Source organism: Aureimonas altamirensis (assembly GCF_023702225.1).
GTDB lineage: Bacteria > Pseudomonadota > Alphaproteobacteria > Rhizobiales > Rhizobiaceae > Aureimonas > Aureimonas altamirensis_B.
The window spans coordinates 280,896-504,717 of record NZ_JAMQCO010000001.1; the positions used below are offsets into that span (position 1 = coordinate 280,896).

The 223,822-nt window shown below is 66.2% G+C and carries 224 protein-coding genes, 2 tRNA genes, 1 pseudogene and 1 riboswitch (2 of these 228 only partly in view); of the genes and pseudogenes, 100 read left to right on the top strand and 127 right to left on the bottom strand.

The features are described 5' to 3' along the window. Positions 1-97, top strand: partial view of a ribosome hibernation-promoting factor, HPF/YfiA family gene (gene hpf / locus NDN16_RS01355; protein WP_251111822.1) — the 3' portion only. It extends 482 nt beyond the left edge of the window; 97 of the gene's 579 nt are visible here — the last part of the coding sequence; the start codon falls outside the window, past its left edge; the stop codon is at positions 95-97. 279 nt (positions 98-376) lie between these two features. Further along, positions 377-832, top strand: coding sequence for a PTS IIA-like nitrogen regulatory protein PtsN (gene ptsN / locus NDN16_RS01360; protein ID WP_251111823.1), 456 nt, complete (start codon positions 377-379; stop codon positions 830-832). Between the two features lie 19 nt (positions 833-851). On the opposite strand, the gene NDN16_RS01365 is transcribed toward ptsN, so the two are convergent. The 5 genes from NDN16_RS01365 to NDN16_RS01385 form a co-directional block, all read right to left on the bottom strand. Next, positions 852-1,106, bottom strand: coding sequence for a DUF1150 family protein (locus tag NDN16_RS01365; RefSeq protein WP_039188332.1), 255 nt, complete (start codon positions 1,104-1,106; stop codon positions 852-854). Between the two features lie 32 nt (positions 1,107-1,138). Next, positions 1,139-1,594, bottom strand: a complete 456-nt coding sequence (locus tag NDN16_RS01370) for an Hsp20 family protein (RefSeq protein ID WP_251111824.1) — start codon at positions 1,592-1,594, stop codon at positions 1,139-1,141. Between the two features lie 153 nt (positions 1,595-1,747). Continuing rightward, positions 1,748-2,242, bottom strand: coding sequence for a peptide-methionine (R)-S-oxide reductase MsrB (msrB, locus tag NDN16_RS01375; protein WP_251111825.1), 495 nt, complete (start codon positions 2,240-2,242; stop codon positions 1,748-1,750). A gap of 90 nt (positions 2,243-2,332) precedes the next feature. Then, positions 2,333-2,788: an alternative ribosome rescue aminoacyl-tRNA hydrolase ArfB gene (gene arfB / locus NDN16_RS01380; RefSeq protein ID WP_251112076.1), complete on the bottom strand. Its 456-nt coding sequence runs from the start codon at positions 2,786-2,788 to the stop codon at positions 2,333-2,335. A gap of 108 nt (positions 2,789-2,896) precedes the next feature. Further along, positions 2,897-4,507: a phosphoenolpyruvate carboxykinase gene (locus tag NDN16_RS01385; protein WP_251111826.1), complete on the bottom strand. Its 1,611-nt coding sequence runs from the start codon at positions 4,505-4,507 to the stop codon at positions 2,897-2,899. 389 nt (positions 4,508-4,896) lie between these two features. On the opposite strand from NDN16_RS01385, the gene NDN16_RS01390 reads away from it, so the two are divergent. The 5 genes from NDN16_RS01390 to NDN16_RS01410 all read left to right on the top strand — a co-directional run bounded on the left by NDN16_RS01390 (position 4,897) and on the right by NDN16_RS01410 (position 8,900). Further along, complete coding sequence (locus NDN16_RS01390) at positions 4,897-5,598, top strand: response regulator transcription factor (protein ID WP_251111827.1); 702 nt, start codon at positions 4,897-4,899, stop codon at positions 5,596-5,598. 186 nt (positions 5,599-5,784) lie between these two features. Then, positions 5,785-7,560: a stimulus-sensing domain-containing protein gene (locus NDN16_RS01395; protein ID WP_251112077.1), complete on the top strand. Its 1,776-nt coding sequence runs from the start codon at positions 5,785-5,787 to the stop codon at positions 7,558-7,560. Beyond that, positions 7,557-7,988, top strand: coding sequence for an HPr kinase/phosphorylase (locus tag NDN16_RS01400; protein WP_251111828.1), 432 nt, complete (start codon positions 7,557-7,559; stop codon positions 7,986-7,988). The genes NDN16_RS01395 and NDN16_RS01400 overlap by 4 nt, the downstream gene beginning before the upstream one ends. 198 nt (positions 7,989-8,186) lie before the next feature. Continuing rightward, on the top strand, positions 8,187-8,588 hold the full coding sequence (locus tag NDN16_RS01405) for a PTS sugar transporter subunit IIA (RefSeq protein WP_039188321.1): 402 nt from the start codon (positions 8,187-8,189) through the stop codon (positions 8,586-8,588). Positions 8,589-8,591: 3 nt separating this feature from the next. Then, positions 8,592-8,900, top strand: coding sequence for an HPr family phosphocarrier protein (locus tag NDN16_RS01410; protein WP_251111829.1), 309 nt, complete (start codon positions 8,592-8,594; stop codon positions 8,898-8,900). A 10-nt stretch (positions 8,901-8,910) separates the two neighbouring features. Here NDN16_RS01410 and NDN16_RS01415 read toward each other — a convergent pair whose 3' ends face one another. Genes NDN16_RS01415 through NDN16_RS01425 form a run of 3 tightly spaced genes read right to left on the bottom strand, consistent with a single transcriptional unit; the run spans position 8,911 to position 11,908 of the window. Then, positions 8,911-10,410, bottom strand: a complete 1,500-nt coding sequence (locus NDN16_RS01415) for a tripartite tricarboxylate transporter permease (RefSeq protein WP_251111830.1) — start codon at positions 10,408-10,410, stop codon at positions 8,911-8,913. 4 nt (positions 10,411-10,414) lie between these two features. Beyond that, complete coding sequence (locus tag NDN16_RS01420) at positions 10,415-10,891, bottom strand: tripartite tricarboxylate transporter TctB family protein (RefSeq protein WP_251111831.1); 477 nt, start codon at positions 10,889-10,891, stop codon at positions 10,415-10,417. A gap of 39 nt (positions 10,892-10,930) precedes the next feature. After that, a complete protein-coding gene (locus NDN16_RS01425) occupies positions 10,931-11,908 on the bottom strand; it encodes a tripartite tricarboxylate transporter substrate binding protein (protein ID WP_251111832.1) in 978 nt (325 codons plus the stop codon). Positions 11,909-12,058: 150 nt separating this feature from the next. Between NDN16_RS01425 and NDN16_RS01430 the strand changes: the two genes are divergently transcribed. Beyond that, complete coding sequence (locus tag NDN16_RS01430) at positions 12,059-12,742, top strand: GntR family transcriptional regulator (protein WP_251111833.1); 684 nt, start codon at positions 12,059-12,061, stop codon at positions 12,740-12,742. 4 nt (positions 12,743-12,746) lie between these two features. On the opposite strand, the gene NDN16_RS01435 is transcribed toward NDN16_RS01430, so the two are convergent. The 4 genes from NDN16_RS01435 to NDN16_RS01450 all read right to left on the bottom strand — a co-directional run bounded on the left by NDN16_RS01435 (position 12,747) and on the right by NDN16_RS01450 (position 15,402). Beyond that, entirely contained in the window at positions 12,747-13,169 is a 423-nt protein-coding gene (locus NDN16_RS01435) for a type II toxin-antitoxin system VapC family toxin (RefSeq protein WP_353050180.1), read from the bottom strand. Next, on the bottom strand, positions 13,123-13,392 hold the full coding sequence (locus tag NDN16_RS01440) for an AbrB/MazE/SpoVT family DNA-binding domain-containing protein (RefSeq protein WP_251111834.1): 270 nt from the start codon (positions 13,390-13,392) through the stop codon (positions 13,123-13,125). Before NDN16_RS01440 ends, NDN16_RS01435 begins: the two co-directional genes overlap by 47 nt. 61 nt (positions 13,393-13,453) lie before the next feature. Next, positions 13,454-14,176 carry a response regulator transcription factor gene (locus NDN16_RS01445; protein WP_251111835.1) on the bottom strand — a complete coding sequence of 241 codons (723 nt, stop codon included), beginning with the start codon at positions 14,174-14,176 and terminating at the stop codon, positions 13,454-13,456. Beyond that, complete coding sequence (locus NDN16_RS01450; protein WP_435301039.1) at positions 14,164-15,402, bottom strand: GAF domain-containing sensor histidine kinase; 1,239 nt, start codon at positions 15,400-15,402, stop codon at positions 14,164-14,166. The genes NDN16_RS01445 and NDN16_RS01450 overlap by 13 nt, the downstream gene beginning before the upstream one ends. Before the next feature lie 286 nt (positions 15,403-15,688). Here NDN16_RS01450 and NDN16_RS01455 point away from each other — a divergent pair, with 286 nt between their 5' ends. The 4 genes from NDN16_RS01455 (at position 15,689) to NDN16_RS01470 (ending at position 20,154) form a co-directional block, all read left to right on the top strand. After that, positions 15,689-16,702 (top strand): substrate-binding domain-containing protein, encoded by a 1,014-nt coding sequence (locus tag NDN16_RS01455; RefSeq protein ID WP_251111837.1) that lies wholly within the window; start codon positions 15,689-15,691, stop codon positions 16,700-16,702. Positions 16,703-16,781: 79 nt separating this feature from the next. Next, entirely contained in the window at positions 16,782-18,254 is a 1,473-nt protein-coding gene (locus NDN16_RS01460) for a sugar ABC transporter ATP-binding protein (protein WP_251112079.1), read from the top strand. After that, the gene (locus tag NDN16_RS01465) at positions 18,251-19,195 is read left to right on the top strand and encodes an ABC transporter permease (RefSeq protein ID WP_435301029.1); all 945 of its coding nucleotides are present in this window, start codon (positions 18,251-18,253) and stop codon (positions 19,193-19,195) included. Before NDN16_RS01460 ends, NDN16_RS01465 begins: the two co-directional genes overlap by 4 nt. Continuing rightward, positions 19,192-20,154 (top strand): ABC transporter permease, encoded by a 963-nt coding sequence (locus NDN16_RS01470; RefSeq protein WP_251111838.1) that lies wholly within the window; start codon positions 19,192-19,194, stop codon positions 20,152-20,154. Before NDN16_RS01465 ends, NDN16_RS01470 begins: the two co-directional genes overlap by 4 nt. Positions 20,155-20,208: 54 nt before the next feature. Here NDN16_RS01470 and NDN16_RS21020 read toward each other — a convergent pair whose 3' ends face one another. The 6 genes from NDN16_RS21020 to NDN16_RS01495 all read right to left on the bottom strand — a co-directional run bounded on the left by NDN16_RS21020 (position 20,209) and on the right by NDN16_RS01495 (position 26,413). Continuing rightward, positions 20,209-20,655 (bottom strand): BA14K family protein, encoded by a 447-nt coding sequence (locus NDN16_RS21020; protein WP_353050182.1) that lies wholly within the window; start codon positions 20,653-20,655, stop codon positions 20,209-20,211. Further along, positions 20,631-20,915 (bottom strand): hypothetical protein, encoded by a 285-nt coding sequence (locus NDN16_RS01475; RefSeq protein WP_435301030.1) that lies wholly within the window; start codon positions 20,913-20,915, stop codon positions 20,631-20,633. The genes NDN16_RS21020 and NDN16_RS01475 overlap by 25 nt, the downstream gene beginning before the upstream one ends. 245 nt (positions 20,916-21,160) lie before the next feature. Next, positions 21,161-21,529 (bottom strand): hypothetical protein, encoded by a 369-nt coding sequence (locus tag NDN16_RS01480; RefSeq protein ID WP_251111839.1) that lies wholly within the window; start codon positions 21,527-21,529, stop codon positions 21,161-21,163. Between the two features lie 176 nt (positions 21,530-21,705). After that, on the bottom strand, positions 21,706-23,673 hold the full coding sequence (rpoD, locus tag NDN16_RS01485) for an RNA polymerase sigma factor RpoD (protein WP_251111840.1): 1,968 nt from the start codon (positions 23,671-23,673) through the stop codon (positions 21,706-21,708). A gap of 253 nt (positions 23,674-23,926) precedes the next feature. Then, complete coding sequence (dnaG, locus tag NDN16_RS01490) at positions 23,927-25,855, bottom strand: DNA primase (RefSeq protein ID WP_251111841.1); 1,929 nt, start codon at positions 25,853-25,855, stop codon at positions 23,927-23,929. Between the two features lie 108 nt (positions 25,856-25,963). Beyond that, entirely contained in the window at positions 25,964-26,413 is a 450-nt protein-coding gene (locus tag NDN16_RS01495; RefSeq protein WP_251111842.1) for a GatB/YqeY domain-containing protein, read from the bottom strand. A 235-nt stretch (positions 26,414-26,648) separates the two neighbouring features. Between NDN16_RS01495 and carA the strand changes: the two genes are divergently transcribed. The 5 genes from carA (at position 26,649) to NDN16_RS01520 (ending at position 34,252) form a co-directional block, all read left to right on the top strand. Further along, complete coding sequence (gene carA / locus NDN16_RS01500; protein ID WP_251111843.1) at positions 26,649-27,830, top strand: glutamine-hydrolyzing carbamoyl-phosphate synthase small subunit; 1,182 nt, start codon at positions 26,649-26,651, stop codon at positions 27,828-27,830. Positions 27,831-27,968: 138 nt separating this feature from the next. Then, positions 27,969-31,400, top strand: a complete 3,432-nt coding sequence (gene carB / locus NDN16_RS01505; RefSeq protein WP_251111844.1) for a carbamoyl-phosphate synthase large subunit — start codon at positions 27,969-27,971, stop codon at positions 31,398-31,400. 145 nt (positions 31,401-31,545) lie between these two features. After that, positions 31,546-32,019, top strand: coding sequence for a transcription elongation factor GreA (greA, locus tag NDN16_RS01510; protein WP_251111845.1), 474 nt, complete (start codon positions 31,546-31,548; stop codon positions 32,017-32,019). 3 nt (positions 32,020-32,022) lie between these two features. Then, on the top strand, positions 32,023-33,072 hold the full coding sequence (locus NDN16_RS01515) for a glycosyltransferase family 4 protein (protein ID WP_251111846.1): 1,050 nt from the start codon (positions 32,023-32,025) through the stop codon (positions 33,070-33,072). Positions 33,073-33,136: 64 nt separating this feature from the next. Continuing rightward, positions 33,137-34,252 (top strand): Fic family protein, encoded by a 1,116-nt coding sequence (locus tag NDN16_RS01520; protein ID WP_251111847.1) that lies wholly within the window; start codon positions 33,137-33,139, stop codon positions 34,250-34,252. Here NDN16_RS01520 and NDN16_RS01525 read toward each other — a convergent pair. Beyond that, entirely contained in the window at positions 34,244-36,220 is a 1,977-nt protein-coding gene (locus NDN16_RS01525) for a MacB family efflux pump subunit (protein ID WP_251111848.1), read from the bottom strand. The genes NDN16_RS01520 and NDN16_RS01525 overlap by 9 nt on opposite strands. Positions 36,221-36,234: 14 nt before the next feature. Further along, the gene (locus tag NDN16_RS01530; protein ID WP_251111849.1) at positions 36,235-37,452 is read right to left on the bottom strand and encodes an efflux RND transporter periplasmic adaptor subunit; all 1,218 of its coding nucleotides are present in this window, start codon (positions 37,450-37,452) and stop codon (positions 36,235-36,237) included. A gap of 229 nt (positions 37,453-37,681) precedes the next feature. Between NDN16_RS01530 and NDN16_RS01535 the strand changes: the two genes are divergently transcribed. After that, positions 37,682-40,465: an autotransporter outer membrane beta-barrel domain-containing protein gene (locus tag NDN16_RS01535; protein ID WP_251111850.1), complete on the top strand. Its 2,784-nt coding sequence runs from the start codon at positions 37,682-37,684 to the stop codon at positions 40,463-40,465. Positions 40,466-40,520: 55 nt separating this feature from the next. On the opposite strand, the gene NDN16_RS01540 is transcribed toward NDN16_RS01535, so the two are convergent. The 7 genes and pseudogenes from NDN16_RS01540 to NDN16_RS01570 all read right to left on the bottom strand — a co-directional run bounded on the left by NDN16_RS01540 (position 40,521) and on the right by NDN16_RS01570 (position 47,014). Next, positions 40,521-41,300, bottom strand: a complete 780-nt coding sequence (locus NDN16_RS01540) for an acetoin reductase (RefSeq protein WP_251111851.1) — start codon at positions 41,298-41,300, stop codon at positions 40,521-40,523. An 89-nt stretch (positions 41,301-41,389) separates the two neighbouring features. Then, positions 41,390-42,702 (bottom strand): annotated as a pseudogene (locus NDN16_RS01545) (chloride channel protein). Positions 42,703-42,758: 56 nt separating this feature from the next. Continuing rightward, positions 42,759-44,042 (bottom strand): NAD(P)/FAD-dependent oxidoreductase, encoded by a 1,284-nt coding sequence (locus NDN16_RS01550; RefSeq protein ID WP_251111852.1) that lies wholly within the window; start codon positions 44,040-44,042, stop codon positions 42,759-42,761. A gap of 11 nt (positions 44,043-44,053) precedes the next feature. Continuing rightward, the gene (locus tag NDN16_RS01555; RefSeq protein ID WP_251111853.1) at positions 44,054-44,782 is read right to left on the bottom strand and encodes an amino acid ABC transporter ATP-binding protein; all 729 of its coding nucleotides are present in this window, start codon (positions 44,780-44,782) and stop codon (positions 44,054-44,056) included. Further along, positions 44,779-45,432, bottom strand: coding sequence for an amino acid ABC transporter permease (locus NDN16_RS01560; RefSeq protein WP_251111854.1), 654 nt, complete (start codon positions 45,430-45,432; stop codon positions 44,779-44,781). The genes NDN16_RS01555 and NDN16_RS01560 overlap by 4 nt, the downstream gene beginning before the upstream one ends. A gap of 29 nt (positions 45,433-45,461) precedes the next feature. After that, entirely contained in the window at positions 45,462-46,211 is a 750-nt protein-coding gene (locus NDN16_RS01565) for an ABC transporter substrate-binding protein (protein ID WP_251111855.1), read from the bottom strand. Continuing rightward, entirely contained in the window at positions 46,208-47,014 is an 807-nt protein-coding gene (locus NDN16_RS01570; RefSeq protein ID WP_251111856.1) for an IclR family transcriptional regulator, read from the bottom strand. Before NDN16_RS01570 ends, NDN16_RS01565 begins: the two co-directional genes overlap by 4 nt. Positions 47,015-47,206: 192 nt before the next feature. On the opposite strand from NDN16_RS01570, the gene NDN16_RS01575 reads away from it, so the two are divergent. Then, positions 47,207-48,013 (top strand): MBL fold metallo-hydrolase, encoded by an 807-nt coding sequence (locus NDN16_RS01575; protein WP_251112082.1) that lies wholly within the window; start codon positions 47,207-47,209, stop codon positions 48,011-48,013. A gap of 52 nt (positions 48,014-48,065) precedes the next feature. Here NDN16_RS01575 and NDN16_RS01580 read toward each other — a convergent pair whose 3' ends face one another. Beyond that, entirely contained in the window at positions 48,066-49,073 is a 1,008-nt protein-coding gene (locus NDN16_RS01580; RefSeq protein WP_251111857.1) for an alpha/beta fold hydrolase, read from the bottom strand. 127 nt (positions 49,074-49,200) lie between these two features. Between NDN16_RS01580 and NDN16_RS01585 the strand changes: the two genes are divergently transcribed. After that, positions 49,201-49,833 (top strand): IMPACT family protein, encoded by a 633-nt coding sequence (locus tag NDN16_RS01585; RefSeq protein WP_251111858.1) that lies wholly within the window; start codon positions 49,201-49,203, stop codon positions 49,831-49,833. Here NDN16_RS01585 and NDN16_RS01590 read toward each other — a convergent pair. Beyond that, a complete protein-coding gene (locus NDN16_RS01590) occupies positions 49,802-50,797 on the bottom strand; it encodes a Bug family tripartite tricarboxylate transporter substrate binding protein (RefSeq protein ID WP_251111859.1) in 996 nt (331 codons plus the stop codon). The two genes, NDN16_RS01585 and NDN16_RS01590, sit on opposite strands and share 32 nt — an antisense overlap. 187 nt (positions 50,798-50,984) lie before the next feature. Here NDN16_RS01590 and NDN16_RS01595 point away from each other — a divergent pair, with 187 nt between their 5' ends. Together NDN16_RS01595 and NDN16_RS01600 are read left to right on the top strand one after the other, a co-directional pair. Continuing rightward, positions 50,985-52,076 carry a calcium:proton antiporter gene (locus NDN16_RS01595; RefSeq protein WP_251111860.1) on the top strand — a complete coding sequence of 364 codons (1,092 nt, stop codon included), beginning with the start codon at positions 50,985-50,987 and terminating at the stop codon, positions 52,074-52,076. A gap of 3 nt (positions 52,077-52,079) precedes the next feature. Next, a complete protein-coding gene (locus NDN16_RS01600; protein ID WP_251111861.1) occupies positions 52,080-53,861 on the top strand; it encodes an SLC13 family permease in 1,782 nt (593 codons plus the stop codon). Positions 53,862-53,864: 3 nt separating this feature from the next. Here the strand turns inward: NDN16_RS01600 and NDN16_RS01605 are convergent, their stop codons facing one another. From NDN16_RS01605 to NDN16_RS01625, 5 genes are all read right to left on the bottom strand, one after another. Beyond that, on the bottom strand, positions 53,865-54,665 hold the full coding sequence (locus NDN16_RS01605) for a phosphodiesterase (RefSeq protein ID WP_251111862.1): 801 nt from the start codon (positions 54,663-54,665) through the stop codon (positions 53,865-53,867). 65 nt (positions 54,666-54,730) lie between these two features. Further along, the gene (locus tag NDN16_RS01610; protein ID WP_251111863.1) at positions 54,731-56,014 is read right to left on the bottom strand and encodes an ABC transporter substrate-binding protein; all 1,284 of its coding nucleotides are present in this window, start codon (positions 56,012-56,014) and stop codon (positions 54,731-54,733) included. A gap of 45 nt (positions 56,015-56,059) precedes the next feature. Continuing rightward, the gene (locus NDN16_RS01615) at positions 56,060-56,881 is read right to left on the bottom strand and encodes a carbohydrate ABC transporter permease (RefSeq protein ID WP_251111864.1); all 822 of its coding nucleotides are present in this window, start codon (positions 56,879-56,881) and stop codon (positions 56,060-56,062) included. Then, positions 56,881-57,774: a carbohydrate ABC transporter permease gene (locus NDN16_RS01620; RefSeq protein ID WP_251112083.1), complete on the bottom strand. Its 894-nt coding sequence runs from the start codon at positions 57,772-57,774 to the stop codon at positions 56,881-56,883. Before NDN16_RS01620 ends, NDN16_RS01615 begins: the two co-directional genes overlap by 1 nt. A 26-nt stretch (positions 57,775-57,800) precedes the next feature. Beyond that, a complete protein-coding gene (locus tag NDN16_RS01625; RefSeq protein WP_251111865.1) occupies positions 57,801-58,946 on the bottom strand; it encodes an ABC transporter ATP-binding protein in 1,146 nt (381 codons plus the stop codon). Between the two features lie 149 nt (positions 58,947-59,095). On the opposite strand from NDN16_RS01625, the gene NDN16_RS01630 reads away from it, so the two are divergent. Further along, positions 59,096-60,601 (top strand): DASS family sodium-coupled anion symporter, encoded by a 1,506-nt coding sequence (locus tag NDN16_RS01630; protein ID WP_251111866.1) that lies wholly within the window; start codon positions 59,096-59,098, stop codon positions 60,599-60,601. On the opposite strand, the gene NDN16_RS01635 is transcribed toward NDN16_RS01630, so the two are convergent. Together NDN16_RS01635 and NDN16_RS01640 are read right to left on the bottom strand one after the other, a co-directional pair. Next, positions 60,592-62,862, bottom strand: a complete 2,271-nt coding sequence (locus NDN16_RS01635; protein WP_251111867.1) for a heavy metal translocating P-type ATPase — start codon at positions 62,860-62,862, stop codon at positions 60,592-60,594. The genes NDN16_RS01630 and NDN16_RS01635 overlap by 10 nt on opposite strands. A 93-nt stretch (positions 62,863-62,955) precedes the next feature. Next, a complete protein-coding gene (locus NDN16_RS01640; protein ID WP_251111868.1) occupies positions 62,956-63,852 on the bottom strand; it encodes a LysR family transcriptional regulator in 897 nt (298 codons plus the stop codon). A gap of 102 nt (positions 63,853-63,954) precedes the next feature. On the opposite strand from NDN16_RS01640, the gene NDN16_RS01645 reads away from it, so the two are divergent. From NDN16_RS01645 to NDN16_RS01655, 3 genes are read left to right on the top strand one after another with little or no spacing between them, the layout of a single operon-like run. Continuing rightward, positions 63,955-64,923, top strand: a complete 969-nt coding sequence (locus tag NDN16_RS01645; RefSeq protein ID WP_251111869.1) for a Bug family tripartite tricarboxylate transporter substrate binding protein — start codon at positions 63,955-63,957, stop codon at positions 64,921-64,923. Beyond that, the gene (locus tag NDN16_RS01650) at positions 64,920-66,404 is read left to right on the top strand and encodes a sulfatase-like hydrolase/transferase (protein WP_251111870.1); all 1,485 of its coding nucleotides are present in this window, start codon (positions 64,920-64,922) and stop codon (positions 66,402-66,404) included. Before NDN16_RS01645 ends, NDN16_RS01650 begins: the two co-directional genes overlap by 4 nt. Next, positions 66,401-67,345 (top strand): formylglycine-generating enzyme family protein, encoded by a 945-nt coding sequence (locus tag NDN16_RS01655; protein ID WP_251111871.1) that lies wholly within the window; start codon positions 66,401-66,403, stop codon positions 67,343-67,345. The genes NDN16_RS01650 and NDN16_RS01655 overlap by 4 nt, the downstream gene beginning before the upstream one ends. A gap of 26 nt (positions 67,346-67,371) precedes the next feature. Here the strand turns inward: NDN16_RS01655 and NDN16_RS01660 are convergent, their stop codons facing one another. Continuing rightward, positions 67,372-67,962 carry a TetR/AcrR family transcriptional regulator gene (locus NDN16_RS01660; RefSeq protein WP_251111872.1) on the bottom strand — a complete coding sequence of 197 codons (591 nt, stop codon included), beginning with the start codon at positions 67,960-67,962 and terminating at the stop codon, positions 67,372-67,374. A 221-nt stretch (positions 67,963-68,183) separates the two neighbouring features. On the opposite strand from NDN16_RS01660, the gene NDN16_RS01665 reads away from it, so the two are divergent. Further along, positions 68,184-69,392, top strand: a complete 1,209-nt coding sequence (locus tag NDN16_RS01665; RefSeq protein WP_251111873.1) for an efflux RND transporter periplasmic adaptor subunit — start codon at positions 68,184-68,186, stop codon at positions 69,390-69,392. Continuing rightward, on the top strand, positions 69,389-72,574 hold the full coding sequence (locus NDN16_RS01670) for an efflux RND transporter permease subunit (protein WP_251111874.1): 3,186 nt from the start codon (positions 69,389-69,391) through the stop codon (positions 72,572-72,574). The genes NDN16_RS01665 and NDN16_RS01670 overlap by 4 nt, the downstream gene beginning before the upstream one ends. Here the strand turns inward: NDN16_RS01670 and uxuA are convergent. Beyond that, positions 72,528-73,748 carry a mannonate dehydratase gene (uxuA, locus tag NDN16_RS01675; protein WP_251111875.1) on the bottom strand — a complete coding sequence of 407 codons (1,221 nt, stop codon included), beginning with the start codon at positions 73,746-73,748 and terminating at the stop codon, positions 72,528-72,530. The two genes, NDN16_RS01670 and uxuA, sit on opposite strands and share 47 nt — an antisense overlap. A 119-nt stretch (positions 73,749-73,867) precedes the next feature. Here uxuA and NDN16_RS01680 point away from each other — a divergent pair, with 119 nt between their 5' ends. The 4 genes from NDN16_RS01680 to NDN16_RS01695 all read left to right on the top strand — a co-directional run bounded on the left by NDN16_RS01680 (position 73,868) and on the right by NDN16_RS01695 (position 77,421). Beyond that, positions 73,868-74,596: a GntR family transcriptional regulator gene (locus NDN16_RS01680; protein ID WP_251111876.1), complete on the top strand. Its 729-nt coding sequence runs from the start codon at positions 73,868-73,870 to the stop codon at positions 74,594-74,596. Next, complete coding sequence (locus NDN16_RS01685; protein WP_251111877.1) at positions 74,596-75,567, top strand: TRAP transporter substrate-binding protein; 972 nt, start codon at positions 74,596-74,598, stop codon at positions 75,565-75,567. Before NDN16_RS01680 ends, NDN16_RS01685 begins: the two co-directional genes overlap by 1 nt. A 63-nt stretch (positions 75,568-75,630) precedes the next feature. After that, on the top strand, positions 75,631-76,137 hold the full coding sequence (locus NDN16_RS01690) for a TRAP transporter small permease (protein WP_251111878.1): 507 nt from the start codon (positions 75,631-75,633) through the stop codon (positions 76,135-76,137). Between the two features lie 3 nt (positions 76,138-76,140). Beyond that, positions 76,141-77,421, top strand: a complete 1,281-nt coding sequence (locus tag NDN16_RS01695) for a TRAP transporter large permease (protein ID WP_251111879.1) — start codon at positions 76,141-76,143, stop codon at positions 77,419-77,421. Positions 77,422-77,472: 51 nt separating this feature from the next. On the opposite strand, the gene uxaC is transcribed toward NDN16_RS01695, so the two are convergent. Together uxaC and NDN16_RS01705 are read right to left on the bottom strand one after the other, a co-directional pair. Further along, the gene (gene uxaC, locus NDN16_RS01700; protein ID WP_251111880.1) at positions 77,473-78,873 is read right to left on the bottom strand and encodes a glucuronate isomerase; all 1,401 of its coding nucleotides are present in this window, start codon (positions 78,871-78,873) and stop codon (positions 77,473-77,475) included. 14 nt (positions 78,874-78,887) lie between these two features. Continuing rightward, positions 78,888-79,916 carry a Gfo/Idh/MocA family protein gene (locus NDN16_RS01705; protein WP_251111881.1) on the bottom strand — a complete coding sequence of 343 codons (1,029 nt, stop codon included), beginning with the start codon at positions 79,914-79,916 and terminating at the stop codon, positions 78,888-78,890. 188 nt (positions 79,917-80,104) lie between these two features. Here NDN16_RS01705 and NDN16_RS01710 point away from each other — a divergent pair, with 188 nt between their 5' ends. The 7 genes from NDN16_RS01710 to NDN16_RS01740 all read left to right on the top strand — a co-directional run bounded on the left by NDN16_RS01710 (position 80,105) and on the right by NDN16_RS01740 (position 85,794). Beyond that, positions 80,105-81,079 carry a TRAP transporter substrate-binding protein gene (locus NDN16_RS01710; protein WP_251111882.1) on the top strand — a complete coding sequence of 325 codons (975 nt, stop codon included), beginning with the start codon at positions 80,105-80,107 and terminating at the stop codon, positions 81,077-81,079. Between the two features lie 73 nt (positions 81,080-81,152). Beyond that, on the top strand, positions 81,153-81,743 hold the full coding sequence (locus NDN16_RS01715; RefSeq protein WP_251111883.1) for a TRAP transporter small permease: 591 nt from the start codon (positions 81,153-81,155) through the stop codon (positions 81,741-81,743). A 2-nt stretch (positions 81,744-81,745) separates the two neighbouring features. After that, a complete protein-coding gene (locus NDN16_RS01720) occupies positions 81,746-83,026 on the top strand; it encodes a TRAP transporter large permease (protein WP_251111884.1) in 1,281 nt (426 codons plus the stop codon). 12 nt (positions 83,027-83,038) lie between these two features. Beyond that, entirely contained in the window at positions 83,039-83,842 is an 804-nt protein-coding gene (locus NDN16_RS01725) for a FadR/GntR family transcriptional regulator (RefSeq protein WP_251111885.1), read from the top strand. Positions 83,843-83,862: 20 nt separating this feature from the next. Next, entirely contained in the window at positions 83,863-84,696 is an 834-nt protein-coding gene (gene kduI, locus NDN16_RS01730; protein WP_251111886.1) for a 5-dehydro-4-deoxy-D-glucuronate isomerase, read from the top strand. Further along, the gene (gene kduD / locus NDN16_RS01735) at positions 84,693-85,454 is read left to right on the top strand and encodes a 2-dehydro-3-deoxy-D-gluconate 5-dehydrogenase KduD (RefSeq protein WP_251111887.1); all 762 of its coding nucleotides are present in this window, start codon (positions 84,693-84,695) and stop codon (positions 85,452-85,454) included. Before kduI ends, kduD begins: the two co-directional genes overlap by 4 nt. A gap of 4 nt (positions 85,455-85,458) precedes the next feature. Further along, complete coding sequence (locus NDN16_RS01740) at positions 85,459-85,794, top strand: cupin domain-containing protein (protein WP_251111888.1); 336 nt, start codon at positions 85,459-85,461, stop codon at positions 85,792-85,794. Positions 85,795-85,813: 19 nt separating this feature from the next. Here the strand turns inward: NDN16_RS01740 and NDN16_RS01745 are convergent, their stop codons facing one another. The 4 genes from NDN16_RS01745 to NDN16_RS01760 are packed head-to-tail and all read right to left on the bottom strand — an operon-like array spanning position 85,814 to position 92,127. Then, complete coding sequence (locus NDN16_RS01745; RefSeq protein ID WP_251111889.1) at positions 85,814-86,635, bottom strand: ChaN family lipoprotein; 822 nt, start codon at positions 86,633-86,635, stop codon at positions 85,814-85,816. Beyond that, positions 86,632-87,390, bottom strand: a complete 759-nt coding sequence (locus tag NDN16_RS01750; protein ID WP_251111890.1) for a ChuX/HutX family heme-like substrate-binding protein — start codon at positions 87,388-87,390, stop codon at positions 86,632-86,634. Before NDN16_RS01750 ends, NDN16_RS01745 begins: the two co-directional genes overlap by 4 nt. After that, a complete protein-coding gene (locus NDN16_RS01755; RefSeq protein WP_251111891.1) occupies positions 87,387-89,084 on the bottom strand; it encodes an ABC transporter ATP-binding protein/permease in 1,698 nt (565 codons plus the stop codon). The genes NDN16_RS01750 and NDN16_RS01755 overlap by 4 nt, the downstream gene beginning before the upstream one ends. A 4-nt stretch (positions 89,085-89,088) precedes the next feature. Beyond that, positions 89,089-92,127 (bottom strand): TonB-dependent hemoglobin/transferrin/lactoferrin family receptor, encoded by a 3,039-nt coding sequence (locus NDN16_RS01760; protein WP_251111892.1) that lies wholly within the window; start codon positions 92,125-92,127, stop codon positions 89,089-89,091. A gap of 308 nt (positions 92,128-92,435) precedes the next feature. Here NDN16_RS01760 and NDN16_RS01765 point away from each other — a divergent pair, with 308 nt between their 5' ends. Together NDN16_RS01765 and NDN16_RS01770 are read left to right on the top strand one after the other, a co-directional pair. After that, the gene (locus NDN16_RS01765; protein ID WP_251111893.1) at positions 92,436-93,668 is read left to right on the top strand and encodes a PAN domain-containing protein; all 1,233 of its coding nucleotides are present in this window, start codon (positions 92,436-92,438) and stop codon (positions 93,666-93,668) included. 418 nt (positions 93,669-94,086) lie between these two features. Beyond that, complete coding sequence (locus tag NDN16_RS01770; protein ID WP_285292296.1) at positions 94,087-95,115, top strand: hypothetical protein; 1,029 nt, start codon at positions 94,087-94,089, stop codon at positions 95,113-95,115. 125 nt (positions 95,116-95,240) lie between these two features. Here the strand turns inward: NDN16_RS01770 and NDN16_RS01775 are convergent. Next, a tRNA-Ser gene (locus NDN16_RS01775) sits at positions 95,241-95,330 on the bottom strand. A 288-nt stretch (positions 95,331-95,618) separates the two neighbouring features. Here NDN16_RS01775 and rplU point away from each other — a divergent pair. From rplU to NDN16_RS01835, 12 genes are all read left to right on the top strand, one after another. Next, the gene (gene rplU / locus NDN16_RS01780; RefSeq protein WP_251111895.1) at positions 95,619-96,107 is read left to right on the top strand and encodes a 50S ribosomal protein L21; all 489 of its coding nucleotides are present in this window, start codon (positions 95,619-95,621) and stop codon (positions 96,105-96,107) included. 116 nt (positions 96,108-96,223) lie between these two features. Beyond that, positions 96,224-96,493, top strand: a complete 270-nt coding sequence (gene rpmA / locus NDN16_RS01785; RefSeq protein WP_251111896.1) for a 50S ribosomal protein L27 — start codon at positions 96,224-96,226, stop codon at positions 96,491-96,493. Between the two features lie 124 nt (positions 96,494-96,617). Next, complete coding sequence (locus NDN16_RS01790; protein WP_251111897.1) at positions 96,618-97,226, top strand: GNAT family N-acetyltransferase; 609 nt, start codon at positions 96,618-96,620, stop codon at positions 97,224-97,226. A 118-nt stretch (positions 97,227-97,344) separates the two neighbouring features. Beyond that, positions 97,345-98,415, top strand: a complete 1,071-nt coding sequence (obgE, locus tag NDN16_RS01795) for a GTPase ObgE (RefSeq protein ID WP_251111898.1) — start codon at positions 97,345-97,347, stop codon at positions 98,413-98,415. Then, complete coding sequence (gene proB, locus NDN16_RS01800; RefSeq protein WP_251111899.1) at positions 98,412-99,578, top strand: glutamate 5-kinase; 1,167 nt, start codon at positions 98,412-98,414, stop codon at positions 99,576-99,578. Before obgE ends, proB begins: the two co-directional genes overlap by 4 nt. Further along, positions 99,571-100,851: a glutamate-5-semialdehyde dehydrogenase gene (locus NDN16_RS01805; protein ID WP_251111900.1), complete on the top strand. Its 1,281-nt coding sequence runs from the start codon at positions 99,571-99,573 to the stop codon at positions 100,849-100,851. Before proB ends, NDN16_RS01805 begins: the two co-directional genes overlap by 8 nt. 29 nt (positions 100,852-100,880) lie before the next feature. Continuing rightward, on the top strand, positions 100,881-101,483 hold the full coding sequence (locus NDN16_RS01810; protein ID WP_435301040.1) for a nicotinate-nucleotide adenylyltransferase: 603 nt from the start codon (positions 100,881-100,883) through the stop codon (positions 101,481-101,483). Between the two features lie 160 nt (positions 101,484-101,643). Beyond that, the gene (gene rsfS, locus NDN16_RS01815) at positions 101,644-101,970 is read left to right on the top strand and encodes a ribosome silencing factor (RefSeq protein WP_251112085.1); all 327 of its coding nucleotides are present in this window, start codon (positions 101,644-101,646) and stop codon (positions 101,968-101,970) included. Between the two features lie 12 nt (positions 101,971-101,982). Continuing rightward, complete coding sequence (gene rlmH / locus NDN16_RS01820) at positions 101,983-102,465, top strand: 23S rRNA (pseudouridine(1915)-N(3))-methyltransferase RlmH (protein ID WP_251111901.1); 483 nt, start codon at positions 101,983-101,985, stop codon at positions 102,463-102,465. A gap of 114 nt (positions 102,466-102,579) precedes the next feature. Continuing rightward, positions 102,580-103,896: a murein hydrolase activator EnvC family protein gene (locus NDN16_RS21025; RefSeq protein ID WP_251111902.1), complete on the top strand. Its 1,317-nt coding sequence runs from the start codon at positions 102,580-102,582 to the stop codon at positions 103,894-103,896. Beyond that, on the top strand, positions 103,886-105,232 hold the full coding sequence (locus NDN16_RS01830) for a S41 family peptidase (protein ID WP_251111903.1): 1,347 nt from the start codon (positions 103,886-103,888) through the stop codon (positions 105,230-105,232). Before NDN16_RS21025 ends, NDN16_RS01830 begins: the two co-directional genes overlap by 11 nt. 77 nt (positions 105,233-105,309) lie before the next feature. Further along, complete coding sequence (locus NDN16_RS01835; RefSeq protein ID WP_251111904.1) at positions 105,310-105,819, top strand: RNA pyrophosphohydrolase; 510 nt, start codon at positions 105,310-105,312, stop codon at positions 105,817-105,819. An 81-nt stretch (positions 105,820-105,900) separates the two neighbouring features. Here NDN16_RS01835 and NDN16_RS01840 read toward each other — a convergent pair whose 3' ends face one another. The 25 genes from NDN16_RS01840 to ffh form a co-directional block, all read right to left on the bottom strand. Next, entirely contained in the window at positions 105,901-106,305 is a 405-nt protein-coding gene (locus tag NDN16_RS01840; protein WP_251111905.1) for a F0F1 ATP synthase subunit epsilon, read from the bottom strand. A 139-nt stretch (positions 106,306-106,444) separates the two neighbouring features. Further along, on the bottom strand, positions 106,445-107,899 hold the full coding sequence (atpD, locus tag NDN16_RS01845; protein ID WP_251111906.1) for a F0F1 ATP synthase subunit beta: 1,455 nt from the start codon (positions 107,897-107,899) through the stop codon (positions 106,445-106,447). Positions 107,900-108,014: 115 nt separating this feature from the next. Continuing rightward, the gene (locus NDN16_RS01850) at positions 108,015-108,902 is read right to left on the bottom strand and encodes a F0F1 ATP synthase subunit gamma (RefSeq protein ID WP_251111907.1); all 888 of its coding nucleotides are present in this window, start codon (positions 108,900-108,902) and stop codon (positions 108,015-108,017) included. 38 nt (positions 108,903-108,940) lie between these two features. Further along, positions 108,941-110,470 (bottom strand): F0F1 ATP synthase subunit alpha, encoded by a 1,530-nt coding sequence (gene atpA / locus NDN16_RS01855; protein ID WP_251111908.1) that lies wholly within the window; start codon positions 110,468-110,470, stop codon positions 108,941-108,943. Beyond that, complete coding sequence (locus tag NDN16_RS01860; protein ID WP_251111909.1) at positions 110,470-111,030, bottom strand: F0F1 ATP synthase subunit delta; 561 nt, start codon at positions 111,028-111,030, stop codon at positions 110,470-110,472. Before NDN16_RS01860 ends, atpA begins: the two co-directional genes overlap by 1 nt. Positions 111,031-111,251: 221 nt before the next feature. Then, positions 111,252-111,647, bottom strand: coding sequence for a DUF4345 domain-containing protein (locus tag NDN16_RS01865; RefSeq protein WP_251111910.1), 396 nt, complete (start codon positions 111,645-111,647; stop codon positions 111,252-111,254). 122 nt (positions 111,648-111,769) lie between these two features. Next, positions 111,770-114,028, bottom strand: a complete 2,259-nt coding sequence (locus NDN16_RS01870) for a primosomal protein N' (RefSeq protein ID WP_251111911.1) — start codon at positions 114,026-114,028, stop codon at positions 111,770-111,772. 61 nt (positions 114,029-114,089) lie between these two features. Beyond that, positions 114,090-114,593: a DNA starvation/stationary phase protection protein Dps gene (gene dps, locus NDN16_RS01875; RefSeq protein ID WP_251111912.1), complete on the bottom strand. Its 504-nt coding sequence runs from the start codon at positions 114,591-114,593 to the stop codon at positions 114,090-114,092. 80 nt (positions 114,594-114,673) lie between these two features. After that, positions 114,674-115,189, bottom strand: coding sequence for a DUF302 domain-containing protein (locus NDN16_RS01880; protein WP_251111913.1), 516 nt, complete (start codon positions 115,187-115,189; stop codon positions 114,674-114,676). Positions 115,190-115,218: 29 nt separating this feature from the next. Continuing rightward, on the bottom strand, positions 115,219-115,830 hold the full coding sequence (msrA, locus tag NDN16_RS01885; RefSeq protein WP_251111914.1) for a peptide-methionine (S)-S-oxide reductase MsrA: 612 nt from the start codon (positions 115,828-115,830) through the stop codon (positions 115,219-115,221). 70 nt (positions 115,831-115,900) lie between these two features. After that, positions 115,901-116,680 carry a succinate dehydrogenase iron-sulfur subunit gene (locus tag NDN16_RS01890; protein WP_251111915.1) on the bottom strand — a complete coding sequence of 260 codons (780 nt, stop codon included), beginning with the start codon at positions 116,678-116,680 and terminating at the stop codon, positions 115,901-115,903. Positions 116,681-116,782: 102 nt separating this feature from the next. Further along, on the bottom strand, positions 116,783-117,946 hold the full coding sequence (locus tag NDN16_RS01895; RefSeq protein WP_251111916.1) for an App1 family protein: 1,164 nt from the start codon (positions 117,944-117,946) through the stop codon (positions 116,783-116,785). 42 nt (positions 117,947-117,988) lie between these two features. After that, complete coding sequence (locus NDN16_RS01900) at positions 117,989-118,399, bottom strand: hypothetical protein (RefSeq protein ID WP_251111917.1); 411 nt, start codon at positions 118,397-118,399, stop codon at positions 117,989-117,991. A gap of 69 nt (positions 118,400-118,468) precedes the next feature. Next, entirely contained in the window at positions 118,469-119,269 is an 801-nt protein-coding gene (locus NDN16_RS01905; RefSeq protein ID WP_251111918.1) for a glycosyltransferase family 25 protein, read from the bottom strand. A gap of 52 nt (positions 119,270-119,321) precedes the next feature. Continuing rightward, positions 119,322-121,172 carry a succinate dehydrogenase flavoprotein subunit gene (gene sdhA / locus NDN16_RS01910; protein ID WP_251111919.1) on the bottom strand — a complete coding sequence of 617 codons (1,851 nt, stop codon included), beginning with the start codon at positions 121,170-121,172 and terminating at the stop codon, positions 119,322-119,324. 5 nt (positions 121,173-121,177) lie between these two features. Beyond that, positions 121,178-121,555: a succinate dehydrogenase, hydrophobic membrane anchor protein gene (gene sdhD / locus NDN16_RS01915; protein ID WP_251111920.1), complete on the bottom strand. Its 378-nt coding sequence runs from the start codon at positions 121,553-121,555 to the stop codon at positions 121,178-121,180. 14 nt (positions 121,556-121,569) lie between these two features. Next, positions 121,570-121,962: a succinate dehydrogenase, cytochrome b556 subunit gene (sdhC, locus tag NDN16_RS01920; protein ID WP_251111921.1), complete on the bottom strand. Its 393-nt coding sequence runs from the start codon at positions 121,960-121,962 to the stop codon at positions 121,570-121,572. Positions 121,963-122,202: 240 nt separating this feature from the next. After that, positions 122,203-122,670, bottom strand: a complete 468-nt coding sequence (locus NDN16_RS01925; RefSeq protein ID WP_251111922.1) for a GNAT family N-acetyltransferase — start codon at positions 122,668-122,670, stop codon at positions 122,203-122,205. A gap of 81 nt (positions 122,671-122,751) precedes the next feature. Continuing rightward, entirely contained in the window at positions 122,752-124,161 is a 1,410-nt protein-coding gene (leuC, locus tag NDN16_RS01930; protein ID WP_251111923.1) for a 3-isopropylmalate dehydratase large subunit, read from the bottom strand. Between the two features lie 102 nt (positions 124,162-124,263). Next, positions 124,264-124,392 carry a hypothetical protein gene (locus tag NDN16_RS20865; RefSeq protein ID WP_285292299.1) on the bottom strand — a complete coding sequence of 43 codons (129 nt, stop codon included), beginning with the start codon at positions 124,390-124,392 and terminating at the stop codon, positions 124,264-124,266. Between the two features lie 115 nt (positions 124,393-124,507). Beyond that, a complete protein-coding gene (rplS, locus tag NDN16_RS01935) occupies positions 124,508-124,972 on the bottom strand; it encodes a 50S ribosomal protein L19 (RefSeq protein WP_251111924.1) in 465 nt (154 codons plus the stop codon). Between the two features lie 131 nt (positions 124,973-125,103). Next, positions 125,104-125,796, bottom strand: coding sequence for a tRNA (guanosine(37)-N1)-methyltransferase TrmD (trmD, locus tag NDN16_RS01940; protein WP_285292301.1), 693 nt, complete (start codon positions 125,794-125,796; stop codon positions 125,104-125,106). Positions 125,797-125,808: 12 nt separating this feature from the next. Further along, the gene (gene rimM, locus NDN16_RS01945) at positions 125,809-126,354 is read right to left on the bottom strand and encodes a ribosome maturation factor RimM (RefSeq protein ID WP_251111925.1); all 546 of its coding nucleotides are present in this window, start codon (positions 126,352-126,354) and stop codon (positions 125,809-125,811) included. A gap of 103 nt (positions 126,355-126,457) precedes the next feature. Further along, positions 126,458-126,859, bottom strand: coding sequence for a 30S ribosomal protein S16 (gene rpsP / locus NDN16_RS01950; protein ID WP_060605206.1), 402 nt, complete (start codon positions 126,857-126,859; stop codon positions 126,458-126,460). An 81-nt stretch (positions 126,860-126,940) separates the two neighbouring features. After that, positions 126,941-128,479 (bottom strand): signal recognition particle protein, encoded by a 1,539-nt coding sequence (ffh, locus tag NDN16_RS01955; RefSeq protein WP_251111926.1) that lies wholly within the window; start codon positions 128,477-128,479, stop codon positions 126,941-126,943. 272 nt (positions 128,480-128,751) lie between these two features. Between ffh and NDN16_RS01960 the strand changes: the two genes are divergently transcribed. The 12 genes from NDN16_RS01960 (at position 128,752) to NDN16_RS02010 (ending at position 141,951) form a co-directional block, all read left to right on the top strand. Continuing rightward, positions 128,752-129,840, top strand: a complete 1,089-nt coding sequence (locus tag NDN16_RS01960; protein WP_251111927.1) for an endonuclease/exonuclease/phosphatase family protein — start codon at positions 128,752-128,754, stop codon at positions 129,838-129,840. A 46-nt stretch (positions 129,841-129,886) separates the two neighbouring features. Next, positions 129,887-130,771, top strand: coding sequence for a diaminopimelate epimerase (gene dapF, locus NDN16_RS01965; protein ID WP_251111928.1), 885 nt, complete (start codon positions 129,887-129,889; stop codon positions 130,769-130,771). Then, a complete protein-coding gene (mtaB, locus tag NDN16_RS01970; protein ID WP_251111929.1) occupies positions 130,771-132,069 on the top strand; it encodes a tRNA (N(6)-L-threonylcarbamoyladenosine(37)-C(2))-methylthiotransferase MtaB in 1,299 nt (432 codons plus the stop codon). The genes dapF and mtaB overlap by 1 nt, the downstream gene beginning before the upstream one ends. 21 nt (positions 132,070-132,090) lie before the next feature. After that, positions 132,091-133,545 (top strand): signal recognition particle-docking protein FtsY, encoded by a 1,455-nt coding sequence (gene ftsY / locus NDN16_RS01975; RefSeq protein ID WP_251111930.1) that lies wholly within the window; start codon positions 132,091-132,093, stop codon positions 133,543-133,545. Positions 133,546-133,564: 19 nt separating this feature from the next. Continuing rightward, a complete protein-coding gene (locus NDN16_RS01980; RefSeq protein WP_251111931.1) occupies positions 133,565-134,218 on the top strand; it encodes a septation protein A in 654 nt (217 codons plus the stop codon). Between the two features lie 63 nt (positions 134,219-134,281). Beyond that, complete coding sequence (locus tag NDN16_RS01985) at positions 134,282-135,082, top strand: tellurite resistance TerB family protein (RefSeq protein WP_285292302.1); 801 nt, start codon at positions 134,282-134,284, stop codon at positions 135,080-135,082. Positions 135,083-135,158: 76 nt separating this feature from the next. Next, positions 135,159-136,376: an MFS transporter gene (locus NDN16_RS01990; protein ID WP_251111932.1), complete on the top strand. Its 1,218-nt coding sequence runs from the start codon at positions 135,159-135,161 to the stop codon at positions 136,374-136,376. After that, the gene (locus NDN16_RS20870) at positions 136,373-136,504 is read left to right on the top strand and encodes a hypothetical protein (protein WP_285292303.1); all 132 of its coding nucleotides are present in this window, start codon (positions 136,373-136,375) and stop codon (positions 136,502-136,504) included. The genes NDN16_RS01990 and NDN16_RS20870 overlap by 4 nt, the downstream gene beginning before the upstream one ends. 56 nt (positions 136,505-136,560) lie before the next feature. Continuing rightward, positions 136,561-137,334: an amino acid ABC transporter substrate-binding protein gene (locus NDN16_RS01995; RefSeq protein WP_251111933.1), complete on the top strand. Its 774-nt coding sequence runs from the start codon at positions 136,561-136,563 to the stop codon at positions 137,332-137,334. Between the two features lie 34 nt (positions 137,335-137,368). Next, on the top strand, positions 137,369-138,049 hold the full coding sequence (locus NDN16_RS02000; protein ID WP_251111934.1) for an amino acid ABC transporter permease: 681 nt from the start codon (positions 137,369-137,371) through the stop codon (positions 138,047-138,049). Beyond that, positions 138,046-138,804 (top strand): amino acid ABC transporter ATP-binding protein, encoded by a 759-nt coding sequence (locus tag NDN16_RS02005; protein ID WP_251111935.1) that lies wholly within the window; start codon positions 138,046-138,048, stop codon positions 138,802-138,804. Before NDN16_RS02000 ends, NDN16_RS02005 begins: the two co-directional genes overlap by 4 nt. A 105-nt stretch (positions 138,805-138,909) precedes the next feature. Continuing rightward, entirely contained in the window at positions 138,910-141,951 is a 3,042-nt protein-coding gene (locus NDN16_RS02010) for an autotransporter outer membrane beta-barrel domain-containing protein (protein WP_251111936.1), read from the top strand. A gap of 9 nt (positions 141,952-141,960) precedes the next feature. Here NDN16_RS02010 and NDN16_RS02015 read toward each other — a convergent pair whose 3' ends face one another. The 6 genes from NDN16_RS02015 to ccmA form a co-directional block, all read right to left on the bottom strand. Continuing rightward, positions 141,961-142,545: a DsbE family thiol:disulfide interchange protein gene (locus tag NDN16_RS02015; protein WP_251111937.1), complete on the bottom strand. Its 585-nt coding sequence runs from the start codon at positions 142,543-142,545 to the stop codon at positions 141,961-141,963. Next, entirely contained in the window at positions 142,542-142,682 is a 141-nt protein-coding gene (ccmD, locus tag NDN16_RS02020) for a heme exporter protein CcmD (protein WP_251111938.1), read from the bottom strand. Before ccmD ends, NDN16_RS02015 begins: the two co-directional genes overlap by 4 nt. A gap of 4 nt (positions 142,683-142,686) precedes the next feature. Continuing rightward, entirely contained in the window at positions 142,687-143,442 is a 756-nt protein-coding gene (locus NDN16_RS02025) for a heme ABC transporter permease (RefSeq protein ID WP_251111939.1), read from the bottom strand. A gap of 69 nt (positions 143,443-143,511) precedes the next feature. Continuing rightward, positions 143,512-143,952 carry a GNAT family N-acetyltransferase gene (locus NDN16_RS02030; RefSeq protein ID WP_251112088.1) on the bottom strand — a complete coding sequence of 147 codons (441 nt, stop codon included), beginning with the start codon at positions 143,950-143,952 and terminating at the stop codon, positions 143,512-143,514. Positions 143,953-143,957: 5 nt separating this feature from the next. Then, a complete protein-coding gene (ccmB, locus tag NDN16_RS02035; RefSeq protein WP_251111940.1) occupies positions 143,958-144,614 on the bottom strand; it encodes a heme exporter protein CcmB in 657 nt (218 codons plus the stop codon). Beyond that, the gene (gene ccmA / locus NDN16_RS02040) at positions 144,608-145,261 is read right to left on the bottom strand and encodes a heme ABC exporter ATP-binding protein CcmA (RefSeq protein ID WP_251111941.1); all 654 of its coding nucleotides are present in this window, start codon (positions 145,259-145,261) and stop codon (positions 144,608-144,610) included. The genes ccmB and ccmA overlap by 7 nt, the downstream gene beginning before the upstream one ends. A gap of 316 nt (positions 145,262-145,577) precedes the next feature. On the opposite strand from ccmA, the gene acnA reads away from it, so the two are divergent. The 3 genes from acnA to NDN16_RS02055 all read left to right on the top strand — a co-directional run bounded on the left by acnA (position 145,578) and on the right by NDN16_RS02055 (position 149,714). Next, the gene (gene acnA, locus NDN16_RS02045; RefSeq protein WP_251111942.1) at positions 145,578-148,334 is read left to right on the top strand and encodes an aconitate hydratase AcnA; all 2,757 of its coding nucleotides are present in this window, start codon (positions 145,578-145,580) and stop codon (positions 148,332-148,334) included. 128 nt (positions 148,335-148,462) lie between these two features. Beyond that, positions 148,463-149,257, top strand: a complete 795-nt coding sequence (locus tag NDN16_RS02050) for a DUF1223 domain-containing protein (RefSeq protein ID WP_251111943.1) — start codon at positions 148,463-148,465, stop codon at positions 149,255-149,257. Between the two features lie 88 nt (positions 149,258-149,345). Next, the gene (locus NDN16_RS02055; protein ID WP_435301031.1) at positions 149,346-149,714 is read left to right on the top strand and encodes a DUF2794 domain-containing protein; all 369 of its coding nucleotides are present in this window, start codon (positions 149,346-149,348) and stop codon (positions 149,712-149,714) included. 37 nt (positions 149,715-149,751) lie between these two features. Here NDN16_RS02055 and NDN16_RS02060 read toward each other — a convergent pair whose 3' ends face one another. From NDN16_RS02060 to NDN16_RS02075, 4 genes are all read right to left on the bottom strand, one after another. Continuing rightward, positions 149,752-150,306, bottom strand: coding sequence for a GNAT family N-acetyltransferase (locus NDN16_RS02060; RefSeq protein WP_251111944.1), 555 nt, complete (start codon positions 150,304-150,306; stop codon positions 149,752-149,754). 134 nt (positions 150,307-150,440) lie between these two features. Further along, a complete protein-coding gene (locus tag NDN16_RS02065) occupies positions 150,441-151,220 on the bottom strand; it encodes a Bax inhibitor-1/YccA family protein (protein ID WP_251111945.1) in 780 nt (259 codons plus the stop codon). 209 nt (positions 151,221-151,429) lie between these two features. Next, entirely contained in the window at positions 151,430-154,018 is a 2,589-nt protein-coding gene (locus NDN16_RS02070; protein WP_435301032.1) for an ABC transporter permease, read from the bottom strand. After that, complete coding sequence (locus NDN16_RS02075; protein ID WP_251111946.1) at positions 154,015-154,710, bottom strand: ABC transporter ATP-binding protein; 696 nt, start codon at positions 154,708-154,710, stop codon at positions 154,015-154,017. Before NDN16_RS02075 ends, NDN16_RS02070 begins: the two co-directional genes overlap by 4 nt. Positions 154,711-154,789: 79 nt before the next feature. Here NDN16_RS02075 and NDN16_RS02080 point away from each other — a divergent pair, with 79 nt between their 5' ends. From NDN16_RS02080 to NDN16_RS02110, 7 genes are all read left to right on the top strand, one after another. Continuing rightward, a complete protein-coding gene (locus NDN16_RS02080; RefSeq protein ID WP_435301033.1) occupies positions 154,790-155,452 on the top strand; it encodes an arylesterase in 663 nt (220 codons plus the stop codon). Between the two features lie 87 nt (positions 155,453-155,539). After that, positions 155,540-156,118, top strand: a complete 579-nt coding sequence (gene thpR / locus NDN16_RS02085) for an RNA 2',3'-cyclic phosphodiesterase (protein WP_251111947.1) — start codon at positions 155,540-155,542, stop codon at positions 156,116-156,118. A gap of 50 nt (positions 156,119-156,168) precedes the next feature. Beyond that, positions 156,169-156,588, top strand: a complete 420-nt coding sequence (locus tag NDN16_RS02090; protein WP_251111948.1) for a YkvA family protein — start codon at positions 156,169-156,171, stop codon at positions 156,586-156,588. Positions 156,589-156,787: 199 nt separating this feature from the next. Beyond that, positions 156,788-157,291 carry an invasion associated locus B family protein gene (locus NDN16_RS02095; protein WP_251111949.1) on the top strand — a complete coding sequence of 168 codons (504 nt, stop codon included), beginning with the start codon at positions 156,788-156,790 and terminating at the stop codon, positions 157,289-157,291. A gap of 153 nt (positions 157,292-157,444) precedes the next feature. Further along, on the top strand, positions 157,445-158,650 hold the full coding sequence (gene rlmN, locus NDN16_RS02100; RefSeq protein ID WP_251111950.1) for a 23S rRNA (adenine(2503)-C(2))-methyltransferase RlmN: 1,206 nt from the start codon (positions 157,445-157,447) through the stop codon (positions 158,648-158,650). Between the two features lie 6 nt (positions 158,651-158,656). Then, positions 158,657-159,091 carry a hypothetical protein gene (locus tag NDN16_RS02105; RefSeq protein ID WP_251111951.1) on the top strand — a complete coding sequence of 145 codons (435 nt, stop codon included), beginning with the start codon at positions 158,657-158,659 and terminating at the stop codon, positions 159,089-159,091. Positions 159,092-159,134: 43 nt separating this feature from the next. Beyond that, positions 159,135-159,797: a glutathione S-transferase gene (locus NDN16_RS02110; RefSeq protein WP_251111952.1), complete on the top strand. Its 663-nt coding sequence runs from the start codon at positions 159,135-159,137 to the stop codon at positions 159,795-159,797. A 4-nt stretch (positions 159,798-159,801) separates the two neighbouring features. On the opposite strand, the gene NDN16_RS02115 is transcribed toward NDN16_RS02110, so the two are convergent. Beyond that, the gene (locus NDN16_RS02115) at positions 159,802-160,464 is read right to left on the bottom strand and encodes a LysE family translocator (RefSeq protein ID WP_353050183.1); all 663 of its coding nucleotides are present in this window, start codon (positions 160,462-160,464) and stop codon (positions 159,802-159,804) included. 110 nt (positions 160,465-160,574) lie between these two features. Here NDN16_RS02115 and NDN16_RS02120 point away from each other — a divergent pair, with 110 nt between their 5' ends. Beyond that, the gene (locus NDN16_RS02120) at positions 160,575-161,792 is read left to right on the top strand and encodes an argininosuccinate synthase (protein WP_251111953.1); all 1,218 of its coding nucleotides are present in this window, start codon (positions 160,575-160,577) and stop codon (positions 161,790-161,792) included. A gap of 93 nt (positions 161,793-161,885) precedes the next feature. Next, entirely contained in the window at positions 161,886-162,893 is a 1,008-nt protein-coding gene (locus NDN16_RS02125) for an LLM class flavin-dependent oxidoreductase (protein ID WP_251111954.1), read from the top strand. Here NDN16_RS02125 and NDN16_RS02130 read toward each other — a convergent pair. Together NDN16_RS02130 and NDN16_RS02135 are read right to left on the bottom strand one after the other, a co-directional pair. Beyond that, positions 162,868-164,058 carry a multidrug effflux MFS transporter gene (locus NDN16_RS02130; protein WP_251111955.1) on the bottom strand — a complete coding sequence of 397 codons (1,191 nt, stop codon included), beginning with the start codon at positions 164,056-164,058 and terminating at the stop codon, positions 162,868-162,870. The genes NDN16_RS02125 and NDN16_RS02130 overlap by 26 nt on opposite strands. A gap of 16 nt (positions 164,059-164,074) precedes the next feature. Further along, a complete protein-coding gene (locus NDN16_RS02135) occupies positions 164,075-164,578 on the bottom strand; it encodes a MarR family winged helix-turn-helix transcriptional regulator (RefSeq protein ID WP_251111956.1) in 504 nt (167 codons plus the stop codon). Between the two features lie 113 nt (positions 164,579-164,691). Between NDN16_RS02135 and NDN16_RS02140 the strand changes: the two genes are divergently transcribed. Further along, on the top strand, positions 164,692-166,764 hold the full coding sequence (locus NDN16_RS02140) for a M3 family metallopeptidase (protein ID WP_435301041.1): 2,073 nt from the start codon (positions 164,692-164,694) through the stop codon (positions 166,762-166,764). A 27-nt stretch (positions 166,765-166,791) separates the two neighbouring features. Here NDN16_RS02140 and NDN16_RS02145 read toward each other — a convergent pair whose 3' ends face one another. From NDN16_RS02145 to NDN16_RS02175, 7 genes are all read right to left on the bottom strand, one after another. Continuing rightward, positions 166,792-167,682 carry a LysR family transcriptional regulator gene (locus tag NDN16_RS02145; RefSeq protein ID WP_251111958.1) on the bottom strand — a complete coding sequence of 297 codons (891 nt, stop codon included), beginning with the start codon at positions 167,680-167,682 and terminating at the stop codon, positions 166,792-166,794. Between the two features lie 79 nt (positions 167,683-167,761). After that, on the bottom strand, positions 167,762-168,517 hold the full coding sequence (locus NDN16_RS02150) for an amino acid ABC transporter ATP-binding protein (RefSeq protein WP_285292308.1): 756 nt from the start codon (positions 168,515-168,517) through the stop codon (positions 167,762-167,764). A gap of 2 nt (positions 168,518-168,519) precedes the next feature. Further along, the gene (locus tag NDN16_RS02155) at positions 168,520-169,209 is read right to left on the bottom strand and encodes an amino acid ABC transporter permease (protein ID WP_251111959.1); all 690 of its coding nucleotides are present in this window, start codon (positions 169,207-169,209) and stop codon (positions 168,520-168,522) included. Further along, on the bottom strand, positions 169,202-169,894 hold the full coding sequence (locus NDN16_RS02160) for an amino acid ABC transporter permease (protein ID WP_251111960.1): 693 nt from the start codon (positions 169,892-169,894) through the stop codon (positions 169,202-169,204). The genes NDN16_RS02155 and NDN16_RS02160 overlap by 8 nt, the downstream gene beginning before the upstream one ends. 54 nt (positions 169,895-169,948) lie before the next feature. Then, positions 169,949-170,779 carry an ABC transporter substrate-binding protein gene (locus NDN16_RS02165; RefSeq protein ID WP_251111961.1) on the bottom strand — a complete coding sequence of 277 codons (831 nt, stop codon included), beginning with the start codon at positions 170,777-170,779 and terminating at the stop codon, positions 169,949-169,951. Next, on the bottom strand, positions 170,779-172,014 hold the full coding sequence (locus tag NDN16_RS02170; protein WP_251111962.1) for a pyridoxal phosphate-dependent aminotransferase: 1,236 nt from the start codon (positions 172,012-172,014) through the stop codon (positions 170,779-170,781). Before NDN16_RS02170 ends, NDN16_RS02165 begins: the two co-directional genes overlap by 1 nt. Beyond that, positions 172,011-172,799 carry an RraA family protein gene (locus NDN16_RS02175; protein WP_251111963.1) on the bottom strand — a complete coding sequence of 263 codons (789 nt, stop codon included), beginning with the start codon at positions 172,797-172,799 and terminating at the stop codon, positions 172,011-172,013. The genes NDN16_RS02170 and NDN16_RS02175 overlap by 4 nt, the downstream gene beginning before the upstream one ends. Before the next feature lie 163 nt (positions 172,800-172,962). Between NDN16_RS02175 and typA the strand changes: the two genes are divergently transcribed. From typA to ppa, 5 genes are all read left to right on the top strand, one after another. Further along, on the top strand, positions 172,963-174,795 hold the full coding sequence (gene typA / locus NDN16_RS02180; RefSeq protein WP_251111964.1) for a translational GTPase TypA: 1,833 nt from the start codon (positions 172,963-172,965) through the stop codon (positions 174,793-174,795). Positions 174,796-174,975: 180 nt separating this feature from the next. Then, positions 174,976-175,791, top strand: a complete 816-nt coding sequence (locus tag NDN16_RS02185) for a MetQ/NlpA family ABC transporter substrate-binding protein (protein ID WP_251111965.1) — start codon at positions 174,976-174,978, stop codon at positions 175,789-175,791. Further along, the gene (locus tag NDN16_RS02190) at positions 175,785-176,840 is read left to right on the top strand and encodes a methionine ABC transporter ATP-binding protein (RefSeq protein ID WP_251111966.1); all 1,056 of its coding nucleotides are present in this window, start codon (positions 175,785-175,787) and stop codon (positions 176,838-176,840) included. The genes NDN16_RS02185 and NDN16_RS02190 overlap by 7 nt, the downstream gene beginning before the upstream one ends. Continuing rightward, positions 176,837-177,496, top strand: coding sequence for a methionine ABC transporter permease (locus tag NDN16_RS02195; protein ID WP_251111967.1), 660 nt, complete (start codon positions 176,837-176,839; stop codon positions 177,494-177,496). The genes NDN16_RS02190 and NDN16_RS02195 overlap by 4 nt, the downstream gene beginning before the upstream one ends. A gap of 84 nt (positions 177,497-177,580) precedes the next feature. Beyond that, positions 177,581-178,117: an inorganic diphosphatase gene (gene ppa / locus NDN16_RS02200; RefSeq protein WP_251111968.1), complete on the top strand. Its 537-nt coding sequence runs from the start codon at positions 177,581-177,583 to the stop codon at positions 178,115-178,117. Between the two features lie 6 nt (positions 178,118-178,123). Here the strand turns inward: ppa and NDN16_RS02205 are convergent, their stop codons facing one another. Further along, positions 178,124-178,687: a hypothetical protein gene (locus NDN16_RS02205; protein WP_251111969.1), complete on the bottom strand. Its 564-nt coding sequence runs from the start codon at positions 178,685-178,687 to the stop codon at positions 178,124-178,126. Between the two features lie 38 nt (positions 178,688-178,725). Then, on the bottom strand, positions 178,726-179,022 hold the full coding sequence (locus NDN16_RS02210) for a YggT family protein (RefSeq protein WP_039188140.1): 297 nt from the start codon (positions 179,020-179,022) through the stop codon (positions 178,726-178,728). Between the two features lie 133 nt (positions 179,023-179,155). Between NDN16_RS02210 and NDN16_RS02215 the strand changes: the two genes are divergently transcribed. The 5 genes from NDN16_RS02215 (at position 179,156) to NDN16_RS02235 (ending at position 183,162) form a co-directional block, all read left to right on the top strand. Then, a tRNA-Ala gene (locus tag NDN16_RS02215) sits at positions 179,156-179,231 on the top strand. A gap of 164 nt (positions 179,232-179,395) precedes the next feature. Beyond that, complete coding sequence (locus NDN16_RS02220; protein ID WP_251111970.1) at positions 179,396-179,914, top strand: ferritin-like domain-containing protein; 519 nt, start codon at positions 179,396-179,398, stop codon at positions 179,912-179,914. 132 nt (positions 179,915-180,046) lie between these two features. Beyond that, positions 180,047-180,835: a Crp/Fnr family transcriptional regulator gene (locus NDN16_RS02225; RefSeq protein ID WP_251111971.1), complete on the top strand. Its 789-nt coding sequence runs from the start codon at positions 180,047-180,049 to the stop codon at positions 180,833-180,835. A 145-nt stretch (positions 180,836-180,980) separates the two neighbouring features. After that, complete coding sequence (locus NDN16_RS02230) at positions 180,981-181,862, top strand: manganese catalase family protein (RefSeq protein ID WP_251111972.1); 882 nt, start codon at positions 180,981-180,983, stop codon at positions 181,860-181,862. A gap of 127 nt (positions 181,863-181,989) precedes the next feature. Continuing rightward, positions 181,990-183,162 (top strand): zinc-dependent alcohol dehydrogenase, encoded by a 1,173-nt coding sequence (locus NDN16_RS02235; protein ID WP_251111973.1) that lies wholly within the window; start codon positions 181,990-181,992, stop codon positions 183,160-183,162. Positions 183,163-183,229: 67 nt separating this feature from the next. Here the strand turns inward: NDN16_RS02235 and NDN16_RS02240 are convergent, their stop codons facing one another. The 8 genes from NDN16_RS02240 to hemC all read right to left on the bottom strand — a co-directional run bounded on the left by NDN16_RS02240 (position 183,230) and on the right by hemC (position 191,217). Beyond that, positions 183,230-184,243 (bottom strand): purine-nucleoside phosphorylase, encoded by a 1,014-nt coding sequence (locus tag NDN16_RS02240; RefSeq protein WP_251111974.1) that lies wholly within the window; start codon positions 184,241-184,243, stop codon positions 183,230-183,232. A 19-nt stretch (positions 184,244-184,262) separates the two neighbouring features. After that, a complete protein-coding gene (locus NDN16_RS02245; RefSeq protein ID WP_251111975.1) occupies positions 184,263-185,090 on the bottom strand; it encodes an alpha/beta fold hydrolase in 828 nt (275 codons plus the stop codon). Beyond that, the gene (locus tag NDN16_RS02250) at positions 185,087-185,869 is read right to left on the bottom strand and encodes a glutamine amidotransferase (RefSeq protein ID WP_251111976.1); all 783 of its coding nucleotides are present in this window, start codon (positions 185,867-185,869) and stop codon (positions 185,087-185,089) included. The genes NDN16_RS02245 and NDN16_RS02250 overlap by 4 nt, the downstream gene beginning before the upstream one ends. Continuing rightward, positions 185,862-186,326 (bottom strand): TerB family tellurite resistance protein, encoded by a 465-nt coding sequence (locus tag NDN16_RS02255; RefSeq protein ID WP_251111977.1) that lies wholly within the window; start codon positions 186,324-186,326, stop codon positions 185,862-185,864. Before NDN16_RS02255 ends, NDN16_RS02250 begins: the two co-directional genes overlap by 8 nt. A 76-nt stretch (positions 186,327-186,402) precedes the next feature. Then, positions 186,403-187,884, bottom strand: coding sequence for a heme biosynthesis protein HemY (locus NDN16_RS02260; RefSeq protein ID WP_251111978.1), 1,482 nt, complete (start codon positions 187,882-187,884; stop codon positions 186,403-186,405). A 9-nt stretch (positions 187,885-187,893) separates the two neighbouring features. Then, positions 187,894-189,432 (bottom strand): hypothetical protein, encoded by a 1,539-nt coding sequence (locus NDN16_RS02265; protein ID WP_251111979.1) that lies wholly within the window; start codon positions 189,430-189,432, stop codon positions 187,894-187,896. Between the two features lie 142 nt (positions 189,433-189,574). After that, complete coding sequence (locus tag NDN16_RS02270; RefSeq protein WP_251111980.1) at positions 189,575-190,282, bottom strand: uroporphyrinogen-III synthase; 708 nt, start codon at positions 190,280-190,282, stop codon at positions 189,575-189,577. Continuing rightward, on the bottom strand, positions 190,282-191,217 hold the full coding sequence (hemC, locus tag NDN16_RS02275; RefSeq protein ID WP_251111981.1) for a hydroxymethylbilane synthase: 936 nt from the start codon (positions 191,215-191,217) through the stop codon (positions 190,282-190,284). Before hemC ends, NDN16_RS02270 begins: the two co-directional genes overlap by 1 nt. Before the next feature lie 160 nt (positions 191,218-191,377). On the opposite strand from hemC, the gene tsaD reads away from it, so the two are divergent. Genes tsaD through NDN16_RS02295 form a run of 4 tightly spaced genes read left to right on the top strand, consistent with a single transcriptional unit; the run spans position 191,378 to position 194,227 of the window. Further along, positions 191,378-192,487 (top strand): tRNA (adenosine(37)-N6)-threonylcarbamoyltransferase complex transferase subunit TsaD, encoded by a 1,110-nt coding sequence (gene tsaD, locus NDN16_RS02280; RefSeq protein ID WP_251112094.1) that lies wholly within the window; start codon positions 191,378-191,380, stop codon positions 192,485-192,487. Beyond that, positions 192,484-193,473, top strand: a complete 990-nt coding sequence (locus tag NDN16_RS02285; protein WP_251111982.1) for an NAD(P)H-dependent glycerol-3-phosphate dehydrogenase — start codon at positions 192,484-192,486, stop codon at positions 193,471-193,473. The genes tsaD and NDN16_RS02285 overlap by 4 nt, the downstream gene beginning before the upstream one ends. 29 nt (positions 193,474-193,502) lie before the next feature. Continuing rightward, positions 193,503-193,790 (top strand): YciI family protein, encoded by a 288-nt coding sequence (locus tag NDN16_RS02290; RefSeq protein ID WP_251111983.1) that lies wholly within the window; start codon positions 193,503-193,505, stop codon positions 193,788-193,790. After that, on the top strand, positions 193,790-194,227 hold the full coding sequence (locus NDN16_RS02295; RefSeq protein ID WP_251111984.1) for an EVE domain-containing protein: 438 nt from the start codon (positions 193,790-193,792) through the stop codon (positions 194,225-194,227). The genes NDN16_RS02290 and NDN16_RS02295 overlap by 1 nt, the downstream gene beginning before the upstream one ends. 44 nt (positions 194,228-194,271) lie before the next feature. Here NDN16_RS02295 and NDN16_RS02300 read toward each other — a convergent pair whose 3' ends face one another. Continuing rightward, a complete protein-coding gene (locus tag NDN16_RS02300) occupies positions 194,272-194,529 on the bottom strand; it encodes a hypothetical protein (protein WP_251112099.1) in 258 nt (85 codons plus the stop codon). Here NDN16_RS02300 and NDN16_RS02305 point away from each other — a divergent pair. Next, positions 194,416-195,078, top strand: a complete 663-nt coding sequence (locus NDN16_RS02305; protein WP_251111985.1) for a class I SAM-dependent methyltransferase — start codon at positions 194,416-194,418, stop codon at positions 195,076-195,078. The genes NDN16_RS02300 and NDN16_RS02305 overlap by 114 nt on opposite strands. Here NDN16_RS02305 and NDN16_RS02310 read toward each other — a convergent pair. After that, positions 195,066-197,387: an FdhF/YdeP family oxidoreductase gene (locus NDN16_RS02310; RefSeq protein WP_251111986.1), complete on the bottom strand. Its 2,322-nt coding sequence runs from the start codon at positions 197,385-197,387 to the stop codon at positions 195,066-195,068. The two genes, NDN16_RS02305 and NDN16_RS02310, sit on opposite strands and share 13 nt — an antisense overlap. Positions 197,388-197,454: 67 nt before the next feature. Then, the gene (locus tag NDN16_RS02315) at positions 197,455-197,979 is read right to left on the bottom strand and encodes a L,D-transpeptidase family protein (protein WP_251111987.1); all 525 of its coding nucleotides are present in this window, start codon (positions 197,977-197,979) and stop codon (positions 197,455-197,457) included. 128 nt (positions 197,980-198,107) lie between these two features. Between NDN16_RS02315 and NDN16_RS02320 the strand changes: the two genes are divergently transcribed. Both NDN16_RS02320 and NDN16_RS02325 read left to right on the top strand, forming a co-directional pair. Continuing rightward, on the top strand, positions 198,108-198,791 hold the full coding sequence (locus tag NDN16_RS02320) for a response regulator transcription factor (protein WP_039188110.1): 684 nt from the start codon (positions 198,108-198,110) through the stop codon (positions 198,789-198,791). Positions 198,792-198,914: 123 nt separating this feature from the next. After that, positions 198,915-199,370: a Crp/Fnr family transcriptional regulator gene (locus NDN16_RS02325; RefSeq protein ID WP_251111988.1), complete on the top strand. Its 456-nt coding sequence runs from the start codon at positions 198,915-198,917 to the stop codon at positions 199,368-199,370. 6 nt (positions 199,371-199,376) lie between these two features. Here the strand turns inward: NDN16_RS02325 and NDN16_RS02330 are convergent, their stop codons facing one another. Genes NDN16_RS02330 through tauA form a run of 5 tightly spaced genes read right to left on the bottom strand, consistent with a single transcriptional unit; the run spans position 199,377 to position 203,954 of the window. Beyond that, the gene (locus NDN16_RS02330; RefSeq protein ID WP_251111989.1) at positions 199,377-200,777 is read right to left on the bottom strand and encodes an NAD(P)/FAD-dependent oxidoreductase; all 1,401 of its coding nucleotides are present in this window, start codon (positions 200,775-200,777) and stop codon (positions 199,377-199,379) included. A gap of 4 nt (positions 200,778-200,781) precedes the next feature. Beyond that, positions 200,782-201,204: a nuclear transport factor 2 family protein gene (locus NDN16_RS02335; RefSeq protein WP_251111990.1), complete on the bottom strand. Its 423-nt coding sequence runs from the start codon at positions 201,202-201,204 to the stop codon at positions 200,782-200,784. Positions 201,205-201,232: 28 nt separating this feature from the next. Next, the gene (locus tag NDN16_RS02340; RefSeq protein ID WP_251111991.1) at positions 201,233-202,090 is read right to left on the bottom strand and encodes an ABC transporter permease subunit; all 858 of its coding nucleotides are present in this window, start codon (positions 202,088-202,090) and stop codon (positions 201,233-201,235) included. Further along, positions 202,083-202,910 carry a taurine ABC transporter ATP-binding protein gene (locus NDN16_RS02345; RefSeq protein WP_251111992.1) on the bottom strand — a complete coding sequence of 276 codons (828 nt, stop codon included), beginning with the start codon at positions 202,908-202,910 and terminating at the stop codon, positions 202,083-202,085. Before NDN16_RS02345 ends, NDN16_RS02340 begins: the two co-directional genes overlap by 8 nt. 30 nt (positions 202,911-202,940) lie before the next feature. Continuing rightward, entirely contained in the window at positions 202,941-203,954 is a 1,014-nt protein-coding gene (gene tauA / locus NDN16_RS02350) for a taurine ABC transporter substrate-binding protein (RefSeq protein WP_435301034.1), read from the bottom strand. A 143-nt stretch (positions 203,955-204,097) separates the two neighbouring features. Between tauA and NDN16_RS02355 the strand changes: the two genes are divergently transcribed. After that, the gene (locus NDN16_RS02355; protein WP_251111993.1) at positions 204,098-205,609 is read left to right on the top strand and encodes a PLP-dependent aminotransferase family protein; all 1,512 of its coding nucleotides are present in this window, start codon (positions 204,098-204,100) and stop codon (positions 205,607-205,609) included. Here NDN16_RS02355 and NDN16_RS02360 read toward each other — a convergent pair. The 7 genes from NDN16_RS02360 to NDN16_RS02390 form a co-directional block, all read right to left on the bottom strand. After that, entirely contained in the window at positions 205,558-207,180 is a 1,623-nt protein-coding gene (locus NDN16_RS02360; RefSeq protein WP_251111994.1) for an FGGY-family carbohydrate kinase, read from the bottom strand. The genes NDN16_RS02355 and NDN16_RS02360 overlap by 52 nt on opposite strands. 4 nt (positions 207,181-207,184) lie before the next feature. Then, positions 207,185-207,961 (bottom strand): SDR family NAD(P)-dependent oxidoreductase, encoded by a 777-nt coding sequence (locus NDN16_RS02365; protein ID WP_251111995.1) that lies wholly within the window; start codon positions 207,959-207,961, stop codon positions 207,185-207,187. A gap of 29 nt (positions 207,962-207,990) precedes the next feature. Continuing rightward, positions 207,991-208,992, bottom strand: coding sequence for an ABC transporter ATP-binding protein (locus NDN16_RS02370; RefSeq protein WP_251111996.1), 1,002 nt, complete (start codon positions 208,990-208,992; stop codon positions 207,991-207,993). Between the two features lie 10 nt (positions 208,993-209,002). After that, complete coding sequence (locus NDN16_RS02375) at positions 209,003-209,833, bottom strand: carbohydrate ABC transporter permease (protein WP_251111997.1); 831 nt, start codon at positions 209,831-209,833, stop codon at positions 209,003-209,005. 5 nt (positions 209,834-209,838) lie between these two features. Then, positions 209,839-210,711, bottom strand: coding sequence for a carbohydrate ABC transporter permease (locus tag NDN16_RS02380; RefSeq protein WP_251111998.1), 873 nt, complete (start codon positions 210,709-210,711; stop codon positions 209,839-209,841). 156 nt (positions 210,712-210,867) lie between these two features. Beyond that, positions 210,868-212,184, bottom strand: coding sequence for an ABC transporter substrate-binding protein (locus NDN16_RS02385; protein ID WP_251111999.1), 1,317 nt, complete (start codon positions 212,182-212,184; stop codon positions 210,868-210,870). Positions 212,185-212,292: 108 nt separating this feature from the next. After that, positions 212,293-213,258 carry a sugar-binding transcriptional regulator gene (locus NDN16_RS02390; RefSeq protein WP_251112000.1) on the bottom strand — a complete coding sequence of 322 codons (966 nt, stop codon included), beginning with the start codon at positions 213,256-213,258 and terminating at the stop codon, positions 212,293-212,295. 134 nt (positions 213,259-213,392) lie between these two features. Next, positions 213,393-213,499, top strand: a riboswitch (SAM-I-IV-variant riboswitch). A 37-nt stretch (positions 213,500-213,536) separates the two neighbouring features. Here NDN16_RS02390 and NDN16_RS02395 point away from each other — a divergent pair. Beyond that, positions 213,537-213,848, top strand: coding sequence for a hypothetical protein (locus tag NDN16_RS02395; RefSeq protein WP_251112001.1), 312 nt, complete (start codon positions 213,537-213,539; stop codon positions 213,846-213,848). A 4-nt stretch (positions 213,849-213,852) separates the two neighbouring features. On the opposite strand, the gene NDN16_RS02400 is transcribed toward NDN16_RS02395, so the two are convergent. Then, positions 213,853-214,110, bottom strand: coding sequence for a hypothetical protein (locus NDN16_RS02400; protein WP_435301042.1), 258 nt, complete (start codon positions 214,108-214,110; stop codon positions 213,853-213,855). A 195-nt stretch (positions 214,111-214,305) separates the two neighbouring features. On the opposite strand from NDN16_RS02400, the gene hemF reads away from it, so the two are divergent. Further along, entirely contained in the window at positions 214,306-215,214 is a 909-nt protein-coding gene (hemF, locus tag NDN16_RS02405; RefSeq protein ID WP_251112003.1) for an oxygen-dependent coproporphyrinogen oxidase, read from the top strand. On the opposite strand, the gene NDN16_RS02410 is transcribed toward hemF, so the two are convergent. Genes NDN16_RS02410 through NDN16_RS02435 form a run of 6 tightly spaced genes read right to left on the bottom strand, consistent with a single transcriptional unit; the run spans position 215,215 to position 218,104 of the window. Next, complete coding sequence (locus tag NDN16_RS02410) at positions 215,215-215,490, bottom strand: DUF1289 domain-containing protein (protein WP_251112004.1); 276 nt, start codon at positions 215,488-215,490, stop codon at positions 215,215-215,217. 38 nt (positions 215,491-215,528) lie between these two features. Next, positions 215,529-215,801 (bottom strand): DUF1289 domain-containing protein, encoded by a 273-nt coding sequence (locus tag NDN16_RS02415; RefSeq protein WP_251112005.1) that lies wholly within the window; start codon positions 215,799-215,801, stop codon positions 215,529-215,531. 5 nt (positions 215,802-215,806) lie between these two features. After that, positions 215,807-216,244 (bottom strand): DUF1178 family protein, encoded by a 438-nt coding sequence (locus tag NDN16_RS02420; RefSeq protein ID WP_251112006.1) that lies wholly within the window; start codon positions 216,242-216,244, stop codon positions 215,807-215,809. Continuing rightward, complete coding sequence (locus NDN16_RS02425) at positions 216,241-217,095, bottom strand: carbon-nitrogen hydrolase family protein (RefSeq protein WP_251112007.1); 855 nt, start codon at positions 217,093-217,095, stop codon at positions 216,241-216,243. The genes NDN16_RS02420 and NDN16_RS02425 overlap by 4 nt, the downstream gene beginning before the upstream one ends. 3 nt (positions 217,096-217,098) lie before the next feature. After that, positions 217,099-217,365 (bottom strand): glutaredoxin 3, encoded by a 267-nt coding sequence (grxC, locus tag NDN16_RS02430; RefSeq protein WP_251112096.1) that lies wholly within the window; start codon positions 217,363-217,365, stop codon positions 217,099-217,101. Further along, on the bottom strand, positions 217,277-218,104 hold the full coding sequence (locus tag NDN16_RS02435; RefSeq protein WP_251112008.1) for a ComF family protein: 828 nt from the start codon (positions 218,102-218,104) through the stop codon (positions 217,277-217,279). Before NDN16_RS02435 ends, grxC begins: the two co-directional genes overlap by 89 nt. 129 nt (positions 218,105-218,233) lie before the next feature. On the opposite strand from NDN16_RS02435, the gene NDN16_RS02440 reads away from it, so the two are divergent. Continuing rightward, positions 218,234-219,124, top strand: a complete 891-nt coding sequence (locus NDN16_RS02440) for a methyltransferase domain-containing protein (protein WP_251112009.1) — start codon at positions 218,234-218,236, stop codon at positions 219,122-219,124. A gap of 28 nt (positions 219,125-219,152) precedes the next feature. Here NDN16_RS02440 and NDN16_RS02445 read toward each other — a convergent pair whose 3' ends face one another. The 5 genes from NDN16_RS02445 to NDN16_RS02465 all read right to left on the bottom strand — a co-directional run bounded on the left by NDN16_RS02445 (position 219,153) and on the right by NDN16_RS02465 (position 223,100). Further along, positions 219,153-219,440 carry a hypothetical protein gene (locus NDN16_RS02445; protein WP_251112010.1) on the bottom strand — a complete coding sequence of 96 codons (288 nt, stop codon included), beginning with the start codon at positions 219,438-219,440 and terminating at the stop codon, positions 219,153-219,155. 131 nt (positions 219,441-219,571) lie between these two features. Further along, positions 219,572-219,979 (bottom strand): (deoxy)nucleoside triphosphate pyrophosphohydrolase, encoded by a 408-nt coding sequence (locus NDN16_RS02450; RefSeq protein ID WP_251112011.1) that lies wholly within the window; start codon positions 219,977-219,979, stop codon positions 219,572-219,574. Continuing rightward, positions 219,976-220,758 (bottom strand): GNAT family N-acetyltransferase, encoded by a 783-nt coding sequence (locus NDN16_RS02455; RefSeq protein ID WP_251112012.1) that lies wholly within the window; start codon positions 220,756-220,758, stop codon positions 219,976-219,978. The genes NDN16_RS02450 and NDN16_RS02455 overlap by 4 nt, the downstream gene beginning before the upstream one ends. Continuing rightward, positions 220,739-221,971: a bifunctional glutamate N-acetyltransferase/amino-acid acetyltransferase ArgJ gene (argJ, locus tag NDN16_RS02460; protein ID WP_251112013.1), complete on the bottom strand. Its 1,233-nt coding sequence runs from the start codon at positions 221,969-221,971 to the stop codon at positions 220,739-220,741. Before argJ ends, NDN16_RS02455 begins: the two co-directional genes overlap by 20 nt. A 157-nt stretch (positions 221,972-222,128) precedes the next feature. Then, on the bottom strand, positions 222,129-223,100 hold the full coding sequence (locus NDN16_RS02465; protein ID WP_251112014.1) for a peptidylprolyl isomerase: 972 nt from the start codon (positions 223,098-223,100) through the stop codon (positions 222,129-222,131). Positions 223,101-223,342: 242 nt separating this feature from the next. On the opposite strand from NDN16_RS02465, the gene secA reads away from it, so the two are divergent. After that, positions 223,343-223,822, top strand: the 5' end (the start) of a protein-coding gene (gene secA / locus NDN16_RS02470; protein WP_251112015.1) for a preprotein translocase subunit SecA. 2,202 nt of this gene lie beyond the right edge of the window; 480 of the gene's 2,682 nt are visible here — the first part of the coding sequence; it begins with the start codon at positions 223,343-223,345; the stop codon falls past the right edge of the window.

Sequence of the window (223,822 nt, forward strand, 5' to 3'; positions counted from 1 at the left end):
CAAGAATGCCGGCAGCGGCGAAATCAACATCGTCTACCGCCGGCCGGACGGCAATGTCGGATGGGTGGACCCGTCCACCCTGCGCGATCGCGCCTGACAGCGACCTGGCCCCCGCCAAAGTGTTTCCGTATGAGCCGGAAACGCTCGAAATATCGCGCGGGGGCCTTTTTCTCACATTCCGGCGATCCGGCGTCGCCGTGACTTGAAGGGCGGTTCGCCTGCCCCACCCTCGTTTCCAGGACGGCCGCGGTCGCGGAAGCGGGAGGTAATCTCCGGTTCCAATTGTCCGCGCTTTGTTCTACAGCATGCCCGCTCTGCGACGGGGACGCATGATGCGCTCCGCCCATGCCCGGAACAGAAAGCGTGAACCCTGACCATGCCGCTCGACTTCATCACTCAGGATGCCATCATCCCGGCGCTGAGGGGACACTCCAAGAAGCAGATCCTGCAGGAATTGTCGGAACGGGCCGCCGAGCTCAGCGGGCTGGACGAGCGCGAGATCTTCGAGGCGATCGTCAAGCGGGAGAAACTCGGATCCACGGGCGTGGGTAACGGCATCGCCATACCGCATGGCAAGATGCGCGGCCTTCAGCGGATGGTCGGCGTCTTCGGCCGCGCGCCGAGGCCCGTCGACTTCGAGGCGCTGGACGACGAGCCGGTGGACCTGTTCTTCCTGCTGCTTGCGCCGGAAGAGGCCGGGGCAGATCATCTGAAAGCGCTGTCGCGCGTGGCGCGTATGCTGCGCAATCCAGGCACGGTCGCGGCATTGCGCGGCGCCGACGACCGCCAGGGTCTTTATGGGCTGATGCTGTCAGGCGGCGTATCCGCCTGACAGGCGTCGAAGCGGCCTCTTAATGAAGGCTGACCGTCAGAAGCTCGTTTTCGCTGGCGCTGGCCAGGATGCTGCCGCGATCGTCGGACACGGCCAGCGGCGTTCCATCGGCCGAAAAGAGCGCCCACAGGTTCAACCCGGGACGGATCGACTGGGCGGACGGAAACTTCGCGCGGATGTCATCGGAGGACATGCGACGAAGATATGCGATGTGTCCCTCGCCCAAGGCAGCCAATTCGCTGTCGGTATAAGGGCCGGAATGGACATTGGTCATGTTGGCTCCTCCTTCGAGCAGGTTCGAGATCGTCAGTCGGCGACGACGATGTCGATTTTCTTGACGACACGCTCGGGTTTCGGCCTTGCCAGGTCGATCAGGAGAAGACCGTTGCGAAGCTCCGCCCCCAAAATTCGCATACCGTCGGCAAAGAGGAAGCTCCTCTGGAACTGACGGGAGGCGATACCCCGGTAAAGGAAATCGCGGTCCTTCTGGTCGGCCTGCGAGCCGCGGATCGTAAGCTGGTTTTCCTCGGTCGTGATATCGAGGTCGCCGGGTCCGAAACCGGCGACGGCCAGCGTGATCCGGATGACCGTATCGCCGCCCCCTGCATCCGGATGGATGCGTTCATCTCCGGCATCCGGATGGATGCGTTCGATGTTGTAGGGCGGATATCCGTCTCCGCTCTTCTGCAGGCGCTCGAGCGTCCGCTCGACGCTATCGAAGCCGAGCAAAAGAGGGTTAGAGAACGGAGTCATCCTGCTCATCTGCGACAAGTCCTTGTATCAAGCGACTTTTCGGACGAGAGCCCAAGATCGGCACTCCCATCCCTTCTGCAGATATATGGCAACGTTACCCGGGCTCTTCAACATCCCCGTTGGATCAGGATGGCCCCGCAGAATGAATGAATGGTTAAGGCCTTACCCGAGGCGCGTGCCGGCCGAGAAGGCCAACGCCACCCCATTGATGCAATGGCGCTTGCCGGTGGGCGGCGGCCCGTCATCGAACACATGCCCCAGATGCCCGCCACAGGTCGCGCAGTGGACTTCGGTCCGCGGCACCATGAGCCTGTAGTCCGTCTTCGTGCCGACCGCACCGTCGATCGCCTCGTAGAAGCTCGGCCATCCGGTGCCGGAATCATATTTGGTGGACGAATTGTAGACGTCGCTGTCGCACCCGGCGCACCGATAGATGCCGCGCCGCTTCTGGCTGTTCAGCGGGCTGGAATAGGGTCGCTCCGTCGCCTCCTGGCGCAGGACGGCATACTGGTCCGCGCTCAGCTTCTGCCGCCACTCGGCATCCGTCATGACGACGGGAAAGCTCGCTTCCTGCGCGCCCGTCCTGAATGCGATGCCGGTGACGGCGGCGCCCAGGGCGACGGCTCCTCCGGCCAGGAACGTTCGACGGCCGATCATAGGCCTTGCTCCTCAAGTGTTGGATACTGTCATCCTGATATGGATCGGGGCATTTGGATGGCAAAGGGGAACACGCTTTCGCGATCCTGGCTAATCGTCGACGCGGCCACGCATGCGCTTGATGCCCGACCGCCCCTTCTTCTCCTTCAGGCGACGCTCGACCGCGCCCCTGGAGGGTTTCGTCTTGCGGCGCGGCGGCGGCGGCGGCACGAGCGCCTGCCGGACGAGATCCGCAAGCCGCTCCCGCGCATCCTGCCTGTTCCGTTCCTGCAGGCGGTAGCGGGACGCCTCTATCAGGATGTCTCCGTCCTTCGTGCCCCGCTGCCCGGCAAGCTTCAGAAGCCGCGCCTTGACCTCTTCCGACAGGACGGAGGATGACCCCGCGAGAAAGCGCAACTGCACGGCAGTGGCCACCTTGTTGACGTTCTGGCCGCCCGGGCCACCGGCCCGGATGAAGCTTTCTTCCAGTTCGGCGGCAGGTATGACGACACGGCGTGAAACGGCAAGGTCGCCTCCCGGCCGGTCGTCGTCGCGATCGTCAGAAATCGAACCATCCTCCGCTGGCTGTGGCACTTCTCTATCCACGAAAATGCCCGCCGCACGCAAGGCGTGCGACGGGCGATCCTGTTTCCGAAAGTGCCCGGACGGGCGGTCTTACTCGGCCGCCAGGGCGATGCTGGGAGCGGCCTTCAGCACATCGGCGTCCACATGCGCTTCGAACTTCTGGAAGTTCTTGCGGAACATTTCCGAAAGGCGGCGTGCCTGGGCGTCGTAGGCGCCCTTGTCGGCCCAGGTCTCGCGGGGGTCGAGGATCGCATCCTCGACGCCCGGAACGGCAACCGGCACTTCGAAGCCGAAATTCGGATCGGTGCGGAAATCGACATTGCGGAGCGATCCGTCGAGGGCGCTGGCAAGCAGCGTCCGCGTCACGCGGATCGGCATACGCTTGCCGGTGCCGTAGGCGCCGCCCGTCCAGCCGGTGGACACCAGCCAGCAGTCGACCTGATGCTCGGCTATCAGGTCGCGCAGCAGGTTGCCGTATTCCGAAGGATGGCGCGGCATGAAAGGCGCCCCGAAGCAGGTGGAGAAGGTCGCCTCCGGCTCGGTCACGCCGCGCTCCGTGCCGGCCACCTTCGCGGTGTAGCCCGACAGGAAGTGATACATCGCTTCGGCCGGGGTCAGGCGGGCAATCGGCGGCAATACGCCGAAGGCGTCGGCCGTCAGCATGACGATGTTGCGCGGATGGCCGGCACGCCCCGTCTCGCTGGCGTTTGCGATGTAGTGCAGCGGATAGGCCGCGCGGGTGTTCTCGGTCAGGCTGCCATCGTCGAAGTCGGGCACGCGACGCTCGTCCAGCACGACATTCTCCAGCACCGTGCCGAAGCGGCGCGTCGTGGAGAAGATTTCGGGCTCGGCCTCGGCCGACAGGCGGATCGTCTTGGCATAGCAGCCGCCTTCGAAGTTGAAGACGCCATGCTCGCCCCATCCATGCTCGTCGTCGCCGATCAGCGTACGGCGCGGATCGGCAGAAAGGGTCGTCTTGCCGGTTCCGGACAGGCCGAAAAAGACGGCCACGTCACCGTCGGCGCCGACATTGGCAGAGCAGTGCATGGGCATCACGTGCTTTTCGGGCAGAAGATAGTTCAGCACCGTGAAGACGGATTTCTTCATTTCGCCGGCATACGCCGTGCCGCCGATCAGGATGATCTTGCGGGTAAGGTCGCAGGCGATCACCGTCTCGGAGCGGACGCCATACTTGGCCGGATCCGCGCGGAAGGACGGCAGGTCGATGATGGTCAGGTCCGGCACGAAGCGCGCAAGCTCCCGCACGTCCGGGCGGATCAGCAGGTTGCGGATGAACAGCGAATGCCAGGCGAACTCGGTGACGACCCGCGTGTTGATCGCGTAGTCCTTGTCGGCCCCGCCGACGAGGTCCTGAACGAAAAGATCGCGCCCCTCGGCATGGGCCTTGAAGTCGGCGTAGAGCTGCTCGAACGCCGCCGGCTCCATCGCGTTATTGTTGTCCCACCAGATGCGGGCCTCGGACTCGCCATCGCGCACGACATACTTGTCCTTGGGAGACCGCCCGGTGTGCTGCCCCGTCGTTGCCAGGAAAGCGCCATGGGCCGTCAGGCGGCCTTCGCCGCGGCGGATGGCGGCCTCGACAAGATCGGCTTCGGTCAGGTTCCAGCGCACGGAGGCCAGGCCGGAAAGCCCCGTCGTCTCGATGCCGCTGGCCGGATTTCTCTGCCCGATTTCTTCCATCGTGATGTCGCTCCGCAAAGTTGCGAGGCCGCACAGGCGGCCCCGGCCAGGGCAACGCCCCAACCTCTGCAACGGCAAATACGTGGCCGCAACAGAAACAGCAAGGCTTTTTTGATGGATTACTGTTTCAACACAGTAATTCAATCGTTTCAAAAAATTATCACATGATTTAAATCGTTTTATTCTTCCATTTGCGAGTTTGGCCATGGGCTAATATTTAATCATGGCGCTGTCGCAAACTGCTTGTCTGCAAGGCATCGCCGACGGGATGGCCGGTCCGGATGGGGGGTCCGCCCGGATCGCTGGCCTCCCGATGGGCGATTGTGGTAGAAATGCCACAATTGCCCGCCAGATATGCAGGTGATCGCTGATTTGGAGATTGTTCGCACATGCCCACCATCGCACTGGTCGACGACGACCGGAACATCCTGACGTCTGTTTCGATCGCGCTCGAAAGTGAAGGCTACCGCGTCGAAACCTACACGGACGGGGCGTCGGCGCTGGAGGGGCTTCAGGCAAGACCCCCGCATCTGGCGATCTTCGACATCAAGATGCCTCGCATGGACGGAATGGAACTTCTGCGACGTCTTCGCCAGAAGTCCGATCTGCCCGTCATCTTCCTGACGTCCAAGGACGAGGAGATCGATGAACTGTTCGGCCTCAAGATGGGCGCCGACGATTACATCCGCAAACCTTTCTCGCAACGGCTGCTGGTCGAACGCGTCAAGGCCATCCTGCGGCGGGGCGCCCCGCGCGACGCGACGGCGAAGCCGGGCGCCAGCCCCGAGGCGTCGCTGGAGCGCGGGCAACTGGTCATGGACCAGGAGCGCCACACCTGTACCTGGATGGGCAAGCCCGTCACCCTGACCGTCACCGAATTCCTGATCCTGCATTCGCTGGCGCAGCGGCCGGGCGTCGTGAAGAGCCGCGATGCCCTCATGGATGCGGCCTATGACGAGCAGGTCTATGTCGACGATCGCACCATCGACAGCCACATCAAGCGGCTACGCAAGAAGTTCAAGGCCATCGACGACGACTTCGACATGATCGAAACGCTCTACGGCGTCGGCTACCGCTTCCGCGAAATTTAACGAAGATTGCTGTCGCGCATTCGCCGCGCGAGTGCTAGAGCATCGGACCGGAAAGTGGGATCCGGTTTTCGGAAAATCCGATGCTCCGACAAATACTTAGAGCGACCTTTGTGCGTCCGAACGGACGCACGGCGCTCTAAGGCACGGACAAGAAACGGGAAACGTGCCTTGGTATCAACGACGGACATGCGCGAGGACACTCGCAGGTCCGCCCGCCGCGCGCGCTGGCGGCGGGTTCCCTTTGTGCGTCGTGCCCTCCTGCGTTTCCGCTGGGTGCTCGGCCACACGATCTTCTCGTCGCTCACGCGCCGCATCATCTTCCTGAACCTGGTCGCTCTGCTGGTCCTGGTTTCCGGCATCCTGTACCTGAACCAGTTCCGCGCCGGGCTGATCGACGCGCGGGTGGAAAGCCTGCTGACGCAAGGCGAGATCATCGCCAGCGCCATCGCGTCGTCTGCGACGGTCGAGACCAACTCGATATCGCTCGACCCGGAGCGCCTCCTGGAGCTTCAGGCCGGCGCCACGCTGACCCCCGGCATGGACCTGTCCGACAGCCTCGACTTTCCGATAAACCCGGAACGGGTGGCGCCGCTTCTGCGTCGCCTGATCTCGCCCACCCGCACTCGCGCCCGCATCTACGACCGCGACACCAACCTGATCCTCGACTCGCGCCATCTCTACTCGCGCGGCCAGATCCTGCGGTACAACCTGCCGCCGGTGGAACCGGCCGAACGCGGCGCCTTCGAATGGCTGGGCGACGAGGTCGGCAAACTGTTCCGCAACTCCAGCCTGCCCGTCTATCACGAGACGCCCGGCGGTTCCGGCAGCACCTACCCGGAAGTGCTCAGCGCGCTGACCGGCGGACCGTCGACCGTGGTCCGCTCCACCGAGAACGGCGAGTTGATCGTGTCCGTTGCCGTTCCCATCCAGCGTTTCCGCGCCGTACTGGGGGTGCTGCTGCTGTCGACGCAGGGCGGCGACATCGACAAGATCGTGCAGGCCGAGCGCATGGCCATCGTGCGTACCTTTGCCGTCGCTGCCGTGGTGACGGTGTTCCTGTCGATCTTCCTCGCCTCCACCATAGCCACGCCGTTGCGCCGCCTGTCGGCCGCGGCCGTGCGCGTGCGGCGCTCCGTCAACGCCCGCGAGGAAATCCCCGACTTCGGAGACCGCGCCGACGAGGTCGGGCATCTGGCGACATCGCTCCGCGACATGACGAACGCGCTTTACGCGCGCATGGACGCCATCGAATCCTTCGCCGCCGATGTCAGCCACGAATTGAAGAACCCCCTCACCTCCCTGCGCAGCGCCGTCGAGACATTGCCCCTGGCGCGCAACGAAGAATCGCGACAGCGCCTCCTGGCCGTCATCCAGCACGACGTGAAGCGGCTCGACAGGCTGATCACCGACATCTCCGACGCATCCCGGCTCGATGCCGAGCTTGCGCGCGAATTGTCGGATACGGTGCAGATGGACAAGCTCGCCGCCTCGGTGGTGGATGGCGCACGGTCGCACAGCCGCGACGGGCGTGCGGTCGCCATCGACCTCGCCGTGGAACCGCCCCCGCAGGGCATCAAGGGTTTCGCCGTGGCCGGCCACGATCTGCGCCTCAGCCAGGTCCTGACCAACCTGATCGACAATGCGCGCTCGTTCGCGGCCGAACCGGGCGGCCGCGTCCGGGTACGGCTGAAGCGATCGAAGACGCGGGTGATCCTGACCGTGGAGGATAACGGTCCCGGCATACAGGCCGAGAAGACGGAACGCATCTTCGAGCGCTTCTACACCGACCGGCCGGCGGGCGAGGCCTTCGGCCAGAATTCCGGGCTTGGCCTGTCCATAAGCCGGCAGATCGTGGAGGCGCATGCCGGCACGCTGACCGCCGAGAACATCCGGTCCGCCGATGCGCCCGGCGGAATCTCCGGGGCGCGCTTCATCATCTCGCTCCCTGCCGAGCACGCATGAGCGGCGACAACAGGCATGCGGGCCTCGTCTCCATCGACGGCCGGGGCGTGCTGATCCTCGGTGCGGCCCGATCCGGCAAATCCGCGCTGGCCCTCTGTCTCATCCGGCTGGCGCGCCGCGAGGGACGGCAGGCCGCGCTTGTGGCCGACGATCAGGTTCTGCTGCGGCGGGAAGGCGACCGGCTGGTCGGCGCCGCACCGGCCTCCATCGCCGGCCTTCTCGAGATTTCCGGCGTCGGCATCGTCGCGCAGGCGCACCTGCCGCAAGCGGAGATATCTCTTGTCGCGGCCCTGTCGACGGAGCCGCCCCGCCTGCCGGACCTGCCGAGTGCCGAGCTTTGCGGTTTATCGATTCGCCATGTGCACCTGCACAGCCGGGAGGCGGCGCTTGGCGCGGAAATCATCCTCGAAGTGCTGGCGCAGGGCTGATACTCGAGGTTGCACCGCACACAGGCAGCACCACGCTTGCGGCGCTGCGAACGGCCGGAAATGCCGGTTTTCATCAATTTTCGTTGTAATCTCGAATAATTCCATCTGTTGTCGTCCGGCATCTTGCGGCCCGCAGGAAGCAGGCGCACAATCGAAGGCTGCCTCACAATTGCGCAAGCGTGGAGACTATCGACAGGCATGATCGGACTGGTTCTCGTAACCCACGGCCAACTCGCCAAGGAGTTCAAGGCCGCTGTGGAGCATGTCGTGGGTCCACAGGAAGCGTTCGAGACGGTGTCGATCGGACCGGACGACGACATGGAACAGCGCCGGGAGGATATCGTCGCCGCCGTGCGCGCTGCCGAAAAGGGCGACGGCGTCATCATCCTGACCGACATGTTCGGCGGCACGCCATCCAACCTCGCGATCTCCGTGATGGACGAGGGTAACGTGGATGTCCTGGCCGGCGTCAACCTGCCGATGCTGATCAAGCTGGCCCGTGTCCGGGAAAACCGGCCCATGGAGGCCGCGCTTGTCGAAGCGCAGGAGGCCGGCCGAAAATACATAGCGGTCGCAAGCCGCATTCTCGCAGGGAAGTAGACGATGGTCGATGCCGTGACGCAACCGGATCCGGCCGCAATCGCAACATCGAGGACATTGTCCATCGTCAACAAGCGCGGCCTGCATGCGCGTGCTTCCGCCAAGTTCGTCCAGACCGCCGAGGGCTTCGACGCCGAACTGACGATCAGCCGCGACGGCTTTTCGGTTGGCGGGCGATCCATCATGGGCCTGATGATGCTGGCAGCCAGCCAGGGAAGCACGATCGAGGTGACGGCCACCGGCCCGGAGGCCGAGGGCGCCATAGAGGCGATCGCCGAACTCGTCGCCAATCGCTTCGGCGAGGATTGCTGAACCGGTCCGCTCAGGCTGCCCGCGCGGTGCGGCGCGAATGACGCCAGGCCATGAGGACAAGCGGCAGAAGCCAGACGAGAATTGTGAAGATGCCGAGCCCGGCCGCGATCGGCCGCTCGAAGAAGCCCATCGGGTTGCCGTCCGCCTTGATCATGGACGAGATGAAGTTCTGCTCCAGCATGGGGCCGAGCACCAGGCCGAGGATGGCCGGAGCGATGGGGATATCGTTCTCCTCCATGAAGAAGCCGAGCAGCCCGAAGAACAGCATCATGACGACGCCGGCCATGGAGTTGTTGATGGCGAACGCACCCACGATGCAGAACATCAGGATCATCGGCATAAGCATGGCGGGCGGGATCGACAGGATCGGCCGCGCCCCACGGATGGCCAGCCAGCCGAGGGGCAGCATGATGATGTTGGCCAACAGGAAAACGATGAAGATCGCATAGATCGACGACGGATCGTTGATGAAGATTGCAGGGCCGGGGTTGATGCCCTTCACATACAGGACGCCGATGATGATGGCAGTGATGGAATCACCCGGAATGCCGAACACCAGAGCGGGGATCCAGGCCCCGCTGACCGACGAGTTGTTTGCTGCGCCGGCTTCCACCAGCCCCTCGACATGGCCCTTGCCGAATTTTTCCTTGTGCTTCGAAAAGCGCTTGGACATCGCATAGGATATCCAGGCGGCGATGTCCGCCCCCGCCCCGGGCAGGATGCCGAGCGCCGTGCCCGTGACGCTGCCTCGCGCCGCCTGCACAGGGTAGGTCTTCAGGTTCTTCCATTGCGACTTGAAGATTCCCTCGCCTTCCATCTTCGGCACGACGCCGCGCGGCGTCGTGGCGGTGACGGTGCGCAACACCTCGGAAACGGCGAACAGGCCGATCATCGCCGGAATGAACTGGATGCCGGCCATCAGTTCGACGTTGCCGAAGGCGAAGCGCGGCTCCCCTGACGGATTGTCGATGCCGATGGTGGCGAAGAACAGGCCGATGAGCAGCGAGATGAGACCCCGCGTCGGCGAGCCCGGCGACACGAAGACGGCACAGGAGAGGCCCAGCAGAACCAGGAAGAAATATTCCTCGGAGCTGAACTTCAGTGCGATCTCGGCCAGCACCGGCGACAGGGTCATCAGCACGATCGACCCGAACAGGCCGCCGATGGCCGAGAACACCAGGGCCGCGCCGAGCGCTTCGTCGCCCCGCCCGCTGATCGTCATGCGGTAGGCGTCCTCGACATAGGCGGCATTGGCCGGCGTACCCGGCATGCGCAGCAGCGCGGCGGGTATGTCTCCCGCAAAGATCGCCATGGCCGTCGCCGTCACGATGGCGGCGATGGCCGGCACCGGCTCCATGAAGAAGGTCATCGGCACCAGGAGGGCCGTCGCCATGGTTGCCGTCAGCCCGGGGATCGCCCCGACGGACATGCCGAAGATGGCCGACAGCAGGATCACGCCCAGGACGTAGGGCTGGAAGACGAGGGCCGCCGCCTGTTCGATAATCATCATGGGATCACCCGAGGAACGAGAGCCATTCGGTGCGCGGCAGCGGCACCAGGAGCATGCGCGAGAATGCGTAGTAGATGGCGAGCGTCGTCGCGGCGCTGGCGAGCGCCGCGACGTGCGGCCGGCTGCCGAGCGCGAGCATCAGGGCGAAAAGGCCAATGAAGCTGGTGGGGATGAAGCCGAGTATCTCGGAGAAGAAGATATAGAACAGGATGACGGCAAGCACCGCCAGCGCCGACAGCATCGAGCGCCGGGACCGCGTCCATTGCGCCAGATGCGGCTTCAGCGCGGCGGGCAGCGTCCTGAAGCTGGACGCCATCATGTAGATGCCCAGTGCGATCCCGCACCAGGCGATCAGCCGCGGCATGGTCCCGGCGCCGTAGTCCTGCCCCGGAATGGGAGCAAAGGCGCTCGACCCGTAGAGCAGCCCCGCGGCCAGCACGGCGGTAAGGACGCCGAGCTGGAATTCGCTCAATCTGATCATCTTGTCCTGAACCCCGGAATGGCCGTGGCGAAGGGCTCGCTATTTCGCGAGCCCGGCCTTCTTCATCACCTCTCCGAGCGTCGCGTCGTCCTGCGCGACGATCTCGGTGGCCTCCGCACCACCGGCCCAGCGGACGCCGAATCCGCGATCGCGCATGAAGCTCTGGTACTCGTCCGTGTTGTAGACCTTCTCCAGCGCGGCCTCGAGCTTGCCCTTCACGTCGTCGGGAAGCCCCTTGGGCGCGGCCACGGTGCGCCAGACGGACAGGGTCCAGTCGGAATCCAGCGATTCCCTGATGGTCGGCACGTCGGGGAAGGCCTCCTGGCGCTCCTCCGACATGGTGCCGAGCGCCTTGACCCGGCCCGCATCGATCATGGCGCGGCCTTCGGCAAGCGACGAGGGAATCAAATCGACGCCGCCGGCCACCATGTCGGTGATTCCGGAAGCGGCTCCCTGGCTGGGAACGAAGGTGACATGATCCGGCGCAAGGTCGTGCGACAGCAGCCAGCCGGCCAGGCCGAGATGCCAGATCCCGCCCTGCCCGGTGCCCGATGCCTTGAACGTACCGGCGGGCTGCTCCCTGATGGCGGCCAGAAGAGCCGGCGCATCCTGATAGGGTGAATCGGCAGAGACCATCAGGCCCGCCGGATCGGCGTTCATCATGGCGAGGATATCGAAATCCTCGTAGGTCATTTCGGTCAGGCCCATCCAGTGCATCATGTCGATTTCGATCGTCATGATGCCGATCGTGTAGCCGTCCGGCCGCGCATTGGCGATGGCGCTATGCCCTACCACGCCGGAGCCGCCGGTGCGGTTGACGACGTTGACCGGCACGCCGAGCTCCTGCTGGAGAAGCGTCGCGACGATGCGACCGACTGCGTCGGTTCCGCCGCCGGCGCCCCAGGGCACGATCATCTGGATCGGACGCTGCGGATAATCCGACTGGGCCGCTGCCGGAAGAACGCCGGCTGCCGCCAAAGCCAGGATCGACGATGCGAGAAATGTGCGTCTGAACATGATACCTCCCATGCATCCATTCAATGGATACATTGTTGGCGGCTCGTGGCCGCTGACCGTTTCCTGCGGGCCTGTTCCGGCCTCTTGCCAAGAACTATCCTTAGTACGTAGCATCTTGTCAACGTATACATCGTGGATTGAAGTTCACCGATGACGAGGGTCGAGCACGAGCAGCGGGGGACGGCGTCGGCACGCGAGCGGGCCTACGAAAGCCTGCGGCAACGGATCCTGCTCGGGCATCTGGCGCCTGGAACGACCCTTCTCGAATCGGAGGTCGCCTCGCTCCTGTCGATGAGCCGGACGCCCGTGCGCGAAGCTCTCATCATGCTCGAGGGCGAACATCTGATCGACATCCGCCCACGCCGCGGCATGACCGTGCGCCGGCAGTCGCTGCAGGATCTGACGCAGATCTACGAAGTGTTTTCGGCGCTCGAGGCGATGGCCTGCCGGATCGTCGCGCGTGAAGGGCTTGCGCCCGGCGTGCATGCGCGGCTGAGCCAGTTGATGACGGCGATGGAGCGCGCGACCGAGAGGGAGGATATCGCCGGCTGGTCGGAACTCGACGACGCGTTTCATTCGGCGATCGCGGAAGCCAGCGGCAACGACCGCCTGCGGGCGACGTTGCGGACCTACTGGGCCGAGCAGTTTCGGGCGCGAATGGCTATCGTTCCGTATCGCCCCCTGCCCGTCCGCTCCAATGTGGAGCATCGCCGCCTGGTGGACGGCCTCTTGTCGGGAGACGAGTTCCTGGCTGCACGGCTGCTGCAGTCACACCGCGAGCATGCGGACGCGATGGCGATCGAGCTCTTCCGCACGCACGCCTTGTCCGGGTAGCCGCCTATGGCTCGCGGACCCGATCGTAGCCGGCAGCCAGGGCACGCCGGATGAGCTTGCGATCGAATGTACAGAACTCTTCACAATGCGTTGCTTGCGAGAGATGGAGCGCATCGGCGAAATCCATTCCGGCGTCTGCATCGGCAAGCGCGCGAAAAACCAGCTCCGCACTTTCGATCTTGATGTTCTCCAGTCCGCAGAAGTTACGCAACGCATGGGCCACGTCCCGGAAAGGAAACCCGTAAGCGTTGCGGAGGACCCATTCCGTTTCCAGAATGACCGTTACGGGAACGAAGATCCTGTTTGCTTCGATCAATCGCCGGGCACGCAAGGCCTGGTCCGGATCGTCGCGGGTCAGATATCGTACGAGGATATTCGTATCAATCGCGCGCATGACGCCGGCGCACTTCCTGCGCAATCGCCGCATCCATATCGCGCAGCGTTTTCGGCTGTCCGCGATACGGCAGCATGCCGAAAACATCCTCCGGCGTGGTAGGCACAAATGGATCCATTGCCCGAAGAGAAACGCCATCGGCGGTTTCTTCGACCACGAGGCGAGTTCCAGCAGGCCAGTCGCGCCGCTCACGAATGGCCTTGGGCAGGATGACCTGCCCCTTCGTCGAAACGACGGTGTAAGATCGGTCCGGCATATTTCGCCCTCGAAGTAAGACGACCGTAAGATAACGACCCGGCCTTAACAGCGCAAGACGGTTACGGCCGGCGGGACCGGCCCTTCAACCAGCGTGCAAGGTCGCTCTCGGCTTCCTCGAGGCCCGAGCGGTTGATGAGCCGCCGCAGCAGCGCAAGGCTGACGGCCCGCGTCCGGAAGTTGATCGCCTCGGCGGGCATGTCCTCGCCGTAGATGCCGAGCTTGTCGTAGACCTGCTGCAGCCGGTTCTGGACGCTGCGCAGGGACAGGCCCCGCCGCTCCGCGATCAGCCGGTCCGTCAGGCCCAGCGCAACATCCACCAGAATTTCGTATTCGACGTCCGAAAGGCCCTCGAAATGGCTGGCGGCCTTCTGCTGCACGGTGCGGATCTCGCGGTCGATGACGCATTGCCCTTCCACGAAGATGCCGCGCACCGCCAAAGTGAGGCGCTCCTCGGAGGCGGATTTCAGGACATAGCCGTAGGCGGCGCCGGGAGGCACGATGCGCGACACGCCGCGCACATAGGCCTCGTCGGCATAGTTGGACCAGAACATGATTGCCGTGTCCGGCCGCTCGCGCCAAAGCGTACGGGCCATGTCGACGCCGGTACGCCTGGGCATCTGCAGGTCCACCACCACGTTGCGTGCCCCAAGGCGCCGGGCCGCCGCCTCGCCCTCTTCCCCGTCCGACGCTTCGTGCAGGGTGGAGTCGGGCAGGGCTGCAGCGATGACATCCCGCAGGAACGCCCGGTGGACGGCATCGTCCTCCACGATCAAGACCTCCATCGGGCATTCTCCTCCAAAGCCAGCGACAGGGTGACCTGCGTTCCCCTCCCGTCGCTCCGCCGCTCGATCTCGAGCTCGGCGGAGACCAGCCGCGCCCGCGTCTGCATGTTGCGGATGCCGCCGGCACGTCGGCGGCGCAGGGGCGAATCGAAGCCCACCCCATCGTCGCGGACGCAGATATACAAGGCATGCCCCCCGCCGGGCACCATGCGCACCTCCGCCTCCACTTCGATATGCGACGGCTCGGCATGTCGTACCGCGTTGTTGACGGCCTCCTGGACGATGCGGAACAAAGCGATGCGCAGGGCCGGCGCCAGGCTGTCGACGGCCCGGGCGCTTCGGTCGATGAAGCGCCCCTCGATACCGCTTCCGGAATCGCCGAGGGCGCGCTGCAGGAAATCCTCCACCCCGTCGGCGAAACCGAACAGTTCCAGGATGTTGGGCCGGGCATCGTCGATGATCTCGCGCAAGCCCGCCATGCAGCGCTGCAGGGCGCCGGACAGCGCCGCGATCTCGCCCTTGCGGGCATCGTCGACGGCTTCCAGCCGTGCCAGACGCCGTTCGATCCGCGTCAGGTCCGCCAGGGTCTGGTCGTGCAGGTCCATGCCGATCCGCTGTCGCTCGTGTTCCAGTTCCTCGGTCAGCCGCAGGGCCCCTTCCCGCAATCCCTCCTCACGGGCGCGTACGGCTGCCTCCTCGATGGCGGAACGGCGAAGCTCCTCGGCGGCGCGCAAGGCGTAAAGATACGGAGCCAGCGTATCGGCCAGATGTTGCGCCAGGGGAATGTCGGTGCGGCGATAATAGCCGGTATCGTGCTTCGAGCAGGACAGCGCCCCGATGATCTCGCCATGCACGATCAGCGGGACGTGCAGCCGGCTTCGCAGGTTCTGGTCGTGGATCGGGTGGCTGAAAGCCCCGTCGAAGCGGAAGCGCGGGTCGTTCACGGCGTCGTCGCTGATGAGGAAGGGCTCCGCGCCCATCAGGAGGTCGCGGATCGGACTGCCGATCACCGGGTGCATGGCCGGCGTCAGCCCCCAATCCGTATGCAGCCCCGCCTCGTAGGCGACATGCATGTCGCGATGCACGATGCAGACGTCCAGATGGTCGTGCGGCAGCACCTCCTGCATCTCGTGCGAGACGGCCTGGATGGCCGACTGGAAATCCAGCCTGCCGGCCATGGCGCGGGATATGCGCAGGAGGTGGCGGAACACGGCCTCGTGCCGCATGGCGGGGCGGCTCGCCGTCCGCCGCACCTCTTCCGCCGCATCGCTGTATCGCATCGTCGCCATGGAACCAGCGCAACACCTTTCGCTTGCCCTGCCAACGCGCATCCTAGCGCTAATCGGCCGGCCCTTGGCACGCCACTTGCGCGAACCCGCAAAGCATCTGCGATGAAAGGGTTGGACAGGAACCGCAGGAGCGGAAAGACTTCGCATCGGGTCGCGGCCGGACACTCGGTGTCCAGGGCCAGGTACGGGAGGCCGCGCGACGCATTCGAACCGGGAGGAACCCATGATCAGACGCAACATCCTTTTGTTGTCGGCCGCCACGCTTCTGGCCACGCCGCTGGCCGCCAGCGCCGAAACCGCCGACAAGGCGATCGCGCTTTCCAATAATTATGCCGGCAACTCCTGGCGGCAGGCCATGCTGGAAAGCTGGAAGACCGTCACCGGAAAGGCAGTCGCCGACGGCGTCGTCGCCTCCGCCGACGCCTTCACGACGGCCGAGAACCAGGCGACCGAGCAGGCTGCGCAGATCCAGAACATGATCCTGCAGGGTTACGATGCGATCGTCATCAACGCGGCATCCCCGACCGCGCTGAACGGTGCCGTCAAGGAAGCCTGCGACGCCGGCATCACCGTCGTTTCGTTCGACGGCATCGTGACGGAGCCCTGCGCATGGCGCGTCGCGGTGGACTTCCGAAAGATGGGTTCCGACCAGCTCGACTATCTCGCCGGCCGCTATCCGGACGGCGGCAACCTGCTCGAAATCCGTGGCCTGCCTGGAACGTCGGTCGATTCGGAGATCCACGAGGGCATCGCGGCGGGCGTGGAGAAGCATCCGAATTTCAAGATCGTCTCCGAGGTGCAGGGCGACTGGACCCAGACCGTCGCGCAGCGCTCCGTGGCCGGTGTGCTACCCTCGATACCCGAGGTCGTCGGCGTTGTGACGCAGGGCGGCGACGGCTTCGGTGCGGCGGAGGCTTTTGCGGCCGCCGGCCGCGACACGCCCACCATCATCATGGGCAACAGGCAGGACGAGCTTCTCTGGTGGAAGCAGCAGAAAGATGAGAACGGCTACGAGACGATGTCCGTCTCCATCGCCCCGGGCGTCTCCACCCTAGCCTTCTGGGTTGCCCAGCAGATCCTGGACGGGCAGGACGTGCCCAAGGATCTCGTGGTGCCCTTCCTGGCGATCGACCAGGCGGGCCTCGAAAAGGCACTGGAAACGACCCAGGAAGGCGGCGTCGCCAACGTGGAATATACGCTGGAAGACGCCCGGAAGGTCATTGCCGACGCGAAGTGAGCGCTTTGCAGCGTCGCGTGCGGCATCTGCCGCACGCGGAAGGCCCGATGAGACGGACGGACATGTCATCATGACTGCAATGGACGACAGGGGCCCGGTGCCGCTGGTTTCGCTGCGCGCAATCGCCAAGAGCTTCGGCGCCGTCAAGGCGCTGGGCGGCGTCGGCCTCGACCTCAAGCGAGGGGAGTGCATCGGGCTCGCCGGGCATAACGGCGCCGGCAAGTCGACGCTGATGCAGGTGCTGGCCGGCAACGTAACGCCCGACGAAGGCCAGCTTGCCATCGACGGAATGCCGGTTTCGGACGGCTTCGGCGTCGCCGCCGCCAATCGCGCCGGCATACGATGCGTCTTCCAGGAACTGTCGCTCTGCCCCAACCTGACGGTCGCAGAGAACATGCGCATCCGGCATCCATCCCTGAAGGGCTACGGCTGGCGTCGCCGCGCCGCGGCCCTGTCGCGCAGCAGCCTGGATACGATCTTTCCCGGTCATGGTATCGGCGCGGACGACCTCCTGTCCGATCTGGCGCTCGGCCAGCGCCAGATGGTGGAAATCTCCATCGTCTTTGCCGTGTCCGACGCGGCGCCGCGGCTGATCATCCTGGACGAGCCCACCTCTTCGCTCGACCAGACCGTGGCGGCGCAGTTGCTGGCGCATGTCCGCCGTTTCGTGGATGGCGGCGGCAGCGTCGTCCTGATCTCTCATATACTGGGCGAAATCCTGGCCACATGCGACCGGATCGCCGTGATGAGCGATGGCCGGATCACGCAATTGCGGCCCGCCGCGCAATTCGACAGGATATCGCTGGTCGAAGCGATGGGCCATGTCGTGTCGGAGGCCGCGCATGCCGAGCCGCAGACGAAGGCCCGGACCGGACCGGTGGTCGCCACGGCAGCGCCGCCGCGTCAGGGCAACGACAGGCGCCTCGAAGCGCACAAGGGCGAGATCGTCGGCCTGGCCGGCCTGGCCGGACATGGCCAGACGGCGCTTCTGGTGCTGATGCAGAATGCCGGGGCACGCGGCTCCCGCTTCGCGCGGCTGTCGGGCAAAGTCGCCTTCGTCGCAGGAGACCGGCAGAGCGACGGCGTCTTTCCCCTGTGGTCCATCGGGCAGAACATTACCGTCCGCTCGCTCCCGGCCCTTCGAAGGATGGGGTTGATCGACAAGGCCGCGGAAGCCGGCATGGCATCGGATTGGCGCACGCGAATCGGCATCCGCTCGCCCGACATGGACAACAACATCCTGACACTGTCGGGCGGCAACCAGCAGAAGGCGCTGTTTGCCCGCGCGCTCGCATCCGACGCGGACATCATCCTGATGGACGACCCGATGCGCGGCGTCGATATCGGCACCAAGCAGGATGTCTACGCCCTGATCCGCGCCGAGGCTGCGCGCGGTCGCACCTTTGTCTGGTACACGACGGAGTTCGACGAGTTGCTGAGTTGCGACCATGCCTATGTCTTCCGGTCCGGACGGATCGTCGCGGACATGCCGCGCGGCGAACTGACGGAGGCCCGCGTGCTGCAGAGCTCCTTCACGGAGGATGCGGCGTGAGCCTGGACCCGACATCGCCGCGCGTCATGCGGGCGCTTCTTCCGCCCGTCTCCCTTGCCCTGCTTCTGGCTGCGATCTTCATCATCCAGCCGAGGGCCATGAGTTTCATGGGCCTCAACCTGATGCTCAACCTGGCGCTGCCCATCGCGCTCGCCACCATCGCCCAGATGTTCATCATCGCCATCAACGACATCGACCTGTCGATCGGCAGTTTCGTCTCGTTCGTGGCCTGCATCGGGGCAACGCTTCTGAACGATACTCCGCTCGTGGGCGTCGCGGCCCTGGCCGGCTGCATCGCGGTCTACGCGTTGGTGGGCGCGCTGGTGCAATGGCGCAACCTGCCATCCATCGTGGTGACGCTGGGCATGTCGTTCGTCTGGCTCGGCGCGGCGGTCCTGATCCTCCCATCGCCCGGCGGCACCGCCCCGGCCTGGCTGCAGGCCATCGTGAAATTCCGCACGCCCGTCGTTCCGTTCGCGCTGGTGGCCAGCGCGGCGCTCGCCGTGGCGGTGCACCTGTTCCTGATGCGCTCTTCCGTCGGCACCGTCTTGCGCGGCGCAGGCGGAAACCCGCAGGCGATGGCGCGGGCCGGCTGGTCGCTGCTCAAGGTACGGATGTCGATGTATGCGCTGGCGGGCTTCTTCGGCGTCCTGGCGGGGCTGGCGCTGGTGGGTCTCACCACTTCGGCCGACGCCAATATCGCGCTGCGTTACACGCTTTTGTCCATCGCGGGCGTGATCCTCGGCGGCGGCGAGTTCACCGGGGGGCGGATCTCTCCAGTGGGGGCCGTCATCGGCGCCCTCACCCTGACGCTGGCGGGTTCGCTTCTGGCCTTCCTGCGCATCTCTCCGGACTGGCAGATCGGCGCCCAGGGCGCCATCCTGATCCTCGTGCTGGCGCTGCGCGCTCTCGTCAACCGCGCCGAAAGGAAATCCGCATGAGCGCCCTTTCCGCAATCCGGGATGTCGGCCAGCGCGTCCCATCGGCCTTCTCCTTCGCAGGGGCGGCGGTGATCTTCCTGGCCACCGTCGCCGCCTCCGGCGGCGCGGGGTCCGGGCAGGTGCTGACGACGGCGCTCACCTTCGCCACGATGTATGTCATCGTGGGCCTCGGCCAGATGTTCGTCATCACCACCGGCCCCGGTAATATCGATCTTTCCATACCGGCGACGATCGCGCTGGCGGGGGCCGTCGCCATGCGGGTGATGGATGGAGAGAACGCCATGATACTGCCCGGCATCGCCGCTGCCCTCGCAGTCGGCGCGGCGGTCGGCTGTTTCAATTTCGGGTTGATCCGCCTTCTTTCGATCCCGCCGATCATCGCAACCCTTTCGGCCAGCTTCCTCGTCATGTCGAGCGCCATCGCCTTCGGGCGCGGCCTGCGCGTACGTCCGCCATCGGCCTTCGCCGATTTCGCGACCGGGCGGATCGCCGGCATCCCGATCCTCGCCATCGCCACCCTCCTCCTGACACTGTCGATGGCAGTGCTTCTTCACCGGACGGTGTACGGCCGGTCGGTCACCGCCATCGGCCAGAACAGCCGCGCCGCGGGCCTTGCCGGCATCCGCGTGGATCGCGTCCGATGGGCCACCTATGTGCTCTCGGCCGCCCTGGCAGGGCTATGCGGCGCCGTCCTGGCGGGCTTTTCCGGCGGCGCCTCTCTCAACATGGGAGAAGAGTATCTGCTGGCGTCGATCGCCGTGGTCGTCGTCGGCGGCACGTCCGTCGCAGGGGGACAGGCCAACGTTTCAGGCCTGTGGGGCGCATCGCTGTTCATGTACCTGCTCGTCACGATGCTCAACACCTATGGCGTCAGCGCCGGGCTCAGGCTGCTCGTCACCGGGCTCATCATCATCGCGATCATCACCATCGCCGGCGGCAAGAAAGGCAGCCGGGCATGAGAAAGGCCGCCTGAAGGATTTCAGGCGGCCTCGCATGAATTGTCTTTCATGGCCCTATCGACAGACGGCGCGCACACCCGGCCGGATAAAGTAGGTGTTGGTGCGCGGATCGTAAGTCCGATACCGGCGGGAGCATGCAGCCTGATGGGCACTCAGGCCCCGGAAGGCCGCAGGCGGACCACGGCGTTCCCATCTGTCGCGTTCGTAGCGGCGGCGGTCGCGCTCCAAGCGTCTGTCACGGTCATAACGCCGGTCGTAATGGCGCGGGCCACCGCGATTGCGCCATTCCTCCCGCCGTTGCACGCCACGCATGATCTGCCGAAAATCGGTCTGGGCAAGGATCACGGGCCGCGATGACGTTTCGACCGGAGCGGGCCGCACCGATGGTGTGGCGCCTGCCGGCAGCGGAGCCATGGCCCAGCTGCCGGCCAAAAGGCCAAACGCCATCAGCGCCCGCCATCGCGAAGGACATCGCGTCATCCGCGATAGCCGCGCGGGCATGCCGCCACGTAGCGACGTCCGTTACCGTCGCGGTAGACGCATTCGTTGGGGCGGCTCGCCGAGCCGATCAACGCACCTGCAGCGGTGCCGAGTGCGCCACCGATCAATGCACCGCCAAGATCTCCCGATGCCGCAGCGCCGATGGCGGCGCCGCCAAGTCCGCCGATTGCGGCCGGAGCCGCTATGTCCCGATCGACGGACTGGCAACCCGCCACCGCCATCAAGAGTGCCGCACAGCCGGCAATCGCAACTTTCCTCATCTGGGTACGCCTTTCCTCAACAGGACCGCCACACACGACCGGCGGTTAACGAACATTAACGCTGAAACTGGTGATTGAGGAATAGGTTCCCGGCAAAAAGAAAAGCCCGCACCGGGGGAGGACCGGGCGGGCTCTTAATGTTGCGGGCTGGGAGGAGGTTGCCCGCTGGCAATGTTGATCGCATATCGGCGGGCGCCGAGCCAGTCCGTCACGCGCATGGCAGCCATGCGCGTGACGGGAGGCCGTCAACGCTGGCCGATCACGGGGCAACCGCGCGCATTGGCGAAGCGCACGAAGGTGCGGCCCCCACGGTCGCGGCCGGCGACGGTTACGGTGCGGCGGCCGGCGTCCACGACGCGCGCGCGGTGCACACCCATGCGGTCGGCCTTGCGCAAGGCCTGGCGGGCATCGCAGCCGCCGCGCTCGCGCTCGCGCCAGCGGTCGTGACGATGGTCGTAGCCTCGGTCCTGAACCTGGATGACCGGGCCGACGCCGACGCCGATACGCACCTCCTGCGCGGCGGCGGACATGCCCGCCATGCCGCCGAACGCCGCGGTCGCGCCGCCGGCCAGGGCCAGGGTCAGCATTGCGGAACGGATGATTTTGCCGAACATGGTGAGGCCTCCTTCAAGGTCTGTTCTGCCCGGCTGTCCGGGCTTTCGAACGCAACCTTGCACCGCGCCCACTGAACCGATGCGGAAGGGCATGTTCAGCCGGCGTTCACCTGCGAAACACGAAGGCCGGGCGCTGGGCCCGGCCTACGTCATGTCCATTGCCGCGAAAGGGCCGCTCAGCTGTCGAGGAAGCTGCGCAGCTTGCGGGAGCGCGAGGGATGCTTGAGCTTGCGCAGGGCCTTCGCCTCGATCTGGCGGATACGCTCACGGGTGACCGAGAACTGCTGCCCGACCTCCTCCAGCGTATGGTCCGTGTTCATGCCGATGCCGAAGCGCATGCGCAACACGCGCTCCTCGCGCGGGGTCAGGGAAGCCAGCACCCGCGTGGTCGTTTCGCGCAGGTTCGCCTGGATCGCGGCATCGATGGGCAGGATCGCGTTCTTGTCCTCGATGAAGTCGCCCAGATGCGAATCCTCCTCGTCGCCCACCGGCGTCTCGAGGCTGATCGGCTCCTTGGCGATCTTCAACACCTTGCGGACCTTTTCCAGAGGCATGGCCAGCTTTTCGGCCAGCTCTTCCGGGGTGGGCTCGCGGCCGATCTCGTGCAGCATCTGGCGGCTGGTGCGCACGATCTTGTTGATCGTCTCGATCATGTGCACCGGAATGCGGATGGTGCGGGCCTGGTCGGCGATGGAGCGGGTGATGGCCTGCCGGATCCACCATGTCGCATAGGTCGAGAACTTGTAGCCGCGCCGGTACTCGAACTTGTCCACGGCCTTCATCAGGCCGATATTGCCCTCCTGGATCAGGTCCAGGAACTGCAGGCCGCGATTGGTGTACTTCTTGGCGATGGAGATGACGAGCCGCAGATTGGCTTCCACCATCTCCTTCTTGGCTTGCCGCGCCTCCCGCTCGCCCTTCTGCACCATGTGCACGATGCGCCGGAATTCGGTGATCTCCAGCCCCGTCTCGGTTGCCAGGTTCTGGATCTCCTGGCGCAGGCCCCGGATGTTTTCCTTTTCGCCCTGGGCGAACTTCGTCCAGCCCTTGCCCGACAGGTTGGCGATATGGCGGGTCCAGTTGGGATCCAGCTCGGCGCCGTGGTAGCTCTTCAGGAATTCCTCGCGCTTGACGCCGTGGCCCTCGGCCAGCCGCAACAGCTTTCCTTCGCTGCTGACGAGACGCTTGTTGATATCGTAGAGCTGCGCCACCAGCGCATCGATACGATTCTGGTTCAGCGACAGCGACTTGACCTGCGCTATGAGGTCTTCCTTGAACTTGCGGTAACTGCGCTCCTGGGCGGGCGACAGCGTGCCCTGCGCCGCCAGGCGGTTCTCGACCTGCTGGTCCTGCAGCTTGCGCAGGCGCTTGTAATTGTCCGCGACGAGGTCGAACGTCGCCATCACCTGGGGGCGGATCTCCGCCTCCATGGCCGCGAGCGACATGTTGCTCTCGAGGTCGTCGTCCTCGTCTTCCTCTTCGCCGCCGCCGGCGGGCTCCGGCTCGGGCTGGGCCTCCTCGCCTGTCGGGGCGGGTGCGGCCGGCATCTTGGCCTCGGGGCCGGCATAGGTGGCCTCGAGATCCACGACCTCGCGCAACATGATGTTGCCTTCGTTCAGCTCGTCGCGCCAGATGATGATGGCCTGGAAGGTCAACGGGCTCTCGCACAGGCCGGCGATCATCGTCTCGCGGCCGGCCTCGATGCGCTTGGCGATGGCGATCTCGCCCTCGCGCGACAGAAGCTCGACCGAGCCCATCTCGCGCAGGTACATCCGCACCGGATCGTCGGTCCGGTCGCCGGCCTCGCGCTTCTGGGTGGTGGCGACGGCGCTTCCGGTACCGACCTCGGCGACCTCGGTGCTCGTCTCCTCGGTGTCGCGCTCCTCGGATTCCTCCGATTCGTCCTCTTCGACGACGTTGATGCCCATGTCGTTCAACATGGCCATCGTGTCCTCGATCTGCTCGGAGGTCACGTCATCCGCCGTCAGGACGGAATTGAGCTTTTCCATCGTGACGAAGCCGCGCTTCTTGGCGGCCTTGATCATCTTCTTGACGGCGTCATCCGACAGGTCCAGCAGAGGACTGTCAGGCGTCTCCGGACGCTCTTCGACGGCCGCTTCGCTTTCCTTGACCCTAGTCGCCATTCGCGTATCTCTCCAATTCGCGTCAGTCGCGCCCGGCGAACCGCCACCTGACTAGCGCCAAGGCGGTAAATTCTCGATGAACCGGACATGCGGCCGAAACCGCCCGACTTGCAGCTCCGGCGATTCGCTCACGAAACGCCCGGCTACGCCAATTATACCAATCCACAATTTCGAAGATGCCGCTATGAGCATCGTCTCTTTCGATTTCATCCTTTGGAGTCAAGGCCATGCGCCGAAAAAACAGGAATGGCGCCTAGATGCTGCGGGCCGGACGGCCGGACAGCAGCCCGAATCCGTCGATCAACGCCTCGGTACCGGCAAGATTGTCCATTTCCTGCTTGATCGCGACGATCTGCGCATAAGCCTGCTCCGTCTGCTCGGCGGCAAAGGCCGCTTCCGCGTTCCGGAGTTCCCTATGTAGGAAACGCTGGCGATGCTGCAAGTGAAGCGCCTGACGAAGCGCCTCGCGCGCATCCTCCACGGCCGCTTCCGCCAGGAACATCCAGTCCCTGTTGGCGCGCACCCGCGCCTCCAGCCCGTCGAAGACGCCGCGAAGCCCGCGCGCTTCCAGCGCCGACAGGATCGCCTGCCGGTCCAGCGCCGAAGCCGTCATCGCCACGTCCAGCACCACGGAACGAAGACGCGACAGCTCCCCCTCGGGCAGCTCCAGCTCTGCGAGATAGTCGAAGGCCTCCGCGATCAGCAATGGATGGTTGATGAAGCCGACGACGATGCCGACCTCGCGCATCGAGCCCAGGTTCGCCCGGCCGGCCGAGGAGGCGAGGCCGGAGCGGATCAGGCGATCCGACACGGCCGAGCGGCGCGGCGCACCCGGCCGCGGCCCGCTCCGCCCGCCCGGCTCGCTGCGGCGCATGCCGCCCCGCCCCTGGCCGGGCGGCGGCCCGAAAAACGCCGAAAGGCGCTCCTGGAGATCCTGCTGGTAATGGCGCCGCACGCTTTCGTCGGCGATCTGGCGGCTGAGCGTCCGCAGGCGGCTTTCCAGCTCGGCGCGCCGCTCGGGCGTATCGAAGACGCCGCCGGCCGTTTCGCGTGTCCACAGCATGTCCGCCAGCGGCCGCGCGCCCCCCAGCACCGCATGGAATGCGTCCGCCCCCCCTTCCCGGACGAGGTCGTCCGGATCCTGCCCCGCCGGAAGCAGGGCGAAGCGCAGCGAGCGGCCGGGCCTCAGAAGCGGCAGCGCCACGTCGGCGGCGCGCTGCGCCGCCTTGACGCCCGCCGCGTCGCCGTCGAAGCACAGGACCGGTTCCGGCGTGGTACGCCACAGAAGATCGAGCTGGCGGTCTGTCAACGCAGTGCCCAGCGGCGCGACCGCATGGCCGATCCCCGCCTGGTGCAGGGCGATGACGTCGACGTACCCCTCCACCACGATCATCGTGCCGCCGTCCCGCGCGGCGCGGCGCGCCCGGGCGAGGTTGTAGAGCGTCGCGCCCTTGTGGAAGACGTCGGTCTCCGGAGAGTTGAGGTATTTGGCGGGCGCGCCGGGCGACAGGGCGCGGCCGCCGAAGGCGATCACCTTTTCGCGCGCGTCGTCGATCGGAAACATGATCCGGTCACGGAACCGGTCGTAGGAAACGGCGATGCCCTCGCCATGCACGACCAGGCCGGCCGCCTCGATCTCGGCGCGGCCGACGCCGCGGCCGGCCAGATATTCCTTGAGGCGCGACCGGCTGTCCGGCGCATATCCGATGGAGAAGGCTGCCTGCGCCGCACTGCCGATGCCCCGGTCGCGCAGATAGGCGCGCGCCTTGGCGCCATCGGACTCCTGCAGGGACTGGCGGAAATAGTCGCGCGCCATGGCCAGCGCGTCGATCAGGCTGGCGCGCACCTCCTGACGGCGTTCGGCCTCCGGGTCGCGCTCGGGCATGGGCAGCCCCGCCTCGCCCGCGAGGCGCTCCACGGCCTCGGGAAAGCTCATTCCCTCGAGATCCGTCAGGAAACGGAAATGGTCGCCCGACACGCCGCAGCCGAAGCAATGGTAGCGCCCCTTGGCGTCTTCGCAGTGGAAGGACGGGGTCTTCTCGCCGTGGAAAGGGCAGCATGCCCAGTAATCGCCCTTGCCGGCTTGCGTCTTGCGGCGGTCCCAGGCGACGCGCCGGCCGACGACCTCCGAGATCGGGATGCGGCTCTTGATCTCTTCAAGGAAGTGCGGGGGAAACCTCATAGCAGACATATCGGCCGGAGCGCCGGACAAATCCAGACATTCCGCCGCCCCGCGGGAAATCCCCCCGCTGTCCACAGCTTTCCACAGTATGGAAGGCGCGGCCGGGCCTCAGCTCAGCATGCCGCGCACCAGCGCCCCGGCGGCAGGCAGGTCCAATGCCGCGCCATGCTTGCGCTTGAGGGCATTCATGCAGCGGCCGATATCGCGCAGGCCGCGCGCGCCGGTTTCGGCAACCGCCATCTCGCAGGCCGCGAGAATCGAGCCGGCATCCATGGACGGCGGCATGAGCTCGGCGACGATGCCGGCAAGCCGGCGCTGATCGGCGGCACGGCCGACATCGCCGGCAGCCTCCAGCGCCGTGGCCTTCTCTTCGTGCTGGCAGGCCATGCGATGCAGGAGCCGCGCGATCTCCTCGTCGCAGAGGCGCTCGCGCCCTTCGGCCCGCAGGGCGATATCCCTGTCCTTTATGGCCGTGGCGATCAGCCGGAGGGTACACAGGCGTTGCGGATCGTTGCCGGATTGTGCGTCATCCAGCGCAGCCGCCAGGCATTCGCGCATTTCGGGATCTTTCGTGACTGTCGCTGCCGGACGTCTGCGGGGCCGCGCGGAGCGCCTTGTTTCGGGCATATTGATTAATATCGCCTCAGGCCGTCCGCAAGGGGTTGCGCGGGAGGCTGGTTGCGGCGATATGCATAGCTCGACCGAAACGATCAGGCATGACAATCGCGAACGGGCTGGCGCAGCGAAAGCGCCCGGCACGTGCGCCATGCCGCGCAGACGAAGGAAGATCGCGATGAGCGAAGGCTGGACACGCAGGAAACCGACTGCGCTCCTTGTCCTTGCCGATGGAACGGTGATCGAGGGGGAAGGCATCGGCGCCACCGGCGAGGCTTTGGGGGAAGTCTGCTTCAACACGGCCCTGACCGGCTACCAGGAAATCCTGACCGATCCGTCCTATGCCCGACAGATCGTGACATTCACCTTCCCGCATATCGGCAATGTCGGCGCCAACCACGAGGACCTCGAGGATCTCGTGCCCGAAAACGCCGTCGGCGCGGTGGGCGCCATTTTCCGGGCCACGGTGTCCGACCCGTCCAACTACCGCTCGGCCGAAGGCCTCGACGCCTGGCTCAAGGCGCGCGGCGTCGTCGCCATGTCGGGCGTCGACACGCGTGCCCTCACCGCGCTGATTCGCGATAAGGGCATGCCCAACGGCATCGTCGCCCACCATCCGGACGGCGTCTTCGATATCCCCGCGCTGCAGCGGCAGGCCGCCGAATGGTCGGGCCTCGTCGGGCTGGATCTTGCCCGCGACGCCGCATCCGACCGCGCCGAAGTCTGGACCGAGGGCCCATGGGCCTGGGATTCGGGCTATGCAGCCAACCCCGACGCCGCATACACCGTCGTCGCCATCGACTACGGCGCCAAGCGCAACATCCTGCGCCTCATGTCGGGGCACGGCGCGCAGGTCGTCATCCTGCCGCCATCCGCAACGGCCGAGGAGGTGCTGGCCCACAAGCCGGACGGCATCTTCCTGTCCAACGGCCCGGGCGATCCGGCAGCCACGGCCGAATATGCCGCATCCACCATCCGGACGCTGGCCGATACGGGCATCCCGATGTTCGGGATCTGCCTCGGCCACCAGCTTCTCGCGCTGGCGCTCGGCGCCCGCACCGAAAAGATGCATCAGGGCCATCACGGCGCCAACCACCCGGTCAAGGACTTCACCACCGGAAAGGTGGAGATCGTGTCCATGAACCACGGCTTCGCGGTTGATCGCGGCTCGCTGCCCGGCAATGTCGAGGAGACGCATGTCTCGCTGTTCGACGGCAGCAATTGCGGCATCCGCCTCAAGGACCAGCCGGTCTTCTCCGTACAGCATCACCCGGAAGCCTCGCCCGGCCCGCAGGATTCGCACTACCTGTTCCAGCGCTTCTTCCACCTGATCGACGAGCATCGCCGCAAGGCTGCCTGAGGAAAGGGGCGATTGCCCCTTCCTTCCACCGGCTGCCTCACCTATAAGGCGGGCTTAGCCAGACCTCAGAGATTTCCAGCACCCCGGCCGCATGCGGCGCGGGTGTCTTCGCGCACGAACGAACGAGACGGATCGCAAATGCCCAAACGCAACGATATCAAAACCATCCTCATCGTCGGCGCGGGTCCCATCATCATCGGGCAGGCATGCGAATTCGACTATTCCGGCACGCAGGCCTGCAAGGCCCTGCGCGAGGAAGGCTACCGGATCGTGCTGGTCAACTCGAACCCGGCGACGATCATGACCGATCCCGACCTCGCCGACGCCACCTATATCGAGCCGATCACGCCCGAAGTCGTCGCGCGCATCATCGCCAGGGAGCGGCCGGACGCCATCCTTCCGACGATGGGGGGCCAGACGGCGCTCAACACCGCCTTGTCGCTGAAGCGGATGGGCGTCCTCGAAAAATACGACGTCGAGATGATCGGGGCCGACGCCGCCGCCATCGACATGGCCGAGGACCGCGCCCTCTTCCGCGAGGCGATGGCCCGCATCGGCCTCGCCACGCCGCGCTCCTTCCTGGCCAACGCGACCGAGGCGAAGCACGCCGACCGCCTCGCCCACGAGGAGAAGCGCGGCGACATCATCCGCGACATCCCGGCCGGACCGGCGCGCGACAAGGCGCTGGCCGACCTGGAACTGCAATGGAACCTGTCGGAGACCGACCGCAAGCAGCGCTACATGGCGCGCGCCATGGGCGCCGCGGCCGAGGGGCTCGAGCATGTCGGCCTGCCGGCCATCATCCGCCCGTCCTTCACCATGGGCGGCACCGGCGGCGGCATCGCCTATAACCGGTCGGAGTTCTTCGAGATCGTCGAGGGCGGCCTCGACGCCTCGCCGACGACCGAGGTGCTCATCGAGGAATCGGTCCTCGGCTGGAAGGAATACGAGATGGAAGTCGTGCGCGACCGCGCCGACAACTGCATCATCGTCTGCTCCATCGAGAACATCGACCCGATGGGCGTGCATACGGGCGATTCGATCACCGTCGCGCCGGCGCTGACGCTGACCGACAAGGAATATCAGGTCATGCGCAACGCCTCCATCGCGGTGCTGCGCGAGATCGGCGTCGAGACCGGCGGCTCCAACGTGCAGTTCGCCGTCAACCCGGCCGATGGCCGGCTCGTCGTCATCGAGATGAACCCGCGCGTGTCGCGCTCCTCGGCGCTGGCATCCAAGGCCACCGGCTTCCCCATCGCCAAGGTCGCGGCGAAGCTGGCCGTCGGCTATACGCTCGACGAACTGAAGAACGACATCACCGGCGGCGCGACGCCCGCCAGCTTCGAACCGACCATCGATTACGTCGTCACCAAGGTCCCGCGTTTCGCCTTCGAGAAATTCCCGGGCGCCGAACCTACCCTGACGACCGCGATGAAGTCGGTGGGTGAGGTGATGGCCATCGGCCGGACCTTCTCCGAATCGCTGCAGAAGGCATTGCGCGGCCTCGAAACGGGCCTGGACGGGCTGGACGAGATCGAGATCCCCGGGCTCGGCGAGGGGGACGACACCAACGCCGTACTCGAGGCGCTCGGCCGGCCGACGCCGGATCGGCTGCGCATGGTGGCGCAGGCGTTGCGCATCGGCATGCCGAAGGCTCAGATCCATCAGGCCTGCAAGATCGACCCGTGGTTCCTGGACCGGCTGCAGGAGATCGTGGACATGGAAGCCCGCGTGCGCGAGCACGGATTGCCGCAGGACGCCGATAATCTGCGGATGCTGAAATCCATGGGCTTCTCCGATGCGCGCCTGGCCAGGCTGGCCGGCGCCGAGGAGGCCGGCGTGGCGGCGCTGCGCGCCGAGCTCGACGTGCGCCCCGTATTCAAGCGCATCGACACCTGCGCCGCGGAATTCGCGTCGCCAACGCCCTACATGTACTCGAGCTACGAGACGCCCTTCGCCGGCCAGCCCCGCTCGGAAGCCGAGGTTTCGGACAAGCGCAAGGTCGTCATCCTCGGCGGCGGCCCCAACCGCATCGGCCAGGGGATCGAGTTCGACTATTGCTGCTGCCACGCCGCCTTCGCCCTGAAGGACGCCGGCTTCGAATCGATCATGATCAACTGCAACCCCGAAACCGTATCGACCGACTACGATACGTCGGACCGCCTGTATTTCGAGCCGCTGACGGCCGAGGACGTGCTGGAGATCCTGCATGTCGAGCAGGCGCGCGGCGAACTTGTGGGCGTCATCGTGCAGTTCGGCGGCCAGACGCCGCTCAAGCTCGCCAATGCGCTGGAAGCCGCCGGCATCCCGATCCTGGGAACATCGCCCGACGCGATCGACCTTGCCGAGGATCGGGACCGCTTCCAGAAACTTCTGCACAAGCTGAACCTGCGCCAGCCCAACAACGGCATCGCCCGCTCGGTCGAGGAGGCGCGCACCATCGTGGACCGGATCGGCTATCCGGTCGTCATCCGCCCCTCCTACGTGCTGGGCGGCCGCGCAATGGAGATCGTGCGCGGAGACGCGCAGTTCGAGCGCTACATGAAGGAAGCGGTCGTCGTTTCTGGCAAGTCCCCCGTGCTGATCGACTCCTACCTGTCCGACGCCATCGAGGTGGACGTCGACTGCCTTTGCGACGGACGGGCCACCTTCGTTGCGGGCATCATGGAACATATCGAGGAAGCCGGCATCCATTCGGGCGACTCGGCCTGCTCGCTGCCCGTCCACTCCCTGTCGAAGCCGGTAACGGACGAACTGGAGCGGCAGACGCAGGAGATGGCCCTCGCACTCGACGTCGGCGGCCTTATGAACGTGCAGTTCGCCATCAAGGGTGACGACATATACGTGCTGGAGGTCAATCCCCGCGCGTCGCGCACGGTGCCTTTCGTCGCCAAGACGATCGGAGCGCCGGTCGCCAAGATCGCCGCCCGCGTGATGGCCGGAGAGACGCTGGACGAGGCCTTCGCGGCCTATGGCGGCAAGCCGGACGTCAAGAACCTCAGGCACATCGCCGTCAAGGAAGCGGTCTTTCCCTTTGCCCGCTTCCCCGGAGTGGATACGCTTCTGGGACCGGAGATGCGCTCGACCGGCGAAGTCATGGGCCTCGACGTGGATTACGCGCTGGCCTTCGCCAAGGCGCAGCTGGGCGCCGGCGTGGACCTGCCGCGGGACGGAACGGTATTCGTTTCGGTGCGCGACGGCGACAAGGATGCCGTCCTGGCGCCGGTGCGCCGGCTGGTGGAGCTCGGCTTCACCATATCGGCCACCAAGGGCACGCAGCTCTTCCTGGAAGAAAACGGCGTCCGGGCCGAGCGCGTCAACAAGGTGCTGGAAGGCCGCCCGCATATCGAGGACGCCATCCGCAACCGGCAGGTCCAGCTGGTCATGAACACCACCGAGGGCGCCAAGGCACTGTCGGACTCGCGCTCACTGCGCCGCGCGGCGCTGATGCACAAGGTGCCCTATTATACGACGCTTGCCGGGATGGTGGCCGCCGCCGAGGCGATCGCCGCGCTCAAGGCCGGCAACCTTGAAGTCCGTGCACTTCAGTCATACTTTCACTCCGCTTGAACTTCGCCCCTCCGGGGTGTTTGATCGGTAGGTCAGAAGTGATTCTGTTGAGGCTGGCGCCCTCGGGCGCCGGTCTTTCTTTTAAATTCAGGTCGCGGATATGCGGGGGCGGAAGCGTCTCCCGCCGCGGGCAAGGAATGACGGCATGGAAAAGGTTCCGATGACCACGGGCGGCTTCGAGGCTCTCAGGGAAGAGCTTCGCCGCCGGCAGCAGGAAGAGCGTCCCCGCATCATCACGGCGATCGCGGAAGCGCGCGCGCATGGCGATCTTTCCGAAAACGCGGAGTATCATTCCGCCAAGGAAGCCCAGAGCCTCAACGAAGGGCGGATCGCCGAGCTGGAAGATCTGACGGCGCGCGCCGAAGTGATCGACGTGACGAAGCTTTCGGGCGACCGGGTCAAGTTCGGAGCGACGGTCAAGCTGGTGGACGAGGATACCGACGAGGAGAAGGTGTACCAGATCGTCGGCGAGCAGGAAGCCGACGTGAAGAACGGGCGCATCTCGATCTCCTCGCCCATCGCGCGCGCGCTCATCGGCAAGTCCGAGGGCGACACGGTGGAAGTGGCAGCCCCTGGCGGTGCGCGTTCCTATGAGGTGCTGGAGATTCGCTGGGCCTGATCCATGCGGACGTCCGACATCCTCGTCATCGCTCCTAACTTCAAGCGGCGGCTGTCGGGCGTCACCTCCACCATCATCCAGTTGGTGCCGCTGCAGGCGAAGTCCCTGCCCATCGTGGCCTTCGGCCCGGGCCTACCGAAGGCCCTGCCGAAGTTGCGGGGCCGGCAGCTTGCAGGCCTCTGGAAGCGGCCGCGCACCCGGCCCTTCCGCCTCTGGCACGCGCGCCGCAATGTGGAGATGCTGCCCGGCATCCTGATGCGCGATGTGCTGCGCATGCCGCTGAGGCTCGTGTTTACCTCGGCCTCGCAGCGACGGCATACGGCCTATACGCGCTGGCTGATCGGGCGCATGGACGCGGTGATCGCAACCAGCAGCCGCAGCGGCGCCTACCTTTCCGTTCCCCACAGCGTCGTGACGCATGGTATCGACCTCGACCGGTTCCGCCCTGCCGGCGACGGCGAGGACATTCGCCACGCGCTTGGCCTTCCGGACCTGAAGACGGTGGGATGCTTCGGTCGTATCCGTCGCCAGAAGGGCAGCGATCTTTTCGTCGACGCCATGATCGCGCTCCTGCCGGACCGCCCCGGCTGGCAGGCCATCCTGTGCGGACGGGCAACGGCCGAGCATGCCGGATTCGAAGCGGAATTGAAACGCAGGGTGGCCGCTGCCGGCCTGTCCGACCGTATCCTGTTTCTCGGCGAGTTCTCCGACGTCGCGCCCTATTATCGTGCGCTGGACTTGTTCGTGGCCCCGCAGCGCTGGGAGGGCTTCGGTCTTACGCCGCTGGAGGCGATGGCCAGCGGGGTGCCCGTGGTTGCCGCCGATGTGGGGGTATTTTCCGATGTCGTCGCGCCCGGCGCGGGCGAGATCGTCGCGCCGGACGAGCTTCGGGCATTGGTGGCGGCGACGGCGCGCTGGATGGATGATGGCGACATGCGGGGGGCCGGCGCGAAGCGATCGCTGGAAACGGCCCGGCGCAACTTCCCGCTGGAACGCGAAGCGGCCGAGATCCGTGCCGTCTATGACCGGCTTTGGGATGTCGATGGGCCATAGAGGGCCTTTCTATAGCCCATCAACACATCTATATTCGAGCTATAGAGAACGGTTTCTATAGCCCATGGCATGGAATTGGACATTCGACGACTGGCCGGACTTCACCTTCGACGGTGAGGCCGTGCTTGCGCTCGAACGCACGTTCCTTATCGCGACCGGCGAGGTGGTCGGCACCATCCGCCATATGGATGCCGAGGCCCGAGAGGAACTCCGGATCCAGATCCTGAGCGACGAGGCCATAACGACGTCCAGGATAGAAGGCGAGGTTCTCGACCGGGCCAGTGTGCAATCCTCGCTCTGCCGGCAGTTCGGTCTTGCGACGCATGGACTATCGAGCGGCCGGAAGGAGCGTGGCATTGCGGAGATGATGGTGGATGTCTACCGCTGCTTCGCCGCCCCCCTGGACGACGCCACCCTGTTTCGCTGGCATGGCATGATGCTGGCCGGCGCCCGCCACCTCGAGATCATCGGCGGCTACCGTACGCATGCCCAGCCGATACAGATCGTCTCGGGCTCGCTGGAGCGACCGAAGGTCCATTTCCAGGCCCCGCCTTCCGACCGCGTTCCCCGGGAGATGGCCCGGTTCGTAAGATGGTTCAACGATACGGGCCCCCGCGGCCCGGCTGAAATGCCGGCACTGACGCGCGCGGCCCTATCGCATCTTTATTTCGAAAGCATCCATCCACTCGAAGACGGCAATGGCCGCATCGGGCGCGCGCTTGCCGAAAAGTCGCTTGCGCAGAGTATAGGCCATCCGAGCCTGATTGCCCTGTCCCAGACGATAGAGAGCAATCGGAAATCCTATTACGACAATCTCGAGCGGTATCAGCGCAGGCTCGATGTAACGGGGTGGCTCGTCTATTTTGGCCAGACGATCCTTGACGCACAGAACGCGACGCTGCGGCGCATCGGCTTCATTTTAGAGAAAGCGCGCTTCCGGCAGGCGTTTGGCGACATGCTCAACGAACGCCAGCACAAGGTGGTCGCCCGGATGTTCCGCGAGGGGCCGGATGGCTTCAAGGGCGGCATGAGCGCGGAGAAATACATCGCCATCACCCATGCATCCCGGTCGACGGCCACGCGCGATCTGCAGGATCTGGTGAACAAGGGCGCAATGCGCCGGACCGGCGAACGCCGGTATGCGCGTTACACGCTCGCGGTCGATGCGCCGTCAGCTTGATAGCGCCGCGGCCGGGTCCATGGCGGCGGCCTTGCGGGCCGGCAGGTAGCCGAAGACGAGGCCCGACAGGAACGCCGAGGCGAAGGCCAGCGCGATCGGTCCCGGCGAAATCACCGCCGATATGCCGAAGCGCTGGAGCGCCAGAGCGACGCCGACGCCGATCACGCAGCCAATTCCGCCGCCGATGGCCGAAACCACCACGGCCTCGGTATTGAACTGCCGCAGGATATCGCCGCGCGATGCCCCCGTCGCCATGCGGATGCCGATTTCGCGCGTGCGCTCCGTCACGTTGACCAGCATGATGTTCATGATGCCGATCCCGCCGACCAGCAGCGAGATGGCCGCGACGGAGCCGAGAAGGATCGTCATGGTCGAGGCGGTTTCGCTGACGGCCGTCAGCAGCGAGGCCATGTTGCGAATGGTCGTATCGCGGACGCGATGGCGCGTATCCAGCAGATCCTGGATGGCGGCCTGCGTTTCGTCGATACGGGCCGTATCCTCCACCACGACGGAGATGGAGCGCAGGTGCCGCTGGCCGAACAGGCGCAGCCCACCGGTGGACAACGGCACGAAGACGATATCGTCCTGGTCGCTGCCCATAGGGGACGCGCCCTTCTCGCTCATCGTCCCGACCACCAGGAAGGGGTTGGAGTTGACCAGGATATACTGGCCGACCGGATCCTGGCCCTGCGGGAAAAGGACCTCCGCGACGGTCCGGCCGAGCACGGCTACGGGCGCATAGCTGTCCTCGTCCTGCGGCATCACGAAGGTGCCGGTATCCACCGGCCAGTTCCGCGCCTCCGGAAAATCGGGCCATGTACCCGATGCCGTGGACTGATAGTCCACGCCGTTGGCGCGCAGCGTGACGCCGCCCTGTATCTCCGGCACCACGCGGGCGACGTTCGGCAGTTCGGCGATCGCGCGCGCGTCGTCCGGCACGAGCGTTGCCGTGACGCCGTCCGGCGTTCTCTGTCCAGGCGCCCCGGGGCGCACCAGCAACTGGTTGGAGCCCATGGCGCTGATGCGGTCCACGACATCCTGCCGCGATCCGTTGCCGATCGCCAGCATGACGATGACGGCGGCGACGCCGATCATCATGCCGAGAAGTGTCAACAGCGTGCGCAGCGGTTTGGCGAACAGCGAGCGCATGGCCATGCGCGCAGCCTCGCCGAACCCCGAAAGGCCCCTTCCGCCATGTGCCTGTGCATCCGGGAACGCTTCTGCCGCCTCGGCGGGTACGCGCCCGCTGTCGCTGACGATGCGCCCGTCGCTGATCTCGATCTGGCGCTCGGCCTCGTCGGCGACGCTCCTGTCATGGGTGATGACGACGATCGTGTGGCCGGCCGCATGCAGGCGGTGCAGGAGGGCCATCACGTCGCGCCCGGATGCGCTGTCGAGCGCGCCGGTCGGCTCGTCGGCCAGGATGATCGACCCGCCGTTCATCAGCGCCCTTGCAATGGATACGCGCTGCTGCTGGCCGCCGGATAGCTGGTTGGGACGGTGATCCAGCCGGTCGGCAAGCCCGAGCGCGGTCAGCAGCCCCTCGGCGCGGGCGGCGCGGGCCTCTGCCGCCATGCCCGAATAGATTCCCGGAAGCTCGACGTTCTCGACCGCGCTGGCCCCTGCGATCAGATGATAGCTCTGGAAGATGAAGCCGAATGTGTCGCGCCGCAAATCCGCCAGCGCATCCGCCGTCAGCGTCGCGACATCCCGCCCGCCGATCCGGTACTGCCCCAAGGTCGGCCTGTCGAGGCAGCCCAGTATGTTCATCAGGGTGGACTTGCCGCTGCCCGATTGGCCCATGATGGCGACGAACTCGCCGGGCGCGATGTCCAGCGACACGTCCTTCAGCACCTCGACGGGCTCGCCGCCGCCGTCGAAGCGACGAACGATATGCGAGAGCTCCAGACGCGCCGGCGACACCCGCGCCGTATGCGCGGCTTCCATTCTGGCGGTATGCAGGTTCATGACGCCGCTCCCGCTCAGAAGATCGGCGGGCCGCCGGGCCCGCGCCGCTGGGACTGGGATCGGGGCGCGCCCGGGGGGGCGCCGTCGCTCGACACCACCACCTCGTCGCCCTCGTCCAGGCCGGAGCGGATCTCGACCACGGCGCGCGTCGCCAGTCCGGTCTCCACCGCCCGCCGCTCCACGGTGCCGTCGCCCTGCCGCACCTGCACAACGCTGCCCTCGCGGCCGTTCCGGATGGCGGCGGCGGGCACGGTCAGCACGTCTTGCGCTTCGGCGACGACGAAGAAGGCCTGCGCCGTCATCGTTATCATCAGCCGCCCATCCGGATTGGGGACATCGAAGAGCGCCTTGTAGAGGACGACGTTGTTTTCGACCTCCGGCGTCGGCTCGATCAACCGCAACGTGCCTTCCCAGCGCTTGTCGTCGCCACCCAGCGTGGTGAACCAGCCCTTCATGCCCGGCGTCAGCCGCGCGATGTCGGCCTCCGAAACCTTGGCCTCGACCGTCATGGTCGACAGGTCGGCTACCGTAACGATCACCGGCGCGGTCTGCGTGGCGGCCAGCGTCTGTCCCTGCTCGGAGGTCTGGGAAACGACGGTTCCGGTCAGCGGCGAATAGATCTTCGTGTAACCGAGGTTCGTCTCGGCCCGCCGCAGGTCGGAGCGGCGCTCGCGCAACTGGGCGTCGAGGCTGTCGAGCGCCCCCTTCGCGGCGGCAACGGCGGCAACGGCCGCGTCATAGTCGCTGGCGGCCGATGTGTTGGCGCGGCGCAGCGTCTCCTGCCGCGTCAAGGTCTGCCCCGCCAGAACGAGCTGCGCCTGCGCATTGACCACCTGGGCTTCGAGGTTGGCGATCTGCGCCTGCGTCGCCTCCACCGTGTACTCGTAGATGGCGGGATCCATCTCGGCCAGAAGCTGGCCCTCCTCGACACGGTCGCCGACGGCCACGTGGACGGCCTTCAGCTGACCTGAAATCTGCGCGCCGACATCGACGGATCGGATCGGCGCGAGGACGCCCACCGCGGCAACGGTATCTTCCACCGCACCGCGCGTGACGGGAGCGAAACGATAGACGGGCGCTGCATTACGCTCCTGCCCGAAGAACCAGATCGCCGCGGCGGCGGCCAGGCAGACGAAGGCGACGAGCGCCAGCCCGCGTCGGCGCCGGCCCGGCCGGGCGCGGCGCGGCCGCGTCGACTGTGGGAGATCGAGTGGATCGAGACGCTGCAACATGACTTTTTCCCGGTGGAGGCTGTCCAGCCATCCCTTCCATTCCGTCATAGCAGGCGACGCGCCGCGAATCAGGTTTCAAAATGTGTCGACAGGTCGAGCGGCACCGTGGCGATTTTACATCGTTTCATCGGAAACGATATGGATCACGCATCATTTGATTGCTTCTACAATCATCCGATTTGTAACCGTCGGTTGTAATTTGTGGTATTGGCGAGGGGACGCGCAATCAATGATAGGTAATGTTTTATTCGGCGGCAGACGGGGTCTGGCGCAATCGGCATCGTTGCTGGTGATCGGCCTTTGCGCCACCGGCGTCGCGCAGGCGCAGCAGGCTACCGATCCCTTGAGGATAACCGGCGCCGGACAGACCTACTCCGGCACGATCGATGTCACGACGTCAGGCGCTTCGGCCTATGGCGCCTTCGCGGATCGCGGAGGGGCGATCACCCTGGCCGGCGGCACGATCGCCACGACAGGGCAGAGAGGTTACGGCATCCTGGCGGGACGTGGATCCACGGTAACCAGCGGCGCCGACATCGTGACCACCGGCACGTCCGCGCACGGCGTCCAGTCCGGCCTCGGCACCACCAACGGCACCGGAGGACAGGACGGGTCGAGCGTCGTGCTGACCGGCGCGAACATCCGCACGGGCGGTGCACAGGCTTATGGGTTGCACGCCATAGACGGCGGCGCGATCTCCGGGCAGGCCACCATCGTCACGGAAGGCATGCTGGGCTTCGGCGCCTTTGCGGAATCCGATTCGTCCATTGCGCTGTCCGGCGGCAGCATCGAGACGCGCGGCGCATTCGCCTTCGGCCTGATCGCCAATAATGACGAGGCCACCACGGGCGGCACTATCTCCGCCTCCAACGTGGCCGTCGTCACCGCAGGCGACGACGCGGCAGGCGCCGTCGCCGGCGAGGGCGGCTCGATCCTCATCGATGGCGGCAGCATCCGCACCACGGGGGCCGGCGCGACGGCGCTCGCGGTCCTGGGCAGCGGCTCGATCGTCGCCAACGGAGCGGCGCTCTCGGCCGGCAATGCGGCGACGATCGGCGTCCTGGCCGGTCAGGGCGAAGCCACCGTCACGCTTGGCGCCGGCACCGTCGCAACCGAGAACAACGGCACGCTCATGCAGGTCGAGCGCGACATTGCCGGTGCAGCAGGCATCGTGACGCTGAACCTTCAGTCCGGCTCGACATCGGCCGGCGACATCGTCGACGACGGTACGAAGACGAGCGGCCGGACGATCGTAAACCTGCGCGAAAACGCCCGCTGGACGGGTATTTTGCGCGGTGTCGATACCTTCAATACCGCAGCCGGCGGCCAGGTGGACTTTACCGAGCGGGCGGTGGTCAACGGAGACCTCAACGGCAACGGTTCCACGATCGCATTCAGCAGTGCCGGAGGCGTCATCGCCGGCAATGTCGGCCTGCAGGCCGGTGCACGCACCACCGGCGGCAGCATCCAGACCCCCATCGAGGTCCAGGGCGACGTCGTGGTCGGGCAGCAATCCGTCATGGGCGGCAACTGGAGCATCGCCGGCAACCTTGCCAGCGCCGGGACGATCACGCCGGGCAATTCCATCGGGATCGTCACCATCGGAGGCGACCTTACGCTGGCGCCCGGCCACGTCTATGAAGTGGAGATCGATGCCACGGGCGCGTCCGATCTTGTCGCCGTGGGCGGGACGGCCTCGCTTGCCGGGTCCGTGTCCGTCAGCCCGCTCGGAGGTTATCTGGTCGGCACGCCCTATACGATCCTGACGGCCGCAAGCCTGGGCGGAACGCAGTTCGAGGGCGTTTCCTTCTCCGAGAGCTACGCGTTCGTGTCGCCGTTGCTGTCCTACGACGCAACCTCCGTCGACCTGACGATCCAGCGTAACGGCGTGGCCTATGCCTCGGTGGCCGAAGGCGGCAACCAGCGCGCCGTCGCCAACGCGCTGGAAAGCCTGCCGATCGGAGGAACGCTCGGCCGCACCGTGGCATTCGGCACGGTGGACGATGCACGCGCCGCGTTCGCCGGCCTGTCGGGCGAGGTCCATGCCTCCGTCCGTTCCGGCCTGATCGAGGACAGCCGCCTGATCCGCGATGCCGCAACCGATCGCATCCGCGCGGCCTTCGCCGGTCCGTCCTCGGTTTCCAGCACGTCCGGCCCCTGGGAATCCGCGCAGCCGACGGGCTTCGCGCCGGAGCCCGCCGCCTGGGGCCGCGTGTTCGGCTCCTGGGGTACGACAGACGCCAACGGCACGTCCGGCAAGCTCGACCGCGATACCGGCGGCTTCGTCGCCGGCCTCGACGGCTTCGTCACCGATGCCGTTCGGCTCGGCATCCTGGCCGGCTACAGCCGGTCGAGCTTCGATGTCGACGACCTGTCCTCATCCGCGGATGCGGACAGCTATCACCTCGGACTCTACGGCGGCACGCGGGTGCATGGCTTCGGCCTTCGTGGCGGCATCGCCTATACCTGGCACGAAGTGGAAGCCAGCCGCTCGGTAGCCTTCGGCGGTTTCATCGATGCGCTCTCGGCCGATTACGACGCCGGTACGGTGCAGGTGTTCGGCGAAGCCGGCTATGCGATGCGGGCCGGCAACGTGGCCTTCGAGCCGTTCGCGGGGATCGCCTACGTCAACCTCGACGTCGACGGGTTCGGCGAAAGCGGCGGCGCCGCGGCCTTGTCTGGTGGCGGCGGCAGCACCGACACGACCTTCTCCACCCTGGGTCTTCGGGCGTCGACGGACGTCGTCGTCGGCAGCCGGACGGTAACGCTGGACGGCATGCTGGGATGGCGCCACGCCTTCGACGACAGGACGCCGGTTTCCACCTTCGCCTTTGCGGAGGGCCTCCCCTTCACAGTGGCAGGAGCGCAGATCGCGAGGGATTCGGCCGTCGTCGAGGTCGGGCTCGGCATGGACCTGTCGCCGGACGCCAGCCTGAACGTCTCCTATGGCGGACAGTTCGGCGACGGTGCGGACGACCATAGCGCCCGCGCCACATTCTCCTACCGCTTCTGAGCGGCGACATCGCCATGCGTGGCGGTGCCCCGGCCGGGGCGCCGCCACGTTTCGTTCAACGATAGACGATGCCGCCATCGGTCAGGATCGCCTGGCCGGTTATGTAATCGCTGTCCGGCCCCGACAGGAAGGAAACGAGGGCCGCGACATCTTCCGGCGTCTGGGCGCGGCCGAGGGCGATCCCCTCGACATATTTCTTGTAGGTCTCGCCCTTGGGGGCGCCCGTCAGCTGCGAAAAGCGCTCGTCGATCTCCACCCACATGTCCGTTCCGACGATGCCGGGGCAATACGCGTTCACGGTGATGCCGGCGCTGGCATATTCCTTGGCGGCGGCCTGAGTAAGCGCCCGCACGGCGAACTTGGTTGCCGAGTAGACGCCCAACATCGCGAAGCCGTCATGGCCTGCAATCGACGAGGCATTGACGATCTTTCCCTTGTGACCACGCTGCTGGAACTTGGCGGCGGCAGCCTGGATGCCCCAGAGGACCCCGTCCACATTGATGCGGAATATCTTCTGGACTTCTTCCGGCGTCACTTCGGCCAGCGGCTGCACCTGCGCGATGCCGGCATTGTTGATCATCACGTCGAACCCGCCGAGCTCGCGTTCGGCATGGTCGACGGCGCCATAGACGGCATCCCTGTCGCTAACGTCGGCGGCGAACACGGTGGCCTTGCGCCCCACCGCCTCCACTTCCCTTGCCGTATCGCCGAGCGTCTCCGCCTTCAGGTCGACCAGGCACAGATCTGCGCCGTCACGCGCCAGCCGCAGTGCGATGCCCCGGCCGATGCCGCGGGCCGCGCCCGTTACCAGAACCTTCTTACCTTCGATCGTCATATCGTCTCGTCCTTCATGCTGTTGGCGCCGGCCGACCGGCGTGACGAGAACTATCTAGGGTAGATATGGCGGACGGGCTTTGCGTTGGATCAATTCCCCGGTTTCTCCTGATGCCGACGCTCGCGCAGCGCGTCGGCCAGCCACAGGCGGGCCAGGCCGTGATAAAGCGGTTCCGGCGCGATCAGCCGCGAAACTCCGTAGCCGATCATCGAAGCCGTCATGATGGCGATCACGTTCGTCTGGTTGCCGGTCATCTCCAGCACGATGATGAAGGCCGTCATCGGCGCCTGGACAACGCCGGCGAAATAGCCCGCCATGCCCAGGATGGCGGCCAGCCCGGGCGGCGAGCCGAGAATCCAGCCGATGGTGCTGCCGAGGCCGCTTCCGACGGCGAGCGACGGGGCGAAGAGCCCCCCGGGTATGCCCGAGACGGTCGAGGCGAGCGTCGCCACGAATTTCGCCGCGAAGAACAAGGCGGGGAGGCTCTCGCCCTCGACGCCGCCGCGCGCGATCTCGTAGCTCGTGCCGAAGGTGGCGCCGCCGGCGGCAACCCCGACGATGGCCACCACGAGGCCGGCGGCGCCGGCAACGGCAGCGGCCTTCCAGCGGCTGGGTACCGAGCGCCAGCGCCTGATGCGCCGGGTCAGAGACAGGGTCGCGATGCTGAAGGCCGCGCCTAGCATGCCGCCGCAGATGCCGGACAGGATCACCAGGGGCCAGTCGGACGGGAACATCGCCACCGCATCCGAGACACCGAAGTAGGTGTAGTTGCCGACCAGCGCGAGGGAGGCGATGCCGGCGATGATCACGGCCGACAGAACCAGCCCGTTGGTGCGGGCGCTATAGGCGCGGCCGAGCTCCTCGATGGCGAAGACGATGCCGGCCAGCGGGGTGTTGAAGGCGGCGGCGATGCCGGCGGCCGATCCGGCGAGGATCAGCCCCCGCGCATAGGACATCCCGCCCAGCCGCGCCGACAGCATCATCAGCGCCGCGCCGATCTGGACGGTGGGGCCCTCCCGCCCGATGGAGGCGCCGCACAGAAGCCCCATGACGGTCAGGACGAACTTGCCCACCGCGATGCGGATCGTGAGGTAGGTGAAGCGCGCGCGCCCCCCAGCCGACGGGCCGCCATGGCCTGCGGAATGCCGCTGCCCTGCGAGCCGGGAAAGAACCGTTCTGCAATGACCGCGCAGGCGACGAAGCCCGCCGGCGTCAGCAGAAGCGGGAGCCACCAAAGGCCGGTTCGCGGATCCGTCGCCCGGAAGAAAAGATGCTGTGCTGCGTCGGATGCGAAGGCGAACCCGGTCGCCACGAGACCGATGGCAAGTGCGCCCGACCAGAACACAAGCCGCATGCGCCATATGCGCCGCGAGGCCAGCAGCGCCCGCGAGCGCCGCACCATCCCCTTGCGCCAACCCAGCCAGAACACGGCCTCGACTTACCCCTCGTCGCCTCGGATCAATGAACGAGATCCATCGCCTTGTAGTAAGCCAAGGTTGCGGAAACATAGAGCCGGCGCAACCCATGCAGCGGTATCGGCGCGATCCGGGTGACGGGTAGCGGCAAAGCCGCCGGATCGCCCGTGCGGACGTAATCGGCGATCCATTCCCCCATCTTGCTCTGCAGCCCCACGCCGCGGCCTTGGCAACCGAGCTGGAACAGCAACCCCTTCTCCGGCTCGTGCAGGTGCGGCAGGAAGTCCTGCGTGATGGCGACCCGCCCGCCCCAGCGGTACTGGATGGGCTGCTCGGCCAGCATGGGATAGGCAAGGCGGATCATCCGCTCCACATGGGCGTAGTCGCCCGGCCCGGACGGCTCGGCGAAGGTGCCGCGCCCGCCCATGACGAAGCGCCCCTCGCGGTCGCGCCGGAAATAGGACAGCAGCTTTCGCGTATCGGATGCGACGACCCCGCCCTTCAGGACGGCCTTGTCGAGATTGCCGGACAGGGGCGCCGTGGCCACTTGGAAGCTGTTGGCCGCGATGATGGTGCGCGACAGGCCCGGCCAGAGCCCGTCCGTATAGGCGTTGGTGCACACGACGACGCGGTCGGCGGTGACGGTCGGCCCGCGCTCGGTCGCCACCACCCACCGGCCGGACCGGCCTTCGAGCCCCTGCGCCTTCGTGCGGGTGGCGATGGCCGCCCCCAGGCCGAGCGCCGCGCGCGCCAGCCCGCGCGTGTAGGAAAGCGGCTGCACGCTGCCGCCGCGACGGTCGATCCAGCCGGCGTGATAGCGCGTGGTGCCGAGAAGCGCCGCGACGTCCTCGCGGCTCAGCGCATCCACATCGGCGCCGAGCGCACGCCATTGCCGGCATCTGTCCAGCGCTCCCGCCTCGGCGGCCCTGGAATGGGCCGGCTGCACCCAGCCTGCGCGCGTGTCGTCGCAGTCGATGCCGAATTCGTCGATGAGTTCGAACACCTTGGCCGCGGTGGACCCGAATGCCAGCGCGGCCCTTCGTCCGGCCTGCGGGCCGAACATCGTCGCCAGTTGGTCGGGATCGTACTTTATGCCCGGGATGACCTGGCCACCGCTTCGGCCGGACGCGCCGAAGCCGAGGTCGCCCGCCTCCAGAACCTGCACGCTGCGCTCGGCCTTCGCTAGGTGGATCGCGGTGGACAGGCCGGCGAATCCGCCGCCGATGACGGCGACGTCCACGCGAATGTCGGCATCGAGGGGCGCCGTCTGTGGGGCGGCGGCGGCCGTCGCCGCCCAGAGCGACGCGGTAAGTCGAAGTTCGGTCACTGTTCCACCTGCTACTTGTCCAGCACCCGGCGAAGGAAATCGCGCGTGCGCTCATGCTGCGGATCGGTCAGCACCCGGCTGGCCGGTCCTTCCTCCACGATCAGTCCGCCGTCCATGAAGAGGACGCGATCCCCGACCTCCCGGGCGAAGGCCATTTCATGCGTCACGACCAGCATGGTCATGCCCTCGTCGGCCAGGTCGCGCATGGCGGCCAGCACCTCGCCCACCAGTTCCGGGTCGAGCGCCGAGGTCGGTTCGTCGAACAGGATCGCCTTCGGGCGCATGGCAAGAGACCGCGCGATGGCCACGCGCTGCTGCTGCCCGCCCGACAGGGCGGCGGGGTAGCTGCCGGCCTTCGCCGCCAGCCCCATCCGCTCCAGGAGGGCGCGCCCATGCTCTTCCGCCGCCTTGCGGTTCTCGCCCTTCACGTAGATCGGGCCTTCGGTGACGTTCTCCAGCGCCGTGCGATGCGGAAACAGGTTGAAGCGCTGGAAGACCATGGTCACGGATGTGCGGATCTCGCGGATGGATGGCGACTTGCGATCCACGGTCATGCCGTCGACCGTGATGAGACCGCTTTCGTAGCTTTCCAGCCCGTTGATGCAGCGAAGCAGCGTGGACTTTCCGGAGCCCGAGGCGCCGATCAGGCAGACCACCTCGCCTTGCCGGATTTCCCCGTCGATCCCTTTCAGGACCTCGAGATTGCCGAACCGCTTGTGGATGTTCTGAAGCCGGATCATCGCGTGCCGAACCTCCGCTCGAGATAGGACGCCAGCACGATCAGCGGCACGGACAGGGCCAGGTACAGAAGCGCCACGAGCGTGTAGACCGTCATGTTGTCGAAGGTGGCCGAGGCAACGAGCTTTCCCTTCATCGTCAGTTCCGCGACGGTGATCACGGACGCCTGGGACGTATCCTTGAGCAGCATGATCATCGTGTTGCCGTAGGGCGGCAACACGGTGCGCAGCGCCTGGGGCAGCACGACGCGCCGCATCATCAGCGACCATTTCATGCCGATGGAATGCGCCGCCTCGATCTGCCCCTTGTCTATGGCTTCCAGCCCGGCCCGGAAGTTTTCGGCCATGTAGCAGGAATAGGCGATGCCGAGGCCGATGGCGCCGGCCTGGAAGGCCGACAGGTCGATGCCGAACTCCGGCAGCACGAAGTAGATGTAGAATAGCTGTACCAGGATGGGGATGCCGCGAACGGTGTTGACCACCGTCTTGGAGATCAGCACCAGCGGCCAGATGCCGGAGTAGCGCATCAGGGCCCAGACAAGCCCGAGCAAGGTCGATATGACCAGCGCCGCAAGGGTGAGCGTGACGGTGATCGCCACGCCCTCCATCAGGATGGGCAGATACTGCCCGGAATTCTGCCAGAACGCGCCCATCGCTCAGCGCCTCGCGGCCTGGCCGGCGCTCACTTCAGGCCCCATTTGGCGGCAAGCTCGTCCACCGTGCCGTTTTCCTTGAGCGTGGCGAGTGCGGCGTCGATGCGCTCCAGGAGCGCCTTGTCGTCCTTGCGCACGCCCAGCCCGACCGATCCGGTCTGCTGGCTCTCGTAGTCGGCCATCTTCACCTCGGGAAACCGGCCCTGCGACAGTTGATAGGCCAGGATCGGCTTGTCGCCCATGCCCGCGGCGATCCGACCACGGTTCACCTCGTTCAGGATATCGGCGAGCGAGTCGTAGACACGGACTTCGCCGAACACGTCCATGGACTGCAGCCGATCCAGGTAGGTCGTGCCCTGCTGGACGCCGATCACCTCGCCGCGCAACTCCTCGAAGGCGGGGGAGATGGCGCCCTCGAAGCCGGCGGGCACCACGACGCCCTCGCCGTAGGGCATCACTTCCTGGGAAAAGTCGATCACCTCGCGACGGGCGTCGGTGGCGATCATGGCGGCGGCGATGATGTCGATGCGGCCGGAGGTGAGCGAGGGGATCAGCGAGCCGAAATCCACCGGCTGCACGGCCACGTCGAAGCCCGCTTCTTCTCCCACCGCCCGGACGAGATCCACCATCATGCCCTCGATCTCGTTGGTCTGGATGTCGAGGAAGGTGAATGGAACGCCGGTCGGCGTGGACCCGACGGTCAGCGTCTCAGCCATGGCCGGTTGCAACGAACCGATGGCGAGCATGGCCGCGCCTGCGAAGAATGCCTGCAGTTTCATGACTGGTTCCTTTCGCTGTGGTGAATTCCGCTGTCGGCCCGCGCCGCCGGAACGGACGAAATGAAGCCGACCGTCTCGATAAGACGGGGCGCCAGCTCGCGCTCCATGTCCGCCATGCTCCAGCGGCTCGTCGGGCAGGAAATGTTCACGGCGCCGAGGCCGGCGCCGTCCGCGCCGACTATGGCGCAGGCGATGTTGAGATCGCCCACGTAGAACTGCTCGGCGGCCGTGGCGAAGCCCCGTTCCCGCGCGATGTCGACGGCCTCCATGATGCGGGCCGGATCGGTCTGCGTGCCCGGCGTGAAGACGCGCCGCGACGAGCGCTCCACCATGTCCAGCGCCGCCTCGCGCGGTAGGGTCGCCAGGTAGGCCCTGCCCGTGGCGCCGCAATACATCGGGATGCGCATGCCCTGCGGCATGTGGATGAAGGAGCGGCGATTGGCCGTGAACCGGCCCAGGAAAACCATGTCGAGCGCATCCGGACGCGACAGGTTGACCGTCTCTCCGCAGTCATTGTTGAGATCCACCAGATGTGGCGTCGCCTGGGCGATCAGGGGGTCTGCCGCAAGGTAGTAGGTTCCGAATTCGAGCGTGCGCGGCGTCAGCCGCCAGCGTCGCGCCGCGTCGCGCCGCACGAAGCCCAGGATCTCCAGCGTATGGGTGAACCGCTGGGCCGCGCTCCGCGTGATACCCGCCTTTTCGGCAATCTCGGCAAGGCCCAGGCTTTCATGTCCGTCGAAGGCACGCAGCACCTCGAAGCCACGTTCCAGAGATTCCACGAAGAGGCGGTCCTTGCGCTCCATCGGCTCCCAACTTAATCGCTGTGCGATTATTTAGATTGCATTGCGATCATCGTGTTGCTAGTTGGGGAATCTGTCAAGGTAGCTGCGCAAATATGCGTCACGCTGAACTGGCGGGCAGGATGTCGCGGGGGCTGGTTTTCCCGGATGGGCGATGGCTATCTTCCAGGACCCGAACAGTGGAAGGCCATGCCGATGATGCGCCCGGTTCTTCTTTGCCTGACGATGCTGGCGGCAACGGTGGCGCAGGCCGTCGCCCAGTCGAGCGACCCGCCACCGGTCGCTTCGTCCTGCCTTGCGATGGCGTCCGCCATGCCGAAGGCCCTCAACGTGGCCTACGTGCCGGTGCGGGCGGTCGAGGGCACGGTGCGCATCGCCTATGCCGGCCATTCGACATACCGGATCGAGACGCCCGGCGGCGTGACCATCGCCACGGACTATTCGGGCTTCTTCGGCAGCACGCCCCTGCCCCGCATCGTCACCATGAACAAGGCGCACAGGACGCACTACACCGAGACGCCCGATCCCGGCATAGAACATGTCCTGAAGGGTTGGGGGGAGTCCGGACCGGCACGCCATGGCCTTGCCGTGGACGATGTCACGATACGCAACGTCACGACGGACATCCGCCGATGGGGCGCCTCCGAGCCGGACGCCAACTCCATCTTCATCTTCGAGGTCGCCGGCCTGTGCATCGGCCATCTCGGCCATCTCCACCACGAACTCACCAACGACCACTACGCCAGGATCGGCCGGCTGGACGTGGTCATGGTGCCGGTGGACGGCGGGCTGACATCTTCGCTCGCCAACATGGAAACGATCACGCGGCGTCTGTCGTCCTCCGTGGTCTTGCCGATGCACCGCAATGCCACGTCCATGGATTCGTTTACCGGGCGCATGCGAGATGCCTTCGAGGTTCGAAGGCTCGAGGGCGACGTGCTGGACCTTTCCCTCCGGACGTTGCCGGAACGCCCCACGATATTCATTCCCGCCAGTCTCTGACCCGCCGTTCGAGCGGTGGTCGCCCCGCCGAGCGGCGGGGCGACGCCGGCCATCAGTCGATGGCGCGCAGGAGGCTCTCGTGGAAACGCTCCGGCGCCTCCATCTGCGGCGAATGGCCGAGATCGTCGAATTCGATCAGATCCGCCTGCGGAATGGCCGCGGCGGCACTCCTGCCGAGTTCGGCATAGTTGCCGAGCCGCTCCGCCACTTCGGGCGCCGCGCGTGCGGCACCCGGCGCGGTACGGTCGAGCATACCGATCATCAGTACGGTCGGCACATCGAGGTTCGCAAACTCATGCACGACCGGCTGGGTGAAGACCATGTCCGAGGTCTGCGCCTGGTTCAGCGCGACAAGGTCTCCGTCGGGGCCTGCATACATGCCGGCCAGCATCTCCACGGGCGCGTCGTATTCGGCCCGCCAGTCGCCATTGTAGTAGATGTCCTGCTGGTAGGCCTTGATGGATTCGAAGTTTGTCTTGCGCTCGGTTTCATGGAGCGCGTCGATCGTCGCATAGGGTACTCCCTCGGCCTGCCAGTCCTCGAGACCGATCGGATTGACGAGGACGAGGCGCGACAGATCGTCGGGATAGGACAAGGCGTAGCGCGCGGCCAGCATTCCGCCCATCGAGTGGCCCACCAGGATGGCGTCCTGTATTTCGAGCTCGTCGAGCAGCGAGTTCGTGTTGGCGGCCAGCTGGTGAAAGCTGAACTGGTAGCCTTCCGGCTTGGACGATTTGCAGAAACCGATCTGGTCGGGTGCAACCACGCGGTAGCCCGCGTCCAACAGGACATCGATCGTCGGCTGCCACGTCGCGCCACAGAAATTCTTGCCATGCAGGAGAACGACGGTTTCTCCGTTTCCCTCGCCGTCCGGCCTGACATCCATATAGGCCATGGACAGGGTCTGGCCCTGCGTTTCCAGCGTGTGCTCACGCAGCTCGAACGGATACTCGAACCCCTCCAGCATCGCGCCGTACTCCGGACGTTGCTCCGCAAACGCAGCGGTTGCGAGAAGAACCGTGGCGATACCCGTTCCGATACGAACATGTCGTTTCTGCAAGGCGCTTTCCCTTTGTCTTTCCATCGCGGCCCGCCCGTCGGGCCTCCAAATTCGATGGAGGCGGCCATATAAGGTGGCCCGACCGGGCGAAAACCCGGCGCCGAATTCACTTTCGCTTGCGATGCAAATGTCAGACAGTTTCACCCTCGCCGCCATCGCCATGGCGCGGACGGAGGTCCGCAAGAGCCGCTTCCTGGCGGTCGCCGGGCCAGTGCGCGACGAAAACGAGGCAAAGGCCTTCATTGCCGCCCATTCGGATAGGGCGGCGACCCATAATTGCTCGGCATGGCGCATCGGGCAGGCCTACCGCTTCGACGATGACGGAGAACCGGGCGGCACGGCGGGCAAGCCGATCCTGCAGGCGATCGACGGGCAGAACCTCGACAGGGTGGCCGTGGTCGTGATCCGTTGGTTCGGCGGCATCTTGCTGGGCGGCGGCGGCCTCGTACGAGCCTATGGCGGAGCCGCGGCACAATGCCTTCGCGAAGCGGAAAAGCTGCAGTGCCTCGACCTCGCACCCGCCCGGATCGCCTGCGAATTCGGCGACCTGGCCATCCTGACGGCGCGGCTGACCGCCATTCCGGGGCTGGAGACGAGCGGCCAGGAGTTCACCGCGCACGGCGCCGTGATCCAGGTCGCGATACCCGTGGCCGCGCGGGCCGGGGCGGAACGGCTCGTGGCCGACGTCACGAGCGGCCGCAGCATCCTGACCTGGTGTGACGACGGCGCTACTGGAGAGACAGGTTCGCGCCGTCTATGATGGCCTTGTAGCGCGCAATCTCCGCCGCGATGAAATCGGCAAAATCCTGCGGGCTGCCTGCGGCCGCCTCGGTGCGCTGCGTTGCCAGCGCCTCGACGATCTTCGGCTGCGCCATCGCCTCGCTGATCGCCGCATTCAGCCGCGCGATGGCCGCTTCCGGCGTGCCGGCCGGCGCCAGCACGCCGAACCAGGTGGTCAGGTCGAATTCCTCGAACCCCTTTTCCGCCATCGAAGGCACACCCGGCAGGAAGGAAGAGCGCTCCTTCGTCGTCACCGCGAGCGGGCGCAGCACGCCCGAATCGATATGGCTCGACGCGGACGACAGATTGTCGAACATGAAGCCGACTTCCCCCGACAGAACCGCCTGAAGTGCCGCAGCCGAGCCCTGGTAGGGAACATGGGTCAGCTCGAGACCGACCTTCTGCGCGAAGAGTTCCCCCGCCAGATGCCCCGCGCTTCCGTTGGAGCCGGACGAGTAGATACCAAGCCCCGGCTCCTGCCGAAGACGCTCCACGAAGCCCTCCAGCGTATCGATGCCGGCCTCTTCCCGCACCACCAGCACATTCGGCGTCCTGCCGACGAGAGCGACGGGAGCGAAGTCCGACACCGGGTCGAACGGCATGTCGGGAAACAGGCTGACATTGATCCCATGCGTGGACGTGGCACCCATCAGCAGGGTGGCGCCGTCGGGCGTGCTTTCGGCCACGAAGTCGGCGCCGATATTGCCACCGGCCCCGGGCCTGTTGTCGACGAGCACGGTCTGGCCGAAGGCCGTTTCCAGCTGCCGGGCCAGAAGACGGGCGGCGATATCCAGCGTGCCGCCGGGCGGAAAGGGAACCACCAGCGTCAACGCGCCGGCTGGAAGCCCCGCCGCCATCGCGCGAGGGCCCATCAGCCCCGTCAGCGCCAGTTGCGCCGCCGTCATGGCCAGTAGGCCGCGACGGCTGATCCGTGCCTGAACCATTTCGTCCCTCCCGTTCTTCGTTTTCCTTATCGGTCGCCCGAATATCACAGGTTGCAAGTTTCGGAAGCGTCTTGTGGCCGGCCATGGCGGCTTGACACGGGGCGTGCCCAACGGACACTGCTTGCGGGACCCGGCCCGGCATGTGCGCCGGACGGGTCTCGTCGCAACGGCCCGTTCCGGATCATCGATGCACGCACCGACTGTCTCGCGCCTCGTCCCGGGCCGCTCGTTTTTCTTCGTCGCGGGCGCGGTCCTGCTGCTGCTGGCGCATGCGGCCCATCTGGTCTCGGAAAGCTCGAGCCTCTTCGTCGGCCTTGCGGGGCTGTTTCTCGTCGGCTCGGTCTTTGCGGCGGTCGAGCATGCCGAGGTGCTTTCGCTGAAGATCGGCGAGCCGTTCGGCTCGGTGCTCCTGGCCGGTTCGGTCACGCTGATCGAGGTTTCGCTGATCGTTTCGATCATGCTTTCGGCCAGTGTCGGCGGCAGCGAGATCGCGCGCGACACTGTCTTCGCCACCATGATGATCGTGCTGAACGGCGTCGTCGGCCTGTGCCTTCTGACCGGAGGCATCCTGCACAAGGAGCAGGAGTTCCATACCGCGGGGGCGGCGGCGGCGCTGGGCGTTCTCGGTACGCTCGCGACGCTGACCCTGATCCTGCCCAACTTCACCGTGGCGACGCCGGGCCCGTCCTATTCGACCATGCAGCTCGGCTTCGTGGCGGTGGTGTCGCTGACCTTGTACGGCCTGTTCCTGTTCGTGCAGACGGTGCGCCATCGCAACTACTTCACCGACGTGGTCGAGGCCGAGCCGCACGAGACGCCCACCGGCGGCCGGGCCCTGGCGAGCCTGGGCCTTCTGTTCCTGTCCCTTCTCATGGTCGTGCTTCTGGCAGAGGATCTGACGCCCGTCGTCAGTGCGGCGGTCCTGTCGGCCGGCCTCAATCCGGAACTGATCGGCGTGCTGATCGCCGCGGTCGTCCTGCTTCCGGAGGGCACGACCGCCTTTCGCGCGGCGCGCGCCAACCGTATCCAGACGAGCCTCAACCTGGCCCTGGGCTCGGCGCTCGCCAGTATCGGACTGAGCATTCCCGCCGTCGCCATCGTCTCCATCGTCACCGACAGGCCGATCACTCTGGGTCTCGAAGGCGATCACATCGTCCAGATCGTGCTCACCCTCATCATCGGTACGATCACGCTGGCCACCGGCCGCACCACGATTCTCCAGGGCGGCGTCCACCTGGTGATCTTCTTCGTCTTCCTGTTCATGTCGGCAGCGCCGTAACCCATGCTCGCATCTCTCGTCTCGGCCTACGCGGCCTTCATCGCGCTCGGCATCATGCTTCTGACCTTCATCGGCTTCGCCTTCGAGCGTTATCCGCCCGAGGTGACGGCAGCGGCCGGCGCGTCGGCATTCCTGCTGCTTGGTTTCGTCACACCCGCCGAGACGTTCGGCGTCTTCGCCAACCCGGCGCCGCTGACCATAGCCGCCATGTTCGTCATGACGGGCGCGCTGGTGCGTACGGGCGTGCTGGAGCGGGCCGTGGGCGCCATCCTGGATTTTGCCGGCAGCCGTCCGGCGTTCGCCATCGGCGGCCTGGCCGCCTGCATCCTTCTCGTCGGCGGCTTCATCAACAACACGCCGCTGGTGCTGATCCTCATTCCCATGGCGGTGCGTATCGCACGCCGGTTCGAGATCGCCTCGACGCTGCTTCTGATCCCGGTATCCTATTTGACGATCCTGGCCGGCACGCTGACCCTCATCGGCACATCCACCAACCTTCTGGTCGACGGCGTCGCCCGAGAGAGCGGGCTGGAGCCCTTCTCCATCTTCGAGATCACGCCGGTCGGCATCGTGACCGCGCTCAGCGGCCTCGCCTTGCTGCTCGTGTCGGGCCGCGCCCTGCTGCCGAACCGGCCCGACGAGGGCACGGCGATGGACGGCGGGGAAGTGACCTTCCTGTCCGAACTCTCCGTCACGGACGCATCCGATCTCGGCAAGGATGCATTGGGCAGCCTCAAGCTGTTCAAGCTGCCCAATCTCAGGATCCTGGGGCTGAAGCGCGGCGGCGACGTGCTGCGCAAGGAAACCGATGCCCAGACCCTGCGCAAGGGCGACCGGCTGATCGTCACCGCGACCGCCTCCGAGCTCCTCACGCTGGCCGAGTCCAGGCACCTCGCCGTCGGCCTGCCCGCCGCAGCGGCAGCGGGCGAGGACAGGGCCGTGGTGGAAGCGGTGCTTGCCCCGCAGCAGACCATCGTCGGCCGGCGGATCGACGAACTGGCCATCGGCAGCCGTTTCGGCGTGCGGATCGTCGGCATCCACCGGCACAATCATACGGCGGGCAAGGATTTGCGCTCGTCGCGCCTGCGCGCGGCCGATCGCCTTCTGCTGGAAGGTCCACCCTCGGGGCTGGACGCGCTGAGCCAGCAGGGCATCCTCGTATCGGTGGACCGCACGAGCGGCCGCGCCTACCGCCGCTCGAAGGCGCCCATCGCCGTCGCCGCCCTTCTGGGCGTCGTCGCACTGGCGGCCATGGGGGTTTTCGATATCGGCCTTCTGGCCATGCTGGGGGTGGTCGCCATCCTGCTTCTGCGCTGCATCGACAGCAAGGAGGCGTGGGGGGCCATCGACGGCGGCATCCTCGTATTGATCTTCTCGATGCTCATCATCGGGCTCGGCCTGCAGCGCGCCGGCGCGCTCGAACTGATCGTCACGACGCTGGCGCCATACCTTGCGGGCCTTTCGCCCTTCATGCTGCTCGTCGCGGTCTATCTGCTGGCGTCCACGCTGACGGAAATCATCACCAACAACGCCGTAGCCGTGGTGATGACGCCCATCGTCATCGGCCTCGGGGTCGAGCTGGGAGTGGATCCGCGCCCGCTGGTCGTGGCGGTCATGTTCGCCGCCAGTGCCAGCTTCGCCACGCCCATCGGATACCAGACCAATACGCTCGTCTACGGCGCGGGCAATTACCGCTTCACGGATTTCGCATGGATCGGCATTCCGATGAACATCGTGGTCGGCATCGCGACCTGCGCGGCGATCTACATCTATTACGGTCTCTGAACGTCAGGGGCCGTCGCAGATTTCCGCCCGGGCAAGGCGCGCCTCTCCGACTTCGGCGGCATAGGCCCGGAATCCGTACTTGTCCAGCATGAGGATCCGGTAGCAAGGGTTGCCGCCTGTCCACCACGGGTCGGGCGCGTCGATATCGGTGATGAAGCGATGCGCGCAGGATTGTCCGGAGCTGAAGGCGATGCCGCAGGCCGTCGTGCCGGCCATAGGCACGTGGATATGGCCGAACACGACGTGGCGGACGCCGCCGTCATGCGCGGCAAGGCGCGCCAGCAGGGCTCCGTCGTCATGCAGGCCGATATGCCGGAAATGGGCCAGCCCGTCATGCATGGGCGGATGGTGGACGAAGACGGTAACGGGAAGCGCTCCCGCCCCGGCGAGCGCATCATCCAGCCAGGCGCGCCGGTCCGCCCCGTAGATGCCGCCGATCGTGCCTGCTTCATGGCTATCCAGGAACAGCAGCCGGCCATGATCGGTGTCGATGCTCGACTGGACATAGCCTTTGGCGTCCACGGGATGGTCGGGGAAGGCGTCGACGAAAGCCGGCCGGCGATCGTGATTGCCGAGCAACAGGCGCACGGGGAACGGCGCCGGCGACAGGATCTCGCGCAGGAGCGCATAGGCTTCCGGCTCGCCGTCGTTGCACAGGTCGCCCGTGACGACGAGAAGGTCGGCATCGGCATGACGCGCGAGGACGTCCTCCAGCGCACGGCGCAGCTGCCGCTCCGGATCCACTCCGTTGACGACGCGGCCGGGCCGAACGAGATGCGTGTCGGTGATCTGGATAATCTTCAAGGCATTGTCTTTCCGAAATGGGGCGCGGGTGGCATGGCCGCCCGCGCCCGGCCCCGTCCCGGGGGTTACTTCATCAGGGCGTTCGTCTGCTCGACGATCTCTTTCAGGCCGTCTTCGGGCGTCACCTCGCCGCGCATCACCGTGCCGATGATGTCGCGTTGCGTGCGCCAGATGCGAACGGAGTCACCGCCCGGATAGCCGGCCCAGGGCAGCGAGCGGTCCGCCTGCAGCGATGCCGTCTCGATGTTCGGATTCTCGGCGTAGAAGGGGGCGAGGTAGTCCGGCCCGGTCGCGCGCTTGTTGGTCGGCAGATAGCCCGTGATGCGCACGATCTGGTTCTGCGCCTCGGGACCGGTGATCCACTTCAGATATTTCCATGCGGCCTGCTGGCGCTCCGGGTCCTGCGTCAGGATGACGGCCGAGTTCCCCCCGGTCGGCACGCCGCCCGTGTCCTTGTTCTCCAGGGGGAAGGTGGCGGTGGTCAGCTCGAACCGCTCGCCGACGAGTCCCTCGATGGTCTGGACATGGGCGGGGGTGGAAAAGATGAAGCCCGTCAGCCCGGCCCCGAACTGCTGGCGGGACTGATCCCAGTCCAGCATCTCCTGGCCGCCTTCCGTCACGAAGCGGCGCACCAGCTTCATCGCGTTCAATCCGGTTTCGCCGTCGAAGGCGACGGTGCCGGTCTGCGGATCGACGAGGTCTCCGCCCTGCTGGACGATCAGCGCCTGCCACAACCAGTCGTCCGGCCAGCCGCCGATATCGTAGCCCATGCCGGCATAGCGCGGGTCCAGCGCATCGATCTTCGCGGCCAGTTCGACAAGGCCGTCGAACGTGTCCGGCATGTTTTCCGGATCGCCGCCCGCCTGCCGCACCAGATCGGCGTTGACGTAGATGATCGGCGACGATGCGTTGACCGGGAGGCCGTACTGCTTGCCGTCGATCTGGCCCAGCGCCGCCATCTTCGGCGTGTAGTTCGCGTCCAGGAACGCCTGTCCGCCCTCGGCCTCGATGAAAGGTGCGAGATCGGTGATCTGTGAACGGGGCGCCAGGGCGCCGACCAGCTCGGCCGTCAGGTTGTAGCCGGAAAAATAGACGTCCGGCAGGTTGCCGGTGACGGCGGCGCGCAGCACCTGCTGCTGTCCCTCGTTGTAACCGGCAGCGGGCGCGAGGAAGTTGATCCTGATGTCCGGGTTGGCCTCCATGAACTGGTCGGCCAGCGGCTGGTGGAACTTGGTGAAGCCGGGCAGGTTGTAAAGAACCTGCAACTCCACCGTCTCGGCGCGGGCGATGCCCGGAAGCGCGAGGCCAAGCGCGAGCGCGCCGGCCACGATGCGGGTGGGAAGCGACATCTGAAAATCTCCTGTCGATGAGCCGGACGGTTTTCCGGCTTCCGGTTACTTGACGCCGGTCATGGTGATCCCGGCGATGAAGTGCCGCCGCGCCATGAGGAAGCAGACGACCATGGGGGCGGTGATGAGGGTGGCGCCGGCCATCAGGGCGCCGTAATTGGCCCCGGATTCGACATCCGAGAAAAACAGCATGCCCAGCGGCGGCGGCGCGAGATTGGTGTCCGATACGACGATCATCGGCCAGTAGAGGTCGTTCCAGTGCGCGACGACCGAAAAGACGGAGAAGGCCGCGAGCGACGGCAGCGCGCCGCGCAGCACCAGCCGCCAGCAGATCTCCATTTCGGAGAACCCGTCCATGCGGGCCGCCTCGATGATCTCGTCCGGATAGCTGCGGAACGCCTGTCGGAACAGGAAGATGGCGAAGACCGACAGGAAGAAGGGCAGCATCATCGCGAAATAGCTGTTCAGCATCTGCGCCATCGCCAGACCGACGAAGAGCGGCAGCGCCAGCGCCTGCATCGGAATGCACAGGGCGGCGATGACCAGCGTCATCAGAAGCCGCCGTCCGGGGAACGGCAGCTTCGCCAACGCATAGGCCGCCGGCACCGCCGTCAGCACCTGAACCGCGAGAATGCCGAGGCAGACGATCGCGCCGTTGAGCATGAAGCGCGCCATCGGCACCTGCGACGCGGCGCGCGCATAATTGTCCGCGGCATCCGGAGGCGAGACGGTCGGCCACAGCGAGACATCGAAGATCTCGGCCGGCGAGCGCAGCGAGGTCAGGACCATCCAGTAGAAGGGCAGGAGCATGACGGCCGCGCCGGCAGCCAGGATGAAAACGCGAAGGAGCTGGCCGGAGCGGGTCATCAGTAGTGCACCTTCCGGTCCATCGAGAGCGTCTGGCCGATGGACAGCACGAGGACCAGCGCCAGGAAGATCAGCGTCAGCGCCGCGGCATAGCCGGTGTTGGAGTACTCGAAGCCTTCCAGGTACAGCGCATAGAGAACCGTCTCCGAGCCCGACCGCCCCTTCGTCAGCACGGCGACGGTTTCGAACACCTTGAGCGCGGATATGGAGGTGGTGACCACGACGAACATCGTGATCGGCCCCAGCATCGGCCATGTCACCGTCAGGAACCGGTCCACCGGGCTTTTCGCGCCGTCCAGCCGTGCGGCCTCGTAAAGATCCCGCGGGATGTTCGTCAGCCCCGCCAGAAACAGCACCATGTTGAAACCGAGCACCTGCCAGATGCCGATCAGCGCCAGCGTCGGTATCAGCAGCACGGGGTTGGACAGGAAGTAGACCGGCTCGAACCCCAGTGCCCGGATCGCCGCGTTGACCGGCCCCAGCGAGGGGTGCAGCAGGAACTGCCAGACGGTTGCCATGGCTACCAGGGTGGCCGTCACGGGCAGGAAATAGGCGACTTCCCAGAACGGTCGGCTGCCCTTCGTGCCGTCCACCAGCAGCGCCGCCCCGAGGCCGAGGCCGACCCCGAAGGGTATCACGAGCAGTGCGTACAGAAGCGTGTTGCCCATGGCGCGCATGAAGACGGGATCGGAGAAGGCAGCCGCGAAGTTGCGAAGACCGACGAAATCGAAGGACAGCGCGCCGAGCTGATAGTCTGTGACGGAAAACAGGCCGAGCGCCGCCATCGGCAGGATGTATATGCCCAGCAGTAGAAGGATGGCGGGAGCGGCGAAGGCGAGGCCGATCCAGCGACGCCGCGCCGGGCGGCGTGCAGCCGTGGACGGTGCGGTCATGCCGGATACGGCGAGTCCGGCGGTGCTCATGCAGCCACCTTCTCGCGCGTACGGGCTTCCAGCCGCCTGCCCTCCGTATCGAAGACGTGGATACGCTGCGGGGCGAAGGCGATCGAGGCGACGCCGTCGCGGTCCACGGGCAGGCTGTCGCCGACACGGGTGCGCATGGTGATCTCGACCCCGGCGCCGTCTTCCACCAGAAGGGTCAGGTAGCGGTCTGCCCCGTGGATTTCGCTCCGCATGAGGCGTGCCGGCATGCCCTCGGCGGCGAACCGCACGTCTTCCGGGCGGATGCCGAGGGTGCAGGAGCCGCGTGCTTGCTCGCAGACGAGACCCTGCCGGTAGCCGAACGCGCCGATCTGCCCGCCGCCGTCGATGGCGGCCGGAACGACGTTGATGGTCGGGGTGCCGATGAAGCGGGCGACCGCAAGGCTGTCGGGGCGCTCGTACAGCTCGGCCGGCGTGCCCAGCTGCAGGATGCGCCCGCCTTCCATCAGCGCGATGCGATCCGACATGGTCATCGCCTCGGTCTGGTCGTGCGTGACATAAATGAACGTCGCGCCGAGACGGCGGTGCAGCCCCGCCAGTTCGTCGCGCATATGGGCGCGCAGCTTGGCGTCGAGGTTCGACAGGGGCTCATCCATCAGAAAGGCGGCCGGTTGGCGAACCAGTGCGCGGGCCAGGGCGACGCGCTGGCGCTGGCCACCGGAAAGCTGGGCCGGCCGCCGGTCCAGAAGGGCCTCGATCCGCAACGTCCGCGCGGCATCCTCCACCTCGGCATCGATCGCGCGGATCGCGGCCCGGCGGCCCGGCGCGAGGCGTCCGACAAGCGGCAGGCGCGCCACGGACGACAGGCGGCGCATGCGCAGCGGCGTCGCAATGTTCTGCCGGACCGTCATATGCGGATAGAGCGCGTAGGACTGGAACACCATCGCAAGGTTCCGGTCGCTCGGATCGCGATCGGTCACATCCACGCCGCCGATGGCGACCGAGCCGCTGTCGGGGCTCTCGAGCCCCGCGATCAGCCGCAGAAGGGTCGATTTTCCGCAGCCCGACATGCCGACCAGCGACAGGAACTCGCCGGCACGCACGGTCAGGTCTATGCCTTTCAGCACCTCCTCCGAGCCGAACCGCTTGCCGATACCGGCAAGTTCCACCGATTGCGCAGCCATGCCATGCTCCTAACCTTTGGTGGAGCGATATCGGGCTGTTGCATGACGGGCGCATGAAGCTATTGCTGCGATTCGATGAAAGACGATCGTCTCGGGTGGACGTCCCACCGTGAAGACGCCGAGAGATCAAGCCGAGAAAGACCGTACGGATGCTGCAACCCCTGAACGAGACGATGCGCCATCTGCGGGCGGCGGTCCCCTTCCGGATCGTGCCGGCCATCGTGACGACGCTCGTGCTGGTCGCAATGCTGCTGGCGCCGACGCCGACCGGGTTGACCGACGACGGTTGGGTGATGCTGGCGATCTTCCTGACCACCATCGTCGCCATCATCCTGAAGGTCATGCCCATCGGCGTCATGGCGCTGATGGCCATGGTGATCGTATCGCTGGCGCAAGTGACCTCGCCCACCTCGCGCGGGGCGGTGGCCGATGCGCTCGGCAGCTTCTCCAACCCTCTGATCTGGCTGATCGTCATCGCCATCCTGATCTCGGTCGGCCTGAAGAAGTCGGGGCTCGGCAGGCGCCTCGGGCTCAACTTCATCGCGCTCGTCGGCAAGCGGACGATCGGTATCGGCTATGCCCTCGCCGCCTGCGAACTGCTGTTGGCGCCCGTCACGCCCAGCAATACCGCCCGCGGCGGGGGCATCGTCCATCCGATCATGCGTTCCATAGCCAGCGCCTTCGATTCCGACCCCGCCAAGGGGACCGAGGGGAAGGTCGGCACCTATCTGGCGCTGGTCAATTATCACGCCAATCCGATCACCTCGGCGATGTTCCTGACCGCGACGGCGCCCAACCCGCTGGTGCAGGATTTCCTGTCGCGAGCCAGCGGAGGGACGCTCCACCTCAGCTGGACCGCCTGGGCCCTCGCGATGCTGGTGCCCGGGCTTCTCGCAATCCTCGTCATGCCGCTCGTCATCTATCTTCTTTCGCCGCCGCAGGTGAAGGAAACCCCGGATGCCGTGGCCTTCGCCAAATCCGAACTGGCGCGAATGGGGCCGCTTTCCTCGTCCGAGCGGGTCATGGCCGCCGTGTTCGCGCTGCTCCTCGTGCTGTGGGCAAACCTGCCTGCAATGATCATGGGCGATGGCTGGCTGCTCGCCCCGACCATGGTTGCGCTGCTGGGCCTGTTCCTGCTGGTGATCACGGGCACAATCGACTGGAACGACGTGCTCGGGGAGAAGAGCGCCTGGGATACGCTGATCTGGTTCGGTGCGCTTGTGATGATGGCGGAACAGCTCAACAGGCTGGGCGTGATCGCCTGGTTCTCCAACGGCATGGATTCGGCCATCGCCTCGGCGGGACTGTCCTGGCCCGTCGCCGCCGGGCTTCTGGTCCTGATTTTCACCTTCTCGCACTATTTCTTCGCCAGCACGACGGCGCATATCAGCGCCATGATGTTCGCGTTCCTGACGGTGGGCGTCGGCATCGTGCCCCCGGAGTACCAGGCGCCCTTCATGCTGCTGATGGCGGCGGCCTCCGCCATCATGATGACGCTGACGCACTACGCCACCGGCACCTCGCCCATCATCTTCGGCAGCGGCTACGTCACGATGGGGAAGTGGTGGAGCGTCGGGTTCGTCATGTGCGTGATCGAGCTTGCCATCTTCGCAACGGTCGGCTGCCTGTGGTGGCGTATCCTCGGCTATTGGTAGGAGCGCTCGCGCGTCGGGTCGAAGCCCAGAAGGCGCAGGGCGTTCAACGTCACCAGCACGGTCGCGCCCGTATCCGCCAGGATGGCGATCCAAAGGCCGGTGATGCCCAGGATGGACGTGACAAGGAATACGGCTTTCAGCCCGAGGGCAATGGACACGTTCTGGTGGATATTGCCCATGGTGGCCCGCGCCAGCCGGACAAGCGCCGGCACGTCCACGACCCTGTCGCGCAGGATCGCCGCATCGGCCGTCTCCAGCGCCACGTCGGTGCCGGAGCCCATGGCGACGCCGACAGCCGCCTGCTTGAGGGCCGGCGCGTCGTTGATGCCGTCGCCGATCATCATGACGCCGCCTCGTGCGCCGATCTCACGCACCGCCGACAGCTTGTCCTCCGGCATCATCCCCGCCTTGAACTCCATGCCGAGCCCGCCGGCGACGGCCTTGGCCGTGCGGGGATTGTCGCCCGTCAGCATGACCGCGCCGACGCCCAGCCGCTTCAACTGGGCGATGGCCTCCCGCGCATCCTCGCGCGCCTCGTCGCGCAGTGCCAGGATGCCTAGCGGACGGCCGTCCCGATAGACCGCGACGACCGTCTTGCCCTCGCTCTCCAGCGTCTCCGCCAGGCTTGCGCCCTCGGCATCGATGCCGCCCTCGGTCGCGGCATGGCGCGGCGAGGCAACCACCGCGCGCGCGCCGTCCACCATGGCCTCGGCGCCCTTGCCCACCAATGCCCGTGCGTCGCCGGCGGAGAGCGGCGGGATGCCGTCCGCTCCGGCGCGCTTCAGGACGGCCTGCGCCAGCGGGTGGCTCGAGCCGGCCTCGACGGCGGCCGCGACGGCCAGCAGTTCGGACGCTTTCACCCCTGCGGCGGGGCGGATATCCACCACCTCCGGCCTGCCATGCGTGAGCGTGCCCGTCTTGTCGAAGGCGACGGTGCGGACGGCCGAGGTCGCCTCGATCACCGCGCCGCCCTTCATCAGAAGGCCTTTGCGCGCGCCGGCCGACAGCGACGAGGCGATGGAGGCGGGGACCGAGATGACCAGCGCGCAGGGACAGCCGATCAGAAGCAGAGCAAGCCCGCGATAGACCCAGGTGTCCCAATCCGCGCCGAAGGCCAGCGGCGGAACCAGCACCACCAGGGCGGCGACCGCCACGATGGCCGGCATGTACCAGCGGCTGAAGCGGTCGATGAAACGTTCCGTGGGCGCGCGCGCCTCTTCCGCATCTTCGACGAGGCGGATGATGCGGGCGATGGTGTTGTCGGACGGCTCCTTCGTCACGGTGACGCGCAGCACCGCCTCGGTATTGATGGAGCCGGCGAAGACGGCCTCTCCCGGACCCTTCGTCAGCGGTACGCTTTCGCCCGTCACGGGGCTTTCGTCGATGCCGCTCGTGCCCTCGGCGATATCGCCGTCGGCGGGGATCCTGTCTCCCGGCCGCACCAGCACAGTCTGGCCGATCCGCAGGGTGTCGGCCGCAACTTCACGCGTCGCACCGCCCTCGTCCAGAAGGGCGGTCTTGGGCACCAGGTCGGCCAGCGCCCGGATTCCGTCACGCGCCTTGCCGGCCGCGACGCCCTCCAGGACCTCGCCGACAGCAAACAGGAACACGACGAGCGCGGCTTCCTCGGCTGCGCCGATCCACAATGCACCCACCACCGCGATGGTCATGAGGCTTTCGATGGTAAAGGGCTGGCCCATGCGTGCCGCCTCGAAGGCCCGACGCGCGACGGGCATCACCCCGACGAGGCACGCAGCGAGGAACGCCCAGTAGCCGTAGCGGGCCCCGGTCAGCATCTCGAAGGCCCAGGCGCAGGCCAGCAGGGCGCCCGTCAGCAGAACCAGGCGGCCCTTGGCCGTCTGGAACCAGCGCTTGCCCCTGTCGGCGGGGTCGTCATGGACATGTCCCCCATGTGCGGCTGCCTCCGCCTTGCGGTCGTGATCGTGATCGTGGCGATGCCCGTGGCCGCCATCGGCGGCATGGCCGCCGCAACACGATCCCGCATGGTCATGGCCTGTGCGATCGTCGGGGGCCCTGCCCGCGCGCGGGGCGATGCCATAGCCGAGCCGGCGGACCGTATCCTCGACATCGGCATCCGCGCCCGGAAGGAGATTGAGCGAAAGGCGCTCGCTCATCAGCCCGACCTCGACGTCGGAGACGCCCGGCAGCCTGCCGAGCGCGTTCCGGACCTTCGTTGCACACGCGGCGCAATCCATCCCGGTGACCGTCCATTCCCGTCGTTGCGCGCTATCGTCTCTCATCCAACCCGTCCCGAATGCTGGGCCCGCAACATGCGCGGGCCATCGTGATTCCGGACCCTGCCTCCTCTAGCGGCTAGAGGAGCAAGCGAAATATCACCCGGCCTTCATTGCGCCCCTCTGACGGGCAATGGCCACGAGGTTGTCCAGCGCCGGAAATCGGCTCTTGCGATTCCAGGCCATCAACAGTTGCGCGGTCGGGGATTGGGACCGCAGGATAGGCCGATAGACCGCGCCTTCGAATCGGATGACGGCGACGCTTTCGGGAAACAGGGCCAGGCCGAAGCCGCTGGCCACGAGCGCCAGGATCGCGTGGAGGTCGTCCACCTCCTGGACGATATGGGGAACGATCCCCCGCGCCGCGAAGGCATCGCGGAACCGACCGTCGATATAGCGCGACTTGTTGCGTGTCGCGGCTATGAAAGGCTCGTCGCGTAGGTCTTCGATGGCGATCGCGGCCTTGCCGGCCAGGCGATGCCCTGCGCCGAGCGCCACGACATAACGCTCTTCGCTGAGAAGCAGCGTCTCGAAATCCTCCTGACCCTGCCATGGCCGCATCAGGGCGATATCGATCCTGCCCGCACGCAACTCGTCGACCTGCCTGTGCGACACCATCGAATGCAGGTTCATGAGGACATCCGGATAGCGTGCCGTATAGGCCGACATGAGATCCGGCAGGGTGCGAAACGCCGCCGCGTCCACGAACCCCATCCGGATCGCCCCGTGCAGGCCGCCTGCGGCGCGCCGCGCCAGGGCGCTGGTGACGTTCCAGCGGCGGATGAGTTCCTCCGCCTCCGGCACCAGGGTCTGCCCTGCAAACGTCAGCGCCACCTGCCGGCGGGTCCTGTCGACCACCTCGACCCCCAGCAGCGCCTCGAGCCGTGCGATCTGCTGGCTCAGCGCTGGCTGGCTCAGCCCCAGGCGCGCCGCCGCCCTGACGAAATTGAGCTCTTCCGCCAGTGTCACGAAAGACTGCAGGAGCCGAATGTCCAACGCGACACCTATAAGTTTGTCTTATTTCACTATAGCAACCTATACCCGCACGATGCCCAAGGCAGCCATGAAAACGGCGCCGAGGGAGGGAGACCCGGGATGATGTTCAAGACGACACATTTGGCGATGGCCGGCATCGCGATGCTCATGATGTCCGCAAACCAGACCGCCGCACAGGAATGGCCGTCGCAGCCGATCACCTTCATCGTTCCGTTCGCCGCGGGCGGCAACACCGACCTGATCGCTCGGCTCATCGCGCCGGCCCTCAGCGAGCGGCTGGGACAACCCGTCATCGTCGACAACCGCCCCGGCGCCGGCGGCACGACAGCCACCGCCGAAGTGGCGCGCGCCGCCCCCGACGGGTATACGATGCAAGTCGGGGATATCAGTACGCACGGCATCGGACCGCTCATCTACGAGCAGATCGCCTACGACCCCGTTGCCGATTTCGCCCCCGTCATACAGGCCACCAACGTCTCGCTGGTGATGGTCGCCAACAAGGATCTCGGGCTTGCCAGCGTTGCCGACCTGGTGGAGCGCGCCAAGGCCGACCCGGACGATTTTGCCTATGCGTCGTCGGGGATCGGCTCGCCGCAACATCTTGCCTTCGAATATTTCAAGTCGCTTGCCGGCATCGACATCGTGCACGTTCCCTACAACGGCTCGGCCCAGGCGCTGACCGACGTGGTCGCCGGGCATGTACAGGTCATGATCGACGGGACCGCCGTGCCCCAGGTGCAGTCCGGGGGCCTGACCGGACTTGCCGTCACGGGAACGGAACGCTCCGCTGCGCTGCCGGATACGCCCACCATGGAAGAGGCCGGGATACCGGGCTACAGCTTCATGTCCTGGCACGGCATCTTCTTTCCAGCCGGCGTGCCCGATGAGATCGTGTCCCGCGTGAACGCCGAGATACGGACGATCCTCGACAGCGAGGCCACGCGCAAGCGCCTTTCGGACCTGAACATCGACGTCGCCGGCGGCAGCCCGGAGGACTTCTCCGCGCACATCGCGGCACAAAAGGCGAAGTTGCAGCAACTCATCGACCTTGCCGGGGTCACGGCTCAGTGAGCGCGGCCCCGAACGTCCTGTTCGTGACCGTGGATCAATGGCCGGGGCATCTGTTGGGCTGCGCCGGCCACCCGGCGATCGAGACCCCGACCCTGGACCACCTCGCCCGTATCGGCAGGCGCTACGCCAACGCCTATTCCGAATGCCCGATCTGCATTCCGGCAAGACGCAGCATCATGACGGGAACCTCGCCCCGCCGCCACGGAGACCGCGACTTCCAGCCCGATCTCCCGATGCCGGCGGATCTGCCCACACTGGCCGCCACGTTCCGCGCGGCCGGATATCAGACCCAGGCCATCGGCAAGCTGCACGTCTATCCGCAGCGCGACCGCATCGGCTTCGACGACGCCATGCTGGCGGAGGAAGGTCGAGGGGCGCTCGGCTCTGTCGACGATTACGAGATGTTCCTTGCGGACAAGGGCCATGCCGGCCGCCAGTTCATGCACGGCATGAGCAACAACGAGTATGGCTGGCGCTGCTGGCACCTGCCGGAAGAGCTGCATGTCACCAACTGGACGACGTTGACGGCGGCCCGCAGCATCCAGCGGCGCGACACTACACGGCCGGGCCTTTGGCACGTCTCCTACACGCATCCGCACCCGCCCCTCGTCCCGCTGGCGAGCTACGTCGAGCGCTATCGCAACCGCCCGGTCCCGCCGCCGGAGACGGGCGACTGGGCCCGCGATCCGGACGCCCTGCCGCAGGCCCTCAAGACGACGCGCGCCTACTGGCCGCAACTACCGGCCGACCAATTGGCGGACGTACGCCGCGCCTTCTATGCGCTGTGCACCCATATCGACCACCAGTTGCGCCTGCTGATCGGCACGCTGCGGGAAGAGCAGATCCTTTCCAATACGATCATCCTGATCACCAGCGATCACGGCGACATGCTGGGCGACCACGGCCTCTTCGCCAAGCGGCTGATGTTCGAGCAGTCGGCCAAGGTTCCGATGATCCTCGTCGGGGCTGCCGGCGATGCGCGGGCTTGCGGCGGCACGGTGGACGATCGGCTCGTCGGCATGCAGGACATCATGCCGACCCTGCTCGACCTATGCGGACTACCGACCCCCGGGACGTGCGAAGGGCGGTCGATGGTGGGCGACGATCCACGCGACACCTTCTATGCCGAAAGCCTTTCCGGCGCGAAGGCCATGCGCATGATCCGCGACAGGCGCCACAAGCTGATCTGGTACCCCGGCGGCAACCGCTTCCAGCTTTTCGACCTGGAGACCGATCCGCTGGAGATGCGCGACCTGTCGGACGATCCGTCGCATCGGACGACGCTCGACAGCTTGAAATCCCGCCTCGTCGCCGAGCTTTACGGGCAGGATCTCGAGTTCGTGCAGGACGGCATGCTCGTCGGTGTCGCGGCGGACGAAACTCCGCCGCCTGCCAACCGGGGCCTTTCGGGCCAGCGGGGCCTGCACTATCCCGCCCCGAGGCTGCAGGACCCGTCCATCGTTGCCGGCGGCGCGCTGTGACGAAGCATCAGAACGCCTCCGGTTGCTGCATCGCGGCGGCCGGCGGGTCGGTGGCGCGGCCCCGGCTGCCGCCGACGACGGCGGAAAGCGGGGGCGCCGGCGACGGCGCGATCGCGATATCGATTCCCGGCGGACGATCCTTCGTCGGGACATCCCGCCCGTTGATCGAGGCGGACGGCGAGGGCCCCGTCGCATGGCTTCGCCTGCGCCCCTACCGGATAGAGGCGGAGCCGGTGACGAACGAACGGTTTGCGGCCTTCGCCGATCGGACCGGCTACGAAACCGACGCGGAGCGGCTGGGCTGGTCGTTCGTCTTTTCTCCCGCCTCGCCCCATGAGGAGCATGCCGAAGGCGCCGCCTGGTGGGTGCGCAGGAACGGCGCGTGCTGGCGCGCGCCGAACGGACCGGGCAGTTCGTGGGAAGAGATCGCGAACCATCCCGCGGTGCACATCTCGTTCCACGACGCGACGGCCTTCGCGGCGTGGGCCGGCGGACGCCTGCCCACCGAAGCCGAGTGGGAGCACGCGGCGCGCGGCGGCCTCGAGGATCCGCGTTACCCGTGGGGCGACCGAGAGCCGGACGATACCGGCTTCACGCCCTGCAATATCTTCCAGGGCCGCTTTCCCGATGCTGATACGGGCAAGGACGGCTATTCCGGGACGTCGCCGGTGCGGTCCTTCCCCTCGAACGGCTACGGCCTCCACGACATGGCAGGCAACGTCTGGGAGTGGTGTTCCGACGCATTCCGCGTGCGCTCGCTGCGCAAGGCCGCCAGGCTGCGCAACGGTTCGGCCGCGCGGGACGGGCAAAGGGTGCTGAAGGGCGGCTCCTTCCTGTGCCACCGATCCTATTGCTGGCGCTATCGCATCGCTGCCCGCAACGGCGGCGCCCCCGATTCAGGCGCCGCGCATATCGGCTTCCGGCTGGCCTACGACGCCTGAAGCGTTCTTGCTCGATTGAATTTACGCTAGGCCGGCGGCCAGGTCCGCATGGTCATTTCAACCACTTGCCGCAGGTCTTCCCTGCTGGCGCCGCTGGCCGCCTGGACCGCGATGCCGTTGGCCACGGTCATGACGTATCGTGCGAGATCCTCCGGATCGACGCTGGCCGGCAGGTCGCCCGACGCCTTCCATTCCTGCATGCGGCGGCAGAGCGCGGCTTCGCTTTCGGCCCGCCGCTCGCACAATTCCCGGCGGATCGTCTCGCTGGCCTCGCTGCAGACGAGCGCTCCCTGGACCATCAGGCAACCCTTCGGCCTGTCATCCGCGGCGTCGACCCCGGCGAAACCAAGTAGCAGCAACTCCACCGCACGTCGCGAGGTCGGCTCGTTCAACGTGTCGCAGGCAGTGTCGGACCGGCGCGAGGCATATCGGTCCAGCGCCTTGCGGAACAGTTCCTCCTTGTTGCCGAACACGGCGTAGAGGCTGGGCTTGGCGATGCCCATCGCTTCCGTCAGGTCGGCCAAGGATGTTCCTTCGTAGCCCTGACGCCAGAAAAGCTCCATCGCCCTGTCGAGGGCCACATCGGGATCGAACTCCCGCGGACGGCCGACACCCATCGAATTATTCCTTTCCTGCTCGTCGATCCGACGTCGTCAAAATTTTATACCCATCGGTAAATTAATCCGTTGACACTTCGGTTCCAAGCCCCTAATTCATTTCTTACCGATCGGTAATCAACAATTTTCTTCGGTGCCCGGCCTCGTCTTCCGGGCATGACCGCTGTCGCATGCCGTCAGCCGGCCGACGCTCGTCTTCCCTCCATTATCAGGAAAACGCCATGTCCAGCATCCGCAGAATCGTGAACTGGGTCGTCGGCATTTTCGCCACGCTCGCCACGCTGGCCTTCTTCATCGTCCTCATCGGCATCGGATTCATCGGGCGCAACGCCGGGGCCGATACGCTCCAGGGTGCGCAGCCGGCCTCCGTCGCGCGCGTCGAGCGCCGGCCCGTCGAACTCTGGACGCGCTTTTCGGGAAGGCTCGAAGCCGTCGAGCGCGTGGAGATCCGTTCACGCGTGGCCGGCGCCATCGAGGCTGCCCATTTCCGCGAGGGCAGCCTGATCGAAGAAGGCGCGCCGCTTCTTACGATCGATCCGGCGCCCTACCAGGCCGCCGTCTCGCGCGCGCAATCGGAGCTTGAGGCGGCCAAGGCGCGCCTTGCCTACGCCCGCGGCGAATTGCAGCGCGGCACGCAGCTTCAGGGCAACCGCACGATAGCCGTGTCCGAATACGAGCGGCGCATCCAGGCCAGCCTGGAGGCCGAGGCGCAGCTCGCGGCCGCGGAAGCGATGCTGCGCAGCGCGCGGCTGGACCTTGCCTATACGGACATTCGCGCCCCGGTTTCCGGGCGCATCGGGCGGCTGGAGGTGACGGCCGGCAACCTCGTTTCGGCCGGCGCCGGCTCGCCCGTCCTGGCGCGCATGGTTTCCGTGGATCCGATCTACGCAAGCTTCGACGCCGACGAGGGCACGGTCGACGGCCTTCTCGCCGCGCCCGACGCATTGGATCGCGTCCCCGTGGAAATGGACCTTGCCGACGGCAGCTCGGTGGAGGGGCATATTCAGTTGATCGATCCGAGCGTCGATCCGGAAAACGGCACCGTGGGCATCCGCGTGGCGTTCTCCAATGCGGACGGCGCGTTGCTGCCGGGCCAGTTCGCGCGGATCCGCCTCGGCGAGGCGAATGCGGCGCCGGCCATACTGGTCGCCGAGCGCGCGGTCGGCACCGACCAGGACCGGCGCTACGTGGTGGTCGTCGGCCAGGACGACACGGTGGAATATCGCAACGTCAAGCTGGGTCGCGCCTCCGGCGACATGCGCGTTGTGGAAAGCGGCCTTGCGGAAGACGAGCGCATCGTCGTCAACGGCCTGCAACGCCTGCGTCCCGGCGCACGCGTCGCGCCGCAGATGGTGTCGATGGAAACGGGCCTCCCCCTGTCGACGCGCACGGCCGAGGCCGGACCGGCAACCGAACGAGAACAGCCATGAACATCTCGCGATTCTTCATCGACAGGCCGGTCTTCGCCGGCGTCCTGTCCTTCATGATCTTCCTTGGTGGCCTTCTGTCCATCTTCGCGCTGCCGATCAGCGAATATCCGGATGTCGTACCGCCATCCATCGTGGTGCGGGCCACCTATCCCGGCGCGAACCCGGCCGTGATCGCCGAGACGGTGGCAACCCCGCTGGAAGAGCAGGTCAACGGCGTGGAAGACATGCTCTACATGTCCAGCCAGACGACGACGGACGGCGTCATGCAGCTGACCGTCACCTTCCGCATCGGCACCGACCCGGACCAGGCCCAGCAGCTCGTGCAGAACCGCGTCGCCCAGGCCGAACCGCGCCTGCCCGAAGAGGTGCGCCGTCTCGGCGTAACCGTGGTCAAATCCTCTCCCGACCTGATGCTCGTCGTGCATCTGACCTCGCCCAACGGGCGCTACGACCTGACCTATCTTCGCAACTACGCCCTCATCAACGTGCGCGACCGGCTGGCGCGCGTGGAGGGCATGGGGCAGGTGCAGCTTTTCGGCTCGGGCGACTATTCCATGCGCATCTGGCTCGACCCGGAAAAGACGGCCGCGCGCGGCCTGTCGGCAAGCGACGTGGTGCAGGCCGTACGCGAGCAGAACATCCAGGCGGCCGCAGGCGTCATCGGCGCGTCGCCCAGCGTGCCGGGAGTCGACTTCCAGCTTTCGGTCAACGCGCAGGGCCGCCTGAAGGATGTCGAGGAATTCTCCGACATCATCGTACGGACGGACCCGGAAACCGGCGCCCTCACCCGCATCCGCGACATAGGCCGCGTGGAGCTTGGCGCCAGCGACTATGCGCTGCGCTCGCTCCTGTCCAACGAGCCGGCCGTCGCCATACCGGTCTTCCAGGCCCCCGGCTCCAACGCCATCGCCATCGCGGACGAGGTCCGCTCCATCATGGCCGAGATCAAGCAGACCATGCCGGAGGGCATCGACTACGAGATCGTCTACGATACGACGCAGTTCGTCCGCGCCTCCATCGAGGCCGTCGTGGACACGCTGCTGGAGGCGGTCCTGCTGGTCGTGCTGGTGGTCATCGTATTCCTGCAGACCTGGCGCGCCTCGATCATACCGCTCCTGGCCGTGCCGGTGTCGATCGTCGGCACCTTCGCGGTCATGTATTTCCTGGGATTCTCGATCAACGCGCTCAGCCTGTTCGGCCTCGTTCTCGCCATCGGCATCGTCGTCGACGACGCCATCGTGGTCGTCGAGAATGTCGAGCGCAACATCGAGAACGGCCTTGCCCCGCGCGAGGCCACCTACAAGGCCATGAGCGAGGTATCGGGCCCGATCATCGCCATCGCGCTGGTGCTGGTGGCCGTCTTCGTGCCGCTGGCCTTCATCTCGGGCCTGACCGGGCAGTTCTACCGTCAGTTCGCGCTGACCCTCGCCATCTCCACCGTCATCTCAGCCTTCAACTCGCTGACCTTGTCGCCGGCGCTGGCGGCGCTGCTGCTGCGCGGGCACGACGCCCCGAAGGACCGCCTCACGCGGTTCCTGGACAGGACGCTCGGCTGGTTCTTCCGCGGTTTCAACCGCTTCTTCGGGGCCAGCTCCAGGCGCTACGGCAACGGGTTGGCCCGGGTCATTTCCCGCAAGGGCATCACCCTCGGGCTTTATGTCCTGCTGGTGGCCATGACGGCGGTGCTCTTCAACTCCGTGCCCGGCGGCTTCGTGCCGGCGCAGGACAAGCAGTATCTCGTCGGATTCGCGCAACTGCCGGACGGCGCCTCGCTCGACCGCACGGAGGCGGTGGTCCGAACCATGGGCGAGATCGCGCTGGAGACGCCGGGCGTCGAAAGCACGATCGCCTTCCCCGGCCTGTCGATCAACGGCTTCACCAACTCGTCCAACGCCGGCGTCGTGTTCCTGGCGCTCGACCCGTTCGAGGATCGCAAGACCGCCGCGCTTTCGGCAGGCGCCATCGCGCAGAGCCTCAACGGGCGCTTCGCCGGGATAGAGGAAGCCTTCACCGCCATCTTCCCGCCGCCGCCGGTGCAGGGGCTGGGAACGATCGGCGGCTTCAAGCTGCAGATCGAGGATCGGGCCGGCAACGGGTTCCAGGCTCTCGACGATACGGTGGAGGCGTTTCTGGAACGCGCCCGGCAGGCGCCCGAACTCGTAGGCCTCTTCACCGGATACGGCATCGACGTGCCGCAGCTTTTCGCCGACGTCGACAGGGCCCGCGCCCGCCAGCTCGATGTCCCCATCACGGAGATATTCAACACGCTGCAGATCTATCTGGGCTCGCTCTACGTCAACGACTTCAACCAGTTCGGCCGCACCTATTCGGTCCGCGTCCAGGCCGATGCGCCCTATCGCGCGCGGGCCGAGGACATCGGCTCGCTGAAGGTGCGGTCCAACGCCGGCGAAATGATCCCCTTGTCGGCCCTGATGGATGTCGATCTCGTCTCCGGGCCGGAGCGCGCCCTGCGCTACAACGGCTTCCTGTCGGCCGACGTCAACGGCAACGCCGCGCCCGGCTACTCGACGGGGCAGGCGCAGGCTGCGGTGGAGCGTGTGGCGGCGGAAACGCTGCCGCCGGGCTTTTCCTTCGAATGGACGGAGCTGACCTACCAGGAGATCATCGCAGGCAATTCGGGCGTGATCATCTTCCCGCTTGCGCTGCTCCTCGTCTTCCTGGTTCTGGCCGCCCAATACGAAAGCCTGACCTTGCCGATAGCGATCCTGCTGATCGTGCCGGCCGGCCTTTTCTCGGCGCTCACCGGCATCTGGCTGACCGGCGGCGACAACAACATCTTCACGCAGATCGGCCTGATCGTGCTTGTCGGACTATCGGCCAAGAACGCCATCCTGATCGTGGAGTTCGCCCGCGAACTGGAGGCGGAGGGCCGCAGCGCCAGAGATGCGGCCATCGAGGCCCCGCGGCTTCGGCTGCGGCCGATCCTGATGACGTCGCTGGCCTTCGTCATGGGCGTTCTGCCGCTCGTCCTGTCGACGGGCGCCGGCGCGGAGATGCGCTCGGCCATGGGCATCGCCGTCTTCGCCGGCATGATCGGCGTAACGCTGATCGGCCTGTTCCTGACGCCGGTCTTCTACGTCTTGGTGCGTCGGCTTGCGCCGACGCGCCGCCAGGCTAAGCCGGCGCAGTCGCCACTGACGGGTGGGTCAGTGCCGTCATGACGCCACGCAGCTCCGCCAGGCCCTTCAGCCGCCCGATGATCGGGTAGCCGGGCTGCCCCTTGCGGCCGAGATCGTCGACGATGTCCTGTCCATGATCCGGCCGCATGGGTATCTGGTGGTCCGCCCGTCCCTCGGCCTTGCGGCGCGCTTCTTCCGCCACGATCGCCGCTATCAGGGCCACCATGTCGGTTCCGCCGCGCAGATGCTCGGCCTCGTGGAAGGACGCGGGCATGCCCGGCGTTTCCAGCGTCACATTGCGCAGATGCAGGAAATGCACGCGGGGGCCGAACTGCCGCATGATCGACGGCAGATCGTTGTCCGGCCGCGCCCCGAGCGAGCCGGAGCAGAGCGTCATGCCGTTTGCGGCGCTGTCGACCGCGTCGAGGATGGCCGCGTAATCCTGGGCCGTGGACATGATGCGCGGCAGGCCCAGCAGCGGGAAGGGCGGATCGTCCGGGTGGCAGCATAGCCGCATGCCCAGTCTTTCGGCCACAGGCGTCACCTCTTCCAGGAAGGCGATGAAATTCGCCCGCAAGGCATTCGCGTCGATGGAATCGTATTCGGCGAGGTGTCGGCCGACCTCCTGCGTCGTCATGCTTTCGGTCGAACCGGGAAGACCGGCCGTCACGTTGGCCGCCAGTTGCCACTTGCGCTCGTCGCTCATGTCGGCGAAGCGCGCGCCCGCCGCCTCGGCGACTTCCGGCCCGAAGCTTTCGGCCGCGCCGGCCCGCTGCAGGATGTGGATATCGAACGCAGCGAAATCGATATGGTCGAAGCGCATGGTGGTGCCGCCATGCGGCACGCGGAAGGCGAGATCCGTGCGGGTCCAGTCCAGCACAGGCATGAAGTTGTAGCAGATCGTCTGCAGCCCGGCGGCCGCAAGGTTTTCGAGGCTGACCTTGTAATTCGCGACATGGGCGCGCCAATCGCCCTTCTGCTTCTTGATGGCCTCCGACACCGGCAGGCTCTCCACGACCTCCCAGGAGAGGCCGGAAGCGCTGCCGTCCTTCATCCGGGCGATCTCGCCCTGCCGCCTGCCGATTTCCTCACCTGTCCAGACCGCACCGGTCGCGACGTGGTGCAGGGCGCTGACGACCCCTTCGACCCCGGCCTGCCGCATGTCGTCGACCGACGTCACGTCGTGCGGGCCGAACCACCGCCAAGTCTGCCTCATCAGGCACCCTCCCCTTGAATTGACCGACCACAGATACGCATCGGATGACGAATCCATAACTGAAGGTTGACTAGTATGGAAGTATGGCGAATATGGCGTCGAGGATGAGGAGACGTCTTTTGGGAGCTGGATCCGAGCGACCTGCGGTCGGGCTCGATGCCGACAGCGCGATTGCGCCGCAGCTCTACGAGAGTCTGCGGGGGCGTATCGTGCGTGCCGAGTTGCGCCCCGGCGAAATCATCTCCGAAACCGAGATCGCGAAGGCCTACTCCGTATCGCGCCAACCGGTGCGCGAGGCGTTCATCAAGCTGGGAGAGGCCGGTCTGGTGCGTGTACGCCCGCAGCGCGGCACGATGGTCAGCCCCATTTCGTCGGAATCGGTGATGGAGGCGCGTTTCGTCCGCGAGGCCATCGAGGCCGACGTGGTGCGGGCGGCGGCCGGATGCGCCGATGCCGCGGCGGCCCGCCGCCTGCTCGACCAGGTCGAAGCGCAGAAGCGTGTGGCGGAAGACGACGTCGCCGCCTTCATGAAGCTGGACGAACTGTTCCATCGCACCCTGGCCGAAATCGCCGGTGTGTCCTTCGCCTGGCGGGTCGTCGAGGACGTCAAGGCGCAGATGGACCGCATCCGCTATCTCAGCGTCGAGGAGATGCATGTGCGCCGGCTGATCGCCCAGCATGAAACGATTGCGCGGGCCATCGAGTCCGCCGACGCCGACGCCGCGGAAGAGGCCATGCGCGCGCACCTGCGCGAAATCCTCCGCACGCTGCCGGACATTGCCGCCGCCCATCCCGACCTGTTCGGGAAAGGCGGTCGAACCATTCAGGAACCTTCAGGGAGGATTTGATGACGATGCAATTCAGAACGGGCGCCGCGGCGCTTCTGGTGGCGCTGGCGACGGGCACCGGCGCACTGGCGCAGGAAGTGACGCTCAAGCTCGGCCATCTGGCCAACGAACAGAACTCCTGGCACAAGGCAGCGCTCCGCTTCGGCGAGGAGGTCGCGGCGCGGACCGAAGGTCGCATCGCGGTCGAAGTGTATCCGAACGATTCGCTCGGCCGCGAGATCGACCTGATAAACGGCATGCAGCTTGGCACGGTGGAGATGACCATCACCGGCGAAAGCCTGCAGAACTGGGCGCCGATGGCCGCCCTGCTGGCGCTCCCCTATGCCTACCAGACGCTCGAAGAGATGGATGCGGTCGCTTCCGGCGAGATCGGCGACCAGATCGAGGCGCAGATCGTCGAGCGCGCGCAGGTACGCCCCCTCGCCTATTTCGCGCGCGGCCCGCGCAACCTGACGGCCAACCGCGCCATCACCACGCCGGATGAGTTGCAGCGCATGCGCATGCGCGTGCCGAACGTGCCGCTATTCGTCGATACGTGGACGGCGCTCGGCGCGCTGCCGACGCCGATGGCTTTCTCGGAGGTCTTCACCTCGCTCCAGAACGGCACGATCGCCGGACAGGAAAACCCGCTCGCCCTGATCCAGAGCGCCTCGTTCAACGAGGTGCAGAGCCATGTGAACATGACCGAGCATGTTCGCTCGTGGATCTATCTTGCCATTGCCGAGCAGGTCTGGACCCAGCTCGACGAGGCCGACCAGGCCCACCTGACCGAGGCTGCCCGGATCGCGCAGGAGTTCGAGCGCCAGCAGTTCCTGGCCGACGAGGACGCCATCCGCGCCGATCTGGAGGCCAAGGGCATGACCTTCGTGGAAGTGGACCAGGCGGCCTTTGCGGAAAAGGCGCGCCAGCCCGTCATCGACTCGGTCGATGCGGAGATCCGCCCGACGGTCGAAGAGCTGTTCGCCCGCTGATCTGAAGCGCGTGACGGCCGGCCGAAATCGCCGGCCGTCGCGCGGAACGCATGGGGGATCGTCATGCATGTCCTGAGCCTGTTTTCGCGCGTGCTGGTCACCGCCAGCCGCAGTGTCGTCGGCCTCGCATTCTTCGCGCTGATCGCGGTGGTGACGCTGCAGATCGCCACGCGAACCTTTGGCCTGCCTTCGCCGGTCTGGACGGAAGAGCTGTCGCGCATCCTCCTGCTCTACATGGTCGCCTTCGGCATCGGCCTGTCGCTTATGACGGGCGAATTCGTGGCGGTCGACCTTCTGCAGGAAGCCGTTCCGGAACGCGTTTCCTGGTGGATGCGCCTCGTGGCGCTGGCCTCTACGGCGCTGCTGGCCGGGGTAATGATCTGGCCGGCCTGGCGCTTCGTTCAGATCGGCGCGTTTCAGCGCTCTCCGGCCCTCCGCGTGACCATGGATCTCGTCCACGCCAGCGTCTTCCTGCTGGCCGTCCTCCTGTTCCTGTTTTCCGCCCTGCGCGTGGCCGGCATGCTCGCCGGCACGGATGACGGGCGCCCGCAACGCCCCGAGGAAGCCTGATTCATGGAACTTGCGCTGCTTCTCGCCACCTTCGTGGTGACGCTCGCCCTCGGCGTGCCCGTCGCAATCTGCCTGGCCCTGTCGTCGCTGGCCTACATGCTGGTTGCCGGCCTGCCCATCGTCATCCTGCCGCAACGCATGTATGCGGGCATGGACGTCTTCGTGCTGCTCTGCATTCCCGGCTTCATCCTGGCGGGCAATCTGATGAACTACGGCGGCGTGACGGAGCGCATCATCCGCCTCGCCAACGCACTCGTGGGGTGGATGCGCGGCGGCCTCGCCATGGCCAACGTGGCGGATTCCATGATGTTCGGCGGCGTGTCCGGTACGGCCGTCGCCGATGTCGCGGCGACCGGTTCGGTCATGATTCCCGGAATGAAGAAGTCGGGCTACCCGGCAGACTTCTCCGCCGCCATCACCGCGGCCTCCTCGACCGTGGGCCCGATGCTGCCGCCCAGCGTCCCGATGATCATCGTCGGCGCCTTGTCCGGAATCTCGGTGGGCCAGCTCTTCCTGGCAGGCGCCGTGCCGGGCATCCTGATGGGCCTCGGCATGGGCATCACCTGCTATGTCATCTCGGTGCGCCGCAACTATCCGCGCATGCCGTGGCGCGGATGGAACGAGCTTGCGTCCGCCGCCCTGTCGGCGTCCTGGGCGCTCGCCATGATCGCGCTGATCATCGGCGGCCTCATCACAGGCATGGCGACGCCCACGGAAACGGCCGTGGTCGCCTGCATCTATGCCTTCCTCGTCGGCACGCTCGTCTACCGCGAACTGCCCCTGTCGAAGGTGCCGCGCATCATCATCGACAGCGCGGTCTCGTCGGCGGGCATCCTCGCGCTCGTCGGCTTCGCCAACGTCTTCGGCTCGATCCTCGCATCCGAGCGCATTCCGCAGGCGCTGGCGCAAAGCGTCCTGTCGATCACGGACAACCCGATCCTCGTCATCCTCCTGATCAACATTCTGCTGTTGATCGTCGGCATGTTCATGGAAACGATCGCGGCGCTGATCATCCTGTTCGTCCCGTTGCTCACGCTGGCGACGAGCGTCGGCATAGACCCCGTGCATTTCGCCACCTTCGCGGTGCTCAACCTCATGATAGGCCTGACGACGCCGCCGGTGGGCGTATGCCTGTTCGTGGCCTGCAATATCGCCCGCATACCGCTGCTGCCGGTCATCAAGGCGGTGCTTCCGTTCCTGGTGTCCAACATCATCGTGCTGCTGATGGTGTCCTACTACGCACCCTTCGCGACCTGGCTGCCGAACACCGTCATGGGCAACTGAGCCGGCGCCCGCACGGGCGCTCGGTTTGCGGCGTTTCAGGGGGTCGGCGGCCTATAAGCGGTAGGCCGCCCTGGCAAGCGGCCCCGACAGATCGACCGCCACGGCCGCCGCCTCGTCTTCGTCCAGTCGCCCGTCCGCAACCAGGCGCGCCAGGAAGGCGCAGTCCACTCGCCGCGCCATATCGTGCCGCGCGGGAATGGACAGGAAGGCGCGCGTATCGTCGTTGAAGCCGACCGTATTGTAGAAGCCCGCCGTCTCTGTGGTCATCTCGCGAAACCGGCGCATCCCCTCCGGACTGTCGTGGAACCACCATGCCGGGCCGAGCCGCAGGGCAGGATAATGCCCCGCAAGCGGCGCCAATTCGCGCGCATAGGCCGTTTCGTCCAGCGTAAACAGGATGATCGTCAGCGCGGGCTCGTTGCCGAGCGCCGAAAGAAGCGGCCGCAAGGCATGAACATAGTCGGTGCGGGTGGGAATATCGGCGCCCTTGTCGAACCCGAAGGCGTCGAAGACGGGCTGGTTGTGATTGCGCAGCGAGCCGGGATGGATCTGCATCACCAGCCCGTCATCGAGGCTCATGCGCGCCATCTCCGTCAGCATCTGGGCCCGGAACAGAGCGCGTTCCGCGGCGTCGGCAGTGCCGGACAGTATCCGTGCGAACAGGGCTTCCGCCTCCCCGCGCGCAAGGTCTGCCGTGTCGGCGGTCGGATGTCCATGATCGGTGGCCGTTGCCCCGTGCTGCATGAAATAGGCGCGCCGCACCCGATGCGCATCCAGGTAGCCGGCAAAGGTTCCTGCGGCGCCCGATGCCTCCATGAAGCGGTGCAGCGCCGGGCCGAAGCCCGGCCGGTCCGGGTCCACAACCGCGTCCGGCCGATAGGTCGGGACGACGCGCCCGCTCCACCCTGACTGCCGGATCGCATCATGGTGGCGCAACGGATCGTCCGCCGGATCCGTCGTCGCGATCACCTCGATCCCGAACCGCTCGAACAAGGCGCGCGGCCGCATGGCGTCCGTGGCAAGTGCGTCGGAAACCCTGTCGAACAGCCGATCGGCATTGGCGGTCGACAGGCGTTCCGTAATGCCGAAGACGGTTTCCAGGGAATGCTCGAACCACAGCCGCGAGGGCGTGCCGCGGAACAGATGATAATGCGCCGCGAACAGCCGCCAGATGGCGCGCGGATCGGTCTCGACCGGCCCTCCGTCGACGCGTGGAACGCCGAGGGCTTCCAGGGCGATGCCCTGGGAATACAGCATGCGGAAGATATAATGATCGGGGATCACGAACAGGGCCGCCGGATCGGGAAAGGGAGCATTCTCGGCAAACCATGCGGGCTCGGTATGGCCGTGCGGCGATACGATGGGCCGATGCTCGACCGCGGCGAACAGGCGCCGTGCGATGGCGCGCGCCTCCGGCTCGATCGGCAGCAGCCGATCCGGGTGAAGTCCCATTTTGTCTTTCCTCCCTATGCTTTTTCTACCGGCGCGCCGCCCTGCGCCGACGACGCCAGCAGCATGTCGATCAAACGGTGGACCAGGAGCGCATCCCGGCCGCTGACGCGCGGCGGTCGCCCCGTCTCCACCGCCGTCAGGAAATCATCCAGGACGGCACGGTGGTTTGCATGCGAGAAGGCCATCGGGTCCGCTCCGGCCCCGCCATCGGCGCCTTCATCGACAAGGTCCATCGTCGGACCGTCCATGACGGCGATCCGCGCGCTGTCGGCGCCCAGCCGGATGGAGCCTCTCGTTGCCAGGATCTCGATCTCGTCGCCGAAGCCGGGATAGGCGGCGGTCGTGGCGGATATCGATCCGAGGGCCCCGTTGTCGAACCGCAGCGCGGCATGGACCAGATCCTCCGTCTCCATCCGGTGCGACCGGCTGGTGGTCGCGAAGGCGACGACGCGGGCAGGCATGCCGGCCAGCGCGATCAACTGGTCGAGCGTATGGATGGCCTGCGTCAGAAGCACGCCGCCGCCATCGCGGGCCAGCGTGCCGCGCCCCGGCTCGTCGTAATAGGCCTGCGGCCGCCAGTTGGCGACGCGAGCGGACGCACTCACGATTTCGCCGAGCGCCCCGCTGGCCGAAAGGCGCTGGGCCTCGATCAGCGATGCGCGGTGCCGGCGCTGCAGCACGACGGCCAGCGTCACCGAAGCGGCCTCTGCCACGGCCACCAGCTCCTCGGCACGAGGCAGGCTCGTCTCCAGTGGTTTTTCCAGAAGGATGTGCTTGCCGGCCCCTGCCGCGCGGCGGACGAGGTCGAGGTGGGTGGATGGTGGGGTCAGCAGCAGAACGGCGTCGATATCCGGCGCGTGAAGAACGTCGTCGAGATGGTGCGCCACGGGGAAGCCGTACCGGGCTGCAAAGGCTGCCCGACGCCCGGCCGACGGCGAGTATACCCCGCGTATCGAGACACGATCGGCCAGATCCGACAGGCTGGCTGCATGAGGGGCCGATGCCATGCCGAGGCCGACGACCCCCAATCGCAACCTCGACATCGCACCCTCTCCCTGTACCCGGTTTGATCGGTACACACTCAGCATATGAATTTACAACTTGTATGTTGACATGCGTAAACTCATTCAACAACATCCCAAAATCAAACAAGAAGCCGCCAGTTCCGCCAAGGACAGAATGCGGCGTCCATCAAAGTCATATGATCTCTTTTGAGATGGGAGGAAACGGCATGTCTTATTCGGGCGTCGCGGCGCGACTTGCGCTCGCATCCTGGCTGATGATCGGCGCGGCGAGCGCACAGACGGTCCTGAAATCGTCGGATACCCACCCGGACGGCTATCCGACGGTCGAGGGTGTCAAATATTTCGGCGAGCTGCTCAATGAGCGCACCGGCGGGCGCTATGCCGTCGAGGTCTACCACTCCGCCCAGCTCGGCGAAGAGAAGGATACGATCGAGCAGGTCCGTTCGGGCGTCATCGAGTTGAACCGCGTGTCGATGGCGCCGTTCAATGGCACCGTGCGCGAGACCATCGTGCCGGCCCTGCCCTATATATTCCGGTCGGAAGACCACATGCACAAGGTGATGGACGGTCCCGTAGGCGACCAGATCAAGGCGGCTTTCGAGCCGGCCGGGCTGGTCGTCCTGGCCTTCTATGATGCGGGCGCGCGCTCGTTCTACAATTCCAGGAAGCCGATCACCACCGTCGCCGACCTCGCCGGCATGAAGTTCCGCGTCATCCAGTCCGACATCTTCGTCGACATGGCCTCGGCGCTCGGCGCGAATGCGACGCCGATGCCCTACGGCGAGGTCTACTCGTCCATCGAAACCGGCGTGATCGACGGCGCGGAAAACAACTTCCCGAGCTTCGACACGGCGCGGCATGTCGAAGTCGCCAAATATTTCTCGATGGACGAGCACACCATCCTTCCGGAGGTCTTCGTGATGAACAAGGCGTCCTTCGATGCCCTGGCACCGGAGGATCAGGAGATATTCCGCCAGGCCGCCGCCGACAGCGTGGCGCGCCAGCGCGAATTGTGGGCCGCCAAGAACGCAGAATCGCGCGCCGCAGTGGAAGCGGCCGGCGCCGAGATCAACGAGGTCGACAAACAGCCCTTCATCGACGCGATGAAGCCCGTCTACGACAAGCATGTCACCGACCCGGTGCTGAAGAAGATGGTGGAAGACGTCCAGGCGACGCAGTGACGCGAAGCGATCCGCATGGGCGGCGGCTCCGGCGGCCGCCCTTTCACGGCCAGACAACCGAACGGACGTCATCATGCGCAGCCTGCCCCAACCTCAAGTGCCGGTCCTGACGCGGCTCAACACCCTTGCTCTCTATATCGCCGGCATCGGCCTGGTGGCCATGACGTCCATCGTCGGTTGGCAGGTCTTCTGCCGCTACGTCCTCAACGACTCTCCCAGTTGGACCGAACCGGGCGCCGTGATGCTGATGAGCTGGTTCATCATGCTCGGCGCGGCCGTCGGCGTGCGCGAAAACAACCATCTCGGCTTCGACGTCCTGCTCTACGTCGTGCCGCCCGCCGGCAAGGCGTGGCTGCGGATGATTTCCGATATCGCCATTCTGCTCTTCGGCGCCGGCATGGTCTGGTACGGCGGCAAGCTCGTCGGCCTGACCTGGGCGACGACGCTTCCCTCGCTCGGTATTTCCGGAGGCTGGGACTACATCCCGCTGGTCGGCGGCGGCGCCCTCGTCGTGCTGTTCGCGCTGGAGCGCATCGTGCTGCGCCTGCGTGGCGCACCTGTCGACGAAGTCCTGGACAAGACCGCTCCGGCCGAGATCGCGGTCGAACTCGAAAACATCGAGGACGTGCGACGCGACGCGGCCGCAATCGACAGGACGCGCTGACCATGGAGCTCTGGATTCTCTTCGGCGTCTTCGTCGTGCTGATGCTCATCGGTACGCCTATCGCCTTCTGCCTCGGCGTGGCCAGCCTTGCCACGGTCGCCTATCTCGGCCTGCCGCCGCTGGTGGTGTTCCAGCGGTTGAATTCCGGCATGAGCGTCTTTTCCATGCTGGCCATCCCCTTCTTCATCTATGCCGGTGACCTGATGGTGCGCGGTGGCATCGCCGGCCGGATCGTCGCCTTCGCTGCCGCGCTCGTCGGCCATCTGCGCGGCGGCCTCGGCCAGGTGAACATCCTGACATCGACGCTGTTCGGAGGCATTTCCGGTTCCGCCGTGGCGGAAGCCGCGGCGGTGGGCGGCATCATGATCCCGCAGATGAAGGCGCGTGGCTACGGTGCGGACTACGCGGTCAACATAACCTCGATGGCGGCGCTGATCGCCCTTCTGCTGCCGCCCTCGCACAACATGATCATCTACTCCATCTCGGCCGGCGGCCGCATATCCATCGCGGACCTCTTCACGGCCGGCATCGTCCCCGGCCTGCTGCTGGCCGCATCGCTGATGGTCACGGCGTATATCGTCGCCCGTCACAGAGGCTACCCGACCGACAGGTTCCAGGGCTTCGTCGCAGCCGCACACCTGCTGGCCCTCGCCATGCCCGGCCTGCTCCTGATCGGCATCATCTTCGGCGGCGTGCGGCTCGGCATCTTCACCGCCACGGAAAGCTCGTGCATCGCCGTCATCTATGCGCTGCTCGTAACCGTCTTCGTCTATCGCCAGCTCACCTGGGCCGATTTCGTCCATGCCACCATGGGCGCCGTCCGCACCACGGCCATGGTGCTGCTGATCATCGGATGCGCCGCGGCCTTTTCGTGGCTGATGGCATTCCTGCGCGTTCCGGCAGAACTGGTGGCGTGGATGCAGTCGCTGTCGGACAACCCCATCGTCATCCTGCTTCTGCTCAACGTCCTGATGCTGCTTCTGGGCACCTTCATGGACATGGGCCCGACGATCATCATCACAACGCCCATATTCCTGCCGATCGCCGTTGCCTATGGCGTCGACCCGGTGCATTTCGGGGTCATCATGATCCTCAACTACGGCATCGGCCTCAATACGCCGCCCGTGGGCGGGGTCCAGTTCGTCGCCTGTGCGGTGGGGAAGATATCGGTTTGGGAAGCCATGCGCTCGATCTGGCCCTTCTACGGGGCCGGCATCGTCGTGCTCTTGCTCGTCACCTATATCCCGGCACTTTCCCTGTGGCTTCCGGCGGCATTTCGGTAGAAGGGATGCGGCATGGCCGGCGGGATCGCGGAAACAGGCCCGGAGCGCGCAGCGCGACCATCGGACACCGGGCGCAAGCCACGGCTGTCGGAAACCGTGGCGCGCACATTGCGCGGCCAGATCATGGCGGGCGAGTTCGAGGCGGGCGCGCGGCTGCCCAGCGAAAGCCGCCTGACGGAACTGTTCGGCGTCAGCCGCACCGTGATCCGCGAAGCGGTAGCGGCGCTTGCGGCGGACGGCCTGCTGGAGCCACGCCACGGTGCCGGCGTGTTCGTCCTGGCCCATCGCAGCCGGATCATCGGCCCCATCTCGTCGGACGTCGGAAACCGGATCAGCCAGGCGATCAACGTGCTGGAAGTCCGCATGGGCATCGAGATCGAAAGCGCCGGCCTGGCGGCAGAGCGGCGCAACACCTCTCAGGAAGCGCGCATCCACGAAGCCTTCTTCGATTTCGAGGATGCGCTGCGACAGGGGGCGGACACGGGCAAGGCGGACTTCGCCTTCCATCGCGAGATCGCCTCCGCCACCAACAACCCCTTCTATGTCGAGGTGCTGGACGCCCTCGGCGACAGGACGATCCCCTGCGATCGCAGCTCGCCCTTCTACTCGCCGGAACTGCTGTCCGCCGATTACCTTGCCGGCCTCCAGCGAGAGCATCTGGCGATCCTGCAGGCGATCTCGGCGAAGGATCCGGGCGCAGCCAGGCGCGCCATGCGCGCTCATCTCGGCGCCGCCCAGAACCGCTACCGGCAACGCCTTGCCGGTCAGCAGGCCGATTACCTCACCACGCTGCCGGACAAGCCCGGCGGCACCTGAAACCCAACCTCGGAAGCGCCATGACACTCGACTTCACCAGCCGCAACGCCATCGACCCGGCGGCGGCCGCCGCGATGGACACCGACCGCCTGCGGGAGAATTTCCATCTCGGCAGCCTTTTCAAGGCCGGGACGGTCTCCCTCGTCTACACGCATTACGATCGCATGGTCGTGGGCGGCGTGGTGCCGGTCGGCGCGGTGCTCGAGCTACCCCCTGTCAAACCGATGGGCACGGCAAGCTTCCTCGAGCGGCGCGAACTGGTGGTCGTCAATATCGGCGGCACCGGCGCCGTCGACGTGTCGGGCGTGTCCTATCCGTTGGGCACGCGGGACATGCTCTATGTCGGCCTCGGTGAAACGGTGACGTTCTCATCCGACGATCCCGGCAGGCCGGCGAAGTTCTATATTCTGTCCGCCCCCGCCCATCGCAAGTGCCCCACCGTGCGCATCGGCATCGACCAGGCGAAACGGCTCGACCTCGGCAGCGCCGAAACCTCCAACGAGCGCTCGATCTTCCAGTTCACCACGACCATCGAGACGTGCCAGCTGGTGGCCGGCATGACGCAATTGGCGAAGGGCTCGGTCTGGAACACCATGCCGGCGCATGTCCACGATCGGCGGATGGAGGCCTATCTGTATTTCGACCTGCCGGAAGACGCGCGCATCTTCCACTTCATGGGCGAGCCGTCGCAGACGCGGCATCTGGTGATGGCCAAAGAAGAGGCCGTCATCTCGCCGCCATGGTCGATCCATTCGGGGTGCGGAACGGCCAGCTACGCCTTCATCTGGGCGATGGCCGGCGACAATATCGACTATACCGATGTCGACAAGGTGAACCTCGGAGACATGCGTTGAGCGCGCCGGGGGCCTTCAGCCTGGCCGGCCGGCGAATTGCCGTCACGGGCGCCAATACCGGCATCGGACAGGGCATCGCGGTTGCCGTCGCACGGGCCGGCGGATCGGTGGTCGGCATCGGACGCTCGTCCATGGACGAGACCGCGCGCCTCGTCGAGGCGGAAGGCGTATCCTTTGCGGCCCGTATGGCCGACCTGTCAGTCCCGTCCGCCGGCGTCGCCTGCATCGAGGCCCTCGTGCGGGACGGGCCTCTGGACGGCCTCGTCAACAATGCCGGCATCATCCGTCGCGCCGACGCGGCAGACCTTTCGGAAGCGGACTGGGACGACGTGGTCGACGTCAACCTGAAATCGGTCTTCCTTCTGTCGCAGGCCTACGGGCGCGTGCTGCTGTCACGCGGGACGCAGGGCCGCATCGTCAACATCGCCTCGCTCCTCTCGTTCCAGGGCGGTATCCGGGTTGCCTCCTACACCGCCTCGAAGCATGGCGTCCTCGGGCTGACGCGCCTGCTCGCCAACGAGTGGGCATCGCGCGGCATCAACGTGAACGCCGTCGCCCCCGGCTATATCGAGACGAACAACACCGAGGCGCTCCGACACGACCCAGCCCGCAGCAAGGCCATACTGGAGCGGATACCGGCCGGCCGCTGGGGCCGGCCCGGCGATATCGGCGATGCCGTCGTGTTCCTGCTGGCGCCCGCCTCGTCCTACATTCACGGGGCCGTCCTGCCGGTAGACGGCGGCTGGCTTGCGAGGTGACGCCATGAACCGAAACGCATTCGTATCACTTGCCGATGGCGGAGCATGGCAGGCGACGCCGGACGGCAACCGCCGCCGGATCCGCTGCCATACGCCCGAGCTGATGATGGTGGAGTTCGCCTTCGAGAAGGGCGGCGAGGGCTGGGTGCACGCGCATCCTCACGTCCAGTCCAGCTTCGTCGCGGAGGGCGTCTTCGACGTGACCATCGACGGGCGTACCGAAAGGCTGCAGGCCGGCGACGGCTTCATCGTGCCCTCCGGTGTGCCGCATGGCGTGAAGGCCCTGGAGAAAGGCCGCCTCATCGACAATTTCACGCCGATGCGGGAAGATTTTCTCTGAGGCGTTTCCGGCCGCGGATTCAGTCGTCCAGCCGAAAGACGAGGTCGGCGATTGCATCCGGCGTTCCGGGCGTGAACGAAGCCTCCCGCGTGGGCAGCAGGACAGAACTTTCGACGCCGAGATCGTCGAGTTGGAAGGGCGTTCCGTAGCCATGTTCCAGATGGCCTCGCCCGATGGTACCGATGACACGATGGCCGGGCAGTTCTTTCAGCGTATCGGCGATGGCGCAGGCGAAGGCGCGGTCCCACGTCTGCTGCGCACGCACGAAACGGTCGAACTCCGGAGCGTCCGGGGAAGCGAACCGCCCGGGCAGCGGAGCGCGGCGGGTGATGGCATGGAGATATCTGCGATAACTGTCGCTGGCCGGCCGGGCCGGGGTGATCCCTTCCCGCTCGGTCTCTTCGATCGCATCCCAGCCAAGCCGGCCAACCTTGCTGACAAGCGGCCGCTCGCAGTTCAACGCGCGCATCGGCACACGCATCTCCCGGCAGAAGTGGAACAGCGGCCAGTAGAGTTCGGCCGGGAAACCCCAGACCCGGCTCCAGCCGACCTGATCCAGAAACGCTTCGGCCGAGAGCCCGCCGTCCACCCATAGGTCGAGCACCGGTTGCACCCGGCGCGGAAACATCTCGAACCCCATCGCGACAGGGTCGCCCAGTGCCATGAGCCCGGCAGAAACATGAAGCTGCCAGCGGTGGCCGGCTGCATCGTCATGCGTTTCGCCCAGAAGCATGACCGGCTTGCGCGCCGCAGCGCGAAGGGCGGCCGCATGTGGCACGACGCGTATCGACACGGCGTCCACCCAGCTTGCGGCCGGATGCGGAAGTGCGCCTGCGTTCAACTGGCGTGCTTCCGTTCGGCCAGCATGGCCAGTGTCGCATCCGCTCCACGAATGTAGAGACCGATCGGCAGATCTTCGGCATCCAGCGCGACGAGACGCGCCGTATCCGCTTGCCAACGCCACCGCGCGACGGAACCGCCGCGCAGATGAAGGTGGAACGAGTCGGTCATGACGTTGGCGAAGCCCATCCCGCTGCTGACCTTTTCGATCGGTCCGCGCCAGCTCTGCGTGAACCCCGCGCGCTCCAGCAGCAGTTCCACCGTGTCGCCCGACCGGCGCAAGGCATCCAGCAGCAGGAAGCCGGGATCGTCGTCGGCAAGGTCGCGTCTGTCGGGGCGCGGAACGGCGGCGGCGGCGCCCGCCTCCTCTGCCGGAATACCGCCGAAAGCCTGGTCGAACTCTTGCCGGCCGTCCAGAACCACGATGCTCAGGATCGGCTCTCCCCGCTCGTCTCCGAACTCCAGACGCGGCATGGCCTTGTCCCCCATCGCGGCCGTGAAATCGGCCGTGATGGATGCCACCTCGACAAGATCGAGCTCTCCCGCGTGGGCGTCTCCCTCGAGGCGGGCGCGACCATCGGCGATGACGACCGCTTCGACGCGGCCGATCCGCTCGTGCGTCACGCCCTTGTGCTTGCCGATCGCCATGATGCGGCCGAGCCCGGTCAGCAGTGGCAGGACGTCATCCGGCGCGGCGTTCAGGCGACGGCGATCGGTTGGGCGGGAGGTTTCCATGAAGCTTCTTTCGTGGGTCATGCCGAGAGGGACATCGCCGGGGCGGCGCGCTGATCGAGGTCGATGTGGCGCAGCGGCGCAAAGCCGGGCGGCTCGCGGTGGGCGATCATGATGAATGTCGTGTCGGGCAGCTCCTGGCGCAGGCGCTGCAGCAGCTTGCGCTCCCCTGCGGCATCCAGGGCGCTGGTTGCTTCGTCCAGTATGGCGAAGCGCGGCCGGTGAAGCAGCAGGCGGGCCATGGCGAGGCGTTGCGTTTCCCCGCCGGACAGCGCGTCCACCTGCCTGGCCTCGGCCCCGGCCAGCTCGTCCATGCCGACAAGGCCGAGCGCCCGGACGATCGCCCCCTGTCCGAAACGGCCCGGCGGGCTTGGATAGGCCGCCGCCTCGATCAGCGAACCCGAGGGCAGGTAGGACCGCTGCGGCAGCACCATGACGGAATCGGCGGGCAGCGCGACCCGGCCGTCTCCATAGGGCCAGAAGCCGGAGATGGCCTTGAGCAGCGTGGTCTTGCCTAGGCCTGAGCGGCCGCGAATCCACGCATGTTCCCCGTGACGGAAAGACAGCGCCGGCACGCTCAGCAGCAACGCGCCGGTCGGGCTGCGCACCTCCAGTTCGGTGAGTTCCAGCCGGTCTGCCGCGTCGGCCATTTGGATGGGGCGCGGCCTGTCGTGATGGTCGCCTGCGGCCTGCAGGAAGGTGTCGAGGCGCGTTGCCGTGGCGGCGAGTTCCGCCAGGTCACGGTAGGAGAAGATGAACCAGGACAGGGTGGTGACGACATTGGAGAAGGCCATGCCGATCTGCATCAACCCGCCGAAATCGACATGGCCCGCCAGATAGCCCGGCATCGCCACGAAAAGCGGTATGCGCAGCACGCTGTGCTGGAACGGATAGGTGAAGGATTGCAGGATCATTTCCCGGTTGACGAGATGTCTCCAGTTCCGGGCGACGTCTTCGAAACGCGCGTCGAAGCGCCGGCGCTCGGCGGACTCGCCGTTGGACAGGGCAACCGAGTCGAAATGGCCGCGCCACCGCGCCAGGGCAAAGCGGAAACTTGCCTCGCGGTGCTGCTGTTCTGCGAGCACCGGCTTCAGCCGCCGCCCCAGCATATGGGTCGCCACGCTGCTGATCGCGGCATAGAGGAAGGCCGCCCAGACCATGTAGTGCGGTATTTCCACGGCCAGCCCGAGAGGCGCCAGCGACAGCGCGAAATCGGAAAGCGCCCAGAGCACCGCCACATACGAGAACAGGCCGACGACAGCCTGGATGACGTCGAGCAGTTCGCCCAGCAGACCCGCGACGAAAAGCCGGCAATCGTCGGCGATGCGCTGGTCCGGATTGTCGATCGCAGAGCCTTGCCTGTGCGCCAGATGCCAGTATGCCTTTTCCTGCGTCCACGCATCGAGCGCATGGGCGGTGAGGACCCTACGCCAGCGAAACTCCAGATGTTTTCGCATGTACTCCGAAATGACGTGACGGGCGGAATTGAGCCCGACGATCGCCGCGAAGATACCGATCTGCCGCAGGATTTCCGGTCCGTCGACCGACTGGACGGCCGAGTAGAACTCGCCCGTCCACTGGACAAGCCGGACGGTGGCGTAGACTGCGCCGAGTTTCAGGCCCACAACGGCGACGAAGATGGCTAACCCGATCCGTCCGGTCGGCGTCGAAACGCAGATGCGGATGAGCCGCGCGAACTGCCGGATCAGGTCCGCCATCGGATCAGAACCTCACCGTGGCGCCGACCTTGAACACACGGCCTGGACCTGTCTGCAGCTCGAGCGGGTTCACGTTGGCGACGGCGGCGGATGCCGGCGTAACATTGTAGTTCTGAAGCGTGTTGGGGAAGTAGCGCTTGTCGAGGATGTTCTCGACGCCGAACGTCAACTCGAAATTCTCGCGCGGTGTCCATTTTGCATAGGCATCGAACAAGGCGTAGCTGGACGGCAGGAAGATCGCCTCGTCGCTGGCGCTCGTCTTGCCTGCGGCGAAGGTGCCGAACAGCTCCAACTGAAGGTCGTATTGCGGAATCTGCTGCGTGACGCCGACGATGGCGGTGATCGGCACGGCGCCGTCGAAGAAGGTCTTGCCCGCGGCCGCTGCGACACGCTGGTTGCCGCGGCTCCAGCTCAGGCTGCCCTGCAGCCTCGTATAGTCGGCAACTTCGACTTCGCCGGCCAGCTCGACGCCATACAGATTCACGTCTTCGACATTGTCGAACGTATAGGCGGTCACGACGGTGCCGCTCGGGTCCGTTATCGTGGTCGGCTGGAAGCTGCGGATGAAGTTCTTGTACTGCGAGTAGAAGACGCCCGCGCTGAAATAGGCACGGCCGAACTGTCCCCTGACACCGGCTTCGTACGCATCGACGGATTCGGCCTTCAGGGACGGGTTGGGAATGATGGCGGTTCCCGAGAAGGGATCCGTGCTCGACTGGAACAATTGCTGCGAGGTCGGCATCTTGAACCCCTGCCCGAACGAGGCATAGGCGGAATAGGTGTCGTCGAAGCGGTAGATGGCGCCGATCGAGGCCAGCAGCTCCGTATTGGACTGTTTCTCTGGCTCGAAGCCCGGCAAGCCGGGATAGGTTTCATCACCGGTCGGGTCGATCGCATAATGCGCCAGCCGCATGCCGGGCGTGACGGTCAGGCGTCCGTCCAGCAGAGCGATATCGTCCTGAACGTAGAAGTCCGCCCGGTCCGTCGTGACGCGTGGGAAGCTGAAGCCCTGGTTTTCGGCGACGATCGTCGCGCCCGTCAGCGAATTGAAGGTCGTGTTGATACCTGCGTAGTCGCCCTTCGTGTGGCCGCCGTCGAACCCGTAGGTCAGCCTATGCTGGCTTCCGGGCAACGCGAACGAGGATTGGAGCTGAAGATCGGCTTCCAGGAAGTCTTCGCTGTAGTCGCGATACTGGTTCACCGTCAGCGTCCGGTTGGCATAGCGCCGCCTCTGCGTGCTGTCGGTCACGCGGCTCTGCGGCGAATAGGAAACGGACCAGTTCACGCTGTCGAGCCATGACGCGCCCACGATCCACTCATGCTGGAGCGCAATGCGCCTGCGGCTCATCTCCAGATCCCGCGGATAGGCCTCGTTCACATAAGCCGTCGTGGTCGGGATTCCGGATGGCGAGGCCGACATGTCGTAGAGCTGGTCCACCTGCGTGTTGCGTTCGAACCACTCGCCGGTCAGCTTGATGGTGTGTTCGCCGTTCGGCGTCCAGACCAGCTTGGCGAGGCCGTTGTCGACGCCGGTGTCGGCGGGAAACAGGCGGTCGCAGCCGATCGTCGGGCGCGAACATCCCCAGATACCGCCATCGGCCCGCGCATTGGACAGGCGCGCCTCGTGCCCGTCACGGCGCCCGTAGCTCAACAGGATCGATACGTCTCCGAAGTCGTAGGCGCCCGTGGCCTGCTCGCGGAAGGATCGGTCGAAACTGTCGTATCCGCCCTTCAGCTCCAGCGCCCAGGGTTTGTTTGCCCCGATCAGGAGGTCCGAAGGGTCGCGGGTCTGGAACATCACCGCGCCGCCCAGCGCATCGGCGCCCCACAGGACCGAGTTGGGCCCACGCACGATTTCGACGCGCTTGAAGTTGGACATGTCGAAGAAGTCGCGGCTTCCGTCGGTGATCTGCTCCTGCACGCGAGAACCGTCCACCGTCATGAGGACGCGGTTGCCGCTCATGCCCCGAATGGTGAATCCCGACAACTGACCCCAGGGATTCGTGATGGAGGTCGTGCGGCCGACGCTGACGCCCGGCTCGTAACGAACCAGATCCTGGATATCCCGAACATTGCGCTCGTCCATCTGCGCGCGGTCGATCACCGACACCGTCTGCGGCACATCCAGCAACCGCTTCTCTACACGGGTCGAGAGGACGAGGATTTCGTCCAGCCGCACATCCGTGTCGGCGTCAGCGTCCTGGCCGCGCGCCATACCGGAGCCGGCAATCGCGATAAGGCAGATGCCGGCCTTCAGAATGCGCGCAAGCGCGCGCCCCGGCGCACGCGGCGCCGGCCCAAACCTTTGATCCATTTTAAGAAAAACGCCCTGAAAAACTTGTTCGGGCCGCCGGCGCAAGCCGATTGCGTTCTCGCCTCGATACAGCAATCCCGACATCATGCTTCGATCGGCTTCGTTAGGCTCCCAGCTCCAGTTCTTCCACCGGCCCCGCGGCCGGCCGATCTTAAGGCGCTTCATGAGGGCGCGGAATTCGTCCATGTCGCCCGACTGTCCGCCGGTCGCGAAGGCGAGAAGCTTGCCGAGATAGGACAGTTCGTGCGGGGACTGGCCGGCCGTTGCGCTCATGTAGATCGTGAAGTCGGCGGCTGCGGCCAGGTGACGACAAACGAGGCCCTGCTGCGATGCCGGGTTGCGAATGCGATGGCTCTCGTCGATCACCACAAGCGGCCAGCGCCGCTTCAGCGCCCCGAGCTTGGCCAGTTCGTTGTTCTTTGCGCGGGTCGAGCGCCGCGTGCTGACGCTCGGAGGCGCCATCAGGGACTTCGTCTTCTCGAAGTTCATGATGGTTACGTTCTTGCCGGTGTCGGGCGAGCCGGCGATCGTGCGTTGCCATTGCGGGATCGCTCCCTTCGGGCAGATGATCAGCACGTCCGGGTCCGGCATCGCGCCGATGGCGCTCCATGCCGACAGGGTCTTTCCCAACCCCGTCAGGTCGCCAAGCAGGAAACCGGGCCGTCCCAGCGCTCTGGCGGCAAGAATGGAATCCCGCGCCTCGATCTGATGCGGGCGCGGGACGAACATGGGCCTGGTCGCCTCGGTCGGCGCTGCTTTCGACAAGGTCACTCCGGTCGTTCACCATCTGACGGAATACCGCGTGTGCTCTGGTCGACTGATACAAGCTCGGTGGCAAGCGCCGAATCAGTCAAGCATACCGCCAAGTGATGAACATCACCGGCCTACCCAAACGGTGAATGAACCCGTCACCCAATGGCATGCAAATGCAGACTTGTCGAAAGCATACGATTCATGGCTTCGTATAGCTCCGCAAGCTTGAGGCAAGTTCGGTGCGTGTTCTCCAAGTTAGGCATTTTCTCAGAGCCCTCTGGCTAATGATCCTGCTGTCTGCGTGCCCGGCTCATGCTGAGGTGCAGTCCTTTGGGCCGTTTACGGTCGATACCGACCATCCGGAAGTCATCCGCCTCGACGGCGACATCGAGGAGGGTGACCCACTTAACTTTAGACGCGCCCTCGCGTTTGCGCCGAATGCCAGGCTCGTCGTTCTCAATAGCGGGGGCGGGTTGGTTTCGGCGGGATTGCTGATCGCCGATGATGTTCACGTCCGCGGCTTGGCAACGCTCATCCCAAGCGGCTCTCAATGCTTCTCAGCCTGTTCTTTCGTTTTTCTGGCGGGCGTCGAACGTCAGGCAGATGGTGATCTTGGGGTCCATCAGATCCGCAACGGCGCGAATGATGCAGTCAGAGCGCAGACTTCGATTTCCGATATACTCGACGTCCTGGACCGGTTCGATACTCCGATCCAGGTGCTGACAGTGATGTTCAAGACGCCGCCGGATGACATGTACGTCTTCTCATCGGCAGAGATCGAGAAATTTGGAATCAATCGCCGTCGAGGCTTGGGGCCAATCGCGCCGTCGGTGGCGGAAACGTCATCCGAACTCGGCACGTCTTCACTTGTAGAAAGCCAACCCGACGCTCTTTCGCTGGCCGAAATCGAAGGGAGCCGACCGAGCCTTGAAGGTGCTTCGGCATCACGCATCTCGGCAATCGAAGCTTATACCAGACGGCCCGACAGGCTGGCGCTATACGCTGGCTTGGACTTTTTCGGTGAGGATCTGGCATCCAGCCGCGTCGCTGATGCACCGGCTTGTGCGATGAAGTGCCTATCGTTCGGAGACCAATGCAAGGCCTTCACCTTCAACACGGATGATCGACTCGTTCGAGGTCCCAACTGCTTTCTAAAGGCGCGCCGTGCCATGGCTGACGGCAACGCCGTTGCCATTTCCGGTGAACTTTTGCGACCGTCCGATCCGAGCCCGGATACTGTCTCGCTCGGCATCATCGACCCGAAGACCGGCATCTTCGAGAACGTCGACCTACCGGGCGGCGATTTGAGCAGGCGAGCCCATGACGCAGCATCGACACCCCAGCAATGTCGACTTGCCTGTGTTGCCAATCAACAGTGTATCGCCTTCACATTCGTCAGGCGCAAAGGTGAGTGTTGGCTGAAAGGCAGCGTCGGGCAACCACGCTACATGGACGGCATGGTGAGCGGCGCAAAATCGCTCGAGACATATTCGGCTACACTGGTCGATCTGGATTAGCAGCAAATTAGCGTGCGCCTGGCCAACGATCCAGCTTGCGTATCTTAACAGCCAGGAGTGCAAGCAAAGTGGCAGAAGCTATCAAAGCCCGGACAATCAAGACCGGTGCAACTGGCAAAATGTCTTTGCGGTTGGTCCAGCAGGGTGGCCGGATTTTTGCCTGGCTGACGGGAAGATCATTGTTGAAGGGATCGATGCCGACGACGTGTGGAGCGAATTGCACAAGCGATGCGGACGCTCAAGCCTACGACAACGAACCGGCTCGTGCCTGAATATCTCCTCACCTGCACATGCTCTTCCTATCCGCACCACAGCAAGCTTGAAGGAATAACAGTTGACCGAGGGCCTACTCTACATGGTCAGCCCAGACGGCAGCCTGAGCCGAATGTCACCAGCCGCACCGGCCAGCGAGGACCGAATGCAGGAATTGGTCGCACGCTATCCTGAACTCATTATGGATGGCGACGGTGACCTGCTGCTGATCCGGAGGGAGCAGATCATCGCTGATGGCGCGGACGCCGGCGGGCGATGGTCTCTCGACCATCTCTTCGTCACGCGTGAGGGCATTCCTGTTCTGGTTGAATTGAAAAGGGCCGTCGATACGCGACTGCGTCGTGAAGTGGTTGGCCAGATGCTGGATTACGCCGCGAATGCTACGGCCTATTGGCAGGCGGGCCGCATCGCGGAGAGCTTCGCCAACACCGTGTCAGAGGCAGGTGGAAATCCTGACGGGGCGCTTCTGGCTTTTATCGGCGATCGGGATCCCGAGGTTTTCTGGAATCAGGTCGATGCCAACTTCAAGGCAGGCAATATCAAGCTCGTATTCGTTGCAGACAGGATCCCGCGCGAACTGGCGCGGATCGTCGAATTCCTGAATGAACAGATGCGTGCAGATGTCCGGGCAATCGAACTCCGCTGGTTCGCCGGCGAGGATGGGACGGTGACGCTTGGCCCGCGTGTATTCGGCGAGACCGAGCGTGCAGTTGCCAATAAACGCTCATCAAAGGCATTGGAAACCCTGACGCTCGACGAATGGATACAGCGGCATGTCTCACCTATGGGCGAAACCACGATGGCAGGCGCGCGGGTCTTCATTCGGTACGTCGAAGAAGCTGGAGGCGAGGTGCTGGTGTCTGACCAGCAGGGATCGATAATAGCACGCGTCCGAGGTGACGACGGAAGGGCGGTCTATCTCATGCATCTCTGGCCGGGCAAAGGCGGGATTTCGTTGTCTCTGCGTTGGCTGCACAAACGTCCTGCACTCTCAAAAGAAGCCGATCGCCAGCGCATGCTGGATGGATTGAAGGATGCTGTCGGAACGTTGACAACGGAGAATCTCAAAGGCTTCCCATCGTTTCAATCTAGCGTGCTCGCCGACCCATACATTCAGGATAGGTTTGAGGTCTGGCTCCGGAACGCCTGCGAAATTGCCCGACTCGCCGGCTGATCAAGGCGCAGCTACTCCGTTGTGCCGCGGCCGCGGCGCCCGATATGCCCAACGCAAACCGAGGCTATGACATCCGCCCGAGCTTGGCCCCAATCGACTTAACAATATAGAAACTTGGGTAGATTTGGCGGAGAGGGAGGGATTTGAACCCCCGATACGGTTGCCCGTATGCCGCATTTCGAGTGCGGTGCATTCAACCACTCTGCCACCTCTCCGGCCGCCGGTGAAACCGGACTGTCGTGGTGCGCCCCGTTAAGCGCGTGCGCTGCATATCAAAGCTTGCCCCCGCCGCACAAGAGCCAATTTCAGCAGAGGGCGGCGAAACGCTCCGCGCGCCGCAGATGCCGGGCTTGCGGCGTTGACGCGGCGTGGCGGATCGGCTATGGAGCGCGCGGGTCCAAGGACTGTCCGTGCAGGATATTCCCGCCGCCCCGCACGCTCAAGAACCAAAAGAAGATGGCCCGGCAAAGCCGAGAGCCGATCCCCTGACAAAGGTACATGACATGTTCGCAGTCATCAAAACCGGCGGTAAGCAGTATCGCGTCGCCGCCAACGACGAATTCAAGATCGAGCGTGTCGCCGGCGAAGCCGGTGACAGCGTCTCCTTCGAAGAGGTGCTGATGGTCGGCACCACGATCGGCGCGCCCTTCGTGGCCGGCGCCAGCGTCGTGGCCGAGATCGTCGAGCAGACGCGCGGCCCGAAGGTGATCTCCTTCAAGAAGCGTCGCCGGCAGAATTCCAAGCGCACGCGCGGCCATCGCCAGGACCTGACGCTGGTGCGCATCAGCGAAATCCTGACCGACGGCAAGGCCCCGGCCAAGAAGGAAAAGGCCGCCAAGGCCAGCGAGACCAAGGTCGAGGACAAGGCCGCCGAGGGCGACAAGCCCAAGCGCGCCGCCAAGCCGAAGGCCGAAAAGGCCGAGGGCGCCGAGGCAGCCGCCAAGAAGCCCCGCGCCACCAAGAAGAAGGACGCCGCGGGCGACGAGGCCTGACCGGCCCCGCCCGACGCAGACCAGGCCAGCTTCGGCCGGCGTGAACGAAATCGACAATGCATGGCAGCGCGGCCCGGATGGGCTCCACCATGCGGATGAGATCAGGAGACTGAACAATGGCACATAAAAAGGCAGGCGGCTCTTCCCGCAACGGTCGCGACTCCGAGTCCAAACGCCTCGGCGTGAAGAAATTCGGCGGCGAGCGCGTCATCGCCGGCAACATCCTCGTGCGTCAGCGCGGCACGCGCTGGCATCCGGGCGTTAATGTCGGCATCGGCCGCGACCACACCCTCTTCGCGACCACCGATGGCGTCGTGAACTTCCAGACCAAAGCGCAAGGGCGCACCTACGTATCGATTATGCCGAACGCCGAAGCCGCCGAGTGACGCTGGCTTCCAAGCGCCGGCGTCCCACCGACCCGGCGCTTTAACCGAACAGGTTCGGGTAAAGCGGAAAAACGGGGAGATGGGCCGCCATCTCCCCGTTTCTTTTCGTGAAAAGAGAACCCCGATGCCGACGGATGATTTGTGGATAGAGGAAGAACTCAGTCCGATACCGACCCGCCGACTGACCCTGCGGGAGGTCCGGACCGACGATGCGCCCGCCATCGCGACACTGGCCAATGACAGGCACATCGCCGAGATGACGGCGCGCATTCCCTACCCCTACCGGTTGGAGGATGCTGAAGAATTTCTGGCGCGCACGCGCCACGAACTGACGTTCGCCATCATGCGCAACCACGACGACGCCTTCATGGGCCTCATATCGCTGCGCGAGAAGGACGACAGCGATGCGCTGGATCTCGGTTACTGGCTCGGCCGTCCCTTCTGGAACAAGGGCTACGCCACCGAGGCGGCGCATGCCGTGATCGACTATGCCTTCGGGGAGCTCGCGGCCGAGGCGGTGGAAATCCGCTGCCGCGTCATCAACAACGCCTCGCGCCGCGTGATCCACAAATGCGGCTTCCACTATCAGGGCGTGGGGATGGACGTGTCGGCCGTCGCAGGCCGGGTGGCGAGCGAATCCTACCGCATGGACCGACGCTGCTGGCTGTCGCTCAAGTCCTGGGTGCGGGATTCGACGCCGGTGCCCGCCGGCGAGTTGGACCACGTGAACTGACGGCCGCAAAACAAGCCGCTGCGGGCGTTCAATTCTTCGCGTGGTTGGCTTAAGAAACGGGGCAAGCACGCCGTGGACGGAACCGCCGCTCCCGACGGCCCAAGGATGAAGGCGCAAGATGAAGTTTCTCGATAAGGCCAAGGTCTATGTACGGTCCGGCGACGGCGGCGCCGGATCCGTCTCGTTTCGCCGCGAGAAGTTCATCGAGTTCGGCGGGCCGGACGGCGGCGATGGCGGGCGCGGCGGCGACGTTTTCGTCGAGGCCGTTTCCGGCCTCAACACGCTGATCGATTATCGCTACCAGCAGCATTACCGTGCCAAGACGGGCATGCACGGCATGGGCCGCAACCGAACGGGCGGCAAGGGCGCGGACGTAACGCTGAAGGTGCCCGTCGGCACGCAGGTCTTCGCCGAGGACGGCGAGACGCTGATCTGCGACCTGACGCAAGTGGGCGAGATTTTCCGGATCGCCGCCGGCGGCAATGGCGGTTTCGGCAACGCCTACTTCAAGACGTCCACCAACCAGGCCCCGCGCCGCGCCAACCCCGGACTGCCGGGCGAGGAACTGACCATCTGGCTGCAGCTCAAGCTGATCGCCGATGCCGGCCTCGTGGGCCTGCCGAATGCCGGCAAGTCGACCTTCCTCGCCTCCGTGACGGCGGCACGTCCGAAGATCGCCGACTATCCGTTCACGACGCTCTATCCCAACCTTGGCGTCGCCAGCGTCGATAGCGTCGAATTCGTGATCGCCGATATCCCCGGCCTGATCGAAGGCGCGCATGAAGGGGTCGGTATCGGCGACCGCTTTCTCAGCCATGTCGAGCGGACGCGCGTCCTGCTTCATCTCGTCTCCGGCGTGGAGGACGATGTCGCGCATGCCTATCGCACCGTGCGCCGGGAGTTGGAATTGTACGAAGGCGGCCTCACCGACAAGCCGGAGATCGTCGCCCTGTCGCAGATCGATTCCCTGGCGCCGGATATCCGGGCCGAAAAGCTGGCGGCGCTGGAGGCGGAAGTGGGCCACAGGGTCGTCGCCCTATCGGCCGTCAGCCGTGAAGGCCTACCCGAGACTTTGCGCCTGCTGCGCCGGCAGATCGACAGTTTCGCCGACGAGGATGTCGAGCGGCTGGCCGAGGAAGATGCAAGCCGCTTCGGCCATCGCATGAGCGAAGAGGACTGGCGTCGGTGAGCGACACGTCCCTTTCGGCCTATCGCCGTATCGTCATCAAGATCGGCTCGGCGCTGCTGGTCAACCGCGAGACGGGGCTGCGCCGCGCCTGGCTGGAAAGCCTCGCCAATGACGTTGCACGCCTGGCCCGCGCCGGGCACGAGGTGCTGCTGGTGTCGTCGGGCGCCATCGCGCTCGGCCGCAACGTATTGCGGCTGCAGCCCAAGCCCCTGCGCCTCGACGAGAGCCAGGCGGCAGCGGCCGTCGGCCAGATCGCATTGGCGCGCGTCTATTCCGAAGTGCTGGGCGTCCATGGTCTGGAAGCCGGGCAGATTCTTCTGACGCTGGGCGACACCGAGGAGCGACGCCGCTACCTGAACGCCCGCGCCACCATCAAGACGCTGATCGGCTTCGGCGCGATCCCCGTGATCAACGAAAACGATACCGTGGCCACCGCGGAGATCCGGTATGGCGACAATGACAGGCTGGCCGCGCGTGTGGCGACGATGATGTCCGCCGACCTGCTCGTGCTCTTGTCCGATATCGACGGGCTCTATACCGCGCCCCCGGCCCATAACCCGGACGCGCGCCATATTCCGCATGTCGCCGCCATCACGCCAGAGATCGAGGCGATGGCCGGGGCCGCCGCCTCGCAATTCTCGCGCGGTGGAATGAAAACCAAGATCGATGCCGGCAGGATCGCCACCGAAGCCGGCGTCGCCATGATCGTCACCGCCGGCAACCGCATGAGCCCGCTGACTGCCATCGAGGCCGGCGAACGCGCGACCTTCTTCGCGCCCGCCTCCAGTGCGGTCAACTCACGCAAGCGGTGGATCGCCGGGCATCTCAACACGCTGGGGCGCCTGACGGTGGATGCAGGGGCCGTGGACGCCCTGCGCCGCGGACGCAGCCTGCTGCCGGCCGGCGTGCGCGCCGTGCACGGCACCTTCGGACGCGGCGATACGATCGTGGTGGAGGATGAAGCCGGCCACGAGGTTGCGCGCGGGCTGGTGGCCTACGACGCGGAAGACGCGCGCGCCGTCGCCGGCCATCGGAGCGGCGATGTGGAGCGCATCCTCGGCCACGCGCCGCGTGCGGCGATGATCCACCGCGACGATCTCGTCGTCAGCCCGAGACAGGGCGATGGCGCGTCCGGCGAGCAATCGGAGAGATACGATGCGTGACGACAGCGCAAGGCCCGGCATCGAAAGCGTGATGGCTGACATCGGCGCACGCGCCCGGGCGGCATCGCGCGTGCTGGCGCAGGCACCATCGCCGCTGCGCCACCGCGCGCTTGTCGCCATGGCCGCCTGCGTCCGGCGTGCCGAAGCGGATATCCTGGCCGCCAATGCGCAGGACGTCGCCCGCGCCAGGGAAGCCGGGCTATCCCCCGCGCTGATCGACCGGCTGGTGCTGGATGAAAGCCGCGTCAGTGCTGTCGCCGCCGGCATCGAGGCCGTCGCCGCCCTGCCCGACCCCGTCGGCTCGGTGATCGATGCATGGACACGGCCCAACGGGCTCAGGATCGAACGCGTGCGCACGCCGCTCGGCGTGATCGGCGTGATCTACGAAAGCCGCCCCAACGTGACGGCGGATGCCGGCGCGCTCTGCATGGCCTCCGGCAACGCCGTGATCCTGCGCGGCGGATCGGATGGTGCACGCTCTTCGGCTGCCGTTCATGCAGCGCTGGCCGCCGGCCTGCGGGAGGCCGGACTGCCCGAAGACGCCATCCAGATCGTACCGACGGCCGACCGCGCCGCCGTGGGCGAGATGCTGAAAGGCCTTGGCGGCGCGATCGACGTGATCGTGCCGCGCGGTGGCCGCAGCCTGGTGGAGCGCGTCCAGGCGGAGGCGCGCGTCCCCGTCTTCGCGCATCTGGAAGGCCTGTGCCACGTCTATGTCGACCGGGCCGCAAAGCTGGACATGGCGCGTGACATCGCCGTCAATGCCAAGATGCGGCGCACCGGCATCTGCGGAGCGGCCGAAACGCTGCTCGTCGACAGGGCGGTGGCGCAGACGCATCTGGCCCCCATCCTCGACGCCCTGGCGCAGAGGGGCTGCGAGATCCGCGGCTCTGCCGCCGTGCGCGCGCTGTACCCGGCCGCCCATGCGGCAAGTGAGGAGGATTTCCGGACGGAGTATCTGGACGCCATCATTTCCGTCGAACTGGTGGACGGCGTCGAGGGAGCGATCGACCATATCGACGCTTATTCTTCGCACCACACGGAGTGCATCGTAACCGAAGACCAGGCGACCGCCGACCGCTTCATGCGGGCGATCGACTCTGCGATCCTCCTTCATAACGCGTCGACGCAATTCGCCGATGGCGGCGAATTCGGCATGGGTGCGGAGATCGGCATCGCGACCGGCAAGATGCACGCGCGCGGGCCGGTCGGGGTAGAGCAATTGACGAGCTTCAACTACCGCGTCCATGGCACCGGACAATTGAGGCCGTGAACGCGGGCTTCTCAGCCCCCGAATGGCCTTTGCCCACGCGCGCGCTTCGCATGCCGCCCACCATGCCCGGCATGCGCGTCGGCCTGTTCGGCGGTTCGTTCAACCCGCCCCATCGCGGCCATCTCCTCGTGGCGGAGACGGCGCTGCGCCGCCTCGGCCTCGACCGGCTGTGGTGGATGGTGACACCGGGCAACCCGTTAAAGGACCATGGCGTCCTTGCCCCGCTGGGCGAGCGGCTGGCCCTGTCGGAGGATCTGGCCGGCGACCCGCGTATCGACGTCACGGCGTTCGAGGCGGCGGCGGCCATCCGGTTCACTGCGGATACGGTGCGGCTGGTGGCCGCACGCCGACCGGGCGTGGATTTCGTCTGGTTGATGGGCGCCGACAGCCTGGCGACCTTCCACCGCTGGCAGGACTGGCAATTCATCGCTGCGGCGATGCCGATCGCCGTCGTGGACCGACCGGGATCGACCCTGTCGCTTCTGTCTTCGCCCATGGCGCAGCGCTTTCAGCGCTGGCGTATGCCGGAGCGCTCGGCCCGGGCTCTGCCGAGCGCCCGGCCGCCGGCATGGGTTTTCCTTCATGGGCCTCGCTCGGCTCTCTCATCGACGGCATTGCGCGGCAATGCTTGATCGGCATCGAACTGGACACGATATGCAAGTTGGAACACAATCGCCGCAACGTTTGCAGCAAGAAGGAGCCTGTCAACTGACCCCCGCGCCTGAAACGAAGGACGTCCCGGACGTCGCTTCCGACGCGCCCTCCGGCGACCGTACGGTCGATCGGAACGCCATCGATCTGGTCATCGCAAGCCTCGACGACTCCAAGGCAGAGGAGATCGTCTCGATCGACCTCAAGGGAAAGTCGGCCCTCGCGGACCATATGGTCATCGCCTCCGGCCGCTCCCATCGCCATGTCAGCGCCGTTGCGGACCACCTCCTGAGGGACCTGAAGGACAATGGCCTCGGTCCCGCCAAGGTGGAGGGCCTGACCAATGGCGACTGGGTGCTCATCGACACCGGCGACATCATCATCCATATCTTTCGGCCGGAAGTCCGCAGCTTCTACAATATCGAGAAGATGTGGTCGGCCGTGGACCAGGATCCGAAGCTCCACTGAGCGGGCCTGCGCATGCGCATGACGCTGATCGCCGTGGGCCGCATGAAGGCCGGGCCGGAGCAGGAGCTCGCGGCCCGCTACCTGACGCGCCTGCGCAAGAGCGGCGCTCCGCTCGGGCTCGACTTCGCCGGTGTGGTCGAACTGACCGAGTCTCGGGCGGCGGATGCCGATGCGCGCAAGGCCGACGAGGCGGCGCGCATCCTTGCCGCCTTGCCCGACAAGGCCGGGCTGATGCTCCTCGACGAAACGGGGCGAACGCCGACTTCGGATGAATTCGCCCAGCATCTGGCGGCGCTGAGGGACGAGCCGCTTCGCGACCTCGGCATCGTCATCGGGGGACCGGACGGGCTGTCCCCGACCCTCCGGTCGCAGGCATCGGCCATGATCGCCCTGGGCCGGATGACGTGGCCGCACCAGCTCGCGCGGATCCTCGTCGCTGAACAATTGTATCGCGCCACGACCATCCTGGCCGGCCATCCCTATCATCGTCGATAAGCCCGCTGCGGCGGATGGATTCTTTAACCGGCACGTCCTAACATCGCATGGTGCATCGCGAGACAGGGAAAGGGCCGGCGCATCTTCGCAGAAACACAGCCCTTCCGCGGATCGGTGTCGCGTTTTTTCCGGGGCGCCACGCTGTGGATTCCGCTCGCCCTCATCGCGCCGGTATCGGCGGGGCCCTTCCCGGCCGCCGCAGAGGAGCGGGTTGCCGCCATCGGTCCGCAGGAGGCCGGATCGCGGCAGATCCGCTCCGAGCTCGCGGCGATTTCGGGCCAGATCCGGATCACCCAGGAAACGCTTGCCCGCCTCCGCTCGGAGGCGGCAGAACTGGCCCTCGATCGCGAGGCACTTTCGCGCCGTCTGGTGGACAGTGCACGGGCGGCCGAATCCCTGGCGGCAGAGCTGGCGGCGCTCGAGGTGCGCCTTGGCCGGATGGCTGCCCGTTCGCTCGAGCTGGATCGGTCGCTGGCGGAGCGCCAGCGCGTTCTCACCGGTTTGCTTGCCGCCATGCAGCGGCTGGGGCGCTCGCCGCCCCCGGCGGTTCTCGTGCGGCCGGACGATGCCATCGGCGCGTTGCGCAGCGCGATGATGCTGGGCCGCGTGGTGCCGGCCGTGCAGCAGGAAACCGCGGCCCTGGGCCGCGAAATCGACGAACTCGCAACCCTGTCAACGGCCATGGAATCCGCCAAGGCGGCCTATGCCGACCGGCTGGCGGCGCGGCGCGTCGAGGAGGCCCGGCTTGAAAGCCTGATCGCCGAGCGTCGGCAGGCGGAAACCCGCTCGCAGGCCGAATCGGAGGCCCTGGCTGCGCGGGCGGAGCGCCTTTCGGCGCGGGCCGCGACGCTGGAACAGCTCATCGCCGCCCTGGACAAGGCCGACGCCCCGGAGCGGCACGAGACCGCCCCGCAGCCGGAAACGCGTTACGACATCGCATCCCTGCGCGAAAACATGCCGAGATTGCGTGGCAACGCCGCATTTTCGACATTGAAGGGCGTACTGAATCGTCCCGTGTCGGGTGAGACGATCCTTGGCTTCGGGCAGGCGGACGCAGGCGGAAGGTCGTCTTCCGGAATGCGCTTCGCCGGTATCTTCGGAGACAGGGTCACCGCACCTGCGGATGCGGAAGTGCTCTATGCAGGGCCATTCCGGTCCTATGGACAACTCTTGATCCTGAATGCCGGCGATGGCTATCATATCGTCCTGGCAGGCATGGCGGAAATCGACGTGGACGTCGGACAATTCGTCCTCGCCGGGGAACCGGTCGCACGCATGGGGGCGCGGCGACTGGCCGAGCGGGACGATGGGCAGTATCCGCCGGAGAGCGGACCGGAGCTCTATGTCGAGTTTCGCAAGGACGGGCAACCGGTCGATCCAGCGCCTTGGTGGGCGGAGCGACCATCTGGAAGGACGAGGAATGATACGTAAGCTCTCCATTCTCTTCGCGGGAGCGCTGATGGGCGCGACGGCGATGACCGCCTTCGTCGGTGCCCATTCCGGCGTCGCCAATGCAGCAGGATCGGATACTTACCGCCAGCTTGCCATATTCGGCGACGTCTTCGAGCGCGTCCGCGCGCAGTACGTCGAACAGCCCGATGACCAGAAGTTGATCGAGACCGCCATCAACGGCATGCTCACCTCGCTCGACCCCCATTCCAGCTACATGAACCCCGAACAGACCGCCGACATGCGCACGGAGACGCGCGGCCAGTTCGGCGGCCTCGGCATCGAGGTCACCATGGAGAACGAACTGGTCAAGGTGATATCGCCCTTCGAAGGCACCCCGGCCGACAAGGCCGGCGTCCTCGCCAACGACCTGATCGCCGAGATCGACGGGGAGCAGGTGCGCGGCCTGACCCTTTCGGAAGCGGTGGACCGCATGAAGGGCGACATCGGAACCGCCGTCGACCTGACCATCATCCGCGAAGGCGCCGCCCAGCCGATCCGCCTGTCAATCACGCGCGACGAGATCAAGGTTCCCTCGGTCCGCCATACGGTTGAGAACGATGTCGGCTACATCAAGCTGCTGCGTTTCAACGAGCAGACCACGGTGGGCCTCGAGGAGGCGATCGCCGACATCAAGGAGAAGATTCCGGAAGGCGACCTCAAGGGCTACGTCCTCGACCTGCGCCGCAACCCCGGCGGTCTTCTGGACGAGGCCGTCAGCGTTTCGGACGCGTTCCTCGAAAAGGGCGAGATCGTCTCCACGCGCGGCCGTAACGCCGAGGAAACACGACGCTACAACGCCCGCTCCGGCGACGACATCGACGGCCGACCGCTGGTGGTCCTGGTCAATGGCGGCTCCGCTTCCGCCTCGGAAATCGTGGCCGGCGCCCTGCAGGACCAAGGCCGGGCAACGGTTGTCGGTTCACGTTCGTTCGGCAAGGGCTCGGTGCAGACCATCATTCCCCTCGGGTCCAACGGTTCGCTCCGCCTGACGACTGCGCTTTATTACACGCCGTCCGGTTCCTCCATCCAGGGCCGTGGCATCCGTCCGGACATCGTGGTCGACCAGCCGCTGCCCGAGGAGATCCGCGAGCAGATGGGTCTGACCGCCGATGAAGACCTGCGTCGAGGCGAGTCTTCCCTGCGCGGCCACATCCAGGGCGCCGAAGAAAGCGACGAAGGCTCCGGCTCGCTCGACTACGTGCCGCCTGAGGCCAAGGACGACCTCCAGCTCCAGTATGCCCTGGAACTTCTGCGCGGCACGAAAACCCACGCGGCCTTCCCGCCCAAGCAGGAAGCGGCCTCGGCGGCCAATTGACCGCGTCCCGCATCCGCATATCCGGCCCCGGGGTTCGCCCCGGGGCCTTTTGTTTTGACCGAGCATTGAGGACATAGATGCCGACTGTCGATCCGGAAACGCTGCCGTACCGCCCATGCGTCGGCATCATGGTGTTGAACGCCGAGGGCAAGGTCTGGGTAGGCCGGCGCATCGCCCTGCCGCAAGGCGAGCTGGACGGGGAGGAACGCCTCTGGCAGATGCCGCAGGGCGGCATCGACCCGGGCGAGGAGCCCCTGCCCGCCGCCCTGCGGGAACTCTACGAGGAAACGGGCATGCGCAGCGTTTCCCTGCTTGCCGAAGCCGACCGCTGGATCGACTACGATCTGCCCGCCCATCTTGTGGGAATCGCGCTGAAGGGGCGCTTCCGCGGCCAGACTCAGAAATGGTTCGCCTTCCGCTTCGAAGGCGAAGAGGGTGAAATCCGCATCGCCCCTCCCCCCGGCGGCCACGAGGCCGAGTTTTCGCAGTGGGACTGGAAGACGATGGACGAAGTGCTCGACCTGATCGTCCCGTTCAAGCGCCCGGTCTACGAGGCGGTTGTCGAACAGTTCCGGCACATTGCCTGACACGCCGGACGGCGAACGTAAATGGCCCTCCGGCACGCACGTGCCGGAGGGCCATGAAAAATATCCCGTCGCGAGGCGACGTTACGCAGCCAGCGCAGCCCGTGCGTTATGCAGGTCGGCAAGCCGATGCTCGGCGCGCGACCTGACCTCCGGGTCGGTGGCGTCGGAAACGTCTTCTTCGGCGTTGCGGATCTGCCTGTCCAGCTCTTCGGCCGACAGATCCTCTACCGGAACGGCATGCTCGGCCAGAAGGGTGAAGCCTTCCGGATTGATGTCGGCGAAGCCACCCTGGATGAAGATCCGGCGCTCACCGCCGCCACCCAGCGTCGCGTGGACCACGCCCGGCTTTAGGGTCGTCATCAGAGGCGCATGATGCGCCATGACGGTGAAATAGCCTTCGGTTCCCGGCGCGATCACGGCCGTCACCTGCTCCGAAAGAAGCAGCCGCTCGGGAGAAACGAGTTCGAACTTGAAGCTGTCAGCCACGGATCGTCTGCCTTGAAACCGCGCTTGCCGCGATGGGAAGCGCTCTCTTGGTATTTCGACGGAACCCGCGCCCCAGGGGCCGGGTCCGCAACGACGGCGGAAAGGCCCGCCGTCCTGCGGCGCGCCTCTCCTGTTTCGATCAGGCCGCTTCGGCGGCCAGGCGCTGGGCCTTCTCGATTGCCTGGTCGATGGAGCCGACCATGTAGAAGGCCGCTTCCGGCAAGTGGTCGTACTCGCCTTCGACGAGGCCCTTGAACGAGCGGATCGTATCCTCGAGCGGCACGAGTTGCCCCGGCGCCCCGGTGAAGACCTCGGCCACGAAGAAGGGCTGCGACAGGAAGCGCTCGATCTTGCGGGCGCGCGCCACCGTCAGCTTGTCTTCTTCCGACAGCTCGTCCATGCCCAGAATGGCGATGATGTCCTGGAGCGACTTGTACTTCTGCAGGATCGACTGGACCTTCCGGGCCACGTCGTAATGCTCTTCGCCGATGATCATCGGCGACAGCATGCGTGAGGTGGAGTCCAGCGGATCCACCGCCGGGTAGATGCCCTTCTCGGAGATGGCGCGGTTGAGAACCGTCGTCGCGTCGAGGTGGGCGAAGGACGTCGCCGGCGCCGGGTCGGTCAGATCGTCGGCGGGCACGTAGATGGCCTGCACGGACGTGATCGAGCCCTTGGTCGTCGTCGTGATGCGCTCCTGCATGGCGCCCATGTCGGTGGCCAGCGTGGGCTGGTAGCCCACCGCCGAAGGAATACGGCCCAGAAGCGCCGACACCTCGGAGCCCGCCTGCGTGAAGCGGAAGATGTTGTCCACGAAGAACAGGACGTCCTGGCCCTGGTCGCGGAAATGCTCGGCGATCGTCAGGCCGGTCAGGGCGACGCGGGCGCGCGCACCCGGAGGTTCGTTCATCTGGCCATAGACCAGCGCGGCCTTGGAGCCCGCGGTGGAGCCGTTATGCTCGTGCGGGTCCTTGTTCACGCCGGACTCGATCATCTCGTGGTAGAGATCGTTGCCTTCGCGGGTGCGTTCGCCGACGCCGGCGAAAACCGAATAGCCGCCATGCGCCTTGGCGACGTTGTTGATGAGTTCCTGGATGAGAACCGTCTTGCCGACGCCCGCGCCGCCGAACAGGCCGATCTTGCCGCCGCGTGCGTAAGGCGCCAGAAGGTCGATGACCTTGATGCCCGTAACGAGGATCTGGCTTTCCGGCGACTGCTCGATGTAGGGCGGCGCCGGCTGGTGAATGGAGCGCTTGGCTTCCGTCCGGATCGGGCCGACCTCGTCGATCGGCTCGCCGATGACGTTCATGATGCGGCCGAGCGTCTCGTCGCCCACCGGCACCTCGATCGGACCGCCGGTATCGCGCACCGGCTGGCCGCGCACCAGACCTTCGGTGAGGTCCATGGCGATGGTGCGGACGGTATTTTCGCCGAGATGCTGCGCAACCTCGAGAACCAGCCGGTTACCGTTGTTCTCGGTCTCCAGCGCGTTCAGGATTTCCGGCAGCTGCTCGTCGAACTCGACGTCGACCACGGCGCCGATGACCTGGGCGATGCGGCCGGTGGTCACGCTCCTGTCCAATGTGTCAGCCATGAAGGCCTCCTCTCAAACCAGCTTGAACCGCACGTCCGGCCAGAAGCCTCCCGCGCGCCTCGATGTTGAATTGGGCGGCCCCGCCCGATGGCGGTCGGGGCCCGAAACTAAAGTCTTACAGCGCTTCCGCACCGGCGATGATCTCGATCAGTTCGGTCGTGATCTGCGCCTGACGCTGGCGGTTGTACGAGATCGACAGTTTGTTGATCATGTCGCCGGCGTTGCGCGTGGCGTTGTCCATGGCGCTCATGCGGGCGCCCTGTTCCGAAGCCGCATTCTCGAGAAGGGCGCGGAAGATCTGCACCTTCACATTGCGCGGGAGGATATCCTCCAGGATCGCCTCGGGCTCCGGCTCGTAATCGTAGAGCGCGCCGCCGGCGCTGGCGTCGACGGATGCCCCCTCTGCCACCGGCACGGTCGCCGGGATCAGCTGCTGGGCGGTCGGCTTTTGCGTGATGACATTGACGAACTCCGAATAGAAGATCGTCGCGATGTCGTACTCGCCCTTTTCGAAGCGCCCCATCACCGTCTCGGCCACCTCTTCGGCATGGGTGAAACCCGATGCCTTCGGATCGGCGAACTCGACGCGCTCGACGATGCGGGCCGAAAGGTCACGACGGATCATGTCGTAGCCCTTCTTGCCGACGGTGACGATCTTCACCGTCTTGCCCTCGGCATCCAGCTTCCGGACATGCTCCCGGAAGCGGCGCACGATCTGCGCGTTGAAACCGCCGCACAGGCCGCGATCGGACGTGAACAGCACCAGGAGATGCGTATCGTCCTTGCCGGTGCCGGCCATCAGGGCGGGCGCCTCGCCATCATCCATGGCGTTCGCGATATTGGCCAGAACGGCGGCCATCCGCTCCGAATAGGGGCGGGCAGCCTCGGCCGCATCCTGGGCGCGGCGAAGCTTGGCCGCCGCGACCATCTGCATGGCCTTGGTGATCTTCTGCGTCGCCTTGACCGAGGCAATGCGGTTTCGCAGATCCTTGAGCGAAGCCATCTGTCTCTAGCGTCTCCGGGTTCAGCCTAGCCTTACGATCAGGCGAAGGACTTGGCGTACTGGTCGAGAGCGGCCTTGAGCTTGCCGCGCGTATCGTCCGACAACGCCTTTTCCGTCGCGATCGTGGTCAGGATATCCTTGTGCTCGGTGCGGAGCGCAGTGAGGAGGCCCTGCTCAAACGGACCGACCTCGGAGACCTTGAGCTTGTCGAGGTACCCCTGCGTGCCGGCGAAGATGACCGCAACCTGCTCTTCCGTCTTGAGCGGCGAGAACTGCGGCTGCTTGAGCAGCTCCGTCAGGCGCGCGCCGCGGTTCAACAGGCGCTGCGTGGCGGCGTCGAGATCGGAACCGAACTGTGCGAAGGCCGCCATCTCGCGGTACTGCGCGAGCTCGCCCTTGATGGAGCCGGCAACCTGCTTCATCGCCTTGATCTGCGCGGCGGAGCCGACGCGCGAAACCGAGAGGCCGACGTTCACGGCGGGGCGGATACCTTGGTAGAACAGGTTGGTCTCGAGGAAGATTTGCCCGTCGGTGATCGAAATCACGTTGGTCGGGATGTAGGCCGAAACGTCGTTGGCCTGCGTCTCGATGACCGGCAACGCCGTCAGCGAACCGGCGCCCAGCGAGTCGTTGAGCTTGGCGGCGCGCTCCAGCAGGCGGGAGTGCAGGTAGAAGACGTCGCCCGGATAGGCTTCGCGGCCCGGCGGGCGGCGCAGCAGAAGCGACATCTGGCGGTAGGAGACGGCCTGCTTGGACAGGTCGTCGTAGCCGATCACGGCATGCATGCCGTTGTCGCGGAAGTACTCCCCGATGGCACATCCCGCGAAAGGCGCGATGTACTGCAGCGGAGCCGGGTCGGAGGCCGTGGCGGCGACGACGACCGAGTAGGCCATTGCGCCACGCTCTTCCAGCGTCCGCACGAACTGCGCGACCGTCGAGCGCTTCTGGCCGATGGCCACGTAGATGCAGTAGAGCTGGTCGCTCGTACGGCCTTCGTCGTGGGCCGGCTTCTGGTTCAGGAAGGTGTCCAGCAGGATCGCCGTCTTGCCCGTCTGGCGATCGCCGATGACGAGCTCGCGCTGGCCGCGGCCGATCGGAATGAGCGCGTCGATGGCCTTCAGGCCCGTCGCCATCGGCTCGTGGACCGACTTGCGCGGGATGATGCCCGGCGCCTTGACGTCGACCCGGCGACGCTCGGTGGCATCGATCGGGCCCTTGCCGTCGATCGGGTTGCCGAGGCCGTCGATGACGCGGCCGAGAAGGCCCTTGCCGACCGGAACGTCCACGATGGCGCCCGTGCGCTTGACGGTATCGCCTTCCTTGATCTCGCGGTCGGAGCCGAAGATCACGACGCCGACATTGTCGCTTTCGAGGTTGAGGGCCATGCCCCGGACGCCGCCCGGAAACTCGACCATCTCGCCGGCCTGCACGTTGTCGAGGCCATAGACGCGGGCGATGCCGTCGCCCACCGACAGAACCTGACCGACCTCCGAAACCTCGGCTTCATTGCCGAAATTCTTGATCTGGTTCTTGAGGATTGCGGAAATTTCCGCGGCGCGGATGTCCATCAGCCGACCTCTTTCAGCGCGAGCTTGAGCGAGTTGAGTTTGGTGCGCAGGGACGTATCGATCTGCCGCGAGCCGATACGCACGACGAGCCCGCCGAGAATCGCGGGGTCGACACTTTCCTGCATGGTGATTGTCCTGCCGGAATAGGCGGCCAGAGCCTTGGAAAGCTCGTCGCGCTGCTCCGACGAAAGCGCATGCGCGCTGACGACCTTGGCCTCCACTTCGCCGCGCGCCGCGCGCGCCAGCTCGATGAAGGCGGAAACGATCTGCGGCAAGGCGAAGAGCCGGCGATTGGCCGCCACGACCTTGAGGAAGTTGCCGACGAGCATCGAAGGCCCGACAGCCTCGACGATGGCGCCGACGGCGCGAAGCTGATCTTCCGAGGTGAAGGCCGGGCTTTCCACCAGGCGGCGGAAATCGGCGTTCTCTTCGATCAGGGTGCGGAACTGGCGAAGTTCCGCCTCCGTCGCCTCGACCGAGCCATCGTCACGCGATAGCTCGAAGAGGGACTGGGCGTAGCGCTCTGCGACTCCGGATACCGGAGAGGATGATTTAGCCACGGACGACCGCTTTTCTTCCTGAAGTTTGACCCTCCCGTTCCCCTGCGATGCAGGCGGCGGGGAAAACCAGAACCGATCCTTGAAATTGCAGCGAAACCACCTGATGCCGTTTCGCCATGCCGATCGGGGGTTCGTCTAGCATAGCGATCCGGCCTCGACAACATGGCTTTGTCGAGTCTTGCGGGCCGCAAACCCGGCTTTTCGCAGGAAATGCGGGAGGCTCACGCCGGGGCGAGGCCGAAGACGGGGCCGATGAACAGGAACGCCAGAATCAGCTGGATCGCCAGGGCCACCCAGTTGACCAGGATCAGGCCGGAATCCGACAGCATCGACACGAACCGACCGAAGGCCGCGAACAACCAGGCGAGCCCCAGCACGAGTTGCGCGATCGGCTGGTCGTAGAACAGGATCCCGGCGAAGCCCGCCCCCAGCCAGAAGCCGCCGAGCGACCCGCGGATCTGCGCCAGCGCCGCAGGCCGCGCCTGCCCGGCCGGCACGCCGGAGGCCCGCAATGCAAGCCGCGGTGCGAACAGGTGGACCAGTCCGCCCAGTATGGTGGCGACGGCGGCAAGGAAGGGCAGCCAGTCGGCATTGGTCGTGGGCAGCGTGAATTCCATCTGGCAGCCTGTCCTCGGTTGCGTGCGCGCCGCCCGCACCATGCGGCGGCAAGCGAATCATGATGGGCACATTGGTGGCACGAATGGCTTGTCCGAACGTGGTTTCACCATTGCGTGATCGTTCAGAGAAAGCTCTGCGGATCCACGTCCACCTGCACCTGTACCGAGCCGCGCGGCCTCGGCGCCGCCGCGAACAGCGCCCGCAGGAAGGCCTGCATCGATTCCTGTCGCGGCCCGTGGCAGAGAAGCCGGAAGCGATGGCGCCCGCGCAGCACCGCCAGCGGCGCTTCCGCCGGGCCGAGCACCTCGATGCCGCTGCCGTCTGGCGCGGCGGCGCGCAGGGCGCGGCCATGGTCTTCCGCTTCCTTGCGCGTCACGGCCGAAACGATGATCGCGGCCAGCCGGCCGAAGGGCGGCATCAGCGCGCGCTCCCGCTCCCCCACCTCGCGGGCATAGAACCGTTCGGCATCGCCGCTGGCGATAGCCTGCATGACGGGGTGCTCCGGTTGCCATGTCTGGATCAGCCCGCGGCTGGCGCGTCCCGTGCGCCCTGCCCTGCCCGTCACCTGATGGAGAAGCTGGAACGTGCGCTCGGCCGCGCGCGGATCGCCGTTCGCAAGGCCGAGATCGGCATCGATGGCGCCGACGAGGGTCATCAGCGGGAAGTGATGTCCCTTGGCCACGAGTTGCGTGCCGATGACGATGTCCGCCTCGCCTTCCGCGATGGCGTCCAGCTCGCGGCGCATGCGCCGCGCTCCGCCCGGCAGATCCGATGACAGCAGTACGGTGCGCGCGTCCGGATAGCGCTCCAGCATTTCCTCGGCGATTCGCTCGACGCCCGGTCCGCAGGGCACCAGATGGTCCACCGTGCCGCATTCGGGGCAGGCCTCCGGCCGCTTCTCGCTGTAGCCGCAATGGTGGCAGACGAGCTGGCCGCGCAGCCGATGGTCGACCAGCCAGGTCGAGCATTGCGTGCACTGGAAGCGGTGCCCGCAGGACCGGCACAGGGTCAGCGGCGCATAGCCCCGGCGGTTGAGGAACAGCAGCGCCTGCTCGCCGCGTCGCACCGTTTCCTCGATGGCGGCGGCCAGCACCGGAGATACGAACCGGCCGCGCTCGGGAGGGTGGCGCCGCATGTCGACGAGCGACAGTTCCGGAAGCGCCGCGGATTCGAAACGCGCGCCCAGCCGCAGGTGCCCGTACCGCCCTTGCGCGGCGTTGACCCGCGTCTCCACCGACGGCGTCGCCGATGCCAGCACCAGCGGGACCCTTTCGAGCGAGGCCCGCACCACGGCCATGTCGCGCGCATGATAGAAGGTGCGGTCTTCCTGCTTGTAGGCCGGGTCGTGTTCCTCGTCGACGATGATGAGGCCGAGATCCTCGAACGGCAGGAACAGCGCGGAACGCGCGCCCGCGACCACCCGCACCCGGCCTTCCGCCACCTGCCGCCAGACCTTTTCCCGCATCCGTGGCGGCACATCGGAGTGCCATTCGGCGGGCGGTGCGCCGAACCGGGCGTGGAAGCGGTCGATGAAGGCCTGGGTGAGCGCGATCTCGGGCAGCAGGATGAGAACCTGGCGGCCGGCGTCGAGCGCCGCGGCCACGGCCTCGAAATAGACCTCCGTCTTGCCGGAGCCGGTAACGCCTTCCAGGAGCGTGGTAGAGAACCCGCCTTCCGTCACGGTCCCGGCCAGGCTGGCCGCCACGTCCGCCTGGGCCGCGCTCAGCCGGGCGCGGCCATAGGCCGTATCCGGGGCAGCCACGGCCGGGGGCGGCGGCAGGCGCACGGGCTCGAAGACGCCCTGGCGGACGAGGCCGTCGACCACCGTGCTGGAAACGCCCGCCGCATGGGCGAGGCCGGATCGCGTCCATAAGGGGTGTTCTTCGGCGGCCGACAAGACGCGTGCGCGGGCCGGCGTCATCCGGTCCGGGCGGGTAGAGGCGAGTTGCAGACCGTCGATCAACGGTTCCGGGTCGAACGCCGTCGGAGAGCGCAAGGCCATGCGCACGACGAGACCGGGAGGCGACAGCGTATAGGCCGCGACCCAATCTATGAAGCGCCGCATCGCCGGCCTGAGCGGTGGGCAATCGAACACATGGGAAACGGCACGCAGCCGCCCCGGGTCGATGCTGTCCGCCGCTCCGTCCCAGACGACGCCGGCGACGATACGCGGCCCGAGCGGCACGGCAACGATGCTGCCGGGCGGAGCGTCGACCCCGTCCGGCAGTGCGTATGAATAGGGCTTGTCGGACGGCAGCGGCACCAGCACCGATACGGACCGCACCGCCGGTACGACGTCTTCGCCGAACAGGCCTGCGACGGCGGCGTGCGCCTGCCGTCTGCCGCGTCGTGCCCGGGTTACTTCTACGGGTTCGTCCATGCCCGCTGAGGTAACGATTGCGCGCGGCGATGAAAAGAGGGCGGTGCTGGGCCGCCCACGCTCAACTATGCTGGAAATGGCTTTCCAGGAAATACAGCGACTTGTCGATGCCGCGTCCGATCGAGGTGAAAAGGTCTGCCGTCAGGTCGTCGCCGGCCTCGTCCGCCTCGGTGATGGCGTCGCGCAGCGCGCTGCCCCAAGTCGCGTAATTGTCGGCGAGGCGCTTGAGATGCCCCATCGAATCGACGAGATCGAGGGGATAGGGCTCCAGGATCGATCCTTCGGACGCTGCCTGCACGGTGCCGCGCGCCTGTCCGCCGAGCGCGGTGAGCCGCTCGGCGATGGTGTCGACATACTCCTCGGCTTCTTCGTGCAACTGGTCGAACAGCAGGTGTACCGACATGAAGTTCGGCCCCTTGACGTTCCAGTGCGCCTGCTTGGCGGAATAGGCGAGGTCGATGGACGAGGCCAGATGCTTCTGGAGCAACTCGACCATGGAGGTCCTCAGGTTTTCGTTCATCGAATTCTTGGTTGGGTGCAGCGTCACCTGCGGCTTCTTCGCCATGATGTGATGTCCCTTGGCTGTCATTCCGGGCCTTGAAGCCCGCTTCCTGCCTAGAACCGTCACGGCCGCGCCGGGTTCCGTCAGGGCTGTCCCGCTTCGCGTCGACGCTCCCCGCGCGCCGCGGCTGCCTGCACCAGCGCCTCGAGGGAGGTGCGCATCTCCTCCCATTCGCGGCGGTCGCCGCTCATGCCGTAGCGCGCCGCAAGCGAGAAGGGCGAGATGTAGCCGATCTGCGTATTGCCGCCATCGTCCCAGATCAGGATGCGTTGCGGAAGATCAATGGCCAGTTGCCGGTTCTCCCGCATCAGCGGGGTGGACAGCTTCGGCTTGGCGAACAGGACCACCGTGGTGGGAGCGATGGTCTCCCCCACCTGCCGCGCGGCATCCTGATGGTCGATCACCGCAAGGACGACAGAACCGGAACGCACGACCGCATCCTCGAGCCGCCGCGTCGTTTCCGCCACGTCGTGCCGGCTCTGCCGCACCACCCATTCCTCCGCCGCCTCGGCCCGCACGGCAACGATGGAAACCGCGACAAGAATGACTGCCAGAAAGCCGCGGCAGGGTTTGTCGAAGCGGGCGATCCATCTCCACATGCCGGTCCGATACTCCTTTGGTTAGCGCCTCAATGGTTTGCCGGCAGGCCGGCGAAGGCCCGCTCGCCCCATACGGCCCGCAACGCCCGATCCCGTCCGCAGCCGACGCGATAGGCCTCGTAGCGTGCGGGATTATTCTTCGCGAAGTCCTGATGGTAGTCTTCTGCGGCATAGAAGGGCAAGGCAGGAAGTATCCGTGTGGAAACCGCCTGTCCAAGCTCCCTCCGGACCGACTCCCTGGAAGCTTCCGCAGCAGCCTCCTGCGCGAGCGATGCATAGAAGACGGCGGTGCGATATTGCGAACCCTTGTCGCAGAACTGCCCATCGGGATCGGTCGGGTCGATGGAATGCCAGAAGGCGTTCAACAGATCTTCGTAGGAGACACGCTCCGGATCGAAGGTCACCTGCACCGCTTCCATGTGGCCCGTGCCGCCACCGACAACCTGCCGATAGGTGGGGTCCCTGGTTTCACCCCCGGTGAAACCAGAGACGGCCGACACGACGCCGGGGATCGATTCCAGGTGCGCTTCCACCGACCAGAAGCACCCGCCGGCAAAGACGACCGTCTGTTCGGCTGCCATGGCGGTTCCGCCCGCAAAGGCGGCGGCAAGCCCGAAGGCGAATGCGATACGGCCCAGCATGCCTGCCTCCACGATCCTTGAACGGAGACAGGCATGCTGGGCCGACATTACGCCGAAGTGAAGGCTGGCGTCAGACGCGCCGCTCGACCATCATCTTCTTGATCTCGGCAATGGCCTTCGCCGGGTTGAGGCCCTTCGGGCAGGTCTGGGTGCAGTTCATGATCGTGTGGCAGCGATAGAGCCGGAACGGGTCTTCGAGCTGGTCGAGCCGCTCGCCTGTCGCCTCGTCGCGCGAATCGATCAACCAGCGATAAGCCTGCAGCAGCACGGCCGGACCGAGATAGCGATCCCCGTTCCACCAGTACGAGGGGCAGGAGGTCTGGCAGCAGAAGCACAGGATGCACTCGTAGAGCCCGTCCAGCTTTTCGCGGTCTTCGTGGCTCTGGCGCCATTCCTTTTCGGGGGCGGGGGTTTCGGTCTTCAGCCAGGGCTCGATCGAGCGCAACTGGGCGTAAGGCACCGTGAGGTCGGGCACCAGATCCTTGACCACGGGCATGTGCGGCAGCGGGTAGATCTTTACGGCGCCCGATACCTCGTCCATGCCCTTCGTGCAGGCGAGCGTGTTGGTGCCGTCGATGTTCATGGCGCAGGAACCGCAGATACCCTCGCGGCAGGACCGGCGCAGCGTCAGCGTGGCGTCGACATTGTTCTTGATCCACAGGAGGGCGTCCAGGACCATCGGTCCGCAATCGTCGAGATCGACGTAGTAGGTGTCGATTCGCGGATTTTTGCCGTCATCCGGCGACCAGCGGTAGATGGCGAATTCGCGCAGATTCGCCGCGCCCTGGGGCTTCGGCCAGACCTTACCCTTCGATGGCCGGGAATTCCGGGGGAGGCTGAGTTCGACCATGGACCTGTCCTGAACGTATCTCTGAAAGCCCTGAAGGTGCTTTTAGAATGGGCCTAAACATAAATATTTCGCGGCGCAACAGGCTTACGCGATTCAATCGGTTCAGCCCATCGGGAGGCCGGGATAAATGCCGAAGGCGCGCGACCCGGAGCGGGCTTCCGCCGCCACGGCCAGCCGGACGGCCTCCACCGTGCCGGGAGCGACGAGCTGCATCTCCTCGCCCATCTCCGCAGCGTCCACCAGCGTACGGCTCAACGTCGCCGGCACGCCGAGGTCGCGGATCGCTCCGATCCCGTTGCCGACGCGGGCCGCCGGATCTGCCTTTCCTATATCGTGGATATGCACCGACAGGATGCGCCCGGGAAAGCGCCGGGCGACGTCGTGGTAGATGGAGGTGTCGTCCTGCCCCGAGTCGCCGATCAGGATGAACGGCAGGTCCGGATAGGCCGACAGGAGTTGCTCGATCATCCGGACCTTGTGGCCGTTGTGGCGGCGCAGGATCCAGTCCAGTCCGTCGCCGGAGAGGTTGCGCAGCAGCATCGGGCCGCGCGGGATGCCGCGCAGCGCCATGAACCGGTCGTAGAGGTCGAACAGGTTCCATGGGCTGGACGAGACGTAGAAGATCGGGTTCGTCTCGGGCCCGTCCTCCCCATCGGCGAGCGCGCGATAGAATTCGGCGACGCCGGGAAATGCCACGCGGCTTTCGGGAGAATTCGCCGTCACGATGCGCCAATGCTTGATGATCTCGCTGGCGCCCGTATGGACGATCGTGTCGTCGATATCCGACACGATCACGAAGCGCGCGCTGGGCGAAACGACGCGCACCAGCCCTTTCCCGGCAAGTGCCACCGGCGCATAGCCGGGCGCGTGCTCCAGCGACAGGTCCACCGCCATCCAGGGCGCCCGGTCGCGCGGGGCCGCGTCGGCCGCCACCTCGAAATAGCCCGCATGGTCGCTGAAGGCGACGCCGGAGGCTTCGCCGGCCGTCCAGCGCACCCGCGCGCCGGCGATCTCATCGGTCTCGTACCGCTTGAATGTGAGCCACAGATTGTGAAGCGCAGATGTCGTATGGGGGGCGGAGACGACGCCTTCATCTTCCAGCACCCGACCCCGCAGCCATAGACCTTCCCGGCCGGCAAAGCCGACGTAGGGCATCAGCATGGGCGGGTCGATGAAGCCGAGCCGCCGCTTCACCGCGAAACGCGATGCGCGCCAGATACGCCCGATGGTTGTGGCTATCCGCCGCGACACTCCAGACTTCGTCATGAAACCGGGCTTAGCAGATGGAACCTGCGGCCGGAAGCCCGACTAGCCTGGCAAGGGCGGCGCATCGGCATCGAAGGTGCCGCCGTGGCACGTTCGCATCGTATCGTTGAGAAAGGCAAAGATCGCCGCCTGGTCGGGCTGGCTGACGCGGCCGTCCGACAGCATCCTGTCCGCCACCGGAGGCGAAACGGCCGTCGCCACCAGGTAGTCGCGCTGCGGATCGGAGAGTTGCGTCTGCGACCGTTCGGCCAGGCATCGGCAGGCCTGCGGCGACATATCCTTCATCTGGACGCCGCACAGGCCCGCGATCAGGCCGACCTGGTCCCCTTCGCCGGGTGTCGGAAACATCTGCGGCGGCGGTGCGCCACTGCCTTGCGCCCCAGCCGGCCCAGACGCCAGCCCCAGCACACCGGCGCACAGTACCAGTGACAGGATAGTCCATTCATTTCGCACTGCCGCACCCTCCCGGACAACGGCGCCCCCGGGAAGAAATGCTAATCCGCGCGGAAGTTTTGTCAAAGCCTACCAGCGATAATTGCGCGGCATCCCGCCACCGCGCAGAGCCCGCGCCCACAGGCCGATACGCAGCCGGATGCGAACGCTCGCCTGCCGCAGGAAGGCCATCGGGCCGCGCTGCCGGCGCAGGCGGCTGCGATCATAGCTCTCCGCGATGACGCTGGGCGCCTCGGCCTGCCGGATCGGCAGGGGCGAGACATAGCCCACGTCGCAGCCGTGCAGTGCCGGATTGGCAAGATAATCGTCGAATGGCAGGAGCTTGCGCCCTGCCGCCGCGATCAGCCTTTCGGCAGCCCGGCGTGTCACGACATAGGCGGCCGAGCCGGAGGACGGCTTCAGCGAGCGCACCAGCGTGTCCCCACCCAGCGAGGCCACCCTGACGGCCGGCCGCGAACCGGACAGGCGGATCGCTTCCAGACGCACGACGTCGAAGGGCGCGTCGAGGCCGCAAAGAGCCTCCAGCACCGACGCCGTGCGCGGACCCGGCACTGCGTCATCCTCCAGAATGAGGGCAAGGTCGTGCCTGCTTGCCAGGAAGCACCGCAACGCAACGAGATGGCTGGCAAAGCAGGCCTCCTGTACCAGGACATATTCGCGGCCCCGTACCATGCTGTAGCCGAGCCCGGCAGGCGGCAGGGCTATGGAAAGGCCACGCATGTCCAGAACCGCCTGCGGCTGCAGCCGGGCGTCCAGCGCCGGCACCCGCCGAAGCGCATAAGGTAACGGAGAGAATGCCTCGGCCAGCGCCTGCCAGCGCTCCGGAGAGCGGTCCAGGTTGATGGCGTAGATGCCGAGCGACCGTTTCATGCAACCTCGCTGCCGCGGCCGGGGCGCGGATGGCCCGGCCGCGGGCGCGATGTCAGTACACCCGCTTCTTGGGCTTGATGTACTCGATCTCGTTCGACAGCGTGTAGGTATGAACCGGGCGGTCTGCAAGCTGCACGGTCTTGCCCGCCATATCGGCGAAGGCCAGCGTGTGCTTCATCCAGTTCTGGTCGTCGCGGTCGGGGAAATCCTCGCGGGCATGCGCCCCGCGCGATTCCTGCCGTGCCAGGGCGGAATCCATCGTCACGACCGCCTGGCAGATCAGGTTGTCGTATTCCAGCGTCTCGACCAGGTCGGTATTCCAGATCAGCGAGCGGTCCGTCACCTGCACGTCTTCGGAATTGGCCCAGACCTCGTGGATCTTGTGGTGCCCCTCTTCCAGCACCTCGCCTGTACGGAAGACCGCGCAATTGTCTTGCATCGTCTTCTGCATGGCCAGGCGAAGCTGCGCCGTGGGGGTGCCGCCCCTGGCGTTGCGGAAACGGTCGAGCCGCGACACGGCAAGATCGCCGGCATCGGCCGGCAGCGGCGCCTGGGATGCCCCCGCCTCCACCGTTTCGGCGCAGCGCAGCGCGGCTGCACGGCCGAAGACGACGAGGTCGATGAGGGAGTTGGAGCCGAGGCGGTTGGCCCCGTGCACCGACACGCAGGCCGCTTCACCCACGGCCATCAGGCCCGGCACGACGGTATCCGGATCGCCGTTCTTCAGCGTCAGCACCTCGCCGTGATAATTGGTCGGGATGCCGCCCATATTGTAATGGACGGTCGGCAGGACGGGGATCGGCTCCTTCGTCACGTCGACGCCGGCGAAAATGCGGGCGCTTTCCGAGATGCCGGGCAGGCGCTCGTGCAGGATCTTCGGATCCAGATGGTCCAGATGTAGGAAGATGTGGTCCTTGCCCTTGCCGACGCCGCGGCCTTCGCGGATTTCCATCGTCATCGAGCGCGAGACGACGTCGCGCGAGGCGAGATCCTTGGCGGAGGGTGCGTAACGCTCCATGAAGCGCTCGCCTTCCGAATTGGTCAGGTAGCCGCCTTCGCCGCGCGCGCCCTCGGTGATCAGGCAGCCCGCCCCGTAGATGCCGGTGGGATGGAACTGCACGAACTCCATGTCCTGCAGCGGCAGCCCGGCGCGCAGCACCATGGCGTTGCCGTCACCCGTGCAGGTGTGGGCCGAAGTCGCCGAGAAATAGGCGCGTCCGTAACCGCCGGTGGCGAGAATCGTCTTCTGGGCGCGGAACCGATGCAGCGTGCCGTCATCGAGGCACAGGGCCACGACCCCACGGCAGACGCCATCGGAATCCATGATCAGGTCGATCGCGAAATACTCGATGAAGAATTCCGACGCATAGCGCAGCGACTGGCCGTACAGCGTGTGCAGGATGGCGTGGCCGGTGCGGTCGGCGGCGGCGCAGGTGCGCTGGGCCGGGGGCCCCTCGCCGAACTCGGTCGTCATGCCGCCGAAGGGGCGCTGGTAGATCTTGCCTTCCTGCGTCCGCGAGAAGGGGACGCCGAAATGCTCGAGCTCGTAGACTGCGGCGGGCGCGTTGCGCACCAGATATTCGATCGCGTCCTGGTCGCCCAGCCAGTCCGAGCCCTTGACCGTATCGAACATGTGCCAGCGCCAGTTGTCCGGCCCCATATTGCCGAGAGAGGCGGCGACACCACCCTGCGCGGCCACGGTATGCGAACGGGTCGGGAAAACCTTGGTGATGCAGGCGGTGCGAAGGCCGGCCTGGGCCGCACCCAGGGTCGCGCGCAGGCCGGCGCCGCCGGCCCCTACGACGACGACGTCGAACGTATGGTCGGTGAACTTGTAGTCGGTGCCGTTGGCGGCAGGCGCGACGCGATGGGGTTGTCCGTTGCCGGTTGCTGTGTCGGCCATGTCGTTCAAGCTCCGAAGCTCAGCCGCACGATCGCGTAAAGGGTAGCGAGCGCGATGGCGACCGAGAAGAATGTGCTGGCGAGGATGGCGACGATGCGCGCCGCGCCGTGCAGATAGTCCTCGATCACGATCTGCATGCCGAGGCGCATGTGGATGACGGCGGAAATGATGGTGGCTGCCATCGCGATGCCGACGAAGGGGTTGCCGAAGGCCGCCCGCACATCCGCGTAGGTGCCGGAAGACAGGCGCACCACGAGGATGAGGAAGAAGATGACGAGGAAAAGGTTGGCGACGGCGGTGACCCGCTGCAGCCAGAAGTGCCCGGTGCCCTCCTTGGCCGAGCCAAGCCCGCGTACCCTGCCGAGAGGCGTTCTCATGTCCATGATGCGCTCTCCTGTCAGCCGAAGATCAGTATGCCGAGCCAAAGCAGCACGGTCAGCCCGAGAGAGCCGACCAGCGTCGCGATGGCGAGCTTGGTGGAAGTGTCCTTATCGAGGCCATGGCCCGTATCCCACAGGAAGTGGCGCAGGCCGCCCAGCATGTGGTGCAGCAGAGCCCAGCTATAGCCGAACAGGATGACCCGCCCGATGATGGAGCCGAAGAACCACGACGCCGTCGCGAACGCCTCCGGTCCGCTGGCAGCGGACACCAGCCACCAGGCCACCAGCAGCGTGCCGAAATACAGCGCGCAGCCGGTGATGCGGTGCAGGATCGACATCGCCATGGTGGGACGGAAACGATAGATCGTCAGATGCGGCGAAAGCGGCCGTGCGGATTTGAGCTCCGACAAAGCGATTCTCCTGTTGGGCGGGCATTCCGGGCTGCATGGATGCGGCCGGATGGATGAATTGCCGAAACGGCGCCGCCCACCTGGCGCCGAATGGAGCGCTTCTAAAACACCTTTTGCACCCGCGAAATCAAGCGTCCTGCAAAAGATTGCGTCCTTGCGCCCACTTCCTAATCGATTAAGCGGTTCGAAGCCGATGGCGTCGGTCGGGAGATGGCCGGCGCGGCCCGGCGTGAACGCGAATCAGCGGTCGAGAAAGCGGATCATGTAGCTGGTCCAGTCGGCCGGTTCGGCGATGCGGGCATAGAGGTTGCGGCCCGTGTCCGCATTGCGCGGTGCCTGCAGCACGAGGCGCGACCAACCCCTGCCCTCGCCCTCGTCGGCAAGCAGGTCCACCATGGCCTTCGCGATGCCTTTGCGGCGATGCCGCATATCCACATAGATGTGGTCCGCGAGGCCCGATCGCATGCCTGTCCAGGGATCCGGAAGGTCGTAGAAGACGAGGAAGCCAACCAGTACGCCGTCGATTCGCGCACCCAGGATTTCGCCCGTGCGGTCCTGCAGCAACTGCTCCGCATAATAGGTATCGGGGGCGCCGGGCGCGCCGCGAAACATCGCCTGGTTGTAGGCCGCCAGCAGTGGCGCAAGGTCCCGTGCATCCTTGAGACGCAGGAGGGAGATGTCGATATCCGGGGCCGCTACAGGTTCCATGAACGCTTCAATGCCCAATCGGTGGCCGCAAGGCAAGGCACATCGGGCGGCGCCTTGCCGTGCCGCCCGATGCAGAATGCGTCAGGCCCAGTCCCTGATGTCCACAAAGCGTCCGGCGACGGCCGCTGCGGCCGCCATGGCCGGCGATACCAGATGGGTCCGTCCCTTGAAGCCCTGGCGACCCTCGAAGTTGCGGTTCGAGGTGGATGCGCAACGCTCGTTGGGCGACAGCCTGTCGGCATTCATGCCGAGGCACATGGAGCACCCCGGCTCCCGCCAGTCGAACCCGGCCTCGATGAAGATGCGGTCCAGCCCCTCGGCCTCGGCCTGGGCCTTCACGAGGCCCGAGCCCGGCACGATCATGGCGGAGACGCTGTCGGCCACCTTGCGCCCCTTCACGTAATCGGCGGCCTGCCGCAGATCCTCGATGCGGCCATTGGTGCACGAGCCGATGAAGACGCGGTCGATGGTGATGTCCGTCATCCGCGTCCCGGGCGTCAGGCCCATATAATCCAGGGCACGGCGCTTGGTGGCGCGCTTGGCCTCGTCGGCGATGTCGTCCGGGTTGGGCACGACACCGTTTATGGATACGACGTCTTCCGGGCTGGAACCCCAGGTGACGATAGGCGGCAAGCTCGCCGCGTCCAGCCGGACCACCTTGTCGAAGTGGGCGCCCTCGTCCGTATGAAGCGTACGCCAATAGTCGACGGCCCGTTCGAAGGCATTGCCCTGCGGCGCACGCGGACGACCCTCTATGTAGCGGAACGTGGTTTCGTCGGGGGCGATGAGACCGGCGCGCGCGCCGCCCTCGATCGACATGTTGCAGACCGTCATCCGGCCCTCCATCGACAGGGCGCGGATCGCCTCGCCGGCATATTCGATGACGTAACCCGTGCCGCCCGCCGTGCCGATCTCGCCGATGATGGCCAGGATGATGTCCTTGGCCGTCACGCCGGCCGGCGCCTGCCCATCCACCTGGACGAGCATGTTGCGCGCCTTGTTCTGGATAAGGGTCTGGGTGGCCAGCACGTGCTCCACCTCGGAGGTGCCGATCCCGTGCGCCAGGGCGCCGAAGGCGCCATGGGTGGAGGTGTGGCTGTCGCCGCAGACGATGGTCATGCCCGGAAGGGTGAAGCCCTGCTCCGGCCCGATGATGTGGACGATGCCCTGCCGCCGGTCCACCTCGTTGAAGTACTCGACGCCGAATTCGGCAGCGTTGCGCGCCAGCGCCTCCACCTGGATGCGGCTTTCCGCGTCGGCGATGCCGGCGCTGCGGTCGCTGGTCGGGACGTTATGGTCCACGACGGCCAGCGTGCGCCCCGGCTGGCGGACGCGCCGCCCGCTCATGCGCAGCCCCTCGAAGGCTTGCGGGCTCGTTACCTCGTGCACGAGATGGCGGTCGATGTAGAGCAGGCCGGCGCCTCCGGGCAGCGTCTCGATCAGGTGGTCGTCCCAGATCTTGTCGTAGAGTGTACGTGGATTGGCGCTCATGATCGGTCTTTTCAGGGTTCGCCGGCCTGGTCGCTGTTTGCTGGACGCGGGCTGCGGCTCAATGATGTCGTCGGACGAGAAGCGGGCCGCCGGCCCGGCGCGTCAGCCGATAAGGTAGACGGCGGAGATCTGCCGATAGAAGAACCGGCCCGGCAGGCGGGCGCGGTCGTCCAGCGGGGAATAGCCCAGCGTGGTCGGCAGCAGGCCCGGATAGGAGCGGCAACGGTTCATGACCTGAAATTATCAACTGGATGGAACGGTTACAAGCTGGGGTACGGGGCCGCCAAAAAAAAGGGCGGCCCGAGGACCGCCCTACCTGTCGTGCCATGGCCTGATGGCGCGCGGATTACTCCGCGGCTTTGGCCTGCTTTGCGGCAGCCTTGGCGGCGTCGGCGCGGGCGCGCTCCTCGGCGGCGGCGGCGCGGACATCGTCGTTCAGCTTGCGGGCGCGGGCGTTGGTCGCCTCCACGATACGAGCCGACTTACCGCGACGGTCGCGCAGGTAGTAAAGCTTGGCGCGGCGGACGCGGCCACGGCGCACGACCTCGACCGATTCGACCAGCGGCGAATAGACGGGGAACACGCGCTCGACGCCTTCGCCATAGGAGATCTTGCGGACGGTGAAGCTTTCCTGCAGGCCGGCGCCGGAGCGGGCGATGCAGACACCTTCATAGGCCTGGACGCGGGTACGCGTGCCTTCCGTGACGCGGACGTTCACGCGCAGCGTGTCGCCGGGCGAGAAGGCCGGAAAGGTGCGGATGGCGGCGATACGCTCGACTTCGGCGGCGTTCAGCTCGGAAATGATATCCATGAGGGTGCCTCTCTTAATTTCATGCCGGATTGCTGGCCGGTCATGGCCGTCGAAACGGTCAAGTTCTTCTGAGGAAATCAGGCGCGCTCATACAACAGCTTGCGGCGCCTGTCGAGCCTGCATCGTCAAGATCATGCGCTTTTCGGCGGGGGGAGAAGATCGGGCCGGCGCTCGCGCGTCAGCCGCTCGGCCTCGGCGCGCCGCCAGCGGGCGATGGCACCATGGTCGCCCGATGTCAGGACCGGGGGTATGCCCCGCCCTTCCCACTCGGCGGGCCGGGTGTAATGGGGATGCTCCAGCAGCCCGCCCTCGAAACTTTCGGCCTCGCCCGATTCCGAATTCCCCATCACGCCGGGCAACAGCCGCACCACGGCGTCCAGCAGCACCAGCGCCGCCATCTCGCCGCCCGACAGGATGTAATCGCCGATGGAGATTTCCGTCAGGCCCCGGCCCTCGATGACCCGCTCGTCCACGCCTTCGAAGCGTCCGCAGACGATGACAGCCCCGGGCCCGGATGCGATCCTGCGCACCAGATCCTGCGTCAGCGGCCGGCCGCGCGGGCTCATCAGATAACGCGGCCGCGGATCGCCTGCCGGCGAAGCCGCATCGATGGCCCCCGCCAACACGTCCGCGCGCAGCACCATGCCGGCAGACCCGCCGGATGGCGTGTCGTCCACGGTGCGGTGGCGTCCGATCCCGAACTCCCGGATCGGCGTGGTCTCCAGGCTCCAGTCCCCGCGCTCCAGCGCCCGGCCGGCCAGCGATTGGCCGAGCGGGCCGGGAAACATGTCCGGATAGAGCGTGACGACGGAGGCGCGAAACATGATCCCTGCCCGTCAGCCGCGATCGTCTTCGTCGGAGCGCACCTCGATTGCGCCCTCCAGCCCGGCTGCCACCGGCTCCACCAGTATATAGCCGAGGTCGAGGTCGATCTGCGGGACCGCCGCTTCGGTGAACGGGATCATCACGGTGGCGCCGCTTTCCGGCTTGATCTCCAGCACGTCGCCGGCGCCGAAATCGTGAAAGGCGATGATCTCGCCCACGACATCGCCGCCCGTGGTACGGACATCGAGGCCGATCAGGTCGGCCTGGTAGAAGTCGTCGCCTTCGTCCGGCAACGCCGACCGGTCGACGAACAACTCGGTCCCGTTGAGGCGTTCGGCATGGTTGCGGTCCGTCACCTCCTTGAAGCGGACGATCACGACCGTCTTCTGCTGGCGTGCCGAAGCCACCGTGTAGCGCACGCCGGCCTTGTCCACCAACGGGCCATAGGCCCCGATGTCGGCAGGGTTCTCGGTAAAGCTGCGCACCCGGCATTCGCCGCGGATGCCATGCGCACCGCCGATGGTTGCCAGAAGCACGGGGTTTTCAAGCTGGGTCATGCGCGCACGCTCCTGAACGGATTCCGGGCGGCAGTGGCCTGCCGCCCGGTACGATGAAGGGTTTTGCACTCCGGGCCGCACACAGCGCGCGGCGCATGAAGCCTTATTCGGCTTCGGCAGCTTCCGTTGCTTCCGGCTTGGCGGCAGCTTCCGCGGCGGCGGCGGCGGCGTCTTCCTCGCGCTGGCGACGCTCGGCCTCGCGCTCCTGCGCCTTCTTGCCGGGCTGGGCCTTGACCGGGTTTGAACGGGTCGGACGGTTGGCGATGCCGGCCTTGTCGAGGAAGCGCAGCACGCGGTCGGTCGGCTGTGCGCCTTCGCCCAGCCAATGCTTGATGCGGTCTTCCTTGAGCGAGACGCGCTCGGCGTCCTTCGGCAGCATCGGGTTCCAGGCGCCGACCGTCTCGATGAAGCGGCCGTCGCGCGGCGAGCGGGCGTCGGCGACGACGATGTGGTAGTAAGGGCGCTTCTTGGAGCCGGCACGGGCAAGGCGCAGTTTCAGGGACATTTCGTATTCCTTCTTGGCTTGGTCGTCAGGCCGTTCAGGCCGTTGTTTCGGGTAGTCGGGATGCGAAGCGGCGCAAGGCCGCTATTTCTTGCGCGGCAGGCCCGGCAGTCCGGGAAAGCCGCTGCCGAGGCCCGGCAATCCGCCTGGGCCACCGAGGCCGGGTGGCAGGCCGCCCGGCCCGCCGCCCGCCTGCATGGCCTTGGCCATTTCCTCGAGCTGCTTGGGGTCCATCTTGGACAGGTCCGGCATGCCGGCGCCGCCCGGCAGGCCCATCTTGGCGCCGAGGCCGCCCATGAGCTTGCCCATCATGCCGCCGCCCTTGCCCTTGCCGACGGACTTCATCATGTCCGCCATCTGCCGGTGCATCTTGAGCAGCTTGTTGATGTCGGCGGAATCGGTGCCCGAGCCGAGAGCGATGCGCTTCTTGCGGCTGTGCTTGAGAATATCGGGGTTGGCGCGCTCGGCCGCCGTCATCGAGGATATGATGGCGAGCTGGCGCTTCAGCAGCCTGTCGTCCAGCCCTGCCGCCGCAACCTGGTTCTTGATCTTGCCCATGCCGGGCATCAGGCCCATCAGCCCGCCCATGCCGCCCATCTTCTGCATCTGGCGGATCTGGTCGGACAGGTCGTTGAGGTCGAACTTGCCCGACCGCATCTTCCTGGCCATCGCCGCGGCCTTTTCCGCGTCGATGTTCTCGGCCGCCTTCTCGACCAGGGAGACGATGTCTCCCATGCCGAGGATGCGGTCCGCGATACGCCCGGGGTGGAACTCCTCCAGCGCATCCATCTTTTCGCCGACGCCGATCAGCTTGATGGGCTTGCCGGTGACCGCACGCATCGAAAGCGCGGCGCCGCCGCGCCCGTCGCCGTCCACGCGCGTCAGGACGATGCCGGATATGCCGACCCGCTCGTCGAAGGAGCGGGCAAGGTTCACGGCATCCTGACCGGTGAGGGAATCGGCGACGAGAAGGATTTCGTGCGGGTTCGAGCGAGCCTTGATCTCGGCCATCTCGACCATCAGCGGCTCGTCGATATGGGTGCGGCCGGCGGTATCCAGGATCAGGACGTCATAGCCGCCGAGGCGCGCCGCCTGCGTGGCGCGCGACGCGATCTCGACCGGGCCCTGGCCCGCGATGATCGGCAGGGTGGCGACGCCCGTCTGCTCGCCGAGGATACGTAGCTGCTCCTGTGCCGCGGGCCGCCGCGTATCGAGCGAGGCCATCAGCACCTTCTTGCGCTGGCGCTCGGTCAGCCGCTTGGCGATCTTGCCCGTCGTGGTCGTCTTGCCCGAGCCCTGAAGGCCGACCATCATGATCGTCACCGGCGCGGGGGCGTTCAGGTCGATGGAGACCTGCTCCGAGCCCAGCATGGCCACAAGCTCGTCATGGACGATCTTGACCACCATCTGCCCAGGCTTGATCGACTTGACGATCTCGGCTCCAACGGCCTTCTCGCGCACCTTGTCGGTGAAGTCGCGCACCACCTCCAGGGCGACGTCCGCTTCCAGCAAGGCACGGCGCACCTCGCGCAGCGCTGCCGACACGTCTTTGTCGGACAGGGCGCCGCGGCCGGTAAGGCCGTTCAGGATGGACCCGAGCCGGTCCTGAAGGGATTCGAACATCGCTTTCCTTTCCATTCGTCTCGTACGGCACCGCGCCGAACGCCAGAATGGGGATGGACGGCGGCCTCTCCAACCGGTAGCAACCAAAACGAAACGCATCCGCGGGCGAAACTCGCTGGCGGATGGTGACCTCCACGTGGCTTCCGCAAGGAAGGGGCGTGGTCGGTTGCTCGCGGACGGAACTGTCGCGGATCGCGCCGCTTTAAGCCTTTCTCCGCCGTCCTGTCAACCTTGGAGCCTGCAATGACCGACCGTACCGATGGCAAGCCGCGATGAGCTGGGGCATCATACTGGCCTGCCTGACGCTTGTGCTCATCGTCGCCACCGCCCTGTCCTTCCTGCGGGTGGCGCACGGCTTCGTCCGCGTCTTTTCGTTTCCCCGCCTGCAGATACTGCTGGCGACGCTGGTGCTTCTGGCCTTTTCCATCATGATGCCCGCCGATGGCTGGATCAGCCCGGTCGCCTCCGCATGCCTTGTCGCGGTCGCCATCGCGCAGATCGTGCCCGTCATGCAGTTCACGCCGCTGAAGAAGCCGCAGTCGCAGACGTTCGACGGGCCTGACGACGACCCGTCCGTCGTTTCGATCCTGTCGTTCAACGTCAAGCAGTCGAACCGGCACTACGACAAGGCGCTGGCCGTCGCCCGCGCAGCCGATGCCGACATCGCCCTCTTCATGGAGGTGGATTCCGGCTGGGCGAAGGGGCTGGAGCCGCTCGCGGACCGATACGAGCATCGGGTTTCGCACCCGCTCGACAACAGCTACGGCATGATCCTCTATTCGCGCCTGCCGCTTGGCGATGTCGCGGTGCGCGAGCTGGTGATGGACGACATCCCGTCCATCACCGCCACGGTGAGCTTGCGCAACGAGGACCGCTTCCGCCTGTACTGCGTCCATCCGGAGCCGCCGGTTCCGGTCGTGGATTCCTATGGACGCGACGCCGAACTGGTGACGGTGGCAGGGCTGGTCCGCAAGGAGACCCTGCCCTGCATCGTCACGGGCGATCTCAACGACGTCGCCTGGTCGCATACGACGCGCCTGTTCCAGCGCATTTCCAGGTTGCTGGACCCGCGCGTCGGGCGCGGCTTCTACTCCACCTTCGATGCCCGATTCTTCTTCATCCGCTGGCCGTTGGACCATCTGTTCCACGATGCCCGCTTCCGGCTGGCGGGGATCAAACGGCTGGACCGGGCCGGCTCCGACCATTTCCCCATCCTGTTCCGCCTGGCGCTGGGCAAGGTCGATGCCGCCGACGAGAAACCCGAACAGATGGATGAGGAGGACCGGCAGGAGGCGCGCGAGCTGCGGCGCGAAGGCGTGAAACTCGAGCGCGACCCGGTCGGCACCGACTGGGAGGGCTGAGCCGCGGCGACTGGCAATCCATCCAGAAAGACGGCATATAGCGGCCATGGCACTCGACGTCCCCTTTTCCCGCATGAACGGGCTCGGCAACGAAATTCTCGTCGCCGACCTGCGCGGGCGTCCGGACCGCATCACGCCGGCGGCGGCGGTGGCGCTGGCGGGCAAGGCCGATACGCATTTCGACCAGATCATGGCGATCCACGACCCGAGGACGTCCGGCACCGATGCCGACATCATCATCCTCAACGCCGACGGCAGCGAGGCCGGAGCCTGCGGCAACGGCACGCGCTGCGTGGTCCTCTATCTCGGGCGGGGCACGGGCACGCAGGAATACCTTCTGCAGACGCGGCGCGGCATCCTGGAGGCGCGGGCCCTGCCCGGCGGCCTGATCAGCGTCGACATGGGAGTGCCGCTGTTCGACTGGCAGGACATTCCGCTGGCGCATGCCATCGACGACACGAATGCCGCGCCGGTGGAAAGCGGGCCGGACGGCGCGCCGGTCCTGTCCCGGCCCGCGCTGGCCTCCATGGGCAACCCGCATGCGGTCTTCTTCATCGATCGCGGCGTCCAGTCCGTGGACCTTGCCAGGTTTGGCGCCGAGATCGAACATCACCCGCTGTTTCCCGACCGCGTCAATGTCAGCATCGCCGAGGTGACGGGGCCGACGGCGCTGACGATGCGCACCTTCGAGCGCGGCGTCGGGCTGACGCAGGCCTGTGGCTCCGCCGCCTGCGCGGCGGCCGTGCTGGCGGCGCGCACCGGCCGTGCCGGCCGTCGCCTGACGGTGACCGTGCCCGGCGGCGACCTGATCGTCGAATGGCGCGACGATGGCCATGTTATGATGACCGGGCCCGCTGAACTGGAATGGGACGGCTGGCTCGACCCCGTCACGGGCGATCACCGCCGCGCCCCGCAGGAGAGCGCAGACTGATGCCCGGCAAGCCCGCGATCGACGTGATATCCTTCGGCTGCCGCCTCAACACCTACGAGGCGGAGATCATGAAGCGCGAGGCCGAGGCCGCGGGCCTCGGCGCCGCCGACGCGGCCCCCGCCATCATCATCAACACCTGCGCCGTCACCGGCGAGGCGGTGCGCCAGGCCCGTCAGGCGGTACGCCGCGCCCGCCGCGACAGCCCTGCCGCACGCATCATCGTCACCGGCTGCGCGGCGCAGACCGAAGGCGAAACATTCGCCCGGATGGACGAGGTGGACGCCGTCATCGGCAATGACGACAAGTTGAAGGCCGACAGCTATCGAAGCCTGCCCGATTTCGGCGTTTCCGCCGAAGAAAAGGTGCGCGTCAACGACATCATGAGCGTGCGCGAGACGGCCGGCCACATGGTGGACGCCATCGAGGGCCGCGCCCGCGCCATCGTGCAGGTGCAGAACGGCTGCGACCACCGCTGCACCTTCTGCATCATCCCCTTCGGACGCGGCAACTCCCGCTCGGTGCCCATGGGGGCCGCCGTGGCGCAGGTACGCCGCCTGGTGGATTCCGGTTACCGGGAGGTGGTGCTGTCCGGCGTCGACATGACGAGCTGGGGCGCGGACCTGCCGGGCGCGCCGCGCCTTGGGGCGCTGGTGCAGGCCATCCTTCGGCATGTGCCCGACCTGCCCCGGCTGCGCCTGTCTTCCATCGACTCCATCGAGGCCGATCCGGCCCTGATGGACGCCATCGGCACGGAAACGCGGCTGATGCCGCATCTGCATCTGTCGCTGCAGGCCGGCGACAACATGATCCTGAAGCGCATGAAACGGCGTCACAGCCGCGAGGACGCCATCGCCTTCTGTGCCGAAATGCGCTCCCGCCGACCCGATATCGTCTATGGCGCCGACATCATCGCAGGCTTTCCGACGGAAACGGACGCGATGTTCGAGAATTCGCTGCGGCTCGTGGAAGAGTGCGGGCTGACGCATCTTCACGTCTTTCCCTTTTCGCCGCGCAAGGGCACGCCCGCCGCGCGCATGCCGCAGCTGCCCAAGGCCATCGGCAAGGAGCGCGCCGCACGCCTGCGCGCACGCGGCGAGGCCGCGCATGCGGCGCATCTGGCGCGGCTGGTTGGCACGCGCCAGAAAATCCTGGTGGAACGCGAAGGCCTCGGCCGCGCCGAAGACTTTACCCTTGCCGACATCGCGGTCGGCGCCCCCGGCGAAATCGTCGAGGCCGAGATCACCGGCCAGAACGGCGAACGCCTGGTCGCGCGGCCACTGATGGCCGCCGCCGCCTGATCCTATCGAACTGGAGACTTCATGGCAGAGCAGAAAGGCTTCTTTCGCCGCATCTTCACCTTCGGCCAGGACGACTCCGCCAAGCCGGCGGAGATCGCACCGGCCGAGACGGTGCCGGCGGAAGTTGCGCCGAGCGATGCCGCGCCCGCCGAGCCCATCGAAGCCGAGGCGCCTGCCGTGGCCGATGACGACGATTTCGCATTCCTGGAGGAGCCGGGCGTACCCGACGCCGAGCCGGAATCCGACTTCGGCTGGCTCAGGCAGGACGCGCCCGACGCCGAAGCCGTGGAAGAGGCCGAGGCGACCCTGATCGAAGAGGATGGCGGCCTGCCCGCGCCGGAGCCTGTGGTGGAAGCCGCTCCAGAGAGCGTCTCCGTCGAGGAGATGGAGCTGCTGCCCGAAGAGGAAGAGGCCGACGGCTCCTTCGCCTGGCTGGACGAGCCGGTCGAGCCGGAGGACGAGGCGGAGCTGGATGGTGGCGAACCCGACCAGCCCGGCTGGCGCGTCGTCGAGGCCAAGCAGGCCGCGGCCGGTGCGGCGCTGGCGGCGGAACCGGCGCGAAGCTGGTTCCAACGGCTTGCCGATGGTCTTTCGCGTTCCTCCGGACAATTGTCGGGGCAGATCACCTCGCTTTTCACCAAGCGGCGCCTCGATGAGGATACGCTCCAGGACTTCGAGGACGTGCTGATCCAGGCCGACCTCGGCGTCGAGACCGCCACCCGAATCACCGGACGCCTGTCCGATGGGCGCTACGGCAGGGAGATCACGGGCGAGGCGGTACGCGCCATACTTGCGGAGGAGGTCGAGCGTTCGCTTGCGCCGGTCGCACGGCCGCTGGAGCTCGATCTTTCGGTCAAGCCGCATGTGATCCTGGTTGTCGGCGTCAACGGCACCGGCAAGACGACCACGATCGGCAAGCTGGCCGCCAAGCTGACGCGGGGCGGGCTGAAGGTTACGCTGGCGGCGGGCGACACGTTCCGCGCCGCCGCCGTGGAACAATTGAAGATCTGGGGCGAGCGCACCGGCTCGGCCGTCATCGCGCGGGATATCGGGGCGGATGCCGCTGGACTGGCTTTCGAGGCCTATGACGAGGCATTGCGCAACGGCTCGGACGTGCTCATCATCGATACCGCCGGCCGGCTGCAGAACCGCACCGAACTGATGGCTGAGCTGGAGAAGATCGTGCGCGTGCTGCGCAAGCGCGCGCCCGATGCGCCGCATACCGTGCTGCAGACGCTGGATGCCACGACGGGGCAGAACGCCATGAACCAAGTGGAGATCTTCCGCAATGTGGCCGGGGTTAACGGGCTGGTCATGACCAAGCTGGACGGCACGGCACGGGGCGGCATCCTGGTGGCCATCGCGACGCGCCATGCCTTGCCGGTGTATTTCATCGGCGTCGGCGAAGGCATAGACGATCTGGAACCGTTCAAGGCGCGCGATTTCGCCGAAGCGATCGCCGGCCGGGCGGCCTGAGGCATTGAAGGAGCACGAGATGTCCGAACGCATCGTCGAGGAAGCCCCCAACAGGCCGGGCCGCAAGGAGATGAACCCGATCGTCAAGTTCGCCCTCGAACTTGGGCCGCTCGTGGTCTTCTTCTTTGCCAACAACCGGGGCGAGGCCATCGCCGAGGCGGTTCCCGCGCTGGGGGCGCTCGGCGGGCCGCTCTTCGTGGCGACGGCGCTTTTCATGCTGGCGACGGTGGTTTCGCTGACCGTCTCCTGGGCGATGATCCGGACCTTGCCCGTGATGCCGATCGTATCGGGCATCGTCGTCGTCGTGTTCGGCACGCTGACGCTGTGGCTTCAGGACGAGGTCTTCATCAAGATGAAGCCGACCATCGTCAACGGCCTGTTCGCCGCCGTCCTGCTGGGCGGACTGGCCGTCGGCAAGCCGCTGCTGGGCTACGTCTTCGACCAGGCCTTCAAGCTCGACGACGAGGGCTGGCGCAAGCTGACGCTGCGCTGGGGCCTGTTCTTCGTCTTCCTTGCCGTGCTCAACGAAGTGGTGTGGCGCCTCTTCTCCACCGACTTCTGGGTGGCATTCAAGGTCTGGGGCACGATGCCCATCACCATCGCCTTCATGCTGGCTCAGTTCCCGCTGTTGAAGCGCCATGCCACCGAGCCGCTGTTCGACGCAAAGAAGTAGCGCGTTGCAAATCGCCTCGAGGCTCCCACCTTTCCCCTCGAAGGTATTCAAGGAGCGCTGAGCATGATCGACGCACAAAAACTTCTCGACCAGTTTCTCGGCACGGGGCGCGGTGCGCCAAGGCCGGGAATGGGCCAGGGCGGCATGCAGACGGGCCAGGGAGGGCTCGGCGCCGGCCTGCCGGGCGGGCTCGGAGACCTCGTGGGCAGCGTCCTCGGCGGCAGCCGTGGCAGTGGGCGCGGCGGCGGAATGGGCGGTGGCATGGGCGGCGCGCTCGGCCCGGTGATTGCCGGTGGCCTCGCCTCCTATCTCCTGCGCGGGAAGAACGCCAGGAAGCTCGGCGGCTCTGCCCTGCGGCTCGGCGGCCTCGCTCTTGTTGCCGGGCTCGGCTACAAGGCCTGGCAGAACTACCAGGCGCAACAGGCCGGCAATTCGGCCAGCCGCATCGCACCCGGCGAGATCCCGGACGCGTCGGATACCGCGTTCATCCCGCCGCCGGGCGAAGAGCAGGAACATGCCCGCCTGCTTCTGTCGGCCATGATCGCCGCCGCGAAGGCGGACGGCAGCATCGACAGCGCGGAAGAGGAAGCCATCTTCGGCAAGATGGACGGGCTCGAACTCGATGCCGAGGAAAAATCGCTGGTGATGGACGAGTTGCGTCGCCCGATGCCGGTGGAGGATCTGGCCGCGCAGGCCCGCACGCCCGAGGCCGGGGTCGAGGTCTATCTCGCATCGCTGATGGCCATCGATGCGGATACGCCGGCAGAACGCGATTATCTGCAGAAGCTGGCGTCCGCGCTGCGCCTGCCGCCGGACCTCGTCGCCGAGATTCACGACGCCCACGAAAACGCCCTGCAGGCCTGACACGGCGCCATTGACCACGCGCCCGCGACTCCCTTACTGAGGGCGTGCGCGGGGCCCCGCGTGGAGGAGCGTCGACATGCGGACAGGTTCCCGTCTCGGATATGCAAGGCCGGCCATCGTGCTGGCCTGCGGCGCGGCGATCGTCACCATATCCATGGGCCTGCGCCAATCCTTCGGCCTCTACATGCGCCCGATCGAGCTGGAACTCGGCGTCAGCCGCGAGGCCTTCGGCCTCGCCATAGCCGTCCAGACACTGATTCTCGGGCTGGCTCAGCCCTTCGTCGGCGCGCTGGCGGACAAACACGGTTCGGGCCGTGTCGCCGCCGCGGGCGGACTTCTCTATGCCTTTGCGCTGGCGCTGGCCGGCATGGCAGGCAGCGCGCTCGGCATCAATCTATCGCTCGGCCTTCTGGCCGGAATCGCCATGACGGGAATCACCTTCGTCGTCGTGCTGGGCGCGGTCGGCCGCGCCGTCCCGCCCGAGAGGCGCGGCACGGCGATCGGCATCGCCACGGCCGGCGGCTCGTTCGGGCAGTTCATGGTGGTGCCGCTGACGCAAGGCCTGATCAGCAGTTTCGGCTGGCGGGAAACGATGCTGCTCGGCGCGGTGCTGGCGCTCGCCATCGTCGTTCTGGCACGCGGCATAGCCGGCCTTCCGGCCGGTGGCCCGGCCAGCGCCGTCCGGCAGCAGAGCCTGGGGGAAGCCCTGCGCGAGGCATCCCGCCACCCCGGTTACTGGCTTCTGAATTTCGGTTTCTTCGTCTGCGGCTTCCATGTCGCCTTCATCTCCACCCACCTGCCCGCCTTCCTGTCCGACCAGGGGCTGGATCCTGCGGTGGGGGCGCGGGCGCTGGCGCTCATCGGCCTGTTCAACATTGTCGGCTCCTACGTCTTCGGCCTCAGTGCCGACAGGTTGCGCAAGAAATATGTGCTGTCGGCCCTGTATTTCGCCCGGTCGGCGGTCATCGTCGTTTTCCTGGCCGTGCCCTTCACGCCGCTCAGCGCGACGCTCTTCGCCTGCGCCATCGGCTTCCTGTGGCTCGGCACGGTACCTCTGACCAGCGGGCTCGTCAGCCAGATCTTCGGCGTGCGGTACCTCGCCACGCTGTTCGGCATCGTCTTCATGAGCCATCAGGTGGGAGGCTTCTTCGGCGCCTGGCTGGCCGGCCGCTTCTTCGAGGATAGCGGCAGCTACGACCTTGCCTGGCAGGTGTCCGTCGCGCTCGGCCTCCTGGCCGGCCTCGTCAACCTGCCCATCCGGGACAGGCCGATCCTTCGGCCGCAGGCGGCATGAGCGGCGCGCTTGCCCTCAGGGCCGCGACGGCGGCCGGCATCTTCGCCGTGCTGGCGGGCGGGCTGTGGCTCTGGGAGGCGCATGGCCTCGCAATCTGGACCGGCGCGGCCTTCACCTTTTGTCTGTAGACCTTACCTGAACCGTCATGGGTCGATACCCCGACACGACGGAACTGGAACGTGCCATGACATGGTTCAAAGCAACATTTGCCGCCGCAGTCCTGGCGGCCGGTCTCTCCGCCCCTGCCCAAGCGCAAACCGACCTTGAGCGGATCAAGGCGGACGGCGTCATCCGCATCGGCACCGAAGGCACCTATGCGCCCTTCACCTATCACGATGCCGGCGGCACGCTTGTCGGCTTCGATGTCGAGATCGGCCGCGCCGTCGCCGAGAAGATGGGCGTGCGCGCCGAATTCCTGGAAGGCAAATGGGACGGCCTGATCGCCGGGCTCGACGCCAATCGCTACGACGCCGTCATCAACCAGGTCGGCATCACCGAGGCGCGGCAGCGCAAGTACAGCTTTTCCGAACCCTATATCGCGTCGAAGGCCGTGCTGATCGTCAAGGCCGACAACGAAGCGGTGACGGGCTTCGACGATCTGCAGGGCCTGCGCGCGGCACAGTCGCTGACCAGCAATTTCGGCCGTCTGGCGGAGGAGCACGGCGCGGAACTCGTTGCGACCGACGGCTTCGACCAGTCGATCCAGCTTGTCCTGCAGGGCCGGGCCGATGCCACGATCAACGACAGCCTCTCTTTTCTGGACTTCCGCAAGAAACAACCGGACGCACCCGTGCGGGTTGCCGCCGAAGTCGCCGACGCGGAATATTCCGGAATCCTGATGCGTCAGGGGCAGGACGACCTGGTCGCGGCGGTGAACGCCGCCCTTGAAGAAATCAAGACCGACGGCACTTACCAGGCCATCGCCGACACCTATTTCGGCGCGGACGTCTCGCACTGAGTGTCACCGGCGGGGCCGGAAGGCGGAGTTTGAAATGCCCTTCTGGCTGCAACTCATGTGGGATTCCCTCGGGCCGCTGCTGTGGGCGGCCCTCAAGTTTACCGCGCCCCTGACGCTGATTTCCTTCGTGCTGGGGCTGTCGCTCGGCCTTGCGACCGCGCTGGTGCGCATGTTCGCGCCGGGGCCCTTCGCGCTCGTGGCGCGCTTTTATGTATGGATCTTTCGCGGCACGCCGCTGCTGGTGCAGCTCTTCCTGATCTTCTATGGCCTGCCCAGCGCCGGCATCGTGCTGGATGCCTTCACCGCTGCCGTCATCGGCTTCACGCTGAATGTCGGCGCCTATACTTCGGAGATCATCCGCGCGGTCATCGCCTCGGTGCCGCGCGGGCAGTGGGAAGCGTCCTATTCCATCGGCATGAACTGGTTCGATACCATGCGGCGCACGATCCTGCCGCAGGCCACCCGCACCGCCGTGCCGCCGCTGTCCAATACGTTCATCTCGCTGGTAAAGGACACGTCGCTGGCTGCCGCAATCACCGTACCGGAGTTGTTCCAGCAGGCCCAGCGGATCGTCGCGGTGACGTACGAGCCGCTCATCCTCTATATCGAGGCGGCGTTGATCTATCTTCTGCTGTCCTCCGTCCTGTCGTCGCTTCAGGCCCGGCTGGAAAAGCGCCTGAACCGGTATGGCGGCTTCATGGAGGCGCGGTCATGATCGCCCTTGAGGACATCCACAAGAGCTTCGGGGCGAACGACGTGCTGAAAGGCATTTCGCTGCGCTTTACGGAAGGCAGCGTCACCGCGCTGGTCGGCCCGTCGGGAAGCGGCAAGAGCACGCTCCTGCGCTGCATCAACCTGCTCGAAACCCCGGATCGCGGCCACCTGCAGGTCGGCGAGGCGGGAATGGAGTTCCAGCCGGGTCGAAAGGTGCCTTGGCGGCAGGTGCAGGCCGTGCGGCGCCAGACCGGGATGGTCTTCCAGAATTTCCAGCTTTTCCCGCACCGGACGGCCGTGCAGAACGTGATGGAACCGCTGGTGACGGTTCTGAAGTGGCCGCAGGCGAAGGCGCGAGAACGCGCCATGCAGCTTCTGGAACGCGTCGGCCTTGCGGACAAGGCGGACGCCTGGCCGGCGACGCTGTCGGGCGGGCAGCAGCAGCGCGTCGCCATCGCCCGGGCGCTGGCGCCCTCGCCCCGCGTGCTGCTCTGCGACGAGCCGACCTCGGCGCTGGACCCGGAACTGGCCGACGAGGTGGTAGAGGTTCTGGCAGGGCTCGCGCGCGACGGCACCACGATGGTGATGGCCACGCACGATCTGCGCCTGGGCTCGCGCATTGCCGGCGAAGCGGTTTTTCTGGATGCGGGCGTCGTCGTGGAGAAGGGCCCGTCTAAAGCGCTGTTCGGCGCCCCGAAGGAGGCGCGGACCCGCCGGTTCCTGACGTCCCTCACGGGCGCGGCGGGCACAACCTGATTTATATGTCTTTTATTTGACATCATACAACATGCAATGCAATTTGCAGGAATATGTTCTTGCAGGGGCCATGGCATGTTTTCTTCGCGTACCAGACATAAACGCTTGCGCACGGCCCTGATGGCCGGCGGGTCCGTCGCTCCGCTAGCGCTTCTTCTTGTCCTGCCCAATGCGGCGCACGCAGGGTGCACGATCACCGGCATCGGCACCGTCAACAGTTGCGATGGCACACTGGTTTCCGCCACGCCGGTTTCCGGAACGGTTATCTTCGACGTCGATTCGATGATCGCGGCCGGGCTCGATTACTATCCATCGGGCTCATCCACCGACCCGCTGAACATGACGCTGAACCTCACCGGCACGACATCCATCAACCGGCCTGCCTATGCCGGCATCGGCATGATGACCACCCGCAATGCCGTAAACATGACGGTCAATGCCGGCCCGCAGGTGCAGATCCGGTCCGGCGATACCTTTGGCGGAATCTGGCTGCGGGTCGAAGGCAGCGGAAACCTGACCGTCGATTCCGCCGCCACGATCGAGGTCACCGGCGTTGAAGAGCCGGGCATCACCGTAACGACCCTCAGCGGCAGCGCGCACATAACGAACAGCGGAGCAGTAAATTCGACACGGTATCGCGGCCTGTATGTCGACGCGCGCGGCGGGGTTTCGGATATCGTGAACACCGGCACCGTCCATTCGATGCAGGCCGGCGCCCGCGCGATCAACTACGAGGGGCTGGCGCAGGTCGACAATCGCGGAACGGTCGAGACGACCTGGCGGCAGGGCCTCGTGACATGGTCGGCATCCGGACCCGCCACGATCCTGAACAGCGGCAGCGTGACGGCGCAGGACGATTCGGCCCTCGTGGCCTGGACGGAAAACGGCACGGTCACCATCGTCAATTCTGGAAATGCGTTCGCACGGGACAACACGGCACAGGCCGATGGCGGCATCGGCCATTACGGCCTTCATGCCCGCGTCGGCGAGACGGGCGACGTGATCGTCGAGAATACCGGGCGGGTCGAAGCCGCGCAGACCGGCATCTGGGTGGAAACGCCATCGGGCACCGTCACCATCCGGCAGCAAGGGCAGATCGCGGGCGCGGACGGCATCGTGGTTGACGGCGCAGGTGCTGTCTCGCTTGTCCATTCCGGGGCGACGACGGCCACGACCGGCCATGCCGTATCCGCAGCCGGTACGACCATCGCGCTCGACAATTCCGGTACGATCACCTCCGCTGCCGCCGGTGAGGCAACCATCCTCATGCGGCAGGGCAACGCCACGATCCGCAATAGCGGCACCATCGCGAATACGGCCGGCGGCACGGCCATCGAGTTTGCCGGAGCAACCAACGAACTGGTCCTCGATACGGCGAAGGCGACGGTGACCGGCCTGGTGATCGGCGCGGGGGCAGGCGACATGCTGACGCTGGACGCCACGGACAACGGTACGTTCGACAACGCGCGGCTGGGAGAGCAGGGCCAGTTCCGGGGCTTCGAGACCATACGCAAGACGGGAACGGCCCTCCTGTCCTTGACCGGCGAAACGGCGGGCTTTTCCGGCGCAACGCGCGTCGAGGCGGGTGAGCTGGCCGTCAATGGCGATCTTTCCCTGTCGGCCGTCTCGGTGTTGTCGACCGGAACGGTGTCCGGGCGGGGCACCGTCGGCAACCTGACCGTCGGCAACGGTGGCACGCTCGCTCCCGGAAACTCGATCGGCACGCTCACCGTTGTGGGCGCCTTCCGGCAGGAGGCCGGCGCCACCTACGTGGTGGAGCTGGACCCGGCGACATCCGCATCGGACCGCCTGACGGTGGGCGGGTCGGCCGTACTGGACGAAGGATCGCGCCTTATCGCCTCCTCCACCACGCCCGGCACCTATCGTCTTGGCACGCGCTACACCATCTTGACGGCCACAGGCGGCCTTACCGGAACCTGGTCGTCGGCATCGACGCCTGCGATCTCGCCCTTCCTCTCCCTTGCCCCGCACTATGACGCGCAAACCGCCTATCTTTCCGTGGTGCAGGCACAGAGCTTCCGCGGCGTCGCGCAAACGCCGAACCAGATCGCGGTGGCGACCGCACTGGATGGCATGTCCGATTCGAGCGGATTGAAAAACGCCGTCGCGCATAGCGACAGCACCGGCGTGGCCCTTTCCGCCTACGACCAGCTGTCCGGCGAGGTCCATGCCGCATCCTCCCGCTCCATCCTGAACGCCGGTCTGGACCTTCTGTCCGCTGCGGCCGGCCGCACCCGCGATGCGACGAACGCCTGCGACGGCGAGGACGCGGAGCAAACAGCGTGCCGTGGGGGGTCTACGGTCTGGGCCACGGGTATCGGCCGATGGCAGTCGATTGACGGGGACGGCAACGGGGAGGCCATCGACAGCGATGGCGCCGGCATCGTTCTCGGTCTCGACCGCCATCTCGACAATGGGCTGACGGTGGGTCTTTTCGCCGGCACGATGCGCGACACGACGTCCGTATCGGGGCGGGGTTCGGCCGATATCGACTCGGCGGGCCTCGGCCTCTACGCCGCACACGGGCTGGGGCCGATGACGCTCCGTGTCGGTGCCGGCACCATCGTCAGCTCCATCGAAAGCGCGCGATCCGTCGTCCTGCCCGGCCTCTCGGAGCAATTGTCCGCCGACTACGATGCCCGGACGCTCGTCGGGTTCGGGGAGCTCGGATACCGCAAGACGGTGTCGTCCGGACGCCTTGCCGGACTGACGTTCGAGCCCTTCGTCGCTTTCGCCTACGCACAGACACGCAGCGACGCCTTCTTCGAATCGGGCGGCACGGCCGCCCTTTCGGCGAACAAGGATACGGATGCGCAGGCCATCTTCACGGCCGCTCTGCGGGCCGACAAGAGCTTTGCCATCGGGTCGCGTCGTATGTCCATTGCGGCCATGGCCGGCTGGCGCCACGCGGAAGGCGATCTTGCGACGACGAAAGGCCTGTCCTTCGGCGACGGAACGGCATTCTCCGTCGCCAATGCCGCAGAAGCCGCCGATGCGCTCATTACGTCGCTCGAGGCATCCGCGGAGCTCGGCCATAACGTGTCCATCGATGTCCGCTACTCACAGGCATTCGGCAGTGATGGCGACAACCAAGGCGTCAGCGGGCGGGTAGCCTGGCGGTTCTGAGACGGAAGATCAGGACAGGGGGCGGCTGGCCTGCAACCGGGGCAGGAGTTCGTCCTGGATAATCGCCGGGGTCAGCGGGCCGGTCGCCTTCCACAGCACCGTCCCCTCCGGCGACACCAGGAACGTTTCGGGCACCCCGTAGACGCCCCAGTCGATCCCGGCGCGCCCGTCTTCGTCCGCCCCGATCTGTGCGTAGGGATTTCCGAGCTCCGACAGGAACCCCAGCGCCTGATCGGGCTTGTCCTTGTAGTTGATCCCGACAAGGTCGAAGCGCGGGTCGGCCGCCAGCCGCATCAGCAACGGATGCTCGGCGCGGCAGGGGGCGCACCACGACGCGAAGACGTTCACCAGCGTGGGCCGGCCCGTGCCTCCGGCCGGAAACTCCAGCCCCGGAACGGGATGGCCATCCGCCAGCCGCGCGCCTTCCAGCGGTGGCAGGCTGGTGGCCGGGGCGGCACGGCCCTGCAGCGCCGATGGCAGGGCCTGCGGATCGCGGCCCGATTCCAGCGCGTAGAGAAACAGGCCTCCCATCCCGATGAAAAGAACCAGCGGCAGCGCCGCCAGCGCAAGACGGCGCGCTTTGCCCGGCTTCATCGGCGCTTCCCCTCCAAAGCCTTCAGGCGCCGCGCGGCGGACCTTGCATCCAGGAATACGAACAGGCACAGGGCCGACATGACGAAAGCCGATACGCCGTAGGCGGACGCGATATAGCCGAGATAGTCGCCGGTCATTTCGTCAGGCCTCCATACGCGCGGCCGACCGCCGGGCCAGGGCGTTGATGCGCCGGCGTCGGATTTCGGTGCGCATCGCCGTCAGGTGCAAGGCGAAGAACAGCAGCGAGAAGCCCAGCGCCGACAACAGCAGCGGCCATAGGTAGACCGCCGCCATGGACGGTCCGTCCATGCGCACCACGCTGGCCGGCTGGTGCAGCGTGTTCCACCAGTCCACCGAGAATTTGATGATCGGAATGTTGATGAAGCCGACGAGGACCAGAATGGCCGAGGGCTTGCCCGCCCGGCCGGGATCTTCGAAGGCGCGGGTGAGTGCGATGACCCCGAGATACATGATGAACAGCACGAAGACGCTCGTCAGCCGGGCATCCCATACCCACCATGTGCCCCACATGGGCCGGCCCCAGACCGAGCCCGTCACCAGCGCCAGAAAGGTGAAGGCCGCGCCTAGGGGTGCGGCGGCCTTGATCGATACCTCTGCGATGGGGTGGCGCCAGACCAGCGCGCCGAGTGCGGAAACGGTCATCACGGTCCACACCATCATCGACAGCCACGCGAAGGGCACGTGGATGAACATGATGCGAACCGTCGCGCCCTGCTGGTAGTCTTCCGGCGCGGCGAAGCCGAGGCCGAGGCCCACCGCGACGGCCGCGACGGCCGCCGCATAAAGGTATGGCTGCACCCTGCCGGACAGTTGCAGGAAGCGCGTCGGGTTGGCCAGCGCCGAAAAGCGCGATTGTCTGACGGCGATGTCGTTCATGAGAGGCAATCTAAATGCGCGTCGCCGCCACCGCAATTGTGCGGTGCGCTGCGGTGCAGCATGCGACGCTCACGTGCCCTTGGATGGCCGTCCGCCGATCCACACCGCCATGCCGATCGATACGGGCGTCACCGGCTCGAAGCCGAACTTTGCATAGAGATGCTTCGCATCGCCGTCGGCGATCAGGCTGACATAGGCAGAGCTTGGCGCGCGCGCGTTCAGGTCTTCCATCAATTCGGCGAAGATGCGCTTGCCGAGCCCCCTTCCCTGATGCTCGGGCTCCACCGCCATGTCGCATACCTGAAAGAAGCAGCCGCCGTCGCCGATCACCCGGCCCATGGCCACGACGCGGCCTTCATGCCGCACGACAGCCGCCGACCAGCTGTTCGGCAGGCCCAGCCGCGCTGCCTCCTCCGTCTTGCCCGAAAGGCCGGCGACCGATCGCAGGCGACGGTAATCCTCGACCGTGGGTATCTCCATTGACAGTGAATAGGCATCCTGCATCGTCATATCCTTCAATCGGCCAGCATCCGAAGCGCACGGGCTGCCGCGACGGGCCCAAGCACGGAAAAGAAAAGGGACAGCCCGCACAGCACCAGGAACGGTTCGCGGAAGGGCGCGGGGTCGTTGGCCGCGCCATAGGCGGCCGTCACCCCGAAGATCAGGATCGGCACCGTCAGGGGCAGCACCAGAACCGACACGAGCACGCCGCCGCGCGGCAGCGAGATCGCGACGGCCGCGCCGACGGCCCCGACCAGCACGATGGCGGGCGAGCCGACCAGAAGCGTGGCCGCGACGGCGGCCAGCGCCACCGGCTCCACCGCAAGCAGAAGGCCCAGGGCTGGTGCGGCCACGACCAGCGGCAGGATGGCCGCGCACCAGAGGGCGGCGCATTTGGCGAGGACCACCAGCGGCATGGGCACCGGCCCGAGGATCAGCGCGTCGAGCGTTCCGTCCTCCCGGTCGGCCTGGAACAGGCGATCGAGCGACAGCAGCGTCGCCATGAGCACGCCGATCCACAGGATGGCCGGCCCGATGCGCGACAGAAGACCGAGATCCGGCCCGATGCCGAAGGGAATCGTAACCACGAGGGCCAGGAAGAAGATGAGCCCGGTGGCGAAGCCGCCGCCACGGGCGAACAAGGCGAGGTCGCGCAGGAACAGGCTTACCATTGCCAGTCCTCCGCCGCATGCGCTTCGCCGGCGGCGGTCAGGACCAGTTCGCGCACCGCGCCGAGCCGCATCGGCTGATGCGTTGCCGCAACCACGATGCCGCCCTTCGACAGATGCCGCGTTACGAGCTCTGCAAACAGCGCCTGCGACGCGGTATCCAGGGCGTTCGTCGGCTCGTCCAGCAGCCACAGTGGCCGCCATGCCGCCAGAAGCCGGCAGAGCGCCGCGCGCCGCTGCTGGCCGGCGGACAGGTAGCCGGCCGGTATGCCGGCCAGGGGCAGCAGGTCGAGGGCCGCCAACGCCTTGTCCACCGAGGCCCGTTCGCCCCCCAGAAAATCGCGCCAGAAGGCCACGTTGCGCTGCAGAGTCTCGAGCGGCTTGAGCCCGTTGCGATGGCCGATATAGTGGCACACCTGCCCGGGATGGGAGGCCGGTTCTCCATCGGGCGCGGTCAGCCCGCCGACGCTCAGGCGGCCGGCCAGCGGTGGCGTCAGGCCCGCGATGGTTCTGAGAAGGGTGGATTTCCCGGCCCCGTTCGGACCGCTGACGACGAGCGCCTCGCCGGCGCGCAGTGCAAGGCTGATCGGAGGGCCGAGCGCACGGGCCTCACGGCCGATCACCACGCCTTCGAGCCTCAGTTCAACCACGCCGCCCCCGCGAAACCAGCTTCCGCCCTGTCCTGTCCCGTGGCTGCCGACAATGCAAGGGCTGCCGCAAAAATAGCGCCGTCGGAAGCGTGTAGCCCCTTTATAGCGATTACAAACTTGCCTATAAGGGCGGCAACCACACCAGCGACCGGCGTGGATCAACAGCGCCGATCTCATGCTTCCTGCCTCCCCGGCAGGCGCGGAGGCGGACGAGCGGAAATGGTCGTACCCGCATTACCAAACGCGCTCAATTCCGCGGGCGCGACTGGCGTTCGCCTTTCGGACATCACTTTGGTTCGAGAAGGAACGAGAGCCCGTGTCCCATCCCGATACATTCAAAAGCCGCCGCACCCTGACCGTCGACGGCAAGGATTATGTCTACTACGACCTCAAGGAAGCCGAAAAGAACGGCCTGGAGGGGGCGTCGCGACTTCCCTTCTCCATGAAGGTGCTTTTGGAAAACCTGCTGCGCAACGAAGACGGGCGCACCGTCAAGGCGGACGACGTCCGCGCCGTCGTGAAGTGGCTGGACGACCGCGGCAAGGCCGGCCATGAAATCGCCTACCGCCCGGCCCGCGTGCTGATGCAGGACTTTACCGGCGTTCCGGCCGTCGTCGACCTGGCGGCCATGCGCGACGCCACCGAGAAGCTCGGCGCCGACGCAACCAAGATCAACCCTCTCGTCCCCGTGGATCTCGTCATCGACCACTCGGTCATGGTCGATTTCTTCGGCAGCAAGGACGCCTTCGAAAAGAACGTGACGGTCGAGTACGACCGCAACGGCGAGCGTTACACCTTCCTGCGCTGGGGCTCCAAGGCGTTCCGCAATTTCCGCGTCGTGCCTCCCGGCACCGGCATCTGCCACCAGGTCAACCTGGAATACCTGTCACAGACCGTCTGGACGCGTGAGGAGAACGGCGAAACCGTCGCCTATCCGGACACGCTCGTCGGCACCGATTCGCACACCACCATGGTCAACGGCCTCGCCGTCCTGGGCTGGGGCGTCGGCGGCATCGAGGCAGAAGCCGTGATGCTGGGCCAGCCCATCTCCATGCTGATCCCGGAAGTCATCGGCTTCCGCCTGACGGGCAAGCTGCCCGACGGCACCACGGCGACCGATCTGGTGCTGACCGTCACCGAGATGCTGCGCAAGAAGGGCGTCGTCGGCAAGTTCGTCGAGTTCTTCGGGCCCGGCCTCGCCAACCTGACGCTGGAAGACCAGGCCACCATCGCCAACATGGCGCCGGAATACGGCGCGACCTGCGGCTTCTTCCCCATCGACAAGGATACCGTCGCGTATCTGGAAGCCACCGGCCGCGACAAGCATCGCATCGCGCTGGTGGAAGCCTATGCCAAGGCGCAGGGCATGTTCCACGGCCTGACCGAGGGCGAGCCCGTCTTCACCGACACGCTCGAACTGGACCTCGCCACCGTCGTGCCCTCGCTTGCCGGGCCCAAGCGTCCGCAGGATCGCGTCGCGCTGACCGACGCCGCACGCAAGTTCGACATCGCACTGACGGAAATCCACGGCGGCCGCAAGAAAAGCGACAAGCCCGAATCGGTGGGCGACGCCCGCTACATGGACGAGGGCGCGGGGCAGGCCGGCCAGACGCCGCAGACCGTGCGTCACCCCGTCGAAGGAACCGACCACGGCATCTCCGACGGCGACGTCGTGATCGCCGCGATCACGTCCTGCACCAACACATCCAACCCCAACGTCCTCGTCGCGGCCGGCCTCCTGGCACGCAAGGCGCACGAGAAGGGCCTGAAGGTGAAGCCCTGGGTCAAGACCTCGCTCGCCCCCGGCAGCCAGGTCGTGACCGAATATCTGGAAAAGGCGGACCTGCAGAAAGACCTCGACGCGCTCGGCTTCAACCTCGTCGGCTATGGCTGCACCACCTGCATCGGCAATTCCGGCCCGTTGCCGGAAAACATCTCCGACGCCATCAACAAGCATGACCTCGTCGCCTGCTCCGTCCTCTCGGGCAACCGCAACTTTGAGGGCCGCGTCAATCCGGACGTGCGCGCCAACTACCTGGCCTCGCCGCCGCTGGTCGTGGCCTACGCCCTCGCCGGCTCGCTCTTCGTCGACCTGACGAACGACCCGCTGGGCCAGGACGCCGACGGCAACGACGTCTTCCTGAAGGACATCTGGCCGTCGACGCAGGAGATCGCCGAGATCGTCCGCAAGACCGTCACCCGCGACCTGTTCGAGACGCGCTATTCCGACGTCTTCGCCGGCGACGAACACTGGCAGAAGATCAACGTCTCGGGCGGGCTCACCTACGAATGGGACGACCGGTCGACCTATGTGCAGAACCCGCCTTATTTCGACGGGATGAGCATGACGCCGAAGCCGGTCGAGGATATCCAGGGTGCGCGCATCCTGGGCCTGTTCCTGGACTCGATCACCACCGACCACATCTCTCCGGCCGGCTCCATCAAGGCCAGCAGCCCGGCGGGCGAATATCTGGTCAGCTATCAGGTGCGCCCGGTGGACTTCAACTCCTATGGCGCGCGGCGCGGCAACCACCAGGTGATGATGCGGGGCACCTTTGCCAATATCCGCATCAAGAACCAGATGGTGCCGGGCATCGAGGGCGGAATCACCAAGCACTACCCCTCGGGCGAAGAGCTGCCGATCTACACGGCGGCGATGCGCTACAAGGACGAAGGCGTGCCGCTGGTGATCTTCGCCAACAAGGAATACGGCACCGGCTCCTCGCGCGACTGGGCGGCGAAGGGCACCGTCCTCCTGGGCGTGCGCGCCGTGATCGCGCAGAGCTTCGAGCGTATCCACCGCTCGAACCTGGTGGGCATGGGCGTCGTTCCGTTCGTCTTCGCCAACGAGGGCGAGAGCTGGCAGACGCTGGGTCTGACGGGTGACGAGAAGGTGACGATCACCGGTCTTGCCGACGTCAAGCCGCGCCAGATCATGGACGCCACCATCGAGCGCGCCGACGGGACGCGGCAGGTCGTCAAGCTTCTCTGCCGCATCGATACGCTGGACGAGCTGGAGTATTTCCGCAACGGCGGCATCCTGCACTACGTGCTGCGCCAGCTCGCTGCCTGAGGCGGCGCCGCATCGACGGACATGCGGAGGGGCGGCCATGCGGTCGCCCCTTTTGTTCTTATGCCGGGGCGATGCGTTTCACCCCGATTTGACTGGTGGGTGTCGACGCCCACCAGTAGGTTTCGCGCATGATGACGACTTCCTGCCCCTCCTTGCGGACGTTACTGATGGTTGCCGGCCTTGCCGGGACGCTCGGGCCCGGCCCGGCCATGGCGCAGAGCGCATCATCCGACGATTTCAACGGGGTGGTCGAGCTGTTCACCAGCCAGGGCTGCGCGTCGTGTCCCCCGGCCGACGATGTCCTGGCGCGGCTGTCCGACCAGCGCGGCATCGTCGCCTTGTCCTACAATGTCGATTACTGGGACTATATCGGCTGGAAGGACCAGCTTGCGACCCGCCAGAACACCGAACGCCAGCGCTCTTACGCCAAGGCTTTCCGCACGAGCTCGGTCTATACCCCGCAGATCGTGGTCAACGGTACGGGCGACTTCGTGGGCTCGCACGACAGGGAAATCTCCGAAGCATTGAAGACGTCTCCGCTTGCGACCGGGCGCGATGCGCTCGCGCAGGTCGGCATGAACGTCGTCGACGAAACGCTGCAGGTGCGCGCGAAGCTGCGAAAGCCCGTCGCCGAGCATCCGCCGATCCTGGTTCTGGTGACCTATCAGGACAGGATCGAGACACCCGTCCTGAAAGGAGAAAACAGCGGCCACCATATCGTGAACCGCCACGCGGTGTCCGACTTCAAGGTGGTGGGCACCGTCTCGGACACGAAGCCGCTGGAAATCGACATCCCCGTCTCCATGCTGCAGGAGGGCGCGCGCGGCCCCATAGGCTGCGCCGTCCTTTTGCAGGCGGTCGACGCTTCCGGAACGCCGGGACGCATCCTGGCGGCCGCCCAACTGGAGTTCGACGAGGACTGAGCGACGCGGGTTTGCATCCCGCGTCTTTTGGTGAGACGATCGCCTCTTCGGGCTAGTTGCTGGTTTTGGCGCGGCCCTCCGACAGGGGATGATTTTGGACGATCAGACGTCACGGCACTCGGCGGACCTTCTGACATTTCCGATGGCCCGGCCCGCCAGCACGCTTCCAGTCGTTTCCTTCGACCGGCGAGAACTTTCCGAAATCCTGCGCATCTACGGCCGCATGGTCGCCGCGGGGGAATGGCGCGACTATGCCATCGATACACTCAAGGACAAGGCCGTCTTCTCGATCTTCCGCCGCACGAGCGAGATGCCGTTGTTCCGCGTCGAAAAGGATCCGCGCCTTGCGCGCCGCCAGGGGGCCTACAGCGTCATCGGCGCCGGCGGCACGGTCCTGAAGCGGGGACACGAATTGTCCGGCGTGCTCCGGGTCTTCGACAAGGCGATGAAAGGCTGAACCGGTCCAGAGCGTTTCCGGCTCCTGGGGAAGCACTCTAAAGCGTGCCGGGATAACTCTGCTCGTCGGGCAGGGAGTGCCGGCCGTCGCCCAGGCGCATCTGCATGAAGACGGTATCGATCCAGCGGCCGAACTTGAATCCGGACCCTTCGAACACGCCGATCATGCCGAAGCCGGCGCGCTCATGCAGCCGTATGGACGGGGCATGGTCCGATCCGCCGATGACGGCGATCATCTGGCGGAAGCCCTTTTCCGTGCACAGTTCCACGAGACGCATCAGCAGGGCCCGCCCGATGCCCTTGCCGTGGTGGCCGGGGTCTATGTAGATCGAATCCTCCACCGACCAGCGATAGGCCGGACGCGCCCGGAAAGGGCCGGCATAGGCATAGGCGACGACTTCACCCGCCGCCGAAACCGCGACGATATAGGGATAGTTCTGGCCGAGAAGCGACCGCATCCGCAGGGCCATCTCGGTTTCGTCCGGTGGCGACACCTCGAAGGTCGCCGTTCCGTGCAGCACCGCATGGCGATAGATCGCCGTGATGGCCGGTATGTCGTCCGGGCCGGCGTCGCGGAGGGTGAAGGCGCTCATCGGTCGATTCCCCATCGGTGTCGCCATGCTTCTACGCCCGTGTGCACCTGCCTTTCAATCGGCACGCCTTGCCCCGACACGAAAAAGGGCGGCCCTTTCGGACCGCCCCGTCATCAGGCATCGAAGTCGCCGCGCTACTCGCGGTTGCCGAACAACTGCAGCAACATCATGAACATGTTGATGAAGTTGAGGTACAGGCTCAGCGCGCCCATGACCGCCTTGCGGCCGCCGGCCACGACGTCGTCGCCCTCGTAGTACATCTCCTTGATGCGCTGCGTGTCGTAGGCCGTAAGACCCGCGAACACCAGCACGCCGATCACCGACACGGCGAAGCCGAGTGCCGAAGAGGCGAGGAAGATGTTCACGACCATGGCGATGACGACGCCGATGAGGCCCATGAACAGGAAGGAGCCCCAGCCGGAGATGTCGCGCTTGGTGGTGTAGCCCCACAGCGAAAGCGAGCCGAAGGCCGCCGCCGTGATGAAGAACACCTGGACGATCGATTCCTGCGTGAAGACAAGGAAGATCGTCGACAGCGACAGTCCGACGAGCGCCGCATAGGCCCAGAAGGTCGCCTGTGCCGCGCCGACCGACATGCGATGGACGCGGAACGACAGGAAGAAGACCAGCGCCAGCGGCGCGAGCATCAGCACCCAGCGCAACGGCGAGGTGAAGACGGCGATGCCGAGCGGCGTCAGCCATAGATCCGGGCGCACCTGCGCGCCGCCCTCGACGGGCGCGCCGCTGGTGGCCATCATGAACAGGCCGTAGGCCGCCACGCCCGTGATCGCCAGCCCCAGCGCCATAAGGTTGTAAACCTTGAGCATGTAGGCGCGCAGGCCCGGGTCGATCGTGGCGTCGGCGCGGCTACCGGCAGCGGGGACGCGTGCCCCGTAGTTCCGATAATCAGCCATGGGTTTCCCAATTCCTTTCTGCGTGTTCCGTCCGGTGTCGGGCGCGAAGACCTGTCCGCGCGCCGAGGCGCCGCTGGCGGAACCCCCAGCAGTCCTGGATGAAATATGCGGAACCTTGCCCTGCTATACAAGGGTATCGGAGGTTGCAGGCGGGCCACCGGGGCCGCCTGGGCGATTAAATTTACGTTATCTGGGCTGCTGGAGGTGTCTTACAGCGTCCGCAACACCGGAGCGGCCTTGCGCCCCAGCACCCGCCATGTGCCGGCAAGGCCGAGGCCGATGGTCAGGACAAGCGAGACCAGGAGCGTCGCAAGCCCCACCCCCCAGTCGAAGCGGTAGGGCAGTTGCATGATGGTGGCCACCACGAAGGACGAGGCGAGCGCGCCCGCCCCGATGGCGAAGACGGCCGTGCCGATGCCGAGCAGCAGATATTCCGTCACATAGGCGCGGATGAGCGTGGCGCGCGTGGCACCCAGCGTCTTCAGCACCACGGCGTCGTGCACCCTGCCGCGATTGCCGGCTGCCAGGGCCCCGGCCAGAACGAAGATGGAAGCCACCAGCGCCACCGCCGCAGCCGCCCGTATGGCGAGGGCGAGTTGCGCGATGATCTGGTTGACGGCATCGAGGGCGTCGCGCACCCGCACCGCGGTCACGGCGGGGAAATCGTCGCCGAGGCCCCGCAGCACGGCCTGCTCGGCCTCGGGCGTATCGTCGCCCATGCGCAAGGTCGCCAGCGCGGTGTGCGGCGCCCCGGCGAACGTATTGGGCGAAAAGACCATGACGAAGTTGATCGACAGGCTTTGCCATTCGACACGCCGCAGATTGGCGATGCGGGCGGTGACGTTGCGGCCGAGCACGTTGACGGTGACGGTATCGCCGATCGTGAGGCCGAGCTGACCGGCCTCCTCCGCCGCGAAGGACACGAGGTTTTCGCCGGAATGGTCGGCGGGCCACCAGGCCCCAGCCGTCAAGGTGGAGGCAGGGGGCATCTGCGTGGAATAGGTCAGGCCCCTGTCGCCGCGCAGCACCCAGGCGCCCTCGGCCGGCACGACCATGTCGCGGACATTGGTTCCATTGAGCTCGACGATGCGCCCGCGCAGCATGGGCACGGACTCCAGCTCGCTTCCGGGGGCCAATGCCAGCACCGCGTCACCGAAGCGTTGCGTATCGGCCGACTGGATATCGAAGAAGAAGAAGTTGGGCGCCCGTTCGGCCAGGTTGGTGCTGATCTCGTTGCGCAGATTGTTGTCGATCGTCGCCAGCGTGACCAGCAGCGTCAGCCCCAGGCCGAGCGACAGCACGACCGAGGAAGTCAGCGCCCCCGGTCGGTGGATGTTGCCGATGGCAAGGCGCAACGCCGTGGAGCGGACGCGCGGCGCGGCGCGGGCCAGCCACTGGATCGCCAGCGCCACCACGCGCAGGATGACGAAGGCGACGGCCGTGGATGCCAGGAAAACGCCGGCGATCCGCCGGTCGTCCGCCATGAACAGCGCGATGGCCGCAACCAGCACGGCGAGGCCGAGCGCTCCGGCGAGGAACGGCCAGTGCATGCGCAGCCCGCCGCCGGCGCCGGTATCGCGGAACAGGGCCGCGGCGCCCACGTCGCGGGTGCGCCCCAGCGGCAAGAGCGCGAAGGCGAGGGCCGTCAGATAGCCGAAGAGAGCCGCCACGAGAAGCGCCAGCGGATAGACCTCCGGCCGCGTCTCGACCGGAATGGCGGCCTGAAGGAACCCGGCGGCGACGAAGGGCGAGATGGCCCCGAGGACGAGCCCGAGCCCGACGCCGATGCTGGCCAGCGCCATGATCTGGATGAGATAGATGGACACGACGAAATTGCCGCCGCCGCCAAGGCTCTTGAACGTGGCGATGACGTTGCGCTTCGATTCCAGGTAGGCGTTGACCGCGTTGGCGATGCCGACGCCGCCCACGATCAGGGCCGTCAGGCCGACCAGCGTCAGGAACTGCGAGAAACGCTCGATATTGCGTTGCAGGGCGGGCGCGGCGCGGTCGTAGGGGCGCACGCTCCAGCCTGCTTCCGGGAAGCGGGTTTCGGCCTCCTCCGTCAGTTGCCCGGCGGTGACGTCGTCCGGAAGCCTGACCTTGTAGTCGTACTCGACGAGACTGCCCGGCTGCACGAGGCCGGTGCGCTGCAAGGCATCCAGGCCGATCATCAGGCGCGGTGCGAAGACGAAGCCGTCCGAAAGTTGATCCGGCTCCGTCAGCAGCCGGGCCCGCAACTCGAACTCCTGCGACCCGACGCGTATGCGCGCGCCGGGAGACACGTCCAGCCGCGTAAACAGCTCGGGCGCCGCGACCGCTCCTGCAACGCCGTCCCGGTCGGCCAGCAACTCGGCCAGCGAGGCGTCGGAGTCCGTCGCAACCGCGCCGTAGAGCGGATAGGCCCCGTCGACCGCCTTGACCTCGCTGATCGTCTGGTCGCTGCCGTCGGCCAGCCGGGCCATGGAGCGCAGTTGTGCGCTTTCCCCTACCGGGCCGGCGGCCTCCAGGAAGGCGCGCTCTTCGGCGCTCGCCTGACGCTGCGGCAGGCTGAAGCGGATATCGCCACCGAGGATGATGCGGCCTTCCCGCTCGATGGCCTCCGTCATCATGCGGGAGACGGAATTGACGGCTGCAATGGATGCGACGCCGAGCGTCAGGCAGGCCAGGAAAATGATGAAGCCCGACAATCCGCCCCGCATTTCCCGCAAGGCGAAGCGCAGCGCCAGCCGAAGGTTTCCGGCCGGGGGCGCCGGCGGTCGGACGGCTCCTGCCGCTTCGTTTCCGGCCAGCGCGCTCATGCGGCCTGCACCGGAGCGTCCGTGCCCTGGATGCGGCCGTCGCGGACCGAGACCTGCCGGGCACAACGCGCCGCCAGCGCGGCATCGTGCGTCACCAGGACCATCGTCATGTGCCGACGCCTGACCTCCGAGAACAGCAGGTCCGCCACGAGGCGGCCGGTTTCGGCGTCGAGATTGCCCGTGGGCTCGTCGGCGATCAGGATCGCCGGCTCCGGCGCAAGGGCCCGTGCCAGCGCCACCCGCTGTTGCTCGCCGCCCGAAAGCGCCCCCGGATAATGATCGAGACGATGGCCGAGGCCGACGGCCTCCAGCTCCCGCGCGGCCCGGGCGAAGGCATCCGGCGCGCCCGCCAGTTCCAGCGGAACGGCGACGTTTTCGATGGCCGTCATGTTGGGGATCAGGTGGAACGACTGGAACACGATGCCGATGTTGCGTCCGCGAAACGCCGCCAGCCTGTCTTCCGAAAGCCCCTCGAGCGATTGGCCGGCAACTTCGACAAGGCCGGAATCGGCACGCTCCAGGCCCGCCAGAACCATCAGCAGCGTCGACTTGCCGGAGCCCGAAGGGCCGACGACGCCGAGGGATTCGCCCCGCCCGACCGTCAGTTCCATCCCCTTCAGCACATGGACGGCGCTTCCGCCGGCGCCCAATGTCAGTTGAACATTTCGTAACCGGATCGCCGTTTCAGCCAAGACGTCGCCATCCTATATGCCTGCAGATCGTGGGAAGGGACGCCATCGGGGCGCCTTGAGAACCGGATATGGGTATCGAATGCGGCAAAAACACTTCCCCATGGCCGTGCTGGCCGCCCTTTTGCTCCTGCCCGCTCACTTTTTTGCGAGTGCGAAGGCGCAGGAGGCGGGTCCGCTGGAGATCGTCGCCTTCGGCGACAGCCTGTCGGCCGGCTACGGCGTCGGCCCGGGCGAGGCCTTTCCGGACCAGCTCGAGGCGGCGTTGCGGGAAAGGGGATACGACGTTCAGGTCGTCAATGCCGGCGTCTCGGGCGACACGACCACGGGCGGCCTGGCCCGGCTCGACTGGTCGGTTCCTGAAAGCGCCGACATCGTCATCGTGGAACTGGGGGCAAACGACGCGTTGCGCGGCATCCAGCCGGACATCACGCGGCAGAACCTGTCCGAAATCGTCGAGCGCCTGAAGGCGCGCCCGGACACGAGCGTGCTCCTGACCGGAATGCTTGCGCCGCCCAACATGGGCGAAGAGTTCGCAAGCGCCTTCAACCCCATCTTCCCCGATATCGCGCGGCAGTACGACGTGCCGTTCTATCCGTTCTTCCTGGACGGAGTGGCCGGCGTCACTCGGCTGAACCAGGCCGACTACATGCATCCGACCGGCGAGGGCATTGCGGAGATCGTGCGGCGCATCCTGCCCAGCGTGGAACCCCTCATATCGGAGCATCGCAGGATTTCCCCATGATATCGCAGTGCGGTGCTTGCGGTGAAACCGATTGAGTGATTCCCTCCATCAGGTGCGAGACATGCTCGAAGCGGAAGGAAACACTTCATGCCGCGACTGTTCACAGCCATAGAGATTCCGCGGGATGCGGCGCTCTCCCTTTCCTTCCTTCGGGGCGGCCTGCCGTCCGCCCGCTGGATCGATACCGAAAACTACCACCTGACCTTGCGCTTCATCGGCGATGTCGATTGCCGCACCGCCGACGAGGTGGTCGCCGAGCTCGACCGCGTGATCCGTCCGGGCTTCGAGTTGACGCTGCGCGGGGTCGGCGCCTTCGGGTCGAAGAAGCCGCACTCCATCTATGCGGGGGCGGCCCCGTCGCCCGAGCTGGAAGCGCTCCAGGCCGACGTCGACAGGGCATGCCGCCGGGCCGGCATCGCACCGAACCCACAGAAGTTCGTACCGCACGTGACGCTGGCGAGGCTGCGCCATCCCAAGAGCGAGGATGTCGCGCACTATCTGTCGGGACGCGGCAATTTCCGCTCGCAGCCCTTCCATGTCGGACGCTTCGTGCTCTACTCGTCGCGCGATTCCGTCGGCGGCGGCCCTTACCTTCTGGAAGAGGCCTTCGCCCTGGCGGAGCCGATATCGCGCCGGGCGCCGGAACGCGCGGCCGTCCCGGCGTGACGCGGGCAGCGGCCCTTGGTCGCCGCCCGCCGATACCTATCTAACCCCTCATGAAACGACCGAGCCTTCCCGCCCTGCCGCTCGACCGGCAGAAGATCGCCGAGATCCTGCGCCCGGCCGATGCCGGCCAACAGGCGCGGCAGAGGCGGCGCGTGATGCGCTCGTTCTTCTCGACCATGCGCCGCGCCGCGAACGCCATCCCCTTCACGCGCGATCTCGTGGCCTCCTACTATTGCGCGATCGACCCGGAGACACCGCTTGCCTCGCGCGGCATCCTCCTGGCCGCACTGGCCTATTTCGTCATGCCGGCCGATCTCGTGCCGGACCTGATGCCGCTGATCGGCTTCACCGACGACGCGGCGGTGCTGATGGCCGCGATCACGGCCGTGCGCGCCAATATCCGGCCCGCGCATTACGACCGCGCCCGCGCGCTGATGGAGACCGAAGGGACCGACGCCCGAACACCTTGATGAGAGACCTTCGTTTCGACACGGTCTCGCCCCTTTCTTCGGTTTCGTGCGTCTCAATGCCCTGGAGATTGCGCCAGTCGCCGAGCCGATGTTTACGGTCCGGAAAGGCTCTTCGAATTAATTTCCGGGCAGATCGCGGTAATGACGCGAAGTCGCGCCCCGGCGCGAACCATTCGATAATAGATCAATGCGGGGAACCATGTCCTTGAAGAAAGTCTTGACGGCAGCCAGCCTCCTTGTCGTCCTTTCCACCGCCGCCGTCGCGCAGACCCCGACCCGCCTGGAGCAGTTCAACGACTGGGGCACCTATTCCTATACCGCCGGCGGCAACAAGGTGTGCTACGTCCTGTCGACGCCGAAGACGAAGGAACCGGCCAGCGTCAACCACGGCGACATCTTCTTCCTCGTCTCGCAAAAGCCGGGCCAGGCCAGCGCCTACGAACCGCAGGTCGTGATGGGCTACCCGATGCGCGAAGGCTCCAAGGTCACCGTGACGGTCGATTCGCGCAAGTTCACGCTGTTCACCCGGGGCGAGTCGGCCTGGGTCGAGAACGCATCGGAGGAGCCGCAGCTCGTCGCCGCCATGCGCAACGGCCGCTCCATGACCGTGGACGCCACCTCGGCCCGCGGCACCAGCACCAAGTACAGCTATTCGCTGGCGGGCATCACCGCCGCGATAAATTCCATCGGCAACTGCCGCTGACGCCGGGGCAACGCAAACCCGTTGGAGCGCAAAGGAATTTTGCGCTCCACCTTGCGAAAATTCGACAAAACGCGCATGTGAGTGTCCATTCGTTAGACACCGAAGACCGATGAAGGCGTGGCCGACCGTGGGCCGACGCCCGAAAGCGAGCCCATGAGCGTAAGCATCGACCTGACCGGCCACAACCGCCCGGCACCGGAAAAGGCGCCCGAACGCCAGTCCCTTCTGGGCCTGTCGCGCGAAGGCCTGGCCGAGCACCTGCGCGGCATCGGCGTGCCGGAAAAGCAGCTTCGCATGCGGGCCGGCCAGCTATGGCACTGGCTCTACGTACGCGGCGTCGACGATTTTGCCGCCATGGCCAACATCTCGAAGGATCTGCGTACGGCGCTCGCCGACAGTTTCGAGATCGACCGTCCGGAAATCGTGGAAGAGCAGATCTCCGTCGACGGCACCCGCAAATGGCTGTTCCGCTTTCCGGCGCGGGGCGCCGGACGCCCGGTCGAGATCGAAACCGTCTACATCCCGGAAGAGGGCCGGGGCACGCTTTGCGTTTCCTCCCAGGTCGGCTGCACCCTCACCTGCACCTTCTGCCACACAGGCACGCAGCGCCTGGTGCGCAATCTGACCGAAGGCGAGATCGTCGGGCAGATCCTGACTGCGCGGGAGCGGCTGGGCGACCTGCCGGAGGCCGATACGCCGATGGGCGCGATCGTGCCGTCCGAAGGCCGGCTCGTATCGAACATCGTGATGATGGGCATGGGCGAGCCGCTCTACAATTTCGAGAACGTCAAGCAGGCCCTGGCCGTGGCTTCCGACGGCGACGGGCTGGCGCTGTCCAGGCGCCGCATCACGCTGTCCACGTCCGGCGTCGTGCCGATGATCGGGCGAACCGGCGAGGAAATGGGCGTGATGCTGGCGATCTCGCTTCATGCCGTGCGCGACGAGTTGCGCGACGTCCTCGTGCCGATCAACAAGAAATACCCGCTCGACGAGCTTCTGGCCGCTTGCCGGGCCTATCCCGGCCTGTCCAACGCGCGGCGCATCACCTTCGAGTACGTCATGCTGAAGGGCGTCAACGACAGCCTCGCCGACGCGAGGGAGCTGGTGCGCCTGCTCAAGGGCATTCCGGCCAAGATCAACCTCATTCCGTTCAATCCGTGGCCCGGAACGGATTACGAGTGCTCCGACTGGGACCAGATCGAGCGCTTCGCCGATCTCGTCAACGATGCCGGCTATGCCTCTCCCATCCGTACGCCGCGCGGGCGGGATATATTCGCGGCCTGCGGCCAGCTCAAATCGGAATCGGAGCGGATGAAGAAAGCCGACAGGCTCGCCTTCGCTGCGGCGGTGGCCGGCTGAAACGCCATGCGTGCGGTGCTGCGCTTCCTGTTCGTCATTCCCGTCGGCTTCGTATTCGCCTGCTACGGCGCTGCCTTCGCGCTTCTCTGGCCGTTCATCGATGTTCCGCCGGCGATCGGCAGTGATCCGTTCCGCATGGTCGAGATGTTCTTCGTCTTCACCGCGCAAGCGGCTCAGGTGGGCTCCGTGGCGCTGCTGCCCTGGGCCATCTTCATGCTTGTCACCGAGGTCGCCGGGTGGCGCTCCCTCCTGCTGCACGCCGCGATCGGGCTGCTGTCCGGCTTCATCGCCCTGCGCCTGGCCTATGAAGGGGCGATGCCGCCCATGGCCATCCAGACGGCCATCTTCCTGGCGGGGCTGGCCTTCGGGATGATCTACTGGATCGTCGCCGGACGGGCGGCCGGGTCATGGCGACGCGACCTCGGCCGGCCGGCGGAGTAATCCGCCTCTTGCCGATCGGGCGCCGCGCGCGATCTTAACCGTCATGTTGACGATCCATCACCTGAACAATTCGCGCTCGCAGCGGATCCTGTGGCTCCTAGAAGAGCTCGAGCTCCCCTACGAAATCCGCAATTACCAGCGCGGCCCGGACATGATGGCCCCGCCGGAGCTGCGCAAGCTGCACCCGCTGGGCAAGTCGCCCATCCTGACCGAGGGCGCCTTCACGCTGGCCGAAACAGGCGCCATCGTGACGTACATCCTGGAAACCCACGCGCGCGGGCGCATGGTTCCGGCGCAAGGTAGCCCCGATTACTGGCGTTTCCAGCATTTCCTGCATCATGCGGAAGGGACGGCCATGCCGCCGCTGCTTCTGAAACTCGTTCTCGCCACGGTCACGAAGAAAACGCCGGCGCTGGTGCGGCCGGTGGTGGGCAAGGCGATGCAGGCGACGGACGAAGGGTTCGTGACGCCGCAGATCGAAGGCAACCTGGCCTACTGGGAGCGATCCCTGGCCGATACGGGCTGGTTCGCCGGGCCACAGATCAGCGCCGCCGACATCATGATGAGCTTTCCGGTGGAGGCATCCGCCTCGCGCGCCGACCTGTCCGGCTACGGGAACCTGACGGACTTCCTGTCGCGGATCCATGCCCGCCCCGCCTATCGCGCGGCCCTGGACAAGGGCGGCCCCTACGCATTCGCCGAGTGAAGTCTCAGGCCCGCGCCATCATGAGCTTCAGCGCGAAGGCCGAGAACACCGAGGCAAAGAGCCAGTCGAGCGCCCGGGAAGCCTTCGGGCTGCGGCGAAGCAGCATGGCCACCCGATCGGCCATCAGGATGATGCCGACGCAGACGCACAGCCCTATGGCGACGAACAGGAGGCCGAGAAAGGCCAGCTTGGCCGCGGCGTGCGGATCGCTGGCCGCCACGAATTGCGGCAGGAACGTCAGGAAGAACAGGATGACCTTCGGATTGAGGAGGTTGACGGCAACGCCGGCGCGCCAGTTGCGCCCGAAGCCCTGGTACGCGGCTTTGCCCGGCGCGATGGCCGGCGCCGAGCCGTTGCGCACCGCCTGCACCGCAAGGAAGATCAGATAGGCGACGCCCACCAGCTTGAGCAGGGCGAAAGCCTTGGGCGAGGCGGCCAGCAGGGCCGCAAGGCCCAGCGCCACGAGCATCGTATGGATCATGACGCCGGTCAGGGCGCCGAACATGCAGGCGAAGCCGGCCCTGCGCCCCTCTGCGATGGTGCGCGACAGGAACAGGATCATGTCCGGGCCCGGCGTGACGGCCAGGACGAGGGAGGCGACGGCAAAGCTGGCAAGCGCGGCGGTATCGGGCAGGAAGATCATGGCGGCGTGGTCCATCGGCTGCATCGACGCTCTTGTAGTCCTTAAATCCCCCGCACTCCACGGCTTTCTTCCGGCCCGCAACTCCTGTAGAGCGCATGGAAATGACCTGCGACGACACAAGGGAAACAAGCAGCATGGCCGCGCATCGCGATGTCAAGAAAGTCGTTCTCGCCTATTCCGGAGGGCTCGATACCTCCATCATCCTGAAATGGCTGCAGACGGAATACGGCGCGGAAGTCGTCACCTTTACCGCGGATCTCGGACAGGGCGAGGAACTGGAGCCGGCCCGCAAGAAGGCCGAGCTGATGGGCATCAGGGACATCCGCATCGAGGATGTGCGCGAGGAATTCGTCCGCGACTTCGTCTTCCCGATGTTCCGCGCCAACGCCCTCTATGAAGGCACCTACCTTCTCGGCACGTCCATCGCCCGCCCGCTGATCTCCAAGCGGCTGGTGGAGATCGCAGAGGAAACCGGCGCCGACGCCATTGCCCACGGCGCCACCGGCAAGGGCAACGACCAGGTCCGCTTCGAACTTTCGGCCTATGCCCTGAACCCCGATATCAAGGTGATCGCGCCCTGGCGCGAATGGGAGCTCAAGTCCCGCACGCAGCTCATCGACTTCGCCGAGAAGCATCAGATACCCGTGCCGAAGGACAAGCGCGGCGAAGCGCCGTTCTCGGTGGACGCAAATCTTCTGCACTCCTCGTCCGAGGGCAAGGTCCTGGAAGACCCGAACGAAGAGCCGCCGGCCTATGTCTTCCAGCGGACGGTGAGCCCGGAAGAGGCGCCCGACACGCCCACCGTCGTCAGGATCGGTTTCTCACGCGGCGACGCCGTGTCGATCGACGGCAAGGCGCTGCCGCCGCACGAAATCCTCGCCGCGCTCAACGATCTCGGCCGCGACAACGGTATCGGCCGGCTGGACCTCGTGGAAAACCGCTTCGTCGGCATGAAGTCGCGCGGCATCTACGAGACGCCGGGCGGCACCATCCTCATCGCGGCGCATCGCGCCATCGAAAGCCTGACACTCGACCGCGGGGCCGCGCACCTGAAGGACGAATTGATGCCCCGCTATGCGGAGCTGATCTACAACGGTTTCTGGTTCTCGCCCGAGCGCGAGATGCTGCAGGCGCTGATCGACAAGAGCCAGGAGCATGTCGAAGGCACCGTGACGCTGAAGCTGTACAAGGGCAACGTCATCGTCATCGGCCGGGAGAGCGGCAAGTCGCTCTATTCCGACGCGCTCGTCACCTTCGAGGACGATCACGGCGCTTACGACCAGAAGGACGCGGCCGGATTCATCCGCCTCAACGCCCTGCGCCTGCGCACCTTGGCCAAGCGCGACCGCTGAAGACGCAAACCTTGCAAGGAAACGGGCCCGAACGCTTCAAACCGGCGACCGCCATGCCCACATGTCGGAAAAGATAAATCCAAGGTTGAAGCGATGACTGTCTACTCGATGCTGGATCTGGCGCCCGTGCCCGAGGGCGCGACCGTTGCCGAGGCGCTCGGCCGCTCCGCCCGACTGGCGCAACATGCGGAAGCGCTCGGCTATCATCGCTTCTGGCTGGCCGAGCATCACAACATGCCGGGCATCGCCAGCGCGGCCACCGCCGTGGTTATCGGCCATGTCGCGGCCCATACGAAGACGATCCGCGTCGGCTCGGGCGGGGTCATGCTGCCGAACCATGCGCCCCTGGTGATCGCCGAGCAGTTCGGCACGCTGGCCTCGCTGTATCCGGGGCGCATCGACCTGGGCCTCGGCCGTGCGCCAGGCACCGACATGCTGACGGCGCGCGCCCTCAGACGCAATCTGGAGTCGTCCGACAACTTCCCGCAGGACGTGGTAGAGCTGCTGCACTATCTGGACGACGCCGACGAAGGGCAGAAGCTGCGCGCCATTCCCGGCGCGGGAACCCACGTGCCGGTATGGATCCTCGGGTCCAGCCTGTTCGGCGCGCAACTGGCTGCCCATCTGGGCCTGCCCTATGCCTTCGCTTCCCATTTCGCGCCGGCCGCGCTGGACGATGCGGCCGAGGTCTATCGCCAGACCTTCCGCCCATCGGCCTTCCTCGACAAGCCGTATTTCATGCTGGCGGCCAATCTGTTTGCCGCCGCGACCGACGCCGAGGGCAAGAAACTGAGGACGTCGATGCAGCTTGCCTTCGCGCAGCTGCGCACCGGCAAGCCCGGCAAGCTGCCGCTGCCCGTCGACGATATCGACGCCGTGCTGGATCCCTCCGCCCGCTCCATGGTGGACGAGGCACTGCGCATCTCCGCAACCGGCAGCCCGCAATCCGTGCGCGAGCAACTGGCCGGGCTGATCGCGCGCTACCGGCCGGACGAGATCATGCTGAACGGCCAGATTCACGACGAGGCCGCGCGCCTGGAATCGTTCAGGATCGGCGCGGAGGCGATGCGGGCACTCAACGCAGAGCGTCGGGCGGCGTAACCGAAGGGCGACGCAAGGCGATATAGGCGGCGATGGCCACGCAGGCGAAGGCCGGGATGATCGTGCGCACGGCCAGGACAGGGTCCGGTATGACGGCGGCGATCAGCCCGCCGACCAGCCCGGCGCCCATCTGCATGAAGCCCATCATGGCCGCGGCGGACCCCGCGATCCTCGGAAACGGGGCCAGGGCCGCCGTCGTCATGGCCGGCATCACGAAGCCGATGCCGAAGGCATAGAGGCCGATGGGCAGCATCACCTCCAGATAGCCGGGCGCCCGCAGCGACAGGATGAGCAGCAGCAGCAACCCGCCGAGGCCGATGGCGAGAAGCCCGGGGGCGACGAGCCGCTCCGCCGGCATCCAGCGCATGGACAGCCGCGTCAGCGACGAGCCGAGGAAGAACATGCCGGATTGGGCCAGCATGCCGATGCCGAACTGCTGCGGCGTCAGCCCGGCATGGTCGATCAGCACGAAGGGCAGGATCGTGGCCCAGGTGTAGAGCGCCCCGACCGACCCGCCGAGGACGAGGCAGCAGCAGAGGAAGGTGCGGCTGCCGGCCAGTTGGCGATAGGCGGACAGGATGGCGCGGGGCTTCAACATCGCCGGGTCGGGAATGGTCGTCTCGCGCATGGCGCCGAGCACGATGCCGATGACGGCGAAGCCGAAGAACAGCATGACCACGAAGATGGCGTGCCAGCCGGCCAACGCCAGGGTGAAACCGCCGATGGTCGGCGCTATGGCCGGCCCCAGCGCCAGGATCATGCCGATGGTGCTCATGATCCGCGAGGACGCCTCGCCGGTGAACTGGTCGCGCACGATGGCGCGGGCCGTCGCCACCCCCACCGATGCCCCTACCCCTTGCAGCAGCCGCGCCGCCAGCAGCCATTCGATGGTGGGCGCCAGCACGGCGACGAGCGCCCCGGCGATATAGATGATCATTAAGAGGACGGTGGTCCGGCGGCGCCCCAACGCGTCGGACAGAGGACCGCAGACCAGTTGGGTGAGGGCGAAGCCGCCGAAATACAGCGACAGGGTCAGCTTCACCAGCGCCGGGTCGGTATCGAAGGCCCGCGCCAGTTCCGGCATGGCCGGCGTATAGAGCGCCATGGAAATGGGCCCGATCGCCACCAGCAACGCGCCGATGACGCTCGTCCGCGCTTCGGACATGCGTCCTTTCATGATGTCAGACGACCGGACGTCCGGTCAGGGTTTCCGGCTTGGACGGATCGAGGCTGCCGAGCAGGTCCGGGTCGCTCGTCAGGTTCGAGCGAATGGCGATCAGCGCCTGGACGCAGGCGCGCATGGTCTCTTCGCCGATATTGCGCGTCGCTTCGTCGTAGATCTTCTGAAACAGCGGGGTGAGTTCTTCCATCAGCCGGGCCGCTTCATCGGTCGGATGGATGATCTTGGCGCGCCGGTCGGTGCGGTCCACCTCGCGGCGGATCAATCCGCGCGCCTCCAGCCTGTCGAGATAGGCCGACAGCGTCATCGGCTCGATGCCCATGCGCTCCGCCAGCACCGCCTGCCTCGACCCGCAATACCGCAGCGCATGGCCGAGCGTGCGCACTTCCCCCGGCGTCAACCCGCTGCCGCTTTCGGCGATGGTGCGTTCGAACGCCTGCCGGTAGAGCCGCGCACCATCCGACAAAAGGAAGGCAAGGGTGTTGCCGGAGGTAAAATGAGTCACGGGCGACCTTTCTTCTGTTTTCCCGATCGGCCCGTCGGCCAGTGATCGGCGGGTCTTTCAACTATCTTTGGCCATCCCTAACTGATAGCGCAAATACAGACTGTGCAGGAACTATCATTTCGAGGCCACCCTTGAACACAACGCACGCCTTAAGTCCATTCGACGCGACGCCGTTCGATCATGACGGTCCCGCCGCCCTGCCAGACTTCTCGAAGCTGACCGCCGATCTGTTCGAACCGGCCTTCGAGGTGGCCATGGCGCGCCATGCCGACGAGATTTCCGCCATCGCCGACGCGGACGCCCCGGCCAGCTTCGACAATACCATCGCGGCCATGGAGCGCGCCGGCGGCCTGCTGCGGCGCGTTTCGGCCACCTTCTACGCCCTCGCCGGCGCCAATACCGACGACGCCCTGCAGGCCGTGGAGCGGGCCATATCGCCGCGCCTCTCGCGCCACTCCTCGGCCATCTCGCTGAACGTGGCCCTGTTTGCCCGCATCGACGCGCTTTACCAGGCACGCGATACGCTCGGCCTCGACGCGGAATCGCTTCGGCTGCTGGAGCGGATGCATCTCGGCTTCGTGCGCAGCGGCGCACGGCTGGTCGGCGACGACAGGGAGCGCCTGACCGCCATCAACGCAAGGCTGTCGGAGCTTGGCACGGCCTTTTCGCAGAACGTCCTGGCCGACGAGAAGTCCTATGCACTGCCTGTGCCGGGCGAGGCGCTCGACGGGCTGCCGGCCTGGCTGGTCGCCGCCATGGCACAAGCTGCCGAAGAACGCGGGATCGCCGGGCATGCCGTGACGCTGTCCCGCTCCCTGATCGTGCCCTTCCTCACCTATTGCCGCGACCGCGCCTTGCGCGAGACGGCTTTCGCCGCGTGGACGGCGCGGGGCGCGCATGACGGCCCGCACGACAACCGCCCGATCATGGCCGAGACGCTGCGCCTGCGCGCCGAGAAAGCGCGCCTTCTGGGCTATGGCAGCTTTGCCGAGTTCAAGCTGGCGGACAGCATGGCGAAGACGCCGGATGCGGTGCGGACGCTGCTGACGAGCGTCTGGGACAAGGCGCGCGCCCGCGCCGCGGTCGATGCGGAGGCGCTGGCCGCGCTGGCGGCGGCAGAAGGCGACAATGCCGCCCTCGCCCCATCCGATTGGCGCTACTATGCGGAACGCCGGCGGCAGGCGGAGTTCTCCTTCGACGAGGGCGCGCTGAAGCCGTATTTCCAGCTCGACCGGATGATCGAGGCGGCGTTCGACGTCGCCAACCGGCTGTTCGGCCTGACCTTCGAGCGCGTCGAGGGCGCGCGGGCATGGCACCCCGACGCCCGCGTCTGGCAGGTGCTGCGCGCCGATGGCTCGAAGCTCGGCATCTTCATCGGCGATTATTTCGCCCGTTCCTCCAAACGGTCCGGCGCGTGGATGAGCGCGTTGCGCGGGCAGGACAAGCTGGATGGCGGGCATACGCCGATCATCTACAACATCTGCAACTTCGCCAAGCCGGCGAAAGGCCAGCCGGCGCTTCTGTCGATGGACGATGCGCGCACCCTGTTCCACGAATTCGGCCATGCGCTGCACGGCCTGCTCTCCGACGTGACATGGCCTTCGCTGGCCGGAACCGCCGTCTCCCGCGATTTCGTGGAACTGCCATCGCAACTGTACGAGCATTGGCTCGGCGTGCCGCAGGTGCTGGCAAGGCACGCCCTGCATGTCGATACCGGAGAGCCGCTACCGGCCGACCTGTTGGGTCGCATGGAGGAAACCCGCAATTTCGACGCCGGCTTCGACACGGTGGAGTTCACCGCCTCGGCGCTGGTGGATCTCGCGCTTCACGAAATGCCGGAGGCGCCGCAGGACGCAGTCGCGGCAGAGGCCGAGGTTCTGGTTAGGATCGGCATGCCGGACGCCATCGTGATGCGGCACAGCTCGCCGCATTTCGCGCATGTCTTCTCGGGCGACGGCTACGCCTCGGGCTACTATTCCTACATGTGGTCCGAGGTGCTGGACGCCGATGCCTTCGAGGCCTTCACCGAAGCGGGAGATCCCTTCGACCCGGCAATGGCGCAAAGCCTGCTGCAAAACGTCTATTCGGCCGGCAACAGCCGCCCGGCGGATGTTCTGTATCAGGCGTTCCGGGGGCGCATGCCGGACGCCGGCGCGCTGATGCGCAAGCGCGGCCTGGCCGGTTGAAACAAGCGCTCGGCACCCGCCGAGCGCTTACGTCAGGCTGAAATCCTGTACCTCCTGGATGATCGACAGGAATTTCCTGACCACAGGGGACGGATCGCGTCGTCGATAGAAGGCGAAGTAGCGTACGCGCGGCAATTCCGGCACGACATCGACGATGCGAAGTCTGCCATCGCCGATATGATGCCGATAATAGAGGCGTGGAAGATAGCTGAGGCCGAGGCCGTTCATGGTCAACTGCGCGACCATGCCGACGCTGTTGCAGGGCAATGTCTGCCGCATGGCGAAGCCGTTCGCATCGAACCAGTTCTGGTACAGGAAGGTCAGCGCCGAGTTGGTCGGCTGCACGATGACCGGAAGACGTGAAACCTCGGCCGCCGAGAGCGTGCCATTCCCGACAGCGAAGGATGGGCCGGCCATCCAGGCATTCTCCACTTCCCCGACGAATTCCGACCCGATGGCCGGCGACGAGAACGGGCCCGGCATCACCGCAATATCGATCTCGTTCCTGTCCAGGCGCTCATAGAGCCGGATGCCGCCGTCGATCTCAGGTTCGATCTCAACCTGCGGATAGCGCTCGTGCGCGGTTTGGATAAGGGTCGGAAGCCAGGTCATCCCGACAAGTTCGGTGGCGCCGATCCGTATCTTGCCATCGATTCGCGACGCATCCGTCATCGAATGAAGCAGCCTTTGATGCAGCTCGATCATCTGCTCTGCATAACCAAGCAGGCTTCGGCCTTCTTCCGTGAGCTTCAGTGACCGGGACCGCCGCTCGAAAAGAGGCATGCCGACGAAGCCCTCGAGTTCGCCAACCCGTTTGGCGACCGTCGACTGCGTCGTAAACAGGCGGCGCGACGCAGCGGAAAAGCTGCCGAGTGTCGCGCTGAGGCAGAAGGCCTCAAGCTGCTTGATCGTATACATTCTGCAGATTGGTCCACAGGCGCCCGAATAGGGTGCATTATCGCCAAAACGGCGCGCCCGCAAATGCCTGGAGGCGGAGTCAGTCCCTTCTGTCGCGAACGTCGGTTAGAAAGCGACGCAGCCGCGGATGCTCCGGGTTGTCGAAGAACGCCTTGGGCTCCGCGTCGACGACGATCTTCCCGTCGTCCATGAAGACGACACGGTCGGCGACCTCGCGGGCAAAGCCCATCTCGTGCGTGACGCACATCATCGTCATTCCGTCGCGGGCCAGGGTCTTCATGACCTGGAGAACCTCGCCCACCATCTCCGGGTCGAGCGCGCTCGTCGGCTCGTCGAACAACATGACGGGGGGCTTCAAGGCCAGGGCGCGGGCGATCGCGACGCGCTGCTGCTGTCCGCCCGACAAAAAACCCGGGAAGGCGTCGGCCTTGGCGCCAAGTCCTACCCGATCGAGCAGCGCACGGGCCGTCTCGACGGCTTCCGCCTTCGATCTCTTCTGGATCCGGATCGGCGCGAAGGTGACGTTATCCAGCACGCTCATATGCGGGAAAAGGTTGAATTGCTGGAACACGAAGCCGACGCGCTGGCGCAAGGCGTTGACGTTGGAGCCCGGAGCGTCGATGTCGACCCCCTCCAGCATGATGCGCCCCTTCTGGATGGGCTCGAGCCTGTTGACCGTCCTGATCAGCGTGGATTTGCCCGAACCGGATGGACCACACACCACGACGACTTCGCCCCGTGCGACCTCGACGTCGATGTTCTGAAGGACGTGTATGTTGCCATACCACTTGTCGACGCCTTCGAAGCGCACCATCGGGGTTACATTTGCGGTCATGATCAGGCCATACCCCTGTTTCTTCGAATTTTGAGTTCAAGCCGGTTCAGTGCCTTCGTCAGCGAAAAGCACAAGAGGAAGTAGATGGCCGCCAGGATGGCGAAGACCTGGAGGGGTTGGGTCAGTACGATATTGTTGACCTGATTGGCGGCAAAGGTCAGTTCGTTGACCGCGATGACGTAGCCCAGCGACGTTTCCTTGATGGTCGACACGAACTGGCTCGTCATTCCCGGAAGCACGTTGAAGAGGGCTTGTGGCAAGACGACGCTTCGCATGGTGAGGCCATAGCTGCCGCCGAGGGAGCGCGCCGCCTCCGTTTGCCCGGCGGGAATGGCCTGGATGCCCGAGCGGATGACCTCTGAAAGATATGCCGCCTCGTAGATCGTCAGCGCGCAGACCAGCGTCCAGAAGCCGCTGACGGCGTACCCCGTCGCCATCGGAATGACGAAATAGCACCAGAAGATGAGCATCAGAGCGGGGATGCCGCGCACGAATTGGACTAGCGCAGTGCTGAGGTACCGGACAGGGCGATAAGGGGATACCCGCGCGACGGCCAGCAGGATGGCGATCGGCAGCGAGCATAAAAGGCTCAGCACGGCGATGATCACCGTAAGGGCAAGCCCACCGAGCGGTCCGTTCGGATATTGACCGATGAGAAAGGTCAGCCAGTACTGCTGGATAATCTCAAGCACGATGGGCCGCCTTTCCGCCCGGACGCGACCGTCCCTCTAGCCAGGCGCCGAGACCCATTATCAGGAAGGTTCCGACAAGATAGAGCAGCGTTGCCGTGCCGAAGACGATGAAGGTGCGGAAGGTCTCGGTCTCGATCTCCCGGGCCTGGTACGTCAACTCCGCAACGCCGATCGCCATCGCCACACTCGTATTCTTGAACAACAGCAGAGCGCGGCTGACGAGTGGCGGAAGCGAGATCCGCAGCGCCTGCGGCACGATGATGAAACGCATGGTTTGGATGAAATTGCAGCCGAGAGCTCGGGCGGCCTCGAATTGCGTTTGCGGGATCGCGCGCAGGCCGCTGCGTATATCTTCGCTGACATAGGCGGAGGAGCCGAGCCCGAGGGCGATCGCGGCAAGCGTGAATTCCGCGCCGTGATCATACAGCCAGAAGCGGATCGTCTCGGGCAGCACCTCGGGCATGGCGAAGTACCAGAAGAGAACATGCACCAGAAGCGGCACGTTCCGATGGAAGGCGACGAAGGCGTCCACGAACCAGACGACCGGCCTGACCTCCGTTGCACGCAGCACGACGAGGACGAGGGCCAGGCTGAAGGACAGCGTCCAGGCGACGGCAAACAGCAGGACGGTCATCCTGATGCCGGATGCGAATTGCCGGACGATCTCGGGCGTAAAGAAATCCATCAGCTTCTCGAAGGTGAAAGCGCGGACCTTAGCCCGCGCGGTTGCCGGTGGCGATCAGTTGCCCTGGATCGGCTCGATCGTGAAGGAACGGCTCAACTTGTAGACGCTCTCGGCCCCGAACCACTTGTCGAACAGGGCCTGTGCCGTGCCGTCGGCCTCCGCTTCCCGCAGGGCATCGTTCACCACTGCCAGAAGCTGGTCCTCGCCCTTGCGAACGCCCAGTCCCCATGGTTCGTCGAACACCGACTTCTCAAGGATGCGCGTCTGGCCGTTTGCCGGACTTTCGTTCTTCAAGCGCACGAGAGCCAGTTCCGATGCGAACTGGGCGTCGATCTTGCGCTGCTGTAACGACAGAAAAGCTGCCGGGCTATCGGCATACCCGATAACCCGGGCCTCGGGCAGTTGCTCCTTGATCATGCGCTCCGAGCTGGAACCTTTCGTCGCTCCGATGCGGCTTTGCGCAAGATCCTCGATGGACCGGATATCGGAAGAATCGCGCACGAGAAGCTTCTGCGGCGTCAGATAATACTGGTCGCTGAAGGCGATCTGCTGCGCGCGCTCGGGCGTCCAGCCGAGATTCGCAGCCAGGACGTCGACCCGCCCGCTTTCCAGCTCCGGGATTCGCGCCGCGACCGCAAGGAGCTTGTACTCCACCGGGACGCCGATCTTGTCGGCCACGAGCTTGCATACATCGACGTCATAGCCGACGAGCTGACGCGTTGCGGGATCCTGGTAGCTGAATGGCTGCGAGGTACCAAGGGTGCCGCAGACCATTTGTCCCCGCGCCTTGATATCGTCCAGCGCGTCGGCTCGCGCCGCACCGGTGGAGATCGAAATGCCGATCGCAAGGGCGATGACGGTCCATGACTTGGCGGGCATGCGCATCAATGCATCTCCATGGGTTGCGGCGCCGTGGCGGCGACGATTGCGTTACAGACATCCCGAATGGCCAGGCAGCCGCGCTCCACGATATCGTCGCCGGTCGCATAGGACAGGCGGAAGGTACCGGGAACGCCGTAGGAGCTTCCGTCGATCACCGCTACCCCCGTCTGTCGCAGGATATGGTGAACGAGGGCGGTATCGCTATCGATGAAATCCCCGGCGGGTGTCTTGCGACCGATCAGGTCGGAGCAGTCCGGGAAGACGTAGAATGCGCCTTCCGGGGCTACGAGCTTCAACCCCTGCGCCTGCGAAAGGATATCGATGGCGATGTCGCGGCGCTGGCGGAACCTGGCGGCGAACTGGCCGACGCAGGCTTGCGGACCGGACAAGGCGGCCACCGCAGCGGCCTGCCCGATGGACGATGCTCCAGACGTGCTCTGCGACTGCACCACCGCCATTGCCTTGACGAGTTCCGACGGGCCTGCCCCGTAGCCGATACGCCATCCCGTCATGGCATAGGCCTTCGACACGCCGTTCACGATCAGAACACGATCGACGAGGTCGGGCGCGACCTGCAGAAGATGCGGTGCGGCAGGCTGTGAGAAGGTCAACCGGGCGTAGATGTCGTCAGTCATGACGTGGACGTGCGGGTGTTTTCTCAACACGGACGCCAGATCCGCCAGCTCGGCTTCGTCGTAGACGGCACCGGATGGGTTCGACGGAGAGTTGAGCATCAGCCATTTCGTGGCCGGCGTGATGACGGAGGACAACGCCGCCGCGTCGATCTTGTAGCCGTTCGATACATCGGCAGGCGCGACGACCGGCGCCCCGCCCGCAAGAGTCACCATGTCGGGGTAGGAAACCCAGTAGGGTGCGGGAATGATCACCTCGTCGCCATCGTCCAGGGACGCGACGAGCCCGTTGTAGATCACCTGTTTGGCACCAGTACTGACGATGATCCTCTCTACCGGATAATCCATCCCGATCTCGTCCAGGATTCGAAAGCGGATCGCCTTGCGCAGCGCCGGCGTGCCCTGCGACAGCGGATAATGCGTATCGCCATCCCGTATGGCCACCTCGCCCGCCGCCCGTATATGCTCGGGCGTATCGAAATCGGGCTCGCCGATCGTAAGGTCCACGATGTCGGTGCCGTTCTGCCTCAGTTCGGCAATGATGACCCTGGCGGCTGCCGTGGGCGACATCTTGATCCGGTTCATCCGGCTCGCAACGATACTCATGCGTACTCGCCCTTCAGCATGTCGAGTGTGCGGGAAAGCCAAGGCTTGTCGTGCCGGCCGACCGCGATTCGCTCACGCGCCGACTGCTCCGCACGCTCTTTATCCTCCGCGGCGGCCAGGACGCTTTCGGCATAGGCCGGCGGGATGGCAAGGACTCCGTCTCCGTCGCCGAGGACCACGTCACCCGGCTGGACGACCAGGCCACCCACCGAGACGGGCACGTTGATCTCGCCGGGGCCGTTCTTGTAAGGGCCGCGATGCGAAACCGCCCGGGCGAAACATGGGAAGCCCTCCGCGGCGAAAGCCGTAGCATCGCGCACCGCGCCATCGATGACGAAGCCCCGAAGCCCATGCTCGCGGGCTTGCAGCATCATCAGCTCGCCGACCAGGGCGTTTGATGTGCAGCCCGCGCCATCCACGACCAGGACTTCGCCGCGGCGACACATGGCGATCGCCTGATGAATCATCAGGTTATCGCCAGGCGGAACCTTGACTGTCAAAGCAATACCGGCCAGCCGGAGCTCTGCTGCGCCAATAGCGACAAGTCCCGAGCTTCCATAAAGGCGCCCCATGCAGTCACTTATCTGCGCAACGCCGATCTTGGAAAGTCTCGATAAGACGTCTTCGGAAACGATGTTATCGGCTGATTGATTTATTCTCAAACCAATGCGGCTCATACTCAAAAACCCCGCGACTTTGAGCCATGAAACAGCCAATCCCGTTGAACTGCAAACGATAAAATTTACGCCTCGATCACGAAGAAAATTCGCGCTTGCGAGCCACATGGGCCTGCGCCGGGTCACCGGCTCTGCGGGCGCCCTTTCGCGACTGCGAAATATGGTGTATAGGGGCGCCAAAGAATAGCGGCACAGTCTTGTCGAGGGTGCTTTCCCAATGCGGGGAAGCGCCTTTGGTGTGCTTGAACCCCTTTTATTCGAGCGAGATCACATGAAGCTTCGCAATATCGCGATCATCGCGCACGTCGACCACGGCAAAACCACCCTCGTCGACAAGCTGCTCGCCCAGTCCGGCTCCGTCCGCGAGAACCAGCGCGTCGAAGAGCGCGCGATGGACTCCAACGACCTCGAAAAGGAGCGCGGCATCACCATTCTCGCCAAGGCGACCTCGGTTGAATGGAAAGACACGCGCATCAACATCGTCGACACGCCGGGCCACGCCGATTTCGGCGGTGAGGTCGAGCGCATCCTGAACATGGTGGACGGCGCTGTCATCCTGGTCGACGCGTCGGAAGGCCCGATGCCGCAGACCAAGTTCGTGCTGTCGAAGGCGCTCAAGGTCGGCCTCAAGCCGATCGTCGCGATCAACAAGATCGATCGTCCCGACGAGCGCCACGAGGAAGTGCTGAACGAGATCTTCGACCTGTTCGTCAACCTCGATGCCACGGAAGAGCAGCTCGACTTCCCCGTGCTGTACGGCTCGGGACGCGGCGGCTGGATGGCCGATGCGCCGACCGGCCCGCAGGACAAGGGCCTCGCCCCGCTGTTCGACCTCATCCTCGACCATGTGCCCGAGCCGAGCACGGCCGGCAAGGACGAACCCTTCGAGATGATCGGCACGATCCTCGAGGCCAACCCGTTCCTCGGCCGCCTCATCACCGGGCGCATCCAGTCCGGTTCGATCCGCCCGAACCAGGCCGTCAAGGTGCTGGGCCGCGACGGCAAGCAACTGGAAAGCGGCCGCATCTCCAAGATCCTGGCCTTCCGCGGCCTCGAGCGCCAGCCGGTGGAATACGCCGAGGCGGGCGACATCGTAGCCATAGCCGGCCTGCAGAAGGGCACCGTCGCCGACACGTTCTGCGACCCGTCGGTGACTACCGCGCTGGAAGCCCAGCCGATCGACCCGCCGACCGTGACCATGTCGTTCATCGTCAACGACAGCCCGCTGGCCGGCACGGAGGGTGACAAGGTCACCAGCCGCGTCATCCGCGACCGCCTGTTGAAGGAGGCCGAGGGCAACGTGGCGCTGAAGATCGAGGAGTCCGAGGACAAGGACTCGTTCTTCGTGTCCGGCCGCGGCGAGCTTCAACTTGCGGTCCTGATCGAGACGATGCGCCGCGAAGGCTTCGAGATCGGCGTTTCGCGCCCGCGGGTCGTGATGCAGAAGGACGAGGCCACCGGCGAGACGCTGGAGCCGATCGAGGAAGTCGTCATCGACGTCGATGAGGAGCATTCCGGCATCGTCGTGCAGAAGATGAGCGAGCGGAAGGCCGAGATGGTCGAGCTGCGCCCCTCGGGCGGCGGTCGCCAGCGCCTGGTGTTCCACGCCCCGACGCGCGGCCTGATCGGCTATCAGTCCGAACTGCTCACCGATACGCGCGGCACGGCCATCATGAACCGGCTGTTCCACTCCTACCAGCCGTACAAGGGCCCTCTGCCGGGCCGCACCAACGGCGTCCTGATCGCCAACGAGGCCGGCGAGGCCGTGGCCTACGCCATGTTCAACCTCGAGGATCGCGGCCCGATGGTGATCGATCCGGGTGTCAAGGTGTATGAGGGGATGATCATCGGCATCCACTCGCGCGACAACGACCTCGAGGTCAACGTGCTGAAGGGCAAGAAGCTCACCAACATCCGCGCCGCCGGCAAGGACGAGGCGGTCAAGCTGACCCCGCCCATCCGCATGACGCTGGACCGCGCCCTGTCGTGGATCCAGGACGACGAACTGGTGGAAGTGACGCCGAAGAACATCCGCCTGCGCAAGCTCTACCTCGACCCGAACGAGCGCAAGCGCTTCGAGAAGAGCCGCAAGGCCGCAGCCTGACATCGAACGGCCCGGCTGGAAAACAGCCGGGCCTTTCGGACTTGTGATCGTATTTCAGGCATCCGGAGCCTGAATTTTGCGCAGAATTTCGCAAATGCGAAATGCCATGCTTTGCGTTGCGGCGGGGCCATCGCCAGATTGGCCGGACATGCAGACGCAACGGCAACCCGGAACAGTCAGATGAACACACTCTCCCTCACCCGCCGCACTCTTTTCACCGCCTTGGCCGCGCTGTCCGCTGCGGTGGCCATGCCGCTGTCCGCCGCCCAGGCGCAGGACACCATCCGCATCGGCGTCATGGCGGGCGAAAGCGAGGACGTGTTCAGGACCGTCGCCGAGGAAGCCGCGAAACAGGGGCTGACGCTGACGGTCGTACCCTTCTCGGACTATATCCAGCCGAACGAGGCGCTCGCCAATGGCGAGATCGACGCCAACGCCTTCCAGCACGGCCCCTATCTGGAAGCGCAGATCCAGCAGCATGGCTATGCCATCGAGCCGGTCGGCTATACGCTGATCCAGCCCATCGCCCTCTACACCCGCAAATACGACACCGTCGCCGATATTCCGGACGGCGCGCAGATCGGCATTCCCAACGATCCGTCGAATGGCGGGCGGGCGTTGAAGCTGCTCGAGCATGAAGGCCTGATCAAGCTGCGGCCCGATGCCGGCGTTCTGGCCACGGCCATCGACGTCGAAGAAAATCCCAGGAACATCCGCATCCAGGAGTTGGACGCCGGCATCGTCGGCCGCGCCATCGAGGATCTCGACGCCGCCGTCGTAAATACCGACTGGGCCTTCAAGGCCGGCCTCGACGCCGCGGAAGACCGGATCGCCATCGAACCGCTGGAAGACAATCCGTACCGCAACTTCATCGCCGTGCGCAGCGAGGACAAGGACAAGCCCTGGGTGAAGACGCTCGTCTCCTCGTTCCAGAACCAGGCCGTCGCCGATGCGCTGGAACAGGTCTACAAGGGCACCACGCTTCCCGCATGGTGAGCGCGGGCAACCCGGACGATCCATCGAACGCGCGGCCGATCCTCAGATTGACCGGCGTCTCCAAGCGTTTCGGCGCCCATGCCGCCATCAGCGAAATCGACCTGACGGTCGGCAAAGGCGAGATCGTCGGAATCATCGGCCGATCCGGAGCCGGCAAATCGACGCTGATCCGCTGCATCAACGGGCTCGAGAAACCTGACCGGGGCACGGTGGAGGTGGAAGGCCGCGCCATCGAAGGCCTGACGGAAACCGGCTTGCAGCCGGTACGCAGGCGCATCGGCATGATCTTCCAGCACTTCAACCTGCTTGCCAACAAGACGGTCGCCGAGAATGTCGCCCTGCCGCTGAAGATCGGCGGCCACGACCGGGCCGCGCGGCGCCGGCGGGTTGCCGAGTTGCTGGACCTCGTCGGCCTTGCCGGCCGGGATGGCCGTTATCCGGCGCAGCTTTCCGGCGGGCAGAAGCAGCGCGTCGGCATTGCCCGCGCGCTCGCTGCGGACCCGGTGCTGCTTCTGTCGGACGAGGCGACCTCGGCGCTGGACCCGGAAACGACGGAGCAGATCCTTCGGCTTCTGGCCGACATCAACCGCCGCCTGGGCCTGACGATCGCGCTCATCACGCACGAGATGGATGTCGTCCGCCGCATCGCCGGACGCGTCGTGGTTCTGGACGGTGGGCGCATCGTGGAGAGCGGCGAGACATGGCGCGTCTTCGCGGCCCCGAGCGCGCCCGAAACCGTCGCGCTGCTTTCATCCGTCATGCCGGAAGCGCCGCTCGGCGATGGCGGCGCGCTGCCTGCACTGGCGGAGGGCGAGACGCTTCTGCGCCTGGACCTCGGCGGCGAGAATGCCCGCCGGCCCTTCCTGTCGGACATCGCGCTGCTCCATGGCGCCACGGCGCGCATTCTCGGCGGCGGCGTGGAAGACGTTCAGGGCCAGCCGGTCGGTCGGCTCGTCCTCGGCGTGACGCCGGGCGCGGCGGGCGAGCTGCCGGCGGTGATCGACACCTTGTCCGCTTATGCCCTGCGCGTCGAGGTGATCGAGCGATGAACCAGGCTTTGTACGACCTCTTCCTGCGCGCGACCTGGGAGACGCTGCTGATGACCGGGGCCTCCGGTGCGGCATCGCTGCTGTTCGGCCTGCCCATCGCCCTGGTGCTGACCCTGACGGCGCGCGGCGGCATCATGCAGAACCGCGGCGTCAACTGGGTGCTGGGCGGTATCGTGAACGCGCTGCGGTCTGTGCCCTTCATCATTCTGCTAGTGGCGCTGATCCCCTTCACGCGGCTCGTCGTCGGCACGTCCATCGGCACCTTCGCGGCCATCGTGCCGCTGTCCGTCGCGGCCATCCCCTATTATGCCCGCATGGCCGAGGTTTCGTTGCGGGAGGTGGACCCGAACCTCGTGGAGGCGGCCCGCGCCATGGGCGCGACGCGTTGGACCATCGTGCGCGAGGTGCTGGTGCCGGAGGCCCTGCCCGGCCTGGTCGCCGGCTTCGTGGTCACGCTGGTCACGCTGGTCGGCGCGACGGCCATCGCCGGGGCCATCGGCGCCGGCGGGCTGGGCGACCTCGCCATCCGCTATGGCTACCAGAGGTTCGAGACGAACGTCATGATCGCAGTCGTTCTGGTTCTCGTGGCCATGGTATGGCTGCTGCAATGGGGCGGCGACCGCCTGGTCGCCCGGCTCGACCATCGCAAGTCGTAAGCCGGGCGCGCGGTTGGCGATTTCCCTTCGCCGCGAAATGCGCTAGGCCGACAAAACAGTTTCCAACCTTCAAGGAAGTGCCCAATGAAGATCGAGGCGATCCCGCGCGGCAAGAACCCGCCGGAAGACATCAACGTCATCATCGAGGTTCCGGTCGGCGGCCAGCCCATCAAGTACGAGATGGACAAGGAATCGGGCGCGCTCTTCGTCGACCGCTTCCTGTATACGCCGATGGTCTACCCCGGAAATTACGGCTTCATGCCGCATACGCTGTCGGACGACGGAGACCCGATCGACGTGGTCGTCTGCAACACGCGCCCCCTGCTGCCGGGCTGCGTCATCGCGGTTCGCCCGATCGGCGTTCTGGTGATGGAAGACAACAAGGGCCAGGACGAAAAGGTGATCGCGGTTCCCTCGGCCGACATGACCTTGCGCTACGAGAAGGTGCGCGAGCACACCGACCTGCCGGAGATCACGCTGAAGCAGATCGAGCATTTCTTCCAGCACTACAAGGATCTGGAGCCCGGCAAATGGGTGAAGATCGGCGAGTGGGGCGGCTCGGAGCATGCACGCCGGCTGATCGTCGAGGCCATCGAGCGCTACGAGGCGTCGAAGAAGTAACCGGCCTTACCTCAGCGCCGGCATGAGTTCGTCGCGTGTCCGCCCGGTCACGCGGCCGACCGCCTCCAGCGTATCGATGCCGCAGCGAAAGCGCGGGGCCACCGCATCGGCGGCCTCGCGCGCCAGGTCCACCGCCGCACTGTTGGCCGCGACATCCACGATGGCGGCCAGACATCCCGGCCCGGCGACGCCGCCTGCCTTTACCACGGCCAGGAGATCGTCGGTTCCACTGCCCGAGGGCCTCGGAAACCGATAGCGGACGATCCCGGCCAGCGGACGGCTGCCGGCGATACGCCATTCCATGGTGCGGCCCAGCACATGCGGCAGATGGAATGTCGGGGACGCGTCTTCGGCGACACCCACCGCTACGCGCCAGCGCCCCTCCTCTTCGCTGGACACGAAAACGTCCGTTCCCGGCAGGCCGGCGCAGCGCCAGGCCGTTTCCGACAGGCTCTCGCACCGGTTCAGAAACAGGGGCGTGGCGGCGGTGGTGATATCCTCAGGCGCGGTCGGCGCCCCGGCGGCGCCGATGGCGCCCATCGCCAGAAGCGGAAGGAGCAGCCAATGCATCGTCGAATATGCCCTCCACCGCCTCGATGCCTTCAGGGTCACATGCCGAGCAGAACAGGCGCAATGGAATATATGATGAGCTGTTGGAGGAAGAAGATGCCCAGAAGGACGACGAGGGGCGACAGGTCGATGCCGCCGAGATCGGGCAGGACGCGGCGGATGGGCCGGTAGATCGGCTCGGTGACGCGATAGAGGAATTCGCCGATCATGCCCACGAACTGGTTGCGCGGATTGACGATGTTGAAGGCGAAGAGCCAGGACAGCACCGCGGATGCGATGATGATCCACCAGAGGATATTCAGGATGAGCAGCACGAGCTGGATGACTGCAAGCATGGAGATGTGAGCCTCGTGTGAACGACGGCTCTCCTGTAGCGCATCGGGGCCCTTGTCGGAAAGCACCGCTTCGTGACATCGCGCTTGACAGCCGGCCGGCCGCCGCACTAGAAGCCCAATCGAACAGGTGGACGGGGCTGTAGCTCAGTTGGGAGAGCGCGTCGTTCGCAATGACGAGGTCAGCGGTTCGATCCCGCTCAGCTCCACCAGTTCATTCCCATTGCATTCGGTGCGTTATTTTGTCCCGTCCTACCCGGCGCCCTTTATCGATGGCGTTCGTGGCGCCGCCGGCCGACGGAACTCGCATCGCCTGCGGGCACTTTCTGTCCCATGGATCCGGTCATCCGGCCGGATCATCTGAAGGGATCAGGAAATGGCTACGGAAAAAACACTCGCGGACGCGTTCCACGAGACGTTGAAGGACGTCTATTACGCCGAGAAGCAATCGGTGAAGGCGTTGAAGAAGTCGGCCAAGGCGGCCGAGGCGAAAGAGCTGAAAGACGCGTTCACGCGGCACGGCGAGGAAAGCGCCGAACAGGTCGAGCGCCTCGTGCAGGTGTTCGAGATCATCGGCAAGTCGCCGCGGGCGAAAACCTGTGAAGCGATGCAGGGTATCACCTCCGAGATGGAGGAGGATCTGGAGGATTTCGCCGGAACGGACGCCGCAGACCAGGTGCTTATCGGCTGCGCGCAGGCGGTGGAGCATTACGAGATCGCGCGTTACGGCCTTCTCAAGACCTGGGCCGAAAAGCTCGGATACACCGAGGCCGTGCCGCTGCTGCAGCAGACTCTTGAGGAAGAGAAGGCGACGGACAAGCTTCTGAGCCAAATCGCCGGAAGCCTGTCCTACGGCGAAAGCGACAAGCCGGCCACCAAACGCAAGACGGCCTGACGCCGGCATCGAAATCAAGCTGCATGCGCACAGACGGAAGGGGGTGCGGCCCCCTTCCTGCGCGCGGTACCTTGAGGCCGCAGCGGCCTCAAGGTCGAGCATCCACGAAGCTTGCAAAACACGGAGGCCGTCTTGGTTTCAGCAGTCGTCGCAAAGCTCCTGCGTGGACACACGTTGCCTCAGGCCGATTGCGATCTTCTCCACGCTGTTGTCGGTGCGGGACGCCGTCTTTCCCCCGGGGCGGAGATCATCAACCAGGGCGACGCGGCCCAGTTCGTGCATCTGGTCCTCGAGGGCCTGGCATACCGCTACAAGTTGCTGCCGAATGGCAAGCGGCAAATCATCGGTTACCTTGTGCCGGGTGATTTCTGCGACCTCTACACCTTCGTGCTCGAGCGGATGGACCACAGCATCGCGGCACGGAGCGAATGCGTCGTCGTGCGATTGACCGAGGCCGATATCGCGATGCTGATGGGTCGGCCGGCGCTGACGCGGGCCCTGTGGTGGTCCTCGCTGGTGGACGAGGCCATCCTGCGGGAGTGGCTCCTGAACATCGGTCGCCGCGAGCCCGACCTCCGTGTCGCGCATATCGTCTGCGAGCTGTTCTTTCGCCTGCAGGCAGTCGGCCACGCAAGCGGGGACAGCTTCCGACTACCGGTAACGCAGGCCGAACTGGCCGATACGGTGGGGCTGACCACGGTATCGGTCAATCGCGCCCTCCAGACGATGCGCCGCGCCAATCTCATCGCTCAGGCAGGGCGGGTGATCACGATCCCCGACATTTCCGCGCTCACGGCTTTTGCCGATTTCGACCCGGCCTATCTGCATTTCACGGGAATTGGGCAAAGCACGGACACTTCCGTCTACAGCCGATCCCTTCCCTCGCCCATGCCCGCAAGTACGAAACATAAAGCGGTATAACGGAATCGCCTTCGGATCGCCGGTTATTTGCCTTTCGGGCCAATTACCGGCCGCCGGCCCGGAACGGGCCATCACCGGCAGCGTAGCTCCTGCAAGGCGCTGCGGCCAATGATTGTGCGGGCGCCCTCATCCGAAAGGGACCCCCATGTTTTATACTGACGGTAAGCTCCAGTTTCCGGTGCGCGTCGAAAAGCCGAACCCGATTTTCGCCAAAGCCCTGCAGCAGGCGATCGGTGGCGTCGAAGGCGAAATCCGCGTCGCGATGCAGTACATGTTCCAAGCGTTCGGTGCCCGGGGCCCGGCCAGGTATCGCGACATGCTCCTGAACACGGCGACCGAGGAGCTCGGCCATATAGAGATGCTGGCGACTGCCGTTGCGCTCAATCTCGAGAAGGCTCCATTGTCGCTGCAGGAGGACATCTCGGCCGATGTCGCGGGCGGCGCGGTCCTGAACGGCATGGACATGCGCCACATCCTCTCCGCTGGCCTCGCCGCCATGCCGGTCGATTCGAACGGCATTCCGTTCGACATGACGCATATCTACGCCTCGGGCAACATCGCCGCCGACATGTACGCGAATGTCACCGCGGAGAGCACGGGCCGCGCCCTTGCGGTGCGCCTCTACAACATGACCGACGATCCGGGAATGAAGGAGATGCTTTCCTTCATGATCGCCCGCGACACGATGCACCAGCAGCAATGGCTGGCCGCGCTCGAGGATATGGGTGGCGAAACGGCAAACCTTCCGATCCCGAACTCTTTCCCGCAGTCGGAAGAGAACCAGAAATACTCCTACGCCTATTTCGGCCACATGACCGACGGCTCAATCCCCGAAGGCCGCTGGACATCCGGCCCGGCGATGGACGGCAAGGGCGAGTTCTCGGCCATGCAGTCAGAGGCGATGGGCGGAAAGCCCTCTCTCGCGCCGGCCCGCCCGGACGCGGGCGCACAGACCGGGCAAACCTCGAAGTCGGGCGCCGAGGGTGTCATCGGAAAGGTGGAAGGGGCGATCGAGCGGAACCTCTAGCGCAGCAGTGCCATGCAATGCCGGTTTTTCGTCTTCGTGACGGAAACCCGGTGAGGCGTCGTCGCGACAGACGCGCGCAACCGGGTCCGGCCGACGAGGACACACCGAACGACAGGGAGCCCTTTCCATGAAAGCTTTATGCTGGCACGGAACCAACGACATACGATGCGACACCGTGGACGACCCCCGGATCGAGGATGCACGCGATGTCGTCATCAAGGTCACGAGCTGCGCCATCTGCGGCTCCGACCTGCATCTGATGGACGGGCTGATGCCCGAAATGCACAGCGGCGACATACTCGGGCACGAGTTCATGGGCGAGGTGGTCGAGGTCGGCTCGCCGGACCATCCCTTGAAGATAGGCGATCGCATCGTCGTGCCCTTCAACATCAATTGCGGCGGATGCCGCATGTGCAGGATGGGCCTCTACTCGTGCTGCCAGCGGTCCAACCGCAACGCGGACAAGGCGGCCGAGATGTTTGGCTACCCGATCGCGGGGCTCTTCGGCTACTCGCATATACTGGGTGGGTATTCCGGCGGACAGGCCGAGTATGTCCGGGTGCCGATGGCGGACTTCGCTCCGATCAGGGTGCCGGAAGGGATGAACGACGACGATGTCCTGTTTCTGACCGACATCTTCCCGACGGGCTACCAGAGCGCCGAGCAGTGCGACCTGAAGGGCGGCGAAACGGTTGCCGTGTGGGGCTGCGGGCCTGTCGGCTTTTTTGCCATCCAGTCTGCCAAACTCCTCGGCGCGGAGCGGATCATCGCGATCGAGACGGTGCCGGAGCGCATCGCGCTCGCTCGACGGGCCGGTGCGACGGACATCATCGACTTCGAGAAAGAGGATGTCTTCGAGCGGATCAAGGAGATTACCCGGGGCGAAGGCGCCGACGCGGTGATCGAGTGCGTCGGCATGGAGGCCGGGGCCGGCCACGGGCAAGGCGAAATCCTGTCGGCCATCAAGGAAAAGGTCGCTCCCGCCGAGCGGGACTTCGCGCTTTCACAGGCGATCCAGTCGGTGCGCCCCGGCGGTGTCGTGTCGATTCCGGGCGTCTACGGTGGCCCGCTCTCGATCAACATGGGCCAGGTCGTTCAAAAGAGCCTGACGCTCCGCAGCGGGCAGACGCACGTGAAACGCTATCTCGAGCCGCTGACGAAGCTGGTGCAGGAAGGCAAGGTAGACATGACCTCGCTGGTCAGCCACCGCAGCGCCGACCTGGCCGATGGCCCGGATCTGTACAAGGCGTTCAAGGAGAAGCGCGACGGCTGCACCAAGGTCGTCTTCAACCTGAGTTGACTGGAAGGGCGCTGCCGATCGTTCGACAGCGTGCACTCGGCGCTCCAAAGCGCCGAGTGCCCTCCCGTCACCTGGTCGCAGAGCCGGGCACGCCGTCTTTCCAATCGTCCCAGTCGGCGACGATACGGTCGACAAAGGGCGCGCCCACGAGGACGATATTCTCCACCGTCTCGGCGAAGCCCCCGGCGGTTTCGCCGGGCGCCGGATCCAGATGCGCCAGCGTCGTCTCGTTCGGGTTGCCCTGATCGAAATTGACCGCGCCGCGCAGGCTCATGAACCGATCCGTGCCATGCTGCCGGGCCACGACGAGCGCGACCGCCGCCGCCTCCATCTCGGTGATCAGATAATCGTCCGCGCCGTAAAGTCCGGCGATGTATTGCGCCTCGTCGGAAAGGCCCGGTCCGTGAAAGAAGGTATCGCCCGTCATGTGCGTGCCGATTTTCAGCGACGGTGCAGCACGTGCCGCGGCATCCGGATAGCGAAGACGGTAGGCGCGGGCGCTCTCGGAATCCATCAGCTCCACGTCCTCGCCCGCCGACATGGCAGCGGCGACGAGGTCGGGATTCATCTCGAACAGGCGGTAGCTCTCATAGCCCTTGCGCGGCATGAAGACCGGCGCACCCGGTTCGCCTTCCTCCGGCGCCCAGCGATGGCCGAGGTCGTAGTCGACAAGCCAGCTCGCCCAGCTGACGTCGCCGATGGTGCCGCGTGAGGGCGGCGTGCCGGCGACGCCGGAAATGACGTAATAGGCGTCGGAGAAGTCGAAAGCGTCGTTCAGCAGGATCGCCTGCATGGAGGCGGACGAGTTCACCTTGCCCATGCCGAGGATCGATCCGCACACGCCATCCGCATTGCAATGGACGGGGTGCAGCGCCCCGGCCACCTCGACCGGCGTCGCATCCTGCCAGTAGCGCTCGTACCAATGCTGATACTCGCCCGCGCGGTCCCCAGAATTTTCCCCGATCTCGAACATCGCACCGATGAATACCTTTACCCGTACCGGCTCGGCGGCGGCGGCGCGCTCCGGCACGCCGGCCGAAGCGATCAGCGCCATCATCAGCGCGGGCCAAAGTCTGGTCATGCTCGTTCTCCAAGGGTCGTCATGTCGAGATCTGCTTCAAGACCGCCGCCACGATGGCTTCGGGCCTGTCCTCCTGCATGAGGTGGCCGGCGCCCGGTATGGCGATGCAGGGACGATCCGAGATGAGGCGGGCCAGCGCCTCGCCCTGCTGCAACGGCAGCCATGCATCCTGCTCTCCCCACAACACCGTGACGGAGCAATCCGGCGGCGCATAGTGCGCTTCGACCTCGTCGGTGAAGCGCTGGTCCATCTGCGCGATCTGGCGGTAGAAGGCCGGCTGGCCGACCGGCCCCGTCCATGGCGCGCAATAGATATCCATCGCCTCGGCCGACAGTGTCTCGTGCGCCGCCGTCTGCAGGTAGGCTTCCAGCAACGCGCGGTGCATGGTGCCGGGCATGGTCGCGAAGGCGGCCTCATGAAGGCGCACATGCCGCACGAACGGCGAGCCCCAGGGCGCAAGCGCGACAACGTCGAAGATCGTCAGGGAGGCATAGCGCAGCCCATCGAGGTAATAGGCGCGCAGCGTGGTCGCGCCGCCGAAATCATGGGCCAGCATGTCCGGGCGATCGATACCCCATTCCCTGAAAAGGGCAGCCAGGACGCCGTTCTGGACGCCGAGAGAGACATCCTGCCCGTCGCGCATCTCCGATCGGCCATAGCCGAGAAGGTCGAAGTAATAGACCGTGCGATACGCCGCGAAGTGCGGCACGATCCGCCGCCAGACCTGCGAGGAAAAGGGCGTGCCGTGCACCGCCACCAGCGGCGGCCCGCTCCCCAGGCGGCCCCAGCGCACCGCACTTCCGGCAATGACGGACGTATGCGGCAGCGGCAGCAGGGCGGACGTCACGTCCCTGCCCGCCCGCCGAAGATCATCGCCAGCATCTGTTCCAGCCAGCGGCGGACGGGCGCGTCGTGTATGGCCCGCCCGGTAAAATGAGCACGTCGAGCCTGTGCGCCCGGCAGCGTCAACCGCTCGTGTCCATGCGTCGTCCAGCGATGCATCATCGCCAGCGTCAGTTCCGCGTGGAACTGCACGCCGAAGGCCTTGGCGCCATAGCTGAACGCCTGGTTGGGAAAGGTCTCGCCCTCCGCCAGCAGGCGCGCGCCCGCCGGCAGGTCGAATCCCTCGCGGTGCCACTGGTAGACCATGGATGGCCAGTGCGGCAGCAGGCTGCGCCCCTCGAAGGTGGACCGAAGCGGATAATATCCCACCTCCACCTGCCCGTCCGGATGCGGTCCGACGCTGGCACCGAGATGCTTGGCCAGCATCTGCGCCCCGAGGCATATGCCGAGAAACGGCCTCTCCTCGCGCAGGGGAACCGACATCCAGTCCACCTCTGCCCGCAGGTGCGGCTCGGCATCGTTGGCGCTGGGCGGTCCGCCGAAGACGATGGCGCCACGATGCCCGTCCAGCGTCTTCGGCAGAGTTTCGCCCAGTACGGGACGGCGGATATCCAGCCCGACGCCGGCCGCGCCAAGGATCTGCCCGACACGCCCCGGCGTGGAGGTTTCCTGATGCAGAACGACGAGGATGGGGCGCGGATCGTCGATCGCGTCCAGCGCGTAGCGCCGCTCGGCGCCTGCCTCGGCGCCGACGAGGCCGCGAGGTTCGCCGCCGTCAGGCATCGCCCTTGAGCCGCCCCGCGGCATATTGCTTGGCTTCCATGCGCTGGCGCGTCGAGATGCCGAGAAGGTCGGAAATGCGCCAGATGAGGTTGTCTTCCATCTCGCCGAGCTGGCCATCCACCAGGCTGACCTCCCACAGGGCACGCACGAAGCGCACCCGGGCATCCTCGTCCAGATGGCGCATCAGGACGCTGGTAAAAGCGAACAGGTCCACCGCCTCCTCATCGGCTGCGCGCCCAGCCTCGAAGATGCGGGACGCCTCACCCGGGCCGATGGCGAACTTGTCCGCGATCAGGTCGCGGATGCGGTCCGACTCGTCCGGAGTGACCACCCCGTCGGCGGCACAGAGATGGTAGAGCAGCGCCGCGATGGCCACGCGGGGATCGTCCGCGCCGGGCAGCGCACGATCCGACGGCATGGCGAACCCTTCCAGAAATTCCTTCAGGCGGTCGAGCATGTCTGCCTGCAATCTCCTGCATCGTCGATCCGAACCACCATACTGCAATGCAGCATCGCGCGTTCCAGCGACGAAATCAATTGAACCGCGCTTCCTTGCGCGCTTCGTAAGTCTCGCCGTCCGCGCCGGAAGGCGGAGCGTCCGCATCGTTGGCAGCGGCGGGCTCCACTGCCGATCTGTCGTCGTCGGCCTCGGCCGTTGCCGGCGCCTGCTCGATCTCGTGGCGGGGCGGCAGGGGAACGTCCTCCAGCAGCGCACCATCCCCGGCCTCGGCTTCCATCGGCACCTTCCATTTGAAGGCGTCGATCTTGCCCGTCACGGGAGAGAAGGGACGCCACTCGCGCGAGACGACGCCATCGGCCGTCCACGCCGGGTCCTTCGGCGCGCGCAGGGCCCGCTGCATATAGGCGCGGACGCGGCCCTCCGGGCCGCCCTCGGCCTCTTCGATATCGGCGAGCAGAAGATAGACGCTCTCGCGCGGGGTCCTGGCGGCGACGGTCTCCGCCTCGGTTCGGGCCAGCGGGTAATGGCGCGCCTCGAAGGCGGCATGCGCGACCGCGAGATGCGATTCCGGATGGTCCGGGTGATAGCCGGCCAGGCGCTGCGCCCGCCTCAGGCGTTCCTCGGCGCTGTCGCCGGCGTTCAGATGGACATAGGCAGCGGCGACATCGGGATGCGGCTCGGCCCGCCACGAGGATTCGAGGATTTTCTGCGCCTTGCGATTATCGCCGAGGCGCACCAGCGCCTTCGCGGCAACCAGCGCGGCCGGGGTGAAATCGGGCTGCAGCTTCTGCGCTTCGCGCGCTGCGGTACGGGCGGCGGCCGGGTCGGAATCCGACAGGGCGATAGCCTTGCCCGTCAGAAGGACGGCGCGTTGGCGGTGGCTTTCCGACCGCTCGATCAGGCGGGAATTGCGCTGCGCCTCCAATATGGCGAGCGCCCCGTCATAATCCCCTTCCGCAGCCTTCAGTTCCAGCACGGCATTGCCTGCCCACGGCACATGCGGGGCGATGCGCACCGCCTGCTCGGCGTAATGGCGCGCGGCCGTCATGTCGCTGGAGCGCTCCGCCTCCAGATAGAGGCCGCGCAGCGCAAGAAGCCGCGTGTCGGAATCGCCCTCCATGGTTTCGAACACACGCCGGGCGCGGGCATGGTCGCCCTCGATCATCGCGGTCTGCGCGTCGAGAAAGCGCAACAGCGGCTCCTTTTCGGACGACAGGAGTTTCTGCCCCTGCCGCTCCATGCGCCGCGCGGTCACGGCATCGCCGGCGCCGGCGGCCAGTATGCCGTTGGACAGAGCGCGATAGCCCCGGTCGCGACGGCGCATGTCGAAGAAGCGGCCGATCCTGTCGGGCGCGCCGAACAGCGACTGGAACAGCCAGAACAGAAGCACGGCGCCCACGACGACGAGGCCCAGGGCGATGACGAGCACCATGAAGCTCGTGCGCAACTCCTGGCCCTGCCAGACGATGCTGACCGTGCCGGGATTGTCGGCCAGCCAGGCGAAGCCGAGGCCGGCGGCGAGGACAAGAAGGAAGAACGCGAGAATACGCAGCATGTCTTGGCCTCACTCCGTGGTCGGGGCGGTTGCGTTCAGGGCATCGGTCAGCGCGCCATCGACCAGTTCGCCAGCTTGCCGGCGCGCCTCGACCCGGGCTGCGAAATCGGCGCTCGCCTGCTGCGCCGGTTCCGACAGCGTCGAACGCTCGGACAGAAACGCGGAAAGGTCGCCCTGCCGCAGGGCCGAATCCATGCGCGCCACCGCGCCTTCCGGCCCCTCGGCGGTCGCGCTGGCCTCGCCTTCGGGGCGCACGGTGACGAGGGAGCGAAGCCCCGCGATGAACTGGTCACCCACAGGCGCGTTCGCCGTTTCCGGACGAACCGCGAGAAGCAGCGTGCGCTCCAGTTCCGGCCAGTCGGCCTGCAGTTGCGCCAGTGTCGCTACGCCGCCGGCGGCGCTGTCGCGCAGGGCGTCCACCGCCTCGCCGCCGCCGCTGGCCTGCGCATAGGCCTCCAGTTCCGGCATGAAGGCTCCGCCCCGGTCGATCGCCGCTTTCAGCGCCGCGGCGGACAAGGCGATGGCGGCATTGCGGTTGGACGATTCGATGGCGTCCATCCGGCTGCCGATCGAGGCGACCTGCTGCCCGGCCTGTTGCGCTTCGTCGCGCGCGGCAGTCGCCGCCTCGCTGGCGCTGTTGGCCGTGTCGGCCGCGCTGGTGGCGGCCTGCTGCGCGGCGTCGGCCGCCTGGCGCACCTGGTCGATCGAAGAGCGGACGTCGTCCAGCCCGGTCGCCAGATCGCCGGAAGCGGTCGTGCCGTTCTGCAGCGTACGCTCCGCCGCTGCGACGCGATCCGACAGGGCCGAAAAATCAGTTGCCGACACGGGCGAAGTCGTGGCGCCGCCTGCGGCCTGCGCGGACTGGATCTGTTCCACCGCCTCGCGCATGGCGGATACGTCTCCGGAAAGGCGCTGCACCTCGCCGGCGGAAGCGAATTGCGAAGCGGCAGGCTGCGCAACGGGCAGCCCCGGCAAAAGGCCGGCATAAAGAAGGATGCCGCCACCGACGAGCGCGATCACGGCGCCCCCCACGGCCGCCCCTACGAGGGAGCCGGTGGTGGGCGGCGCGGGATGGATCTCCGGCTCGCTATAGGGTGCGGCCTCGGGCGGGGCGGCAGCATCGGGTGCGGCGGCCGAGAGCACCGTCTCGTCGTCCTCGAATTCGGACAGATCGGCCTCGGACAACGGCCGGGTGAATCCTTCCTCGGCGGCAAAGGCGTCGGCGGCGCTGTCGGTGGGTGCGTCGGCCGCCACATCGGGCCTGGCCGTAGCCGCCGTTTCCGGTTTCGGCGCGGGACGGGCCCGGTCCTGCGACGCCGCCTGGGCGGCCACGCCCTCCTCGGCGGCGGCCGGTGGCTGCTGGCTGGGCGCCGGAAGGCGCGTCTCCGGCTTCGGGGCGGGCTCCTGCTTCGTCACGGGCTCTTCGGCCGGATTCGACTCATCGACCGGCGATGCGCCTTCGGCAGTGGTTTCGCCCTCCGCCACCGAGTCGATGGTCTTCGGGGCGGTCCTGTCGCTCGTCTTCGACCGCCGCGGACGATTCGCCATGCGCTTGCTCCGTTCCCTTGTCGAACCGGCTACCGCCGGCCCCTCGATCTCGATCCTGCGCAAAGAGTCCGCATCGACCCCTGCGCCGTCAACCCGGCCACGCCATCGGGGCCGGGCATTCGCGTTCCTGCATGTAGCGCCGTCACGGCAGAGTGCAACGATACCGCCGCACCGCTTCGATCAGGCTGTCCATGGCCGGCATGGCAGAAACGACGCAATTGCGCCGAAGGCTGGGCGAAACCGACGCCGCGATCCGCTCCGACAGGCAGAACAGGGGTCCCGCGCCCACCCTGTCGCCGAAGCGGGCATGAAGCCGTTCGAAGGCCTCGGCCTGTCCGGCGGAAAGAAGCATTACGCAATCGGGCGGCGTATCGCCCAAGACGGCTTCCACCTCGCCTGGCAGGGGCTGCCGGGTGCCGGCGCGGTAGACATCCGCCGTGGTGAAGTCCAGCCCGGCCTGCGTCAGTTCAAGCTCCAGATCGGGGCGCCGGGGCAGGCCTGCGGCATAAAGGATGCTCCGGCCGCCTGCCCGTCGGGAAAGCAGGCCGGCCAGCGAGGCGGCGTTGCCGGCCGCCGCCGTAACGTCGGCATAGCCGAATCGCCTGGCGGCGGCGGCCGTGGCCGGGCCTACAGCGTAAAGCGCGCGCCCGTCGGGAGGGTAATGCCGCTTCAGCCAGGGCAGCGCATGGGCGCTCGTCGCCACCAGAATGTCGAAGCGGCCATTGGCTGGCGGCGGCGACAGCGCCTCCACCGTTTCCAGCGGCAAGAGAAGCGGCGTCAGCCCGTGCGCGCGAAGTTTCGTGGCAGTCTCCGCCGCACGCGTCGCCTCGCGCAGCAGCAGGACCCGCATCACCCGCCCCAACCGGAAAAGAAATCGGGGCCGGCCCGGTCCAGCAGCGTGGAGCCGAGCGCGTCGCCAAGCAGCGCCGCATCCGCCACCGCACCGGACAGCCGGCCCTCGAACATGCGCGTGCCGTCCGGCGTCAGGATCATGCCGTGAAGGCTCAACCCCTCGCCCTCCAGCCGCGCCAGCGCAGCGATGGGCGTGCGACAGGACCCGTCCAGCCGCCGCAGGAAGGCGCGCTCCGCCGTCAGCGCCGCATGCGTCGGCGCATGGTCGAGCGGCGCGATAAGCCGCTCCACCCGCGTGTCGCCGACACGGCATTCGATGCAGATGGCGCCCTGCCCCGGCGCCGGCGGGAACGTCTCCGGATCAAGAACCTGCGTTGCGACATCCGCCATGCCGAGGCGATTGAGCCCGGCCATGGCCAGGAGCGTGCCATCGGCCGCGCCGCCCTCCAGCTTGGCCAGACGCGTCTGCACGTTGCCACGGAAGATGATGACCTCCAGATCGGGCCGCATGCGCCGGATCAACGCCTGACGCCGCAGCGAGGCCGAGCCGACCACAGCGCCGGGCGGCAGGTCCTGGAGGCGCGGCGCACGGCGCCCGATGAAGACGTCGCGCACGTCCTCCCGCTGCAGAAAGGCGCCGATGCGAAGCCCGTGCGGCAGCGTCGTCGCCATGTCCTTGGACGAATGGACGGCGATGTCCAGCCTGCCCTCACCGAGGCCGTCCTCGATCTCCTGCGTGAACAGGCCCTTGCCGCCCACTTCCGAAAGCGCCCTGTCCTGGATGCGGTCGCCCGCGGTGGACAAGATTTCGATGGCGAAGGCATCCTGCGGCAGCGCATGGGCCTTCATGAGCCGGGCGCGCACCTCCTGTGCCTGCGCCAGGGCCAGCTTGCTGCCGCGCGTACCGATGCGGATGGGGTAAGCCTCTGTCATGCGGCCCGGAATGCCGCACCTTGCCTGTCGAATGCAAGCAAAATGGCGGCCGGCCCACCGGCACTTCGCGCAGCGGTGGCGCTTTGCGTTGCAAGACGCTATGTCGGCACCTGACGGAAAAGGGATATCGCCATTGCAGCATGCCGCCGCATCACCGGATATGGCCGGCCACACCGCCCGCGCAGCCGGCGGGCGCTGGGTGCTTGGCATCGAGACGAGCTGCGATGAAACCGCCGCCAGCATCACCGGGCGCGATGCCGATGGCGCCTGCCGCATCCTGTCCAACGTCGTCTACAGCCAGGTGGAAGACCATGCCGCCTATGGCGGCGTCGTGCCGGAGATCGCCGCGCGCGCCCATGTCGAAGCGATAGACGGCATCGTGCGGGCCGCCCTGGCACAGGCCGGCCTGGGGCTGGGCGACGTCTGCGTGGTGGCGGCCACCACCGGCCCCGGCCTGATCGGCGGGCTGATCGTGGGCGCCATGACGGGGCGGGCCATCGCCGCCGCCGCCGGCCTGCCCTTCATCGGCATCAACCATCTGGAAGGCCATGCGCTGACGCCCCGCCTGACGGATGGCCTGTCCTATCCCTATCTCCTGCTGCTCGTATCCGGCGGCCACACGCAGATCCTCATGGTGCGCGGCCTCGGCTCCTACGAGCGCTGGGGCACGACCATCGACGACGCTTTGGGCGAAGCCTTCGACAAGACCGCAAAGCTTCTGGGCCTGCCCCATCCCGGCGGCCCGGCGGTGGAACGGATGGCCCTTGCGGGCGACGCGGCGCGCTTCCGCCTGCCGCGCCCGATGAAGGGCGAAAGCCGGCTCGATTTCAGCTTCTCCGGCCTCAAGACGGCCCTGCGCCAGGCGGCGGAGGCAGCCAGCCCCCTGTCCGAGGGCGACGTGGCGGACCTCTGCGCCGGTTTCCAGCAGGCCGCGGCGGAAAGCCTGGGCGACAGGGTGGAACGGGCACTGGCCCGGTTGCGCGCGGAACGGCCCGACCTTGCGGACCCCGTCCTGGCGGTGGCGGGCGGCGTCGCGGCCAATGGCGCCATCCGTGCCGTGCTGGAGGCGGCCGGGCGGCGCCACGGCGTACGGCTTGTCGCGCCGCCGCCGGCACTATGCACCGACAATGCCGCGATGATCGCCTATGCCGGGCTGGAGCGGATCGAAGCCGGCCTTACCGGCGATACGGGGGCGATACGGCCGCGCTGGCCGCTGGATGAAGACGCCGCGCCCATGCTGGGCTTCGGCAAGAGGGGAGCGAAGGCATGACGGAACGCCGCAGGATCGCCGTGATCGGCGGAGGGGCGTGGGGCACGGCGCTGGCCACCGTCGCATCCCGCAACGGGCATGACGTGACGCTTTATGCCCGCGAGCGGCAAACGGTGGACGCCATCAACCGGACGCACGAGAACCCGGCCTACCTGCCGGGCGTCGGACTGCCGGTTGAGTTGTCGGCGACCGACAACCTCGAGGCCGCCTTCGATGGCGCCGGGATGGCGCTGATCGTCGTGCCGGCGCAGACGCTGCGAAACCTTGCGCGGGAGTTGAAGAGCTTCCTGCCGGCCGGCTTACCGCTGGTCCTGTGCAGCAAGGGCATCGAAAAGAGCACCGGGCGTTTCGCCTCGCAGGTCGTGGCCGAAGAACTGCCCGACCAGCCGCTGGCCGTCCTGTCCGGGCCCAGCTTCGCGCATGACGTGGCGCGCGGCCTGCCGACCGCCGTCACGCTGGCTGCCGAGGACGTGGATCTGTCCGACAGGCTCGCCGCGGTGCTGTCGGGCGACACGCTGCGCATCTATGCCTCCAGCGACATCGTCGGCGTGGAGGCAGGCGGCGCATTGAAGAACGTGCTTGCGCTGGCCGCCGGCGCCATCGCCGGGCGGCACATGGGACCCTCCGCCGGGGCGGCCATCATCACGCGCGGCTTCGTGGAACTGCGCCGCCTGGGAGAGGCTCTCGGCGCGCGGACCGAAACGCTGATGGGTCTGTCCGGCCTCGGCGATCTCGTGCTGACCTGTTCCAGCGACCAGTCCCGGAACTTCGCCTATGGGGCAGCCCTCGGACGCGGAGAGGACCTGACCACGCTGAAGCTGGCCGAGGGCGTCCATTCCGCCAGCATCGCGGCGCGGCTTGCCCGCCAGCACGGCATCGAGGCCCCCATCATCCAGACCGTCGCGGATGTGCTGGAGGGCGCGGTGTCGCTGGACGACGCCATCCGGGCGCTTCTGTCGCGCCCCCTGAAACGCGAGACGGACTGACAGCTCCGAACCGAAAGAAGGATCCGATCATGCTTTATGCGCTGCTTTGTGAAGACCGCCCGGATGCCGGCACCCTGAGGGCCGAAACGCGGGCCGCCCATCTCGATTACCTCAAGGGCCTTGGGCCGGTGCTGAAGTTCGCCGGCCCTTTCCTGGCCAATGAGAAGCCGAATGGCAGCCTCGTCGTGGTGGAAGCGGCCAGCGAGGACGAGGCCCGCAGGATCGCCGAGGGGGACCCTTATGCAAAGGCAGGCCTGTTCTCGGGCGTCACCATCCGCCGCTGGAACTGGTCGGTGAACAATCCGGAGCAGCAGTGATGGCCTTCTGGCTGTTCAAGTCCGAGCCGTTCAAATGGTCGTTCGAGATGCAGAAGGCGAAGGGCGACGCCGGCCAGGAATGGGATGGCGTACGCAACTATCAGGCGCGCAATTTCATGCGCGAGATGAAGGTCGGGGAGCGCGGTTTCTTCTACCATTCCAACGAGGGCAAGGCCGTCGTCGGGATCGTCGAAGTGGTGGCCGAGGCGCATCATGATTCGACGACGGACGACGCGCGCTGGGAATGCGTCGACGTCAAGGCCGTCATGGACATGCCGCGGCCGGTGACGCTGGACGAGATCAAGGCGGAGCCGAAGCTGAAGGATATGGTGCTCGTCACCAATTCCAGGCTGTCGGTGCAGCCGGTCGGCAAGGCCGAGTTCGAGGCGATCTGCCGGATGGGTGAGCTCGATCCCGCCAAGGCCATGTCGTCCTGAAACGACATCGCCCCGGCCGTTTCAGGACCGGGGCGAGACGTGTTCTACGACAGGAAGCCGAAGAGCCAGAGAATGATGATGATCGGGATGGGGATTCCGATCAACCAAAGCAAACCACCCTTCAGCATGTCTAACTCCTCGTTTGGATGTGTCATGCGGGAAAGTGACGGATCGGGGTTCGGGTTCCGATGATCACGCCATATTCGCCTGATCGTGCGCGGCGCTTTATCGAAGCCAACACGGCCATCGCGATTCCGCCGCATGTACCGGAACTCCGCCTCCACCTTGCCGACGATGCCCATGCGCTATGGCACTCATCCGAGGAAGAGCTGGCGACCATGGGCCTGCCGCCGCCCTTCTGGGCCTTCGCATGGGCCGGCGGGCAAGGGCTGGCCCGCTACATCCTAGACAATCCTGCGGAGGTTGCCGGGCGAAGGATCGTGGATTTCGCAAGCGGCTCCGGCCTCGTCGCCATAGCGGCCGCAAAGGCCGGTGCGGCGCGCGTGACCGCCGTGGATATCGACCCTTTCGCCGAGGCCGCCATCGACCTCAACATGCGGCTCAACGGCGTGACGGTCGAAACCAGGTTGCAGGATACCGTGGGCGCGCGCCTCGAAGCCGATAGCCTCCTGGCTGGCGACGTCTTCTACGACAGGAGCTTCGCCGAGGCGATCATACCCTGGTTCGATACGCTGCTGCAGCAAGGTGTCGACATCCTCGTCGGCGATCCGGGGCGTGCCTACCTGCCCCGGGAAAGGCTCCGCCATCTCGCCACCTTCCGCGTGCCGGTGACGCACGCGCTGGAAGATTCGGAGGTCAAACGGGTCGACATATACCGCTATGCCGGCTGAGGCGCCGCGGATTTGACGATGCGCACCGGCACGCTCTTGGCGGCAGGCACATGGCTCTCCTTCGCGTGGTGCCAAAGGGGGATCAGGCAGTTCAACTCCGGATAATATCCGGCGACGTCACCCTGGGGCACGGCGAAGGCGTGGACGCGAAGATTGCCGACGCGCCGCTCCACCCCATCGTCGGCATGGGTTTCCAACGTCACGAAATCCTGGTCGTTGAGCGCCAGCCGCTCCATGTCGGCCCGGTTCATCAAGACGACGCGGCGCGTACCGCTGATGCCGCGCAGGCGGTCTTCCATACCGTAGACCGTGGTGTTGAACTGGTCATTGGAACGCACGGTCATCAGGTTGAAGACGTCGTATCCCGTCGTATCGATATTCGGGTCCACGTCCAGCGTCTCCGGCACGTAGAAATTGGCCTTGCCGGTATCGGTATTCCATTCCCGCCGGCAGGCGGCGATGTCGCGGTGGAAGCCGCCCGGCTGCCGGAACCGCGCGTTGAAATCGTGGAAATCCTTCGGATAGGCGCGCGCGATCTCGTCGCGGACGACGCTGTAATCCGCCACCCAGCCGTCCCAGTCGATGCTGCTGCGGCCCGGCACCGTCGCCTTTGCCAGCTCGGCCACGATCTTCGGCTCCGAAAGCAGCGTCGGCGAAGCCGGCGGGCGCCGGCCGAACGAGGCGTGGACGCAGGCCGTGGAATCCTCCACGGACACGGTCTGGTCGCCGCCGGCCTGCGTATCGCGCTCGATCCGCCCCAGGCAGGGCAGAAGGTAGGTGACCTCCCCCGGCAGGAGATGGTTGCGGTTCAGCTTGGTGGCGATCTGCACATGCAGCCGCAGGCCGCGCCATTTCTCTTCGATCAGGGCTGTCTCCGGAACCGCGCGCGAGAAGTTTCCGCCCAGTCCGATGAACGCCTTCACGCTGCCGTCGATGATACCCTCGCAGGCCTCGACCGTATCCAGGCCCTTGGCCCTCGGCGGCTCGAAACCGTAGAACTCGGCGAATGCATCCAGCGGGGCCAGCTCCGGCTTTTCGGTCATGCCCACGGTGCGTTGCCCCTGCACGTTGGAATGGCCGCGAATGGGCGATATGCCCGCCCCCGGCTTGCCGATCTGGCCGCGCATCAAGAGAAGGTTCGCCAGCATCCGCACATTGCCGACACCGTGCCGGTGCTGCGTCAGGCCCATTCCGTAATTGGCAATGACGCGCTGCGCCCGCGCATAGCGCCGTGCGACGTCTTCCAGCGCATCCCTTGCAAGGCCCGAGCGCCTGGTGATTTCGTCCCAGCCGGTATCGCGCACGAAAGCCTCGAATTCTTCGAAGCCGTGGCCATGCTGCGCAATGAAGGCGCGGTCCACCGCCTTGGCGCCGGCTTCGCCGCCCGCCGCCTCGATGTCGAAGAGCGCCTTGGCGATACCCGTCATGGCGGCCATATCGCCGCCGCCGCGAAGCTGGAGATAGTCCGAGCTCATGCGCGTCCCCTCGCCGGGCGACAGCATCTCGGCCGGCGATTGCGGGTTCTTGAAGCGGATGAGGCCACGTTCCAGCAGCGGGTTGAAGACGATCACCGGCACTCCGCGCTGGCGCGCTTCCTGGATCGGATGCAGCAGGCGCGGCGCGTTGGTGCCTGTATTATGGCCGAAGAAGAAGATCATGTCGGCCTTGTCGAAATCCTCGATGGTGACCGTACCGACCGGGGATCCGATGGATTTCGGCAGGCCGACGGACGTGGATTCGTGGCACATGTTGGAAGAGTCGGGCAGGTTCTGCGAGCCGTAGACGCGCGCGAAGAGCTGGTACATGTAGGTGGCTTCCAGCGAAGCCCGCCCCGACGCGTAGAAAATGACGGACCGGGGGTCCAGCGCCGCCAGCTCGCGCCCGATGGCGGCGAAGGCCTCTTCCCAGGCGACGGGAACGTATTGGTCCAGCGAGGCATCGTAGCGCAATGGATGCGTCAGCCGCCCCTGACGCTCCAGATCGTGGTCCGACCATTCCCGCAGGGCGCTTACCCGATGGCTGGCGAAGAAATCCCTGTCGGTGCGGTGGTGGGTCTGCTCCCAGATAGTGGCCTTGGCGCCGTTCTCGCAGAATTCGAAGCGGTGCGGCGTCGCCGGTTTCGCCCAGGAACACGAAACGCAGGCAAAGCCCGTCGGCTTGTTCTGGCGGTACAGGCTGGCCCACAGCGCCGGGCTGCCGATGCCCTCGCGCGCACTGTAGCGCGCCAGCGACTCGACGGAGCCCCAGCCGCCCGTCGGGCTGTCGTAGTCTTCGACCTCGACCTTGTCGGCCTTGCGTTGTCCGTCCATCGTGCCTCACCCTGCAATCCGTGCCGCTTCATCACAGCAATGGACGGCAGGGACGGCGGTTCCGGCGTCAGGCCCGGACGATAAGTCGCGTCCCGCGCCGCAGCCACGGGCGCAACCGCATCATGTCGGCCGGCGAAACGGCAACGCAGCCTTCCGTAGGCGCATAGCCCTCGCGGGCTATGTGCAGAAAGATGGCGCTGCCGCCGCCGCGCATACGGCGCGTCATGTTGAAATCTGTCACCACGCCGAAATCGTACAGGCGGTCGGTGCGCTGCAAGGTCTCAGCGCTGGCCGGAAACGGCAGCCGCACCGGCCGGTTGTAGGCGGCGTGGGCGGGAGCATCGCACCAGCCGTCGAAGGGCCGCGTCCAGTGCTGCGGCAGCGCCGGCCTGAGCGCCGTGAGCCGCCCCTTGCGCCGGAAGGCGGACAGAAGGCGCATGGACCCGGCGGGGGTGGCGCCGTCGCCTTCGCGCTTGCGGGTGGCGATGCCGGATCGGCCGAGGGCGCACGGTATCGCCAGCGGCCCGGCGGCGATGATGCCCCGTGTCGGCCTGCCCGGTGCGCGGCGTACGATGATAACCTTGTCAATCAAGCGTTTTTGCATTGCCTCGGCTGGAAAAATGCCCTGTCTGCACACACATAATATGGAGTACGCCGTGATCGGGCCCCGATCGCAAGCATAGCAATGCAACCTGACATCATCCTGACCAACGAGTATTCATGAACGCACGCAGTATCCTGATAGTCGACGACGACGACGACCTGAGGCAGACCCTGGCGGAGCAATTGTCGCTCTACGAGGAGTTCAACGTCCTTCAAGAGCCGACCGCCGCCAAGGGTATCGCGACGGCGCGTGCGGGCCTTATCGATCTCGTGGTCATGGATGTCGGCCTTCCCGACATGGACGGACGCGAGGCGGTCAAGCTGCTCCGCAAGTCCGGGTTCAAGGCACCGGTGATCATCCTGACGGCACAGGATGCCGACGCGGACACGATCCTCGGGCTGGAAGCCGGCGCCAACGATTACGTCACGAAGCCCTTCCGCTTCGCGGTGCTTCTGGCGCGCATCCGCGCCCAGTTGCGCCAGCACGAGCAGAGCGAGGACGCGACGTTCCAGGTCGGGCCGTACATCTTCAAGCCAAGCCAGAAGATGCTCATGGACGACAAGGGCGGCAAGATCCGCCTGACCGAGAAGGAAACGGCGATCATCCGCTACCTCTACCGGGCCGATCGCCGCGTCGTCACCCGCGATGTCCTGCTCGAGGAGGTGTGGGGCTACAACTCCGGCGTCACCACCCACACGCTCGAAACGCATGTCTATCGTCTTCGACAGAAGATCGAGCCGGAGCCATCCGCCGCCAGGCTGATCGTCACCGAGGCCGGCGGCTACAAGCTGATGCCCTGAAGATCGAGGCCCGCCCATCCGGCGGGCTTTTTGCTGACGTGCCATCTTGACGCTTTGGAAGGACATTGCGACTAGGCTGCCGACTCGGACACGCAAGAACCGACCGGAGTTGGCCCAGCATCGATGGGACTGGAAAGCGATATCGCCCTTCTCGGCACCGTGCCCCTGTTCGCGAACATGACGCGCGAGCAGCTTCGCCTGCTTGCCTTCGGCGCGGAGCACCGCTGGTTGTCGGCGCAGGAAACCCTGTTTCGGGAAGAGGCCCGCGCCGATGGCGGCTTCGTGATCGTATCGGGTGAAATCTCGCTGATGTCGCGCGACAAGCGAGACCTCTTCGGCTCCGTCGGCCCCGGTACGCTGATCGGCGAGCTGTCGCTGATCGCCGAGACGCGGCGTCACTCCACTGCGGTCGCGACGCAGGACAGCGAAGTCATTCGCATCGGGCGGCAGTTGTTCCGCCGCCTGCTGGAGGAGTATCCCGAGGTCGCCGCTGCCATCCAGGCCCAGTTGACCGCCGAGCTGGCCGAGCTGACGGGCCGTATCGACAGCCTGTCCCACCATTTTTCCGACGATGACTGAACGGCCTCAGGCGGCCTCGTCCCTGCGCTGATACACCTGGTACATCAGCCGCTGCCCTATGCGGCGGAAGGGCGTCAACAGGCCGTGCGACGGCAGGGCGGAGGCGAAGATGGGCAGGGTCAGGTCCAGCGCCTGCCCGGCCACCAGCTGCGCCAGGCGCCTGCCTGCCTGCGCGGAATACATGACGCCGTTGCCGCCATATCCCATGGCATAGAAAACCGGGGCATCCGGCTCGGCCTGCACGATGCGCGGCATCATGTCATGGCTGACATCGACCCACCCCCACCAGGAATAATCCAGCGGTATGCCACGCAAGGCGGGGAACTTTCGGAACAGGCCTTCCAGCAGAAGATTCAGATGCTTCGGGTTCGGCGCGTCGGCGCCGGTGACGGCGCTGCGGCTGCCGATCTGCACGCGATTGTCGGGCAGCAGGCGGTAATAGTGGCGCAGTGTCCGCGTGTCGGTCAGCACCATGCGGGTGCGGAAATTGCACGCGGCGATCTCGCTTTCGTCCAGCGGGCGCGTCACCACCGAATTGGACAGGATGGGCATCAGCCGATGGCGTGTCGGCCGGTACATCGCCGGCGGCGTGTAGCCGGCCGTTGCGATGGCCACGCGCCGGGCCCGCACCGTGCCGCCGGGCGTGCGCAGGTGCTGCAGGCTGCCCCGCCCGACGATGTCCAGCACCGGGCTTGCCGTCATGACCTTCGCGCCCAGCCGGCGCGCCAGCCGCTGGTAGCCGAAGGCCAGCTTGCCGGCATGGACGCCGATGCCGTCGGGCTCCCACAGCGCGCCCGCCGCTTCACGATCGCCGACATGCTCGCGCTTGACGTCCGCGCCCGAAAGAATGCGCGCTCCGTAGCCGAACGTTCCGTTCATCAGGCGGCATTCGGCCTCCAGTGCCGGCATCAGCCGCGCGCGATGGGCGATATAGAGGTGCCCGCCATCCTGCGGTTCGACATCAACGTCCAGTTCCGCGATCAGGCTGCGGAACAGGTCGAACCCTTCGGCGATCTCGCGGTGCAGCTTCAACGCCGTTTCGACGCCCCATGCCTCCACCCATTGCGAACGCTTCAGCCGCCCCGCCGAAATCTGGGCCTGCCCGCCATTGCGCGTGCTGCAGCCCCAGGCGGTCCGGTTGGCTTCCAGCACCACCGCCTTGATGCCGTGCTCCCGCGCAAGATGGATGGCCGCGGACAGGCCCGTATAACCGGATCCGACGATCGCCACGTCGACATCCATGTCGCCCGTGACCGGACCATCGTCCTCGGGCGGCGCGCCGGCCGTCGCGATCCAGTAGGTGGGCGCGTAGTCGCGGTTGCAGCCGGGATCCCGCGCATGGACTGGATCGTAGGCCGGATCGTAGGGCTGCGGGCGCGGCCGGAATGCGTCGGGGGGCAGTTCCATCGCCTTACGCCCTTTCCATCGCGGTCGCCATCGCAGGCGCCAGGGCCGGACGGTTCTTGCGCAGGGCCTGCTTGACGGCGACGAGGCCGCCGCTCAGCGTGAAGATGTCGGCGCCTTCGGCCTCGATACGGCTGCCGTCCGCCGCTGTTCCGGTGAACAGCCATTCGGACACGGCACGGTCCCCCGCCACGAAATGCGACAGCGTCTTCCAGCGCGCATCGGGCATGGCGCTCCAGACGGCCTCGAAGGCAGCCCCGATGGCCTCCTCGCCCTCGATGCGGCTGCCATGCGCTTCCGGCCCGGCGACGGTATTGAAGATGGCGTCCGGTGCGAAGAAGCGCATGATGCCGTCCCGGTCGTGGCGGTTGAAGGCATCGAACAACGCCGCGAGATCGTCGGCGCCGGCGATGGTCTGCTTGTCGGTCATGTGATTGTCTCCTCCCGAAGGCGCCGCGTCAGACGCGGCCCTTCCACGGTACGAGCCGGCGTTCGGCGGCGCGGACCAACAGATCGAAAGCGAAGGCGAAGACGCCGATGACGATGATGCCCATCACCACCGTGTCGCTGGCCAGGAACTGGGCGGCGTTCAGCACCATGAAGCCGAGGCCCCTGTCGGCAGCCACCATCTCGGCTGCGACCAGCGTCGTCCAGCCGACGCCGATGCCGATGCGCATGCCGGTGAAGATCTCGGGCAGGGCAGCCTTCATGATGACGTGCCAGATGATCTGCAGCCGCGTGCCGCCCATGGCGTAGGCCGCATGGATCTGTTCCACCTGCACCGAGCGCACCCCTGCCCGCGCCGCGATGGCCATGGGCGCGAAGATGGCGAGGTAGATCAGGAAGACCTTGGGAAACTCGCCGATGCCGAGCCAGATGATGACCAGGGGCAGATAGGCCAGCGGTGGCAGCGGACGATAGAATTCGATGATGGGGTCGAACAACCCCCGCGCCACCCGGTTGACGCCCATCAGGACGCCGACGGGTATGGCCGTCAGGCAGGCCAAAAGGAAAGCGCCCATGACGCGTCCGAGGCTGGCGGCCGCATGCTCCGTCAGCGTGGAGTTGGCGACACCATCCGTCATGGCGATGACGAACTTGTTCCAGACCGCCAGCGGCGAGGGCAGGAACAGCGGCTTGACCAGCCCCATCTGCGTGATCCCCAGCCAGACCAGGAACAGCACGATGGCGGTCGCGATGCTGATATGGGCCGAGTTGCCCTGCCCCGGGGCGCCGTAATAGCCGCTGCGGCGGCGCGGCCTGCCGGCCGGCGCGGCGCGGGGCGCCTCGCCGACGTCGCTGATCTGACTAGACATCGGCCGTCTCCCGAAGCTCGACTTCCAGCGCGGCATTGGCGCGCTCGTCGCCATAGATGATGTTCAGCAACACTTCGCGCATGGCGATGAAGTCCGGGCTGGACTTGATCTCGCGCGCGTTGCCGCTGGCCAGATAACGCCGGTTGAAGTCGAGATCGTAGGTATGGGTGATGCGCCCCGGCCGCGGCGACATGACGATCAGCCGTGATCCCAGGAACAAGGCTTCCTCCACGCTGTGCGTGATGAAGAAGACCATCTTGCCCGTCAGGTCCCACACCTTCAGCAGCAATTCCTGGATCGTCTCACGCGTCAGGGCGTCGAGCGCAGCCATCGGCTCGTCCATGAGCAGCATCGCGGGGTCGCAGGTCAGCGCCCTGGCGATGCCGACACGCTGCTGCATGCCGCCCGAAAGCTGGTAGATCATGTGGTTGTGGAAATCCTGGAGCCCGACGAGTTCCAGGTTGCGCGCCGCCCGCTCCTGCCGTTCGGCCTTCGGCACACCTTGCAGTTTCAGCCCGAAGGCGGTGTTGTCCATGACGTTCAGCCACGGCAGCAGGGCGTGCTTCTGGAAGACGACGCCCCGGTCCGCGCCCGGCGCGGTCACCTCCGTGCCACCCAGCATGATGTCGCCGCTGGTCGGCGCGAGGAAACCGGCCAGAAGGTTGAGCAGCGTCGTCTTCCCGCAACCCGAGGCTCCGAGCGCGACGACGAAATCGCCGCTCTCCATCGTCAGGTTCACGCCCTTGAGCGCGACGATCTCGTCGTCGTCGTCGAGGCCGGGATAGATCAGGCCTACATTGCGGACCCTGAGCGTCGTCATCGGGGTGCTTCCTTCGCGTCGCCCGGACGGCTATTCGGCTTCCTGCGCGAACGCAGCGTTCACATGGGGCGCATAGTCGGACAAGGCGGCGTCGATCTGGCCCTGGTCCTTCAGGAAGGTGGCGCTTTCCTGCAGGGCCTTCAGCGCGCCGCCGCCAAGCCAGGCCTGCGATATCTGCTGCTCGCGCGTCGGGTAGGCGAGAAGCTTCAGCGCGCCCACCACATCGTCGGGATTGCCGCCGATCAGCCGGACCATGCCCTCCACCTCGGGCGACTGGGCCGTCCAGGATGCGCCGTTTGCCGCGTAGTCGGCATAGGCCGCAGCCAGTACCCCGGTAAACGCCTTCATGAATTCCGGGTTCTCCTCCGCGAACTCGGTGGAGACGACGAGCCCGTCGAATGTCGGCACGCTCTGTTTGCCGATCTCGCCGGAGTCGGCGATGACCGTGCCCGTCTTCTCGATCTCGGACAGGGCCGGCGGCCATACATAGGCCGCGTCGATATCGCCGCGCTGCCATGCCGCCACGATCTGCGGCGGTTGCATGTTGAGTATGGAAACCTCGCGCGGATCGATGTCCCAGATATTGCGCATGGCGACCAGCAGGTGGAAGTGCGAGGTCGATACGAAAGGCACGCCGACACGCTTGCCCTTCAGGTCGGCCGGGCTTTCGATGCCCGACCCCTCGCGCGCCACAAGCGCCTCGGAACGGCCGATATCATCGAGGATCCAGAACAGTTGCAGGTCGACTCCGCGCGTCACGGCGGCGGTCGTCCCGGTAGAGCCGAGCACCCCCACGGCAACGTTGCCCGAAGCCAGCGCGGTGGAGATATCGCCGCCCGACGAGAATTGCCGCCAGTCGATCGTGTAGCCTGCCTCATCGGCCGCGGCATCGAACCGGCCATCGGCGATGGCCGAAAGGAACGGACCCACGATCTGCTGATAGCCGACGACGACATTTGTCTGGGCACTGGCCGCGCCCGACAGGAGGCCGATTGCCGCCGCCGTCATCGCTGCCCTGACGATACCCCGAAACGATACGCGCATGGATAGGTGCCCTCCAGTACGAATGGTTGGTCGATCTTGCCGGTCATGCTTGAACACACGTCGGAGTTTAACGAGGGCCGCGCTTTACAATAGAGCCAGATGCAACCAACATTAGGTCCAGTTGCAACCGTCCAGGGACGGCAATGGCGGAAATCTCGGAAGCCATCTTCTTCGTGGATCGCGGCGCGCAGGCCGGCCTGCAGTCGCAGATCCGCGAAACCCTCGTCTCCGGCATCCTGTCGGGCCGCCTCATTCCGGGCGCGCGGCTGCCGTCGTCCCGACGGCTGGCCGGCTATCTCGGCATCGCCCGGATCACCGTGACGCTCGCCTATCAGGAGCTTGCGGCGCAGGGTTACATAGAAGCCGGCGCGCGACGGGTGTTCCGCATATCCGAACAGGCTCCCGTCAAGCGCGTCCGGGCGCTGGAAACGGAGCGGCCGGACCGCCGGGTGGACTGGGAAGCGCGGTTGAAGCAGCGTTTCGGCGGTGCCAAGCCCATTCGCAAGCCTTTGGACTGGCACGGCTATCCCTACCCTTTCCTGTACGGGCAGATGGACCGGTCGCTCTTCGACCTGCGCGGCTGGCGCGATTGCGCGCGGCGCGCGCTGAGCCCCGGCGACTTCGAGCATATGGCCGGCGATTTCGCCGCCGCCGACGATATGCAGCTCGTCAGCTACATCTGTTCGCGCACCTTGCCGCGGCGGGGCATCAAGGCGCAGCCGGAAGAGATCCTGGTCACGCTGGGCGCGCAGAACGCCTTGTGGCTTGCCGTGCAACTGATCCTGCGGCGCGGCGCGCACGCCGCCTGCGAAAACCCCTGCCATCCGGACATCTTCGCAGCCCTGCACCATTCCGGCGCAAAGGTATGGCGCGTCGACGTCGACCGGATGGGCCTTCCACCCGGCAACCTTCCGGCCCGGCTGGATGCCGTCGTGGTGACGCCCAGCCACCAGAGCCCAACATCCGTCCGCATGCCGCTGGAGCGCCGTCAACATCTGCTGGACGAGGCCGAACGACGAGATTTCGTAATCCTGGAGGATGATTACGAGTTCGAGATGAGCTTTCTGGCGCCGCCCATGCCGGCACTGAAGTCCATCGACCGCGGCGGACGCGTCTTCTATATCGGAAGCTTCTCCAAATCGCTCTTTCCGGGACTGCGGCTCGGTTATCTCGTGGCCCCCGCCCCCGTCATCCGGGAGGCGCGGGCGTTGCGAGCGCTGATCCTGCGGCATCCGCCCGGACATCTCCAGCGCACGGCGGCCTACTTCCTGGCGCTCGGCCACTATGACGCCGTCATCCGGCGCATGCGCCTCGCCTACGCCGAGAGGCACGAGATCATGGCGGCGTCGCTGGCCGCGGCCGGGCTGGACATCGCCAGCAATGCGGCGAGCGGCGGCACCTCGTTCTGGATCGAAGGGCCGCGCGGCACGGATGCCGACCGGCTGGTGGAGGAGTTGCGCGCCGACGGCGTGCTGGTGGAGTCCGGCTCACCCTTCTTTCCGGACCCGGACGCCCCCTGCCGCTTTTTCCGGATGGCCTACTCATCCATCCCGGCGGACCGCATCGCGGAGGGCGTCCGCCGCACGGCACGGGCGCTGGACGCTCATCTGCCCAGCGCGCGGACCTCTCTCTCCGCCCGGCGGAGTATGTCGTAGGCGGCGCGCTTGCGGGCATGGAACTCCGCAAGGTCCGGGTTGGGCACGGTCTCGTCCCCGATGCCGCACATATGGGCGGCGGCGGCGGACAGGTCGGGGTAGGCCCGGGCGGCCACCGCGCCGATGATGGCGCTGCCCAGCAGCACCGGCTCGGCCGTCTTCGGCAGAACCACGCGCATGCCGGTGGCATCGGACAGGATGCGCCGCAGAAGAGGCGAGCGCGCCGCGCCGCCGGACACGACGATGGCGTCCAGCGCCACACCCTTTTCGGCCATGGCCCGGACGATGTCGCCCGTGCCGTAGGACAGGCCGCACAGGCCGGCAACGAACAGGCGCACCAGCGCGTTCTCGCTGGCATCCAGCGTCAGCCCGGTGATGGCGGCCGTCGCGGCGGGGTCCGCCTCGGGCGAGCGGTTGCCGAGGAACTCGGGCACGACATGCAGGCTGCGCGCCAGCCGCGCCGCCTCCTCCACCGAACCGGCGGCCTCGATGGCCCGGCGCTCCAGTTCGCTGAGCAGCGACAGGCCGCGTGCCTCCGCCGCCTGTCGCACGGCGGCATGGGCGGGATGCAGCGATACCAGGAAGTCGAGCCCGGCGCCGTAGGCGGATTGGCCCCCCTCGAGCAGCCAGTAACCCGGCAGGAGCGAATCCCGGTATGGGCCCCACACGCCGTCGACGAAGGCCGCCTCCCGCGTGACCGCCATGGCGCAGGACGAGGTGCCCATGATGAAGGCGAGTTCCGAGGCGGGCTCCGCCGCGACGCCGTCGCGGCTGGCGCCCAGCGTGCCGATGCCGCCCGCATGGGCGTCGATGGCCGGTGCGCCGACGGCCGTGCCGGGCAGCAGCCCCAGCTCTTCCGCCGCCGCCGGGGTGAGGCCGCCGCTGATCGGCTCGCCGATGTCGACGACATCCGTTCCGATGCGGGCGAAGCCCTCCTCCGCGAGTTCGCCGAGGCCGATCGTATGGAAGTAATCCGGATCCCACCGCCGCTCATGCGCGAGGTAGGTCCATTTGCAGGTGAGCGTGCAGACGGAGCGGGTCAGGCTGCCCGTGGCCCGGAAGGTGAGATAATCCGCAAGGTCGAAGAAATGCTCGGCATCGGCGAAGATGGCGGGCCGGTTCTCCTTCAGCCAGAGGAGCTTCGGCGTCTCCATCTCGGGCGAGATGACGCCGCCGACATAGCGCAGCACCTTGTGGCCCGTCGCGTTTATGCGGGCTGCCTGGTCCAGCGCCCGGTGGTCCATCCACACGATGATATCGCGCGCCGCATCCTCGCTCGGCCCGACGGGCAGGCCCTTGCCGCCCGGGCCCACCACGACGAGGGAGCATGTGGCGTCGAAGCCGAGGCCGCGCACGGCCGACGGGTGGATGCCCGATTGCGCCATGGCCTCGCGCACCGATGCCACGACGGCCGCCCAGATATCTTCGGACGATTGCTCGACGATATCGTGCTCGCCCCGCCAGATGCGGATATCGCGCCTGGCGGTGCCGAGCAGATCGCCCTTTTCGTCGAAAACCCCTGCCCGCGCACTCCCCGTGCCGACATCGACCCCAATGAATGCGTCCATCATTCCCTTACCAGCAGGTGTAGCCTCCGTCGGCGACGACGATGGAGCCCGTCAGCAGGCTGGAGGCATCGGAAGCCAGGAAATGCACGACGGACGCGATCTCCTCGGGCTGACCGACCCTCCCCATCGGCGTCATGTCCAGCCACACCTTATACATTTCGGGGCTCTCTTCCATACCAAAGCGCGTCAGCGGCGTTTCGATATAGGTCGGCGCGACCGCGTTGACGCGCACGCCGCGCTGGCCCCACTCCGCCGCAAGCGATTTCGTCAGGTGGTGCACGGCCGCCTTCGACGCGTTGTAGAAGGCCTGCGGCTGCGGCTTGTTGACGATGAAGCCCGACATCGAGCCGATATTGACGATGGCGCCCGAACCGCCCTCCAGCATCTTGCGCCCGAACTCGCGGCAGCACCAGAACAGGCCGTCCACATTGACGTCCATGTGGAACCGCCAATGCTCGTCGCTCGTGTCTTCCGCGCGCACGTCCGACTTGGCGACACCCGCATTGTTGACCAGGATGTCGACCCGGCCGTGATCGGTCACCACCTTGTCGGCCAGCGCCGCGACGTCGGCGGATCTGGTCACGTCCAGCGTGGCGCCGAAGGCCTTGGCGCCCCTGGCGGTCAGCCGCTCCACGGCGCCCCTGACGCGCTCGCCGTCCATATCGGCGACGATCACCGTCGCGCCGGCCTCGGCGAGGGCATTGGCGCATGCTTCCCCGATGCCCTGGCCGGCGCCCGTCACGACGGCGACCTTGCCGTCCAGTTTCAGCTTCTCGAGATACATGATGCGTGTCCTAGACTGTTCGGGTTTGGTCAGCCGGCGGAGCGGCCTTCGGCATCGAAGCGATGCAGATTGTTCTGTTCCGGCGTCAGCCAGACCGGGTCGCCATGCGCCACCCGATACTCGCCGATCGAGCGGGCCGTGACCTGCTCGCCGCTGTCCAGCCGGATGTGGATGAACGTGTCCGACCCCAGATGCTCGGCGACGCCCGCCGTACCCCTGATGTCGCCCCCCGAGGTGGAGATGGCCAAATGCTCCGGTCGCACGCCGACGGTGTCGGCGCCGTTCCGGGCGGCATACTCGCCCTTCAGGAAGTTCATGCGGGGCGAGCCGATGAAACCGGCGACGAATAGGTTTGCCGGCTTTCGATAGAGTTCCAGCGGCGAGCCGACCTGCTCGACCCGGCCCTTGTTGAGGACGACGATCTTGTCCGCCATGGTCATGGCTTCGACCTGGTCGTGCGTCACGTAGATCATGGTCGTGCCGAGTTGCTGGTGGAGCTCCGACAGTTCCAGCCGCATGTTGACGCGCAGGGCGGCATCTAGGTTGGACAGGGGTTCGTCGAACAGGAAGCCGTTCGGCTCTCGCACGATGGCGCGGCCGATGGCGACGCGCTGGCGCTGGCCGCCCGACAGTTCGCGCGGGCGGCGTTCCAGATAGTCGGTCAGGTTCAGCGTGGCGGCGGCGGCTTCCACCTTGCGGGCGATCTCGGCCTTCGGCACGCCGGCCATCTTCAGCGGAAAGCCGATATTGGCCCGCACGCTCATATGCGGGTAGAGGGCGTAGGACTGGAACACCATGGCAAGGCCGCGCCGTGCCGGCGAAACGTCCGTGACGTCCTTTCCATCGATCTCGATCTTGCCGCCGGAAACATCCTCCAGGCCGGCGATCAGCCGCAGCAGGGTGGACTTTCCGCAACCGGACGGGCCGACGAAGACGACGAACTTGCCATCCTCTATGGTCAGGTCGAGGCCGGGAATGATGGTCACGTCCCCGAACCGCTTCTGGACGTTGGTCAGCTGGATCGCACTCATGCCGGGTTCCTCACTTGACGGCGCCGAAGGTCAGGCCGCGCACGAGCTGCCTCTGCGAGAACCACCCGATGATGAGGATGGGCGCGATGGCGAGCGTCGATGCGGCCGACAGCTTGGCGTAGAAATTGCCCTGCGGGCTGGAGAAGGATGCGATGAAGGCCGACAACGGCGCGGCGTTGGTGGTGGTCAGGTTGAGCGTCCAGAACGCCTCGTTCCAGGCCAGGATCACCGACAGGAGCACCGTCGACGCGATGCCGGGCACGGCCATCGGCGCCAGCACGTGCAGGATCTCGTGGCGCAGCGACGCGCCATCCATGCGTGCCGCTTCCAGGATCTCGCCCGGTATCTCCTTGAAGTAGGTGTAGAGCATCCACACCATGATCGGCAGGTTGATCAGGAACAAGACGCCGATCAATCCGGCCCTGGTATCCAGTAGGTTGAAGTCCCGGAACAGGAGGTAGATCGGCACCAGCACGCCCACTGCCGGCAGCATCTTGGTGGACAGCATCCAGAGCAGGATGTCCTTGGTGCGCTTGCCGGGCGAAAAGGCCATGGCCCAGGCCGCCGGCACCGCGAAGAGGAGGCCGATGAAGGTGGAGCCGAGCGACAGGTACACCGAGTTCATCATGAAGCGGAAATAGTTCGAGCGCTGGTTCACCTCGACGTAATTCTCCAGCGTCCAGTCGAAGAACAGGTATTTCGGCGGGATCGCGATGGCGTCCAGCTCCGACTTGAACGAGGTCAGGACCGTCCAGAGCACCGGAAAGAAGATCAGCAGGCCGACGAGCCAGCCGATGACGGTGAATGTCAGCTTGCGGCGGGTGGAGACTGCGCGCGCCATGGGTCTCAGGCCTCCAGGTTCTTGCCGATGATGCGGATCAGGAAGATCGCGACGATGTTCGCCAGCACCACGGCCACGATACCGCCGGCCGATGCGCCGCCGACGTCGAACTGCAGCAGGGCCTGGCTGTAGACGAGGTAGGGAATATTGGTCGTCTGCAGGCCCGGGCCGCCACTGGTGGTGACGTAGATTTCGGCGAAGATGGACAGAAGAAAGATCGTCTGGATCAGCACCACCACCGTTATGGCGCGGGCCATGTGCGGCAACGTGATGTACCAGAAGATCGACAGGGCGCCTGCGCCGTCCATCTCGGCCGCCTCGCGCTGGTCTTCCGACAGCGACTGGAGGGACGTCAGCAGGATGAGCGTGGAAAAGGGCAGCCATTGCCAGGCGACGATGATGATGACCGCCGTCAGCGGCGCGACCGAGAACCAGTCTACGGCGCCGATGCCGACGGCGTTGAGCGCCTGCCCGATCACGCCGTAGACCGGGTTCATCATCATGTTCTTCCACACCAGCGCGGCAACGGTGGGCATGACGAAGAAGGGCGCGATCACCAGCAGGCGCACGATGTTGACGCCCCAGAAGGCCTGGTCCAGCAGCAGGGCGAGCAGGATGCCGCCGCACACGGTGATGACGAGGACACCCGCGACGAGAGCCAGCGTATTGCGCAGCGCGGTGAAGAAGGCCGGGTCCGACAGGAAGAACCTGTAGTTCGTCAGGCCGATGAAGGGCGTCTCGGCCGGATTGAACAAATTATAGTTCAGGGTCGAGAAATACAGGGTCAGCGACAGCGGCACGATCATCCAGATCAGGAGCGCGATCACCGAGGGCGCCAGCATCAGCCGGGCGGCCGTATGCGTCTTTGCGGTAGCCATGGCGGTTCGTCCGGCGGTTCGGCGTCGCGGTCGCGCGCTCGGCGCGGGCGCTCCGCCCTTGCGGAAGGATGGTCGGAAACGATGTCCCCGCCGCACGCGGCGGATGTGCGGCCGCTCCGGGGGGAGTGTCCCGGAGCGGCCGGCCTGGCGCGGGTGCTACTTGATGTACCCGCCGCGCGTCATCTCACGCACCGCCGTCTGCTGGGCCGCGCTGAGCGCCTGCTCTACCGGCATGGAGCCGGCGACGGCTGCCGCCATCTGCTGCCCGACCGCCGTGCCGAGCCCCTGGAATTCGGGTATGGCGGCAAATTGCAGGCCGACATAGGGCTTGTCCGCGGTGATGGCCGGATCGGCGTTGTTGATCGCCTGCAGCGTCGCGGCGGCAAACGGTGCGGCGCTGGTATATTCGCTGTTCTCGTAGAGCGAGGTGCGCGTGCCGGGAGGCACGTTGGCCCAGCCTTCCTTCTGCGCGACGAGGTCCAGATAGGCCTTGGACGTCGCCCAGGAGATGAAGGTCTCCGCTGCATCGGACTTCTGCGAACCGGCCGGAATGGCCAGCGACCACGCCCACAACCAGTTGGCGCCGCTGTTCGGGCAGTTGTCGATGCCGCAGGGGAACGGCGCGAAGCCGACCTTGTCGGCGACCTGGCTTTCCTTCGGGTTGGTGACGAAGGAGGCCGCCACCGTCGCGTCCATCCACATGGCGCAGCGGCCCTGGTTGAAGAGCGACAGGTTTTCGTTGAAGCCGTTCGACGCGGCGCCCGGAGGGCCGAATTTGGTCATCAGGTCCACATACATGGCGACGGCCGTCTTCCAGCCTTCGCTTTCGAACTGCGGCTGCCAGTTGGCATCGAAATAATTGGCGCCGAACGACCGCGCCATCGAGCCGAGGAAGGCCATGTTCTCGCCCCAGCCGGGCTTGCCGCGCAGGCAGATGCCGTAGACGTCGGGGTTCGACGCCTTGATCTTCTCGGCCGCCTCCGCGATGAACTGCCATGTCGGCGCTTCCGGCATGGTCAGTCCGGCCGCCTCGAACAGGTCCGTGCGGTACAGCGTCATCGCGCTTTCGGCATAGAAGGGCGCCGCATAGAGCGTCCCGTCCTGGGACAGGGCCTCGCGGATGGGCGGCAGGATGTCGTCGACGTCGTAGTCCGCCCCCAGATTGTTCAGCGGCAGGAGCCACTGGTTCTTCGCCCAGATCGGCACCTCGTAGGTACCGATGGTCATGACGTCGAACTGGCCGCCCTTCGTGGCGATATCGGTCGTCACGCGTTGGCGAAGCACGTTTTCTTCCAGCGTGACCCAGTTGACCTGGATGTCGGGGTGCTGCGCGGTGAATTCCTGCGTCAGACCCTGCATGCGGATCATGTCGCCGTTGTTGACCGTCGCGACGGTCAGGGTCTGTTGTGCGGCCGCCGGGCCTGCAAGGGCCAGAAGCGACGCTGCGCCAGCCAGAAGCGCCTGTCTGATCATGAGGATGAGGGCCTCCCAACCCATATGGTGAGCAAATGTCCGTTCAATGGGCAAATTCTCACCGGCGACCCCCGGTGTCAAATCAATTTAGTTGCGCAACGCACAATTTCATTTTTGCGACGACAGAAGGGCACGCGCGGTCTCCTCATCGGTGATCAGTCCGCTTACCAGGCTGCCGGCCACCGCCGCGCGGATCGCCGGCAGCTTGGAACGTCCCATGGCCAGAGCGATGACGTCTCCCTTGCCGCTCGCCGGCAACGGCGCGCTCGCCACGCGCTCGTTGTACGGACAGTCGAGGAATCGGCCCCGGCCGTCGAAGACCCAGCCGACGATCTCCCCGGTGCCACCGAGGCGCACGAGTTCGTCGCATTCCTCCGGCGAAATGAAGCGATCCTTCATCAGCGGGGCATTCGGGCCGATCTCGCCGATGCCGACGAAGGTCACGTCCGCTTGCGCCGCAAGCGACAGCGTGCGCTTGACCACCTTCTGCTCGTGCAGGAGGGCCCTTTCCTGCGGCGACGATACGACGACCGGCAGCGGCATCGGATACAGGGACGCCTCCTCGATCCGGTCGGCCATCGAGAAGATGACGTTGAAGACGGAAGCCGAGCCGTCGAGGGTGATGTTGCCCGTCAGCGAAACGATCCGGTGCAACGGCGCACGCATGAGGGGCAACTGCTCCACCGCCGCCTTCAACGTACGGCCGGTGCCCATGGCCAGGATCGAGGGTTCCTGTTCGGCAAGCCGGCGCTGGATTTCCGCCGCACCGGCCAGGGCGACGCCGAGAGTGGTGGAGCTGGACGAGGCATCCGACGGAACGACCTCTGCGGAGCGCAATCCATGGGCTTCGCGCAGCGACCGGGCCAGATCCAGGCAGGCGGCGATGGGATGGTCGATGCGCACCTTGACGAGGCCGGCGCTGATGGACAGCGAGACGAGCCGCTGCGCGCTCTGGCGCGAAATGCCCAGTTGACGCGCGATCTCGTCCTGCGTGCGGCCGGCGACATAATACAGCCAGCCGGCCCGTGCGGCGTCGTCCAGTCTCTGTACGTCGTCCTGCCGGATCTTCACCATGATGCCGAATGCCCTCCTCCCGGCCGTTCCGGGCCAGACCGGACGCCCCCTTATGTGATGACCTTCAAGCGGCGGGCCTGTCAAACGTCGCTTGCCGGGGGGCTTGAACCGCCGGCCACGCCATGGCATGGTCCGCCCCGCATCAAGAGTTGGGCGCGACCCAACGCCAACCTGCCGATCCGGGCAAGGTGGTGCTTCCGCAAGGAAGGATGTGGCCTTTCCGGCAACCGAGCGGACAAGCCCCATCGTCGCGCTCCTCACAGCAGGGAAATGGCACGATGGGCAATAGTCCGGTCTTCGATCCGATCTCCAGGCTTCATCTGGGCAGGGGCGACAACGCCTTGCTCATCGGCCATGCCATGTCCATGCCGGGGCGCACCAGGCGCGCCTGTGCCGTCTTTTGCGTCGTCCATCGCGGCACGGCGGGCACCTTCACCCACGTCTATCTCGTTCCCTTCGATGGCGGCCATCGCAGCGAGGTCTTCCTTGCGAAGGTTCTGGATGGAGAGCGTATCGCCGACGCTCTGGACTGGTCCGTGCGCAGCCTTTCGATCGTCGCCCCGGATAGCGGCGTGCGCCACGCCGCCTGACCGGTCAGTCTGCGGTCGGCAAACGGCGCATCGTAAACTCGACGCTGCCATCCGGCAGCAGCCGCCAGCTTTCGACCGACGTCCAGTACGCCGCTTTCGGATACCGGTCGAACCACTCCCGCGCCTTCACGCGGGCTTCCGGACGCGGCAGCGTGTAGGTTTCCCTCACGAACGTATCGCGCGGGCCGACCGACCGTTCGCGCGTCCGGGCAAGCTGGCGTCTCAAGCCGTCCAGCGGTGGCTTTTGCATGCGCGCCATCACCATACCCCTTCTTGCGCGAAAAGGTGGGGCCCCTGCTCCTGCCGGAAGATAGGGCGGTCGGCCACTGAAGTGGACTCCAAATCGTCAAAGGCGGCAAAGCCTTCCACGTGGAAGATAAACGCACTAGTTTGCTTGTCGGTTGGGTAGCGGCGTCGCGCGTTGTGATTGTACTGGCGCGCGCTACTGGAGGGTGACATGGAAAGACCGGATCTGCCGCAGGGGCTTCCCGAGGGGCTCGACGAAAAGAAGACGATCGCGCGGGAATGGTTCGAAACCCTGCGCGACAGGATCTGCGAAGCCTTCGAGGCGATCGAGGACGAGATGGAGGAAGATGGCGGCACGCCGGCCGGCCGCTTCGTCCGCACGCCCTGGTCGCGCGACAAGGATGGCGGCGGCGGCGTCATGTCGATGATGCACGGGCGGGTCTTCGAGAAGGTCGGCGTGCACGTATCGACCGTGCACGGGCAGTTCAGCGCCGACTTCGCCAAGCAGATCCCCGGCGCAGGCGACGATCCGAATTTCTGGGCCTCGGGGATTTCCCTGATCGCCCATATGCGCAACCCCAACGTGCCCGCCGTGCACATGAATACACGCATGGTCGTCACGACCGGGCAGTGGTTCGGCGGCGGGGCGGACCTGACGCCGACGCTGGCGCGCCGACGCACTCAGGACGACCCCGATACGCTGGCTTTCCACAAGGCGATGAAGTTCGTCTGCGACCGGCATGCCGGCGTCGCCAACTACGATCGCTTCAGGCAATGGTGCGACGAGTATTTCTTCCTGCCCCACAGGAACGAAGCGCGCGGCATCGGCGGCATCTTCTACGACTGGCTGCATTCTCCGGTCGAGAGCGGCGGCTGGGATGCGGATTTCGCCTTCACGCGCGATGTCGGCAAGGCTTTCCTCGTGGTCTATCCGCATATCGTGCGGCAGAACCTGCGCAAGCCCTACACCGAGGCCGACCGCGAGGAGCAGTTGATCCAGCGCGGACGCTATGTGGAGTACAACCTGCTCTACGACAGGGGCACCTTGTTCGGCCTCAAGACGGGCGGCAACGTCAATTCGATCCTGTCGTCCATGCCACCCGTGGTGAAATGGCCGTGATCACCGATCCTCGTCGTCCAGCGCATCCAGCGGGCACGGCACTCCGGCGCGGTCGCATTTGCGCCGATAGGCGATGGCCCAGAAGGCCGGGTTGCGCTCCTGCGAGACCCGCTCGATCAGCCCCATGATGAAGGCCTTCTTCATGGGGCCGCTGCCGGACTGCGGGAAGGCGTCCTTCTCGGCCCTGGTCATGGTGCAGCCGACACAGCGCCCCTGGCGCTTGTACTTGCACACGTCGACGCAAGGGGATGGGGCATCGGCCCAGGGGTCGGACACGGCATTCTCCTGATTGGAATAAATCCAATATAGGAGTCTCAGCCGACGCCTTCCAGCTTGTCGAGCGGACAGGGCCTGTCCTTCTTCTCGCAGCGGCGGCGATACATGCGCGCCCAATATTCATACCGGCCGGCCTGCCGGAGCCTCTCGGTCAGTTCCTCGAAAAAGGCGCGCTTCTTCGCCTTGCCATCGAGCCGCTTGAACCGCTTCTTTTCGGGCTTCGTCATGCGGCAGCCGATGCAATGGCCCCCATCGCGGAACTTGCAGACACCGATGCACGGGGATGGCGCCTTGCGCCACAGGCCGGCCATGAGCGTCAGTTCCTGTCTTCAGGCAGCAGCGGCATCGGAAGGGCAGGCACGCCGTCTTCCAGAAGCGACCGGACATCCTCGGCGGTCGCTTCGCCGTAGATGCCGCGCTTCTCGCTCTCGCCGAAGTGGATGCGGCGGGCTTCTTCTGCGAATTTCGGGCCGACATAGTCCGAATTGGCGCGCACCGCCCGGGCAAGCTCCTGCAGCCGGGCCATGACCCCCTCCGTCCGTCCGTCCCCCATCGCCATCGATGAAGGGGCGGCCTGTGGGGCGGCGGCGACGGTGACGGCGGGCGCCATCAAGGCCTTTTCGACGCGCGCCGCATCGCAGGCGGGACATTGCAGCAAGCCGCCTGCCGCCTGGCCGTCGAAATCGGCGCCCGAGCGGAACCAGCCGTCGAAGCCATGGCCGCAGGATGTGCACTGAAGCGAGTAGCGGATCATGACGCCTTGGCGGAAAACTCGGTGGTGAAGGGGCGCCGGTTGCGCAGGTTCGGAATTTTGCCGCGTGCCGCCTCGACCGCTGCCAGGTCCAGCCGGGCCACCGCGACGCCCGGCTCGTCTCCGTCGACCTCCGCCAGCACCCGGCCCCATGGATCGATGATGATCGAATGGCCGTAGGTTTCGCGCCCGTCGGCATGCAGGCCGCCCTGCGCGGCCGCGATCATGAAGGCGTTGTTCTCGATGGCGCGGGCCCGCAGCAGCACATGCCAGTGCGCCTCGCCCGTCTGCCGCGTGAAGGCGGCGGGCGCGGTCAAGATGTTGGCGCCGGCCAGCGCTTCGGCGCGGAAGAGCTCCGGAAAGCGCATGTCGTAGCACACCGCAAATCCCAGCCGCACATCGGCCCTGCCCACCGAGAACCTGGCGAGAGCCGCCCGCTCGCCCGGCACGTAGGTGCGGGACTCGCGCCAGCTTTCGCCATTGTCGAGATCGACGTCGAACATGTGGATCTTGTCGTAGGTCTCCACTTCGACGCCATCGGGGCCGAACAGGAAGGCCCGGTTGGCTGCCATGCCTCCCGGCGCGGCAATGGCGGTGGAGCCTATATGCAGGTAGATTCCGTGGCGACGGGCCAGTCCGGACGCCGCCGCGACGACGGGATCTTCGGCAGCCGGCCTGAGACCGGCCAGCAGCGTCTCGCGGTCGCGGCAGACGGCGCCCGTCATCTCGGGCGTCTGGGCATAGGCGGCTCCCTGTGCGGCAGCCTGGCCGACCAGGGTTTCCAGAGACGCGATGTTGTCTTCCGGCTTGGTGGTGGATCGCATCTGCACCACCGCCGCGACGAGATCCGCCATGCTTCAGCCCTCCTGCCCGGCCAGCATCGGATCGAGCCGGCCGGCCGCGTCGAGCGCATAAAGGTCGTCGCAGCCTCCGACATGCGTCTCGCCTATGAAGATCTGCGGAAACGTCGTGCGGCCGTTGGCGCGCGACAGCATCTCCTGCCGGAAGGCGGGGTTGATCGTGGCGTCCCTTTCTTCAAAGGAAACGCCCTTCCTGTCCAGAAGCGCCTTTGCGCTTGTACAGAAACCGCAAAGCTGCCGCGTATAAACCGTTACCTGCACCATCACTCCGGGGCCCTTCCGAAAAATCATGCCACATATGCGGCCGCGGGACGCCGGCCGCAACCCTCGAGAAGGTCAGGACGAAGACCCGCGACGCGCCGGCCGCCTTCAGGGCGCGCGTTGCCGCCCCGGCAGTCGCCCCCGTCGTATAGACATCGTCGACCAGCAGGACCGCCCTGCCCTTCAGCATGGTGCGCTTGTGCCGGGGCACCATGAAGGCGCCCGCCACATTGACGGCGCGTTCGGCACGGCCGAGCCCGACCTGGCTACGCGTCGCCCTGCGGCGCACCAATGCGTCCTGCCGGAGCGGCACGCCCGTCAGGCCGGAAACCTGGAGCGCCAGCTCGGACGCCTGGTTGAACCGCCGTTTCAATAACCGCAGGCGATGCAGCGGCACGGGAACGACAAGGTCGCAGAACGGCAGGAGATCGGATGCTGCCCGCACCATCCATCGCGCCATGGGCCGGGCAAGGTCGGCGCGGTCGCCATATTTCAGGCGCGACGCCAGCTTGAGGCCGAGCCCATGGTGGATAACCGCCGAGCGCGCCATATCGAATGGCGGCGGGTCGGCAAGCGCCGCCGCGCTGACCTGCCCGTCTCCGAAATCGAATTCCATCGGCGTCCCGAGGATCGCGCAGTAGGGCTTGTCGATGAAGGCCATACGGGGCCAGCAGGCCGGGCACAGGGCCCCATGCAGCGTCGTTGCCGCCGAGCAGCCGATGCAGATCGGCGGAAAGGCCATGTCGAGGCATGAGGAAGACAGCCTGCCCGCCCATGCTCGCCAAGGCGGCTTCGCCGCGCTATTCACCCGATGTCGCATGCACCCCTCATGCGCGACATCATGCCGCATCCAGGACGAGGCAGCAACATCATGGCAATCGATAGCAAGCAGGCCGAGGCCCCATTCGACAGGGATCGACAGGCAAATCTAAGGTTGCGGTGGGCCGGGCGCGGCATGGCGCAGGCGAGCTTTCTCTACGACGCCGTCGCCGCCGACCTCTCCGAGCGCCTTTCGCTCGTCCAGCGCCGATTCGGGATCGGCCTGGAAATCGGCGGATATGACGGACGGCTGGCGCGAATCTCGTCGGCGCAGGTGGAAACCATGATTCGCATGGCTCCCGAAGCGGAATGGCTTGCCGGAACACCGCTGGCGGTTGCGGGCGACGATGAATGGCTTCCCTTCAGGGACGACAGCCTCGATCTGGTCCTGGCGCCGCTGACCCTGCACCAGACGAACGACACGCCCGGTGCGATGGCCCAGATCCGCCGCGCGCTGAAGCCCGACGGGCTTTTCCTTGCGGCCTTCATGGGGGGCGAGACGCTGTCCGAGCTTCGCGCCAGCCTGATTGCCGCCGAGGCCGAAATCTATGGCGGGGCGTCGCCGCGTGTGCAGCCCTTCGTCGAACTGCGCGATGCCGGCGCGCTTCTGCAGCGCACCGGCTTCGCGCTGCCGGTCATCGACCAGGAGCGGCAGGTGGTGCGCTACGATACGATGTTCGGGCTGATGGCCGACCTGAGGGCGATGGGCATGGCGAACAGCCTGTCGGCGCGCAGCCGCAAGCCGGTCGGCCGGCGGCTTTTCCTGCGCGCGGCGGAACTTTATGGGCAGCGATTCTCCGACGCCGACGGGCGTATTCGCGCCACGTTCGACATCATCTATCTGTCGGGCTGGAAGCCGCATGAAAGCCAGCAGAAGCCGCTGGCGCCGGGCAGCGCCAAGGCAAGCCTTGCGGATGCCCTAAAGGATCGGTCGGGAGGTTAGAGCCTTTCAGGCCGATGCCGAAAAGCGCTCAGCAGCCGCCCCGGCGGCTTCCGTCGGGCAGCTCCAGGCAGGGAGCCGGTCCGCGGCCGGTGTCCAGGCGGATGGCGCCCGGCTGCTGCAGGCCGATGGACCCCGTCTCCATCCGGTCGACGCCGGACGGGATGGCCGCAAAACGCGGTTCGGAACGCAGATTGCCCGGCTGGATGACCAGCGCGGCCACGACGGCCACCGCACCGAACACGATCGTGGCGCGGCAGAGCGCCATCACCGTATCGCGCCGCGTGCAACGCCTGCCCTGGTAGCTCACCCTGCTCATCGCGTCTTTACGCCCCTCAGCTGTCCGGCCAATCGAGACCTACCATCTGCCGAGCGGCGGGTTAATAAACCCTGAATAGTCATTGTGCCCGTCAGGGAATGGTTAACGACGCGCGCGCCGGGGCGGGGCAGCTACAGCAGTTCGATCAGCGGCGCGATCAGCGGCAGGTCGGCAGGCGGCATGGGGTAATCGCGCATGTCGCGCGGGCGCACCCACTTCAGCGCCTGCCCTTCCACGCCCCGCGGAATGCCGTCGTAGCGGCGGCAGACATACAGCGGCATCAGCAGGTGGAAATCGTCATAGGCGTGGCTGGCGAACGTCAGGGGGGCAAGGCAGCTTTCCCACGTCTCGATGCCGAGCTCCTCGTGCAATTCGCGGATCAGGCAGGCTTCGGGCCGCTCGCCCGGCTCCACCTTGCCGCCGGGAAACTCCCACAGGCCGGCCATCTGCTTGCCCTCGGGGCGCTGGGCCAGCAGCACGCGCCGGTCCGCGTCGACGAGGGCGCATGCAACCACCAGCAACATCCGCACGCCGCTCATGCGGCGCCCTTGCGGCGATAGACGTAGCGGTAGGCCTCGCTGAAACCGAGCCGGCTATACAGGGCGACACCGGCCAGGTTGTCCGCCTCCACCTGCAGCCAGCCCGTACGCGCGCCCTTGTGCAGCGTATGGCGGAGCGCGGTCACGATGAGGTCGCGGCCGATGCCTTTTCGGCGCTCGTCCGGCAGCACGGCCACGTCGAGGATGCCGGCCAGATCGTTGTCCGTGATCGCAAGAGCGGTGGCCAGCGGCCGGCCCTCGCGATCCTCGCGGACGAAGTAGGCAGCCGGCGGGCGGATGGACGCCAGCACTTCGGCAAGGCCGGTCCGCAGCTCTTCGGGCCGCTCGTGGACGCGCAGGCTGGCGTCCAGGTATCGCTCCGCATCTCGGATGGGAATCCGGTCGAGCGCGCCCGAAAGATCGAGGCCCGCCAGATCCGCCGTGAAGACGATGGATTCGCCGAAGCTTTCCCATCCTTCCGCATCCAGATGCGCCTTCAGCGCCGGTGGCGCCAGGGGCGACTGGCGAAAGATCAGTTCTCGCCCGGCGGCGGCAAAGTGCGCGCGCGCCCGGGCGATCCGCCCCTCGATGTCGCGGTCGTCCGAGGGGTCGAGGGGGTTCACCGAGTTCAACCGCTTGGCCGGAAAGCTCGTCGTCAGCCGCACCGCCCAGGTGCCGTCGTAATGGGTCGACGTCGCCGGCCAGGCGCGGAACCCCGCGGCCTCCAGCCGCCGCGTGATGGCGAACTGGCGCAACCTGTCAGCTTCTGTAATCGCCATTGATCGCAACATACTCTTTGGTCAGGTCGCATCCATACACGGTCCACGCCCCGTCGCCGAGCCCGATATCGACCAGGATGCGAATGACAGCCTCCTTCATCGCCTCGCTGGCCTCGGCCTCGCTGTAGGCGGGGTCGCGCTCGCCGTCCACCGCCACACGCACCGATCCGAACGAGATCGCAAGCCTGTCGCGGTCGGCAGGCTCCCCGGCCTTGCCGACGGCCATCACCACGCGGCCCCAATTGGCATCTTCGCCGGCAATCGCGGTCTTGACCAGCGGGGAGTTGGCGATGGACAGGGCGATACGCCTGGCCGAGGCGTCGTCCACCGCGCCTTCGACGCGAACCTGGATTTCCTTGCGCGCGCCTTCGCCGTCGCGCGCCACCTGCCGCGCAAGGTCGGTCAGGAGGTCCCGAAGCGCCGCGCGGAACGCATCCAGACGCGCATCGCCGGAATCCGTAACCGGGGCGCCGCCGGCACGCCCGGTGGCGAACATCAGCAGCGTGTCGGATGTGGACGTGTCGCTGTCGACCGTCACCGAGTTGAAGCTCGGCACCACCGCCTCGGCCAGCAGGCCCTGCAGGACAGGCGCCGCGATGGCGGCGTCCGTGGCGACGAAGGACAGCATCGTCGCCATGTCGGGCGCGATCATGCCGGCGCCCTTGGCGATGCCGTTGATACGCACGGCGACCCCGCCGACGTCCACGGTGCACGTCGCCATCTTGGGGTAGGTATCCGTGGTCATGATGGCTTCGGCCGCATGCCGCCAGGCGCCCTCCGCCGCGGTTGCCGACAGTTCCGGCAGGACATGCGTGAAGCGCCCGGCGTCGAGCGGCTCCCCGATGACCCCGGTTGACGCCAGGAACACTTCCGAAACCGAGCAGCCGACCGCGTCGGCGGCGGCCTCCGCCGTCGCGCGCGTCGTCTCGCGCCCACGCCGTCCGGTGAAGGCGTTGGCATTGCCCGAATTGACGACGACCGCCCGTGCCGCGCCGCCGGGCAGGTTCTCGCGGCAGAAGTCCACCGGGGCGGACGGGCAGCGCGAGGTCGTGAAGACGCCTGCAACGCTCGTGCCCTCGTCGAGCACCATCATCATCACGTCCGTCCTGCCGCGATACTTGATGCCGGCGGCGGCCGTCGCGATTCGCACGCCCGCGATGGCGGGCATGTCGGGATAGGTCGACGGGGCGAGCGGGGAAACGGAGTCGGACATCTGCGGTCGGCCTCGGCTCTGCGGCCGGCGGACGCATCCATAAGCCGGAGCGGACGCCGGGCGGCGACGGAAAACGAAGACGGCCCGCCATCGGCGGGCCGTCGAAGGGTTCAGAGCCTTTGCATCAAGGCGCGTCCGTGCGCAAGGGCCGAACGGTCTACTGCGCCGGTTGCGGTGCGGCCTCGCCCTGGCCGGCGCCCTCTGGCATCTCGCCCTGGTTGAGCCCCTGCTCCAGCGCTTCCACCTGGGATTTCAGCTCCGGGTCGACATATTCGACGTCGAGCTCCTGACGCGCAGCTTCCAGCATCTCGATATACTTGTCGCGCAGCACGACCTGCCGGGCCTGCTCGCGCACCTGCTCGAAGGGCGGAAACTGTGTCTGGCGCTTTTCCACGGCCTGGATGACGTGCCAGCCGAACTGGGTCTCGATCGGCTCCTGCGTATAGCTGCCGGGCTCCAGCGCAAAGGCCGCCTCCTCGAAGGCCGGGACCATGCGACCCTTGGTGAAGAAGCCGAGATCGCCCCCGTTCTGGGCCGACGGATCGCGCGAGGCTTCGCGGGCGAGGTCCTCGAACTTCTCACCGGCGCCGAGGCGCTCGATCAGCTTGTCCGCCTCTTCCTTCGTCTCCACCAGGATATGGCGCGCATGCACCTCGTCCTGCGGCACGAAGCGTTCCTTTTCGGCGTCGTAGCGGGCGCGCAGCTCATCCTCGGTGATGGCCTCGGCGCCGTGCTTGTCGAAATAGGCGTTGTGCAGGGCGCGCTCGCGCAGGAAGGCGATCTGCCGTGCAACGGCGTCCTCGTCCTGAAGGCCCTCGGCCTCGGCCTTGGTGGCCAGCGCCTTGACGTCGATGAGCGCCGAAATCGTCGCCAGCCGGCGCTGCTGCGGCGGCAGCTGGGCGAATTGCTGCGACAGGTCCTCGGCGGCGGCGGCCAGGTCGGCTTCGGTGATCTCCGCACCGCCGACGCGGGCGACGACAGTCTCGGGCGACACGGCGGGCGCGGCCTCGGCCGGCTCTTCCGCGGCCGGTGCGGCAGGGGCCGCGGCGTCCTGGGCCTGGGCCTGGGTGGCAAGGGTGCCGACGACCAGCGCCGAGGCGAGCAGGCGGGCTTTCAAGCTGAGGATCATGGGTTCAGGTTCCTTCCCGATGGGGCGGGCCCGGCCTTTTGCCGAGGCATGTGGCTTTTTCAGGACAGGCCGGCGAACCGCTCCCGCCGCAAACGGCGTGCCAGCGTTGACATCGCCAAGGGCCCCTCTTATCTCTCGCACGTTCTTAAAGTCCAGCCGGTTCCGGTCAAGTCAAGCGGCGACCCGCCGGCGGCGGCGGGCGGTGACACACCCCACCGCCAATTCTCTTGGAAGGACCCTTCATGGTCAGTTTCGGTGGCCTAGCCCGCTTGTTGTTCGGTTCGGCCAACAGCCGGCGCGTCCGGCGCTTCGATCCGACGGTTCGCGCGATCAACGCGCTGGAGCCAGAGCTGGAAGCCTTGTCAGACGAAGAGCTCGTCGCCCGCACGCAGCGCTTCCGCGAGGAGATCGCAGCCGGCAAGACGATCGAGGATCTCCTGGTGCCGGCCTTCGCCACCGTGCGCGAAGCCGCAAGGCGGGCACTCGGCATGCGCCACTTCGACGTCCAGATGATCGGCGGCATGGTGCTGGCCGGCGGCGCCATCGCCGAAATGCGCACCGGCGAGGGCAAGACGCTGGTCGGCACGCTGCCCGTCTATCTTGCCGCGCTCGAAGGCAAGGGCGTCCATGTCGTCACCGTGAACGACTATCTGGCCACGCGCGACTCGGGCTGGATGGGGCGGGTCTACAAGTTCCTGGGCCTCAGCGTCGGCGTGATAACG

Excerpts from the sequence above, each read along its gene's own strand:
- NDN16_RS01520 (WP_251111847.1), top strand. The coding sequence starts at position 33,137 with ATGGCATGGAATTGGACATTCGACGACTGGCCGGACTTCACCTTCGAC.
- uxaC (WP_251111880.1), bottom strand. The coding sequence starts at position 78,873 with ATGGGACTTCACCCGGATCGGCTGCTGCCGATCGAGCCGGAGGCGCGC.
- NDN16_RS01695 (WP_251111879.1), top strand. The coding sequence starts at position 76,141 with ATGGAACTTGCGCTGCTTCTCGCCACCTTCGTGGTGACGCTCGCCCTC.
- sdhA (WP_251111919.1), bottom strand. The coding sequence starts at position 121,172 with ATGGCCGACACAGCAACCGGCAACGGACAACCCCATCGCGTCGCGCCT.
- ftsY (WP_251111930.1), top strand. The coding sequence starts at position 132,091 with ATGGCAGAGCAGAAAGGCTTCTTTCGCCGCATCTTCACCTTCGGCCAG.
- ccmB (WP_251111940.1), bottom strand. The coding sequence starts at position 144,614 with ATGGTAAGCCTGTTCCTGCGCGACCTCGCCTTGTTCGCCCGTGGCGGC.
- NDN16_RS01635 (WP_251111867.1), bottom strand. The coding sequence starts at position 62,862 with ATGAGAGACGATAGCGCGCAACGACGGGAATGGACGGTCACCGGGATG.
- NDN16_RS02425 (WP_251112007.1), bottom strand. The coding sequence starts at position 217,095 with ATGGCGGATCTCGTCGCGGCGGTGGTGCAGATGCGATCCACCACCAAG.
- NDN16_RS02355 (WP_251111993.1), top strand. The coding sequence starts at position 204,098 with ATGGCGGAAATCTCGGAAGCCATCTTCTTCGTGGATCGCGGCGCGCAG.
- kduI (WP_251111886.1), top strand. The coding sequence starts at position 83,863 with ATGACACTCGACTTCACCAGCCGCAACGCCATCGACCCGGCGGCGGCC.
- ccmD (WP_251111938.1), bottom strand. The coding sequence starts at position 142,682 with ATGACCGGCGACTATCTCGGCTATATCGCGTCCGCCTACGGCGTATCG.
- grxC (WP_251112096.1), bottom strand. The coding sequence starts at position 217,365 with ATGGTGCAGGTAACGGTTTATACGCGGCAGCTTTGCGGTTTCTGTACA.
- trmD (WP_285292301.1), bottom strand. The coding sequence starts at position 125,796 with ATGTTTCGCGCCTCCGTCGTCACGCTCTATCCGGACATGTTTCCCGGC.
- rlmN (WP_251111950.1), top strand. The coding sequence starts at position 157,445 with ATGAGCGTAAGCATCGACCTGACCGGCCACAACCGCCCGGCACCGGAA.
- NDN16_RS01765 (WP_251111893.1), top strand. The coding sequence starts at position 92,436 with ATGATCCTGCTGTCTGCGTGCCCGGCTCATGCTGAGGTGCAGTCCTTT.
- NDN16_RS01645 (WP_251111869.1), top strand. The coding sequence starts at position 63,955 with ATGTTCAAGACGACACATTTGGCGATGGCCGGCATCGCGATGCTCATG.
- NDN16_RS01985 (WP_285292302.1), top strand. The coding sequence starts at position 134,282 with ATGATCGACGCACAAAAACTTCTCGACCAGTTTCTCGGCACGGGGCGC.
- rpmA (WP_251111896.1), top strand. The coding sequence starts at position 96,224 with ATGGCACATAAAAAGGCAGGCGGCTCTTCCCGCAACGGTCGCGACTCC.
- NDN16_RS02055 (WP_435301031.1), top strand. The coding sequence starts at position 149,346 with ATGATTTTGGACGATCAGACGTCACGGCACTCGGCGGACCTTCTGACA.
- NDN16_RS02230 (WP_251111972.1), top strand. The coding sequence starts at position 180,981 with ATGTTTTATACTGACGGTAAGCTCCAGTTTCCGGTGCGCGTCGAAAAG.
- NDN16_RS02205 (WP_251111969.1), bottom strand. The coding sequence starts at position 178,687 with ATGCATTGGCTGCTCCTTCCGCTTCTGGCGATGGGCGCCATCGGCGCC.
- NDN16_RS01725 (WP_251111885.1), top strand. The coding sequence starts at position 83,039 with ATGGCCGGCGGGATCGCGGAAACAGGCCCGGAGCGCGCAGCGCGACCA.
- NDN16_RS02270 (WP_251111980.1), bottom strand. The coding sequence starts at position 190,282 with ATGCGGGTCCTGCTGCTGCGCGAGGCGACGCGTGCGGCGGAGACTGCC.
- NDN16_RS01420 (WP_251111831.1), bottom strand. The coding sequence starts at position 10,891 with ATGATCAGATTGAGCGAATTCCAGCTCGGCGTCCTTACCGCCGTGCTG.
- NDN16_RS02120 (WP_251111953.1), top strand. The coding sequence starts at position 160,575 with ATGGCCGCGCATCGCGATGTCAAGAAAGTCGTTCTCGCCTATTCCGGA.
- NDN16_RS02325 (WP_251111988.1), top strand. The coding sequence starts at position 198,915 with ATGGGACTGGAAAGCGATATCGCCCTTCTCGGCACCGTGCCCCTGTTC.
- NDN16_RS01625 (WP_251111865.1), bottom strand. The coding sequence starts at position 58,946 with ATGGCTGCGCAATCGGTGGAACTTGCCGGTATCGGCAAGCGGTTCGGC.
- NDN16_RS02335 (WP_251111990.1), bottom strand. The coding sequence starts at position 201,204 with ATGACCGACAAGCAGACCATCGCCGGCGCCGACGATCTCGCGGCGTTG.
- NDN16_RS02265 (WP_251111979.1), bottom strand. The coding sequence starts at position 189,432 with ATGGCGAATCGTCCGCGGCGGTCGAAGACGAGCGACAGGACCGCCCCG.
- NDN16_RS02290 (WP_251111983.1), top strand. The coding sequence starts at position 193,503 with ATGCTTTATGCGCTGCTTTGTGAAGACCGCCCGGATGCCGGCACCCTG.
- NDN16_RS02310 (WP_251111986.1), bottom strand. The coding sequence starts at position 197,387 with ATGGACGGACAACGCAAGGCCGACAAGGTCGAGGTCGAAGACTACGAC.
- NDN16_RS01610 (WP_251111863.1), bottom strand. The coding sequence starts at position 56,014 with ATGTCGCTTCCCACCCGCATCGTGGCCGGCGCGCTCGCGCTTGGCCTC.
- NDN16_RS01590 (WP_251111859.1), bottom strand. The coding sequence starts at position 50,797 with ATGGTTCAGGCACGGATCAGCCGTCGCGGCCTACTGGCCATGACGGCG.
- NDN16_RS01760 (WP_251111892.1), bottom strand. The coding sequence starts at position 92,127 with ATGTTCGTCCCGCGCCCGCATCAGATCGAGGCGCGGGATTCCATTCTT.
- NDN16_RS02380 (WP_251111998.1), bottom strand. The coding sequence starts at position 210,711 with ATGGCTACCGCAAAGACGCATACGGCCGCCCGGCTGATGCTGGCGCCC.
- NDN16_RS02390 (WP_251112000.1), bottom strand. The coding sequence starts at position 213,258 with ATGGTGAAGATCCGGCAGGACGACGTACAGAGACTGGACGACGCCGCA.
- NDN16_RS02175 (WP_251111963.1), bottom strand. The coding sequence starts at position 172,799 with ATGTGGCTCGCAAGCGCGAATTTTCTTCGTGATCGAGGCGTAAATTTT.
- NDN16_RS01690 (WP_251111878.1), top strand. The coding sequence starts at position 75,631 with ATGCATGTCCTGAGCCTGTTTTCGCGCGTGCTGGTCACCGCCAGCCGC.
- NDN16_RS02145 (WP_251111958.1), bottom strand. The coding sequence starts at position 167,682 with ATGTATACGATCAAGCAGCTTGAGGCCTTCTGCCTCAGCGCGACACTC.
- NDN16_RS01870 (WP_251111911.1), bottom strand. The coding sequence starts at position 114,028 with ATGGACGAACCCGTAGAAGTAACCCGGGCACGACGCGGCAGACGGCAG.
- NDN16_RS20870 (WP_285292303.1), top strand. The coding sequence starts at position 136,373 with ATGAGCGGCGCGCTTGCCCTCAGGGCCGCGACGGCGGCCGGCATCTTC.
- rpsP (WP_060605206.1), bottom strand. The coding sequence starts at position 126,859 with ATGTCCCTGAAACTGCGCCTTGCCCGTGCCGGCTCCAAGAAGCGCCCT.
- NDN16_RS02000 (WP_251111934.1), top strand. The coding sequence starts at position 137,369 with ATGCCCTTCTGGCTGCAACTCATGTGGGATTCCCTCGGGCCGCTGCTG.
- NDN16_RS01405 (WP_039188321.1), top strand. The coding sequence starts at position 8,187 with ATGATCGGACTGGTTCTCGTAACCCACGGCCAACTCGCCAAGGAGTTC.
- thpR (WP_251111947.1), top strand. The coding sequence starts at position 155,540 with ATGCCGCGACTGTTCACAGCCATAGAGATTCCGCGGGATGCGGCGCTC.
- NDN16_RS01685 (WP_251111877.1), top strand. The coding sequence starts at position 74,596 with ATGACGATGCAATTCAGAACGGGCGCCGCGGCGCTTCTGGTGGCGCTG.
- NDN16_RS01445 (WP_251111835.1), bottom strand. The coding sequence starts at position 14,176 with ATGGAGGTCTTGATCGTGGAGGACGATGCCGTCCACCGGGCGTTCCTG.
- NDN16_RS01865 (WP_251111910.1), bottom strand. The coding sequence starts at position 111,647 with ATGGAATTCACGCTGCCCACGACCAATGCCGACTGGCTGCCCTTCCTT.
- NDN16_RS01410 (WP_251111829.1), top strand. The coding sequence starts at position 8,592 with ATGGTCGATGCCGTGACGCAACCGGATCCGGCCGCAATCGCAACATCG.
- NDN16_RS02160 (WP_251111960.1), bottom strand. The coding sequence starts at position 169,894 with ATGGATTTCTTTACGCCCGAGATCGTCCGGCAATTCGCATCCGGCATC.
- rlmH (WP_251111901.1), top strand. The coding sequence starts at position 101,983 with ATGCGCATGACGCTGATCGCCGTGGGCCGCATGAAGGCCGGGCCGGAG.
- NDN16_RS01570 (WP_251111856.1), bottom strand. The coding sequence starts at position 47,014 with ATGGAGCGCAAGGACCGCCTCTTCGTGGAATCTCTGGAACGTGGCTTC.
- rplU (WP_251111895.1), top strand. The coding sequence starts at position 95,619 with ATGTTCGCAGTCATCAAAACCGGCGGTAAGCAGTATCGCGTCGCCGCC.
- atpD (WP_251111906.1), bottom strand. The coding sequence starts at position 107,899 with ATGGCTGACACATTGGACAGGAGCGTGACCACCGGCCGCATCGCCCAG.
- msrA (WP_251111914.1), bottom strand. The coding sequence starts at position 115,830 with ATGCTGGGCCGTATCGCATTCGCCTTCGGGCTTGCCGCCGCCTTTGCG.
- NDN16_RS02115 (WP_353050183.1), bottom strand. The coding sequence starts at position 160,464 with ATGCAGCCGATGGACCACGCCGCCATGATCTTCCTGCCCGATACCGCC.
- NDN16_RS02330 (WP_251111989.1), bottom strand. The coding sequence starts at position 200,777 with ATGGAACTGCCCCCCGACGCATTCCGGCCGCGCCCGCAGCCCTACGAT.
- NDN16_RS01790 (WP_251111897.1), top strand. The coding sequence starts at position 96,618 with ATGCCGACGGATGATTTGTGGATAGAGGAAGAACTCAGTCCGATACCG.
- NDN16_RS02110 (WP_251111952.1), top strand. The coding sequence starts at position 159,135 with ATGTTGACGATCCATCACCTGAACAATTCGCGCTCGCAGCGGATCCTG.
- sdhD (WP_251111920.1), bottom strand. The coding sequence starts at position 121,555 with ATGGACATGAGAACGCCTCTCGGCAGGGTACGCGGGCTTGGCTCGGCC.
- NDN16_RS02095 (WP_251111949.1), top strand. The coding sequence starts at position 156,788 with ATGTCCTTGAAGAAAGTCTTGACGGCAGCCAGCCTCCTTGTCGTCCTT.
- NDN16_RS02185 (WP_251111965.1), top strand. The coding sequence starts at position 174,976 with ATGAACACACTCTCCCTCACCCGCCGCACTCTTTTCACCGCCTTGGCC.
- NDN16_RS01390 (WP_251111827.1), top strand. The coding sequence starts at position 4,897 with ATGCCCACCATCGCACTGGTCGACGACGACCGGAACATCCTGACGTCT.
- NDN16_RS02445 (WP_251112010.1), bottom strand. The coding sequence starts at position 219,440 with ATGAGCAGGGTGAGCTACCAGGGCAGGCGTTGCACGCGGCGCGATACG.
- NDN16_RS02030 (WP_251112088.1), bottom strand. The coding sequence starts at position 143,952 with ATGACGATGCAGGATGCCTATTCACTGTCAATGGAGATACCCACGGTC.
- mtaB (WP_251111929.1), top strand. The coding sequence starts at position 130,771 with ATGCCCGGCAAGCCCGCGATCGACGTGATATCCTTCGGCTGCCGCCTC.
- NDN16_RS02105 (WP_251111951.1), top strand. The coding sequence starts at position 158,657 with ATGCGTGCGGTGCTGCGCTTCCTGTTCGTCATTCCCGTCGGCTTCGTA.
- NDN16_RS02295 (WP_251111984.1), top strand. The coding sequence starts at position 193,790 with ATGGCCTTCTGGCTGTTCAAGTCCGAGCCGTTCAAATGGTCGTTCGAG.
- NDN16_RS01880 (WP_251111913.1), bottom strand. The coding sequence starts at position 115,189 with ATGTGGAGATGGATCGCCCGCTTCGACAAACCCTGCCGCGGCTTTCTG.
- NDN16_RS02240 (WP_251111974.1), bottom strand. The coding sequence starts at position 184,243 with ATGACCAGACTTTGGCCCGCGCTGATGATGGCGCTGATCGCTTCGGCC.
- NDN16_RS02050 (WP_251111943.1), top strand. The coding sequence starts at position 148,463 with ATGATGACGACTTCCTGCCCCTCCTTGCGGACGTTACTGATGGTTGCC.
- carB (WP_251111844.1), top strand. The coding sequence starts at position 27,969 with ATGCCCAAACGCAACGATATCAAAACCATCCTCATCGTCGGCGCGGGT.
- NDN16_RS02170 (WP_251111962.1), bottom strand. The coding sequence starts at position 172,014 with ATGAGTATCGTTGCGAGCCGGATGAACCGGATCAAGATGTCGCCCACG.
- NDN16_RS01990 (WP_251111932.1), top strand. The coding sequence starts at position 135,159 with ATGCGGACAGGTTCCCGTCTCGGATATGCAAGGCCGGCCATCGTGCTG.
- NDN16_RS01895 (WP_251111916.1), bottom strand. The coding sequence starts at position 117,946 with ATGACGAAGTCTGGAGTGTCGCGGCGGATAGCCACAACCATCGGGCGT.
- NDN16_RS02195 (WP_251111967.1), top strand. The coding sequence starts at position 176,837 with ATGAACCAGGCTTTGTACGACCTCTTCCTGCGCGCGACCTGGGAGACG.
- NDN16_RS02385 (WP_251111999.1), bottom strand. The coding sequence starts at position 212,184 with ATGATCAGACAGGCGCTTCTGGCTGGCGCAGCGTCGCTTCTGGCCCTT.
- NDN16_RS01585 (WP_251111858.1), top strand. The coding sequence starts at position 49,201 with ATGTCAGACAGTTTCACCCTCGCCGCCATCGCCATGGCGCGGACGGAG.
- NDN16_RS02320 (WP_039188110.1), top strand. The coding sequence starts at position 198,108 with ATGAACGCACGCAGTATCCTGATAGTCGACGACGACGACGACCTGAGG.
- NDN16_RS02435 (WP_251112008.1), bottom strand. The coding sequence starts at position 218,104 with ATGGCCTTTCCGCCGATCTGCATCGGCTGCTCGGCGGCAACGACGCTG.
- NDN16_RS02025 (WP_251111939.1), bottom strand. The coding sequence starts at position 143,442 with ATGAACGACATCGCCGTCAGACAATCGCGCTTTTCGGCGCTGGCCAAC.
- NDN16_RS01575 (WP_251112082.1), top strand. The coding sequence starts at position 47,207 with ATGATGCGCCCGGTTCTTCTTTGCCTGACGATGCTGGCGGCAACGGTG.
- NDN16_RS01740 (WP_251111888.1), top strand. The coding sequence starts at position 85,459 with ATGAACCGAAACGCATTCGTATCACTTGCCGATGGCGGAGCATGGCAG.
- NDN16_RS01670 (WP_251111874.1), top strand. The coding sequence starts at position 69,389 with ATGAACATCTCGCGATTCTTCATCGACAGGCCGGTCTTCGCCGGCGTC.
- rpoD (WP_251111840.1), bottom strand. The coding sequence starts at position 23,673 with ATGGCGACTAGGGTCAAGGAAAGCGAAGCGGCCGTCGAAGAGCGTCCG.
- NDN16_RS01555 (WP_251111853.1), bottom strand. The coding sequence starts at position 44,782 with ATGATCCGGCTTCAGAACATCCACAAGCGGTTCGGCAATCTCGAGGTC.
- NDN16_RS01600 (WP_251111861.1), top strand. The coding sequence starts at position 52,080 with ATGCTCGCATCTCTCGTCTCGGCCTACGCGGCCTTCATCGCGCTCGGC.
- NDN16_RS02255 (WP_251111977.1), bottom strand. The coding sequence starts at position 186,326 with ATGCTCGACCGCCTGAAGGAATTTCTGGAAGGGTTCGCCATGCCGTCG.
- NDN16_RS01830 (WP_251111903.1), top strand. The coding sequence starts at position 103,886 with ATGATACGTAAGCTCTCCATTCTCTTCGCGGGAGCGCTGATGGGCGCG.
- NDN16_RS02345 (WP_251111992.1), bottom strand. The coding sequence starts at position 202,910 with ATGACGACGCTCAGGGTCCGCAATGTAGGCCTGATCTATCCCGGCCTC.
- NDN16_RS02415 (WP_251112005.1), bottom strand. The coding sequence starts at position 215,801 with ATGGCCGGCCTGTGGCGCAAGGCGCCATCCCCGTGCATCGGTGTCTGC.
- NDN16_RS01530 (WP_251111849.1), bottom strand. The coding sequence starts at position 37,452 with ATGTTGCAGCGTCTCGATCCACTCGATCTCCCACAGTCGACGCGGCCG.
- NDN16_RS02190 (WP_251111966.1), top strand. The coding sequence starts at position 175,785 with ATGGTGAGCGCGGGCAACCCGGACGATCCATCGAACGCGCGGCCGATC.
- NDN16_RS01455 (WP_251111837.1), top strand. The coding sequence starts at position 15,689 with ATGATCAGACGCAACATCCTTTTGTTGTCGGCCGCCACGCTTCTGGCC.
- NDN16_RS02060 (WP_251111944.1), bottom strand. The coding sequence starts at position 150,306 with ATGAGCGCCTTCACCCTCCGCGACGCCGGCCCGGACGACATACCGGCC.
- uxuA (WP_251111875.1), bottom strand. The coding sequence starts at position 73,748 with ATGAGGCAGACTTGGCGGTGGTTCGGCCCGCACGACGTGACGTCGGTC.
- NDN16_RS02375 (WP_251111997.1), bottom strand. The coding sequence starts at position 209,833 with ATGGCGCGCGCAGTCTCCACCCGCCGCAAGCTGACATTCACCGTCATC.
- NDN16_RS02210 (WP_039188140.1), bottom strand. The coding sequence starts at position 179,022 with ATGCTTGCAGTCATCCAGCTCGTGCTGCTCATCCTGAATATCCTCTGG.
- NDN16_RS01705 (WP_251111881.1), bottom strand. The coding sequence starts at position 79,916 with ATGTCGAGGTTGCGATTGGGGGTCGTCGGCCTCGGCATGGCATCGGCC.
- NDN16_RS01560 (WP_251111854.1), bottom strand. The coding sequence starts at position 45,432 with ATGGGCGCGTTCTGGCAGAATTCCGGGCAGTATCTGCCCATCCTGATG.
- NDN16_RS01385 (WP_251111826.1), bottom strand. The coding sequence starts at position 4,507 with ATGGAAGAAATCGGGCAGAGAAATCCGGCCAGCGGCATCGAGACGACG.
- NDN16_RS01720 (WP_251111884.1), top strand. The coding sequence starts at position 81,746 with ATGGAGCTCTGGATTCTCTTCGGCGTCTTCGTCGTGCTGATGCTCATC.
- tauA (WP_435301034.1), bottom strand. The coding sequence starts at position 203,954 with ATGCGCGTATCGTTTCGGGGTATCGTCAGGGCAGCGATGACGGCGGCG.
- NDN16_RS02220 (WP_251111970.1), top strand. The coding sequence starts at position 179,396 with ATGGCTACGGAAAAAACACTCGCGGACGCGTTCCACGAGACGTTGAAG.
- tsaD (WP_251112094.1), top strand. The coding sequence starts at position 191,378 with ATGGCCGGCCACACCGCCCGCGCAGCCGGCGGGCGCTGGGTGCTTGGC.
- NDN16_RS01450 (WP_435301039.1), bottom strand. The coding sequence starts at position 15,402 with ATGCGGCACGAGGCCGTGTTCCGCCACCTCCTGCGCATATCCCGCGCC.
- dapF (WP_251111928.1), top strand. The coding sequence starts at position 129,887 with ATGGCACTCGACGTCCCCTTTTCCCGCATGAACGGGCTCGGCAACGAA.
- typA (WP_251111964.1), top strand. The coding sequence starts at position 172,963 with ATGAAGCTTCGCAATATCGCGATCATCGCGCACGTCGACCACGGCAAA.
- NDN16_RS01460 (WP_251112079.1), top strand. The coding sequence starts at position 16,782 with ATGGACGACAGGGGCCCGGTGCCGCTGGTTTCGCTGCGCGCAATCGCC.
- NDN16_RS01480 (WP_251111839.1), bottom strand. The coding sequence starts at position 21,529 with ATGTTCGGCAAAATCATCCGTTCCGCAATGCTGACCCTGGCCCTGGCC.
- atpA (WP_251111908.1), bottom strand. The coding sequence starts at position 110,470 with ATGGACATCCGCGCCGCGGAAATTTCCGCAATCCTCAAGAACCAGATC.
- NDN16_RS01400 (WP_251111828.1), top strand. The coding sequence starts at position 7,557 with ATGAGCGGCGACAACAGGCATGCGGGCCTCGTCTCCATCGACGGCCGG.
- NDN16_RS02065 (WP_251111945.1), bottom strand. The coding sequence starts at position 151,220 with ATGGCTGATTATCGGAACTACGGGGCACGCGTCCCCGCTGCCGGTAGC.
- NDN16_RS02250 (WP_251111976.1), bottom strand. The coding sequence starts at position 185,869 with ATGCCTGACGGCGGCGAACCTCGCGGCCTCGTCGGCGCCGAGGCAGGC.
- NDN16_RS01630 (WP_251111866.1), top strand. The coding sequence starts at position 59,096 with ATGCTGCAACCCCTGAACGAGACGATGCGCCATCTGCGGGCGGCGGTC.
- NDN16_RS02360 (WP_251111994.1), bottom strand. The coding sequence starts at position 207,180 with ATGATGGACGCATTCATTGGGGTCGATGTCGGCACGGGGAGTGCGCGG.
- NDN16_RS21020 (WP_353050182.1), bottom strand. The coding sequence starts at position 20,655 with ATGCCCGCGCGGCTATCGCGGATGACGCGATGTCCTTCGCGATGGCGG.
- NDN16_RS02070 (WP_435301032.1), bottom strand. The coding sequence starts at position 154,018 with ATGAGCGCGCTGGCCGGAAACGAAGCGGCAGGAGCCGTCCGACCGCCG.
- dnaG (WP_251111841.1), bottom strand. The coding sequence starts at position 25,855 with ATGAGGTTTCCCCCGCACTTCCTTGAAGAGATCAAGAGCCGCATCCCG.
- NDN16_RS02365 (WP_251111995.1), bottom strand. The coding sequence starts at position 207,961 with ATGTATCTCGAGAAGCTGAAACTGGACGGCAAGGTCGCCGTCGTGACG.
- dps (WP_251111912.1), bottom strand. The coding sequence starts at position 114,593 with ATGGCGAAGAAGCCGCAGGTGACGCTGCACCCAACCAAGAATTCGATG.
- NDN16_RS01370 (WP_251111824.1), bottom strand. The coding sequence starts at position 1,594 with ATGAGCAGGATGACTCCGTTCTCTAACCCTCTTTTGCTCGGCTTCGAT.
- NDN16_RS01540 (WP_251111851.1), bottom strand. The coding sequence starts at position 41,300 with ATGACGATCGAAGGTAAGAAGGTTCTGGTAACGGGCGCGGCCCGCGGC.
- NDN16_RS01835 (WP_251111904.1), top strand. The coding sequence starts at position 105,310 with ATGCCGACTGTCGATCCGGAAACGCTGCCGTACCGCCCATGCGTCGGC.
- NDN16_RS01430 (WP_251111833.1), top strand. The coding sequence starts at position 12,059 with ATGACGAGGGTCGAGCACGAGCAGCGGGGGACGGCGTCGGCACGCGAG.
- NDN16_RS02370 (WP_251111996.1), bottom strand. The coding sequence starts at position 208,992 with ATGAGTGCGATCCAGCTGACCAACGTCCAGAAGCGGTTCGGGGACGTG.
- NDN16_RS01665 (WP_251111873.1), top strand. The coding sequence starts at position 68,184 with ATGTCCAGCATCCGCAGAATCGTGAACTGGGTCGTCGGCATTTTCGCC.
- NDN16_RS02305 (WP_251111985.1), top strand. The coding sequence starts at position 194,416 with ATGATCACGCCATATTCGCCTGATCGTGCGCGGCGCTTTATCGAAGCC.
- ptsN (WP_251111823.1), top strand. The coding sequence starts at position 377 with ATGCCGCTCGACTTCATCACTCAGGATGCCATCATCCCGGCGCTGAGG.
- obgE (WP_251111898.1), top strand. The coding sequence starts at position 97,345 with ATGAAGTTTCTCGATAAGGCCAAGGTCTATGTACGGTCCGGCGACGGC.
- NDN16_RS02080 (WP_435301033.1), top strand. The coding sequence starts at position 154,790 with ATGCGGCAAAAACACTTCCCCATGGCCGTGCTGGCCGCCCTTTTGCTC.
- hemF (WP_251112003.1), top strand. The coding sequence starts at position 214,306 with ATGGAAAGACCGGATCTGCCGCAGGGGCTTCCCGAGGGGCTCGACGAA.
- NDN16_RS01515 (WP_251111846.1), top strand. The coding sequence starts at position 32,023 with ATGCGGACGTCCGACATCCTCGTCATCGCTCCTAACTTCAAGCGGCGG.
- rplS (WP_251111924.1), bottom strand. The coding sequence starts at position 124,972 with ATGGATATCATTTCCGAGCTGAACGCCGCCGAAGTCGAGCGTATCGCC.
- NDN16_RS02455 (WP_251112012.1), bottom strand. The coding sequence starts at position 220,758 with ATGGCGATTACAGAAGCTGACAGGTTGCGCCAGTTCGCCATCACGCGG.
- NDN16_RS02450 (WP_251112011.1), bottom strand. The coding sequence starts at position 219,979 with ATGAGCGGCGTGCGGATGTTGCTGGTGGTTGCATGCGCCCTCGTCGAC.
- NDN16_RS02260 (WP_251111978.1), bottom strand. The coding sequence starts at position 187,884 with ATGCTGCGTATTCTCGCGTTCTTCCTTCTTGTCCTCGCCGCCGGCCTC.
- NDN16_RS01620 (WP_251112083.1), bottom strand. The coding sequence starts at position 57,774 with ATGACCGCACCGTCCACGGCTGCACGCCGCCCGGCGCGGCGTCGCTGG.
- ppa (WP_251111968.1), top strand. The coding sequence starts at position 177,581 with ATGAAGATCGAGGCGATCCCGCGCGGCAAGAACCCGCCGGAAGACATC.
- ffh (WP_251111926.1), bottom strand. The coding sequence starts at position 128,479 with ATGTTCGAATCCCTTCAGGACCGGCTCGGGTCCATCCTGAACGGCCTT.
- NDN16_RS01960 (WP_251111927.1), top strand. The coding sequence starts at position 128,752 with ATGAGCTGGGGCATCATACTGGCCTGCCTGACGCTTGTGCTCATCGTC.
- NDN16_RS01470 (WP_251111838.1), top strand. The coding sequence starts at position 19,192 with ATGAGCGCCCTTTCCGCAATCCGGGATGTCGGCCAGCGCGTCCCATCG.
- NDN16_RS01595 (WP_251111860.1), top strand. The coding sequence starts at position 50,985 with ATGCACGCACCGACTGTCTCGCGCCTCGTCCCGGGCCGCTCGTTTTTC.
- NDN16_RS02005 (WP_251111935.1), top strand. The coding sequence starts at position 138,046 with ATGATCGCCCTTGAGGACATCCACAAGAGCTTCGGGGCGAACGACGTG.
- NDN16_RS01440 (WP_251111834.1), bottom strand. The coding sequence starts at position 13,392 with ATGCCGGACCGATCTTACACCGTCGTTTCGACGAAGGGGCAGGTCATC.
- NDN16_RS02150 (WP_285292308.1), bottom strand. The coding sequence starts at position 168,517 with ATGACCGCAAATGTAACCCCGATGGTGCGCTTCGAAGGCGTCGACAAG.
- NDN16_RS02420 (WP_251112006.1), bottom strand. The coding sequence starts at position 216,244 with ATGATCCGCTACTCGCTTCAGTGCACATCCTGCGGCCATGGCTTCGAC.
- NDN16_RS01435 (WP_353050180.1), bottom strand. The coding sequence starts at position 13,169 with ATGCGGCGATTGCGCAGGAAGTGCGCCGGCGTCATGCGCGCGATTGAT.
- NDN16_RS02395 (WP_251112001.1), top strand. The coding sequence starts at position 213,537 with ATGGGCAATAGTCCGGTCTTCGATCCGATCTCCAGGCTTCATCTGGGC.
- greA (WP_251111845.1), top strand. The coding sequence starts at position 31,546 with ATGGAAAAGGTTCCGATGACCACGGGCGGCTTCGAGGCTCTCAGGGAA.
- NDN16_RS01660 (WP_251111872.1), bottom strand. The coding sequence starts at position 67,962 with ATGGGTGTCGGCCGTCCGCGGGAGTTCGATCCCGATGTGGCCCTCGAC.
- hemC (WP_251111981.1), bottom strand. The coding sequence starts at position 191,217 with ATGACAGAGGCTTACCCCATCCGCATCGGTACGCGCGGCAGCAAGCTG.
- NDN16_RS20865 (WP_285292299.1), bottom strand. The coding sequence starts at position 124,392 with ATGAACCGTTGCCGCTCCTATCCGGGCCTGCTGCCGACCACGCTGGGC.
- NDN16_RS01535 (WP_251111850.1), top strand. The coding sequence starts at position 37,682 with ATGATAGGTAATGTTTTATTCGGCGGCAGACGGGGTCTGGCGCAATCG.
- NDN16_RS01715 (WP_251111883.1), top strand. The coding sequence starts at position 81,153 with ATGCGCAGCCTGCCCCAACCTCAAGTGCCGGTCCTGACGCGGCTCAAC.
- NDN16_RS01750 (WP_251111890.1), bottom strand. The coding sequence starts at position 87,390 with ATGACCCACGAAAGAAGCTTCATGGAAACCTCCCGCCCAACCGATCGC.
- NDN16_RS01525 (WP_251111848.1), bottom strand. The coding sequence starts at position 36,220 with ATGAACCTGCATACCGCCAGAATGGAAGCCGCGCATACGGCGCGGGTG.
- NDN16_RS01425 (WP_251111832.1), bottom strand. The coding sequence starts at position 11,908 with ATGTTCAGACGCACATTTCTCGCATCGTCGATCCTGGCTTTGGCGGCA.
- NDN16_RS01805 (WP_251111900.1), top strand. The coding sequence starts at position 99,571 with ATGCGTGACGACAGCGCAAGGCCCGGCATCGAAAGCGTGATGGCTGAC.
- NDN16_RS02235 (WP_251111973.1), top strand. The coding sequence starts at position 181,990 with ATGAAAGCTTTATGCTGGCACGGAACCAACGACATACGATGCGACACC.
- NDN16_RS02165 (WP_251111961.1), bottom strand. The coding sequence starts at position 170,779 with ATGCGCATGCCCGCCAAGTCATGGACCGTCATCGCCCTTGCGATCGGC.
- NDN16_RS02465 (WP_251112014.1), bottom strand. The coding sequence starts at position 223,100 with ATGATCCTCAGCTTGAAAGCCCGCCTGCTCGCCTCGGCGCTGGTCGTC.
- argJ (WP_251112013.1), bottom strand. The coding sequence starts at position 221,971 with ATGTCCGACTCCGTTTCCCCGCTCGCCCCGTCGACCTATCCCGACATG.
- NDN16_RS02130 (WP_251111955.1), bottom strand. The coding sequence starts at position 164,058 with ATGTCCGAAGCGCGGACGAGCGTCATCGGCGCGTTGCTGGTGGCGATC.
- NDN16_RS01755 (WP_251111891.1), bottom strand. The coding sequence starts at position 89,084 with ATGGCGGACCTGATCCGGCAGTTCGCGCGGCTCATCCGCATCTGCGTT.
- msrB (WP_251111825.1), bottom strand. The coding sequence starts at position 2,242 with ATGATCGGCCGTCGAACGTTCCTGGCCGGAGGAGCCGTCGCCCTGGGC.
- NDN16_RS01925 (WP_251111922.1), bottom strand. The coding sequence starts at position 122,670 with ATGGAACCTGTAGCGGCCCCGGATATCGACATCTCCCTCCTGCGTCTC.
- rimM (WP_251111925.1), bottom strand. The coding sequence starts at position 126,354 with ATGACCCAGCTTGAAAACCCCGTGCTTCTGGCAACCATCGGCGGTGCG.
- NDN16_RS02300 (WP_251112099.1), bottom strand. The coding sequence starts at position 194,529 with ATGGGCATCGTCGGCAAGGTGGAGGCGGAGTTCCGGTACATGCGGCGG.
- NDN16_RS01565 (WP_251111855.1), bottom strand. The coding sequence starts at position 46,211 with ATGAAACTGCAGGCATTCTTCGCAGGCGCGGCCATGCTCGCCATCGGT.
- NDN16_RS02090 (WP_251111948.1), top strand. The coding sequence starts at position 156,169 with ATGAAACGACCGAGCCTTCCCGCCCTGCCGCTCGACCGGCAGAAGATC.
- leuC (WP_251111923.1), bottom strand. The coding sequence starts at position 124,161 with ATGAGCGCCAATCCACGTACACTCTACGACAAGATCTGGGACGACCAC.
- NDN16_RS01890 (WP_251111915.1), bottom strand. The coding sequence starts at position 116,680 with ATGGTCGAACTCAGCCTCCCCCGGAATTCCCGGCCATCGAAGGGTAAG.
- NDN16_RS01850 (WP_251111907.1), bottom strand. The coding sequence starts at position 108,902 with ATGGCTTCGCTCAAGGATCTGCGAAACCGCATTGCCTCGGTCAAGGCG.
- NDN16_RS01365 (WP_039188332.1), bottom strand. The coding sequence starts at position 1,106 with ATGACCAATGTCCATTCCGGCCCTTATACCGACAGCGAATTGGCTGCC.
- NDN16_RS02125 (WP_251111954.1), top strand. The coding sequence starts at position 161,886 with ATGACTGTCTACTCGATGCTGGATCTGGCGCCCGTGCCCGAGGGCGCG.
- NDN16_RS02340 (WP_251111991.1), bottom strand. The coding sequence starts at position 202,090 with ATGTCTAGTCAGATCAGCGACGTCGGCGAGGCGCCCCGCGCCGCGCCG.
- NDN16_RS01475 (WP_435301030.1), bottom strand. The coding sequence starts at position 20,915 with ATGAGGAAAGTTGCGATTGCCGGCTGTGCGGCACTCTTGATGGCGGTG.
- NDN16_RS01495 (WP_251111842.1), bottom strand. The coding sequence starts at position 26,413 with ATGCGCGAATGCCTGGCGGCTGCGCTGGATGACGCACAATCCGGCAAC.
- NDN16_RS01905 (WP_251111918.1), bottom strand. The coding sequence starts at position 119,269 with ATGAAACGGTCGCTCGGCATCTACGCCATCAACCTGGACCGCTCTCCG.
- NDN16_RS01980 (WP_251111931.1), top strand. The coding sequence starts at position 133,565 with ATGTCCGAACGCATCGTCGAGGAAGCCCCCAACAGGCCGGGCCGCAAG.
- NDN16_RS01395 (WP_251112077.1), top strand. The coding sequence starts at position 5,785 with ATGCGCGAGGACACTCGCAGGTCCGCCCGCCGCGCGCGCTGGCGGCGG.
- NDN16_RS01770 (WP_285292296.1), top strand. The coding sequence starts at position 94,087 with ATGCAGGAATTGGTCGCACGCTATCCTGAACTCATTATGGATGGCGAC.
- NDN16_RS02285 (WP_251111982.1), top strand. The coding sequence starts at position 192,484 with ATGACGGAACGCCGCAGGATCGCCGTGATCGGCGGAGGGGCGTGGGGC.
- NDN16_RS01710 (WP_251111882.1), top strand. The coding sequence starts at position 80,105 with ATGTCTTATTCGGGCGTCGCGGCGCGACTTGCGCTCGCATCCTGGCTG.
- NDN16_RS01995 (WP_251111933.1), top strand. The coding sequence starts at position 136,561 with ATGACATGGTTCAAAGCAACATTTGCCGCCGCAGTCCTGGCGGCCGGT.
- carA (WP_251111843.1), top strand. The coding sequence starts at position 26,649 with ATGAGCGAAGGCTGGACACGCAGGAAACCGACTGCGCTCCTTGTCCTT.
- NDN16_RS01415 (WP_251111830.1), bottom strand. The coding sequence starts at position 10,410 with ATGATGATTATCGAACAGGCGGCGGCCCTCGTCTTCCAGCCCTACGTC.
- NDN16_RS01615 (WP_251111864.1), bottom strand. The coding sequence starts at position 56,881 with ATGACCCGCTCCGGCCAGCTCCTTCGCGTTTTCATCCTGGCTGCCGGC.
- NDN16_RS02015 (WP_251111937.1), bottom strand. The coding sequence starts at position 142,545 with ATGAAGCCGGGCAAAGCGCGCCGTCTTGCGCTGGCGGCGCTGCCGCTG.
- NDN16_RS02440 (WP_251112009.1), top strand. The coding sequence starts at position 218,234 with ATGGCAATCGATAGCAAGCAGGCCGAGGCCCCATTCGACAGGGATCGA.